The sequence below is a fragment of the Aeromicrobium sp. Root344 genome (assembly GCF_001425755.1).
GTDB lineage: Bacteria > Actinomycetota > Actinomycetes > Propionibacteriales > Nocardioidaceae > Aeromicrobium.
Window position 1 is genome coordinate 1,490,663 of sequence record NZ_LMDH01000001.1, and the last position, 215,368, is coordinate 1,706,030.

The window sequence follows — 215,368 nt, forward strand, 5'->3', positions numbered from 1 at the left end:
CCGTACGCCGTCGACTCGCGGGTGCCGCCGCGATCGGCGTGCGTACGCTTGGCTCATGGCCTACTTCGCGACGATCTACCGCTACACCGACGACGACGCCCGCCGCGACGAGGTACGGCCGACGCATCGCGACTACCTGCAGCAGCTGACCCAGCAGGGACGCCTCGCGGTCTCCGGCCCGTACGTCGGCGGTGAGCGCGGCGGTGCGCTGCTGATCTTCGTCGCGGATGACGAGGCCGGAGCGCTCGAGCTCTCCGCCAACGACCCGTTCATGCTCGAAGGACTGGTCGAGGAGCGCACCGTGCGTGAGTGGCAGCCCGTGTCAGGCCAGCTCGCCGACCGCTTCTGACGCGAGCCAGGTCGCGACGCCGCGCGCCGCGGTCCGGCCCGCACGGTTGGCACCGATCGTGCTCGCCGACGGGCCGTAGCCGACCATCTGCACGCGGGGATCGGCGACCGCTGTCGTGCCGTCGAGCTGGATGCCGCCGCGGGGGCTGCGCAGGTGCAGCGGCCCGAGGTGCTCGATCGCCGGGCGGAAGCCGGTCGCCCAGAGGATGACGTCCGCGGGTTCGAACGTGCCGTCGGCCCAGCGCACGCCGTCGGGCTCGATCCGGCTGAACATCGGCCGCCGCTCGTACGCTCCGAGCCGCTCGGCCTCGCGCTCCTGGGGACGCAGCATCAACCCGGTCACGCTGACGACGCTGCGCGGGGGCAGTCCTTGGCGTACGCGCTCCTCCACCCGCGCCACGACCTCGCGACCGATCTCGGGAGTGAACTCGTCGTTGCGCCACACGGGTTCGCGCCGGGTCACCCACAGGGTCTCCGTGAGCGGTCGAAGCGCGCCGAGGAACTGGACCGCCGAGGCGCCGCCGCCGACGACCACGACGCGCCTGCCGCGGAAGTGCTCGGGCCCTGGGTAGTCGACCGTGTGCAGCTGCTCGCCGGCGAACGTCTCGGCGCCGGGGTAGTACGGGATGAAGGGGCGCGTCCAGGTGCCGGTGGCGTTGACGAGCGTACGGCTGAGCCATGTGCCCCGCTCAGCCTCGATCCGCAGCAGCCCGTCGACGTCGCTCACGGAGCGCACCTGGACCGGGCGGATCACCGGCAGCTGATGCGTACGCTCATAGTCCGCGAAGTAGGCCGGCACGAACGTGTTGGCCCGTTCGGTGTCGGCGGCATCGGGGATCGGGTCGTCCGGCAGGTCGGACACGCGGTGCACGTCGCTCATCGTGAGTGCGTCCCACCGGTGCTGCCACGCGCCACCGGGGCTCGCGTTGGAGTCCAGCAGCACGTGCGAGATCCCGCGCTTCGTGAGGTGGTACGACGACGACAGGCCGGCCTGCCCGCCGCCGATCACCACCGAGTCAAAGATCTCCACACCGTGAAGAACGCCCAGCGCCCTGCTCGTATGCCCGACCAGTGAGTGGGAGCTAGGCGGCCTGCTCCTCCGCCTCGGAGGCCTCGGCGATCGTGGTGTCGATGACGCGCACGACCAGCTCCGGATCGTCGATCATCGGGACGTGACCGCAGTGCGGCAGTGCGACGTGGCGGGCGTCCGGCAGCACCTCCTGGGCGAGACCCGACTGGCCGTAGACCAGCACCTGGTCACGAGTGGCCCAGGCGATCGTCGTCGGCACGTCCACGTGGCTCGTGAACCGGTAGGTGAAACCGGCCCTGAACGTCGGGAAGAACGCCGACCCGTTGCGCAGCGCGAGAGCGTCGCCGACGAAGTCTGCGGGTGGGATCCGGTCGCCGTTGACGTAGAGCGTACGACCGATCAGGCGACGAGCCGCCGCATTGCGCAGCACGGGTCGGACGACCGCGAGCGGCAGGTAGGACGAGAGCTTGAGCAGGATCAGGGCGAACAGGGCGACCAGGCGATCGCCGACGTTCCGGAAGAACCCAGCAGGGCTCAGCGCGGTGACCGAGCGGGCCATGCCGCGCGCGCCCATCTCGAGCGCGATCGCGCCGCCGAGCGAGTTGCCGACGACGTGCGGCTCGGAGACGCCCCACTCGTCGAGGTTCTCACCGATGATGCGGCAGGCGTTGTCCATGGTGTACGCGGTGCCGGCCGGATAGGGCTCGGACTCACCGAACCCGGCGAGGTCGATCGCGATGACGTCGTACGACTCAGCGAGCCGGTCGAGCACCGGGTCCCAGGCCTGTCGCCGGTGCCCGATGCCGTGGATCAGCAGGAGGGGTTCACCGGTGCCCTTGCGGGTGTACGCGAGACGAGTCGTCATGCAGCAGTCCTTTCACGAACGTGACATCGATGATGACACATACCCATACCTCCGGTATGTAACGGGGGTCACTTGCAACCGTGACAGTGTCACTGTCACAATCGGCGGCGTGACCACCACTCGTTCCGGACCGCTTCAGGGCGTACGCGTCGTCGAGCTCGTCGGCATCGGTCCCGGACCGTTCGCCGGCATGCTGCTCGCCGACCTCGGCGCCGACGTCATCCGCATCGACCGGCCCGGTGGCGCCGGTCTCGTGGTGCCGACCGCGCAGGACGTGCTCAGCCGCGGCCGGCCCTCGGTCGCGCTCAACCTCAAGGACCCGCGGGCCATCGAGGTCGTGCTGGACCTCGTCGAGCAGGCCGACATCCTGATCGAAGGATTCCGGCCCGGCGTGACCGAGCGCCTCGGGATCGGCCCGGAGGCGTGCCACGCCCGCAATCCCCGGCTGGTCTACGGGCGCATCACCGGCTGGGGCCAGGACGGGCCGCTGTCGCAGACGGCCGGCCACGACGTCAACTACATCTCCGTCGCCGGCGCGCTCGACCCGATCGGCCGCGCCGGCGGACCTCCGCAGATCCCGCTCAACCTGCTCGGCGACTTCGCCGGGGGGTCGATGTACCTCGTCACCGGCGTGCTCGCCGCGCTGACCCACGCGCGTACGACTGGTGAGGGGCAGGTCGTCGACGCTGCGATCACCGATGGCGCCGCCCACCTGCTGGCGATGCAGCTGTCGATGCAGGCGGCGGGCCTCTGGACGACCGAGCGCGGCACCAACCTGCTCGACACCGGCGCGCCCTACTACGACGTCTACGAGACCGCAGACGGACGATGGATGTCGGTGGGTGCCCTGGAGCCGCGGTTCTACGAGGTGCTCATCGAGATCCTCGGGCTCGACGACCCGCCCGACCGCAACGACCTGGGCCAGTGGCCCGAGCTGCGCAAGGTCCTCGCCGAGACGTTCGCGGCCAAGACGCAGGCGGAGTGGACCGGGCTCTTCGACGGCACCGACGCATGCGTCGCCCCGGTCATCCCGATGCACGAGGCGGCGCAGCACCCGCACAACGCCGCCCGCAGGACGTACGTCGACGAGGGCGGCGTGACACAGCCCGCTCCGGCGCCGCGGTTCTCCGGGACGCCCACGACCCTGACCACTCCGCCGGCCAAGCCGGGGGCCAACACCGCCGAGGCGCTCGCCGCCTGGGGCATCACCGACGTCGACCGGCTGATCGCCGACGGCGTCGCCGTACAAGCCGACTGAGACAGAGGAAGACATGAAGCGAGAGATCTTCGAGGCCGACCACGACGCGTTCCGCGACACGGTCCGCACGTTCTGCGAGAAGGAGATCGCGCCGCACCACGACCAGTGGGAGAAGGACGGCATCGTCCCGCGCGAGCTCTGGACCAAGGCCGGCGAGCTGGGCCTGCTGGGCTTCATGATGCCCGAGGAGTACGGCGGTGGCGGCATGAACGACTTCCGCTTCAACACCGTGCTCGACGAGGAGATGATCCGCATCGGCGCGAGCGGTGTCGGCTTCGTGCTGCACACCGACCTGGTGTCGGGCTACCTGCTGTCGTACGCGACCGAGGAGCAGAAGCAGCGCTGGCTGCCGAGATTCTGCACCGGCGAGACGATCACCGCGATCGCGATGACCGAGCCGGGCACCGGCTCGGACCTGCAGAACATCCAGACCACCGCGGTCCGCGACGGCGACCACTACGTCGTCAACGGCGCCAAGACCTTCATCTCCAACGGCATCCTGTCTGACCTCGTGATCGTCGCGGTCAAGACCGATCCCGAGGCCGGGGCGATGGGCGTCTCGCTGATCGTCCTCGAGCGCGGCATGCAGGGCTTCGAACGTGGTCGCAACCTCGACAAGATGGGGCTCAAGGCACAGGACACCGCCGAGCTGTTCTTCGACAACGTGCGGGTGCCCGTCACCAACCTGTTGGGCGAGGAGGGCAAGGGCTTCATCTACCTGATGGAGAAGCTGCCGCAGGAGCGCCTCGCGATCTCGGTCGGCGCGATGGCCGCGACACGCGCGATCCTCGACATGACGCTGGACTACGTCAAGGAGCGCAAGGCGTTCGGCAAGCCGATCGGCTCGTTCCAGAACTCGCGCTTCGTGCTCGCCGAGCTCGAGACCGAGATGCAGATCGGCCAGGCGTTCGTCGACAAGAGCATCGTCGCGCTCGGCAAGGGTGAGCTGACGATCGAGGAAGCCGCGATGGGCAAGTGGTGGACGACCGAGCTGCAGAACAGGGCCGCGGCCAAGTGCCTGCAGCTGCACGGCGGCTACGGCTACATGACCGAGTACCCGATCTCCAAGGCGTACACGGACAGCCGGATCCAGACGATCTACGGCGGCACGACCGAGATCATGAAGGAGATCATCGGCCGCACGATGGGGCTCTAGCGAGCGGGAAGGCTCAGCTGCCTTCGGTGCGCCTGCGGATCGTCTCGCGCTTGGCCTCGTCGACCGCCGTCTCGTACGCCGTGACGAGCGCCTGGATCGTCAGCGGCTTGAAGCGTTCGACGAGCGCCGTGATGTCCTCGGCCGTACGTCCTGAGGACCGCAGCTGCGGCCACCAGAGCGTGCGGAACACCTCGGTGATCTCCTCGGCCACGGCCTTGCCGGCGGCGTCGAAGATGCGGCGCGAGGCGTGGGCGACCTCGATCGGCATGTCGGTCTCGATGAACTGGATGCCGACCGCGAGGTGAGCCGGGGCGACCCGGAAGACGTCCTCGGTCGGGGTCGGCTCGAGCACGCCGAGGGCGATCAGCATCTCGAGGGCGTGGTCGTCGAGCTCGCGGCCGGCCCGCAGCTCGAGCGCCTCGCGGCCGAGCTCCTCGGGACGGTCGGCCATCCACGGAGCGAGCAGTGTGCGGTGCAGCGCGACCTGCTCGGGTGTCGCGCCGGCCGGGATGTTCTCGAGGTAGCCCTCGATCGCCGAGAGGGTGAAGCCATGGGCCTGCAGCTCGCGGACGAGCTCGAGCCGGGCGAGGTGGTCGGGGCCGTAGTAGCCGTTGCGCCCCTCACGCCGCGGCGGCGGGATCAGGCCGCGGCCGGCGTAGAAACGTACGGTGCGCACCGACATGCCGACGCGCGACGCGAGCTGCTCGACACTCATCGTCTCGGCGGGTGCAGCGGTCATGGTGCAGAGACTATGCCACCTCGGCCGCACGTGACGCGGCCCACAGAAGCGCGTCTGGAACTTTGACAGTGCTGGTGTCACAATCGAGGTTGTCGCTTCTGCCGACACGTCTTTCACCTGAATTCTGCGAGGACCCAGTTATGACCGAGGCCTACGTCTACGACGCCATCCGTACCCCGCGAGGGCGCGGCAAGAAGACCGGATCACTGCACGAGGTCAAGCCGATCTCGCTGATCACGGGTCTGATCGAGGAGATCCAGAAGCGCAACCCGTCCCTTGACCCCAACGGCGTCGACGACGTCGTGCTCGGCGTCGTGTCGCCCGTCGGCGACCAGGGCGGAGACATCGCCAAGACCGCGGCGCTCAACGCCGGACTGCCCGACACCGTCGCGGGCGTGCAGCTCAACCGCTTCTGCGCCTCGGGTCTCGAGGCGGTCAACCAGGCCGCGGGTCGCATCCGCTCCGGCTGGGAGGACCTGATCCTCGCCGGTGGTGTCGAGTCGATGAGCCGCGTGCCCATGGGCTCCGACGGTGGCGCCTGGGCCATGGACCCGCGCACCGCGTTCGACACCGACTTCGTGCCCCAGGGCATCGGCGCCGACCTCATCGCGACGATCGAGGGCTACAGCCGCACGGATGTCGACACCTTCGCCGCCGAGTCGCAGGCGCGCGCCGCCAAGGCGATCGCCAACGGCTACTTCGCCAAGTCCGTCATCCCGGTCAAGGACCCCAACGGCCTGACGATCCTCGACCACGACGAGTTCGTCCGTGAGGGCACGACGGCCGAGAGCCTCGCCGGCCTGCCCGCATCGTTCGCCGGCATCGGCGACATGGGCGGCTTCGACTCCGTCGCGCTGGAGAAGTACCACGGCATCGAGCGCATCAACCACGTCCACCACGCCGGCAACTCGTCGGGCATCGTCGACGGCGCCGCACTCGTCGCGATCGGCAGCGAAGCGGCCGGCCAGCGCCACGGCCTGACGCCGCGGGCCCGCATCGTGTCGGCGGCCGTCTCCGGCGCCGACCCGACGATCATGCTCACCGGCCCCGCCCCGGCGTGCCGCAAGGCGCTCGACAAGGCCGGTCTCACGGTCGACGACATCGACCTGCTCGAGATCAACGAGGCCTTCGCCGCGGTCGCGATGCGCCTGATGAAGGACCTCGACTTCCCGCACGAGCGCACCAACGTCAACGGCGGCTCGATCGCGATGGGCCACCCCCTCGGCGCGACCGGCGCCATGATCCTCGGCACCCTCATCGACGAGCTCGAGCGCCGCGACCTGCGCTACGGCCTCGCCACGCTCTGCGTCGGCGGCGGCATGGGCATCGCCACCATCGTCGAACGCATCTGAAACGGACTAGGACCCACACATGACCAGCACCACTGAAGCAGTCCGCTACGAGCTCGTCGACGGGATCGCGCACCTGATCCTCGACGACCCGAGCCAGAGCGCCAACACGATGAACCAGGCGTACGCCGACTCGATGGCCGCGGCCGTCGACCGGCTCGCCGCCGACATCGCGGCCGATCCCGAGCAGGTCAAGGGCGCGATCGTCTCATCGGCCAAGAAGACCTTCTTCGCCGGCGGCGACCTCAAGCTCATGACGCAGGCCAAGCCGGAGGACGCGCAGCAGCTGTTCGACCACGTCGAGAGCATCAAGGCCACGCTCCGCAAGCTCGAGACGATCGGCAAGCCCGTCGTCGCGGCGATCAACGGCGCCGCCCTCGGTGGCGGCCTCGAGATCACGCTCGCGACGCACCACCGCATCGCGGTCGACGGCCGCTACGAGCTCGGCCTCCCGGAGGTCACGCTCGGCCTGCTGCCCGGCGGCGGCGGTGTCACGCGTACGGTCCGCATGTTCGGCATCCAGGACGCGCTCATGGGCGTCCTGCTCCAGGGCCCGCGCCTGAAGCCGGCGCAGGCCAAGGACAAGGGCCTGATCGACGAGGTCGTCGCGACGCAGGACGAGCTGATCCCGGCCGCCACGGCGTGGATCGAGGCCAACGCCGGCAACGAGGAGGCTGCGACGCAGCCCTGGGACCGCAAGGGCTACCGCATGCCCGGTGGCGTGCCGTCGAGCCCCAAGCTCGCCGCGTTCCTGCCGGCGTTCCCGGCGACCCTGCGCAAGCAGATCAAGGGCGCGGCCTACAAGGCGCCGCGCAACATCATGAGTGCCGCGATCGAGGGTGCGCAGGTCGACTTCGACACCGCGTCGCGCATCGAGTCGCGCTACCTCGTCGAGCTCCTGATCGGCCAGCAGTTCAAGAACATGACGCAGGCGTTCTTCTTCGACCTCAACGCGATCAACGCCGGCGGCTCCCGTCCGGCGGGCGTCGAGCCGCGGAAGTTCACCAAGGTCGCCGTGCTCGGCGCCGGCATGATGGGCGCCGGCATCGCGTACGTCTCGGCCAAGGCCGGCATCGAGGTCGTCCTCAAGGACGTCAGCCTCGAGGCTGCCGAGAAGGGCAAGTCCTACAGCGAGAAGCTCCTCGACAAGCAGCTCGAGAAGGGCCGCATCACGCAGGAGAAGAAGGACGCCTTCCTCGCGCTCATCACGCCCACCGCGGACTACGCCGACCTCAAGGGCTGCGACCTGGTCGTCGAGGCCGTGTTCGAGTCGGTCGAGCTCAAGCACTCGGTGTTCGCCGAGCTCGAGCCGGTCGTCGACGCCGACGCGCTCCTCGGCTCCAACACCTCGACGCTGCCGATCACCGGCCTCGCCGAAGGCGTCACGCGCCCCGAGGACTTCATCGGCATCCACTTCTTCTCGCCGGTCGACAAGATGCCGCTCGTCGAGATCATCGCCGGCGCCAAGACCAACGACAAGACGATCGCGAACGCCCTCGACTACGTCCAGGCGATCAAGAAGACCCCGATCGTCGTCAACGACAGCCGCGGGTTCTTCACGAGCCGCGTCATCGGGCACTACATCAACGAGGGCCTCGGCATGCTCGCCGAAGGCGTCAACCCGGTCTCGATCGACCGCGCCGCCACGCAGTCGGGCTTCCCGACCGGCCCCATACAGATCAGCGACGAGCTCAACCTCGAGCTGATGAAGAAGATCCGCGTCGCGTCGCAGAAGGCGGTCGAGGACGAGGGCGGCACGTGGGTCCGCACGGGCTCCGAGGACGTCATCGACACGATGATCGAGCTCGGCCGCACCAGCAAGCTCGTGGGCAAGGGCTTCTTCGACTACGACGACAACGGCAAGCGCACCGGCCTGTGGCCCGGCCTGGCCGAGCACTTCCCGGTCGCGGCGGAGCAGCCGGACTTCCAGGACCTCAAGGACCGCCTGGTGTTCGTCATGTCGCTCGACACGGTGCGCTGCCTCGAGGAGGGTGTGCTGCGTACGGTCGCCGACGCCAACATCGGCTCGATCTTCGGCATCGGCTTCCCGCCCGTGCTGGGTGGCGCGCTGCAGTACATCAACGGCTACGAGGCGCCCGACGGCCGCATCGGCGTCGAGGCGTTCACCGAGCGTGCGCAGGAGCTCGCCGCGAAGTACGGCGAGCGGTTCGAGCCCCCGGCCCTGTTGCTCGACAAGGCCAAGAACGGCGAGAAGTTCGCCTAGGCCCTGACGTCCACGAAAGCCCCGGTCACCTGGCCGGGGCTTTCGTGCGTCCGAGGTGGTGCGAGACAGTCGGTCTGCGGATAGCCTGACGCCACCGCTCATTGGGTGCGGAATTCGAGGGGAAAGGCAACATGATGTTCCGAATCCGTACTGCCCTGGCGGCGCTCGCCGCCACGGTTCTGGTCGGCGTCACGTCCGCCGGCCCGGCCACCGCGATCACGGGAGGCGAGCCGGACGGCAATGACCACCCCAACGTCGCGCTCATCCTGTTCTACGACGCGACCGGCCGCTTCCGCTGCACCGCGACCCTGATCAGTCCGACGGTGCTCATCACCGCGGCCCACTGCACCGACGGCGACGTCGGCAAGGTCCTGGTCGACTTCGACTCGGTCATCGCGGAGACGCCGCCGAACCCGTACCCGCTGGCGGCCGACCCGGCGATCGGCTACACCGCAGCGGAGATCGCTGCGATGGGCGAGCTCTCCGGCACCGCGTACGCGCACCCGGACTACTCCGACTTCACCGACATGAAGAACTGGAACGACGTCGGCGTCGTCGTGCTCGACCAGCCCGTCGACATCGCGCCGGCGACGCTCGCTCCGCAGGACTACCTCAACCGCTTCGTTCCCAAGGTGCTCAACAAGACCGCGTTCGACGTGGTCGGCTACGGCACCGAGGTGCGCCAGGCCGAGTCGGGTCCGCAGAAGCCCACCCCGATGAGCTACCCGATCATCCGCCGCCAGACGTCGGTCATCGGACAGAAGCTCACGTCGCAGATCCTGCAGGGCAACGGCAACGAGCACGACCCGCGTGCCGGTGGCGGTACGTGCTTCGGTGACTCCGGCGGTCCGGTCTTCCACCACGGCCTGATCGTGGGCGTCACGAGCTATGGCTACACCGACAACTGCCGCTATCTCGACGGTTACCAACGCGTCGACATCCAAGGCGTGCAGAGCTGGGTGAGCTCGTTCACCGGCTGACCCGACCCGATGCGAAAGGCCCGCGGAGTTCATCCGCGGGTCTTTCCGTTTCCCGGTGCAACCGGAGGTGACACGCTGACGTTTCTGTCAGTAGTCTCTGGTATTCCTTTTAGGAAGAGATTCGCTCGAGAAAGAAGATCATCATGAGCCGCCCCCTGGCCGTGGAAGCCATCGACCTCGTCAAGCGCTTCGGCGACAACACCGCCGTCGACGGCGTGAGCTTCGTCGTGCCCGAGGGCACGGTCCTCGGCCTGCTCGGCCCCAACGGCGCCGGCAAGACGACGACGGTCCGCATGCTCACGACACTGAGCGTCCCGACCAGCGGCACCGGACGGGTGGCGGGTCACGACATCCTCAAGGAGCCCGACGCCGTGCGTCGCAGCATGGGTCTCACGGGCCAGGCGGCCACGGTCGACGAGCTGTTGACGGCCCGCGAGAACCTCAAGCTGATCGGCCGGCTCTACGGCCTGCCCAAGAAGTACGTCGCCACGACCTCCGACGAGCTGCTCGAGCGGTTCTCGCTGACCGAGGCGGCCGACCGCACGGCCAAGACCTACTCGGGCGGCATGCGCCGGCGCCTCGACCTGGCGGTCAGCCTGATCGCCGCCCCGCCGGTGCTGTTCCTCGACGAGCCCACGACCGGGCTCGATCCACGCAGCCGCACCGAGCTGTGGGAGGTCCTCCGCGGACTGGTCCGCGACGGCACGACATTGCTGCTCACGACCCAATACCTCGAAGAGGCCGATCACCTGGCTGACGACATCGTCGTGATCGACAAGGGCAAGGTCATCGCCTCGGGCACCCCGACCCAGCTCAAGGACCAGGCAGGCGCCGCGAGCGTCGTGGTCACGGTGACCCACGCCGACGACCTCGAGCGCGCCGCCGCCCTGACCCGCACGGTCTCCGCGGAGGTCCACGTCGACGAGACCTCGCGTCGCATCACCGCCAAGGCGTCGGGGCTCAGCGACATGACCCGCATGGCCCACGTGTTCGAGGAGAGCGAGATCCCGGTCGACGACCTGGGACTCAAGCGCCCCAGTCTCGATGACGTGTTCCTGCACCTCACCGGCCACAAGGCTGAAGAGGTCGACGACCTCGAGGCCCAGTTCGAAGAAGAGGAGGTGCTGTCATGACCACGATGACGTCCAACACCCGCCCGCCCATCAGCCCGCCCTCGATGCTGCGTGCCTCGGCCACGGTCGTGTGGCGCAACCTGATCCACATCAAGCGGATGCCCGAGATGCTGATGGACGTCACGGTCCAGTCCGTCATGTTCGTGCTGCTGTTCGCGTACGTCTTCGGTGGCTCGATCAACCCCCCTGGTCCGATTCCCTACAAGGAGTTCCTGCTCCCCGGCATCATGGTCCAGACCATGGTCTTCTCGTCCGCGGTCGTCGCCATGGGCCTGACCAACGACCTGCAGAAGGGCATCGTCGACCGGCTCAAGTCGCTGCCGATCTCACGCTCGTCGGTTCTCGTGGGCCGCAGCATGTCGAGCCTGATCCACTCCAGCATCGGCATCGCCGTGATGGGCGTGACCGGGCTCCTGATCGGCTGGCGCATCCGCGAGGGGTTCGTCGACGGCATCCTCGCGTTCGTGCTGCTGCTGCTCTTCGGCTTCGCGATGATCTGGCTCGGCATCTGGGTCGGCTCGCTGATGCGCACGGTCGAGGCGGTGCAGGGGTTCATGTTCACCGTGATGTTCCCGTTGACCTTCGTGGCCAACACGTTCGCGCCGACCCAGGACATGCCGTCCTGGCTGCGTTTCGTGGCGGAGTGGAACCCGGTGTCGGGCCTGACGCAGGCGTGCCGTGAGCTCTGGGGCAACGCTCCGGCGGCGCCGTCGGACGCCGCGTGGCCGTTGCAGCACGCGGTGCTCGTCTCGGTGCTGTGGCCGATCGTGCTCACGGCGATCTTCGCTCCGCTGGCGCTGCGGGCGTTCAAGCAGCGGTCCAAGGACTGACGCGGTCGCGTGACAGGGGCCACGTAGAGAGGTAAGCCTCGCCTAAGTTAGGGTGCACTGAGTCCCCTGACGAAAGGCCGGTCCGTGTCCTACGTACGTCGTGCAGCGGGCGGAGCGATTGCCGCTCTGCTCGCCGCCACCGCTCTCGCCGGGTGCGGCACCAGCGCATCCTCCGATGACGGCGCCAAGGGCAGCGGGCCCTGGTCCTTCGTGTCCGGCAACGGCAAGACCGTCAAGCTCGACCAGACGCCCAAGCGGATCATCGCGAGCGGTGCCGAGGCTGCGGCGCTGATCTCGTTCGGCATCAAACCCGTCGGGATCTACGCCAGCACCACGATCAAGGACGACCCCAACCTCAAGGGCCTCGACCTGTCGGGCATCACGATCCTCGGCGAGACCTGGGGCGAGATCGACGTCGAGAAGGCCGCAGCGCTCAAGCCGGATCTCATCGTCGCCGACTGGTGGCCGGCCGAGAAGGCCTACAGCGGGCTCGAGTCGGGAGTCAAGGCGTCGAGCAAGAAGCTCGCCGACCTCGCCCCGATCGTCGGGGTCGCCCAAGGCGACTCGATCGAGGCCCTCGCGCAGGGCTACGAGAAGCTCGCCGCGTCCTTGGGCGCCGACGTCGACGATCCCAAGATCGCCGCGGACAAGAAGGCGTTCGAGACCGCCAAGGCAGCGTTCAAGAAGGCCGTTGCGGCCAAGCCAGGCTTGTCGGTGCTGGCCGTCTCGCCCTCCGACGACGTGCTCTACGTCGCCAACCCGAAGTACGCCCCCGAGCTCCTCGACTTCCAGCGCTGGGGCCTCGACGTCATCAACCCCGACAAGCCGGACAAGGGCTTCCCCTATTGGGAGAACCTGAGCTGGGAGAACGCCGACAAGTACCAGCCCGACCTGCTGCTGATCGACGACCGGGCGTACGCCTCGACGCTGAAGCAGGGCGAGAAGCAGCCGACGTGGAACAACATCAAGGCGGCCAACGCCAAGGCGTACGCACCGTGGCCCGCCTACTGGATGCACACCTACGGCGAGTACGCCGAGCAGCTGACCCAGCTGACGGCGGCGATCACCAAGGCTGACGACACCCGAGCATGACGCTGCTCGAGACGCCGACGCCCAGTCGTGAGGCCGCTCCCCGGCATCGTCCGGGAGCCGGTCTCGCGGCCGGGCTCGTCCTCCTGCTCGGCGTGCTGCTGGTCGTCTGCTTCTTCAGCATCACGCTGGGATCACGAGGTGTGGGCGTGCCGACGATCTGGAAGGCGTTCACCGACTTCGATCCCGGCTCGGCGTCCGAGACCGTGATCCGCGAGATGCGGGTGCCGAGGACACTCATCGGCGTCCTGGCCGGCGCCGCCCTGGGTCTCAGCGGCACGATCCTGCAGGGCGTGACCCGCAACCCGCTGGCCGATCCCGGGATCATGGGCATCAATGCCGGCGCCGCGGCGTTCATCGTCTTCGGCATCATGATCCTCGGCGTGCAGGGCGTCATCGGCTACGTCTGGCTGGCCTTCGCGGGTGCCGGGACGGCGACCGTGGTGGTCTACGGCGTGGCGTCGTTCGGCCGCGAGGGTGCGACGCCGGTCAAGCTCGCCCTGGCGGGAGCCGCCGTCACGGCGGTGCTGTCGTCGCTGACCTCGGCGATCGTCATGACCAACGTCGACGCGCTCAACGAGCTGCGGTTCTGGCAGGTCGGCTCGTTGGCGGGGCGCTACATGCCGGTGCTCTGGCAGACCGCGCCGTTCATCCTGGTGGGGCTCGTGATCGCGATGCTCACGGGTCGCGCGCTCAACGGGCTGGCGCTCGGCGAGGACCTGGCTCTGGCGCTCGGCCAGCGGCTGCGGCTGACCCGCTTCGTCATGTTCGCGACCGTCGCGGTGCTCTGCGGAGCGGCGACGGCGGCCTGCGGTCCGATCGTCTTCGTGGGGCTGGTCGTCCCGCACCTCGCGCGCTTCATCTGCGGTCCCGACTACCGCTGGATCCTTCCGTACGCCCTCGTGCTGACCCCCATCGTGCTGCTCGTCGCCGACATCGTGGGCAGGGTCGCGGTGTCGCCCGGCGAGCTGCAGGTCGGCGTCGTGCTCGGCGTGTTCGGAGCACCTGCGTTCATCGCCCTGGTCCGCTACCGGAACCTGGCCGAGCTGTGATCGACGTCGTCGTCGCGGACCGGCGTACGCGCCGTACGCGCGCGGGCGCCGTCACCGGCGCACTGGCGCTCGTCGCGTTCGCGCTGTTCATCCTGACGATGATGGTCGGCAGCTACTACGTGCCGGCATGGGACGTCATCACCTCGGTGTTCCATCTGCGCAACGATCCGTCGGCCGACTTCATCGTGCGCGACCTGCGGTTGCCGATGGCGACGGCGGGACTCGCGGTCGGCTTCGCTCTGGGCGTCTCGGGCCTGTTGTTCCAGAAGCTGCTCGGCAATCCCTTGGCCTCGCCCGACTTCGTGGGCATCTCGTCCGGCGCCAGCATGTTCGCGGTGTCCGCGATCATCCTGTTCGGCGCCGGCAGCACGATGATCTCGGCCTCGGCCCTCGCCGGCGCGCTGATCAGCGCGATCCTCATCTACCTGCTCGCGTGGCGGGACGGCATCTCGGGCTACCGGTTCATCCTGATCGGCATCGGCCTGTCGGAGTTCATGCTCTCGATCATCGGCTACATCGTGGCGCACGCCGAGCTGTACGAAGCGAGGCAGGCCATGACGTGGCTGGTCGGCACGATCGGCCAGGCCGGGTCGACCGAGCTGCGTACGCTTCTCGTCGCGCTGGTCGTCCTCGTGCCCGCCGCACTCGTGCTGCAGCGACCCTTGCGGGTGCTCGAGCTCGGCGACGACACCGCCACGGCGCTCGGTGCTCGCGTCGAGCTCAGCAGGCTGGCCCTGATCGCGGTCTCGATCGTGCTGATCGGCTTCGCCACCGCGGTCGCCGGCCCCATCATGTTCGTCGCGCTCATCGCCGGACCCATCGCGCATCGCATCGTGGGGCACAGCGGCGGCGGCATCGTCGCGGCTGGTCTCGTCGGCTCCATCATCGTGCTGGGCGCCGACCTCGTCGCGCACCACCTCGTGCCGGTCGCCCTCCCGACCGGTGTCATCACGGGCATCATCGGTGCCCCCTACCTGATCTGGCTGCTCGCCACGGTCAACCGGGAAGGACGCGGCGGATGATCCACGACCTGCGTGCCACGAACCTCACCCTCGGATATGCCGAGACCGACATCGTGCGGGACCTCGACGTCGTGATCCCCGACGGGCGGATCACGGTGATCGTCGGCGCCAACGCGTGCGGCAAGTCGACGCTGCTGCGCGGCCTGGCCCGGCTGCTGAGACCTCGCGGAGGCGACGTGCTGCTCGACGGCACCTCGGTGCAGGACCTCAGGAGCATCGACGTCGCCAAGGTGCTCGGCCTGCTGCCACAGTCGCCCGTCGCGCCCGACGGCATCACGGTCGCCGACCTCGTCGGTCGCGGCCGCTATCCGCACCAGAGCTGGTTCCGTCAGTGGAGCGCGGAGGACGAGCGCGCCGTCGCCGAGGCGCTCGAGGCCACTGGCACAGCCGACCTCGCCCACCGCAGCATCGCGGAGCTGTCGGGCGGTCAGCGCCAGCGGGTCTGGGTCGCCATGGCCCTCGCGCAGGACACCGACCTGCTCCTGCTCGACGAGCCGACGACGTTCCTCGACATCAACCACCAGGTCGAGCTGCTCGACCTGCTCACGGACCTCAACCGCGAGTCGGGCAAGACGATCGTCATCGTGCTGCACGACCTCAACCTGGCCTGCCGCTACGCCGACCACATCATCGCGATGAAGCAGGGGGCGATCCTCGCCGAGGGCTCGCCGGTCGACGTGATCGACGCAGCGGTCGTCACCGAGGTGTTCGGGCTGGAGTGCGAAGTCGTGCCCGACCCGGTCAGCGGCACGCCGATGATCGTGCCCCGCGGCCGCCACCATGCGGCGCGGCGGCGGGTCACCGCGGCCTCCTAGGCGAGAGCTTGGTCGACCGCGTCGGCGTACGAGCCGTGCCACGCGTCGCCGTGCCCGGGCAGCAGGACATCTCCGCTGAGCGACCCGAGCCGTCGAAGGGATCGACGGTTCTCGGCGGGGTCGTGGTGGAACATCCCGGCCAGCACCTGCGGTCCGGTACGTCCGACGGTGGCGTGCCCCGTGACCAGGGCGTCGCCGGTGAGCAACACGCCGGCGGCAGGCACGTGGTAGCAGGTGTGGCCGCTGGTGTGCCCCGGCGTCACGATCGGCACCGGCCGGCCCGGCACGTCGAGCGGACCGCCGGCGTACGCCGTGGCCTGCGGGACCCCGGCCTTGGTCATGCCGCCGGCCGCCACGACGTGCAGCGACCAGGCCAGCACGCGCGGGCGCCACGAGGCGGCGGCGACCTGCAGGGGCGTCGCCTGCTCGAGGAACTCCCGCCGGGCATGCCGCGCCTCGGTCGCAGAGGTCAGCACCGGTACGTTGCGACCGTCGAGCAGCTTGGGCAGCGAGCCGATGTGGTCGACGTGCGCATGCGTGACGAGAACGGCGGCGAGCTGGTCGAGCGTACGGCCGATCTGCTCGATCGACGACAGCACCGCGTCGAGGTCGCCCGGATAGCCGCCGTCGACGAGCGTGAACGCGTCGCCGTCGGTGATCAGCGTCCAGTTGACGGCCTTGCCCTGCACGAAGTGGACGCCGTCGGCGACCTCGGTGACGGTGGGGTTGCTCACTCGACGGAGGGTACTGCGTTCCCCTCGGCCGGCGCTTGCTTGAGGCCGCGACCCAGGCGCGAGCTCCGGTAGCCGTACGCGAAGTAGAGGACGAACCCGATCGCGAGCCACACCAGGAACCGGACCCACGTCTCGATCGACAGGTTCACCATCAGCCAGACACAGGCGAGGATCGACAGCGCCGGGATCCACGGGACCGCCGGCACGCGGAAGGGGCGATGCAGGTCGCCACGGGTCCGGCGCAGGATGACGACACCGGCCGACACGAGCACGAACGCGAACAGCGTCCCGATGCTCACGAGCTTGGACAGCTCCGACAGCGGCACGACGCCGGCGAGGACGGCGACGAACACCCCGGTCAGGATCGTGATGCGGTACGGCGTGCCGAACCGCGGGTGGACCTTCGCCAGCCCGATCGGCAGCAGGCCGTCGCGCGACATCGCGAACAGCACCCGCGCCTGCCCGAGCATCAGGACCAGGACGACGGTCGTGAGCCCGGCCACCGCGCCGGTCGAGATGATCTTGGACGCCCACCCCGCACCGTTGGCGTCGAACGCCTCGGCCAGCGGCGCCGCGGTGTTCATCCGGTCGTCGCTGTACTTCAGCATCCCGGTGACCACGAACGACACCGCGACGTACAGCGCGGTGCAGATCGCGAGCGAGCCGAGGATGCCACGGGGGACGTCGCGCTGCGGGTTCTTGGTCTCCTCCGCCGACGTCGCCACGATGTCGAAGCCGATGTAGGCGAAGAACACGACCGAGGCCGCGGCGACGATGCCGTACGCGCCGAACGCCGTCGGGTCGACACCGAAGATGCCCTGCAGCAGTGTCTGGTCGGCGCCCTTGCCGCCGGGAGCGGGCTCGGAGTCCGGGACGAACGGCTTGTAGTTGGACCATTTGATGAAGAACAGCCCGGCGATCACGACGAAGGACACGACGGCGACCTTGATGATCACCAGCACGCCGGTGAACCGGCCGGAGAGCTTGGTGCCGAGCACACCGATCACGGTCAGCCCCAGCACGATCGCGATGGCGCCGAGGTCCGGCTTCGCCGAGTCGCCGGCGAGCCAGGTCGGCAGGTCGAACAGGTCCTGGAGGTATGCCGACCAGCCCCGGGCCACCACCGCCGCACCCAGGGCGAGCTCGAGCACGAGGTCCCAGCCGATGATCCAGGCGATGAGCTCACCCAGCGTCGCGTACGAGAAGGTGTACGCACTGCCGGCCACCGGCACGGTCGAGGCGAACTCGGCGTAGCAGAGCCCGGCGAGCCCGCAGGCGATCCCGGCGACGATGAACGAGATGACGATCGCCGGCCCGGCGTTGAGGTGTGCCTGCTGGCCGGTGAGCACGAAGATGCCCGTGCCGATCACCACGCCGACGCCGAAGAACGTCAGGTCCCACGCCGAGAGCTCCTTGCGGAGGGTGTGCTCGGGCTCGTCGGTCTCCTCGATCGAGCGTTCCACGGACTTCGTACGGAAGAGATCCATGGCCACCATCCTCTGATCGGGGCTGGGAGCCCGCAACCGCTGGCGGCGGCCTCAGCGCGTACGGACGTAGCGCGCCCACGCGAAGCAGAACAGCCCGAATGCCGCCAGGCCGAGCGCGACGAGACTCAGCAGATAGGGTCCGAACGGCTGGTCGCGCACGGTCTTGAGGGCGTCGTCGAGCCCGCCCGCCTTGTCGGCGTCGTAGGAGAGCGCGGCCCAGGCGAACAACACCCCGACGATGCCGATCGCCGCGCCCTTGCCGACGTACCCGCTGCGGCCCAACAGCCGGATCGTCGAGCCCGAGGCTCCGCTGGTGGCGCCGGCCTCCAGGTCGTGGGTGAAGTTGTCGGTGACCCCGCGGTGCACGTGCCGAGCCGCGACCACCAGGATCCCGATCCCGATCGCGGCGACGAGGACCCGGCCCGCAGGGGCCGAGAGCAGGTCCGCCGTGAGCCCCTCCCCTTTCTGGTCCTGGCTCTTGCCCCCGGAACCGGAGCCCGATGCGGTGCGGGCGGCCGAGAACCCGATCGCGGCGTAGACGACTGCCCGGCCGACTGCGGCGAGGCGCTTCATGGTGCGGCTCTTGTCGTCGGACTCCGAGCGATGCCCCCAGAGCGCGGTCATGACCTGCCAGATGGTCAGTGCCAGCAGTCCGGCGGCGACGATCCAGAGCAGGACCTCGCCGAAAGGCTCCTTGGCGACAGCTTGCAGGGCGCCCTGGCTGTCAGCCTTGCCGCCGTGGCCCCAGGCGATCTGCAGTGCGAGCCACGCGATCAGCAGGTGCACCAGGCCGAACGCTGCGAGCCCGACCCGTGCGGCCGTGCGCATCGTGTCGCTGTGTCGTGCCTGCTCACCCTTGGCCTGGACGTCTCCCATGTCGCTCCCTCTCCCCCAAGGGATCGTCTCAGGAGTCGCGGGGTTCCGCCTGTCGAGCGACTCCGCCCTGCTCGAGCGCCTCGGCCGCCTTGGCGATGTTCTTCTGCATCGAGCCGAAGATGATGCCGTGGAACGGACAGATCGACCACCAGTAGAGGTGCCCGAGCAGCCCCTTGGGATGGAACAGCGCACGATGGTGGAACGTCGTCGTGCCCCCCTCGGTGGAGCCGACCTGCAGCTCGAGCCAGGCCAGTCCCGGCAGCTTCATCTCGGCGCGCAGACGCAGGAACGTACGGTCGTCGGTCTCCTCGACGCGCCAGAAGTCGAGGGCGTCGCCGACCACGAGGTCCCGGTCGTTGCGCCGGCCGCGCCGGAGCCCGGGGCCGCCGACCACGCGGTCGAGCAGCCCGCGCACCCACCAGGCCAGCGCCCACGAGTACCACCCGTTGCGGCCACCGATGCCCTCGATGATCGTCCACAGGTGCTCCGGGCTGGCGTGCACCTCACGCGTCCGTTCGTCGGTGTAGAGCGAGCCACCGGCCCAGTCGGGGTCGGTCGGCAGACCCTCGGCGGGTGCTCCGGCGGTCGACGCGGAGGACCAGCGGGTCGGCACGTCGAGGTCCTGGATCTTGGTGAGGGCGAGCTGCACCGACCGGTCGAAGCCGATCAGCCCCTCAGGTGGGTCAGGCACGTACGTCTTGAGGTCGGTCTCCGCCGCGACCACGGTGTTGCGGAGCGACTCGACGAGTGGCCGGGCGAGGCTCGCCGGAACCGGGGTGATGAGCCCGACCCAGTGGCTCGACAGTCCCGGCGACAGCACCGGCACCGGAAGCACCCGGCGCTTCGGCAGGCCGGCCACCGCGGCGTAGCGCTGCATCATGTCGAAGTACGTCAGCACGTCCGGTCCCCCGATGTCGAAGCGCCGGTTGACGTCGGGCGGCAACGACGCGCATGCCACGAGGTAGCGCAGGACGTCACGGATCGCGATGGGCTGGATGCGGGTGTGCACCCACTTCGGCGTGACCATGACCGGGAGGCGCTCGGTCAGGTAGCGCAGCATCTCGAACGATGCGGAGCCCGAGCCGATGATGACGCCGGCCTGCAGGACCGCGGTCGGCACGCCCGAGCGCAGCAGGATCTCGCCGACCTCCTCGCGGGAGCGGAGGTGCTCCGACAGCTCCTCGCCCTCCGGCGACATGCCGCCGAGATAGACGATGCGGCGTACGCCGGCAGTCCTGGCCGCCGCGGCGAACGTCTCGGCGATTCCGCGCTCGGTCTCGGCGAAGTCGCTGCCGCTGCCGATCGAGTGCAGCAGGAAGTAGGCGACGTCGATGCCGTCGAGCGCCGCCGCGACCTGGTCGGCATCGGTCGCGTCGGCCTTGGCGATCTCGACGTCGTCGGCCCAGTCGTGGGCCCGCGCCTTGCGCTCGTCACGGACCATGACGCGTACGGCGTGCCCGGCATCGACGAGCTGCGGGACGAGGCGACCACCGACGTAGCCGATCGCTCCGGTGACGAGGCTGCGGGTGGCGGGCATCCCACCAGTCTTCGGGCTGCGGCACGATGCCGCATGCCGAAACGGCTAGGCGAGGTGGTGCACGCCGGCGTCCTCGTACGCGAACCGGTTGGGGAACGCGTGTGGCGTCAGCGGACGGCCGGTCGGCATCGCGTCGCCCGGGCTGTCCGGAGTCGCGGGGCACGGTCGCTCGTACCAGTCGTTGCGGCGCACGAGCCGGTCGTCCACGACGGTGCCCAGGTAGTGGCCGTCGCGGTCGACGGCATCGTGGTCGTCCCAGGGGAACCAGCCGATCCAGTGACCGTGCAGGTCGAAGACGTAGGGGTCGGTCCAGGTTCGCCTGAACGCGATGGGTTCACCGTCCATGTCGAACAGGTAGACGCTCATCCGAGAGGTTCCTTCCAGCGCTTCCCTTCGACCGTACGACTGCGCGCCTGCGATTGCGGGCATTTGTTGCGTGCCAAGCAAAAATGACTCAAAAGGACTAGTCCTTTGCGGACGCCGAGATCGCGGGCTCGGACGGCGCGGCCAGATGGACAAGCCTTGGGCCTCGGAGTAGGACTTGGACATGAAGCTCAGCCGTGTCATCGGTGGGGTCGGCGTCGCTCTCGGTGCCGTCGCAGTGCGCGACCTGACGCAGAAGCGGCACGCCTTGCTGCGCAACTACCCGGTCATCGCGCATGCGCGCTACTGGCTCGAGACGATCGGACCGGAGCTGCGGCAGTACATCGTCACCGGCAACGACGAGGAGCGGCCGTTCAGTCGTGACCAGCGCTCGTGGATCTATGCGTCGTCGAAGCAGGAGAACAACTACTCCGGGTTCGGCACCGACAACGACATCGAGCACACCCCCGGCTACGCGATCATCAAGCACCGTACGTTCGCGGACTCCCTGCCCCACGACCACGCCGAGAAGGTCGGGCTGCCCAGCGCCAAGGTGCTCGGTGGGCCGCGTGGTCGCGCCAAGGCGTTCCGGCCGGACTCCCTGATCAACGTCTCCGGCATGAGCTTCGGCTCGATGTCGGGCAACGCGATCCAGGCGCTCAACCGCGGCGCCAAGCTCGCCGGCAGCATGCACAACACCGGCGAGGGTGGTCTGTCGTCGCACCACCGCCAGGGCGGCGACATCGTGCTGCAGATCGGCACTGCGTACTTCGGGTGCCGCAACGAGGACGGCACGTTCTCGCTCGACAAGCTCAAGGCCGTCATCGAGTCGGCGCCGGTCCGGGCGGTCGAGATCAAGCTCTCGCAGGGCGCGAAACCGGGGCTCGGAGGCCTGCTGCCCGCCGCCAAGGTGACCCAGGAGATCAGCGAGATCCGCGGCATCCCGATGGGCCAGGACTGTGCGAGTCCCTCACGGCACACCGCATTCACGGACGTCGACAGCCTCCTCGACTTCGTCGAGCTGATCGCCACCGAGACCGGGGTGCCGGTCGGCATCAAGAGCGCGGTCGGCGAGATGGAGTTCTGGCACGAGCTCACCCGGCTCATGGCGAAGCGGGATCGCGGCGTCGACTTCGTGACGATCGACGGTGGCGAGGGTGGCACCGGCGCCTCGCCGCCGATCTTCGCCGACTCCGTCGCCCTGCCGTTCCGGATGGGCTTCTCGCGGGTCTACGGCACGTTCGCCGACGCCGGCCTGACGGACGACGTGACGTTCATCGGCTCGGGCAAGCTGGGGCTGGTCGACAACGCCGTCGTCGCGTTCGCCCTCGGCGCCGACATGATGAACGTCGCCCGCGAGGCGATGATGTCGATCGGCTGCATCCAGTCGCAGAAGTGCCACACGGATCGTTGCCCCACGGGTGTCGCGACGCAGGACCCGTGGCTGTCCCACGGCCTCGACCCGACGTCCAAGGCAGAGCGCTGCGCGCAGTACATCCGTACGTTCCGCAAGGAGATCGTCAAGGTCTCCGAGTCGGTCGGCGTCGCGCACCCCAGCCTGATCACGGCAGACAACGTCGACATCATGTGCGGCGACTACGAGGCCCGGTCGCTGCGCACGGTCTACGGCTACCAGGAGGGCTGGGGCGAGCTGGGCAGCTCACTCGCTGCCGAGATCACCGAGCTGATGGCGCCGGGCGGCTCGCGGCCGGAGTCGCGGTCGATCGAGGAGGGCGAGGGCGAGAAGCCGCAGGGCCAGGACCTGACGACTGGGATCACCTGAGCCGCCTGGGCGGTGGAAATTCCACGGTTTGGCTTGGGCGGTGGAAATTCCACGCAAAGCGGTTTCATCAGGTGGAGAACTCACCGCCGAGGGTGGGCAGCGTCGAGATAGCGTCGCAGTATGACGACTGACACCGAGCGATCCGTTGAGCTGACCCGCACCGGCAAGGCCCGCTTCCGCGCGACCAACGTGCGCGGCAAGACGTTGGACTTCGGCGAGGGCAACGACGACGACTTCACGCCGGTCGAACTGCTCCTCGTCGCGATCGCCGGGTGCAGCGCGATCGACGTCGACTACCTCGTCGGCAAGCGCGTCGACCCGGAGTCGTTCGACGTCTCGATCCGTGCCGACAAGATCCGCGACGAGCTGGGCAACCGGCTGACCGACATCCGCCTGACGTTCGACCTGACGTTCCCCGAGGGCGCTGACGGTGACCGGGCCAAGGAGAGCCTGCCGCGTGCGGTGGCGCAGTCGCACGACCGGCTGTGCACCGTCACGCGTACGGTCGTCGTCGGTACGCCGGTGGAGTCGGTCGTCAGCTGAGCGGCGACATCCATCCCGGCCGGCGGATGAGGCAGAACGGGTGCCCGGCGGGATCGGCGTAGACGTCGTCCTCGAGATGCCGGGCGCCGAGCGCCACGACTTCGCGCCCCGCAGTGGTCGGGTCGTCCACGGCGACGTCGACGTGCACCTGCTGGCCGACGATCGGGTCGGGCCAGGTCGGCTCGACGTGGTTCGGAGCGCGTTGGAAGGCGATGCCGGAGGTCTTCTGGTCGACGGACACGACGACGAAGTCACCGTCGTCGTACGTGATGGGCTGACCCAGCAGCGCAGACCAGAACGCCGCCGAACCCTGAGGGTCGGCGGCGTCCAGGATGATGTGGTGCAGCCGGCCGATCACGCGGCCAGCGTACGACTCACCTGCCGTCGAACGCATCCTGAAGAGCCTGGAGGTCGAGGCGCTTCATCTGCATCATGGCGGCCTGGGCCCGGCCGGCCTTCTCGCGGTCGGGGTCGCTCATGAGCTGCATCAGCAGCGTCGGGACGACCTGCCACGACAGGCCGAACGCGTCGACGAGCCACCCGCAGGGTCCCTGCTCGCCGCCACCCGCGATGAGGGCGTCCGAGATCTGGTCGACCTCCTCCTGCGTCTCGACGCTGACCGACAACGAGAACGCGTCCGTGAGCTTGTGCATCGGTCCGCCGTTCATGAGCGTGAGCGTCGTGCCCTGGAGCCGGATCGTCGCGACGAAGAGCTGACCGTCGTGCAGCCGGTTCTCGTCGACGAGCTCGGCGTCGTCGAACACCGCGAGGTAGCGCTCGATGGCCTGCTCGGCATTGTCGTCGAACCAGAGGAACGGGGTGATCGTCGTCATGACGCGTCCTCAACGGGTGTGTTGCGGAACTGCGGCGGCGTCGCGAGCAGGGCGTCGAGCTTGTAGAACGACTGGCTCCAGCCGAGCTCGCTCATCTCGCGCATCTGCTCGGGGAACGGTCCCTGGCGGAGCTCGAGTCGGGTGCCGTCGCCCTCGGGGATGAACTCGATCGACAGTGACATCTGGGTGCCGTCCTCGATGCCGGGGATCGACTCGGCCGTCTCGTAGCCGACGATGAGCTGGTTCTCGACGACCTCGGTGAACGTCGCGTTGATCGGCGCGCGCCACTCGGGGTTGTCCTTGCCCACCATCGTGAGCTTCCAGTGACCACCGGGCCGTACGTCGACGTCGACGGTGTCGATCGGCACGACGAACATCAGCGGGCCGAACCACTGGGCCAGCTGCTCAGGATCGGTGAACGCGCGGTAGACGAGCTCGGGGGCCGCGTCGAAGTAGCGTGAGATGTTGACCTCGTACGTGGTTTCAGTCATCGTTCGTTTCCTCTTCCTTGTCGGTGTCTGTGGTGTCCTGCAGGGCCTTCATGGCGGCGAGATGCGCGTCGAGCCGGTCGAAGCGGTCATCCCACAGGTGGCTGAGATGTTCCATCCACGTCGTCGCCTCCTTGAGTGGCGCAGCCTCGAGGCTGTTCGTCCGCCACTGCGCTCGCTTGTCCCGGCTGATCAGACCCGCGGTCTCGAGCACCTTGAGGTGTCGCGAGATCGCCGGGAGGCTGATCGGGAACGGGTCGGCGAGCTCGGTGACGGTGGCATCGCCCTGACCCAGCCGCGTGAGGATGTCACGCCGCGTCGGGTCGGCGAGTGCCGAGAACACCTTGCTGAGCTGATCGGTTGCCATGCATTTAACGTATTCGTTAATTAACCGATGTGTCAAGTACGGGTGCTCCGCACGGTAAACAGCCACTCCGCAGAGCGCGTGCGCCCTGCGGAGTGGCTGGTGTCCCTGCCCTCTTGGTAAACCGTCAGTGCAGCGTGAGTTCGGGGTTGTGCGGACCCTTGGGCTCGACCCAGAAGTCGAGCGCGAGCTCCTCCTCGGTGCCGCCGTTGAGGTAGATCGAGAAGTCGGTGACCCCGGCGTCCTCGAGCACGTCGTCGTCGATCAGGAACTGGCCGGTGTAGTCGCGGCTCGCCTTGGTGATGATCTCGTACGCGGCGTCGGCCATGATCGCGGGCGTGCGGGAGTGACTGACGAGCCCGGCGCCGACCACGTTGCGGACAGCGGCGGTGTCGATCGCGGTGCGGGGCCACAGGGAGTTGGCGGCGATGCCGAACGGGCGCAGCTCCTCGCTGAGGCCGAGCGTCACGAGGCTCATGCCGTACTTGGCGATCGTGTAGGCCGTGTGCTTCGTGAACCACTTGGGATCGAGGCTGATCGGCGGCGACAGCGTCAGGATGTGGGCGTTGTCGGACTGCTTGAGCCACTCGATCGAGGACTTGGCCAGCAGGAACGAGCCTCGCGTGTTGATGTCGTTCATCAGGTCGTACTTCTTCATCGAGACCTCGGCCGTGTCGGTCAGGTCGATCGCACTCGCGTTGTTGACCACGATGTCGATGCCGCCGAACGCTTCGGCGGTCTTGGCGACGGCGTCGACGACGAACTCGTCGTCGCGGATGTCACCGACGAGCGGCAGCGCCTTGCCGCCGGCCTCCTCGATCGCGGCCGCGGCGGTGTAGATCGTGCCGGGCAGCTTGGGGTGCGGCTCGGTCGTCTTGGCGAGGAGCGCGACGTTGGCGCCGTCCCGAGCGGCGCGGAGCGCGATCGCCTCGCCGATCCCTCGGGATCCGCCGGACATGATGATGGTCTTTCCTGCAAGTGACATGGTCACACCTTAGATAGTCGTGCGGTGGGCTGGGAGGGTGAAGCGGGGTTGGGACTCCGCGGTGCCGGCGACGAGGTCGGCGACCATGCGGCCGACGAGCGGGACGAACTTGAAGCCGTGCCCGGAGAACCCGGCGGCAACGGTGAGCCGGCCGCTGCGATCGATGACGAAGTCGTGCTCGGCGAGCCCGCCGTAGAGGCACGTGCCCGGGTCGAGGGTCGCCGCGTCGGCACCCGGCACCCACTGTCCGACGTACGCCCGGAGCTCGGCGACCTCGTCGGCGACGACCGTGAAGTCGCGGTCGTCGGGGTCGACGACCTTGCCGCCGCCGTGGAACCCGACCTTGATGCCGTCCGGCGACGGCAGCCCGTAGGCCTCGGGCATCGGGGTGCCGTGCTCGTCGGTGCGGCGATGGATGAACGTCGGCCACGGCGTCGCGGGGTCGACGGGCGCGAAGTGTGCCGGCTGCACCTGGATCGCGGTGTCCGCGGGGAGGTCGGCGAGCCGGTGGCTCCAGATGCCGGCGGTGAGCACGACCTGGTCGGCGACGAACGTACGATCGCCGGCCGTCACGCGCATGCCTGCGGGTGTCTCGTCGATCGCGTCGACGCGGGTGTGCAAGTGCCACTCAGCGCCGTGGGCGATGGCGTCGCGCTGCAGCAGCGTCAGGGTGTTGTCCGGGTGGGCGACTCCGGCGTCGGGCTGGAACAGCACGGCCTCGTCGAAGCGCAGCCCGGGCCATCGCAGCGCGGCTTCCTCAGCCGTGAGCCACTCGTACGCGACGCCGGCCTCGTCGAGCGCTGCCGCGAACGGCTCGAGCAGCTCGCGCGGGCCGTGGTCGACCCCACCGGTCCGGCGGAACACCTCGACCTCGCTCTGCTCCTGCAGCTCGTCCCACAGCGGTCGCGCCGCCACTGCCAGGCGTACGTAGAACGGGTCGTCGTAGACGAGCCGCACGATGCGGGACGTGCCGTGAGAGCTGCCGTGCGCGTGCAGCATGTCGTGCTGCTCCAGGACCGTCACCGGGTGCCCACGACGGGCCAGCTCGCACGCGGCACTCGAACCCATGGCGCCGCCGCCGACCACGATGACGCTCGGCGGGTGCATCGTTCGATCCTGCCGCCCGCCCTACTTACCGTCAATACTGACGGTAAGTGAGCGGTCTCACCTCCGGATGGTGGACGTGGGGCCGGACATCGCGCTGCCCGGCTCGTACGGTCCACGGAACGCGGTGACCCGTACGGAGAGGCGGTGGCCGGCATCCGCCGACCTGAGCGTGTAGGTCTTCCGGGTGGCCCCGGTGATCGCGGTGCCGTTGCGGTACCACCTGTAGGTGAAGTGCCCCGGCTTGTGGTTCCAGGTCCCGTTGGTGGCCTCGAGCACCTTGCCGACCTTGCGCGTGCCGAGGATCCGCGGACGCGTCACGAACTTCATGGAGGAGTAGACCAGCCGGGTGTTCACCGTCGTCGTGGCACTGGACTTCACGGTGAACAGCGGTGAGCCGGACTGCGTCGCGGACGGCCCGTACCACTGCTGGAGGTAGGCGTTGTCCGCGTAGTACGCCACGCGGTAGTCCGCCGGTGCGAGGTCGCTCAACGACCAGTAGCCGTTGGCATCGGTGACGGTTGACCTGGCTCGGTGGCGGTAGCGGTCGAACAGCGTGATCCGCACGGGTGGCCGGGTGTTGGCGGTCGTCGGGTGCAGCACACGGCCGCCCATCGTTCCCGGCACCTGGAGCGTGATGTCGTTGTCGCTCTTCTGCTCACCCAACGCCACGGTGACCTTCGACGCGGTGTCGAAGTAGCTCGTCTGTCCGAGCCACGTCGGAGCTCCCGCCTGGGTGCTGGAGGCCTGGACGCGGTACGTCCCGGGGAGCAGCCCCGGGAACGAGTAGGAACCGCCCTGCACGGTCGTCCACAGAGATCCCCAGTCGCCGGACACCTGCTCCGGGTCGCCGGTGGCGGGGTAGGCCTGGATCGAGGTGCCCGTCGGAACCGGCGAGCCGTCCGGCTCGAGCACGCGTCCTGAGATGACGCCGCCCAGCTTCATGGTGACGTCGACGTGGCGAAGCGAGCTCGTGGACACCCGCAGCACCGTGGCGTCCGCCATCCGTGCCACGCCTGGATACCAGGTCGGCGCGTACTGGTTGGAGAGGAACTCATAGGCGACGAAGTGCACCTTGTAGGAGCCCAGGTGTCCGAGCTTGACCGAGTAGTTGCCGTCGGCGTCGGTGACTGCCGCGTCGTCCTCGCGCCACTGGCGCTCGCTGCTCGAGTACCAGTCCGCGAGCACCGTGATCGAAGGAATGCCCTTGCCGTCCGCGTCGACGACCCGACCGGAGATGACCCGTCCGGTCGCGGCATCGGCCGGCGCCACCCAGGCGGCACCGGCCAGTGCCGCGGTGATCGTGAAGACAACAGACGCGACCGCCCAGCGGACGGAACCCCGAAAACTCATGGGAGCCATCATGCCTCGGCACGAGCCCGGTCGTCTCCGGTTCCGAGACATCCTGGCGCATTCCCGCACCGACCTGAACGCGGTTCGGCTGAGTGCCTCGCCTAGAGTCGGCATGTACTGACGGCACGTGAGGAGGGCCGCGATGACCCCAGGGACTCCTGCGTGGTTCACCGACGCCCTCGCGCAGACGTACGACTCGGCCGAGGTCGACGCCGACGGCGTACGCATCGCGTATCGCGCCTGGGGCAAGGGCGGGGACCCGGTCGCGATCCTCGTGCACGGCGGTGCGGCGCATGCCGGCTGGTGGGACCACGTCGCGCCGCACCTCGCGGCAGGACATTGCGTCATCGCGGTCGACCTGAGCGGCCACGGCGACAGCGGCCGGCGCGAACGCTACTCGCTGGATGCCTGGGCGGACGAGCTCATGGCCGTCGCGCGTGCGGAGTCCGACGGCCCGCCGGTCCTGCTGGGTCACAGCATGGGCGGGTTCGTCGTGCTGACCGCAGCGCAGCGCCACGGCTCCGCTATTCGCGGCGCCGCCGCGATCGACTCACCGGTGCGTGAGATGTCGCCCGAGGCGCGCGAGTGGGTCGCCAAGGAGCACGTGCCGGGCAACAAGACCTATCCCGATCGCGAGTCCATCCTGGCTCGTTTCCGTACGCTTCCGGCCGACACCGCGACGCTGCCCTACATCCACCAGCACATCGCCGAAGGCTCGATCCACGAGGTCGAGGGCGGCTGGACCTGGAAGTTCGATCCCCGCATCTTCCTGCGGGCCCGGATGGAGCCCGAGGACCTGGCCGAGGCGACCTGCGACATCGCGCTGATCCGTGGCGAGCGCGGCATGGCGACGACGGACATCACCGACGTCGTGGCCGAACGCCTCGGCCGCAACGTGCCCGTCACGGTCATCCGCGACGCCGGTCACCACATCATGCTCGACCAGCCCATCGCACTCATCGCGGTGCTGCAGACCCTGCTCGGCCAATGGAGGAACCCATGAGTGAGCGCCAGCGAACGACCATCGGGCACTTCATGCCGATGCTGCCTTACCGTTGCTTCTTGATGGGAGCAGCGGCATGACTGAGTCAGTGCTGTTCGACACCACAGATGGCGTCCTGACGATCACGTGGAACGAGCCGGATCGGCTCAACGCCCTCACGGCTGACATGCTCGACGCCGCCGCAGCCGCGATCGAGACCGCGTCGGACCTACGCCTCATCGTCATCACCGGCAGCGGTCGCGCCTTCAGCTCCGGGGCCGCGCTCGGCCCGGGCTTCGACGGCACCGCGACCCTCGACGGTGCGAACCGGCTGGTCCGGGCCATCACGCGCACGCCCGTCCCGGTCGTCAGCGCGGTCAACGGCATCGCCGCTGGCGTCGGCGTCTCGATCGCGATCGCCGCCGACCTCACGCTGGCGAAACGGTCTGGCTACTTCCTGCTCGCGTTCGTCAACATCGGCCTGATGCCCGACGGTGGGGCGACCGAGCTCGTGGCAGCCTCGATTGGCCGGGCCCGCGCCAACCGCATGGCGATGCTCGGCGAGCGGCTCTCCGCCGAGGTCGCAGCCGAGATCGGTCTGATCCACAAGGCGCTCGACGACGAGGAGTACGACGCTGAGCTCGCCATGCTCGTCGACAAGCTCGGCAACGGGCCCACGGTCGCCCTCGGGGCGACGAAGGCCGCGATCAACGCCACGACGCTGAGCCACCTCGACGAGGCGCTCGACCGCGAGCGCGCAGGTCAGATCGCCCTGTTCTCGACCGCCGACTTCGCCGAGGGTGGCCAGGCTTTCGTCGACAAGCGCACGGCGACCTTCACGGGTCGCTGACTCCCGTGGCCAACTTTTGAAGCCTTGCGCAGGTAGAACCGGCCGGGAACCTGCCCAACGCTTCAAAAGTCGGCAGGTCGGCCGGGGTCAGCCCCGCAGCGCGCCGATGCCCAGCACGGCGGCGAGGCCCAGTGCGCTGCGCGGGTGATAGGCCGTCGTCCAGAGCCCGCCGTGTGCGGCGTTGACCGCCTCGTCCTGCCACGGCTCGGGCTGTGAGGCTGCGCCGCACCTCAGGTCGTACGCCATGAGGGCCGCCATCAGCGTGTTGCTCGTGGCGGGCTCGAAGACCTCGACGCCGAACCGGTGTGCTCCGGCGTACGCAGCAGCGAGGGCCTTGTTCTTGACCACCGATCGCGTACGTGTCGCGGGCGCGACGTTGAGCGAGACCGTCGTGCCCTGCGCGCGGGCCGCGGTGGCGCGCCACCGCTGCAGCCGCTTGGCGAGGGCGTAGTTGGGCCCCTGCTGCGGCACCAGTGCGTCGCACACCCCGGGATCCGCGCCGGGCGGGTAGTTGCGCTGCAGGAGCCGGCCGCCGCTGATCATCCGCAACGGGGCGCGGAGCATCCGGGACGACTCGGCGTAGGCCCGGTTGGCGTACGCGACCTCGGCTGCCGGCACGGCGAACGTGTCGGTCGGCGTCGCGAGGAACGCGAGCGCGGTGTCGTGCCGCTGCTGCACGAGGTGCGCGGCGAGCGCGTCGGCGGCCATCGACACGCGTACGTGCGAGGCGCCATCTGCGTAGCAGTAGTTGCCGAGCACGAGCCGGCCCGTGAACCCGTCGAGCCAGTGCGCGACGGCGGACAGCTCGGTGACGAGGTCGGCGCCGGAGTCGTCGTCGCCGTTCGTGACGATCCTCGCCGGTACGTGGACACGGCTGGCGGACTGCTCGGCGTGCCTGCGGACGCGCTCCTGCACGTCAGGCCGGGGCAGGTCGATCGCCACGACCTCCGCGCCCCAGCGGAGCAGCGCGCGGTAGGGCGCCATCTCCGCGCCGGCGCCGAGCACGACGACCGTGTCGCCGTCGAGCCGCAACCACTCGGGGTTGTCCTGGACGGTCTGGATCGCCTCGGAGCACGACTGCGTGATGACGCCCCGGTCGACCCACGTGTCGAGCTGGTCCAGCAACGCCTGGCCGCGGAGCCGCTCGCCGCGGTAGGGGACCGACAGCTCGGTCTCCGGCTCGGCGCCTCCGGTCACGGTGCGGGTGTGGAACACCTGTGACAACGCGGTGCCGGTGATCGCGTCGTCGAGCGCCACGTCCCCGAATCGCATCAGCTCGTGGGCGCTGCGCAGCCCTTCGATCGCGATCGACTGTGCGGCGGTCGCCTCGCCGATGCCGGCCTCGAGGGCGCGGCGGAAGTGGTTGAGGTAGTTGCGCCGCCAGTTGGTCTCGTTCTCGACCGCGCGGGCCCCGACCGGGTCGGCCTTGCGCAACGCGTCGGACAGGATCGTCCGGGCCGCTGCTGACGTGCTCTCCGTTGGAAACGACACTCCCTCAAGTCCCATCCGCTCAGACTAGGAGCGAATTTCAGTTACTGACGAGTCATGTGACCCAAACTTTTGCGCGGAGCCCCCCGATAGGCTCCGCGCATGGGATCCGTCCACCTCATCCGTCATGGTCAGGCGTCGTTCGGGTCCGACGACTACGACCAGCTCTCGCCGATCGGCATGCAGCAGTCGACCGCCCTCGGGACGTCGTGGGAGGCGTCCGGCTGGGCACCCGCCATCGCCGTCGCCGGTTCGATGAAGCGCCACGCCCAGACCGCGATCGCCGCGATCGACGCCTGCGGGCAGGGCGACGGCTACGACATCGACGACGGGTGGAACGAGTACGACCATCTCGCGATCGCCCGCGCGCACGACCCGGCCTCACTGACCCTCGACGCCAAGGCCTTCCAGCGGCAGCTCAACGCCGCACTCGACGGCTGGATCGCCGGCGAGGGCGGTCACGCCGAGACCTACCGGGACTTCGTGGGACGGGTCATGACGTCGTTCGGCAAGACCACCGCCGCTGCCGGGCCCGGGCGCTCGATCGCGGTCTTCACCTCGGGCGGACCGATCGCGATGGTCGCCTCGCACCTGCTGACGGGTGACGACTCGGCGTTCCAGCGGATCAACGATGTCATGATCAATGCCGCCGTCACGACCGTCATCGTCGGCTCGACGGGTCCGCGACTGCTGGCCCTCAACGAGAGCACCCACCTCCCGCGCGACCTCGTGACGTACCGCTGAATCCAGATACCGCTAGTATCTGAACATGTCGATCGCACCCGAGTCCCGCATCCTCGTCACCGGAGCGGCGTCCGGTCTCGGGCTCGCGCTCGTACGCCAGCTGGCTGACCGCGGCTGCCGCGTCCTCGCCACCGACGTGCACACCGAGCTGCCCGCGCCGTTGCGTGGCCTCGACCACGTCTCGTACCTGAGCCTCGACGTCACCCAGGACGTCGACTGGGCCAAGGCGCGCGACTGGGTCGTCGAGGAGTGGGACGGTCTGGACTACCTGTTCAACAACGCCGGAGTCGCCGCGGGTGGGCGGATCGAGCTGTCCGAGATGGACCAGTGGCAGTGGATCGTCGACATCAACCTGCTGGGCGTCGCGCGCGGCTGCCGTACGTTCGCGCCGATGCTCAAGGAGCAGGGCAGCGGCCACATCGTCAACACCGCCTCGGCGGCCGGGCTGGTGCACCCGCCACGCATGAGCGAGTACAACGCGGTCAAGGCCGGTGTGGTGGCGCTGAGCGAGACGCTGTTCCACGAGCTCAAGCCGTACGGCGTCAAGGTGTCGGTGATCTGCCCGACGTTCTTCAAGACCAACCTCACCGAGTCGCTGCGCGGCAAGGACGAGTCGGCCAACAAGTCGGCGGCCAAGCTGATCGACAACGCGAAGCTCAGCGCCGACGTCATCGCCGGCCGGGTCATCGCGGGTGTCGAGAAGGGCCGGCACATCATCCTCACCGATCGCGACGGCAAGATCGCCTACGCCGCCAAGCGATTTGCCCGGCCGCTGTACTACTCGATGATGGCCAAGGCCTCCGTCCAGATGTCGAAGAAGGACTGACATGCGCAAGAACGTTCTCATCACCGGCGCCAGCTCCGGGCTCGGCGCCGGCATGGCCCGCATCCTCGCGGCCAGTGGCCACCACCTCGCCCTGACGGCCAGGCGGCTCGACCGGCTCGAGGCGCTCCGCGACGAGCTGGTGGCGGCCCATCCCGCCATCGAGGTCGTCGTGCACGAGCTCGACGTCAACGACCACGACCGGGTCTTCGCGGTGTTCAAGCAGGCGATCAAGGACCTCGGCGGGCTCGACCGCGTCATCGTCAACGCCGGGCTCGGCAAGGGTGGGCGCATCGGCACCGGCAAGTTCCACGCCAACAAGCAGACTGCGGAGACCAACTTCATCGCGGCGATCGCGCAGTGTGAGGCGGCCATGGAGCACTTCTACGAGCGCAAGTCCGGGCACCTCGTCGTCATCTCGTCGATGTCGGCGATGCGTGGCATGCCGTCGTCGATGACCACGTACGCCGCGACCAAGGCCGGCATCGCCGCGATCGCCGAGGGCATCCGCTCCGACCTGATCGGCCGCAAGGGGCTCGACATCAAGGTCACGACGCTCTATCCGGGCTACATCGCGTCGGAGATGAACGAGGGCGTGCAGCAGGAGGCCAAGATGATGGTCGACACCGAGACCGGCTGCCGGGCGCTCGTGAAGAACATCGAGAAGGAAGTCGTCGACGCTGCCGTGCCCGCGTGGCCGTGGGCTCCGCTAGGGCAGGTCATGAAGCACGCGCCGCTCAGCATCGTCCGCCGGATGGTCTGACGGATCCGAGTCCTTGGGGCTCCACTGCTTCTGCTTGGGACGGCCCGAGAACACGATCCTGCTGACCACGAACGCCACGGCGGCGGCGTGCGTCGCCAGGAGCACCGCCGCGAGGACGATCAGCCCGATCAGGATCCACTCGGTCATCCCTCCATTTTACGTGGGCCGTGTACGGATGGCGTCCGAAAGCGGGACACCTCACACGGGTCACGGGTGCGACAGGCTGTGCGGCGTGGGACGGTATGGAGGCCGATCCGATGTCATCGAACGAGGGGAACGACATGACTTCCACGCCACCGCCGCAGGAGCCTGACCAGCCCGGACCCGGCGGCTATCCCGCCTACCCCGGAGCCGGCGCCCAGCCGGCCGGTCCTGGCGGCTACCCGGCGCACCCCGGCACACCAGCGGGCGGCGGCCATCCCGCGACGCCTCGGCCGGAGGTGCCTCAGCCGGGACCGATTCGACTGGCTGTGCGCCTCATGTGGACGGGCGCAGCGGTCAGCCTCATCTCGCTGGTCGTCGGACTGGCCACCCTCGGCGACGCCAAGGACCAGATTCGCGACGACCTCGTCAAGGACGACCCCAACGTCAGCCAGTCGACGATCGACGCCGCGTACGCCGTCGGCATCGTTGTCGTTGTCGTCATCGGGTCGGTCGGCGTGTTCCTGTGGCTGTGGATGGCCTGGAAGAACGGCCAGGGACGGTCGTGGGCCCGCATCGTGGCGACGGTACTCGGCGCTCTCAACCTGCTGTTCACGCTGTTGTCCTTCACGCAGCCGTCGACCGAGTCGGCGAGCCTCGCGCTGGCCCTCGTCAACGTCGTCCTCGCGATCGCGATCCTGACGCTGTTGTGGCGCAAGGAGTCGAGCGAGTTCTACGACGCCCGGTCACGTCCCCAGTACGGCTGACGGTGAGGGGAATGCGGCAGGCCACACCGCTGTTGACAATGGTTGTCAATCAACGAGAGGTGACCACCATGGCTCGTCATGCTGATCTCAGGCCCATCATCAAGCTGCGCTCGACCGCCGGCACCGGATACACGTACGTGACCCGCAAGAGTCGTCGGAACGATCCGGACCGCATGGGGCTGCGCAAGTACGATCCCATCGCGCAGCGCCACGTGGAGTTCCGCGAGGAGCGCTAACCGCGGCGCACGGCCCGCAGGACGGCATCGACCGCGACGGCAGGACGCCCGTCGCGGTCGATCCATTCCCGCTCGAGCCGCAAGCCGTCGATCGTGGCCCACTCGGCGGGGTCCAACGTCGAGGCGACCTCGTCGCCCGTGAACCGGATGTCGTCGAACGTCGTCCCCTCCGGAGCGTGGCCCACGTCGTCCGGGTGGTGCCCCACGATCAGCAGGGTGCCGCCCGGACCAACGGACGCTGCCAGCTCCTGGTGGAGCCGGGTGAGCGCCGGCCGCGGCAGGTGCATGAACTGCGCCGACACCAGGTCGTACGTCTGGTCGGCCGACCACTCGAACGCATCAGCTTGCCGGCAGGTCAGCGCGAGGCCCAGCCGCTCCGCGCGCACCGAGACGCCCTCGAGCGCGACCGGTGAGATGTCGATCGCGGTGACCTGCCAGCCCTGCTCCGCGAGCCAGATCGCGTCGGCACCCTCACCGCTGCCGAAGTCGAGCGCGGTTCCTGGCGGCAGCTGAGCGGCGTACGTGACGAGATGCGGGTTGGGGTTGCCGCTCCAGACCTGCTCGCCGGAGTAGCGCTCGTCCCAGAACTCGCGGGTGAAGTAGTCCTCTGGGTGTTCGGTGTGCTGATGTGTCATACCGGCCAGCGTGCGTGACATCGCGACGAAGCGCAAAGATCCTTGCCGCGCTGGCAAACTACTGCCTGGAACGCGGTTTCGCGCGCACGTGCATGCGTTCGCCCTGGCTGCCGAACAGGGTGAGCAGCTCGACCGGGCGCTTGCCGGCGTTGCTCAGCCCGTGCGGCAGGCGGGTGTCGAACTCGGCGGCCTCGCCGGTGCCGAGCACGAGGTCGTGCTCGCCGATCCGGAGGCGCAGGCGTCCCGACAGGACGTAGAGCCACTCGTACCCTTCGTGAGTCTTGAGGTCGTCGGTGTCGGGCTCGGTGGCGGGCGGGATGACGACCTTGTACGCCTGCAGGCCGCCGGCCTGACGGGTGAGCGGCACGAAGGTCCGGCCGTGCCGGTGGATCGGGTCGGCCTGGATGCGGGGGTCGTCCGTGGGCTGCGCCTCGACCAGCTCGTCGAGGGTCACGCCGTGGGCCTTGGCCAGGGGCAGCAGGAGCTCCAGGGTCGGCTTGCGCTGCCCAGACTCGAGCCGCGACAGCGTACTGACGGAGATGCCCGTCGTGGCGGACAGCTGTGCGAGCGTCGCCTCCCCGAGCTGGCGCAGGGCGCGCAGGCGGGGCCCGACCGAGGTGAGGGCGGTGGCGAGATCGTCAGTCATGGCGATCATCTTGCCACAGTGGCAAAGACATTTGCCCTCAGCGCATCGGCGCCGAACACTGAGGACATGAACTCCTACGACACCATCGTCATCGGGGCCGGCGCGGCCGGTCTGTCCGCCGCCCTCGTGCTCGGGCGTGCACGTCGGCGCGTCCTCGTCCTCGATGGCGGGCCGCCGCGCAACGCGCGGGCCGCGCACGTCAACGGCTACCTCGGCATCGACGGGCTGAGCCCGCTCGAGCTGCTCGAGGTCGGCCGTGTGCAGGTCGAGAAGCTCGGCGTCGAGATCGTTGCAGGAGCCGCGTCGCTCGTCGAAGCCGAGGGCGACGGGTTCGCCGTCGTGGCTGGGGGCGAGCGCTGGCACGCGAAGCGGCTCGTCCTCGCCGCCGGCATCACCGACGCGTTGCCCGACATCCCCGGCGTGGCGGAAGGCTTCGGCGTCGACGTCTTCCACTGCCCCTACTGCCACGGGTACGAGGTCGCTGGCCGGCGCCTCGCCGTCATCGGGACGCAGCCGATGTCGGGTCACCAGGTGCGCATGGTGCGGCAGTGGACCGACGATCTCGTGCTCTTCACGAACGACACGATCGAGCTCGATGCAGCAGAGCGCCGGCTGTTCGCCGCTCGTGGAGTGGAGGTGGTCGACGGACCGGTCAGCGAGATCGTCCGCCGGGACGGCGCACTGCAGGGCGTACGAGCTGGCGGTTCGGTCCACGAGGTGGCCGCGGTGTTCGTCGCCCCGACGATGGTGCTCAACCTCGACGCGTTCGCCGGGTTCGACCTCGAGATGACCGACACGCCGATGGGGCCCGTTGTCGCGACCGATCAGGTGGGTGCGACCAACGTGCCCGGGCTGTGGGCGGCCGGCAACGTCGCCGACGCGGGATCGCAGGTCATCGCGGCGGCGGCGCAGGGCGCACGAGTCGGCGCCGCGATCAACGGCTCACTCGTCGAGGAGGACTGGGCCGCGGCAGCTCAGCCCAGCAGCTGACGCGCCAGCTCGCCCACCTGGTCGGACTCGACGAGGAACCCGTCGTGACCGTGGTCGGACTTCACGACCTCGAGCGACCCGGATCCCGGGATGCCGTCGGCGAGCTCCTGCTGCTGGTGGAGCGGGTACAACCGGTCGGAGTCGATGCCGGCGACGATCGTACGAGCGGTGATCCGCGACAGCGCAGCGGCGATGCCACCGCGATCGCGGCCGACGTCGTGGCTGTTCATCGCCGCACTCAGCACTACGTACGAGTTGGCGTCGAAGCGGCGGACCAGCTTGGCGCCGTGGTGCTGCAGGTAGGACTCGACGGCGAACCGGCCGTCGTCCTGCACCGATCGGCCGAACCGCGCGGCGAGCTCGTACTCGCTGCGGTAGCCGATGTGGGCGATGCGTCGCGCCAGGTCGAGACCTTGGAGCGGTCCTTGCGGCCCGTCGTAGTAGTCGCCGCCGAAGTACGCCGGGTCGGCCCGGATCGCGTCGATCTGCGTCGCGGAGAGCGCGATCTGCTCGGCCGAGGCAGCGGCGCTGGTGGCGAGCAGGAACAGGCGTTCGACGCGCTCCGGCTGCCCGATCGCCCACTCGAGCGCGCGCATGCCGCCGGCCGAGCCGCCGATGACGCCTCGCCAGCGGTCGATCCCCATCCTGTCGGCGAGGGCGACCTCGGCGCGCACCTGGTCGCGGACCGTCAGCGGCGGGAACGAGCCACCCCACGGCAGCCCGTCGGGATCGCGCGAGGCCGGCCCGGTCGAGCCCTGGCAGCCCCCGAGGATGTTGGCCGCCACGACGTACAGCCGATTCGTGTCGATGGCCTTGCCCGGTCCGACCACGGCGTCCCACCAGCCCGGAGTGGGGTGGCCGGCGCGGGCCCGCCCGGCGACGTGGCTGTCACCGGTCAGGGCGTGCAGCACCAGCACCGCGTTCGACCCGTCGAAGCGTCCCCACGTCTCGTACGCCAGGCGTACGTCCGGCAGCGTCGCCCCCGAGTCGAGCGTGACGTCGCCGATGTCCGCGAGCTTCCTGGCGCCCAGCGGATCCCCCTCCCGCCACGCACCCGTGACGAGAGAGGAATCGATGCTGGGGCTGATCGTCACGCTCGGTCGATCACTTCGCCGCGCGGAAGCCGGCGTCGAGGTCGGCGAGGATGTCGTCGATGCCTTCGAGGCCGACCGCGAGGCGTACGAGCCCGGGGGTCACGCCGGTCGCGGCCTGCTCCTCCGCCGACAGCTGCGAGTGCGTCGTGCTCGCCGGGTGGATCGCCAGGCTGCGCACGTCGCCGATGTTGGCGACGTGGCTGAACAGCTCGAGCGAGTCGATGAACGCCTTGCCGGCCTCGAGCCCCCCGGGCAGCTCGAAGGTCAGCACGGCGCCGGCGCCCTGCGGGACGTACTTGTCCGCCAGCGCCTTGTACGGGCTGGAGTCGAGGCTGGCCCACGTCACGGTGCTGACGTCCTCACGGGCCTCCAGCCACTCGGCGACCCGGCGGGTGTTGGTGATGTGCCGCTCGACCCGGAGGCTCAGCGTCTCGAGTCCCTGGGCCAGCAGGAACGCGCTGAACGGGCTGATGGCCGCACCGATGTTGCGGAGGTACTGCACGCGCAGCTTGGCGATGTAGGCCGCCGGGCCGAGCGCCGCGGCGTACTGGAGGCCGTGATAGCTCGCGTCGGGCTCGGTGAACCCGCCGAACTTGTCGCCGTGTGCGCCGTAGTCGAACGTCCCGCCGTCGATCACGACGCCGGCGATCGTGGTGCCGTGGCCGCCGATGTACTTGGTCGCCGAGTGCACGACGGTGTCGGCGCCGTGCTTGAGCGGGTTGAGGAGGTACGGCGTCGCGATCGTGTTGTCGACGATGAACGGGACGCCGACCTCCTTGGCGACCGCCGAGATGGCCTCGAGGTCGAGGATGTCGCCCTTGGGGTTGCCGATCGTCTCGCCGAAGTAGGCCTTGGTGTTGGCCTTGGTGGCGGCGCGCCACTGCTCGGGATCGTTGGGGTCGGCGACGAAGCTGACCGCGATGCCGAGCTTGGGGAAGCTGTGGCGCAGCAGGCTGTCGGTGCCGCCGTAGAGGCTCGACGACGCGACGATGTGGTCGCCGGCCTCGGCGACGTTCGTCAGCGCACCGGTCGTGGCGGCCTGGCCGGAGGCGAACAGCAGCGCGCCGACGCCACCCTCGAGGGCGGCGAGCCGCTCCTCGACGACACCCTGGGTCGGGTTGATGATGCGGGTGTAGATGTTGCCCGGCTCGGCGAGCGAGAACAGCGCCGCAGCGTGGTCCGTGTCGCGGAACTGGAACGACGTCGTCTGATAGATCGGCAGCGCGCGGGCTCCGGTCGTGGGGTCAGGGGTCTGGCCCGCGTGGATCTGCTTGGTCTCGAAGGACCACTGGTCGCTCATGATGGTGTCTCCCGTCGAAGGTCTGTGACCTCGACAGTGACAGCGGATTCGTGCGCCGCGACGGCATCTCACGATGCGAAAGTCGCGGGGCCGCCAGCAGTGATGGTGCTACGAGGGAAGCGCCCTCAGCACATCGAGAACGGCTGCGCGGTGCTCTCGAGGACCGACAGCCAGAGGTCGCCGTCGGGCGAGACGCTGTGCGAGCCGGAGGTGACGAACGGGATCGGCACGTGCACGAAGCGGTGGCGCCGGCGGCCGACGACCATGTCCGTACGCCCGGCCATCGCGGCGTGGACGGCGGTCTGGGCCAGGCGCGCGCAGTAGACCGAGTCGGAGGCGTCGGCCGGCACGGAGCGGATCGCGTAGCCGGGGTTGAAGTAGCGCATCGTCAGCGGCTGGTTGCGGTTGGCGAAGTCCTTGCTGATCTGCTCGCGCAGGAACCCGGCGATGTCACCCAGCACGGCGTTGCCGCTGGCGTCGCGGCGGTCGCTGGCCGGGATGAGGTCCTGGCCGGCGCCCTCGGCGAGCACGATGACGGCGCTGCCGCGCTCGGCGACCCGTCGCTCGAGCAGTGCCAGCAGGCCGTTGTCGCCGTCGAGCGAGAAGCCGACCTCGGGGATCAGGACGAAGTCGGCGTCGTGGTTGGCCAGCGCCGCGTAGCACGCGATGAACCCCGCGTGGCGGCCCATGACCTTGACGATGCCGACACCGCCGACGGCGGCCTCGACCTCGACGCGGGCGGCCTTGATCGACTCGGCGGCCTTGGCGAACGCCGTGGAGAAGCCGAAGCTCTGGCCGATGTGCGGGATGTCGTTGTCGATCGTCTTGGGCACACCGACGACACCGATCGAGAGTCCGCGCGCGGCGATCTCGGCGCCGATGTTGTGGGCCCCACGCATCGAGCCGTCGCCGCCGATGACCATGAGGATGTCGATGTCGAGCTCGACGAGCCGGTCGACGATCGCGGAGGGGTCCTGGGCGCCGCGCGACGAGCCGAGGATCGTGCCGCCGCGCTCGCTGATGCGGGACACGAAGTCGGGCGTCAGCTCGACGACGTCGTGGCCGTTGGACTCGATGAGGCCGGCGTAGCCGTGCTGGAAGCCGACCACGTCGCGTACGCCGTAGTGGGTGTTGAGCTCGAGGACGATCGCCCGGATGACGTCGTTGAGGCCGGGACACAGGCCGCCGCAGGTCACGACGCCGACCTTGGTCGTGGCCGGGTCGAAGAAGATCTTCTGGCGTGGTCCACCGGACTCGAACGTCGGCAGCTCGGCGAGCGGCACGCCGCGCGACGCGATCAGCTCGAGCGTGTCGTCGTAGAGGATGCGGTCGGTCTCGCCGACGTAGTACTCGTTGGTCGTTCGGCCCTCGACGTAGAGCGCGAGAGGCGAGTCGACGGTGCATGCACCGAGCGAACGGACCTGGAGATCGGAGAGGGAGACCACAGGACAATGCTATCCGAGGAAAACCTCACGTTTGACCGCGATGTCGGCCGTATCAGGGAGTGAACACGAGACAGGTTGACGTCGCGGTGGCGAGCAGGCGCCCGGCCGCATCCTTGATGTCGGCCTCGACGAATGCCGCGCGCGAACCCGGTTTGGTGACCCGCCCCTCGGCCGTCACGAGCCCGGTCTCGGTCGTCATGCCGCGGAGGTAGTTGATGGTGAGGTCGAGCGTCGTGTAGGCCATGCCGGCCGGCAGCGTCGACTGCACGGCACAGCCGCACACCGAGTCGAGCAGCGTCGCCGCGAACCCGCCGTGGACCGAGCCGATCGGGTTGTAGTGCGACTCGTCGGGCGTCGCCGTCATCGTCGCGACGCCAGGGCTGACGCTGGCCAGCTCGAGGTTGATGTGGCTCGCGATCGGTGGCGCGGGGAACTTCCCGTCGATCATCGCCTGCAGGTAGTCGAGGCCGGACATCGTGAGCGCCTCGATGGCCTGGGGCCGCGGATCGACCCAGGTGATGGTCTTGTGCTGGGCTGCCTGGTCGAGCGTCATGTCGCGCCTCTTCTCGTACGGGGTCACAGCAGCGTACCATCTGGGTATGGAATCCAAACCCAGCGCTTCGGAGCCCGTGATGGCCGACTACGACTCGGGCACCTGCTCGATCGCGAGGACCGCGCAGATCCTCGGCGATCGCTGGTCCGTGCTGGTCGTCCGCGACCTGTTCAACGGCGTGCGCCGGTTCGACGCCCTGCAGCAGCATCTCGGCGTCGCGCGGGACGTCCTCACCAAGCGGCTCGCGCTCCTGGTCGACGAAGGTCTTGTGGCGAAGCGTCCCTACCGCCCCGAGGGTGAGCGCGCTCGGCACGAGTACGTCCTCACGCCGGCCGGTCGCGACCTGCGCACCGTCATGGTGGCGCTGATGGACTGGGGCGACACCCACCGTCCTGGCCAGGACGGGCCACCGATGTCGCTGCGGCATCGCGACTGCGGCGCCGAGATCCACGCGCACCTGACGTGCGCCGCAGGTCATGAGATCGACTCGACGACTCGTGCCGAGCTCGTCGCACTCCCCGGCGCCAGGCTCGCGGGGTGACTCAGGCGTACGTGTAGTCGTCGAGGGGGAAGCTGCCGGCTTCGCGGAACGCGTTGATCGTCGAGGTGGGCCGCAGCAACGTCGCCATGCCGTGCTGGTTGAAGTAGTACGACCGCGAGGTGGCGCAGCTGCCGTTGACGAACACGGAGTCCTCGAGCCGGTCCGTCATCCGGGCGAGGAACTCGGCGTTGGCGTGCTCCGTGACCTCGAAGGTCGCGGCTCCGCGCCGGTCGACCTCGCGGAGCAGGCGTTTGAGGTGTTTCATCTGCGACTCGATCGTCGTGAAGTAGGACAGCCCCGAGTACGAGTAGGGGCTGTTGAGCGACACGAAGTTGGGGAAGCCCGGCACGGCAACCCCCTCGTACGCCTGGAACTGCTGCTCGCGCCAGAACTTCCCGAGGTCCTTGCCACCGCGTCCGATGACCTCGAACGCCGGGAAGTTGGTGTCCCACAGGTTGAAGCCGGTCGCGAGCACGAGGGTGTCGATCTCGGTCTTCGAGCCGTTCTCGGTGACGATCCCGTCGGGTTCGATGCGCGCGATCGGCGTGGTCTCGAGGTGCACGTTGGCACGGTTGAACGTCGGGAAGTACGTGTTGGAGAACGTCGGCCGCTTGCAGCCGAACGTGTAGTCGGGCGTGAGCTTGCGGCGCGTCTCGGGGTCCTCGACCTGCCGCGCGAGGTGCCGCAGCGCCAGCTTCTCGACGCTGCGGTTGAGCAGCTTGGCGCGGCGATACTTGAGCACCCCGGCGACCATGATCAGCTCGAGGATTCCGCTGCCGATCGTGCGTACGAGGCGCTGGGCGAGCGGCACCCGGGCATAGAGCTTCTGCACGCGCTCCGGGATCGCGCGATCACCCTTGGGCGTCACCCAGATCGCCGTGCGCTGATAGACCGTGAGCTCCGCCAAGCGGGGCGCGATCTCCGGGATCAGCTGCACGGCGGTCGCCCCGGTGCCGATCACCGCGGCCCGCCGGCCCTCGAGCTCGATCGAGTCGTCCCAGCGCGTCGTGTGGATCACGGTCCCGGCGAAGGTGTCGATGCCCGCGATCGCCGGGAACGCCGGCTGCGACAGGAAGCCCGTCGCGGTCAGGAGCAGGCGGGCGTGCAACCGCTCCCCGCCGGCGATGTTCACGGTCCAGTGCTTCCCGTCGTCGTCCCAGACCGCGCCGTCGACGACGGTGTCGAACCGCATGTGCCGCCGGACGTCGTACTTCTCGGCGACGTGTGTCGCGTACGCCTTGAGCTCGGCCCCAGGTGCGTAGAGCCGCGACCACGAGGGATTGGGCTCGAACGAGTAGGAGTAGGTCGACGACGGGATGTCGACCGCGAGGCCGGGGTAGCGGTTGACGTGCCAGGTGCCGCCCAGGTCGCTCTCGCGCTCGAGGATCACGAGATCGTCGCGGCCGAGCTTCCGCAGCTGGATGGCCGCACCGATCCCGCCGAATCCTGCGCCCACGATCACCGCGTCGTGGATGGTCTCGGCCATGAGTCCTCCCAGACTTCAGATAATCAGAATATCTGGACCCAGTGAACCACCTCTCGCGGCGCGTGACAACCGGCACGGGGCGACGATGCGGCAAGATGGCCGCATGACGCTCGACATCACCGTGCGCGGCTCAGCCGAGCAGCACTATCCCGCCGAACGCGCGATCGTGTCGATGGCCGCGGCCGTCGAAGGACCCGATCGGCAGCAGGTCTTCCAGGACGCCGTCGCGATCCACGATCCACTGGTCTCGCAGCTGCGTGAGCTGGTCGAGCTCCGCGCGGTCGGCCCGTGGTCGAGCGACCAGGTGCGGGTCTTCAGCCACCGGCCGTGGGACGCGGAGGGCAAGCGCGGTGAGCCCGTGCACGTCGCCCGGGTGCAGGTCGGCGCCGAGTTCACCGACTTCGAGCGGCTCAGCGGATTCCTCGACTTCTGGTCGGGCAAGGACGGTGTCGAGGTCGCCGGCATCGGGTGGGACGTGGGTGTCAAGAACCGCCGGTCGTACGAGGCCGAGGTCCGCAAGGCGGCCGTGGACGACGCCGTCAACAAGGCCCAGTCCTACGCCAACGCCGTCCGGCGCGGCAAGGTCATGGCGGTCCAGCTCGCCGACCCCGGAATGCTGACCCACCACATCGAGAGCCCGGCCGCGTTCCCGATGCTGGCCAAGTCGGGCTTCGCCGACACCTCCGACGGCGGGCCGGAGCTCGACCTGACCCCCGCCGAGATCGTCATCCACGTCGACGTCGACGCCCGCTTCGTCGCGGAGTGATCGCGCCGGTCAGTCGAAGAACACGATCTTGACCAACGCCACCACGCCGATCACCAGGATCACCGCGCGGAGCACGGGCGGTGGCAGGCGGCGGCCGATCCTCGCGCCCAGCTGACCACCCAGCAGGCTGCCGGCGGCGATGAGCCCGACGACCTTCCAGTCGATCTTGTCCCACGCCACGATCATGAACGCGAGGGCCGCGACCGCGTTGACGATCGTCGCCAGCACGTTCTTGATGCCGTTGATGTCCTGCAGCCCGATCGTGAGCAGGACACCGAGCAGGCCGACGAGCAGGATGCCTTGGGCGGCGCCGAAGTAGCCGCCGTAGATCCCGGCGGCGTACACGCCGAGCGGCAGGACCCACTCGGAGGCACGCGGCGGGGCGCCTGGCTCGGCCCTCCGGCGAGCCGTGCGGCGTTGGACCGCCGGCCCGGCGACGACCATGACGAGCCCGATCGAGATCAGGACCGGGACGATGGCCCGGAACGAGTCGGCCGGCAGCACCAGCAGGAGGATCGCGCCGCTCAGGGCACCGAGCACGGAGGCCGGTGCGAGTCGCAGCAGGAGTGCACGGTGACGGAGCGCCTCGGCACGGTAGCCGTGGACGCCGGAGAGCCCGCCGGCGACCAGGCCGATGTTGTTCGAGACGTTGGCCGTGAGCGCCGGGTAGCCGAACAGCAGCAGCGTCGGGAACGTGATGAGCGTGCCAGAGCCGACGATGACGTTGATCATGCCGGCCCACACGCCGGCCGCGAAGATCACGATCGCCTCGATCACGCGCTCACCTCCCGTCGCCCGACCCGAGTCTCGCGCAGCCGGCCACAGGCGAGGTGGCCGGGCCTGACAAGGGCCTCTGACCTGCGCAAACGTGGCTCACCGATTTGAGCCCGGAACATACCGAGCGTACGCTCGAAGCATGTGGTCCTCGCTGCACGACCGGTTCGCGACGCTCCTGGGTGCCGCCAAGCTGCCGCGACGGCGGGTGCGCCTGAGCCTGCCCGGCCGCGGCCCGATGAGGGTCGTCTACGACAAGGCCGTGGTCCACGAGAGCTACAGCGTCAGGGCCCGGGTGCTCCAGCGGACGATCCGCATCGTGTTCAAGCCGGTGCTGCGCTTCACCCCGATCAGCGAGCGCACGTTCGCCGCGATCCGGACGATCGACGGGCTCCAGTCGCGTCGCAAGCGCTCGCCGCACATCACGTTCGAGGTCTATGAGCTCGGCGGGGTGCGGGTCGAGCAGATGCGGCACCGCTACGGCCCCGAGAGCGACATGACGCTGCTCTACCTGCACGGCGGCGGGTTCTTCTCCGGCAGCATCACGACGCATCGCCGCATCTGCGAGCGACTCGCGCTCAGGACCGGCGCGACGGTCATCTCCGTCGACTACGTCCAGCTGCCCGAGGGCACCGTGGCCGACTCGGTCCAGGACGCGATCTCCGCGTACGCCGCACTCGTCGACGCGAGCGAGCACCCGGACAAGATCGTGGTCGCCGGCGACTCGGCCGGCGGCTACCTCACGATGAAGGTCGCCGAGCTCGCCACCCGTCGCGGGCTGCCCGCGCCGGCCGCCCTGATCGGCTTCTCGCCCCTGCTGAGCGTCGACCCGGACCGCGAGGACAAGGCGGTCGAGCGCGTCGCGAGGGCCCGCGACGCCTATCTGCCGATCACCCGCATCGCGCACATCCGCGAGCGCTGGCTGCCAGAGGACGGCGCCCCGATCGAGGGGTATGCGTCACCGCTGCACGCGTCGGCCTACATCACCTCGCCGACGTTCCTCGTCGCGGTCGAGGACGAGCTCCTGCGGCCGGAGGTCGAGGCCATGGCGCTGCTGCTGTCAGAGCGCGGCGTCGAGGTCGAGACCCACCTGTGGCGCAAGCAGGTGCACGCCTTCCCGGTGCTCGTCGACGTCCTGCCCGAGAGCGAGATGGCGATCCAGCTCGCCGCCGACTTCGCGCGTCGGGCCGTCGGCGAGCTCGACCGCGCCCCGATCGAGGACCCGGACAGCCACGAGGAGGTCCTCACCGGCGAGATCGTGCCGGACGAGGACGACTCCGCAGCCTGACGTTCTTCGATCCGCCCTACTCGTCGAAGGTGATCCGCAGCGAGCCGCGCACCAGCTTGCCGTCGTCCTTGGACGTCACGGAGAGCCCGGCCGCCTTGAGCGGCTTCATCTGGTTGAGCCCGTCCTCGATGTCCCCGGGCGGATCCGCCTTGAGCAGTGCGGACACGATCGCGTCGATGTCGACGTACAGCGCGGTGAAGGCATGTTCGGGGTCGGGGATGACCTCGGTGAACGACTTCTGCTTCCCCAGACCCCCGTCACGGGCCATCGAGCCGGCCATGTCGGAGTTCGTGGCGATGACGTTCTCCTGACCGCTCAGCTGGACTCCGAGGAGGTCGGCCCACTTGACCAGGCCCGTGACCAGCCGGGCAGCCTCGTCCTTGTCGGTCTGGAGCGCGACTCCGACATCGAGGCTGCCGAAGTCGGCGGGACCGGTGAGCGTCGGCAGGATGTCGAGGTTCTTCGCACCGATCGCGGCGGTGAACCCGTCCATGAAGATGGCTTCGAGATCGTCCGGCAGCTTGAGGTTGAGCTCGTCCTCCAAGGGTGCGAGAGAGGCACTCGTCCCGTCCTCGCCGAGCTCGCTGTTGAACCCCTCCCGGAACGCGCTCCTGAGCTCGTCCTGTGCTTCCTTCGGGAAGGCGGACAGACCCGGGAAGGACAGGCCGATCGCGGTGTCGTCGGGGAGCCGGCCGATCGTTGACGGCTTGTAGGTCACGTCAGCCTTGGGAGAGCGGGTGATGCTGAGCAGCTCGAGCGCCGATCCTTGCGCGCGGAGCGTCAGCGCGGTCGACGACTGATCGACCTGGCTCTCGAGACCCGGCACGCCGAGCCCGGCGACTGCGGCCGAGCCGAAGATGCCCTTGATGTCGGCCCATGCCGAGAACACGCCTTGATTCCCCAGGTCCGCCATGTCCTTCGTGAACTTCTTCGACGTGCTCAGAGGCGCCTTCTTGGCGTCCTTGACCGCTTCGTCCGCCGTCGCCTGCTTCTCGGCGACGATCGCGTAGCCATCGAGGAACGCGACTCCGGCGGTGTCATCGGCACACGCGAAGAGCGCCTTGAGGCCCTTCTTGGCCTTGCCCTCGTCGTCGACCTGCACCGCGAAGACGGGGGTCTCGCCGTCCTTCTCGAGGGCGAGGCCGATGCGGTTCCCGATCCACGGCTCGATGTCCTTGTCGTACGACAGGTCGCAGCCGCCCTGGTCGAGGATCTCCGTGAAGATGAGCTTGCGGACGTCCTGGTCGGCACTCTTGATGCCGACCGACTCCGCGGCCTTGGGGAACTTCCGGATCAGCTTGAACAGGGCGATCTTCTGGCTCGCGGAAGGATCGAGGTCCAGGCGCGCGTACGCGATGACCGAGGCCGGGAGGACGTCGTGGGGCTGGGCACCGCCGCCGTCGAGCTTCTTGACGACGGCGAACGCGCCACCGGCCAGCGCGAGGACGACGACCGCGGCGATCGCGCCGATCACGAGTCGCTTGACGCTGCGGCCACCCTCCGGAGGCTCGGAGGGCGTCGAGAGCTCGTCGGCGATCGGGGGCTGCTCGGTCATACGGGTTCCTTCGGAGGATTCGCGGGGGAGTCAGAGGACTCTATCGGAGTCTCGCCGGGCATCTGGCCGGTTTGGACCGAATGGGAACGTCCTGTCTGCGAGATCGCTCACAAACAATCAGGCTTGACTGTTTGTGGAAATGTCCGCATGCTGGGGGCGTGACGGATTCGGGCACCTCGGTGCGTACGCCCCAGGGTGAGCGCACCCGAGCCATGCGGCTGCGGCTGATGGAGGCCACGGTCGACTGCCTCGTCGAGCTGGGCTGGGCCGGCACGACCACCACGGTCGTGAGCAAGCGCGCGGGCGTGAGTCGCGGGGCGCAGCTGCATCACTTCCCCAGCAAGCAGGACCTCGTGGTCGCTGCGGTCGGCCACCTGACCGAGCGTCGGCGCGAGGACATGAAGCGGGCGGCAGCAGATCTGCCCGAGACCGGCCGCACGCGGGCCGTCCTCGAGATCCTCAGCCAGCAGTTCGTCTCTCCGGTGTTCTTCGCGGCGCTCGAGCTGTGGGTCGCCGCGCGCACCGACGCCGGCCTGCGCGCCGAGGTCGCCCCGTTGGAACGGCGAGTCGGGCGCGAGACACATGCGTACGCGCTCGAGCTGCTGGCGATCGACGAGTCACGCGGCGACAACCGGCGCCTGGTGCAGGCGACCCTCGACCTGCTGCGTGGCCTCGGCCTCGCGGCCTCCCTCAGTGACGACGCCAAGCGTCGAGCCGCCGTGCTCGACTCGTGGGCCGTCGTCCTCGACGACGAGCTGGAGCTCTCATGACCATCCTTGACGGACTGTTGTCCGACCTCGCTGACGAGAGCCTGCAGCTCGACACGTGGGTTGCGGGTCTGCCCGCCGCCGGCTGGGAGACGGTCACGACGCCCGAGGGCTGGACCGTGGCGCACCAGATCGGCCACCTGCACTGGACCGACGCGGCCTCGCTCGCGGCGATCACCGACCAGGACGAGTTCGGCCGCGGCATGAAGCGCGCCGCCGCCAACCCCGAGGGATACGTCGACGAGGGCGCCGAGGAGATGGCGATGCTGCCGCCCGAGGAGCTGCTCGCGACGTGGCGTGAAGGACGGGTTGCCCTCGACGCAGCACTGCGGGCAGTGCCCGACGGCGAGAAGATCCCCTGGTACGGCCCGCCGATGAGTCCGGCCTCGATGGCCACGGCTCGGATCATGGAGACCTGGGCGCACAGTCATGACGTCGGCGAGGCGCTGGGTCTCACGATCCCGCAGACCTCGCGGGCCAAGCACGTGTGCCACATCGGCGTACGCGCACGCGGCTACGCCTACCTCGTCCGCGGCGAACCCGTGCCGGAGACCGACGTACGCGTCGAGCTGACCGGGCCCGACGGCGACCTGTGGACGTGGGGGCCGGACGACTCCGCCGAACGGGTCACCGGCTCGGGCTACGACTTCGCGCTGCTCGCGACCCGTCGCCGGCATCTCGACGACGTCGACGTACGGGCCGAGGGCGAGCACGCGGCGCACTGGCTGACGATCGTGCAGGCGTTCGCCGGGCTTCCCGGCAACGACCCGGCCAGGCTGGCGGACCGATGACGGCCCCGATGATCCGAGTCGGCAACTGCTCGGGCTACTACGGCGACCGCATCTCGGCGATGCGGGAGATGCTCGAGGGCGGGGACCTGGACTACCTGACCGGCGACTACCTCGCCGAGCTCACGATGCTGATCCTCGGCCGTGACCGGATGAAGGACGAGTCGCTCGGCTATGCCAAGACGTTCGTGCGACAGATGACCGAGTCGATGGGACTCGCCAAGGAGCGCGGTGTCAGGATCGTCGCGAACGCCGGCGGTCTCAACCCCGCCGGACTCGCAGCGAGGCTGCGCGAGATCGCTGCGTCGCAGGACCTCGACGTCACGATCGCCCACGTCGAGGGCGACGACCTGCTGGGCCGCGCCGCCGAGCTCTCGTTCGGCGAGGTCATGACCGCCAACGCCTATCTCGGCGCCTTCGGCATCGCGACCGCCCTGCGGGCCGGAGCCGACATCGTCGTGACGGGCCGGGTCACCGACGCGTCCGTTGTCGTCGGGCCCGCCATCGCGGAGCTCGGCTGGGGTCGCGACGACCTCGACCAGCTCGCCGGCGCGGTCGTCGCCGGACACGTCATCGAGTGCGGCACCCAGGCGACTGGCGGCAACTTCTCCGGGTTCGCGAATGTCGACATGTCGACACCTTTGGGATTCCCCATCGCCGAGATCTCCGAGGACGGCTCGGTCGTCATCACGAAGCACGAGGGCACCGGCGGCGCCGTCACGGTCGACACCGTCACGGCGCAGCTCGTCTACGAGATCGGCGGCCCGTCCTACCTCGGCCCCGACGTCTCGACCCGGCTCGACACCATGACCCTGACCCAGGAGGCGCCCGACCGGGTCGCCATCACCGGCGTCGTCGGAGAGCCGCCACCGGAAACGACCAAGGTCTGCCTGAACGCGTTCGGCGGATTCCGCAACAGCGTGGAGTTCCTGCTGACCGGGCTCGACATCCCGGCGAAGGCCGACCTGATCCAGCGCCAGATGGAAGCCGCGCTGGCTGCCGGGACGGTCCCCGAAACCGTCGAGTGGCAGCTCGACCGCACGGACGCACCCGACCCGGCGACCGAGGCGCAGGCGACCTCGCTGCTGCGGTGTCACGTCAAGAGTGCGGCGCCGGAGCCGGTCGGCCGGGCGTTCAGCGACGCGGCGATCCAGCTCGCGCTCGCCTCCTACCCCGGCTTCAGCGTCACCCGGCCACCCTCCGCGGGCACGCCGTACGGCATCTATCGCCCGGCGTACGTCCCGCAGTCGGAGGTCCCGCACGTCGTCGTGCACGCGGACGGTCGTCGTGAGGAGGTCACGCCACCACCGGTCCGTGAGCCTGTCGAAAAAACAACGGACGTCCCTTCGGCAGGCGCAGGGACCGAGGACCTCGGCGACTGGGCGGCCGAGACCGTACGGGCGCCGTTGGGACGACTCGCGTACGCGCGATCGGGCGACAAGGGCGGCGACGCCAACATCGGCGTGTGGATCCCCGTCGACCATCCGGCCCGCGACGACGCGTACGCGTGGCTCTCCGGGTTCCTCGACGAGGCGACCGTGCGTGAGCTGATCGACGAGGCGGCGACGCTCGATCTCGAGATCCACCCGCTGCCCAACCTCGCCGCGGTCAACATCGTCGTCCACGGCCTGTTGGGCGAGGGTGTGGCCTCCTCGACACGACTGGACCCCCAGGCCAAGGGCGTCGGCGAATGGCTGCGGGCCCGTGACTGTGCGATCCCGGCCTCGCTGCTGTCCGACCCGATCGGGGAGGCAGCGCTGTGAGCGCCTGGGACACCCCGGAGCGCCGGGCACTGCGTGAGATGGTCACCGCGTTCACCGAGAAGGAGGTCGTCCCGCACCTGCCGGCGTGGGAGGACGCCTGCGAGGTGCCGCGTGACCTGCACCAGAAGGCCGCCGAGGCCGGGCTGCTCGGCGTCGCGTTCCCCGAGGAGGTCGGTGGCCAGGGCGGCGACCTGGTCGACTCGGCGATCGTCACCGAGGCCGTGCTCGAGGCCGGGGGCTCGACGGGCCTCATCGCCGCCTTGTTCACCCATGGCATCGCGCTGCCGCACATCGTGGCATCCGGCAACGCCGAGCTGATCGACCGCTACGTGCGTCCGACGCTCGCGGGCGAGCTGATCGGCTCGCTCGGCATCACCGAGCCCGGGGGCGGCTCGGACGTCGCCAACATCCGTACGAAGGCCGTCCGCGATGGTGACGACTTCGTGGTCAACGGCGCCAAGACCTTCATCACCTCGGGCGTGCGCGCCGACTTCGTGACGACTGCCGTGCGTACCGGCGGCGAGGGCTACGGCGGCATCAGCCTGCTGGTCATCGACAAGGGCACGCCCGGGTTCACCGTCGCGCGGCCGCTCAAGAAGATGGGCTGGCACTGCTCCGACACCGCCGAGCTGAGCTTCGACGACGTACGTGTGCCCGCGAGCAACATCGTCGGCGACGTCGACGGTGGGTTCGTGCTGGTGATGCAGCAGTTCGTCAGCGAGCGGCTCGGCCTGGCCGTGCAGGCGTACTCGACGGCACAGCGGTCCCTCGACCTCGCTGTGGCGTACGCCCGGGAGCGCGAGACGTTCGGCAAGCCTCTGATCGCGCGCCAGGTCATCCGTCACAAGCTCGTGGACATGCACCGGCGTACGGCCGCGGCGCGGGCGCTGACCCGGCAGGCGGTCGAACGAGCCGTCGACGGCGACCGCACCGATCCGGCGATCATCCTCGACGCCGTGCTCGCCAAGAACCAGTCGGTCGAGGCGTGCGAGTGGGTCGTCTCCGAAGCCGTGCAGATCTTCGGCGGCATGGGCTACATGCGCGAGTCCGAGATCGACCGGCACTACCGCGATGCCCGCATCCTCGGCATCGGCGGTGGCGCCACCGAAGTCCTGAACGACCTGGCCGCCAAGCTCCTGGGGTACGCATGAAAACCACTGTCGACCCGTCCACCGAGACGTACGAGACCAACCGGACGCTGATGCTCGAGCGGCTCGCCGACCTGGCCGAGCAGCACGCCGAGGCGCTGGCCGGCGGCGGTGAGCGCTACGTCCAGCGCCACCACGAGCGCGGCAAGCTCACCGCCCGTGAGCGCATCGAGCTGCTGATCGACCCCGACTCACCGTTCCTCGAGCTGTCGACCCTGGCGGCGTGGGGCACCGACTTCGCCGTCGGGGCGTCGATCGTGACCGGCATCGGCGTGGTCGAAGGCGTCGAGTGCATGATCGTCGCGAACGACCCGACGGTGAAGGGTGGTTCGTCGAACCCCAGCACCCTCAAGAAGGGGCACCGGGCCGCGCAGATCGCGCACGAGTGCGGGCTGCCGACGATCAACCTCGTCGAGTCCGGGGGCGCGGACCTGCCGACGCAGAAGGACATCTTCATCCCCGGCGGCGGCTCGTTCCGCAGCATCACCAAGGCCAGCGCGGATCGCCGTCCCACCGTCGCGCTGGTGTTCGGCAACTCGACCGCCGGCGGGGCGTACATCCCGGGCATGAGCGACTACGTCGTGATGGTCAAGGGTGGCGCCAAGGTGTTCCTCGGCGGCCCGCCGCTGGTCAAGATGGCGACCGGTGAGGAGTCCGACGACGAGTCGCTCGGCGGCGCCGAGATGCACGCGCGTACGTCCGGCCTCGCCGACTATCTCGCCGTCGATGAGCTCGACGCGATCCGCATCGGCCGCTCGATCGTGCGGCGGCTCAACTGGCGCAAGCACGGGTTCACGCCCGAGCCGACGTACGCCGAACCGGTGCTCGATCCCGAGGAGCTGCTCGGCATCGTGCCGACGGACCTCAAGATCCCGTTCGACCCTCGCGAGGTCATCGCAAGGGTCGTCGACGGGTCCGAGTTCGACGAGTTCAAGCCGCTCTACGGCACGTCGCTCGTGACCGGTTTCGCGCAGCTGCACGGCTACCCGATCGGCATCCTCGCCAACGCCCAGGGCGTGCTGTTCAGCGAGGAGGCGCAGAAGGCGACGCAGTTCATCCAGCTCGCCAACCAGACCGACACGCCGTTGCTGTTCCTGCACAACACCACGGGCTACATGGTCGGCGCCGAGTACGAGCAGGGCGGCATCATCAAGCACGGCGCCCAGATGATCAACGCGGTGTCCAACTCGACGGTGCCGCACCTCTCGGTCGTGATCGGCGCGTCCTACGGCGCCGGGCACTACGGCATGAGCGGCCGGGCGTACGACCCGCGGTTCATGTTCAGCTGGCCCAACGCGAAGTCCGCCGTCATGGGTCCCGCCCAGCTCGCCGGGGTCATCTCGATCGTCGCGCGCGGCGCCGCCGAGGCGAAGGGCCAGCCGTACGACGAAGAGGGCGACAAGGCCATGCGGGCCTACGTCGAGGAGCAGATCGAGAAGGAGTCCCTGGCCTACTTCACGTCGGGGATGCTCTACGACGACGGCGTGATCGACCCGCGCGACACCCGCACGATCCTCGGCATCTGCCTGTCCGCGATCAACACGCGCCCCGTCGAAGGTGCCAAGGGATACGGAGTGTTCCGCCTGTGAGCGCGACTTTTGAAGACTTCCGGCCCACTCGGACCCGCGTTCGTGGGCCGCAACCCATCACGTGGGGAGTCCTCGCATGATCACGTCCATCCTCGTCGCCAACCGGGGGGAGATCGCTCGCCGCATCTTCCGGACGTGCCGCGAGCTCGGCATCCGCACCGTCGCGGTGCACTCGGACGCCGATGCGGGGGCGCCGTTCGTCGCGGAGGCCGACGTCGCCGTACGCCTGCCGGGCAACGCGCCGACCGACACCTACCTGCGCGGAGACCTGGTCGTCGCCGCTGCGCTCAAGGCCGGCGCCGACGCGATCCACCCCGGCTACGGCTTCCTGTCCGAGAACGCCGAGTTCGCCCGCGCCGTCACCGACGCCGGTCTGACCTGGATCGGTCCCGCGCCCGAGACGATCGACGCGATGGGGTCCAAGATCCGTGCCAAGGAGCTCATGGCCGCCGGCGGCGTGCCGATCCTGTCAGTCGACGCGTCGACCGCACGTGCTGAGGACTTCCCGCTGCTGGTCAAGGCATCCGCCGGAGGTGGCGGTCGCGGCATGCGCGTCGTCAGCGATCCGGCCGACCTCGAGGGCGAACTCGCGGCTGCCGGCGCCGAGGCGCTGTCGGCGTTCGGCGACGCCACGGTGTTCGTCGAGCCCTATCTGCCGACCGCGCGCCACATCGAGGTGCAGGTCATGGCCGACACCCACGGCACGTGCTGGGTCGTCGGCGACCGCGACTGCTCGATCCAGCGGCGGCACCAGAAGGTCGTCGAGGAGGCGCCCGCCCCCGCGGTGAGCGATCCCGTACGCACGACGCTGCACGATGCAGCGCGCGCTGCGGTCAAGGCCGTGGACTACGTCGGCGCCGGCACCGTCGAGTTCCTCGTCGCCGACGCGCACCTCGACACCGGCAAGGCGTACTTCCTCGAGATGAACACCCGCCTCCAGGTCGAGCACCCGGTGACCGAGGAGGTGTTCGGCGTCGATCTCGTCGCCCAGCAGATCCGGGTCGCCGAGGGCGCGCAGCTCGGCGAGGAGCCGACAGGTCCGCAAGGGCACGCCATCGAGGTGCGGCTCTACGCCGAGGACCCGGCGGACGACTGGCAGCCCCAGACCGGCACCGTCCGTACGTTCGAGGTTCCCGACGGCGTGCGGGTCGACTCCGGCGTCGAGTCGGGATCAGTCGTCGGCATCCACTACGACGCGATGATCGCCAAGGTCGTCGCGCACGGGGCGGACCGCACGACGGCGATCCGCAAGCTGGGCGACGCCCTCCGGCGTATGCGGGTCCACGGCGTGCGGACCAATCTCGACTTCCTCCGGTCGATCCTCGCCGACGAGGAGTTCGGCGCAGCGCGGATCCACACCGCGCTGCTGGACGAGCGACTGGACCAGTGGGTCACGCCGGCTCTGGACAGGCAGCAGATTCACACGGCGGCGCTCGCTGCGGCGTTGGCAGAGGCGACGACCGCGACCGCGAACGCCAAGGTGCTGGGTCGCATCCCGACGGCGTACCGCAACGTCCCGAGCCGGGACCGCGTCCGGAACTACGCGGTGGACGCGGACCATCACATCGGGATCATGTATGAGAGTCGAGGCGGCCGGCTGGTCACGGGTGCCCACCACACGTCGACCGTCGTCGAGGCGACGCCCACGAGGGTGGTGCTCGACGTCGCCGGGATCGTCGAGACGTACGCCGTCGCCGTCGGTGACGGCTGGGTCGACGTCGACGGGCCGCACGGTTCGATCACGCTGACACCGGTGCCGACGTTCGTCGACCCCGCCGACGTCATCGCCGAGGGATCGCTGCTGGCCCCGATGCCGGCAGCCGTCATCAGCGTCGCTGTCGCCGACGGGCAGCACGTCAGCAAGGGCGACGTGGTCGTCGTCCTCGAGGCCATGAAGATGCAACACACCATCACCGCGCCGACCGACGGCGTCGTGTCCGGGCTCTCGGTCACCCCCGGCAGCCAGGTCGAGTCGGGCGCCGTGCTCGCAGTCATCCACGTTTCGACAAGCTCAACGAGCGAAGGGTCATCATGAACAACTTCACCGAGTCAGACGAGCGCCTCGCGCTGCGCAAGGCCGTGGCCGACCTCGGGGCGAAGTACGGCCGCGACTACTTCGAGCGAGCCGCCAAGGAAGGACGCAAGACCACCGAGCTGTGGGAGGAGGCCGGCAAGCTCGGCTACCTCGGCGTCGCGGTGCCGGAGGAGTTCGGCGGCGGCGGCGGTGACATCGGCGACCTCGCGGCGGTCTGCGAGGAGCTGGCGGCAGCCGGCAGCCCGCTGCTGCTCATGGTCGTCTCGCCGGCGATCGTCGGCACGATCATCGCGCAGTACGGCACGCAGGAGCAGAAGGAGCGCTGGCTGCCCGGGCTCGCCGACGGCACCTCGACGTTCGCGTTCTCGATCACCGAGCCCGACGCGGGCTCCAACTCGCACAAGATCATCACGACGGCGTACCGGGAGGACGACGGCTGGCGGCTCAAGGGCACCAAGACGTACATCTCCGGCGTCGACGAGGCCAGCCACGTCCTGGTGGTGGCGCGCACGGAGGACGCCAAGACCGGCAACCTCAAGCCGGCGCTGTTCCTCGTGCCGACCGACGCCGAGGGCTTCACCCATCAGCAGATCGACATGGGCATCACCTCGCCGGAGAAGCAGTTCACGCTGTTCTTCGACGACGTACGCGTGCCCGCCGACACCCTGATCGGCAGCGAGGACGCCGGGATCGACCAGCTGTTCGCCGGGCTCAACCCCGAGCGCATCATGGGCGCGGCATTCGCGACCGGCACCGCCCGCCTCGCGCTGGCCAAGGCATGTGAGTACGCCAAGCAGCGCCAGGTCTGGAAGGCGCCGATCGGCTCCCACCAGGCGATCGCCCACCCGCTGGCGCAGACGTTCATCGAGATCGAGATGGCCCGGCTCATGACGCAGAAGGCCGCGGCGCTCTACGTCGCCGGTGACTTCATGGCGGCAGGCGAGGCGGCCAACATGGCGAAGTACGCCGCCGGCGAGGCCGTGTGCAACGCGGTCGACCGGGCGATCCAGACGCATGGTGGCAACGGCCTGGCCGACGAGTACGGTCTGGTGCAGATGCTGGCCGGCTCGCGGCTGTCCCGCATCGCACCGGTCAGCAAGGAGATGGTGCTCAACTTCATCGCCCAGTTCTCGCTGGGCCTCCCCAAGTCCTATTGAGAACTTCCCGCTGAGCCTGACGTTTCTGTCGCGACACGCCGCGGCACCAGAGCAGAAACGTCAGGCTCACGGTGAACGAAAGGAAACGTATGACTGAGCTGGTGCACCTCGAGGTGGCCGACCAGGTCGCCACGATCACGCTCGACAGCGAGCGCAACCGCAACGCCCTCAGCAAGCAGCTCGTCACCGAGCTCGCGGCTCACCTGACGACGGCCGACGCCGATGCGGACGCCAAGGCGATCCTGATCCGCTCGGCCGGCACCGTGTTCTGCTCCGGTGCCGACATGACCGAGGCCGTCAGTGGTGGCATGGCCGAGGGGGCCAAGGCGATCGTCGCCCTGCAGCGCCAGATCGCGACCGCGGCCAAGCCCGTCGTCGTCGAGCTGGGCGGGCCGGTACGCGCCGGGGGGCTCGGCATCGTCGGTGCCGCCGACATCGTCATCGCGGCCGAATCGGTGTCGTTCCAGCTGACCGAGGTACGACTCGGACTGGCGGCAGCGATCATCTCGCTCAGCCTGATCCCGCGGTTCAGTGACCGAGCCGCGGCGGACCTGTTCCTCACGGCCCGGAAGTTCGATGCCGCCGAAGCAGCCGAGGTCGGGCTGGTCACCCGGGCGGTCCCCGACGCGGAGCTCGGGGCCGCGGTCGCCGAGGTCCTCGCCGATCTCGGCAAGGCCTACCCGCAGGGCCTCCGCGAGAGCAAGAAGATCCTCAACCGTGACCTGGTCGCCCGCATCGACGAGCGCGGTGACGAGGTCGCGGCGCTGTCGGCCGAGCTGTTCGCGAGTGACGAGGCGCGTGAGGCGATGACGGCGTTCCTGGGCAAGAAGGCGTAGTCCGGGATCCGGACGCGGCATGCGCGACCCCGCTGACGGTCGTACGGTCGAGGGACCGACCTGAGGAGATGCATGCGGCACGTGCTGAGGGCGTTCGCCCTGGTCCTGCTGATGGTGGCTGTTGCCTCGTCGTGCACGACGGACGGCTCCGACGATCGGCCGGTCGTCCGGGTCGGCACCGAGGGGACCTATCCCCCGTTCTCGTTCCACGACCCCGACAGCAAGCAGCTGACCGGCTACGACATCGACGTCATCAAGGCCGTCGCCAAGCAGGCCGGATGGCGCCTGGAGTTCGTCGAGACCCAGTTCGACGCGATCTTCGCGGCCCTGCAGGCCAAGCGCATCGACGTCATCGCCAACCAGGTGTCGATCAACCCCGAGCGCGAGGGCAAGTACGGACTGTCGAGTGCCTACACGTACTCGCACGGCGTCATCGTCGTGAAGAAGGGCACGAAGGGCATCACGTCCCTCGCGGACCTGAAGGGCAGGACCACGGCCCAGTCGACGACGAGCAACTGGTCCGCCGTCGCCAAGAAGGCCGGAGCGAAGGTCGAGGGGGTCGAGGGCTTCGCGCAGGCGGCCGCGCTGGTCTCGCAGGGCCGCGTGGACGCGATCGTCAACGACAACATCGCCGTGCTCGACTACCTCAACACCACGGGCTCGGACAAGATCGAGATCGCCGGCAACGCGGGAGACGAGGTCAGCAAGCAGGCGCTCGCGTTCCGCAAGGGTGATCCGCGTCTTGAGGAGGCCGACCGCGCCCTGCAGGAGCTGCGAGCCGACGGCACCCTGACGAAGATCTCCCAGAAGTACTTCAAGGCCGACGTCTCGGCCGCGAACGACGGCACGGTCGACGTCTCCGGCGGCCGCAAGGGCAAGAGTGACGCCGACACGGTCAAGGACGCGGCGTGGCCCATGCTGCGCGGTCTGCTCAAGGCGACGATCCCCATCACGATCATCAGCTTCGCGATCGGGCTGGCGCTCGCGGTGGCTGCGGCACTGGCACGTCTCTCCGGCAAGCTGCTCCTGAGTGGCATCGCGCGGACGTACGTGTCGATCATCCGTGGCACCCCGCTCCTGGTGCAGCTGTTCATCGTGTTCTACGGGCTCCCCGAGATCGGGATCGACCTCGCCCCGTGGCCTGCGGCGATCCTCGCGCTCAGCCTCAACGTCGGCGGATACGCCGCGGAGATCGTCCGGTCGGCGATCCTGTCCGTCCCTCGTGGCCAGTTCGAGGCGGCCTCGACGATCGGCATGGGCTATTGGCAGACCATGCGCCGGATCGTCTTCCCCCAGGCCGCGCGCATCGCCGTGCCGCCGCTGTCCAACACCTTGATCTCGTTGGTCAAGGACACGTCGCTGTTGTCCGTGGTGCTGGTCACCGAGCTGTTCCGCGAGGCGGTATACGCCGCTTCGGCGGCGCAGATCTTCATGCCGCTCTACACCGTCGCGGCGCTCTACTACTGGATCGTCTGTGCTGGTCTCTCCCTCGTGCAGGGCCGGCTCGAGACCCGACTGAACAGGTTCGTGGCGTCATGACCGGTCCTCTCGTACGCGCTGCCGGTGTCCACAAGTCGTTCGGCGACCACCACGTCCTCCGCGGCGTCGACCTCGACGTCGACGCCGGCACGACGACCGCGATCATCGGGCCCTCCGGCTCGGGCAAGACCACGATCCTGCGTTCGCTGAACGTGCTCGAGCGCCCGGACTCCGGCACGATCCGCATCGACGACGTCGAGGTCGACTTCGCGACCTTGCCGCCCAAGGGTGGTGCAGCCGGCCAGCAGATCGCTGCGTTGAGAGCACAGAGCGGCATGGTGTTCCAGGCTCACAACCTGTTCCCGCACAAGACCGTCATCCAGAACGTCCTCGAGGGTCCGGTCCAGGTGCAGAAGCGTCCGCTCGAGCAGGCGGTCGACGAGGCCACGGCACTCCTCGACCAGGTGGGCCTGGGCGACAAGGCGGACCAGTACCCGTTCCAGCTGTCCGGCGGTCAGCAGCAGCGCGTCGGCATTGCCCGGGCGCTGGCGCTCAAGCCTCGCGTCATGCTGTTCGACGAGCCGACGTCGGCGCTCGACCCTGAGCTCGTCGGCGAGGTGCTGTCGGTCATCAAGGACCTCGCGGCTGAGGGCTGGACCAGTGTGCTCGTCACGCACGAGATCCGCTTCGCCGAGCATGTCGCCGACCAGGTCCTGTTCCTCGACCACGGTGTCGTGGTCGAGCGCGGCCCCAGCGCGCAGGTCATCGGCGACCCGCGCGAGGAACGTACGCAACAGTTCCTCAAGCGGATCCTCGACCCAGCCTGAGTCAGCGCAGCGGGGCGGACGCCGACCCCGGCTGCACGTGCTTGGTGCCGAGGTAGCTGACCTTGACCTTCTTGCCCAGTCTCGGTGAGCCGTCGGCGGACCCCAGGAGGGTGAGGCTCGTGCGCCCCTTCGTCAGCGGCAGCTCGACGCCGAACCGCTTGGTCGTCACCCGCACCGAGCCGTTGGCGCGGACGCCGGTCGCGCGCTCCGTGACCCGGATGCCGACGATCGCCTTCTTGCGACGGACCTCGACGTCGAGGTCGACGGCGGCGGCGGACGCCAGCGTGATGTCGACATGGCGCCGGGTCCTGCCTTCCCTGACCTCGAGGAACCCGCCGCGGGCAAGTGCGGAGCTGTCGTGCCACCCGGCACCGAAGTCGCCGTCGAGCTCGTCCGTCGCCATCACGCGATAGGCGCCCGGGGGAACGTCCTCGGCGATGAACACCCCGTCGGTGCCCGTGACGGACGTGGCGATGACCTGCCAGTGCTCGTCCAGCACGACGACCTGCATGTCGCGAAGCCCGCGGCCGCGCGTGCTGCGCACCGTACCGCTGATGGCGCTGTGCTCACGGCGGTGCTTCCCCGGCGCGGCGGCCTGGGGAGCGGCGGCGTCCGCAAGGTCCTCGACGTCGGAGACCGGTCGCGGCTTGACGGGAGACGCAGGGTGCAGGACGCGTACGTTCCCTGGTTCGGGGGCCAGGGCGTGCCTGGGCACGTACTCGTCCGGACTCGCGTCGACGTCCGGCGGGTCCGGGTCCGGAGTCGCGACGACGTCGACCTCGTCGGGTCTTGCTTCGGAGGTCTCGGTGGACTGGGCCTGGGACCGGAACCCGAGGCCGCGTGAAGGCGGGACCATCGGCGCCGGCCCGAAGGTGTGTCGCAGGCCTGACGGGGTGACGGCGACCGGGACCTCGTCCGGGGTCCCGCGGTCGTCACCGGTCACCACGACCTCGCCTCGTCCACACGTGCCATCGACATCCCTCACACCAGAGCTCCGACCCCAGTATGGGCTGTCATTGCAGGTATGCGGTGTCGCTTCGACGTGTCGTACGTCCTACGAGCCGCTGGCCCCGCTCAGCGGATCGTCGTGACGAACTGTCGCGTCACGGGAGCCGTGCTGCCGGATCCGCCGTAGGAGACGGTGAAGGTGTGCTTGCCGGCCGCCAGGCTGGTGAGTTTGATGGTCGCCTGGCCGTTGACCAGGGTCGCCGACTTCGTGTTGTCACCGAGTGCCGCGGTGACCTGGCCCGTCACCCGGCTCCCGGACACCTTGCGGGTGACCGTGATGGCGAACGTCACCGAACCCTTGCCCGGCGTCACGGTGGCCTGCAGGACGCCTCGGGACTTGAGCTTGATCGCGACATCGTCGATCTTCTCGCCCGGGCTGAGGTCGAACAGCGTGGCTGTCGCGGCGCTGGTGCCGCCGACGTGCTGCGACGCCCAGATGCCGGTCGGGTCCTTGGCAAACAGCCGCCACTGCCCGGCGGGGAGCGGACCGCGGTTGAAGACGCCGGCGGCTGTGGTGGCCTGGCCGTAGTCGCCCCACGGGCCGGAGTCCGCACTCACGGGGTACGGCGTGACGACGATGCCCTGCAGTGGGGCGTTGGCTCCGTTGGTCACCGTGCCGCCGAGATAGGCAGCCGCGTGGTGGAGCACTTGGTCGTCGAGCGTCTTGGTCGCGTTCGCCGTCACCGTGACGACCTCGGCAGCCGGAGCCTCGGCCTTGTCGCAGGTCGGCTCGATGCTCAGCGCCGCGACGGTGTCGTCGTAGCACTGGTCGAGGTAGGTGCCCTTGGTGTCGGTGTAGCGCAGGGTGTAGTCGCCTGCAGGCAGCCCGGTGAACGAGTAGGTGCCGTCCGCCGCGACGCCACGATCGTCGTCGTACGCGGAGATGGGCTTGTCCGGCGTGCCGATGTCGAGCTTGGGACCGATCAGGTGGACGCGGGTGGTCGTCGGCGAGGCGCCGTCCTGACGCAGGACCTTGCCGGTCAGCGCACCAGCCGGGTAGAGCGTCGCGTCGCGCGTCACGGTCTTGCCGAGCACGACCTTGAAGGCCCGCACCGTCGTGACGAACTTGCCCTTGGGGTCGCTCACCTTGATGCGGTAGCTGTACCAGTCGCCCCACCGGTCGGTCTGCGGCAGGCCGGTGAACGAGTAGCCACCCGACGCGTTGGTGGTCTTGGTCGCGATCGTGTCGAAGTGGTCGCTGTCGTAGTCGGCGCGGGTCAGCTCGACCTTGAGCCCTGGCAGCAGTGCCCCGTGCGAGGAGATCGTGCCCTTGACGGCGCCGGTCGTCGCGGCCGAGGCCGGCGCCGCCAGTGCCGGCAGCAGCAGCGCGACCCCAGCAAGCAGCAGCGTGAGGAACGTCGTGACGGTGCGGCGGGTGGTCATGGATCCTCCGGGACGGCGAACGAGTGGTGAAGGCATGTCTCGAACGTACGTGCCGATGCGGCGAGGATCAACCCGGCCGATGTCCGCGAACCGGGCAACTGCCTGCGGAATATTTCCCGCACGCAATAGACTTGTGAGTTCTCTAGGACGGAAAAGGAGTCGGGTGAGCTCGAACAACGCGGAACAGCGCGAGATCGACGCGGAGCAGGCGTACGTCGACGCTGTCTACGAGCGCCTCGACGCCTCCGCCAAGGTCGCGCAGTCCTTGGTCGTCGAGGGCATGGCGCGCGGTCACGTCGGCAACGAAGGTGGCCTCGTCGAGCGAGACGCGATGGTCTACCAGGCGTCGCTCCGACTCTCCGCGCTCAACGCCGCCCACGACGGGCTGGTCTTCGGCCGGCTCAACATGCTCGACGGCGACTCGCGCTACATCGGCCGCATCGGCGTACGCGATGCCGATCGCGAGATCCTGCTCATCGACTGGCGTGCCCCGGCCGCCGCGATCTTCTACCAGGCCACGGCGCAGGAGCCGGCCGGCGTGATCCGTCGCCGGGTGCTGCGCTGCGCCAACGACAAGGTCATCGGCATCGAGGACGACCTGCTCGACGCCGACAACGCGCCCGACGACCTGGTCGTCATCGGCGAGGGCGCGCTGCTGGCGAGCCTGACGCGTGCGCGGGACAGCTCGATGCACTCCGTCGTCGCGACGATCCAGAAGGAGCAGGACGAGGCGATCCGCGCACCGAGCCGCGGCGCCACGACGATCGGCGGCGGGCCCGGCACCGGCAAGACCGTCGTCGCCCTGCACCGCGCGGCCTACCTGCTCTACACCGATCGCCGGCGCTTCGAGTCCGGCGGCGTGCTGGTCGTGGGCCCGTCGACGGTGTTCATGAACTACATCGAGCGGGTGCTCCCGAGCCTCGGCGAGACGAGCGTGACGCTCCGGTCGCTCGGCGAGGTCGTCGACGGGTTGCGCGCCATGCGCCACGACGAGCCCGTCGCCGCTGCGGCCAAGGGCTCGTCGCGCATGCCGGCGTTCCTCAACCGTGCGGCAGCCGCGCCGATGCCGGGATCGCCGACGGAGTTCCGCTACTTCTACAAGGACGACGTCCTGCGGCTCGACGCCGGCCAGCTCGCCCGCATCCGGCGCAACCTGCTGTCGGGCGGCAAGCGCAACCGGGCCTACCTCAAGGCGCCCGCCGCCCTCGTCGACGCCCTGTGGGCCCAGGTCGCCGGAGACCGTGCCCTCGAGAAGGGCGAGGAGGAGTTCGTCGAGACCATCACGACGGACGACCGCTTCGTCGACTTCGTCGAGGACTGGTGGCCACCGGTCGAGCCGATCGACGTGTGGCGCACGCTGCCCGACGTCATCGACGAGCTGGCCCGCGGCGCGTTCGACGCCGTGGAGCTGGCAGCGCTCAAGGCCTCGTGGCAGGTCGGCGAGCCCAGCATCGAGGACGTCCCGCTGATCGACGAGCTCCGCTACGTCATCGGCGAGGTGCCCTCGACCGGCGGCGACGAGGACGACGTGCCCAAGCAGCTCATGAGCTTCGAGCGACGTGAGCGCGAGGACCGCAACGACCGCAACCGGACGACCCAGAGCATCGAGGACGACGGCTTCGCCCACGTGCTGGTCGACGAGGCGCAGGACCTGTCGCCGATGCAGTGGCGCATGCTCGGCCGCCGTGGTCGTTACGCCAGCTGGACGATCGTCGGTGACGAGGCTCAGTCGTCGTGGCCGCACCCCCAGGAGTCGGCGGCAGCGCGCAAGGCCGCTCTCGAGGGCAAACCCGAGCACGCGTTCCGGCTGTCGACCAACTACCGCAACTCCGCGGAGATCTACGATCTCGCCGCGCAGGTCGCCGCCGTGGCGGTGCCGCACCCCGACCTCGCCGACGCCGTACGCCGCACCGGTGAGCTGCCCGTGCACCTCACGGTGGGCCCTGCCGAGCTCGTCGACACCGCCCGCCGCAGCGCCGAGGAGATCCTCGACCGCGTCGAGGGCACCGTCGCCATCGTCGCGGCGACCGACCGGCAGGCCGAGCTGGCCGATCAGCTCTCCGACCTGCTCGCACAGCATCCCGACCGCCTCCGGCTGCTCGACGGCCTCGCCACCAAGGGCCTGGAGTTCGACGGTGTCGTGGTGGTCGAGCCCGACGCCATCACGGCCGAGTCCAGCGCCGGCTGGCGCACCCTCTACGTCGTCCTGACCCGCGCGACGCAGCTGCTGACGACCGTCGGCACGACAGACGGCTGGTTGTCGCGGATCGCATGAACCGGGCTCTCAAGGTCCTGCTCCTCGTCCTCCTCGCGGTGGGCGTCGCGCTGCCGACCGCGTACTCGACGTTCATCCACAGCGAGCGCGACGTCGTCATCGGCGCGCACGAGGCCACGGTGCAGCCGACGTTCAGCGGCTATGCGCGCATCGACTTCGGCACCCTCATCCCGCAGATCCGACTGCCCGCCGAGGCTCCGCTCGGGCTCGGTGTCGACGTACGCCTCGGTGACAGCGAGATCACCAACCTCGACCAGCTCGTCGCCCGCGACGCCGTGATCGCGTCGCAGCCGCAGGGCGAGATCGCGTCCGTACGCTCGACGATCACGTCGATGCTGATCGACGCGGCGATGCGAGGCGTCGGCGCAGGGCTGCTCGCCGTCATCATTGCGACGCTGGCCTGGCTCGCGATCGGCCAGGCGCGACGCCGGGCCATCTGGGCTGCGGCACGTCATCCGGGGCGTCGCCAGGTCCTCGGCGGAGTGGGCGTGGCAGTCGTCACGATCGCCGCCCTGGTCCTCGTCGCTGCGCCCGAGCGCCCGCACTCCTCCGACGAGGCGTGGGTCCCGATCGACTCGGTGTTCCCGGAGCTGCCGTCGGACCAGGTGCTCGACAAGGTCGAGATCGCCCAGGGTGCGTCGACCAGCGGCAGCAAGGCCATCGTCGAGGGGGCTCTCGCGACCTATCGCACCTCGGTGTCGTTCTACGGCAAGCTGGCGGTCAACGCCGCGACGACCCAGGTGCGTACGCCGTCGGAGGGCGAGACGACGGCGCTCGTCGTGACCGACCGGCACGACAACATCGGCATGGATCCGGTCGCGCGGGCGATCGCCGACCGGGCCGGTGCGCGCCTGCTGATCGATCTCGGCGACGACACCTCCAACGGCGCGAGCTGGGAGACGTTCAGCATCAACTCGCTGGCCCGGGAGTTCCGCGACTTCGACGTCGTGTCGGTGGCCGGCAACCACGACACCGGGCCGACGGTGCGCCAGCAGATGAAGGACAAGGGGTTCACGGTGCTCGACGGCGAGCCCGTCACGGTCGGCGGTGTCCGGTTCCTCGGCAGCAGCGATCCCCGAAGCTCCGGCCTCACCGCCGGCTACAACGGCAACCCGACCGACAACACGCACTCGCTGCGCCAGCAGGACGACGAGCTCGAGAAGGCGGCCTGCGACGCCGGTGAGGTCAGCGTCATCGCCGTCCACTCACCGTCGTCGGCCACGCGCGCTGCCGCGTCGGGATGCGCTGACCTGGTGCTCTCGGGGCATCTGCACCGCCAGGTCGGCCCGACGACCATCAACGGCACCAACGGACGTACGACCACGACCCTGACGACCGGCACGACCGGCGGCGCCGTCTACGCCTTCGCGCTGGGCAGCAAGCTCCGTCGCGAGGCGCAGGTGACGATCGTGACGTTCGCCGACGGCAGGCCGGTGGGACTCCAGCCGGTCAGCTTCGAGCCAGGCGGGATCATCCGGGTTGCGGACTACACGCCGGTCACGACGTCCTCGCGCTAGCGGCAGCGGGCGAGGATCAGCTCGGCGTACGCCCGCGCGCACGTGACGACCTCGGCGATCGCCACGCGCTCGTCGACGGCGTGGGCGTTCGCGACGTCGCCGGGACCGTACTGCACCGTCGGGATCCCGAGCGCGGAGTACTGCCGCAGGTCTGACCCGTACGGTGCCCCTGTCAGGCGGGGTCGGGGCTCCCCGGCGGCGACGACGGCATCGACGACCTGCTCGCCGAACGGATCCCCCTCGGGCAGGCGCCCCGCGGCGAAGTGTCCGCCGGGCCACGTGACGGTCGGCGGGTTGTCGGCCAGCCACGAGTCGGCGGCGGCCGCGGAGGCCAGGGCGTTCTCGAAGGCCGCCTTGGCGTCGGCGAACGACTCGCCGGGCATGACGCCGTATCGCCCTTCGGCCACCAGCAGGTCGGGAACCGTGCTGGCCCAGTCGCCGGCGTGCACGATGCCGACGCTGATGGGCCACGGCAGCTCGCCGAACGGGTGGGGCGGAGCCGCGTTGCGTACGTCCTCGAGCTCGGCGAGTGCGCGGTGCAGCCGCTCGAACGCGGTGATCGCGCTGTGTCCCGTGGCACGCATCGAGCCGTGCGTCGCCCGGCCGACGACCTCGATGCGGAACGTCAACGAGCCCGCGTTGGCCGCCACGACCTGCCCGTCGGTCGGCTCGGCGATGACGCACGCGTCGCCGACGTGCCCGCGACGCAGGGTCGCGTACGTCCCGAGGCCGCCGTCCTCCTCGCCGATCACGGTGTGCACGGCGAAAGGCCGGCGGAGCTCGACGCCGCTGAGCGCGCGTGCCGCCGCGATGATCGCGACGACGCCGCCCTTCATGTCGCAGACGCCCCGGCCGAACCATTGACCGTCGACCTCGCGGAGGAGCCACGGGTCGGCGTTGGTCCAGGTCGCGGGCTCGCCGGGCGGCACGACGTCGACATGGCCGTTGAGGACCAGCGCCGGCGTGCCGGGCCCGGAGACACCGACGCAGCCCAGTGCCTCGTCGCGGTCGACCTCCTCGCCGGGGTAGCCGTCGCTGCTGCGGAGGTCGTCGAGGTCGATCGTCCACTGGTCGACGTCCATGCCGAGGCCGGTCAGGGTCGCGGCGCACCACCGTTGGACGGCGACCTCGGCGTCTGCGCCGCCCGTGCTGGGAATGTTGACGATCTGCGCCAGGTCACGCCGGATCAGGTCGACATCGATGTCCATGCCGCCAGCATGGCAGTGTGCGAGTTCAGCCCGCGGCTCAGGAGAGCTTCACCGGAGTGTTGCGCTGGTCGGCGTCGTCCAGCCCGAGCTGCCCGACGTTGTTGAGGCCCCAGCAGTAGATGGCGCCGGTCGAGTACTTGGCGCACGTGTGGAAGCCGCCGGTGTCGACACTGGCCCAGTGCGTGGAGATGCCGACCTTCGTGGGCAGCGTGCGCTTGTTGAGATTGTCGCCGAGCCCCAGCCGCCCGTTCTCGCCGTCGCCCCAGCAGTACAGCGAACCGGTCTTGTACTTCGCACACGTGTGGTCCGTGCCGGCGTTCACGCTGAGCCAGTTCGTGGAGATGCCAACCTTCTGGGGGGTCCCGTGGTTGTCGAGGTCGTCCTTGCCCTGGCCGAGCTCTCCGTTGCCGCCGAAGCCCCAGCAGAAGATCGAGCCGGTCTGGTGGCGCGCGCAGGTGAACGTGCCGCCTCCGCTGACGCTGCTCCACCGAGTCGAGGTGCCCACCTTTCGCGGGGTGTTCTTGTCGGAGCCCGCGCCGATTCCCAGCTGGGTGTACGAGTTGTCACCCCAGCAGTAGAGGGAACCTGAGCTGAGCCGTGCGCAGGTGTGCGATCCGCCGGCCGAGACACTCGTCCAGTTCGTCGAGGCCCCGACCCGCGTGGGCTGGTAGTGGTCGTCGAAGTCGCCGACGCCGAGCTGGCCGTCGGCGTCGTAGCCCCAGCAGTAGAGGGCACCGGTCGTGAGCCGACCGCAGGTGTGCTCCTGCCCGGCCGAGACGCTGGCCCAACGCGTCGAGGTGCCGACCCGCTGCGGGGTGTTGTACTGCTTCGTCAGGTTGCTGCCGAGGCCCAGGTTGCCCTCGTAGTTGTAGCCCCAGCAATAGAGCGCGCCCGTGGTCTTGATGGCGCACGTGTGATAGTCGCCGATCGTCACCTTGGCCCAGTTGGTGTCGGTGCCGACCTGCTGGGGGATGTAGCGCGGGTTGAGGTCGTCGCCGACTCCCAGCCCGCCGTACGTGTTGCCGCCCCAGCAGTAGAGCGAGTGGTTCGTGGTGATGCCGCAGGTGTGGACGAACCCTGACGAGACGGACAGCCACGTCTTGGGCGTGGCCGCCTGTGCGTTGCCGGACGTGGCGAGCGACATCGTGAGCGTCACCGCGATGGCGGCGCAGATGCGGAGGAGGGTCTTCATGGCGGGTGCCTTCCGGGCGTCGAGCAAGCGGGTCGAGGTGTGGCCGTGCTCGGCGCTGATCGGAATCCGAGAGGATCTCCGCCGATGTCGCCACACTGTGCCAGTACGGCACAGGGCCCGTGTGGTGTTTCGGGATATTGGTGCCAATCGTTCACGAATGCCTGCGCTAGGCTCCTGTCATGACAGTTCAGCCCTCCAGCTGGTGGCTCCACCTGTAGGTGGACTGTCGACTCGTGCCCAGACCGCCTCATGGCCGGCTCTGGGCATTTCTTGTCTCGGCCGGTCGAGACTTCTCCAAGGAACCTTGATGACCCAGCTCGACGCACTCCTCGCCCAACCGGCCTTCGCGCTGATCCGCGTACGCGACTCCGACACCGTCACGCTGATCGGCGGTCCGCGCACCGACCTCGACCAGCTCGCGGACATCCCCCTGGTGCCCGGCAGCGATCGCGCCTGGAACCACGTGGTGCTGGTGCCGTACGCGCAGGTCCGTGAGCGTGGGTTCGAGGCGCACCAGGACGGCACGCCGTTGACCGCGATCGAGGCGGCATACAGCGCCGAGGTGCCGGTGGTCGAGCTCCTCGGACTCCTGCCGGACGTACCCATCGAGTTCGCCGACCGGGGCGGGTTCGAGTCGACCGACGAGGCGTACGCCGGCATGGTGCGCACGATCATCGACGAGGAGATCGGGCAGGGCGAGGGCGCCAACCTCGTGATCGGCCGGCACTACCGCGCCCAGGTCGCCGACTGGGGGCACGACGGCGCGTTGACGGTGTTCCGCCGGCTGCTCGAGCGCGAGCGTGGCGCGTTCTGGACGTTCTGCATCTTCACCGGCGACCGCTACCTGATCGGTGCGAGCCCCGAGCGGCACGTCAGCGTCGAGGACGGCCAGGTGCGGATGAACCCCATCAGCGGGACGTTCCGCATGCGCGGTCTCGAGACGCATGCCGACCGCAAGCGTGAGCTGCTGCGCTTCCTCAAGGACGAGAAGGAGATCTACGAGCTCTTCATGGTCGTCGACGAGGAGCTCAAGATGATGTGCGACATCTGCCACGAGGGCGGGCTCGTGCTCGGGCCCTACCTCAAGCCGATGACGCACCTCGTGCACACCGAGTACCTCCTCGCCGGCCGCACCAACCGCGACGTCCGCGAGGTGCTGCGCGACTCGATGTTCGCCGCGACGGTCACCGGGAGTCCGGTCGAGAACGCCTGCCGGCTGATCAAGAAGTACGAGCCGGAGGGCCGTGGCTACTACGCCGCCGTCGCCGCGCTGATCGGCCGCGACGATGCCGGCGTGCCGCTCGCCGACGCACCGATCCTCATCCGTACGGCCGACGTCGACCTCGACGGCAACCTCAAGGTCACGGCGGGCGCGACGCTCGTCCGCGACTCCGACGCGATGTACGAGACCAAGGAGACGTGGGCCAAGGCGTCCGGCATCCTCAGCGCGTTCGGGCTCGTGGAGTCAGCGCCCGAGCCGGTCGAGGGCTTCGATGCGTTCACCCGCGAGGACGAGGTGCTGATCGCCCTCGGGTCGCGCAACCAGAGGCTCAGCCAGTTCTGGCTGACCGACCAGTCCGGCGCCGCCCCCGTGACGTCGCTGACCGGCAAGCGCGTCGTCATCGTCGACGGCGAGGACGACTTCGTCAACATGCTCTCGCACGTGTTCGGCGTGCTCGGCATGACGACCGACATCGTGCGGCACGATGCGTACGCCGAGGGTGACCTCGACGGCTACGACCTCGTCGTGGTCGGCCCCGGGCCCGGCGACCCGCGTGACCTCGCCGACCCCAAGATGGCGGTGCTGCACAGCCTGGTGACGGGCCTGCTCGAGACGCGCCGACCGTTCCTCGCGGTGTGCCTGGGCCACCAGGTGCTGAGCCACAACATCGGTCTCGACCTGGCGTTCAAGGACATCGTCTTCCAGGGCACGCAGAGCAGGCTCGAGGTGCTGGGTCGTCCGGAGACGGTCGGCTTCTACAACACGTTCGTCGCGCGGGTCCCCTCGTCGGGGCTGCCCCAAGGTGTCACGGTCGAGACCGATCCGGAGAGTGGTGACATCCACCTGGTCGCCGGTCCGCACTATCGCGGTGTCCAGTTCCATGCCGAGTCGATCCTGACCCAGAACGGCTTCGGCATCCTCCGCGACCTCGTCACCGACCTCATCGGCTGAACTGCTCGCTGAGACTGACGTTTCTGCCGTGGCTCCACGGCGATTCGCGACCGAAACGTCAGTCTCAGCGGGTGCTCAGAGCTTGGTGGTGGCGAGTGCGCCGCCGAGACCGGCGAGCACTCCGCCGGTCGCCCGATCCCAGCGCTTCCGGACGTTGGGCCGGGCGAACCACGCGCTGAGGGCCGCGGCGACGGAGACGTACTCGCCCTCGTCGACGAGCTGGTGGCGCTCAAGGCGCGGACGCGGGAGATGGGCGTCGGTGTGGCGCCTCCGCGGCTGCTGGCCTATGTCGAGGAGACGCTCGCGCTCGGCGACTCGTTGTTCGCTCAGCCGGACGAGCCGGACGTGGAGGCACGGCGGACGCTGGCGGCGGAGTTCTTCCGCCACGCCGTACGGACCTACGGCCCGAGCTGACGCCGGTTGGGCGTGACGCAATTGATGCGACACGCTGCGGGGCTCCTCAAGAACGTCACTCTCAGCGTGGAGTCAGTCAGCTGGCGGGGGCCTGCTCGTCGACCGGTGTGTCCTTGGGGGTCGACTTGAGACGCGTGATCGCGACGCCGACGAGGCACAGGGCGCCGCCGACGAAGGCGAGCGCAGCGGGGACCTCGTCGAGGACCGCCCAGGAGATCAGCGTCGCGACGGCCGGCACGAGATAGGTGGTGGAGGCCGCCTTGCCGGTCGAGATGCGCTTGAGCGCGTAGGACCACGTGCTGAAGCCGATCGCCGTGGGGAACACGCCGAGGTAGGCCAGCCAGAGGATGTCGTGCAGCGAGGCGCCGCTGAGCTCGTCGATCAGGGCGGGCGCGAACGGCAGGCACACCACGACGCCGACGAGGCAGCCGAGCCACACCGACATGATCGGCTGCATGTGCCTGAGGGCGGGCTTCTGGGCCAGGGCGCCGAAGGCGTAGAACGCGGCGGCGGCGATGCACAGGACGACGCCTGTGGTGCTGGCGGTCTCGACCGCGCTCGAGTCGCTGTCGGCGCTGAGGGCGATCAGTGCGACGCCGCCGAACGCGATGCCCATGCCGATCATCAGGGGCTTGGGGAAGCCCTCCTTGTAGAGCACGCCGGCGATGACCGCCGCGAAGATCGGTCCGACGTTGACGATCAGCGCCGTGGTGCCGGCGTCGAGGTCGCGCTCGGCGGCGTTGAGCGCGAGGTTGTAGGCACCGAACCAGACAACGCCGTAGAGCACCACGAGCAGCAGGGGCCGGCCGGTCGGCAGGGCGGTCGTGCGGGGCCGGGCGAAGAACGTCAGTGCGATCGCGCCGACGACGAGCCGGCCCAACGTCAGGGAGCCGGGCGAGAACGTGTCGCCGACCGCCCGGATGCCCACGAACGCCGAGGCCCAGAGGACGACCGTGACGAGCATGGCCGGCAGGGACAGGTCGCGTTCGGTCTTCACCCCTCCACGGTAGTGAGGGTGACCGACAGTCACGAGCGAAATTCGGTCATCCTCGCGCACGATCCGGCCGAAAGTGGTGGGCGCCATCCCGTCCGCGTGTGGGTGACGAGATGGCGCCCGGTCTCAGGGCTGCGGGCGGATCAGCTGCTGGCGCCGCCGTCCGAGCCGAGGGTCACCTCGACCTCGTTCTTCTTGCCGTCGCGGGTGTAGGTCAGCGTGATCTTCTGGCCCGGCTGGAAGCCGCGCACCGACGCGACGAGCGCTTCGGAGCTCGCGACGAGGTCGCCGTTGACGGCCGTGATGATGTCGCCCTTCTTGAGCCCCGCCTTGTCGCCGGCGCCGCCGCCGGTGACGTCGTCGATCTCGGCGCCCGTCCCGGTGATGCCGTCGTCGGAGACGGCCGGGCGTACGGTCACACCGATCTGCGCGTGCTGCACCTTCTCGCCCTTGACGAGGTGCTTGGAGACGTTCTTGGCGAGGTCGATCGGGATCGCGAAGCCGAGGCCGATCGAGCCGCCCTCGCCGGAGCTGGACGCCTTGATCGCCGAGTTGATGCCGATGACGTTGCCGTCGATGTCGACCAGCGGGCCACCGGAGTTGCCCGGGTTGATCGCCGCGTCGGTCTGGATCGCGGGGAACGTGTTGGAGCTGCTCGAGCTGTCGCCGTCCGACGAGGTCACCGGACGGTTGAGCGCCGAGATGATGCCCTGCGTCACGGTGCTCTCGAGCCCGAACGGCGAGCCGATGGCGACGACCTCCTGGCCGACCTCGAGGTCGGCGGAGCTGCCGAGCGTTGCGGGGGTCAGGCCCGACTTGCCGCTGGCCTTGATCACGGCGAGGTCGGTCTTGGGGTCGGCGCCGACGACCGTGGCCTTGGTGTAGGTGCCGTCGCTGAACGCCACCGTGATGATGCCGTCCTTGCCGGCGACCGCCGTGACGTGGTTGTTGGTCAGGATCTGGCCGTCGCTGCTGATGATGATGCCGGTGCCGGACCCGGCCTCGTCGGCACCCTTGACGTTGATCTGGACCACCGAGGGCAGCACCTTCTTGGCGACCTGCTCAACGGCGCCCGCCGGCACGTTGGTGTTGGTCGCGTCGTCGCTCGTGTCGAGCGAGCTGACGGTCGGGCCGCCGTTGTCGTCGTCGGAGAGCTTGTCCTGCAGCGCAGCGCCGCCGAATCCGGCACCGCCCGCGAGCACCAGGAGGGCCACGGCCCCGACCAGGGTGCGACCGCGCCGCTTCTTCTTGACCGGCGGCTCGTCGCGGCCACCGGCTTCGGCGGGGAACCCGGCGGCCGGCGCGGCGAACGGCGGGAACGGGTCGGTCTGGGTCGCCGAGGGTGCGGGCTGGGACGGGGCGGCGTCGGCATAGCGGTGCGTGTACGACTCTGCGGGCGGAGCCGGAGCTGCCGCCGGCGGGTCGGACGTGGTCGCGGCCGGCTGCTCGACCGTGGGCGGATCGGCCGGCGGTGTGGGGGCGACCGGGATCGTGGGCTCGGCGTCAGATTTCGTGTCGGCGCCGGACTGTGCCACCGGGACCTCGACCGTCGGCTCCTCGGGGGCCGGCGGAGGCGTCTGCTCTGCCGGCGTCGCGTCGGCGGGTGCCGGCTCGGAGGAAGCGGGACTGGCCTCACCGGTGTCGCTGCGCTCCGTCGGGGGAACGTAGGGGCGCTCGGCGAACGGGTCGTTCGTATCGGTCATGGAAGTAGATTCTCGCGCATCGCTGAGACGGATCTAAGAGCGGCGTGTGAGCGATCGAAGAAACCCGCTGGTCAGGGCTGGTCGGAGCTCGGCAACGTGAGCGTGAACGTGGTGCCGACACCCGGCGTCGACTCGACGTCGACTGTGCCGCCGTGCCGCTCGGCAGCACGCTTGACGATCGAGAGGCCGAGTCCCGAGCCGGGCAGTGTGCGCGCCTCGCTCGAGCGGTAGAACCGGTCGAAGATGTGCGGCAGGTCGGCCGGGTCGATGCCCGGACCCTCGTCGGCGACCGTCAGCGTGCCCTCGGCGAGGCGTACGTGGACCGTGCCGTCGGCGGGGCTCCACTTGGCGGCGTTGTCGAGCAGGTTGGTGACGGCGCGCTCGAGGAGCTGCGGCTCGCCGAAGACCATCCACGACTCGAGGTCGAGGTCGAACGTCATGTCGTGGGCCCGCAGGCGTACGCGGTCGACCGCCTGGTTGATGACGTCGGAGAAGTCGAGCGGCTCCGGGTCGCGGGTCATCGGCTCGTCGCGAGCCAGCTCGACGAGGTCGCCGACGAGGGTCGTGAGCTCCTCGAGCTGCGAGCGGACGTCGCCCATGATCTCGTGGCGCTGCTCGTCGCTCAGTGACCGTTCCGCGTTGTCCGCGGCTTGCCCGATGAGCTCGATGTTGGTGCGCAGGCTGGTCAACGGCGTGCGCAGCTCGTGGCCCGCGTCGGCGACGAGTTGCCGCTGCCGGGTCTGCGAGGCGTCGAGCGCTTGGAGCATCGCGTTGAACGACGTCGTCAGCCGGGCCAGCTCGTCGTGGCCGGTGACCTCGATGGGGGTGAGCTCGGCCGTACGCGCGACGCGCTCGGTCGCTGCGGTCAGCCGTCGGACCGGGCGCAGGCCGTTGGCGGCGACGGCCCAACCGGCCATGCCCGCGACGGCCACGCCGGCTGCGCTGCACAGGAGCAGGATGACCTTGAGCCGCTTGAGCGCGTAGTCGATCGACTCCATCGACTGCGCCATGACGAGCGCCTGGCCACCGCCGGCCTGTACGGCGACGACGCGGTAGGGCGTGCCCTTGATGCGTACAGTCCGCATGGACTGGGACTCCTCGCCGAGCGAGACCTCGACCTCGTGGTAGCTCTTGAACGCCTTGGTCTGTGCGTTCACAGGAGCCGTCGGGGAGAACAGCTCGCCACCACTGACGACGAAGATCTGCACGTCGGCGATGGATTGCAGCCGAGGATCGATCCGCTGGAAGACGTCGAACTCGGCCAGGTTGGCATCCACCGCCGCGTGGGCGCGACGCAGCATCGACTCGTCGAGGGACCGCTCGAACTCCGCGCGCACGACGACGAACACGATCGCGCTCACGGCCCCCAGCGTCAGCGCGACGGCCATCGTGGTGAGCACCGCGACCCGCAGGGCCAGCGACATCCGCTGGGTGAACGGCTGCAGCGAGCGGTGCAGGAGATCGATCACGGAGGCGTCTCGCGCAGGACGTACCCGACGCCCCGCACGGTGTGGAGCAGCCGGTCCTCGCCCTCGGCCTCGAGCTTGCGCCGGACGTAGCCGACGTAGACCTCGAGGGAGTTGGCGGTCGTCGGGAAGTCGAAGCCCCAGACCTCCTCGAGGATGAACGACCGCTCGAGCACGCGCTTGGGCCGTTGGAGGAACAGCTCGAGCAGCGCGAACTCCGTGCGCGTGAGCGACAGCGACCGCTCGCCGCGCTTGACCTCGCGGGTCACCGGGTCGAGCGAGAGGTCGGCGAACACCAGCGGTGCCTCGTCGGGCTCGACCGCCGCGGCCCGGCTCGACCGGCGCAGCAGCGACCGTACGCGGGCGAGCAGCTCCTCGAGGGCGAACGGCTTGGTGAGGTAGTCGTCGGCGCCGGCGTCGAGCCCGTCGACCCGGTCCGAGACGGCGTCGCGGGCCGTGAGGACGAGGATCGGCACGTCGTTGCCGGCTCCGCGCAGGGCTCGCGTGGCCTCGAGCCCGTCGAGGCGAGGCATCATGACGTCCATGATGATCGCGTCTGGGTTGATCTGGGGGACCCGCGCGAGCGCCTCGGCACCGTCGGACGCGAGGTCGACGGAGTAGCCGTTGAACTCGAGGGACCGTCGCAGTGAGTCGCGCACAGCACGGTCATCGTCGACGACAAGGATGCGCATGGCCTCAGTGTGCCCCGGATCCCTGAGACTTGGCTGAACTACGAGTCGAGGAGCGACTGGGCCGCCGATGCAGCCCGTGCACCGTAGGTGCCGCCGAACAGCGTCGCGTGCACCAGCAGCGGGTGCAGCTGGTGCAGCCCGACCCGGTCGCGCCACCCGTCGGCCAGAGGCGTGGCCTCGTCGTACGCATCGATGACGCGCTGCAGGTGCGGGATGCCGAACAGCGCCAGCATCGCCAGGTCGGTCTCGCGGTGGCCGCCGTGCGCAGCGGGGTCGATGAGCCAGACGTTGCCGTCGGAGCCCCAGACGAGGTTGCCCGACCACAGGTCGCCGTGGATGCGGGCCGGCGGCTCCTCGGGTCCGGCTAGGTCGTGGATGCGGCGCATCGCGGCCTCGATCGTGGCAGCCTCCTCGCCGGTGAGCGCCTGCCGGTCGACGGCCGCGCGTACGTACGGCATGACCCGTCGGGACGCGAAGAACTCGGGCCACGTCGGCAGGGGCCGGTTGGGCAGCGGGGCCAGACCGACGAAACCGTCCTGGTCGCCGCCGAACGTCGAGGCGCCGGCTTGGTGCGTCGCCGCCAGTGCGCGACCGAACCGCTCGGCGACGTCGGTGGTCGGCTTGCCGGGCTCGATCCAGTCGAGGACGAGGCAGTCGTCGGCGACCGCGAGGACGTGCGGCACGTGAGCACCGTCTGCCTCGGCGAGCCAGCGGAGCCCCTCGGCCTCGCGCTCGAAGAAGCCCTCCGGGGGGTGCGGGCGGGTCTTGATGATCGCCCCGCGGCCGTCCGTCAGCCGGAGCCGGGTCGACGTGCAGATGTCACCGCCGGCGACCGGGGTGGTGGAGACGACACCGAGGCCAAGGAGTGCCTCCGCCCGGGCGGCGGTCCCTGCCATACGTGCCATGGCCCCGACGTTACCCCGTGGAGGAGCGTACGTTCAGCGGTCCATGAGGTCGGGCAGCCGTGCGACGAGCTCGTCGGTCGTACGTTCGATCATCGCGACCACCGCGGCGAATCCGTCGTCACCGCCGTAGTAGGGGTCCGGCACGTCGAGGTCGTCGTCCGACGCCTCGGGGTCGAACTCCCGGAACATGCGGACCTGCTCGACCTGCTGCACGGTCGGTGCCTGGTCGACGACGTCGGCGTAGTTGCTCGCGTCCATCGTGAGGAGCAGGTCGTTCTCGGCGTACCAGTCAGGTGAGAACGTACGTGCGCGGTGCCGCGTCGGGTCGTATCCCGCAGCCGTCAGCGTGGCCGCCGCCCGCGGGTCCATCGGATGTCCGACGTGCCAGTCACCCGTGCCCGACGACGCGACCTCGACCCGGTCGGCGAGGCCGGCCGCGACGAGCCGGTCCTCGAGGACGACATGCGCCATCGGCGACCGGCAGATGTTGCCGAGGCAGACCAGGGCGACGCGGTAGGTCACCGTGCTGGGCGCGGGTGGTTCTTGTTGGTGAAGCCGCCGAGCACCGCGTTGACGATCGAGATGACGATCGAGCCGAGGACTGCCCACCAGAAGCCGTCGACGTGGAACTCGACGCCGAACTTGTCGGTGACCCACTCGGTCAGCAGGAGCAGCAGCGCGTTGATCACCAGGAGCGCGAAGCCGAGCGTGACGATGATGAACGGCAGGGACAGGGTCTTGATGACCGGCGCCACGAACGCGTTGATCGCCGTGAAGACCAGAGCCACCAGGGCGATCGCCACCACACGCTCGCCGGTCGAGTCGCCGGCGACGCCGATGTTCATGTGGTCGCCGAGCAGGCCGGCGGCCGCCGCGAGGGCGAGTCCGCTGAGGATCCAAGCAGTCACAAATCTGGGCATGCCCGATTGTTGCACTGATGCCCTCAGGCGCTTTCGACGACGCGTCCGTCGTGCAACGTCAGCACGGCGTCCGCCCGCTCGACGAGCAGCGGGTCGTGGGTCGCGACGACCGCGGCGACTCCCGACCGGTGCACCAGGCCGACGATCAGGTGCACGGGCGTACGTCAGAGCTCCAGGTCGCACCGCGTCGCCCCCTGTCCCTGACGGACAGGCCGTCACCGTGCCATGAGTGGCTTCACCCTACGGCTGCGGGAGGACCGTTTCCACCCGTCGAGACGTCTGGGCGAGGACGATGCCGGCCAGCACCGCAGCCGCGCCGAGCGCCTGGACCGGCGTGAGCGACTCGCGGAACCAGGCCCAGCCGAGGACGTTGGCCAGCACGGGTTCGAGCATCGCGATCACCGTGACGATCGTCGCCGGGAGATGGCGCAGGGCGAGCATCTCGAGGAAGAACGGGACGACCGTGCCGAGCACGACGATGACGGCGATGACGAGCCACGGGTTGACCGAGTGGTCCTCGAGCCGGCCCAGCATCGAGGTCGACCCGGCCAGCCTCGGCATCTGCCAGAGCGGCTCGACCAGGTTCATCACGACAGTCGCCACGACGAACGCCCACAGGATGACGCGCAACGGGTCGTCGAGCCCGACATTGTGCTCGCCGAGCAGGAAGTAGGTCGCGAAGCTCACCGCCGCGAGCAGGGCCATGACGACGCCGAGGCCGTCGAACGTCAGGCCGTTCCACACCCGGCTGACGACCGCGAGGCCGACCACGGCGAGCCCCACCGCGAGCCACATCCGGCCGTGCACCGGCTCCTTGCGGACGAACCGCACCCAGAGCACGACGAGCACGGGTGCGAGGTACTCGATCAGCAGGGCGATGCCGAGCGGCAGCCGGTCGATCGCGACGTTGTAGGTCAGCTGGAGCGCCGCGACGCCGACCAGGCCGAGCGCGATGACGAGCAGCATCGCGGTGCCCTTGGGCCGGCGCAGTGCCGATCGACGGAAGCACGCGGCGTACGCGATGAAGACCAGCGTCGCGCCGGTGACGCGCACCGTCGTGAACGACTCGGGGCTGAGGCCGGAGCCCATCGCGACGCGGGACAGCCCGCCGTTGATGCCGAACAGCACGGCGGCGGTGATGACCAGCACGTAGCCGAGTCGGGCGTTGCGGGTGGTCACACGGTCGATCATGTCAGCGCCGTCGGACGTGTTCGCTCGCGGGCGCTGGGTACGGGACCGGCATGACCCGATTCGGCTACACCCTCATGTGCGAACAGTCCGACCCTCGCTCGCTCGTCCGCGATGCCGTTGCGGCCGAGGACGTCGGATTCGAGCTGGCCGTCATGAGCGACCACTTCAATCCTTGGCTCGACGAGCAGGGCCACAGCCCCAATGCGTGGCCCACGCTCGGTGCCGTGGCGCAGGCCACCGAGGCGCTCGAGCTCATGACGTACGTGACGTGTCCCATCGCCCGCTACCACCCTGCGGTCATCGCCCAGCAGGCCGCGACCGTGGGCCTGCTCAGCGACGGTCGCTTCACCTTGGGTCTCGGCGCTGGGGAGAACCTCAACGAGCACGTCGTCGGAGCCGGGTGGCCGCCGGCCAACGTACGCCACGAGCGCTTCACCGAGGCCCTCGACATCATCAACGCGCTGTTCGACGGCGGCTACGTCAACTACTCCGGTGAGCACTACCGGGTCGACTCCGCCAAGCTGTGGGACCTGCCGGACTCGCGCGTGCCGATCGGGGTCGCGGTCAGCGGCGAGCAGTCGATCGAGGTCGGCGCACCACGCGCCGACGTCATGATCGCGGTCGAGCCCGACCCCGAGCTGGGTCCGGCGTTCGACGCCAAGACGCGGGCGAGCGCGCCGGCCCGCAAGGTCGGCCAGCTGCCGATCAGCTGGGACGCCGACGTCGACGCCGCTCGTACACGCGCCCATGAGCAGTTCCGCTGGTTCGCCGGGGGCTGGAAGGTCAACGCCGAGCTGCCGGGTCCGTCGGCGTTCGCGGCGGCCTCCCAGTTCGTACGCCCGGAGGACGTCGCGGAGCAGATCCCCTGCGGCAACGATGTCGAGGCGATCGTCAAGGCCGTGAAGCCGTTCGTCGATGCCGGATTCACCGACGTGGCCCTCGTGCAGATCGGCGGGGACCAGCAGGAGACCTTCCTCGACGCCGCCCGTTCCGAGCTGCTGCCCGCACTCAAGGAGCAGCTCGGCTGACCGAACGGTCAGGTATTACGCTCGGGGCATGACGACGCCGCGCGCCCGACGAGCACTCGACGAGATCCCGGTCTACCGCCCGGGCAAGGCCGCTGCCTCGGAGGACCACAAGCTCTCCAGCAACGAGAACCCCTACGACCCGCTCCCGGGCGTCATGGAGCGGGCGGCCGTCGAGCTCGGCCGGATCAACCGCTATCCCGACGCCGGCACGACGGCGCTCTACGAGGCGCTGTCGGCGAAGCTCGACCTCTCACCGGACCACTTCGCGGCAAGCACCGGCTCGGTCGCCGTCCTGTACGCCCTGCTCAACGCCCACCTCGAGGCCGGCGACGAGGTCGTCTATGCCTGGCGCTCGTTCGAGGCCTATCCGATCGCCGCCGACCTCACCGGCGCAACCACGGTGCGCGTGCCGCTACGCCCCGACGCGACGCATGACCTCGACGCGATGGCAGCCGCGGTCACCGACCGCACGCGCGTCGTGCTCGTCTGCACGCCCAACAACCCGACCGGTCCCGTCGTGAAGGCTGCCGACCTCGCTCGCTTCCTCGCCGCCGTCCCCGAGCGGGTGCTCGTCGTGGTCGACGAGGCCTACGTCGAGTTCGTCCGCGATCCCGACGCAGCCGACGGTCTCACGGCGCTGGCCGCCCACGACAACGTCGTCGTGCTCCGCACGTTCTCCAAGGCGTACGGGCTGGCGGGCCTCCGCGTCGGCTACGCCGTCGCCCGTCCGCAGGTCGCCGAGGCGATCCGCAAGGCGACTCCGCCGTTTGCCATCACCGATCTCTCGCAGGCGGCCGCCGTCGCGTCGCTCGAGGCGGAGGCCGCGCTGGTCGAGCGGGTCGAGACGATCGTGCAGGAGCGCCACGCGATGGTCACGGCGCTGGGCGACCAGGGCTGGGAGCTGCCCGAGACCCAGGCCAACTTCGTGTGGTTGCCGCTCGGCGACGACGCGATGGACTTCGCGGCGTGGTGCGACCCGGTCTCGGTGCGGCCGTTCGCCGGAGACGGCGTACGCGTCAGTGTCGGCAGCCCGGCCGTAAACGCGATCTTCCTCGACCGGGCCGCCGCCTGGCGCAAAGAGCACTGAGGTCACCCCAGCGCCCTGCCTTCGCCGTCGTCGCAGGGCTGGTTGCAACAGACCGTCTGGAAATCCCGTCGCGCGCAGCCGCCACGTGACCATCGACCGTTCGGTGCGTTGTTTGGTCAGGCGGTCGTTGCCGGGATACGGTGGGTCCAGATGTGATGCCAGTCACGTCCATGTGAGCCCACCGATGTCCACCACCCCTGTGACACTGGTGTCTCGCATCTTCGACATCGGAGCGGCAATCCCGCGAACCGATCGATTGAGGGAGTCGCATTGAGCGCCACCATGCCCGACGCATACGTAGCCGACGATCCTGCTGGAGCCTTCCCACTGGTCCAGCTCCTGACCCCCGAGGGCGAACGCGTCTCTCACGCGGACTACGCGTACGACGGGGACGACGACACGATCCGCGGCCTGTTCCGTGACCTCGTCCTGAGCCGCCGCATCGACTTCGAGGCGCACGCACTGCAGCGTCACGGCGAGCTCGGCCTCTGGGCGCCGGCCCTCGGCCAGGAGGCCGCACAGATCGGCTCCGGTCGCGCGCTGCTCCCGCAGGACTTCGCGTTCCCCACCTACCGCGAGCACGGCGTGGCGTTGTGCCGCGGCGTCGACCCGGCGCTGCTCCTCGGCCTGTTCCGTGGTGTCGAGCTCGGTGGCTGGGACCCGGCCGAGCACGGCTTCGCGCTCTACAGCATCGTCATCGGCGCGCAGACCCTCCACGCGACGGGCTACGCGATGGGACTGACGCTCGACGGTGAGGTCGGTCGCAACGATCCCGAGCGCGACGCGGCCGTCATCGCCTACTTCGGCGACGGCGCCACGAGCCAGGGCGACGTCAACGAGGCGTTCGACTGGGCCGCGGTCTTCAACGCGCCCGTCGTGTTCTTCTGCCAGAACAACCAGTACGCGATCTCGGCCTCGACCGAGCGCAACACCCGCGGCCCGATCGCCCAGCGAGCCGGCGGCTTCGGCTTCGACGGCATCCGCGTCGACGGCAACGACGTCCTCGCGTGCCACGCCGTCACCACGGCGGCGATGCAGAAGGCCCGCAGCGGGGAGGGCCCGACGCTCATCGAGGCCTACACCTACCGCATGGGCGCCCACACGACGTCTGACGACCCCACGCGCTATCGCGACAGCTCCGAGGTCGAGACGTGGAAGCTCAAGGACCCCATCGAGCGGGTCAAGCGCTACCTGCTGACCCAGGGCACGCCGCAGGAGTTCTTCGACGAGCTCGACGTCGAGGCCGACGAGCTGGGCAAGCACCTGCGCGAGACCTGCAAGTCACTGCCCGACCCCGATCTCGCCGCCCTGTTCGACCACGTCTACGTCGACGGGTCGACCGAGCTCGAGGAGCAGAAGGCCCAGTACGTCGCGTTCAGAGACAGTCTCGAGCCGGAGGGGAGCGAGTCATGAGCGAGCGCCAGCGAGCGAACCAAAGGGCATTCATGCCGACGCCTCCGTACGGTGGTTTTATGACGGAGGTGACGGCATGAGCACGAAGATGCCGCTCGGCAAGGGCCTCAACGCAGGCCTGCGGGCCGCGATGGAGGCCGACGACAAGGTCCTGATCTTGGGAGAGGACGTCGGCAAGCTCGGCGGCGTCTTCCGCATCACCGACGGCCTGCAGAAGGACTTCGGCGAGAGCCGGGTCATCGATGCCCCCCTCGCCGAGAGCGGCATCGTCGGCACCGCAGTCGGTCTCGCATTCCGCGGCTACCGCCCGGTTCTCGAGATCCAGTTCGACGGCTTCGTCTACCCGGCCTACGACCAGATCGTCAGCCAGGTCGCCAAGCTGCACTTCCGCAGCCAGGGCCGGGTCAAGATGCCGATCGTGATCCGCATCCCGTTCGGTGGCGGCATCGGCGCGGTCGAGCACCACTCCGAGAGCCCTGAGGCGCAGTTCGCGCTCACCGCCGGTCTCAAGGTCGTGTCGTGCTCCAACGCCAACGACGCCTACTGGATGATCCAGCAGGCGATCGCGAGCGACGACCCCGTCGTGTTCATGGAGCCCAAGCGGCGCTACTGGGACCAGGGCGAGGTCGACACCGACTCCGAGCCGCTCCCGCTGCACGCGTCCAAGGTCGTCCGCGCCGGCACCGATGCGACCCTCATCGCGTACGGGCCGATGGTCAAGACCTGCCTGGAGTCCGCCGAGGCTGCCGCCGAGGAGGGCACGAGCGTCGAGGTCATCGACCTTCGCACCCTGTCGCCGCTCGACCTCGCACCGGTCTTCGAGTCCGTACGCCGCACCGGCCACGCGATCGTCGTGCACGAGGCGTCGCAGACGCTCGGGCTGGGCGCTGAGATCTCGTCCCGCATCACCGAGAGCTGCTTCTACTCCCTCGAGGCGCCGGTCATCCGGGTCACGGGCTATGACCTGCCCTATCCGCCGAGCCGCGTGGAGGAAGAGTTCCTGCCCGGGCTCGACCGCGTGCTCGAAGCGGTCGACCGTTCGCTGGCGTACTAGGAGTCCTTGATGAGTGAGTTCAAGCTGCCCGACGTGGGTGAGGGCCTGACCGAGGCCGAGATCGTGACCTGGAAGGTCTCCGTCGGTGACCAGATCAAGGTCAACGACATCATCGTCGACATCGAGACCGCCAAGTCGATCGTCGAGCTGCCCAGCCCCTATGAGGGCACCGTCGAGGCCCTGCTGGTCGACGAGGGCCAGACCGTCGACGTCGGCACTCCGATCATCCGCATCGCCTCCGGCGACGAGCCGGGGTCATCCGAGGGCCCGCACCTGCCCGAGGCGATGACCGCGGGTGAGTTCGCCGCCGCCGGCGACCTGGTGCCGGAGCCCGTGGCGACCCCCGCCATCAAGGCCAAGGAGGAGCGGCAGTCCGTCCTCGTCGGCTACGGACCGCGCGCCACGTCCACCAAGCGCCGTGCCCGCAAGGGTGCCGTGGCCTCGGTCGACACCGAGAAGGTGCCGCAGCGCTCGATCCGTGCGCTCGCCAAGCCGCCGGTCCGCAAGCTCGCCAAGGACCTGGGCATCGACCTCGACTCCGTGCCGGCGCAGGGTGACATCATCACCCGCGCCGACGTCGAGGCGTTCGCCGGTCTGCGCAGCGTGCAGCCCGCAACGCTCCCAACCAGCGCGTCGACCTCGCTAGAGGACCAGCGCATCCCGATCAAGGGTGTCCGCAAGATGACCGCCGAGGCCATGGTGTCGTCGGCGTTCACCGCGCCGCACGTCACCGAGTGGGTCACCGTCGACGTCTCCCGGACCATGGAGCTCGTCGCCCAGCTCAAGACCGACGACCGGTTCGCCGGTGTCCGGGTCTCGCCGCTGCTGATCGTCGCGCGTGCGGTGTGCCTGGCGATGCGCCGCACGCCCGAGCTCAACGCGACGTGGGACGACGCCGCACAGGAGATCGTGCTCAAGGGGGCGGTCAACCTCGGCGTCGCCGCGGCAACGCCTCGCGGACTCGTCGTCCCCAACATCGTCGGTGCCGACTCGATGACGATGCCGGAGCTGGCTCAGGCGTTCGCCGACCTCATCGCGACGGCGCGCGACGGCAAGACCCAGCCGGCGCAGATGAGCGGCGGATCGTTCACGATCACCAACATCGGGGTGTTCGGCATCGACGCCGGCACGCCGATCCTCAACCCCGGTGAGTCCGGGATCCTGGCGGTCGGGGCGATCAACAAGCGGCCGTGGGTCGGCGACGACGACGAGATCGTGGCTCGCTGGGTCACGACCCTGGCGTTGAGCTTCGACCATCGCGTCGTCGACGGCGAGCAGGGCTCGCGCTTCCTCGCCGACGTCGCCGCGATCCTGCGCGACCCGGCGCTCGCCCTGACGTTCTGACGAATCCGCTGCAACCGCAGCAGATTTTTAAGAATTTTCTCAGCGAATCGGGACTTGAACGCGACCTGTCGTTGTTCTATCTTCTGTCTCGTAAGAGTTGAGTCCGATGGACTCAAGTTTCGAAAGGAGATCTTCAGATGATGAACATGTCTTTTGACCCTTTCGGCGGCTTCGATCGCCTGACCACTCAGCTCACGTCGCGGACTCGACTCATGCCGGTCGACCTGTTCCGCGAAGGTGACCGCTACGTCCTGGCCGCCGACCTCCCGGGCATCGACCCCGGGTCGGTCGACGTCGATCTCGACGGGCACGTGCTGACCATCAGGGCCGAACGCACACCGGCGTCGCACGAGGGCGCCAAGTGGCTGGCCAAGGAACGTCCGTACGGCAGCTATGTCCGTCAGTTCAGCTTGGGCGACGGCATCGACACCGACGGAATCTCGGCGCACTACGACAACGGTGTCCTCAGCGTCGTGATCCCGGTGAGCGAGCGCGCCAAGCCTCGCAAGATCGACATCCTCGACAGAGCGAGCGAGCAGACGTCGATCTCGGCCTGACGCATCGAGACCGGGTGCCGGACCAGCTCAGGGTCCGGCACCCGGTTCTTCCTGTCGACACGGTCGGCATCGTGATCTAGCGTGAGTCCTATCACCGGTTAAGAAGCAGGCGGCGAACTCCCACCCCCAAGGGGTCGCCATGTCCTCGCTCCACCCTCACGCCGAGTGGTCCCTCTCGATCTATCGTGTGTCCGGCGACGCGTTCCAGCAGCGGATCCTGCGCGCGTTCCATCGCATCGCATGGCCCGGTATCACGGCGCTCGGCACGCAGGACGACGCGGAGTGCTTCGTGATCGTCGACTGCGAGTCCGAGCACCGCGCAGGACACGTCCGTGGAGTCATCCTGAGGATCGACCCCGACGCGGCGCAGACCGTGCGGGCGAACGCCGATGACCCGCGGCGCCCGACTCGTGGCCTCAGAGCTGTTCGCCCGCCTCGACCCGGGTCGTGACGGTGTTGCCCGCCGGAGCCAGCGGGCACTGCCAGCGCGGGTTGTAGCGACATGAGGGGTGGTACGCGTAGTTGAGGTCGAGCGTCAGTGACGTGGCGTCGCCGCCGAGCCACGAGCCCTTGGCGGTGTCGAGCACGTAGCGCCCGCCGCCGTAGCTGCCGTCGCCCGACGTCCCGTCGCGCAGCGGGATGAAGATGCCCCCGCCGTACTGGTGCAGCCACCACACGTCGAGGCTGCCGACCGGGAGGTCGACCCGGCCGATGAGCTTCATGGTGATCGTGCCGTCGCCGCCGGCGTCGACGAGTCGGTCGTCGGTGGGCTCCACCGCCAGCAGAGGCGCGTCGAACCGCAGCTCCGGGTCGTACGGCCAGTAGGGCAGACCCGTCTCACGCAGCGGGTCGTCCTCGAGCAGCGGGCTCTGCGGGTGCGTGCGGAAGAGCTCGTCGCGTGCCGCGCGCCATCGCGCATGACCGGCGGCGTGGTCGGGCTCGGCGCGTACGTCCGCGTACATCTCGTTGACGCGCCGGCGCCAGTCGACGAGGGTCAGGGAGTCAGCCATGCACCCACCGTGGCACACGGGCGGTCAAGACATCAGGGGCCGCATGAACGTGCGGTCGTAGCGCAGCACGCAGCCGCTCTCGTCGCGGAGGCGATCCGCCTCGACGAAGTCCGGATCGTTGCCGAACAGCGATCGGTACTCCTCGTATGCCGCGAGGCTCGGGAAGCTGAACAGCGCGAGCGCCCGGTCGCTCGCGCCCTCGGCGGGCAGGAAGTAGCCGTGATGAGTGCCGCCCTGCCGGTTGACGAGCTCCATCCAGCGCCGGCCGAACTCCTCGAAATCGGCGATCTTGCCGGGGTCGATGACGTAGTCGACAACGCAGGTGATCATGGTTCCACCGTCTCCCACCGCGGTCGGGACGGCACGTCGAGCGCACTAAACTGGATCGGTGAGCCAGCCTGCCGAGACCCGCCATCCCGGCGCGTACGCGGTCTGGCTCGTCGCCCTCCTGGTCTATCTCCTCGCGGTGTTCCACCGCTCGTCGCTGGCCGTCGCCGGCCTCGCCGCGACGGAGCGGTTCGACATCTCGGCAGCCCAGCTGGCAACGTTCACGATGCTGCAGCTGCTGGTCTACGCCGGCATGCAGATCCCGGTGGGTCTTCTGGTCGACCGATTCGGACCCCGACGGGTACTGCTGACCGGCGCGGTCACGCTGACGTTGGCGCAGGCCGGGTTCGCCTTCGCCGACACGTACGCTCTGGCGCTCGGGGCGCGGGTCTTCGTCGGCGTCGGCGACGCCATGACGTTCATCTGCGTGCTGCGGCTCGTCAACACCTGGTTCGCGCCGCGCCGCGTGCCGCTCATGACGCAGCTGACCGGCGTCACCGGCCAGCTCGGCGCGATCATCGCAGCGGTGCCGATGACCGTCGCCCTGCAGGACCTGGGCTGGACGAAGTCCTACCTGATCGCGGCGTCGCTGGGTGTCGTCCTGACGCTCGCCCTGGTCGTGTTCGTCCGCGACGCACCGGCCGCGCGTTCGGTGAGCGGCTCCGCGCTCTCCCGCAGCGGCATCCAGCGCAGCCTCGGCGCCTCGTGGGCGCAGCCGGGCACGCGGCTCGGATTCTGGATGCACTTCACGACCCAGTTCAGTGCCACGACATTCGGGCTGCTGTGGGGCTATCCGTTCTTCGTGCGCGGCGAGGGCCGGTCCGACCACATGGCCGGGCTGCTGCTGACGTTGATGGTGGTGGCCGTGATGTGCGCCGGCCCGGTGCTGGGCTGGGCGATCACCCGCCACCCGTGGCAGCGGTCGACGCTCGTGATCGGGATCGTCGCCACGATCGTCGTGGTCTGGACCGTTGTCCTGGCGTGGCGCGGCCCCGCTCCGCTGGCGGTGCTCGTGGTGCTCGTCATCGTGATGGGCGTCGGCGGACCGGCATCGATGATCGGCTTCGACCTCGCCCGGACGTCCAACCCGGCCGACCGGCTCGGCAGTGCCACGGCGATCGTCAACCAGGCCGGCTTCGTCGCGAGCCTCGTGCTGGTCGTCGCGATCGGACTGATCCTCGACTGGCGCACGCCGGGCGCGTCGACGGCCTACACGCCGTCGGCCTTCCGGTGGGCGATGTCGTTCCAGTACGTCCTGTGGTTCCTCGGCCTGGCGCAGATCTGGCGCTACCGGGTCAGGTCGCGGGCCAAGGTCATGGCCGAGGAGCCCGAGGCCTACGGCCGCACGCGCGGCTAGCTGAGATCATGAGTCATGGGTTCCCGACTTGATGACGCCGACTGGCCCGTACGCACCGAGCGACTGGTGCTCCGCCGTTTCGCCGACGGCGACCCCGCTCGGATCTTCGCCTACCGGTCGCGCGCCGATGTGGCTGAGTGGATCGGCGGAGTCACCACCGATGCCGACGCCCTCGCCGAGCGCTTCGGCGACGGCGCGACGGCGGTGATCGTCGAGCACGACGGCCGGCTGATCGGCGACCTGATGGTCAAGGTCCAGGACGCCTACGCCCAGCGCGAGGTGGCTGAGCTTGCGGAGGCCACCGAGGCTGAGCTCGGCTGGGTGTTCGATCCCGCGCACCACGGTCAAGGTCTCGCGACCGAAGCCATTCGCGAGCTGCTGCGGATCTGCTTCGAGGACCTCGGGCTGCGCCGGGTCGTGGCCCTGTGCTTCGCGGCCAACGAGCCGTCGTGGCGCCTGATGGAGCGCCTCGGGATGCGCCGCGAGGCCCACAACGTCAAGGACTCGCTGCACCGTGACCACGGCTGGCTGGACGGGTATGCCTATGCGCTCCTCGCCGACGAGTGGCGTGCTCAGGCGTTGTAGACCACGATCTCCCGGCGAGCGCGCTCGATCGCGCCGGTCATGCCCGCGTAGGTGATGGTCGCCAGGACCCACCAGTGGATCGAGTTGTGCACCGCCTCGACGGTCGGCGAGGCCTCGGCCGGCAGCGTCAGCTCGAACGGGATCTCGGTCGTCACGCCCTGCGCCAGCATCAGGTCCTTGGCCACCGTGACGTGCGGCCGGCTGAACCACTCGATGTCGGGCGACGGCGGCTTCTCGAGCGGGTGCGAGACCTGCGGGCGATAGAAACGTACGTCGGCGGTCGCCGACCTGGTGACCGGCTCGGTCGGCGTCACCGAGATCGTGCCGCGGACGACGGAGCCGGCCCGGTAGGCCAAGGCGTCCGTGACGATCTCGAACCGAATGCTGTGGGCCATCGCCCGCTCGCCTTGGACGAGTCGTGTCTCCGTCGGCAGCGGATCGGGCGCGGGCGTGAGCACCGTGAACGCGGCCTCGGCCTCGGGCGACTTGCCCTTGCGCTTGACCTTGAGCCGGGCCTGCCAGGCGACGGCGGGATCGGAGGTGCCGGGCGACCACGACGGCAGCCGTACGGTCGCGGTGTGCGTCCCGGCCGCGAGGGTGCCACCGGCGAACACGATCGGGGCGTCGCCGGCCGCGACCCAGTCCGTGGCGTCGCTGCGGCCCCCGGCACTCGTCGGCCCGACCAGGTCGGTCGTGTTGTTGCGGGCCCATTCGTACTTGTACGTGTTGACGTAGCCGATTTCGATCCGCGCGTCGGTGACGTCGTCGAGCGGCTCGTCGAGGGTGACGGTCGCGGTGACCGACTCGGTCGGCAGGAGCGGACGGTCGGGAGTGACCGACATCGTGGCGCCGGAGCGACGCCGCGGGAGCAGCCTCACTCAGGCACTCGGCTTCTCGCCGCCGAGACGCTTCCAGAACCACCCGGTGCAGAACCACCAGATCTGGAACAGGACCCATCCGACGGCCTTCAGGACGATCATGACGGGCCAGGCGATCAGGACGCCGAGGAGCCAGAACGGGTAGAGGATGCCGAGGCACAGCCAGAGGAACTGCTTGATGCCGGCCGGGTACTCCTTGACCATGCCGAAGTAGTTCCTCGGATGGGCGGCCGCGAGCAGCTTCTGCGGCATGGAACGGGCGTCGGCGACTTCCTGCTCGAGGTCCGTGGAGGCGGGGCCGCGCTCGGCGCCGGTGAGTCCGCGTTGCGGCGGGGGAGGCTCGTTGATGGACATGTCGATCACAGTAGGGCTCGCGCACCGGCCGCCGCCGAGAATTGGCGGAAGATCAACGAGAAGACGGGCCACCGACCTGCGTTCGGTCGATGGCCCGCCACGAGGTCGGGTCGGAGGGTCAGGCCTCGTCGGGCTCGCGGACCAGCATGAGGTTGGTCTTGCCGTCGTGCGTCAGCGCGCCGACCTCCTCGAAGCCACGGCTCTCGTGGAACGCGAGGGACACGTCGTTGGTGTCGTAGACCTCGAGCGCGACGGGTGTGTCGCCCTCGATCTCCTCGTAGAGCTGGGAGGCCACGCCCTTGCGACGGTGCTCGTCGGACACCACGATGCGGTCGAGGTAGACGTAGTCGTCGACGAGCTTGTCCTCGAACCAGCGATAGCGGCTCGAGTCGTACTCGGCGCCCGGCGGGAGGGTGATGACGAAGCCGGCGATGTCGCCGGAGTCTTCCGCGACGAGCGCCTGGTCGGACATCTTGACAAGGAGCGAGAGGCTCTCGTTGTCGAGTGGACCGACGCCCTCGAGGGCGTTCTGGTTGAGGTGGACGATGGTGTCGAAGTCTGAATGCGTCATGTCTCGGATCATTGACCTCGACGTTACGTCAACCTGGCGCCGAAGGCACGCGAGGACGGGGTCGGTGTGGGCGATCCCACATGGCCCGCATTGCAGGGAAAACCGGGATTTCCACCGGCATCGCAGGGCACTTCTGGGTCAGACGTCGAACGTCTCGCCGATGGCCGACTCGGACGCCGACCACAGGTCGCGGGCGAGCTCCTCGTCGCGCGCCGCCCGGCTCGGGGTCACGATCTTGGGCTTGCCGCGAAGCCCGCGGATGCCCGACGGGCCGACGTACTCACCGCCGCTCAGACGTGGATCCGTGGCCGCCATCAGCAGCGGCATGGCGCCGGCCGCGGCGGACTGCGCGATGATCCGGCTGACCTGGTGCATGCCCATGCCCGGCAAGGACAGACCGCTGCTCGTCGGGCCGGTCTTCGTGATGTTGGTGGCGGCGTAGCCCGGGTGGGCGCCGACACTCACCACGTCCAGCCCTGCGGCCTTGGCGCGGCGGTCCAGCTCGAGGGCGAACAGCAGGTTGGCGAGCTTGGACTGCCCGTACGACTGCCAGCGGCGGTAGGGCTGGGGCGAGCCCTCCGGCGTGAGCGACGTCAGGTCGATGCTGCCGACCGCCGTGTGGGCCAGCGAGGCGACCGAGACGATGCGGGCTGAGCTGTCGCGCAGCACGGGCCACAGGGCGGCGGTCCAGGCGAAGTGCCCGATGTGGTTGGTGCCGATCTGCAGCTCGAACCCGTCGGCCGTCGACGAGTAGCGCGGCGGCACCATGATGCCGGCGTTGTTGACGAGGATGTCGACCCGGTCGTACGCCTTGGTGACCTCGGCCGCAGCGCGACGTACGTCGGCGAGGTCCGCGAGGTCGAGCGAGACGACCTCGACGTGTGCGCCCGCTGCCTTGTCGGCGATGCGGGACACGGCGGTCTCGGCCTTGCGCTCGTCGCGAGCCGTCACGACGAGGTCGGCGCCGGCCCGGCCCAGGCCGATCGCAGTCTGCAGGCCGAGTCCGCCGGTCACTCCCGTGATCAGGGCTCGCTTGCCGGTGAGGTCAGGGATGTCGTGCGTGCTCCAGCTCATCGCGCCAGCGTAGAGGAAGGTGCCACGGTCAGGACATGATCGTCATGGCGGCGAGGGTCGCCCGGGCAAGCTCCTCGTCACCTTCGACCGCGACGTCGACCTGGTCGGGTGCGCGGCGTCCCGCCGTCAGCACCGTGAAGGCCTCGGTCGACATCGTCAGCGTCGCGGAGGGCTCGTCGAGCGTCTCGATCGCGCTGGCCCGGCCGTCCTCGCCGACCCGCACCACGAGCTCGAGCGGTGTCTCTCCGGTCACCTCCCAGCGCACGGTCGACATGGCCGGCGGTCGGACCTTCTTGCCCAGGACGAACGGCATCGCGAACGAGAACGTCATGACGGCGACCTGCGCGCCGGTGCTGTCGAGGCCTCCCGGACGTCCGGTCGCGCGGCGGATGTCCTGCTCGTGCACCCAGACGTCGACCGAGCGGTTGCGAAGCAGGGTGTCCCAGCTCCAGGCGACGCCGCCGGGGGTGACCGGCGCGAGGGCCGAAGGGTCCTCTGGCAGGTCTGCGAGCCGGGCCGCGCGCAGCTCGACGGCCGAGGCGAACTCCTCGACGAGCTCGGCGGGCGTACGGTCCCGGCGCGCCGCGACGCCGGCCGCGGTGTAGGCCGACGCGACGTCCGAGCCGCCGGCGCTCTCGTAGGTGTTCTGCTCCGCGCGGCACAGCTCGGACTCGAGATGAGCCAGGTGCGCCAGGACGTCCTTGACGGTCCACTCGGTGCAGTCGGTCTGCCGCGCCCAGTCCGCGTCGTCGAGCTCGGCCGCCAGGGCCACGATCGAGTCGGCCGACTCGCGCCACCCGCGAACGTACGTGTCAAGCAGATTCACGGGCGGTCTCCTGACGCTGTTGGCGACGACACCAGAAGACATACCCCGCAAAGGCCACGGCCACCGTGAGTCCGAGGATGCCGATGCCCTTGGCGTTGTTGGCGCGGGACTCGAATCCGGTCACCGTCGCCCAGGCGTACGACGCGTTGTCGACCCGCCTGTCGCGCGGGGTGCACTGCACGCGCATCCCGTTGGCGCCCGCGTCGAGCAGACCGATCAGGTGCCACTGGTTGCCCTCGTTGTCGACCGTGATGTCGAGCGCCGCGCGGGGGATGTCGACCGGCTTCTTGTCGCGGCCCGTGGCGCGGCAGGTGACGTTGCGCTCGGGCTGCAGGATGTCGGTGAACACCACGAGGGTCGTGCCCTGGGCATCCGCGCGCACGGTCGTCGGCGTGACGGTGACCTCGCGCACTGGGTCCCACGCCCCGGCGGCGACGACGGTCGCGATCATCACGCTGCCCAGTGCGAACAGGAACGCCGCCAGGTACCAGAGCGGATTGACCGGTTTCACGCAGCCACCTTCCCACATCGAGACGGGTTGACCGGTGCTTGACGCGTCCGGTGAGGAGGGCCAGACTGCCCGATTGACGACTCAATCACCTGAGAGGCACCTCATGGACGAAATCTTCCTCATCGGACGCATCTTGTTCGCCTATCTGTTCATCGGATCGGGGATCGGCCACCTGACCCAGACCGCCGCGATGGCGGGCTACGCGGAGTCGCGTGGTGTGTCGAATTCCAAGCTCATGGTCCAGATCAGCGGCGTGGCCATGATCCTCGGCGCCGTGTCGATCGTGTTCGGCATCTGGGGTGACATCGGTGCGCTGGGGCTCGCCATCCTGCTGGTCATCACGGCCGTCATGATGCACGCGTTCTGGAAGGAGACGGACCCGACCAACAAGATGATGGAGATGGTCCAGTTCAACAAGGACATCGCCCTCGCCGGTGGCGCGCTCGCGATCTTCTTCGTCCTGGGCAGCGACTTCGCGCCCTACACGATCAGCAACCCGCTGATCAGCTGGTACTAGTCGTACGCACGAGGCCCCCGCGACCGGCTGGTCGTGGGGGCCTCGTGGTGTCGCGGGTCAGAACAGCAGGACGTACGCCGCGACGGTCGGCACCAGCGCGACTGCCGACCAGAGGAGCGAGAACGGCCGGGTGCCCAGGATCGCGCGGGTCGCGGCACAGACGACGAGGGCGACGACGCCCGACATGAACGTCAGCAGGGCGGCGTCGGACCGACGACCCTGGTCCAGCAGGACGTACGAGACGCCGATCAGTCCCAGCACGCCGTGGATCGTGACGGCGAGGAAGCCGATCGCTGCCACCCTCCGGCGTACGCGGTCGAGGGCGACGGCCTCGGTGGTGCGGCCGGTCATGCCGGCACCGTCTCGGCGGCGTCGATGATGCGGTGCAGCACGGCGTTGGTGGCCCGCAGGTCCTCGACGCTCATGCCGAACCGCACGAGCATCGTCGCCGGCACCTTCAGGGCCTTGCGTCGCAGGGCACGGCCCGTCGCCGTGAGGGCGACCTCGACCAGCCGCTCGTCGGCGCTGGATCGCTCGCGCGTCACGAGCTCGGCCTGCTCGAGCCGCTTGACCAGCGGTGAGACGGTCGCGGGCTCGAGGTGCAGCAGCTCGCCGAGGGCCTTGACGCTCAGTGTCCCGTGCTCCCACAGCGCCAGCATCGTGAGGTACTGCGGATGCGTGAGGCCCAAGGGCTCCAGCACCGTGCGATAGCTCGCGATGACACTGCGGGACGCGACGGCCAGCGCGAAGCAGACCTGCTCCTCGAGAGCCAGAGGGTTGATGTCGTCCATATCACCAGTGTACGAATGATTAGTGCACTAATCAAATGGCAGGACGAAGGCCCCCACCCAGACGGTGGGGGCCTTCGGTGTCAGTGGCTCAGAACGACGACTCGTCGAGCTCCATGAGCGAACCGTCGATGTTCTCGGCGATCGCCCGCTCGCCGGCGAGCTGCGGGAGCACGTTGCGCGCGAAGAACTGCGCCGCCGCGACCTTGCCCTCGTAGAAGCTCTTGTCCGAGGCGGAAACCTCGCCACCCAGCTTCTCGAGGGCGACCTCGGCGCCGCGCAGCAGCAGCCACGCGACGGTCAGGTCACCGAGGACGTACACGAGACGCGTCGTGTTGAGGCCGACCTTGTAGATGTTCTTGAGGTCGCCCTTCTCGTCCGCGGGGTTCGACGACATGAGGTCGGTGAAGACCGCGCCGATGATCGCGGTGGCGTCGTCGAGGCCCTGCTTGAGCAGCTCGCGCTCGACCTTGAGACGACCGTTGCCGGCGTCGCTCTCCGCGAACGCCTTGACCTGCTCGGAGAGGTAGCCGAGCGCGACACCCTTGTCCTTGACGATCTTGCGGAAGAACAGGTCCTGGCCCTGGATCGCCGTCGTGCCCTCGTAGAGGGTGTCGATCTTGGCGTCGCGGACGTACTGCTCGATCGGGTAGTCCTGCAGGAAGCCCGATCCGCCGAACGTCTGCAGCGACTCGGTGCCCAGCAGGATCCACGAGCGCTCCGAGCCGTAGCCCTTGACGAGCGGCAGCAGCAGGTCGTTGATCGACTCGGACAACGACGCGTCCTCGCCGGCGGCCTGCTTGATGATGACGTCGTCCTGCCACGTCGCGGCGTACATGGCCAGCGAGCGCAGGCCCTCGGCGTACGCCTTCTGGGTCAGCAACGAGCGGCGCACGTCGGGGTGGTGCGTGATCGTGACGCGGGGAGCGGCCTTGTCGGACGCCTGCGTCAGGTCGGCGCCTTGGACGCGCTCCTTGGCGTAGTCGAGCGCGTTGAGGTAGCCGCTCGACAGCGTGGCCGCGGCCTTGAGGCCGACCATCATGCGGGCGTTCTCGATGACGCGGAACATCTGGTTGATGCCGTCATGCACCTCGCCGAGCAACCAGCCCTGCGCCGGTGCGCCGTCGCCGAACGTCACCTCGCACGTCGTGGACACCTTGATGCCCATCTTCTTCTCGACGTTCGTGACGTACGCGCCGTTGCGCTCGCCGGTCAGCTCACCGGTCTCGTGGTCGAAGTGGAACTTCGGCACGAGGAACAGGCTGAGGCCCTTGGTGCCGGGTCCGCCGACGCCCTCGACGCCGACGGGGCGGGCGAGGACCAGGTGCATGATGTTCTCAGCCATGTCGTGCTCGGCCGAGGTGATGAAGCGCTTGACGCCCTCGATGTTCCACGAGCCGTCCTCGTTGGGGAACGCCTTGGTGCGGCCGGCGCCGACGTCGGAGCCCGCGTCCGGCTCGGTCAGCACCATCGTCGCGCCCCAGCTGCGGTCGACCATGTGCTGCGCGATCACCTTGTCGCGATCGATGCCGTTCTCGAACACGATGCGCGCGAACGCGGGGCCGCAGGCGTACATCCAGATGGCCGGGTTGGCGCCCAGCACGAACTCGGCGCTGCCCCAGATCAGGGAGGCCGGTGCGACCTGTCCGCCCAGCTCCTCGGGGATCTGCAGGCGCCACCACTCGGCGTCCATCCAGGCCTTGTAGGACTTGGCGAAGGCGGGGTTCATCGTCACGGTCTTGGCGGCCGGGTCGTAGACCGGCGGGTTGCGATCGGCGTCCTCGAACGAGGCGGCGAGATCCTCGCGCGCGATGCGGTCGATCTCGGTCAGGATGCTCTTCGCGGTGTCGGCGTCGACCTCTTCGAAGGGTCCGGTGCCGAGGACGTCCTGCCGGTTGAAGAGCTCGAACATGTTGAACTCGACGTCACGGAGGTTGCTCTTGTAGTGGCTCATGCCAGCAATCCTTTGGGGGTACGCGCTGCACGGCAGCGGCTTGCTACTGGGTAGTAACTTAAGTATCCGTCCGCGGGCGGGTTAAAACAAGTCAAACGCCGGATGCGAAGCTGTCTGACCTGTCACACGTTGCCGCAGGTCAGCGGCGGTCGAGCCAGTCCGGGAAGTCCTCGAGGGTCGTCAGGACGGTGTCGGCCCCGGCCTCGCGCAGGTCGTCGGCAGTGCTCGGACCGGTCGTGACCGCGACGCCGACGACGCCGGCCAGCCGCGCGGCGTCCATGTCGTGCACGTGGTCGCCGACGTACGTCGTGGCGCCCTGCTCGCGCAGCACGACGCCCTTGGCCTCGCGCCACGCGCCGCCGAAGACCTCGCCGACCGGCAGCCCGAGGCGGTCGACGTGCAGTCTCGCGTTGGGCGCGTGCTTGGCGGTCAGCAGGAGCGTGCGGCCGACCTGGTTGGCGGCCTCGACCGCGTCGTACGCCCCGGGCATCGCGGTCACCAGGTCGAGCGCGATCAAGGGGTAGAGCTCGCGATAGCGGTCGGCCCAGTGCTTGACCTCGGGCTCGGGCAGCCAGTGCTCGAGCTCCCACTCGACCGGCGGGCCGAGCCGCGACACGACGAGGTCGGTGTCGATGTGGGCGCCGGTCTCGACGGCGAGCTGGTCGTACACCGCCTTGATGCCCGGTCGTGAGTCGATGAGCGTCATGTCGAGGTCGAAGCCGGTGATCACACCCTCGACCCTATCCAGAGCTGCCCGGCGAGACCGAGGCCGTGGCGCCGGTGAGACGCCCTTTCGTGATTACGTAGTACTTACGGATCCGCATGGGCGCTCAACGCTGAAGAGTACGTAGTCGTGGATTGCCATGGGGGCAATCTGCGTCTACAAGGAGATCTCCCGTGCGTTTACGCTCCTCCACCAAGCGCTCGTCCGCAACCCTCGCCGCCACGGCGATGATGTTCGCCGGACTGACCGCTGTGGCCATTCAACCTGCGTCCGCCGCACCCCAGGTCACGGAGTTCCACTCCGACGTGACCGGTGCCGTGGTGCCTGCAGGTGTCAACTTCCTGACGATCGAGCTCCACGGCGGTGCCGGTGGTGCCGGTGGCCAGACCGGCGGCTCCGGTGGTCGCGGCGCGGTCCAGAAGATCCAGCTGCCGGTGCAGCCGGGCCAGTCCTTCGACATCTCGGTCGGCGCGCACGGCGCGAACGGCGACCTCAACGGAACGTCGCACGGCGCGGGCGGCGGGTCCTCGCTCCCGGGTGCCGGTGGTCCCGGAGGTGACGGCTACCTGATTAACCCCGCCGTCTACGGCGCGGGCGGCGGTGGCGGTGGCGGCGCGACCTCGGTCGTCCTCGACGGCGACCTGCTGGCCGTCGCGGGTGGCGGTGGTGGTGGTGGTGGCACCAACTCCAACACGACACCCGGCGGAAACGGTGGCAACGCCGACGCGAATGGACAGAACGGCAGCGACGTCTCCAACGCGACCGGCGGCAAGCACGGCGACGCGCCGAACCAGGACGGCGGGATCGGCGAGAGCGCCACTCCGACGTCGGCGATCGCCGGCGGTGGCGCCGGTGGCGGTGGCGGCGGCTACGAGGGTGGCAGCGGCGGTGCGTTCACCGCCGACACCCCGAGCCTGATCAACGGTTCCAGCGGTGCCGGCGGTGGCGGTGGCGACAGCTACTTCGACGACGCCAAGGCCACGCGCACCAGCCTCACTGCGACCGAGGCCGGTGCCGGCTACGTGACGTTCACCTACTCGGTGATCTCCCCGACGAAGATCACGTTCAACTCCGGTGGCAACGACGACACGGTCAACCGTGAGATGCACGGCTACTCCGTCAACGTGGCACCCACCCAGCCAAGCCAGGCGCAGCCGACCGGCAACGTCACCATCGTGGCGAAGAGCCAGAACACCGGCGAGGTCATCAACCTCGGCAGCGACGCGGTCGACTCGAACGGCGACGCGACGGTCTTCTCCAACAAGCTCTACGTCGACAACGTCGTCCCGGGACAGGGCCAGTGGACCCTGACCGCGACCTACACGCCTGACGCGGCGAGCCAGTTCGACTCCCTGGGCTCGAAGGAGACGGAGAGCGCATATGTGAGCAGAGGTGACACCGACACGTTGCTGTCCAGCGACTCGGTCGACATCCCCAACTACGGCGACGACGTCAACTTCAACGTCTCGGTCCTGCCTGAGGCCCCGGCCTCGGGTCAGCCCACGGGCAAGGTGCAGTACTTCGTTGACGGTTCGCCCGTCGGACCCACCGTCTCCAACGGTCCGATCACGCTGAACTCGGCGGGCAACGGGACGTTGACCGTCCACAACCTCTCGGTCGGCGTCCACTCGATCACTGCCACGTACCTCGGGGATCGCGAGTTCAACCAGTCGTCCAGCAACGAGTCCGAGCTGAGCAACTTCGCGATCAACCAGGGTGACACGACGGTCACCCTGTCGATCCCGGACGGCAACTCCTTGCCGGATCTGTCTCACAACCCGATCCTCTCGGGTGAGGACGCCCTGCTGGACGTCCAGGTCAAGTCCAACAACAAGGGCAAGCTCAAGGCCGGCACTCCGGTGCAGCTGTTCGACAACGGCGTGCTCGTCGACGAGGCCGCCATCGACTACAAGGGGTTCGTGGAGTTCCGCGAGTCGGACCTCAGCACGAACGACCATGGACACCACCACTTCCAAGCGCTCTACAACCCTGAGGGTGAGGGCTCCGACCCGAACTTCCACCAGGCGTACAGCAACTTCCAGGATGTCGTGGTCAACTACGGCGAGGCGAAGGTCGACCTGACCGTCGACCACAACCCGCAGCGGGTCGGCCAGGACGTGACCTTCACGATCAAGGTGACCGGCACGGATCCGACCAGCAAGTACGACCCCGAAGGCGATGTGCAGCTCTACACGGCTGACAACACGCCGCTGGACGGGCCGATCACGTTGGTCAACGGCGTCGCGACCTTCACGACGGCCGACCTGCCGGTGGGCGCCAACACGCTCTACGCGGTCTACAAGGGCGACAAGCACTACAAGGCGGGGCCGAGCAACACGCTGCTCGAGAACATCACGCCGCAGCTGACGGCGATCGAGCTGTCGGCCAGTGTCGCTCCCGACCTGCAGTACGCGCAGAACGAGACGCTGACGGCTCGGGTCACGGCCGAATCCGTGCCAGCCCATGGCACGGTGACGTTCCTCGACAACGGCAAGGCGATCCTGGACTCGAACGGCAAGCAGATCGGGAAGAACATCGTGGTGGATGCCAACGGCATCGCGAGATTCTCCACGAGGTCCTTCCGTATCGGGCAGCACCAGTTCGGGGCGCACTTCACCGGTGACAAGGACAGCCAGTCCGGCGCCTCGAACACCCTGGCCGTCAAGGTGCTGCCGAACACGGTCCGGGTGGCGATCTCGACCGACCGCATCCCGGCATACACAGGCGACAAGATCCTGATCCATGCGAGGGTCTTGAAGGTCGGTACGAGCAAGGGTTCGATCACCGGGTTCCTGCAGTACTACGACGGTTCGACGAAGCTCGGTGGCGCGGTGCGAGTTTCCGGCAGCTACTGGGGGACCAAGTCCGTCCTCGCCAAGAGCCTGTCGGTCGGCAAGCACCGTCTGGTGGCGAGGTTCATCCCGAGCAGCGATCCGTCGTACCACCTCAAGGTGTACTCGGGGTCGACGAGCGACCAGCTGATCCAGATCCGCCGGACCGGTTCGGCGAACGCCAGGATCGCCGCGACGGTCAAGCGGACGTCGGTCGACACCGCCACCGTCAAGACCCACGTGGTCAAGAAGAGCGGCGGCGACGCATCGGGCTACGTCAACGTGTACCTCGACGGTGTGTTCGTCAAGAAGCTGCACCTCGACTCGAACGGCTACGCGACGGGCGACCTGACCAACGTGGCCGATCGTGAGCTCGCGGTGACGGTGGCGTACCTGGGATCGGGCAGGACCAAGCCGGTCAGCATCGGCAAGTTCCTGTACGCGTACTAGGAGGGACAACGGTGCCCCGCTCGGCCTGCTGCGGCAGGATCGGGCGGGGCTTCGTCGTGCCGAACGGCATGAGCGGCGGACTCAGGCCGAGCGACGGCGCAGCGCAGCGGCCAGCTGGTCCCGGCGATTGACCCCGAGCTTGGTGTAGATCCGGGCGACATGGGTCTCGACGGTCCGAGCCGAGAGGTGCAGCCGCTCGGCGATGACCTTGCTGGTGAGGCCCGCGGCCACCAGGGACGCGATCTCGGACTCGCGGCGTGACAGCGGGCTGGGCGTTCCCGTGGCCCGGCGCGGAACCCACCGACCAAAGCTCGCGAGCTGAGCGACGGCCGCGTTCTCCAGCACGTGGTCGCCGGCGACGATCGCCTGGACATGGTTGACCAACGCAGCTGCAACCGGGGCGTCGACCTGCAGCGCCAGCTTGGCCGCTTGGTCGGCCGCACCGCTCTCGCGGGCGATCTCGGGGTCGATGCTGGACACCAGGTCGAGGGCCCACAGCTCGGCCAGGTGGAATCCACGTTCCTGCGCCCAGAGCGTCATCGCCGTGGCCTGGCCCAGGGCATCGCTGTGTCCCAGGCCGTGTCTTGTGGCGACAAGCTGCGACCACACGTCAGCCTCGAACGCGCGACTGGCGCGTCGTGGCGTGTGGTCGACCAGCAGGCACAGAGCCTCGGCGCGTTGGCGGTCGCCCACCATCATCGCGCTGTGGGCCTCCCCAGCCAACGCCCAGGCCGCGAATCCGCTGGGGTCACGTAGCTCGAACATCCGATGAGCGATCTGGAACCGCTCGTCCGCCTCGCGCCACCTGCCCTCGGCGGCGAGCAGGCGGGCCTCGCCGGCGTACGTCAGGGCCGAGTCGAGCCGGGTGGCCTGGCCGACGGCTCGGGGATCGGCACCCTGCTGGCGGGCGTCCCCGATCCGGCCGGACACGATCCGGAGCAGGAAGGTCGTCAGGTAGATCTCCGCGCCGATGCGGGGCATGGACGCGTCGTACGCGGTCGCCGCCGGTGCGTAGCGCTCGGCGATCGCGAGGGCCTGCGTGGTGTTGCCGGTCCACGTCCGGGCCAGGATCGCCGGTGCGACGGCCTGCAGGCTCCACTTGCTTCCCGGGACGAGTCCGCCAGCCAGCTCATCGGCTGCGTCCAGAGCCGGCCCGAAGTCACCGGACCAGGCCCTCCGGGAGATCTGGGACATGCGTCGTCGCTGCGCGGCCTCGCCATCCAGGGCGGCGGAGCCGGTGTGGACGCGGTCGATGACGTCGAACGCGAGCTCCGGCTGGTCGAACCCGTACTGCTGGACGTCGGCCCAGAGCTCATGGAGGTCGAGCCACCGTTTGCGGGTTGCGGCGGCTGCACCGGGTGGGAGTGCCGCGTGGAGCTCGATCGCCTGCTCGACGTCGTGCAATGCGCGGACGGGTCGATCGAGGAACCGCAGCTCGCGTGCCCGAATCGCATGTGCCTCGATGCGGATCACCGGGTCGTCGGTGCGATCGAGCGCGGCGGTCGCGAAGTCGATTGCCGCTTCGTACTGACCGATCGTGCTGGCCGAGCGTGCCGCGTCGACGAGCTCGGCGGGCGCGACGTCGAGGCCGCACTCGAGCGTCCAGGAGGCCCAGCGCTGGTGCCCGGCGATGGTCTGGTGCGCCGTCTCGACGCGCGATCCGTACACGGTGTCGAGCAGGGCCCGGCGACGGCTCGGGGCGATGCCCAGCCGGACACACTCGGCGTACGCAGGCTGGGGCAGGCGCAGCACGGGGATGGGGACACGGATGACCGTCATGCCTTGATCGACCCGGACCAGACCGGACGCCGTGAGGCGGTCGAGAACGGTGGGGTCGACGAGGTGCCGCGCCGTGGCGAGTGCCAACGGCTCAGCGAGAGCGATGAGCTCCACGATGTCGCGCTCGTCGCCGGTGAGCTGGTCGACCTCTGACCTGACGACGTCGACCAGGCGGGCGTCGGGAATCGCCCGCTCGGCCCGCACCCACATGCCGTGCAGCGGGACGATGGCTGAGCTGGCCACCCCGGCGCGCACGAGCTCGTGGACCATCATCGCGTTGCCATCGCTGGCATCCATGACCTCGCGCACGAGGCTGGCGTCGACGGGACCGCCCAACGCCTCACCCAGGAGCGTCTCGACCTCGCGAGCGCTGAGTGCGGGAATGTCGACACGGGCCAGCAGGCCGTCCCGCCACAGTCGTACGAGGGCTGGGCTGGTCGTCGAGCGGGTCATGATGAGGAGGCTGATCTCGCCGAGGCGGCACAGGTGAGCGAGCAGCTCGGCGCTGTCGCCATCGAGAAGGTGCGCGTCCTCGACCTGGATCGCGACCGAGCGGCCAGCGGTTTCAGCGAGCAGACGTTCGTGCACCACTCGGGCGAACCGCCGAGGCGGCGCGGAGCCGGCTTCGAGGTCACCGGTCAGCGCGTCCACCGCGGCGAGAGGGATCGTGGACTCGTCGCGCGAGCCGGCAACCGCGTACCAGAGGAGCTCCTCGTCGCCCGTACGCTGCTCCAGCACGACGCGGGCCCGTCGCCCCAGGTGGGTCTTCCCGGCTCCTGCGGCGCCGTGGAGCACGGCACCCTGCTGGTTCTCGAATGCTGCGAGCACGCGCGAGAGCTCCTGGCGCGGCAAGGACGGCCACGTCGACCAGGGCTGATGCGACACCGCTCGCTCCGAAAACTCGACAAGTCCCTGGCACCAGCAACCCGTCGGGTGCTCCCTGCCGGTGGTCAGGTCTTGTGCGTCTGCCCTCAGTGCCGCGCCGGGGCTCGAACCCGTCTGTGTCGCCCTCGACCCAGGTGGCCCCCACATGAGCCACGCGTCTGACGACCAACGGCCGTCGTGGGAACTATAGGAGGGTTGATGTCTCGAGGAGACGGGTTTGGCCAGATTGGTGAGGTGCTGTCGCGTCCGTCACGGTGGTCCATCGGGCCACCACCCGGAGCCTCACGGTGTGTGGCGCGAGATGTCCCAGGACCGGCAGCGGGCCAGATCCTGCTGGGCGGCCGATCGCCGGAGGCTGACCTTCCAGTCGCTGCCCGAGCTGCGCAGCGTGTAGAGCGTCGCGGAAGGCTCCTGGTTGTCGTCGGGGGTGTCGCCGGCAGCCACGCGGAAACGTTCGTCCGTGCACGCGACGAGCTGCGCCCTGCTGCCGCTGACCGAGCGCTCGCTCACACGGATCCACAGCGGCCCCGTCCTGCGGGCGCCGCGCTCGTAGCCCTTGGTGACGTTGACGACCTCGGCGAGCTGCTCGCCCGTCGCCAGTGCGTCGTAGCCAGACGCCAACGTCGCGGCGGCGTCACCGTCGCGCTGGTCCTCGGGGAGGGAGGTGATGTAGGTGTCGAACGCGATGTAGCGCTGGAGCGCCACGACCTGCGGGTCGTCCGCGCTCGCACCGTCGCGGAGCTCCCACGTGATGGGCGAGTCGGCCGGTCCGGTCGTGGGTACGTCCGGCGGCGGCGTCGCGGTGGTCCTCGAAGGGGAGGGCTGTGGTTCTGAGTCGCCGTCGCACCCCGCGAGTCCCAGCAGCGCGAGGAGGGCGACCACCGCGGCGGTCGTCCTGGAGGTCATCGAACACCGTACTTGTCGAGCAGCTCGTCGTAGTCGTCGTTCTTCGACGGGTCGGCGTTGTAAGGATCGGCGTCGGACTCGGGGCCGGTGTAGTCGTTGGTGTAGTGCTTTTCCTTGTCGTCGTCCCAGGTGTCGGCGGTCGAGCCGTAGAGGTTGGACTTGGCCGACTTCTCGTCGAGCCAGCCACCGGAACCACCGATCCGGTCGTGGTCGCGACCGTTGAACCCGGACTGCCAACCGCTGTCGTACGTACCCTCGTCGAGACCCAGGTCGAAATAGGGATCCTTGAGCGCTTCCGCATCGAGATCGGGCTTGACCACGTAGTGGCCGTTCTCCTTGGTGTAGAGCGACTCGTAGCCCTCGGGCGAGAGCGTGCCGGCCTCGAGGGCCGCCTGGACCACGATGCGTCGCTGGACGGTCTGCGAGTCGTTGGCGGCCTGGGCGGCCCAGTCCCCGGTCACCTTGATCTCGTGCGCGTGCGAGTCCTCGGGCGGTGACCCTGCCGAGAACAATGCGTCGAGGAAGCCGCTCTGGACCTTGCCGGAGGACGCGTTGAACATCGACACCCCGGCTTGGGCGAGGGCGCCGGCACCTTCGGCGGCCTTGGCGCCCGGGATGACCGAGACGCCGATGTCGGCGACCATGCGGAGCGCAGCCATCTGGCGCTGCTTGGCGGAGTACTTCTCGTCGGCCGCCTGGTTGTCGCCGGCGTCCTTGCCGGCCGCAACGTCGACCTGGTGCTCCATGTCCGCGCCGACGATCCGGCCCTCCAGGCGGCCGGCCCGGTCGATCGCCGCCTTGACGTCGCCTGCGTCGCCGTTCCTCATCGCGTCGGTGATCTGCTGCTGGGCGTCCCACGTGGCCGCTGCGTGGAACCGGACGGCATCCTCGTCGCCGGTGCCTGACACGAAGCGGAGGAAGTTGCTCTCGACCGACGGGTTCATCTCGAAGCCGTGCTCGCCGGCCGTGTTCTGCTGCGAGCTGTCATGGGCGTCGCCGAACTGGTCGACCCAGTTGATGCCGGCGTCGACGACGGCATCGCTGATGCCCTCCGTCATGCGACCCAGGGCGACGGCGTCCTTCTTGTCGATGTCACCGTCACCGTCGCTGTCGTAGCGCCCACCGAGGTAGCCCGCCTGGTTGTCGCCGACGTCCTTGATGAGCGCGAGCGCGGCCCGCGACTGCATCTCGCCACCACCGCCGTGCGCGGGGTCGCGGTCGGTGCCCGAGCGGATGACGTCGATGACGCCCGTGTCGTCGGTCCAGTTGAGCCCGAGGAGCGCCTTGCGGTCACCCTCGTTGAGCAGCAGGGCCGACGCGCCGTCCTCGTTGCGCGACGCGACGCTGAGGAGGTTGCTCGCCGCGCCGTCGTCGAGCATCGCCTTGATGCCGGGCAGGTCACGGAGCTCCGGGATCGGGTCGTACTCGCCGTCCCAGTCGCCCAGGTCCTCACGGTTGAGCCCGTTGGCCGAGGCGAGGATCGCGTTGAGGTCCTGCTTGACGTGGATGGCCTGCTCGCCGAGGTGCTGGCTGAACAGGTCGCCGCCCTCGACGTCCTCGGACGCCGTGCCGAGCAGGTCGGCCCAGCCCTTGACCGCCTCCAGACCCTTGATCGAGTCGAAGCCCTCGCCGGAGCCGTAGCGGTAGCCGTCGTGCGACTCCCCGACGCGGAGGTCGAGCAGGTCGCGGATCGCCTGCGGGTAGGGGCGGCCGGACGGGTTGTCCACCGTGCACATCGGCAGCGGCGTGGCGCCCTTTTCCTGCACGTCGGTGTTGGTGATGTTGAGGATCGCGTCGGAGATCGGGCGCAGATGGCTGTTGGCCATCTGGGTGAGGACGTCGCTGGGCGCTCCCGGCGCGATCGAGCTGACGGCCTCGCGGACGACACCGGCGACCTTGGTGAGGTTGTCCGCCCCGACCGTGTTGGTCCAGTTCGTGATGTAGGACGCCTGTGCGGCGGTCATCAGCTTGTCGGGCTTGCCGTCGCCGTCGTTGTCGGCGATCGATGCGTTGATCGCCGCGAGCCGGGCGTTGGCCTTGTCGATCAGGGCGAGGGTCTCGCTGCTGGGGTTCTTGTCGTCGAGGGCGTCGTTGAGCAGGGCCGCGTCGACCTTGGCCTGGACGTCCACGAGCTTCAGCAGGGCGGGAGGCAGCTGTGACGCCGTCATGATCGCGACGATGTCGTCGGACACCTGGGGGTTGTCGGCGAGGTAGTCCTTGACCTCGTCGTCGCTCATGTCGGCGAAGTTGGGAAGCAAGCCGTTGGCCACGGCGTGCTTGTAGTACTCGACCTTGTCGGCGTCCGTCAGCTTGAGGTCCGGGAAGAGAGTGGCGGCCGTCAGGGGGATCAGGCCGGCTCGGATCAGCTCGCGGACGTTCTCGTCCGTGGGTCCCTGCTTGAACCGCGTGGCGATCTCGTCGGCAGAGTCGTCGATCGTCGCCTGTGCCTGGTGGTAGCGACCCTTGAGATCGGCCTCGATCCGGGCCGCAATCGCGTCGTAGTCGATCTTCTCGTCGCCCGACCTGACCTCGGGCTGGTGCTGCATGCCGAAGACCGTGCTGCGGTAGCGGGTGTGGTAGTCGACGTTGATCTGGTTGACGGTGTTGTCGAACTCGTCGACCATCTGGCCGAACGACCTCAGCAGGCCGACGGCGTACTGGCCCTTGACGGCGAGGCTGTGCGCGACCTTCTTGGCCTCGGCGGGGTTGGCCCTCACGCCGGCCTCGATGTCGCCCTCGATGGCGTTGGCGGCCCGGACCTCGTCGCCCTCGAGCTCGCCGGCCAAGGACTGGATCACCCCGGCGTTGGTCCCGGGCGCCTCGGCAGCGGCGCGTACGGCATCGCCCGTGACCTTCCAGTATTCGAACGGTCCGTCGGTCCTGGTCACCATGTCTCTACCCCCGTGATGGCATGTGACAGGCATTCTAGTACGTCCCGCCGGCCCGATCTCTGGTGGACAGAAGCGCGGTGGCCGGGCCCGTCCGCGGTGCGTTCGACGACACGGTCACGGGGCGAGGTCATCCCGAGGGTTGGCTTGACGCGTTGTCGAGGTAGCCGGGGGCGCCCTGCGTACGTTCGATGTCGGCGTCGGTCGTCGTCCGCAGGCAGGTGCGCTCGAAATCGCGGTCCACGGTGATCCCCTTGAGACCCGGCGACGCGAACAGCTTGTCCCGGAACCGGTCGAGGTCACTGGTGGGCTTGGTCGTGAAGTCCACGATGCGCGGCGTGCCGTCGACCTCAGTGTGGTCGACGTAGTCCGGCAGGTCCGAGGGCTTCACGACGCCGTCGGTGATCAGCTTCCTCAACCCCTGGATCTCGCAGTAGGAGGACATCAGCGGACCGATCGACCGTGCCGGGGCGATCGTCGACGTCGGCTCGGGTGTCGGTGACGGGTCGGAGTCGCTGCCGCACCCAACGAGCGACAGGCCCAGCAGCGCGGCGACGACCGCGACGCCTCCGCGACGCCTCACTCGTGCTCCTTCCAGCCCCCGTCGGTCAGGAACGGACCGATGTCGTCACCCGGCTTGCTGCTCTTCGGGATCGAGTAGAAGTCGTGATACGAGTCGTACTGGTCGCCGATCTCGTTGACGAATGTCGAGTAGAACGGCGAGTCGGGCGACGAGCCCGGAGGCACGTGCTGCTTGAAGTAGCTGTCGAGCAGCGCCGAGGCGTCGTCGGCGAGCTTGTCGGAGTCCGCGGTGTAGGGGTAGCGCAGGCTGGACGGAACGTCGGATGCCGGGATCGCGTGGGACTGCACGAGGGCGTCGATCATGACAAGAGAGTTCGCTGTACGTACGTGCGAACCGGTCGGCGCCCAGTCGTCAGGCAGGTTGGGCGGCGGCGCGGGGAGCGAGGCCGGCGTCAGCAGATTGCTGACGAGCGTGTTCGCGACGCCGGCGGGGGCCCCGACAATGTCGCTGGCGATCGGAATCTTGCCGGCGAGCGTCGCGACGATGCCGGAGGCGATCTTCATGTCACGGATGTGATCGTTCTCGGCATCCTGCAGGTTGGCGTGGCGCTCGGTCGCCTCGTTCTCCGACGCGGCGTCGAGCATCGCGGAGAGCCTGGCGTTGGCGCCGGCCAGCTCGCGCGCGCCCATGCTGCCCGGGTCGTTGATGAACGCGCGGATGCGGTCCTGCTCGTGAGCCGTGACGAGGGTCGAGAGCCGGAACGCCGTGCTCTGGTGGTCGCCGGTGTCGTGGTCGCTCATCAGCAGCGTCATGAGGCGAACCTGGTCGGCCTTGGTCAGGCCGGCCGCGTCGTCCTCGCTCGCGAACTCGCTCAGATGGTCTGCCAGCCCGTTGGTGATGGCAATCGCGAGCAGCCGGTTGTTCTGGGCTGCCGAGTCGCCCTTGCCGTCGTCGTGGGAGCCCATCAGGTTCTTGAACACGTCGCCGTCGGTCTCGGAGATCGACTTGGCCAGGCCGTTGAAGGCCCGGTCGGCGAGATACTGCTCGTGCCCACCCGCAACGTGCGAGTCGTGGATCCAGTCGTACATGTGCGCGACCTGGCCCTCGTCGTCGCCCTTCCAGTCGTGGCCGAACAAGGTGGCGTTGAAGTTGGTCGTGCGCACCATGCCCAAGGGCTCGTCCTCGTTGAAGCTCGTGCCGTAGTAGTTGGGCGGCAGGTCTCCCTTGCCGGAGACCAGGTCGGACGTCGCCTCGTGGTTGCGGCTGACCACGTCGAGCACGTCGCTCGCGAGATCGTCGTCCCAGTTGTGGTCGTCGCCCGGCTGGCGGTCCCAGTACTGGTCGGTGATCGAGGTCGACGTGACTGCGGTCGAGGCGATGTGCTTGGCGAGGTCGTCGCCGGGCACCGCATCGCCGTGCGCGAGCAGTCGGGCCAGGTCCTTGAAGTCGTCGTTGTCGTCGAGCAGCTCGGTCGGGAACGCGCCGTTGGACCACGTGGACTGCGGAAGCTGATCGGCGTCGTGGCGCAGGTCTTCGGGCAGAGATTCCCAGCTGCCGCCGAAGTCCTCCTGGGAGGTGTTGAGTATCGCGTTGGCGTAGTCCTCCTGCAGCATGTCCTTCCACGAGTCGGTGAACCCGCCGACCTTGTCGGTGACGTCGTAGCTGCCGGAGAGTCCGCCGTACGGCGAGTAGGGGTAGTCCCGGGTCTCGCCGGTCTTCCACTCGTGCTCGTTGGCGTTGATGTAGTCGAGGATGTCGTCCTTCTTGGAGTAGGTGCCCGCCACGAACTCCTTGAGATAGGACTGCGCGTTGCCCACCGTCGTGTTGTGGGCCAGGTCGACACCGTTCTTGGCCGCCCATGGCGCGAGCAGCGCCAGGCCCTCGTTGATCCCACTGACGTTGTGGAACGCGTTGAGGAAGTCTGCCGGACTGACATCGGCGTCGTCGCCCAGCACTCCGAGGATCTTGGCGACGTCGCCCTTGGCGTCGTCGCTGTCGACGTGCGGCAGCGCCAGGGCGATGATGTCGAGCTGCAGCCCCTGGCCCGGATCCTTGATCTGCAGCCAGCTCTCCAGCAGGCCGGGGTTCTCGTCGATGAACGCGGTCCGCTGCTCCTCGGTCATGTGAGCGAAGTCGGGCATGAGCCCGGCATCCATGCGGGAGCGGTAGTAGTGGTACTTGTCCTCAGGGGTGAGGGCAAGGCCCGGCCACAGGCCCGCTGACGTCAGGGGGATGAGGCCGGCGCGGATCAGCTCGCGGACGTTCTCGTCGGTCGGGCCCTGCTTGAACTTGGAGGCGATGCCGTCGGCCGCGTCGTCGATGGTCGCCTCGGCCTGCGCGTAGCGGCCCTTGAGGTCGGCCTCGATGCCGGCAGCGATCCCCTTGTAGTCGATTTTCTCCTCGCCCGTCTTGTACTCGGGCTGGTGCTGCAAGCCGAAGATCGTGCTGCGATAGCGCGTGTTGTAGTCGATGTTGATCTGGTTGACCGTGTTGTCGAACTGGTCGACGAAACCGGCGAACTGGTTGAGCAGGCCGACGGCGTACTGGCCCTTGGCGGCGAGGCTCTGGGCCGTGGTCCTGGCTGCTGTGGTGTTGGCCTTGACCCCGGCCTCGATGTCGCCCTCGATCGCCGCGGCGGCGTTCTTCTCGTCGCCCTCGAGCTCGCCGGCGAGCGACTGGATCACGGCTGCGTCGGATCCGGGCTTCTCGCCGGCAGCACGGATCGCGTCTCCCGTGACCTTCCAGTAGTCGAACGGTCCGTCAGTCCTCGTCACCATGTCGTGCCCCCGGTTCAACAAGATTGTCGTCGAAATGAGCGACGCCAGCGGGACATGCATCCCGCTGGCGCCGTTGTCGTGCTGTGCCGTCGTCGAACTGGCCGGAGCCGGTGTCAGACCTGGCGGTTGATGCGGTCGCCGACCTCAGAGGTCGTGCTGATCGGCGTTGCGAGGTTGGCGGCGCCCGCCTCGTCGCTGTTGCGAGCGGTCGAGGCCACGTTGGACACGTTGTGACCACCGTCGGTGAGCAGGTTGCCCAGCTTGCCCGAGTCGTCGAGCACATGGTCGTTCACGAAGCTCGTGAGCGCCGTGCCGACGATGGGGTGCCCGAGGCCGCCCGACGCGGAGTCGAGGCCTTCCTTGAGCCCCTTCGCCGCGGCATGGCCCGACGTCGAGCGTCCCGAGACCGTCGTCCCGACCTTGTGCAGCTGACCGACTTCGACGCCGGTGACGTCGCTGGATCCACCCATGACGAGCCTCAGTTGATCGTGTTGAGCGACTTGTTGGCCGCGCTGCGGACGTTGGCGATGAACTCGTCGGTGTTCTCCGAGGTCTTGCCGGCGAGCTTGTTGACGTTGGTGTCGATCTCGTCGCCGTGGTGGCGGCTGACCGAGCGCGTCTGGGCCTGCAGGTCGGAGCCGACGCCGCCCTCCATCTGGTTCTGGAGGTGGGCCTGCTGACGGTCCGCGCCCTCGTTGGTCTCGCGGAAGTTGGCCATGTTGGAGCGGGTGTCGTCGACGTGCTGCTGGACGGACCCACGGTCTACGCGAAGCTGATCACTCATGATGTCTCCTTGAAGTCGAAGGGGGCGCTCAGGCCCGGTTGATCTTGGCGGTCAGGTCGGACGCGGCGGTCTCGACGGTGCGGGACTCACCAGCCTGGTCGTGGGAGGCGGTGTCTTCGTGCCCGGCGGTGCGGCGCAGGTAGTCGGCGCCGCCAGCAGCGTTGTTGGTGTGCATGAGCGCACCGGCCGAGAGGCTGTTGGCCGCGGCGGTCGAGCCGTTGCCGGCCTGGGTCGCGAGCGCACCCTTGTTCTGGCCCAGCAGGTCAGCCGTGTGGTTGTGCTGCTTCTTGGAGAGGCCGTGCGCGTTCTCGCCTTCGGTGGCGAGGCCCTTGTTGCGCTGGAGGGCGCCCTCATAGCCCTCGGACAGTGATACGCGATCTGAAGTCATCGTGGATTACCCCCTGTGTGAGTCAGTCAGTTTCCTCAGGATATGGCATCGACCCGATTTGCGACATCCTTGCTCATAGTGGACGGTTCAACTGTTGCGCTGGTCGTCGTCGACCCGTGCCGTCTGGACCAGGGACGTGGCGCCGTCGCGCGTGACGTACATGGCGCGACCCTTGGGCAGGCGCCGCGACGGGTGGCCGCCGACGAGCCGGCCCTCGAGCCGGTCGCCGGAGAACATGAATCCCGGTGCGCTGAGGTCGATCAGGCGCTGGATCATCGGCTCGAACACGGCACGCGACATACCACCCGTGCGCCGGGCGAGGACGAGGTGGAAGCCGAGGTCACGACCCTGCGGGAGCAGGTCGACGAGCGGCGCCAGCGGATCGCCCTGGGACGTCGCGACGAGGTCGTAGTCGTCGACGATGACGAACACCTCGAGGCCGGACCACCAGGTGCGGTTGCGGAGCTGCTCGGACGTGACGTCCGGACCGGGCACGCGGGCGCGGATCGCGCCCGCGACGTCGGCCGCCATCGCGGCCGCCTGCTCCATGCCGGTCGCGTACGTCAAGAGGTAGTCCTCGGGTACGACGTCGAGCAGCGAGCGGCGGTAGTCGACCACGACGATGCCGATCTCGTCGGCGGTGCGGCTCGAGACCAGGTTGTGGATCAGCAGCTTGAGCAGGTTGGACTTGCCGGTCTCGCCGTCGCCGTAGACCTGCAGGTGCGGGTCGGCGCCGAAGACGTCGATCTCGGCCGGTCCGAGGTTGAGCTCGGAGATGCCGACGAGGACGCCCTTGTCGCCGAGCTCGATGGGCGGCAGGTCGGCCAGCGTGACGAGGCGCGGCAGCACCTCGACCTTGGTGACGCTGCGGTCGCCCCACTTGGTGAGGACGGCGTTGATCAAGGTCTGTTGCGCGGTGTCGTCGGCCGACGCGTCAGGCACCTCCAGCACCGGGAGCGCCGCCTGGAACAGCAGTGCCGAGTTGCGGGTGCCGGTGATGCCGCGCCCGTTGGCCTCCTTGGGGATCTGCTCCATGACCTTGCGGTCGAACTCCGAGTCGTACGCGTCGTTGATGCGCAGCTCGAGCCGGCCGCCCATCGAGCCCTGCATGCGCATGCGGACCTGCATGTTCTGGGTCACCGTGACGATGACGTGCACGCCGAAGTTGGTGCCGCGGGCGGCGATGTCGGCGATCGCGTAGTCGAGGTCGTCGAACTCGTCGCGGAACGTGCCCCAGCCGTCGACGATCAGGAAGATGTCACCGGGCTCGTCGTCGGGCACCGTGCCGGCGGCGCGGGCGCGGCGGAACGCGGCCATCGACTCGAGGCCGTGCTCGCGGAACATCGCCTCGCGGTGGTTGAGCGACGCGCGTACGTCGTTGACGGTGCGGCTGATGCGCTCCGGGTCGACCCGGGCCGCGACGGACGCGACGTGGGGGACACGTTGCAGCGCGCTGAGCGACCCTCCGCCGTAGTCGATGCAGTAGAAGATGACGTCGCCCGGCGCGTACGACATCGACATCGACAGGATCAACGTACGGATGAGGGTCGACTTGCCGGTCTGCGGCGATCCGGAGATCACGACGTTGGCGCCGCCGCCCGTGAAGTCCCACTCGAGCGGGAACTGGCTCTGGTGGCCCGGGTCGTCGACCTGTCCGAGCACCGCGACACAGGTCGTGGGGTCGGACGTGTCGTCGAGCGAGATCAGCTCGCCGAGAGCGAGCTTGGCCGGCAGTGGCTCCAGCCAGACGGGCCGGACCTGCGTGGCGCCGGACGCCGTGATCTGGTCGCAGAGCACGTCGAGCACCGTGGCGTTGGAGGCGGCCTGGTCGACCCGCATCCCGCCGTCGAGATCGTCGAGCGCAGCCTGCTGGGCGGCGAGCCAGGCGCCGAGCCCGTTGACCGCGACGTAGGGGACGACCGGCACCGACGTCTTGGGCCCGTCGCTCGGCGGCACGTAGGGGGACGACACGAGTGCGGCCTTGAAGCGGTCGAACACGGTCGTGTCGACCTTGAGATAGCCGGAGCCGGGCTCCGGCGGCAGGTGGAACGCGTCGGGTACGCCGATCGCGTCGCGGCTCTCGCCCTCGGAGAACGTCCGGAGGCTGATCCTGTAGGAGAGGTGCGACTCGAGCCCGCGGATCTTGCCCATCTCGAGCTTCTGGGTCGCCAGCAGCAGGTGCACGCCGATGGATCGCCCGATGCGCCCGATGGCCACGAACAGCTCGGCGAAGTCGGGCTTGGCGGTCAGCAGCTCGGAGAACTCGTCGACGATCACCAGCAGGTGCGGCAGCGGCTCGAGGTCCTCGCCGGCGTCGATGCGGTCCTGGTAGACCGTGACGTTGGGCAGGTTGCCGGCGTCCTTGAGGATCTCCTGGCGTCGCTGCATCTCGCCGTAGAGCGCGTCGCGCATCCGGTCGACGAGGGTGAGGTCGTCCTGGAGGTTGGTGATCATGCCGGCGATGTGCGGGATGTGCTCCATCGCCGCGAACGTCGCGCCACCCTTGAAGTCGACCAGCATCAGGGCGAGCCGGTCCGGGCCGTGGCCGATGACGAGGGAGCTGACGAGCGTACGGAGCATCTCGGACTTGCCGGAGCCGGTGGCGCCGACGACGAGTCCGTGCGGCCCCATGCCGCCGTGCGCGGACTCCTTGAGGTCGAGCACGACGGTGTTGCCGGTCGCACCCACGCCGATCGGGACCCGCAGCAGGTCGCGCAGCGCTCGCGGCCGCCAGGAGCGTACGAGGTCGAGCTTCGCCGGGTCGGCGACACCGAGGATGTCGGGCAGGCCGACCGTGTCGGAGAGTCCGTCGTCGCTCGCGTCCTCGATCGTGAGGCGCAGCGCCGACAGCAGGCGGGCGACGGCGGAGGCGACGCCCTCCGGCGGGATGTCGAGCGTGAACGGCGCCTCGCGGGAGTCGAGCACGACCGAACCGTCGTCGCCGAGCTCGATGCGCTCGTTGACCGACTCCGGCTCGTGCCGGGCCGAGTCGAGCAGCGACACCACGTGCACGCCGAGGGCCGCGAGCGGGACCTGCGGGTCGGGCGACGTCAGGTGCTGCCCCGGCTGCAGCCCCTCGCCGTCGACGATCACGACGAGGTGCGACGACGGCGCCGACGAGCCACCGCGCGATCGCTGGGCACGGTCGAGCCGGGCCTCGAGGTCGGCGGCCAGCAGCTCGGCCATCGCGGGCACGTCCGAGGTGACGCGCCGTGCCGGCAGGTCGCCGTCGAGGGCGCTGCCCGACTGCGTGTGGGGCAGCCACTTGATCCAGTCCCAGTCGGCGGCCGTGTCGTCGGAACGTACGAGTGCGATCTCGACGTCGTTGGGGCTCTGCAGCGTCGCGAGCTGGAGGACCAGGTTGGTCGCCAGCGCCCTGCGGTGGAACGGCCGGCCGATCACGCTGGTCTGGCCGATGTCGCGCAGGTTGAGCGTGATCGGCTGGGCGCGCAGCGAGGAGTAGCGCTGGGTCAGCTCCTGGGCGGCCTGCAGGCACACGGGGTCGAAGTCGTTGAGCGGCCCGGTGTCGGCGTCGAGCGTCAGGCCCGATGCCAAGGGCACCTCGCCCGTGCCGAGCCGTACGGACAGGAAGTCGAGGTGCGACGGGCGGCGCTCCCAGCGGCGGGTGTCGTCGCGGCAGATGTCGAGGAGCTCGTCGGTGCGGGGGTAGCGCCAGGCCTGCTCGGCGCGCTGGCTCGCGATCTGGTCGCGTGCCGTGTGGCGCAGGGCCTCGATGTAGTCGAGATAGCGCTCGCGGCCCTCGCGCACCTGGCGCTTGGTGCCGCTGCGCTGGCTGATCATCATCATCACGCCGATCGCGATCGACCCGATCAGCGCCAGCAGCGCCGCGACCGCCACGATGGGCCGGCCGCGCTGCGTGATGGCGACCGTCACGGAACCGGTGCCGCTCATGATCGGCATCATCATCATGCTGGCGCCGGCCATGGCGGGCGCAGCCTGCCCCTTCATGGGCGGAGCCTCGATCGACAGCGGCGCCGACTGCGTGCTCGGCGGCTCGATGCGGGCCGGACGTTTCACCAGTGCGGTCGTCATGAGTCCCCGGGTTCGATGAGCGGATGTGTGGTGGCGTGGGTCAACGATATGCTCGCAAGCGCCATCTCGAGCCCGCAAGGTGCGGCCACTGGCATACCGTGACGTCAAGGGGGTTGACCGTTGCTGACTGCATACAGCCGGGTCACGGTCGTCACGACCGATCGTACGATCGACCTCGCCCTCCCCAACGCGTTGCCGCTGGCTGACGTGTTGCCGCAGGTCATGCGCTACGCGGCCCCCGACAACACCAACGGCTCGCCGACGAGCTGGACCCTCGCCCACCTGGGTGGCGCCTCGCTGTCCTTGGCGCAGACCTTGGGTGACGCCGGGGTGCTCGACGGCGACATCCTCGAGCTGCGGGCGCAGGACGACGACGTCCGCCCGGTGGCGGTCGAGGACGTACGCGACACCGTCGAGGACAGCGTCGACGCGTCCGGCGGCGTCTGGACGACGCTGACCACGCGCTCCTTCACGGTGATCCTCGGTGTCGCGGTGCTCACCGCGCTCGGCGTCATCGCCTGGGCCGCGGGCCAGCTCGACGAGGGCGGCCGCCTCGCGGACGTCATCACCCCGACCGCGACGCTGCTCACGACGGCCGTCCTGCTGTTCGTCACGTGGTGGGCCTCGCGGTTCGCGCGCGTCGTCGACGCGCAGGTCGCGGCGGCCGGCGCGATGGTCTTCGCCGCACTCGCCGGGTCGGTGCTCGGTGACCGCGCCGACGTCGACAGCTGGGAGGTCGTCGCGATCACCGTCGCCGCGGTCGCCGTGGTCGCCGGGGTCGCTCGACTCCTCACACCCGCAGCCACCGGCCACCTCGCGGTCGGCGTCGTCGTCCTGGTCGCGGGACTCAGCTATGCCATCGTCGGCTGGACCGACATCCCGGTCGACCACTACCGTCGCGTCCTCCCGGTCGTCGTCCTCCTGGTCGTCGGCGTCATCCCGTTGGTGTCGCTGTCGGTCGGCGGTCTGGCCAGCGCGGACTACCGCGTACGCCATGTCGGCCGGCTCGACCTCGTCACGCTGCGGGCCCGCTATCGCGCGAGCAACGCCGTCCTGATCGGCTCCCTCGTCGGCATCGCCCTGGTCGTCGCGTGGGGTGGCATCGCGCTCGACCTGGCCGGCAGCTCGTGGGACCGCACGTTGGCCCTGACGCTCGCCGCCGCAGCCATCCTCCGGTCACGACTGTTCTCCCGTACGCCGCACATGCTGCCGCTGCGTGTCGCCGGCATCGCGGTCATGGTGTTCGCAGCGGTCCGCTTCGCCGTCGAGGAGGAGTCCACGACGCCATGGCTCGTCGTCGCGGTCGCCCTGGTGCTGCTCGCGGCAGTCGCGCTGTCGACGCTGCAGATGTCCGACATCACCCGGGCGCGCGTCAAGCGCTGGCTCAACGTCGTCGAGTTCCTGGTCGTGGTCGACCTCCTCGTCGTGCTGTTCGGCGCCCTCGGCGTCTACGACAAGATGGGAGGGGTCTTCTGATGTCTGACGACGACCAGGACCAGCCCGACCAGTCGCTGCGCGACCGCCGCCAGGCCCAGTCCGCGGCCAGCGACCTCAGCCGCATGGGCATCGACCCCCGCAGCCTCGGTCTCGGCGACCCCGAGCCGCGGACACCCCCTCGGCCGGAGCCCGAGGACGTCGACGAGCCGCGGGCCCGGGTCGTGCCGATCCGCCCGGAGTTCGACCCCCCGACTCCTGAGGCCGCACCGGTGCCCGACGACTCCGTACGCCCGCCGTCGGCCGCCGAGCAGCTGTTGTCGCGCACCGGCTCACCCGAACCCGCACCGCGGCAGACCGGGCGCCTGCTGCGCACCGTCGCCAAGGGACTCACGACACCCGATGCCGCGCTGGCAGTCCAGGGCGAGCGCCTAGCCGTCGACGCGATCCGCCAGCGGCAGACCGATCGCCGCATCGTCGCGTTCGTCGCCGGCAAGGGCGGCGTCGGCTGCACCACGATCGCCGTCGGCGTCGGCACGGCGTTCATGGCGATGCGCGAGGACCACAGCGTCGTCGTCGACGTCCAGCAGGGCTCGCCGTCCCTCGGCCGTACGTTCGGCGCTGCGGAGCCCCGCACGGTGGCCTCGATGCTCTCCGAGGTCGAGGCGACCACGCCGCCGGCGGCGGCGACGGGTCTCGGACTCGTCGACGGGTCGGGCTGGGACCAGGGGCTGACCCGCGCCGACGTCGCAGGGGTGCTCGACCGGTTGCGGGCCGACCACACGTTCAACCTGCTCGATGTCGGCGACGACGCGGGCGAGGGTGGCCACTCGGCGCTCGCCAGGGCCGACCAGGTGGTCGTCGTGACGAGCCCGGGCGAGCTCGGCGTCCACGCGTTGCGGGCGGCCCTCGACCGCATCAAGGTCGTCAACCCGCAGGCCGCTGCATCGGCGATCAACGTCGTCGTCTGCCCGCACGAGCAGTCCCACCGCGACGCCCAGCGCGAGTTCGCCGGAGCACCCGGCGCCGCGGTCGTCGTCGTCCCGCCCGACCCGCATCTGCAGGCCGGTCACGCGTACGACCCGGCACACGTCACCCCAGCCACCCGCGAGGCCATGCTCCGCATCGGCGGCCTCGTGGCGGGCCGTAGGTCGAGGCATGACTGAGCAGGACGGTCACCGGCCGCCTCCCGTGGGCCCGCGGACGGCGATGCAGAACACGCCCAACGCCGAGCGCTACGTCCTCGAGGCCGATGCGATGCGGCGGCGGCAGCTGCGCTCGGCCCTCCTGCACGGCAGCCGCCGCACCTGGCGCGAGCACCGCCGCGTCTGGCCGGCGCTGGTCGTCGGGCTGATCGTCGTGGCGGTCATCGTCGCCGCCCTCGCCGTGACCGAGGCGTTCCGCAAGACCGAGGAGAACGAGAAGAAGGAGCAGCAGCAACAGGGCCGCCCGCCGTCGTCTGCTCCTGCAACGCCCGGGCCCAAGAGCTCTCGCTGACGGTGCCGTCCGCCGTCGGGCGGCACACGTGACTCCGTGTACCGTTTGTCCCGAGATCCACGTCGGGGGACGGATCCTGCTGCCCCTCGAGGATGACCAGATACCCCCGAGAGGTGCACCACATGGCACGACCGAGCGCGAACCAGGCCACCGCCTCGCGGCTCCCCTCGACCCGGGAGTCCCGTCCGGCCCTGATCGGCCTCGCCGTCCTGCTGATCTTCGGCGGCGCGCTGGCCTCGGCCTGGCTGGCGATCCAGTCGGGCAACCGTTCGTACTTCGTCCAGGTCGACCAGGAGGTCGCCCAGGGCGCGACGATCTCCAAGGACGACCTGACCCGCGTCAGCCTGCCCGAAGGATTCAAGGGCGGCGTCCCGTCGTCGGACTCCGACAGCATCGTCGGCAAGTCCGCCGCGGCCCGGCTGCTGCCCGGCACGGTGCTGATGCGCTCGATGGTGTCCGACAAGTCCGGTCTCAGCGAGAACCAGACCCGCCTCACGGTCACGGTCGACGCGTCGCCGTTCATCAGCGGCCTGCAGTCGGGTGACCAGCTCGCGCTCGACATCGGTACGTCTGACGGTGGCAAGCGGCAGACCGTGCGCGCCGAGCTGATCTCGGTCGGCGACGAGCAGGGCGGAGCGATCGCCGGCTCGGGTGGCGACGAGGTCGCGATCGTCGTGTCGATCGACCTCTCCTGCCTCTCGGTCGTGTCGCAGGGCATCGAGGACAGGTCCATCACCCCGGCCTTGATCGGCGGCGAGAGCACGCTCGTCAAGCAGACCTGCGAGGCCTGACGCATGGGAATGGTTGCCGTTGCCTCGGCGAAGGGATCGCCCGGCGTGACCACGGCGGCGTTGCTGTTCGCCGCACTGTGGCCGCGGCCGAGCGTCATGGTCGAGTGCGACCCGTCGGGCGGTGACGTCGCGCTGCGGATGCCCGGCATCGACGGCGAGCCTCTCGACCCCAACCCTGGTCTGCTCAACCTCGTCGCCGCCGGCCGCAAGTCGCTCTACCCCGAGCTGGTCTCCCAGCACGTCGAGCAGATCGTCGGCGGGCTCGACGTGGTCACCGGCATGACGGCTCCCGAGCAGGCATCCGGACTCGGTCAGTGGGGCCAGCTCGGACTGCTGTTCGCGCACCTCCCCGGCACCGACGCGGTCGTCGACCTCGGTCGCATCGGGGCCGAGACACCGCAGAACGCCTTGCTGGCCTCGGCGTCTGCCGTCGTGATGCTCGTCGACACCGTGCCGAGCAGCGTCGTGCACCTGCGCGAACGCCTGCGCAAGGTCAGCGACACGCTCGGCGGTGCCGCTGGCGCGCCGATCTACGTCGTCGTGGTCGCGCATCCCAAGCGGTCCCGCACCGTCAACGAGATCCGTGACGCCATCGAGCGCTCTTCGACGCCGGTCGCGGCGGTCCACCACCTCGCGAGCGACGAGACCGGAGCGGGCTTCTTCCTCGGCCAGGTCGTCGGCAATCCCGCCCGCACCCAGCTCGTACGCTCCGCGCAGCCGATCGTCGACGAGCTCGCGGCTCGCACGATGGGCGCGTTCCGGCCCGTCCAGCAGTCCAGCCCGGAGGTCGCCTCATGATCGACCACGACCTCGTCCGTACGCTCCGCGGCCAGGTCGCCGACCGGCTCAACGAGCAGCGTCGCCGCGACCAGATCAGCGGCGTCTCGCCGATGAATGCCGACGACGAGCGCGAGTACGCCCGGTCGTTGATCATCCAGGTGCTCGAGGACCACGCCCGCTACGAGGTCGCCGAGGGCCGGTCCCCGATCCCGGCCGACGTCGAGGGCCAGGTCGCGTCCGCGATCCACTCGGCGCTGTTCGGCGTCGGCCGGCTCGAGCCGCTGCTGTCCGACCCCGACGTCGAGAACATCGACATCAACGGCTGCGACCACGTGTTCGTCCAGTACGCCGACGGTCGCGAGGAGCGCCACCCGCCCGTCGCGGAGACCGACGACGAGCTGGTCGAGCTGGTCCAGGTGCTGGCTGCCCACACCGGACTGTCGAGCCGGCCGTTCGACTCGGCCAACCCGCAGCTCGACCTCCGCCTGCCCGACGGCTCACGTCTGTCCGCCGTCATGAACGTCTGCGCGCGGCCGTCGATCTCGGTGCGCAAGGCGCGACTCGGCCGGGTCTTCCTGCACGAGCTCGTCGCCAACGGCACGATGTCGCCCGAGATCGGCTCGTTCCTGACTGCGGCGGTCAAGGCCCGCAAGAACATCATGATCGCCGGCGCGACCAACGCCGGAAAGACCACGATGCTCCGCGCGCTGGCCAACGTCATCCCGCCGTCGGAGCGCCTCATCACCGTCGAGCGTGCCCTCGAGGTCGGCCTCGGCGAGTACGAGGACCTGCACCCCAACGTCGTCTCGTTCGAGGAGCGGCTGGGCAACTCCGAAGGCCTCGGCCACGTGTCGATGGCCGAGCTCGTACGCCGCTCGCTGCGCATGAACCCCTCGCGCGTCATCGTCGGCGAGGTGCTGGGCGACGAGATCGTCACGATGCTCAACGCCATGAGCCAGGGCAACGACGGGTCGCTGTCGACGATCCACGCCAACTCCTCGCTTGAGGTCTTCAACCGCATCGGCACCTATGCGATTCAGAGTCGCGAGCGGCTGCCGCTCGAGGCGACGACGATGCTGATCGCCGGTGCCCTCGACTTCGTCGTGTTCATCCGGAAGCACAACGACCATGCGACGGGCGGAGGACAGGTCCGCGTCGTCGAGAGCATCCGCGAGGTCGTCGGTCACGACGGGCAGGTGCTGTCCAACGAGGTGTTCGCACCGGACGCCGACGGCCGGGCCGTGCCGCACTCACCCATCGGCTGCATCGCCGACCTCCAGGACCACGGCTACCAGCCCATGGTCCACGGCAGGTGGGCTTAGTCGATGTTGGAGGACTACCGCATACCCCTCGCGGTCACGACCGGAGCACTGCTCGGCCTCGGCTGCGTGCTCCTGGTCTACGCGCTCAGGGGCGGGGAGTCCGACACGATCGAGGGGGCGACGCCGCAACGTCGCAGGGTCTCGTCGCGTACGACCCGGCGCCGGGGCCAGCAGCTCCTCGCCGGGGCGCTGGTGGGCGTCGTGGTGCTCGCGCTGACCCGTTGGGTCGTCCTCGCCGTGGTCCTCGGTGCGCTGGTCGCGTTCTGGGACCGGGTGTTCGGCGGCGCCCGGCACGAGCGCGCGGCGATCGCGCGCATCGAGGGGCTCGCCGGCTGGATCGAGGCCCTGCGCGACACGATCGCGGGAGCCGTCGGTCTGGAGCAGGCGATCCCGGCGACAGCCGTCAACGCCGCTCCGTCGATCCGCCCCGCGCTCAACCTCCTGGTCGACCGCCTCCGCGTACGCGAACCGTTGCCCGACGCGCTCATGAAGTTCTCGGAGGATCTCGACGACCCGTCTGCCGACCTCGTCGTGGCGGCGCTGATCCTCAACGCCCGTCTCCGCGGTCCGGGACTTCGTGACGTGCTCACGGCACTGGCCAGCTCGGCCCGCGACGAGCTCGACGTCCGCCGCCGCGTGGAGTCGAGCCGCCGCAGCACCCGCCGCAGCGTCCAGGTGGTCGTGGGTGTCATCGCCGGCGTCGCGACCCTGCTCGTGCTGTTCAACCGCGAGTACGTCAAGCCCTACGGGACCGTCGAGGGTCAGACGGTCCTGGCCGTCGTGCTGGCGGTCTTCGGCCTCAGCGTGTTCTGGCTCCGCAGCCTCTCGGGTGTGAGCGAGCCCGAGCGCTTCCTGATCACCCCCACGACGAAGGTGCCCGAAGCATGATCCTCGAGCTGCTCGCAGGCGCCAGCGTGGGCGCCGGCATCCTCATCATCGTGATGGTGCTCAGCCGCCCCGTTCCCGGTGTCGCGGCTACCCTCAGCCGGCTCGACCGCACGCGCCATTCGCGTCGGTCGCTCACGGCGAGCGCGGCCGGCGCGGGCGCAGACGGCCGGCTCGAGCGGATCCGCGAGACCGTCGGTGAGCGCATCGAGGCCGAGGTCTCGGCGCGCGGCTGGCAGCTCATGCGTACGCGTGAGGACCTCGCCGTCATGAACCGCCCGATGACCACGCACCTCGGCACCAAGGCGCTGCTGGGCCTGACGGCGTTCATCTGGTTCCCCGCCGTGGTCTTCCTGTTCGGCTTCGGTGGCAACGGCGGGCTCCCGATCGTGTTCGCGCTCATCGCGGGCATCTTCGGGTTCTTCCTGCCCGACCTGACCCTGCACCGCGAGGCCGAGTCGCGCCGCCGCGACTTCCGCCACGTGACGGGCGCATTCCTCGACCTCGTCGCGATGAACCTCGCCGGCGGGCGTGGCCTCCCCGAGGCGCTCATGGCCGCGTCGTCGTTCGGCGACCACTGGGCCATGGTCCGCATGCGGCAGGCGCTGTCGAACGCCCGCATCATGGGCTGGACCCCGTGGGAGGGCATCGCGAGGCTCGGCCGCGACCTCGGGGTCGACGAGCTGCGTGACCTGGCGTCGGCCCTCGCCCTCGCCGGAGACGAAGGTGCGCGGATCCGCCTGTCCCTCATGGCGCGGGCCGAGAGCATGCGTCGCAAGGAGATGGTCGACATCGAGGGCGCGGCCGGCGAGAGCTCGCAGTCGATGTTGATGGCACAGCTGCTGATGTGCATCGCGTTCTTGGTATTCTTGGCCTATCCAGCCGTCAGTCAGCTCAGGTAGGCGACGGCTCCATGCGTCGGGGGAAGATTTCGTGTCAGCAGAACTGTTCTACGCCAGGGCAATCATCGCGTACGTCCACGCCCGCGCAGACCGGGCACGACGTGCAGGCTTCAACGAGCGCGGCGCCTCCGCGATCGAGTGGGCCATCATCTCGGCCGTCGTCGTCGTCCTCGCGCTCGTGGTCGCCAAGGTCATCCAGGGTGTCGTCGAGGACAACTCCAACAAGATCCAGCAAGGCTCCAACACCTGAGCTGCGGGCTCGTCGTGAGCGCGGCACCAGCGCGCTCGAGTTCTCGATCATCGCGCCGGTCTTCCTGCTGCTGATCTTCACGATCATCCAGGCGGGGCTCTATCTCTATGCGCGCAACACCGCGCAGTCGGCGGCGCGCGAGGGCGTCTCCTACCTGCGACTGGCCGGCAACAACTCCGACCCGCGGTCGTTCGTCAACGCGGCCGAGGACGTCACCGAGGGCTACGCCACCAAGATCGGCCGGCTCAAGAACGTCACGGCGATCGGCACGATCGACACCAAGACCGGGCGCGTGACGATGCTCGTGATCGGTGACGCGGTGCTGCCGCTGGGTGGCTCGGTCGAGATCCAGCAGTCCTCCGAGGCGACGCTCGAGCAGTTCCGTGGCGACACGAGGGACTCGCCGTGAGGCGCGGCGACCGCGGCTCGGCCAGCCTCGAGCTGGTCATCGTCGCGCCGTTCCTGCTGGCACTGATGATGCTGATCATCGCGTTCGGCCGCTACGCCCAGACCGAGAACCTCGTCGACCAGGCGGCCCGCGACGCCGCCCGTGCGGCGACCGCCCAGAACGTACGCTCCGACGTCCCCAAGACCGTCAACGAGGTCATCGCCGACGCCATGGCCGATGCGCCCTCCTCGTGCCGCGACACCGCAGTGGCCGATCCGCCGGTCCTGAGCAAGACCGCGTTCGACCTGCCCGACCCCAACAACCCGTTGGCGATCGACACCGTCTCGGTGACGGTGCACTGCACGCTCGACCTCAGCGACCTCGCGGCCCTGCCGCTCAAGTCGGTGCACATCACGCGTACGTTCACCAGTCCGCTCGACCGCTACCGGGGCTACCGATGAAGCGCCGTGACGAGACCGGCTCGATCACGCCGTTCGTCGTGATCGTGTCGCTGGCGATCATCCTGCTGGCCGCGCTGGTGGTCGACGGCGGCCGCCAGCTCAACGCCAAGGGCCGCGCTGTCGCGTACGCACAGGAGGCGGCCCGGGCCGGAGCACAGGCGATCGACGTCGCCGACCCGCGGCTCGACCTCGTCCCCGAAGACGCGCTCAAGGCGGCGCAGCAGTACTGCCAGCAGGCCATGGCGGCCGACTCGCAACTCGTGAAGTGTCGCGCCGAGATCACCCGGATCGACGACCCGGGCGGTGCGTTCAACGCCGTCACGGTGTCGACGCAGATCAGGATCAAGGCGATCCTGCTCGGCATGATCCGCAAGTCCGTGCTCAACGCCTCCGGCGCGGCGCTGGCCCGTCCGGTCAGCGGCATCTCCGAGCCCGACAGTGGCAAAGTGCCCACCGTCGGACCGCCCTCGGTCGCACCCCCGGCGACCGGCAACCCGACTGCCACGGCGCCGCCCACACCGCCGGAGGTCGAGGTGACCCCGTGCACCCCCAAGCCGACGGACAAGCCGAAGCCGACGGACAAGCCCGACGACGACAAGGACAAGCCGGACGAGTGCAAGAAGCCGGACTGACCGGCTACTTCACGCACCCGCCCGAACCGCCGACCGAGGCCTTGCCGAGGTCTTCCCAGACCGAGGCCCCCATCGTCGCGTCGCCCTTGGCGAACCGGACGCTGTCGGAGCCGGCGTCCTCCTTGACGGTCCACCCGTCGGCCCTGAGGTCGTCGGCGATCTCGCCCTTGAGCCGAGCCATCGCGCCGGGCTCGACCGTGACGTGGATCGTGTAGATCAGGTCCTTGCCCGAGTCCTTCTGGCCGGGAGTGCAGTCGGTGATGGTGTCCTCGCGCACCTCCGGATCGCTTCCGAGCCGGGCGGCGAGAGCGTCGATGTCGTGCCGGGCCTGGGCCGCGACCTCGTCGATGGTCCGCATCTGGTCCTCCTTCTTGTCGCCGCAGGCGCCGAGGGCGAGGGCGAGCACGATGGTCATGGTGACGAGGGCTGGTCTCATGGGATGTCTATTCTCTCGCCCGGCGTCGCCCACCCGGTCTGCACGGGTTGGGCGTACGGCGTGGGAGGGAGGTAGTAGTCGGGTTGGCGATAGCCGGTGACCGTGCCGCCGTTGAACACCTCGAGCATGTTGCGCCATGCGTCCGAGTGCTCCTGGAACACGCTGGTGTGCGAGTCGACCCCGATGTTCGGCTCGTCGCTGCCGGCCTTGTTGCCCGTGTCGAGGCGAAGCGTCCCCTCGAACGTGTCGGGATCGGCGCCGTGGCCGATGTTGTCGCCGACCTGCATCCCTTGGATGTCGCCGATGATGTCGCCCGGCGCGGTCATCGAGTAGCGGTCGACGTCGCGCTGGCTGGCCGGGAGGTCGTCGAGGTCCTCGATGTCGTGGCCCATGCCCGCCGACTCGATGTGCAGGACTCGGTCGGCGTCGAGCCCGGCGAGCTCGGATCGGCCCACGACCGCACCGCCGTACGAGTGCCCGGCGTACGTCGTATGGATGTCGTTGGCGGCCCCCGCGGAGTGCGCGGCCTCCTGGCGTACGTCATGGGAGAAGCCGGCGAGCAGAGGGCCGAGGTCGCGGGCGTAGTTGGCGAACGGTGCGTCCTTGACGATGCTGTCGGGCAGGTCGCCGCCCATCCACGAGATCATCGCCAGCTCCCCCGGCCGGCTGTTCTCGACAAAGTTGTTCGCCCGGTCCGCGACGCCCTGGAAGCTCGACAGGTCCGTGCCGGTGCCAGGCACCAGCACGCCGAGGTTCTTGGTCGAGGCGCCGATCGTGCCGTGCAGCTCGGCGATCGCGCCGTCGCCGGACGGGTCGAACAGCAGGATCTGCCGGTCGTTGCGGAGGATCGACTCATAGAGCGAGATGCGGTCCTTGGAGTCGCCGATCGGGCCCTCGAGGTCGTCGTTGTTGAGTCCGAGGAAGTCCCAGTCGTGCTGGTTGTGCTGGTGACGGCGCTCGAGGTCCGCGAGGTCGTCCCGTTCGGCGTCCAGCGCCGCGATGATCGACACGTCGTTGGCGTCGGCCCGGTTCGCGAACGGCACTCCGGACAGGTTGCCGACGGTCCTGGGGAAGAGCATCGCCAGCATGGCGGCGTCGGCCGGACCGAGGCTCTCGAACAGGGCACGGGCGTCCTCGCGACGGTGCTCGAGCACCTCGTCGGCCCCGCCCGGCGAGGTCATGAACGACATCGTCAGTGCCGCGAGCACACCCTCGGGCCACTCGCTGCCGGGCCGCGGCTCCTGGGCGTACAGCCGGGTGGCGAGGTCGGGATGCTCGATCAGGTATGCCCGGAAGTCGTCCGGTGACATGGTGCCGACCTCGGGCGGGAGCGTCCCGGCCTCGATCATCCGCAGCACCATGGCGTGAACCGCTGCCTTGAGCGCGGCTCTTGTGTCGTCGGCCGTCAGGGTCAGCGTCGGGTAGAGGCTCGCGGACGCCAGCGGGATGAGACCGGCACGGATGAGGTCGCGGACGTTGTCGTCGGTCGGGCCCTGCCGGAACATCGAGGCGATCGTGTCGGCCGCATCGTCGATGACCCCTTGCGCCTTGAGGTAGCGCGCCTTCAGGTCTGTCTCGATCCCCGCCGTGACGGCAGTGGTGTCGATCGGGCCGCCGTGCGGGTCCGGACCGTGACGGGCCGCGTCCAGCGCGCTGCTGACGCGCGAGTGGTAGTCGACGTTGATGCCGTCGACCGTCTCGTCGAACCGGTCGACATCGGCCCCGAACATCCGCAGCAGTCCCACGGCGTACTGCCCGTGGGCAGCGAGATGGTGAGCCGTGGTGCTGGCGGCATGCGGATTCGCGACGACGCCGGCGCTGATGTCGCCCTCGATCGCCCGGGCGGCGCGGACCTCGTCGCCCTCGAGCTCGCCGGCGAGCGACTGGATCACTGTCGCGTTGGTGGCTGGGCCTGCCGCGGCTGCGCGCACGGCATCGCCCGTGACCTCCCAGTACTCGAACGGTCCCGCTGTCCGCGTCACCATGTGTCGCCCCCGACCTGCCGGTGTCCTGACGGTATAGCGATCCGGCCTCCGGTGCGAGTGGTCCCATTTCCTGACAACGGGCATTTCTCGGTATGCTGGTGGGGTTCTGCAACAGGATGTCCGGGGGGAATCTTTCGTGAGTCGGCAATCGCTGATGGCCAGCGTCGCAGTGCTGGCGCTGCTGTTGGGCGTCTCTGCGTGTGGCAGCGACGACGACAAGGCTGATCCGAAGCCGACCAAGACGACGGCATCACCCACGCCGACCACGCCAGTGCAGCCCAAGGGCGCCGATGGTGTGACGTACGAGATCCAGAACTGGGATGCCTACGCCGACGATCCCGCTGTGCTTGCCTGGAAGCAGGCGGTGGAGGGCGTGGCCGGGTCCACCAACGCCCGCAAGGTGCTGCCGAGCATGCGACAGGGTCTGTCCAAAAGTGTGTTGCGCACCTACGTCGCCAGCATCAAGCAGGCCTGGAAGGGCGACTGGCACGTCGACAAGGTGGGCGACGCCAAGGTGCAGTCCGTACGCACTTCGGGCAATCAAGCTCGGATGGTGGTCTGCGTATGGAATCCGACCACGGTGTACTACGACAAGAACAACAAGCCCATCGGTGACCCGAGTCGTGCTGAGCTGTCGACGTGGGCTCGCCAGAAGGTCACCATGCGGTTGACGGGCGGCCACTGGATCATGACGGCCTTCAAGTACTCAGGAAAGTGCCCAGGGGGTGCACCCGCATGATCCGAACGAGGCGAGCAGCGCTGTTGCTGTCGGCGGCTGCCCTGCTCATGACGGCCGTGCTGAGCGGCGTGGCGTCGTCGGCCAGTGCTGAGCCCAAGGTGGCGACCAAGACGCCATGTGGGTTGGGGCAGACCTGCCCTGAGAACCCCGACAGCGATCCCGACCCGGACCCCGACCTCAGCACTCGCACCCAGGTCGACGACTTCAAGACCGACACGACGTCGTGCTCGGTGTATGCCAACGGCACCGGCATGGGGATGTACTGCAACACGTTCGGTGGCGGCGACGCCAAGACGCTGCGCGAGAAGTACGGCGACCAGAAGTTCCAGCAGTGCCGCTACCGCGAGCTGCCACCGACGGTCAAGGAGCCCTACAACCCCAATCCCGACAAGGGCCGGTTCATGTTGATGACCTGCCTGGAGAACATCGACTTCGACACCTACAACGGCGGACCCAACCGCACGCTGTCCCTGTCGATCGTGTTCGTCCCGTTCGGCACCGACACGAGCGACCATCACAACGGCATCACGAACTTCCTGTGGAACCAGGTCGACCGCAACAAGCCCATGCCGGTGCCCATCCTCGTGACGCGGCCCAACTCGACGCCCTTGGTCGGCATCCCGACGTTCTTCACGTTCCGCTGGATGGACCCGGCCTCCGGGACGCCCATGGAGGAGACGAGGAACGGCGGTGCCTACCGTGAGGTCACAGCGGGTGACGTCGTCATGCGGGCGCGCGCGACCAAGGTCGTCATCAACCCGCAGCAGCAGGGCATCAAGTCCACGACGTGCCTGGCCGACTCGCCCTATCGCGAGGGCGCGCTGCCGCGCAACCAACCCGCTGACGCGTGCTCGATCATCTTCCCGCGGTCGTCGGCCTCGGCCCGCAAGTACGCCACCAAGCCGATCCCGGCCAACATCAAGGACGCCTTCTACGCCGACGTGTCGGTGACGTGGGAGGTCACCTATGGCGAGATCGGCGGCGAGACGCACACCCTCGGCGACGGATTCGTCATGCGCATGCGCCAGGTCCTGCCGGTCCAAGAGGTCCAGGCGCCCAACCAGCCCCCCACCGTCATCTACTGAGTCACAACAGGAGAGAACGATGACATCCACCATCGAACGATCTCCGCACAACCGGCTGCCCGCGGTCACCGAGGAGCCCAGCCGGTTCCGGCAGGTCGCGACCGGAATCCTCGCGCTGCTCGGCACGCTCGCCATCGTGTTCGGCGTGCCCGTCGCGCTGCTCGCGGCGTTCGGCACGCCGTGGCCCGACCAGAAGCCGAGCGTCGAGTGGCTCAGCACGCCGACCACAGGCGAGACGGTCCTGGGGGTGCTCGCGGTCGTCGTCTGGCTCGCCTGGGCGCACTTCGTCGTGTGCCTGGTGGTCGAGGCGGTCGCGGAGCGTCGCAAGAGTGGCCTGGCCCCGCGCATCCCCGGGGGCGGCATCGGCACCCAGGGCCTGGCTCGCCGGCTCGTCAGCTCGATCGTCCTGCTCGCCGCCGCCACCTCCGTCGGCATGTCGTCGGCCTCCGCCGTCGAGGCGTCGGCACCCACCAACGTCTCGCAGAGCCACCTCGTCGGCGCCGTGTTGGAGTCGCCTGCCGTCCCTCAAGCCGATCGAGCTGAGCTGCCCGACGGCACGCTGCCGGCGGTCAAGACGCTCGACGACGCCACGCCGGTCGACATCGCCGAGGGCGTCACGACCTACTACGACGTCAAGCCGCCGGACGGCCGTCACTACGACACGCTGTGGGACATCGCCGACCGTTACCTCGGCGACGGTTTCCGCTACAAGGAGATCTGGGACCTCAACAAGGGCGTCACCCAGCCCGACGGCCGGGTGCTCCAGAAGGCCGACCTGATCTATCCCGGCTGGGTCATGAAGCTGCCCAACGACGCCAAGGGGCCGGGCCTCAAGGTGATCGACCACGCGGCCGACGCCAAGGTCGACGAGCAGGCTGCAGACGTCGAGCAGGCAGCGCCGACCGACGAGGTCGACACCGCTGCGGCCGCTGCTGACCAGGCCGACGTCGCCACGGCAGACGACACGGGTGGTGGCATCCACCTCGGCTCGTGGTCGCCGTTGTTCGGCGTGGCGGGCGGTCTCGTCGTCGCGGGTGCCTCGCTCGCGCTGCGGCGTCGCCGCAACTCGGCACCAGCGGCCGCCTGGTGGTCGGCGCGTACGCCCACCGACCCTGACCCGCACAACCCCGATCCAGCCTCCCCGCCCCCGGGCGCCAGGCTCCGCGACGAGGCCGACCTCGAGACCTCGAGCTGGCTCGACCGCGCGCTGCGCTCGCTCGGTGGAGCTCCGGGCATGCCGGCGCCGTTGCGCGCGTCGGTCAGCGGTGGCGGCATGGCGATCGCCTTCGACCTGGTCCCCGACGTCCCGCCGCCGGCCGGCTGGTCGGCGCGCGCCAAGGTGTGGACCCTCGACCGCGATGTCGCGCCGGCGGTGTCGGGCCTGTCCGCACTGCCGGGCATGGCGAGCATCGGCCGTCGTGACGACGGCAGCATCCTCATGCTCGACCCGGAGTCGATCAGCGGCGTGCTGTCGCTCGACGGCGACAGTGAGACCGCTCGAGGCGTGGCGCTCAGCATGGCGATCGACACCGCGACCCACGCGTGGGCCGATGACCGCCTGGTCACCCTCGTCGGTTTCGCCGGTGACGTCTCAGCCATAGGTGAAGGCGCGATCCGCCGCACCGATGACCTCGAGCGCGTGCTCGAGAGCCTCGAGAACGTCGCGCGGTTCCAACGGGCCGCCTGTCGTGAGGCCGAGGCCCGCACGATCCGCGAGGCCCGCGCGAACGCGCCAGGGTCGGACTGGACCTATCACCTGGTGGTCTGCTCGGGAGTCCCCAACGCCGAGGAGCTCGCGCACCTCGAGGCCCTGGCGTCCGACCCGCAGGTCGCACTCGGTGTCGTCGTCGTGGGCGGCGTCCGCGATGCCGCCGTGCGCCTGACCGCCCGTCCCGATGGCCGCATCTCGTCGCCGTTGCACAGCGTCGACGTCGCCGCGCAGGTCATCACGCCCGCAGCCGCCGAGGCGCTCGCTGCCCTCTACGAACCGGTCCATGCCGCCCGCCGAGTCAGCATCGACCAGCTGGTGGAGACTCTCGAGTCCGAGCAGCAGGTCAGCGCAGCCCATGAGGCCGTCGCGAGCATCCGGGTCCTCGGACCCGTGCAGGTCGAGGCGTCCGGAGAGGTCGACCCCGAGCGGGTCGAGTTCCTCACCGAGCTCGCCTGCTTCCTCGCGTTGCACCCGACCGGCGTCCATGCCAACCGGATCAGTGCGGCACTGTGGCCGCGCGGTGTCGACCCCCAGGTGCGAGACGGTGCTCTCCGGCAGGTGGCCGACTGGCTCGGCACCACCGCCGCCGGCACGCCCGCGCTGGAGCAGGAGTCAGGCGTCTGGCGCCTGGCCCCCGGTGCCGTCGACCTCGACTGGGACGCATTCCGCGAGGCGCTCAACCGCGCCGCCGAGGACGGCACCCGTCGCGAGACACACATGCGTACGGCCCTCGCTCTGGTCGCCGGCCTGCCGTTCAGCGGCGTGCCGGCCGGTCGCTACGGCTGGCTCGAGTCCATGCCCGTCGAGGGCGACATCGCGATGGCGGTCAGCCTGACGGTGCAGGCCTGCGCCGAGGCGGCCGCCGCCCGCGACGACGAGCCCGCGGCCCGTGCCGTGCTCGCCCAGGGGCTCACGCTCCTGCCCGCGAGCGAGGAGCTGTGGCGTTCCAGGCTGCGGCTCGCGGCTCACTTCGGCGAGCGCGAGGACTTGAGGGGCGTCGTCGACGAGATGTATGCCGCGATCGCCGAGCACGGGTCAGTTGTCGGCTCGTCGGCTGAGACCGACGTCCTGGTCGACGAGCTGGTGCCGGGCTACCGCACCCACGTCGCCTGACGGTCCACCACGACGACGAAGCCCCCGCGAGATCCTCGCGGGGGCTTCGTGTTGGCGGCTGGTGTCAGCGCAGGTTGAACGCGTGGGGGTGGACGCGGGTGGGCACGCGACCCTGGCCGTCGGTGAGGACGGTCCGGATGGTGCGGCCGACCCCGATCACGGTGATGGCGGCAATGGAGATTCCGAGGGCGATCATGGTGGCCTCCTTCAAGGCTGTGGGGGAGTTCGTACCCAAGTATGTAACTGCAGATCGTCAAGCACAAGCGAATAGATCTACACCTAACGTGTAGCATTGCTACATGGACGTCTATCGCCTCACTCTCCTGCGGGAACTGGCCGAACGAGGCACCGTGGGGGCCGTCGCCGACGCGATGAAGGTCACACCCTCGGCGGTGTCGCAGCAGCTCAAGGTGCTCGAGAAGGAGGCCGGCTACACGCTGGTCGAGCCGGCCGGCCGAGGTGTGGCGCTGACGGTGGCGGGTCGCGCGCTGGCCCAGACTGCGACCGAGATCGCGGTTGCGATCGAGCGCGCCGAAGGTCGGTGGCGCGAGTTCATGCAGCAGCCGGCCGGGCAGGTGACCCTCGTGACGTTCCCGACCGGTGGCGAGATGTTGCTGTCGGGCGTGCTGAGCCGGCTGGCGGACGTCCCGGAGGTCGAGCTGCTCTGCTCCGACGAGGACGGCATCACGACGGACTTCGCCGACCTCACCCCGGACCACGACATCGTCCTCGCGGACTCGCCCACGACGGCGGCGACCTGGCTCGAACGCGGCCTCCAGGTCGTACCGCTGATGAGCGAGCCGCTCGACGTGGCGCTGCCCGAGGGGCATCCGTTGGCCCGCAAGGCGAGCCTGTCGCCCAAGGACGTCGTGGCCGAGACGTGGATCGGCGTGCCGCACGACTATCCGTTCGACCGGGTGCTCAGCCAGGTCGTGGCGGCGACCGGAGAACCCGTGCGCGTGGCCCAGCGCATCTCTGACAACGGCATCGTCGAGTCGCTGGTCGCGGGCGGGCACGGCATCGCGATCCTGCCGCGGTTCACGACGCGCGAGCACGGCAACGGCCTCGTCACGCGGCCCCTGGTCGGCATCCGTGCCAAGCGCGAGATCTCCGCGCTGCTGCGGCCGGACCGGTTCGAGCGGCCTTCCGTGCGCCTCGTGGTGCAGGCCCTGCGTGACGAGGCGCGCGCCGTCGCAGACGCGCACGCGGCGGTCTGAGCCCCGCCTGGTGTGCGGACCCATTGTCGCGAGGGTGGCGGCGCCCTACCCTCAAGAGGGTCGGGGGGTTCCGACGACACCAGGAGCACTCATGGCAGGCACGTTCGAGCTCAAGACGGCGAAGTCAGGCCAGTTCCACTTCAACCTCAAGGCCGGCAACGGGCAGGTCATCGCGACCAGCGAGATGTACGAGAGCAAAGCGTCGGCCCTCAACGGCATCGAGTCGGTCAAGGCCAACGCCGCGGGTGCCGCGATCGACGACCAGACCTGATCCCGGTGATCCCCTTCTGGAGGTTGCCATGAGCCGGGTGTCCGTGGGCACCGTCGCCGAGCTGTGGCGCTATCCGGTGAAGTCGATGGGCGGCGAAAAGGTTCAGACGTCCGTCCTGGACGAGCGCGCCCTCCACGCTGACCGTATGTGGGCGGTCCGTGATCTGGAGCTCAACGCGGTGACGACGGCGCGGCGCCTACCTGTGCTGCTGGGGTGCACGGCGCGATACGTCGACGAGCCGCGACCCGGCATCGGGCCCGGTGACGTCGCCGACGTCGTGGTGACGTTCCCGGACGGCATGGAGATCGCGAGCTCCGAGCGTGAGGCGCTGGACGCGAGGCTGAGTGACCTCGTCGGCAAGCCGGTCGCGCTCGTCCCTCTGCCACCTCTGCACGACAAGTCGGCCTACCGCGGGGTGCTGACGTCCAAGAAGGACATACGTCAGCAGTTCGGGGTGGCATCCGACGAGCCGTTGCCGGACTTCTCGATGTTCCCGTTGCGGAAGCTGGCCGAGCTGGCGATCTACGCGACACCAGTAGGGATCTTCGCCGACGCGTACGCGCTGCACATCGTGACGACGTCGAGCCTGCGCACCATGGCCCTGCACGGAGGCGACTTCGACGTACGCCGGTTCCGGCCCAACATCGTCATCGACAGTCCGCTGGAGGGCCTCGCCGAGCAGGAGTGGATCGGCGGCACGCTTCAAGCTGGCGAGGTCAGTGCCCACGTCGAGATACCGACGATCCGGTGCACGATCCCCCTGCGCGAACAGGCCGGCGTCGTTGCTGACGCGGACGTCATGCGCTCGGTGTCGCGTCATGGCGAGCGATGCCTCGGGGTGTACGCCGACATCGCCGTCGGGGGTGCTCTGTCCGTCGGCGACGTGGTCCAGCTCGATCCTCCCCGCGCGCAGAACGCGGCGGCCGCCTCGCTGGCGCGCCTGGCTGGGCGGGTCAAGCACAACGCGGTCAAGACCGGCAACCGGATCCTGCCCCGCTGACCTTGGGCAACTCTTAGGTCGCCTTCGCTGCGTGAGGGGTTGACGGATGATCGTGACGAGTGAGACCGTCGTCACACCCCCCAATGTTTACGCAAACAAGGAAGGCTCTTCTCGATGATGTTTACGCAACCATCACTCCAATCGCAGCGTGCTCACCGATGGAGAAGCGTCCGTCACCGCATCGCCTCGGGGGCGATCGCGGCGACCGTCGTGGCATCCGGTGCCCTCGCGGCGAGCACGGTCGCGTCGCCGGCCGACGCGTCCCCGGCAGCGCATGGCCGCGGGACCACGAGCGAGTTCCGGGGCGTCAACTGGGCGGACCCCCGTGACAACTACGCGTCCGACGAGGTCGTCCCCTCGGGTCTCAGCACCTCTGACAGCTATGCCACGACGTACCGCAAGGCGTCGGTGATCGTCTCGCAGTTCCGGCACAAGCTGAAGGCCAACACGATCCGGTTGCCCATCAACCCTTCGAGCGTCGGGACGGCGTGGTGGAAGTCGTACCAAGGGGCGATCGACGCGTCGACCGCGAGTGGCTTCAAGGTGATCCTGAGCTACTGGGAGGCCAATGACGCCAAGGACGGGCGGGTCGACGACACGGCGGCGTTCAACGCGATGTGGGACACCGTGGTGCGGAAGTACCGGAACAACCCGCACGTGTACTTCGAGCCGATGAACGAGCCGTTCGGCTACTCGCTCGACGAGTGGGTCTCGCTGACCTCGTCGTGGCTGGCTCGGCACAGCGACGTCCCGCGCAAGCGTGTCGTCATCTCCGGCACCGGCTACAACGACAACGTCACGGGCGTGGGCGCGGCACCGGAGCTCAAGGGCACCCTGCTGTCGCTGCACTTCTACGGCTTCTGGGCCTCCGACACGACCGAGGCCGCCTGGCTCGCGAACCTCAAGCCGCGCATCGGCTCGTACGGCTGGCGCACGATCATCGACGAGGCCGGCTCACCCATGACGACCGGGCTCAACTACGGCAACCACGAGGGCAACGTCTACACGTCATACCTCGGCGCGCTCACACAGACTGCGCGGGAGCAGGGCATGGGGCTGGTCTACTGGCCCGGTCTGCGCGACGGCGACGCGTACTCGATGACGACGCGGGTCGGCGACCGGCTCGAGGTCAACAGCGAGAGCGGTCTGGCGCAGGTGCAGTGGGGCTGGGGCCTGCTGAAGACCGAGCCCACCAACAACCTGCCGCCCGCCCCTCCAGGTGAGGTGCTCCGCGGAGTCGAGAGCAACCGGTGCGCCGACGTGCCCGGCTTCTCGACGACGAACGGCACCGCCCTCGACCTGTGGGACTGCAACGCCGGCGGCAACCAGCTGTGGAACTGGACCGCCGAGAAGCAGCTCACGGTGTACGCCAACAAGTGCCTGGCGATCGGCGGCGAAGGGGCGACCGCCGGTAGTCCGGTCGTGATCGCGGACTGCACCGGCGCGCCCGACCAGCAGTGGGAGCTCAATGCCGACCTGTCGGTCAGCAGCGTCAGTCACCCCGGGCTGTGCCTCGAGGCCGCCGGCACCGGGAACGGGTCGGCGGTCACCGTCGAGTCCTGCAGCGGCGGGTCCAACCAGCAGTGGGCTCGCACGTAGCACCAGATCGTGGCCGCCCCCGAGTTCCTCCACTCGGGGGCGGCCGCACGTCCGGGCGAGCCTCCGGCGCCGCGTGAGCACGTCGGGAGATCATCGGGGATGCCCGACGACTTCCTCATGCGGATCGACAGCCCCGAGTTCACGGCGATGTCGGAGCGGGTCCTCGAAGTCACGGCCCTCACGTCGCGGCTCAACCGCCTGCCGTTCGAGGACGAGGCGGGCAAGGCGGCACTGTTCGAACAGATTCTGGGTCGGCCGCTGGCGCCAAGGGTGACGATCCATCCGCCGTTCTACACCGATCACGGCCTCAACCTGGACATCGCCGAGCGGGTGTTCATCAACCAGGGCTGCACGTTCCTGGACTACGCGGGCATCCGGCTCGCCACGCGCGTGATGATCGCCCCGAAGGTCACGTTCATCACCGGCGGTCACCCCGTCGACCCCGCGGATCGCCGGGTGTGGCTGACCGGCGAGCCGATCGCCGTGGAGGAGAACGTGTGGATCGGGGCCGGCGCCACGATCCTGCCCGGGGTCACGATCGGCCGTGACTCGGTGATCGCTGCCGGTGCGGTCGTCGCCGATGACGTACCGGCACAGTCGCTCGTGACTGGCGCGAAGGCGACCGTGCAACGTACGTGGTGAGCGTCGTCAAGCCTCGACGTCGACGTCGACGTCGACGTCGACGACGGCCACGTGGCGCAGGCACGGCTGAAGCAGCTCCACGGCAGCAACGTGTTCTGGAGCGGTGAGGTAGTGATCGCGATCGGCGGCCGAGCCGAACACCGCGACGAGTGCGTGCGTGTAGCCCTGCGCGAGGCCCTCTGGGCTGACGTTCGGGCCGACGGTCATCGAGATCACGCCGGGCAGCGACCGTAGTGCGCGCAGCGCGTCGACCGCTGCGTCAACCGCGTCGGGCTGTTCGGGATCGAGCTCGAAGAGAACCGTGTGGACGACCTGGGTCATGGAGTCATGATCGTCGATCGACTGCGTGGCGCGCGCCGCAGGCGAAGGAGGAGGAATCCGCCGAGCAGGACGGCAATCGCCCCGCCGGCCCAGCGCAAGGGCCCGCGGGGGTCGCTGGTGCCGCTCGGCTTCGCCACGCTGCCGAGTGGCCTCTGCCACAGATCTGTTGCCAGAAGGGGTGCGTTGAAGATCTTCCCGCGACCCGCCATGTCGATCGTGACGACCGTGCCGGTCACGACGTCGACGACCTGGACGTTCCTGCGGAAGTGACCGACGACCACATGGCGGTCGTCTCGCCATCCCAGCAGCTCTTCCGGGTCGACATCGAGCGGAACACGATGATGGCGCGCCTCCTCCACCGAGCGGCCGGCATGCAGCACCCACTGTCCGCCTCCGAGGTCCGCAGGTTGGCTGATGTAGGCGAACGAGGTGTCGTTGGGGGACCAGGATGCGGTGACCACATTTCCGCTGAGGGCGTATGACGCTCGCTTGCCTGAGACCGGGTCCTGCCGGTACACCGTGCGACCCCGTGCCCAGACGAGAGCGTCGGGCGCCGAGCCCGGATTCGGGAGCCAGTAGTGCCCCGGCTTCTCCAGCACGGTGGGGGTTCCGTCCGTCACGTCCCATGCGACGAACTCGTGACCCTTGGTCCTCGGCGCATCGGCCGACTCGTAGCTGGCCAGGAGGTGACGTGAGTCGCCGGAGAAGACGAGGTCGGCCAGGGTCCCCCGGATTCGCCCGCCGGCAGGGGCGTCGAGGTTGCGGACCTTCCGGTTCATGGTGCTCATGACCGCCCAGCCGAGAAGCTCCGTCGTCTCGTCGATGCTGTCCGCGTTGGTCGTCTCCACCCGGGCCCAGGCGAGCCACCGACCATCGGGGGACAGCGCCATCCAGGTCGAGAGCCCCAGCACGTCCCGGCCGACCCCCGGCAGCTCGACCCAGCGGGACCGGCCGTCGGTGGCCGAGACGCCGAACAGCTCCGGCGACTCGCGCTTGCCGTTGAGCCCTGAGGGCCTTGTGCGCATGGCGACCCCGATCGCGGCCAAGCGGCCCGTCGACGCTTCGTCGTCGGACCAGGTGCCGGGTGCGTTCACGGTCTTCGGCAGGTGCGGGGTGTCGTGGGTGGCGGCGGTGCTCGTGGCGGGCAGTCCGGTGCCGCTGACGAGAAGCGCCATCGAGATCGCCGCGATGCGGCGGCGCGTACTCACCGGTCCTCGATCGTCATGCCACATGGTGGCTGATGCGGCATCGCCCGCGACGGGGTTTCAGGTTTTGCGCGGGGAGCCGATGACGGGATCCCTGGAGCCGATGACGGGATCCCTTTGAGGGCAGTCCCTGGTGGCGGCTTCGCCGCGGAGGAGGAACTGCGACGGAGGGGCCCACTCGATTCCCGCCCTCGTCTCCTCGCTGCGCTCGGAGCCGATGACGGGATCCCTTTGAGGGAGGGGCTGGAAGGGCGGCTTCGCCGCGGGAACAACCCCTCGACGGAGGGGCCCACTCGATTCGCGGGATCGGCTCTCTGGCGTAGGCGCTCCGCGCCGGAGCAGAGAGCCGATGACGGGAATCGAACCCGCGTGTCTTGCTTGGGAAGCAAGCGCTCTGCCATTGAGCTACATCGGCGAGGCCGCAGAAGCGACCGAGACCAGACTACCGAAGCGGGATGCGTTAGTTTCGACTCGTGCTCCTCTCCGACCGCGACATCCTCGCCGAGATCGACGCCGGCCGGGTCGCCCTCGACCCGTTCGACCGCGAGATGATCCAGCCGTCCAGCATCGACGTGCGGCTCGACAAGTTCTTCCGGGTGTTCGACAACCACAAGTACCCGCACATCGATCCCGCCGCCGACCAGTCCGACCTGACGCGCGAGGTCGAGGTGGGCAGCGACGAGGCGTTCATCCTGCACCCCGGCGAGTTCGTGCTCGGATCGACGTACGAACTGGTGACCCTGCCCGACGACATCGCGGCGCGCCTCGAGGGCAAGTCGTCGCTCGGCCGGCTCGGGCTGATGACGCACTCGACGGCGGGGTTCATCGACCCCGGGTTCTCGGGGCACGTGACGCTCGAGCTCGCCAACGTGGCGACGCTGCCGATCAAGCTCTACCCCGGCATGAAGATCGGCCAGGTCTGCTACTTCCGCCTGACCTCGCCGGCGGACAACCCCTACGGCTCGGCGAAGTACGGCTCCCGCTACCAGGGCCAGCGCGGTCCGACGGCGTCGCGCTCGCACGCCAACTTCCACCGCACCGAGATCTGACGTACGCGAAAGGGCCCCACACCGAGAGGTGCGGGGCCCTTCGTCGTACGGGTCAGGCGCTGTGGCTCCTGCGAGCGCGAAGCGCGATCGCTGCGCCCGACGCGGGCACGAGGGCGCCACCGGCGAGCAGCCAGACGAGCTCGAGGCCGCCGTCGGTCTGCTCGTCGGCCAGCCCGGCGTCGACGCGGGTGGGCAGCTCGACGGTGTCGGTGGCCGGGACCTCGGCGACATCGGCGACCGGCTTGTCGTCGGAGCTGTCGTCCTTGCCGCCGCCGTTGTCGGGGCCGTCCTTGTCGTCATCGTCGTTGCCGCAGGTGCCGTGCGTGGGGCAGGGCGCCGGGTTCGTGATGTCGCCCGGTCCGTCGGGGTGCGTGGGCTTCGGCTTGGGGGCGACCTTGTCCTTCGGGTCGACCGGGGGCTTCGGCTTGGGCAGCGCGATCTTGTCCTTCGGATCGACGGGGGGCTTGGGCTCGGGGATCGCGATGTCGTCGATCGGCGGCTGCGGGTCGGTGTGCGGCTGCGCGATGATGATCGGTCCGTCGGTGGCCATGGCGCTGGTCGGCACCATCGTCAGGGCGGCGGTGGCCAGAGGTGCGGCGACGATCAGGTTGCGGATGATGCGGTTCATGTCGTTCTCCTGGTGGTGTGATGCTGCTGTGGAAGTTGGTGTGTTGCTTGCTCAGAGGTAGGAGCATCGAGCCCGACAGGTCTTGCAACTTTGCGAGAACTTTTTTCGGCCGGACCTGTCGAGCGGTGCGGCAGTCGCCTTTCGGCAGGCCTGATGGGCGACCCGGACACCGGCTCGTACGAGGAAGGGCGACTGAGTCACCGCCCCGCGAGAGGGCGTGGCTAGGCTGGCGCGGTGAGCCTTCCCCTGAGCGTCTCCCCCGCCGTAGCTGCAGCTCTGGAGGCCGGTACGCCGGTCGTCGCGCTCGAGTCGACGATCATCTCCCACGGCCTGCCGCGCCCCGACAACCTGGAGGCGGCTCGCGGGTTCGAGGCGATCCTGGCCGGCATGGGTGTCGTGCCGGCGACGATCGCGGTGCTCGACGGTCAGCTCAAGGCCGGGCTCACCGATGAGGAACTCGTACGTGTCGCCGGCGAGGACATCCCGAAGCTGAGCGTCCGGGACCTGCCGATCGTCCTGGCTCGTGGCGGCAGCGGTGCGACCACCGTCGCGGCGACGTCCTACATCGCCAACCTCGCCGGCATCCGCGTCTTCGCCACTGGCGGACTCGGCGGCGTGCATCGCGGTGCGGCCGAGACGTTCGACGAGTCCGCCGACCTCAAGGTGCTGTCCGAGGTGCCGATCACGGTGGTCTCCGCCGGCGTGAAGTCGATCCTCGACATCCCGGCCACGCTGGAGCGGCTGGAGTCGCTCGGCGTGATCGTGCTCGGGTTCGGGACCGACAAGTTCCCGAGCTTCTGGCTCACCGACTCCGGCTTCGAGCTCGACTGGGCGGTGCCCGACGCGGCAGCGGTGGCTGACGTCATGGCGTCCCGTGACGAGCTGGGTCAGCCTGCTGCGATCCTCGTCGCCAACCCGCTCCCGGTCGCCGAGCAGCTCGACCCGGCAGTGCACGATCGCGCCCTCGCCGACGCGCTCCGCATGGCTGACGAGCGGGGTCTGTCCGGCAAGGAGGTCACGCCGTTCCTCCTGCAGACGATCGTCGGGCTGACCGGCGGCGAGAGCCTCGCGGTCAACCTCAAGATCGCGGAGAACAACATCCGCGTCGCCGGCGAGATCGCCCGGTCCTGGGCGTCGCGATGATCCTCGTCGTCGGTGATCTCGTCGACGACATCGGCGTACGCCCGCTCGGCACGGTCAACCCGGCAAGCGACACGGTCTCCGAGATCCGCATGACGGCCGGCGGTTCGGCGGCCAACGTCGCGGCATGGCTCGGGCACCTCGGTGCGAACGTACGTTTTGTCGGCCGGTGCGGTGCCGACGGCGTCGCACGGCACACCGCTGCCCTCGAGGCGTACGGCGTGGATGCCCGCATCAGCGGTGACTCCGACCTGCCGACGGCCACGATCGTGCTGACCCTCGACGACGAGGCCGACCGCACGATGTACGTCGACCGGGCAGCCAACACGAACCTGACCGCTGCCGACCTGCCCGCCGACGTGTGGGACTCCGTGACCTGGCTCCACCTCACGGGCTACTCGTTCTTCGACGACGGCGTACGTCCGCTGGTGCAGGGCCTCGTCGCCGAGGCGAGGCGTCGACGTGCCGGGGTCAGCATCGACCCCAGCTCTCTCGGCTTCCTCCAGTCGGCCGGCCGGGAGACCGTGCTCGCCTGGCTCGAGGACGCGGACCTGGTGTTCCCGAACGACGACGAGCAAGGGTTCCTGGCGCTCGAAGGCGACCGCGTGGTGCTGACCCGTGGCGCCAAGGGCGCGGTGTTCCGCGGACATGACCTGCCGGCGCTGCCGACGGGCGTCGTCGACACCACAGGGGCGGGCGACGCGTTCTGTGCGGGCTTCCTCGCCGCATGGGTGGTCGACGCCGATCCCGAACGAGCCTTGACCAGCGGTGCTCGCGCGGCCGCAGCGTGCGTGGCCGTACGCGGAGCGCGTCCGCTCTAGACGAGACCGCGGATGCGGGCCTCGAGCGAGGCCTTGACCGCTCCGGTGACCGCCACCTCGATCTGCTGCTCGAGCGCGTCCTGGTCGTCGAGGTTCGCCAGCACCGTGCGCAGGTCGAGGTCGTCGATCGCGCGGACCAGGACGTCGTCGGTCTTCAGGGCTGCATCGATCGCCGAGTCCGGCAGGGCTCTGATCAGGCTCTTGAGCAGGTCGTTGAGGTCTGTCGAGTCGAGCGACTCGTCGACCAGGGCGGAGGCCGGGGGCAGCGTGCCGTCGGCCTTCATACGCGTGACCGCTGACTTCAGGCCGCCACGCAGTGCGTCGATCTGGGCGTCGGAGGGACTGTCGGTCTGCGCGAGCTCGAGGGTGAACGCCTCGCGGCTGACACCGAGACGGCAGGCCGCACCGTCGATGCCGAGCAGCACGAGCCGTTCGGTGAGCCCGTCGATGCCCTCGGCCTGCGACGTGACCGCGCGGGCGGAACAGGGGTCCGCCGGACGGAGGGGCTCGTACTCGCCGCCGCCGTGGGCGAGCTGCACCCCGACGACGCCGCAGACCAGGACCACGGCCGCCACGGGCAGGCCGACCCAGCGGTGCAGCCCAGTCATCGGGACCTCCGACGGCCGAGCGGGATCAACGTCATGAGAGCCAGCAGGGCGAGTCCGGCACCGATGAGGAACGAGTCCCTGAACGCTCGCGTGGCCGCGCGCTCCACCTGTGCGGTGAGGTCGCGCTCGAGCCGCGCGGCGGCGGGTCGCTCCGCAGGATCGAGGTCGAGCTTCGCGAATGCTCGGTGCAGGTCCGGCACCTGTTGGGCCTGCGCCGACAGCTCGCCGCCCAACGCCTCGGCGACCGCGATCTTGTCCTGCGGAGGAAGCGGAGCGTCGAGCACCAAGGAGGTGATGGCCTGCTGGGCCGGCACCTGGGCGTCCCTGAGGTCGGCGGTGAACACCGGCGTGAGGATCGCGAGCCCCACCACCACGCCGATGTGCCGGGCACCGATCGTCCATCCGGCGTGCTGCGCTCGCGGCAGGCGCATCTCCATCGCGCGCGTGGTGAGCTGGTCGACCGTGAGCCCCAGCCCGAGGCCGACGAGGGCCTGCGGCGCGATGGTCCAGGCCAACGATGCGGACGGCGGGATCGCGAGCCCGACCAGGCCGCCGGCGACGAGGAAGCAGCCGACGGCGACCTCGACCTCCGGTGGCGGCCGCAGGAGCCGCGCCAAAGGACGCGCGGCGATGGCAGCGAGCGGCACGACCGAGACGGTCACCGCCGCGGTTGCCGGCGAACGGCCCCAGCCCTGCACGAGCAGCAGCACGAGCAGGAACAGGGCCGCTGTCAGCGCCGCCGACATCAGTGCGAGCGTGACGTTGGCGCGTACCGAAGGCCGATGCCGGTCCGCCACGACGACCGGGGCGGCGCGTACGGCGAGGGCAGCGGGCACGGCCAGCACCGCGACCGGCACCTGCACCACGAAGATGGCCTGCCACGAGATCGCCTGGGTCAGCAGCCCGCCGGCGACCGGCCCGACAGCGGTGCCGACCACCCCGGCCGTGATCCACGAGGCGACACCGCGCCGCTCGCCGTACGCCGCGACGAGCAGCTCGAGGCAGCCGATCAACGCCAGAGCACCGCCGACCGCCTGGAAGCACCGCGCGGCGATGAGGACGTCGATCGAGCCCGCCACGGCACACACCGCAGACGACCCGGCGAACACCGCGATGCCGAGGGCGCTGAAGAGGCGCGGCTGCGCGCGCGAGAAGCCCATCGCCGCTGGCACCGCAGCGAGGCCGAGCACGAGGTTGTAGGCGATCAGGACCCAGGCGACCTGACCCACCGACGCGTCGAGGTGCACGAGGATGTCCGGCAGCGCGAGGGTCACCACCGCGGAGTCGGCGAGCACGAGCGCCACGGTCACGATCAGCAGGGGAGCCACGGCGCGACGCATCACCCCATCGTGGCAGGGCGCGGCGTCAGGGTGTGAGGTCGGCGGTGCGCGGCGGGTCGGCGCCGGGTCGCGAGCAGGTGATCGCCGCAGCGCTCGAGGCGTACATGCCGAGGTCGGTGAGCTCCGTGAGGTCGAGCTCGGCTGCCGACGGCCACGAGTACGCCGAGCACCACGCGAGCATCGCCGCCATGAAGGAGTCGCCGGCGCCGATCGTGTCGACGACCGAGACGGTGGCCGGCTCGATCGTGGCGACACCCTGCGCGTTGGCGACGACCGCGCCGTCGCCGCCCAGCGTGATCGCCACGAGTGCTCCGTCGGCGGCCAGCCGCTGGGCCAGCGCCTCGGGTGCCTCGCCGGGGAACAGGGAGGTGGCGTCCTCGTCGCTCATCTTGATGATGCCGGCGTGAGGTGCGATGGCCTCGAACGTACGCCGCCACACCTCGGCGTCCGGTTCGACGGTGAGCCTGACGTTGGGGTCGTACGACACCGGCACGCCGAGGGCGTCGGCCATCACGACGAGGTCGGCGACCAGGGTCGCGCCCGGCTCGAGCGAGGTGCCGAGCGATCCGACGTGGACGACCTCGAAATCACCGGGATCCGGCAACGCCGCAGGGTCCCAGGTGAGGTCGAACTCGTACGAGGCACTGCCGTCCTCCGCGAGGGTGGCCCGGGCGCTGGACGTACGAGCGGGCACGGGCTCCAGCACGTCGAGGGCGACGTCGGACTCGTACAGGCGATCCCGCAGCAGGTCGCCGTACGGGTCGTCGGCGAGCTGGGCCGCGAGCCGGGTCGGCACGTCGAGGCGGGACAGCCCGACGGCGACGTTGAAGGGCGAGCCTCCGGCGTGCGGCTCCGGCTCCGAGCCGGGACGCTGCACCACGTCGACGAGCGCCTCCCCGACGATCAGCGCGGTCATGCGCCCGCTCCGAGAGTAAGGGCTGCCGACGGGGCGAGCGGCAGGTCGGGCAGGGTCAAGGCGTTGAACGCGTGATAGGCGTCGGGCTTGCCGCGCCACGTGCGGGTCGTCAGGTGCATGGCGGGGGAGAGCTCGTGGCGCCATGCCCCGGTCTCGTGGTCGACGTAGTGCTCGTCGATCTCCGACCACCAGCGCTCGGCGAGGCCGGCATAGATCCGCTTGCCGGTCCACGCGTGCAGCGCCTCGGCAGCCAGCACCGCTTCGGCGATGACCCAGTGGAACCGCTCCTCCACGATCGGCTCGCCGTGCCAGTTGGTCGTGTAGGGCAGCCCGGGCTCCTCGTCGCTGACCGCGTCGTCGACGGCCCGGGCGAAGAGCGCCTCGGCCGCCTCCTCGAGCCACGGTCTCGGCGATTCCAGGCTGGCGGCGAGCTGGAGCAGGAGCCGGGCCCACTCGAACGCGTGACCCGGCGTCGACCCGAAGGGACGGAACGGGTCGGCGGGCTGGTCCTCGTTGTACGACGGCAGCGGCGTCCAGTCGTGGTCGTAGTGCTCGGGGATGCGCCACTCGTGTGCCCGGGCGTGGATCCCGATGATGCGCTCGCAGATCGCCAGCGCCCGCTGCCGCCACACCTCGTCCCCCGTGACGTCGGCGGCGACGAGGTAGGCCTCGACCGCGTGCATGTTGCTGTTGGCCCCGCGATAGCCGTCGACCGTGGACCAGTCCTCGCTGACCTCCTCGACGCAGCGACCCTCATCGGCATCCCAGAACTTCTGGCCGTGGATGCGCGCCGCCTCGCCGAGCAGGTCGGCGGCCCCGTCGGCCCCGGCCGCCGTGGCGCTGGCCGCTGCCAGGAGGACGAACGCGTGCCCGTAGCAACCCTTCGTACGGTCCGGCACGTCGCCGTCGAACTCGACCCGGTCGTACCAGCCGCCGTTGACCTCGTCGTGGAACACGGTGGACAGGGCGCGTACGCCGTGGCCCGCGAGCCGCAGGGCATCGTCCTCGCCGGCGAGGTGCGCGAGCGAGAAGACGTAGGTCATCCGGGCGTTGATCCAGAGCTCGAGGACCTTGTCACGGTCGGGCGTCCCGGAGTCATCGAGCCAGAAGAAGCCACCCTCCTGGCGCCAGGACTGCCGGGAGAACGCGAGCAGCTTCGCCCGCGCCTCGTGTCGCCACTCGGCGCTGCCGGGATCGTCGTCAGTCATGGGGCCAACCTATCGACCTTCAGGGTGCGGTCAGGGGTCGCCGGGGGTCCGTCCCTGATGTCCGCAAGGGGTCCCCGCCAGCAGGCTGAGGGCATGACATCGACAGCAGACTCAGGGCGGCGATCCGCATGATCCGCGCCCAAGGACTCACCAAGACGTACGACGGCAAGAACGCGGTCAACGGCATCGACTTCACGGTCGAGCCCGGCCGGGTCACCGGCTTCCTCGGCCCCAACGGCGCCGGCAAGTCGACGACGATGCGGATGATCCTCGGCCTCGACGCCCCGACCAAGGGCAGCGTCACGGTCAACGGTCATCGGTATGCCTCGTCGCCCGCACCTCTCCGCGAGGTCGGGGCGCTGCTCGAGGCGCATGCCGTGCACCCCGGCCGCTCGGCACGCAACCACCTCCGCTGGCTCGCCGCCAGCAACGGAATCCCCACGACACGTGTCGGCGAGGTCCTGGAGCTCGTCGGCCTCGACTCGGTCGCCGCTCAGCGCGCTGGCCGCTTCTCGCTCGGCATGGGCCAGCGGCTCGGCATCGCCGCCGCGCTGATCGGCGACCCGCCGGTCGTCATGCTCGACGAGCCGGTCAACGGTCTCGACCCCGAGGGCGTTCGCTGGGTCCGCTCCTTGGCGCGGCAGCTCGCCGATGACGGCAAGACGGTCTTCGTGTCGAGCCACCTGATGTCGGAGATGGCGCTGATGGCCGATCACCTGATCGTCATCGGCCGCGGCACCATCCTCGCGGACAGCCCGCTGCAGGACTTCATGGCCGAGCACGCCTCGGCGTACGTACGCGTGAAGGCTCCACGGTCGACCGACGTCGAGGCGCTGCTCGTGGGTCGCGGCCTCGACGTCACCCGCGTCGATGACGAGCTGCGCGTCCAGGGGCTCGACGCCCCGGCGATCGGCGAGCTGATCGGCGGACACGGCTTGTTCCTGCACGAGCTGACCCTCGTCCGCTCCTCGCTCGAGGACGCGTTCATGGAGCTCACCGCCGACAGCGTCGAGTACCACGCGCGGACGGAGGTGGCCGCATGACCGCGCTCGCTGCACCCCCGACGAACGCCTCGCTCGGCCGTACGGTCCGGTCCGAGTGGGTCAAGCTCTCGAGCATCCGGTCGACCTGGTGGACGGCGCTCGCGATGGTCGTCCTGGGCGCCGGCTTCACCACGATCATCTCCGGCATTGCCGCCGGTGACATCGCGAGCGGCAAGAGCCATGACTCGCCGGGCGAGTACATCACCCAGGGCCTGATCTTCAGCCAGATCTCCGCGGTCGTGATCGGCGCGTTGGTGGTGACCTCGGAGTACGGCACCGGGATGATCCGCGCGACCCTGGCGGCGACGCCGGTACGTTCGAGGGTCCTGGCGGCCAAGGCGATCGTCGTGAGCGGGTTCCTGTTCGTGGTCGGCGTCGTCACGGCGTTCCTCGGTTACTTCGGCGGCAACGCGTTCTTCCGGAGCGAGAGGGTCGGCATCTCGCTCGGTGACGAGCACATGCTGCGGTCGATGTTCGGCGCCGGGCTGTACATGGCCGGCCTCGGCCTGCTGGCCGGCGCGATCGGACTGCTCGTCCGCCACACGGCCGCGGCGATCTCGATCGTGCTCGCGCTGGTGTTCATCATCGGCCAGGTCGTGCAGCTGATCCCCGGGACGGTCGGCGAGTGGGTCATGAAGCTCATGCCCGGCAACGCCGGTCCCGGCATCGTGGTGCCGGTCTCGTTCGGTGACAACATGCTGTCGCCGTGGACCGGGTTCGCGGTGTTCGTCGGCGAGATCGCCCTGCTGGGCCTCGCCGGGCTCGCGCTGTTCCAGAAGCGCGACGCCTGAACCCTACGAGTAATCACTCGGCCCTCGGGCCTGTCGAAGGAGCGCATTCGACAGGCTCGAGGGTCCCCGAGGCTCAGTTCACGACGGGCAGCGTCAGGACCTGTCCGGTCGCGCCGGTCGCGATCGTGACGACGTTGGGCGTCAGGCCGCCGCGATAGTTGGTCGACCCGCCCGCGACGATGAGCCGCAGCGAGTGGCCGGCCTCGAAGCGGTGGGCGATGGCGGGCAACGTGACCCGGAACGCCTGGCGTACGTCGGGCACACGGACGGGCGCGACGAGGTTGTGCACGATCGTCGCCTTGCCGGTCGCGTCGACATCGGCGATCTTGACGAACAGCACGAGCTTGGCCGGCGACCCGACGTTCTGAGTCGTCTGGGCGACGACCGCCTTGACCTTGAGGTCGAGGGTCGGCGACCCGACCACGTCGACGGGTGCGGCGAGTGCGGCCGACGTGAACGCCGCCGACGAGCCGGGGAGGTCGAGCTCGGGCAACGGGATCACGTCACCGAAGGCATCGGCCGGGTCGGTCGAGGTCGGGATGCCCGCAACCGGGGTCAGGAACGTCTGGGTGCCTGCGGTGAGGCCCGAGGCCGACGAGCTGAGAGCCTTGCCCGACAGGTAGAGCTTGGCAGGCGCGCCGACCGGGTAGGACGTGGCAGTGGCGTAGGCCGGAGTGGCGATGCCGGAGTAGGGGACCCAGTCGCGGAAGTAGGTGAACTCCGGTCCGGTGTCGACCGACGAGTCCTTGAGGTAGTGGTCGAACCAGTCGGCGACCCGCCGGGTGTTGTCCTGCGTTGCCGGGTCCGGGTTGCCGAGGTCGATCTCGCCGGGCGCAGCACTCTCGGAGTGGCCCCACTTGGTCCAGACCATCTTGACCGGAGTGCCCTGTGCCTTGAGGGCGCGGTAGTTGGCGATGCCCTCGTTGAGGTTGAAGAGCGTGTCGCCCTGGCCCTGGAAGATCAGGGTCGGCACCTTGACCTTCGAGATGTAGCTCGTCGCCGACGCGTGACGCAACGAGGCGACCTCGCCGGGAGTCAGGGTGCCGGTCGCCGCAGCGTTGACCAACGAGGGGCACACGAACGAGGCGAAGTTGGGGCAGCCGATCAGGCGGGTCGGATTGGTCTGGCCGTTGCTCACCCCGTTCTGGATGCCCGAGACGGTGAAGCCGAGAGCCCACAGCAGCTTCGCCGCTCCGGGCGTGGAGGTGCTGACGCCGACGGTCTGCGACGTGTTGTTCGGCGACAGGGAGTAGGACAGGTCGCTCCAGGTGATCATCGGCACGATCGTGTCGATGCGCTTGTCGAGCGAGGCCGCCGCGAACTGGATCGCGCCACCGTACGAGCCGCCGACCATGCCGACGCGGGGGTCGTTGGCGACCGCGTGACCTGCGTGGTCGACGGTGTCCTTGCGGATCACGTCGAGCACGGGCGCCGGGGTCTTGTGGGCGGCGTCAGTGAACGCGATGCCGGACTTCCCGCCGAGATAGCTGACGAGCTGGCTCGCGGCCTTGCCGTCGTAGTCGGGGTCGTCGAGCGTGATCTTGCAGCTCGAGCCGCCGAAGCCGAGCCCTGAGTAGGACAGGACGGCGTAGCCGCGCGCCGCGAACGCCTTGCCGATGCCGGCCTGGTCGTCCTTGGAGCCGCCGAAGCCGTTGGTGGTCAGGATCGCGGGAACGCGGTTGGTGCTGCTGGCGCCCTCGGGGAGGTAGAGGTCGCCGACGATGTCGCACACCTGCGTGCCGAGCGGGCCGACGTTGACCTTGAAGTGCAGCGTCGTGGCCGGCGGGGTCGCGGCCTCGGCCGAGAGGGTCGGTGCCGCGACGAGGGCGGCGGTGGTCAACGCTGCTGCCGCGAGGGCGAGGACGGAACGGCTCGTACGCATGGGACTCCTTGGGGTACCGGTGAGTAACTCAACGAGCCAGGTGTGGTCCGGGTCACGTATGACGGAGGCGGCGGGCGATCTCCGCGGCGGTCACACGTACGTCGTCGACGAGGTCGCCGACCGGTGTCCGGCTCTCCCAGGTGACCGCGACGGAGGCGTGGATCGTGCCGGCATCGATGGGCGCAGCGATCGAGGCGAACCCCTCCGTCACCTCGCCGTCCTCGGTCGCATAACCGCGCTGGCGGGTCGTGACGAGCAGCCGGCGCAGCTCGGTGGGCGACCGCGGACCAGCCCCGGTGCGGGACGTGAAGGCGCCCTTGCCGGGATAGAGCGCGGTGACCTGCGGACCCGGCAGCGACGCGAGGATCGCCCGGCCGGACGCCGTGAGGTGGGCCGGCAGGCGTACGCCGACATCCGTGACGAGCGGTGGCCGGCCCGGTGCCCGCTCCTCGATGACGTAGAGCACGTCGGCGCCGTGCAGCACCACGAGGTGCGCCGACTGGCCGACCCGGTCGACGAGCCGGGCGAGCGGCACGCGGGCGAGCCGCGCGAGCGGTTCCTGCCGCGCGAAGCCGTGGCCGACCTCCCATGCCGCGATGCCCATGCCCCACGTGCGGTCGTCGGGGTAGTGCACGACGAAGTCCTCGTCGGCCATCGCGGTCAGCAGGTGGTACGCCGAGGAGCGCGGCAGGCCGAGCTCGCCGGCGATGCGCGTCGCCGAGACCGGAACGGGCTGCCCCGACAGGAACCGCAGCACGCGAAGCGCGGCGGTCGCGGCGGGCACGGAACGGGGCATGCCCCAGTGTCTCGCATACGAGACACGATTGGGGTGAAGGCTGTGGCGCGGCCGGCCTGCGAGGCGTGCAATGGACACATGGCTTTGGTGACCGTGGGAGTGGGCGCGCTCGCGCCGGAGGATGTCGTGCGCGTGGCCCGGGAGGGTGCCACCGTCGAGCTGAGTCCGGAGGCGCGGGACGCGATCAAGCGCGCCCGGGCGTACGTCGACGAGCTCGCTGCGTCGGACGTGCCGGTCTACGGCATCTCGACAGGCTTCGGCGCCCTTGCCACGCGCCACATCGAGCCCGGCCTGCGCACGCAGCTGCAGAAGAGCTTGATCCGGTCGCATGCCGCAGGCACTGGCCCTCGTGTCGAGGACGAAGTCGTGCGGGCCTTGATGCTGCTGCGACTCTCCACCCTCGCGAGCGGCCACACGGGCGTACGACTGGAGACCGCCGAGGCGTACGCGTCGATGCTCAACGCGGGGCTGACTCCGGTCGTGCGGGAGTACGGGAGCCTCGGATGCTCGGGCGACCTGGCGCCGCTGTCGCACTGCGCGCTCGCCGTGATGGGTGAGGGCGAGGTCGATGACCACGGCGTCGTACGCCCTGCGGCCGAGGCACTCGCCGCGCACGGTCTGGAGCCCGTCGAGCTCGCCGAGAAGGAGGGCCTCGCGCTGATCAACGGCACCGACGGGATGCTCGGCATGCTGGTGCTCGCGCTGCACGACCTGCGCCGGCTGCTCGACACGGCCGACCTCGCTGCCGCCATGAGCATCGAGGGGCTGATGGCGACCGACCGCGTGCTCGCGGCCGACCTGCAGGCGCTGCGCCCGCACCCGGGACAGGCCGAGTCCGCGGCGCACATGGCAGCCCTGCTCGCCGGCTCGCCGATCGTGGCGAGCCACCGGCACGGCGACGGGCGGGTGCAGGACGCGTACTCGATGCGGTGCGCCCCCCAGGTGCACGGAGCCGCCAGGGACACCTTGGAGCACGCCACCACGGTGGCCGGGCGAGAGCTGGCGTCGGCGATCGACAACCCGTCGGTGCTCGACGACGGCCGCATCGAGTCGCACGGCAACTTCCACGGAGCGCCGTTGGCGTACGTGCTGGACTTCCTCGCGATCCCGGTCGCGGACGTGGCGAGCATGAGCGAGCGACGTACGGACCGGTTCCTCGACGTGACGCGGAGCCAGGGGCTGCCGCCGTTCCTCGCCGACGATCCCGGCGTCGACTCGGGGCACATGATCGCGCAGTACACGCAGGCCGCGATGGTGTCCGAGCTCAAGCGGCTCGCGGCGCCCGCGAGCGTCGACTCGATCCCGTCGAGCGCGATGCAGGAGGACCACGTCTCGATGGGCTGGTCGGCGGCGCGCAAGCTGCGGACGTCCGTCGACCTGCTGACCCGCGTGCTGGCGGTCGAGATCCTCACCGCTGCGCGCGGCATCGACCTGCGAGCCCCGCTCGTTCCCTCGGCTGCGACGGGCGCCGCGATCGCGGTGCTGCGTACGCGGGTCGCCGGGCCCGGGCCCGACCGCCACCTCTCACCCGACCTCGAGGCCGCCACGGAGCTCGTCCGCGACGGCTCCCTGCTCGATGCTGCTCACTCACACGCTGAGACTGACGTTTTTGCTGTCGTGAGGCGGCGTGTCGCGACAGAAACGTCAGGCTCAGCGAGAACTGGAGATCACTCATGACCCGTCCCACCGTCCGCGCTGCACACGGCTCGGCCCTGACCGCGAAGTCGTGGCAGACCGAGGCACCGATGCGCATGCTGATGAACAACCTCGATCCCGAGGTCGCCGAGCGTCCTGAGGACCTCGTCGTCTACGGCGGCACGGGTCGCGCGGCGCGGAGCTGGGAGGCGTACGACGCGATCGTCCGCACCCTCGAGACGTTGGAGGACGACGAGACGTTGCTGGTGCAGTCCGGCAAGCCGGTCGGCGTCTTCCGTACGCACGAATGGGCGCCGCGAGTGCTGATCGCCAACTCCAACCTGGTGGGCGACTGGGCGACATGGCCGGAGTTCCGCAAGCTCGAGGCCGAGGGCCTCACGATGTACGGCCAGATGACCGCGGGCTCGTGGATCTACATCGGCACGCAGGGCATCCTGCAGGGCACCTACGAGACCTTCGGCGCCGTGGCGCGCAAGCGGTTCAACGGCACGCTCGCCGGAACGCTCACGCTGACCGGTGGCGCCGGTGGCATGGGCGGCGCGCAGCCGCTGGCCGTGACGATGAACGAGGGCGCCGTGATCGTCGTCGACGTCGACGAGACTCGTCTGGAGCGCCGGGTCAAGCACGGCTACCTCGACGAGTACTGGACCGACCTCGACGAGGCCGTCGACCGCGCCGTCGCGGCCAAGAACGAGGGCCGGGCGTTGTCGGTCGGCATCGTCGGCAACGCGGCGACGGTGTTCACCGAGCTGCTCGAGCGTGGCACGCCGATCGACATCGTGACCGACCAGACCAGCGCGCACGACCCGCTGAGCTACCTGCCCGAGGGCATCTCGGTCGCCGACTGGCACGCCGAGGCGGAGCGCGATGCCGCCGGGTTCACCGACAAGGCACGCGCGTCGATGGCCAAGCACGTACGCGCGATGGTCGGCTTCATGGACGCCGGCGCCGAGGTCTTCGACTACGGCAACTCGATCCGCGAGGAGGCCCGGCTCGGCGGGTTCGAGCGCGCCTTCGAGTTCCCCGGGTTCGTGCCGGCGTACATCCGGCCGCTGTTCTGCGAGGGCAAGGGCCCGTTCCGGTGGGCCGCGCTGTCGGGCGATCCCGCCGACATCGCCGCGACCGACCGGGCGATCCTCGAGCTGTTCCCCGAGGACGAGCACCTCGCGCGCTGGATCACCAAGGCGCAGGAGAAGGTGCACTTCGAGGGCCTGCCGGCTCGCATCTGCTGGCTCGGATACCAGGAGCGGCACCTCGCGGGACTGCGCTTCAACGAGATGGTGGCGTCGGGCGAGCTGAGCGCACCGGTCGTGATCGGCCGCGATCACCTCGACTCCGGCTCGGTCGCGTCGCCCTACCGCGAGACCGAGTCGATGGCCGACGGCTCCGACGCGATCGCCGACTGGCCGCTGCTCAACGCGCTGCTCAACACCGCGTCGGGTGCGACGTGGGTGTCGATCCATCACGGTGGCGGCGTCGGCATCGGCCGGTCGATCCACGCCGGCCAGGTCATCGTCGCCGACGGCACGGGCCTGGCGGCACAGAAGATCGAGCGCGTGCTGGTCAACGACCCGGGCACGGGCGTCATGCGACACGTCGATGCCGGTTACGAGCGGGCGACCGAGGTCGCGAAGGAACGCGGTCTCCGCGTGCCGATGCTGGAGGGCCCGAACGGTGGTTGAGGTGCGGAGGCCGCCCGCGGCCGTAGCCTCGAAACCACGAAGGGTGGGTTGATGCTCGACGTCATTGCCTCCATCGGGCGCGACCCGGGGACCGGCGGCTATCGGCGATTCGCGTGGAGCGACGCCGACATGGAGCTGCGCGAGTGGTTCGCCGGCGAGGCGGCCGGTCGCGGCATGGACCTCGTCGAGGACGGCAACGGCAACCAATTCGCCTGGTGGGGCACCGGCGACGACGCCCTGCTGATCGGCTCGCACCTCGACTCGGTGCCCGACGGCGGAGCGTACGACGGACCGCTCGGCGTGGTCTCGTCGTTCGCCGCGATCGACCAGCTCCGTGCCGAGGGCTTCAACCCCCGCCGCCCTGTCGTCGTGGGCAACTTCGCCGACGAGGAGGGCGCCCGGTTCGGCATCGCCTGCGCCGGTTCGCAGCTCGTCACCGGCGTGCTCGATCCTGCCAAGGCGCTCGGCCTCAAGGACCGCGACGGGCTGACCCTGGCCGAGGTCCTGACCGCGCGGGGGCGCGACCCGAGAGCGGTCGGGCGTACGGACCTCCTCAGCACAATCGGGACGTTCGTGGAGCTGCACGTCGAGCAGGGCCGGTCGCTGATCCACTCCGACGCAGCCGTCGGGGTCGCGACCGCGATCTGGCCCCACGGGCGTTGGCGGCTCGACTTCTGCGGCGAGGCCAACCACGCGGGGGCGACGCTGATGGAGGACCGCCACGACCCGATGCAGGCGTACGCCGCGACGGTGCTGGCCTCGCGGCGCCTCGCCACCGACGCGGGCGCGAGGGCGACGTTCGGCCGACTCGAGGTCGAGCCCGGCGGCACCAACGCGATCCCTTCGCGCGTACGGGCCTGGCTCGACGCACGCGCAGCCGACGAGGGGCAGCTCGACGACCTGGTCGATGCGCTGGTGCGCCAGGCGCGCGCTGCCGCTGACCCCGACGGCACCACCGTGACGCTGACGACGGAGTCCGTGAGCCCGGCCGTCGAGTTCGACGCACCGCTGCGCGACCGCCTGGCGGCGCTGCTCGATGCGCCGGTGCTGCCCACCGGCGCCGGCCACGATGCGGGTGTCCTGAGCCCGCACGTGCCGACGGCGATGCTGTTCGTCCGCAACCCGACGGGCGTCTCGCACTCGCCGGCGGAGCTCGCCGAGGACGCCGACTGCGAGGCCGGCGTCGGAGCCCTGGCCGCCGTCGTGAAGGAGCTGGCGTGACGTCGGCGCCGGCGTTCGCCAACTGCCACAGCCATGTCTTCCACCGAGCCCTGCGCGGGCGGGTCACCGGCGCCGACTCGTTCTGGACGTGGCGCGACCAGATGTATGCCCTTGCAGCAGTGCTCGACCCCGACCTGCTGTTCGACCTGGCGCGGGCGACGTACGCCGAGATGCACGCCGCGGGCATCCGCAGCGTCGGGGAGTTCCACTACCTCCACCATGGGCCTGACGGTCGGTCGTACGAGGACCCGAATGCCATGGGCGAGGCGCTGATCGCCGCTGCGCGAGAGGCCGGCATGCGCATCGCGCTGCTCGACACGTGCTACCTGGCTGCGGGATTCGGCCGCGAGCCCGAGGGTGTGCAGCAAAGGTTCAGCGACGGCGACGCCGACGCGTGGGCGGCCCGGGTCGCCGACCTGTCGCGCAAGCACGCGGGTGAGGACGACGTCGTCGTCGGTGCCGCGATCCACTCCGTACGCGCCGTCCCCCGCGACCAGCTCGCAACCGTCGCGAGTGCGTTTCCGGATGCACCGGTGCACGTGCACGTCTCCGAGCAGCCCGCCGAGAACGAGGAGTGCCTCGCCGCGACCGGGCTGACTCCGGTCGGCCTGCTTGCGGAGGCTGGAGCCTGGACGCCGCGCACCACCGCGGTCCACGCGACCCATCTGACGCCCGATGACATCGCGACGCTGGGCGACGCCCGGGCGTACGTGTGCTTCTGCCCGACGACCGAGGCCGAGCTCGCGGACGGCATCGGCCCGAGCGTCGAGCTCCGCGAAGCCGGGGCGAGGCTGACACTGGGCTCGGACAGCAATACCGTCATCGACATGTTCGCCGAGGCCCGCGCCGTCGAGATGCACCAGCGGCTGGCCTCTGGCGTGCGCGGCGCCTGGAGCGCCGACCAGCTCTGGGCTGCCGCGACCACGACGGGCCACGCGTCGCTCGGCTTCGCCGGCGACGACACGATCGAGATCGGGGCGTCCGTGCGCACCGCGGGCGCCGACGAGGTGCTCTGGGCGGCGACCGCGGAGGATGTCGTGAGCGATCGCATCGACACCCCCCGCGATCTCGCGGCTGCGATCGACGCCTGTTGGAGCCGCACGTGACCGCACACCTGGTGACCAACATCGGCGAGCTCGTGACGTGGGACGCCGATCGGCCGATCCTGCACGACGCCGCACTCGTCGTCGAGGGCGGCCGCGTCGCCTGGTTCGGGCATCGCACCGACGCCCCGCCGGCCGACTCGTCGAGCGACGTCGGCGGTGCGGCGGTGATCCCGGGCTTCGTCGACTCGCACTCGCACCTCGTCTTCGCCGGCGACCGGTCTGCCGAGTTCGAGGCGCGGATGACGGGTGAGGCCTACGCCGCAGGGGGCATCCGTACGACCGTCGCCGCCACGCGGGCCGCTCCCGACGAACAGCTCCGCGCCAACGTGGCCCGCCACCTCGCCGAGATGCGTGCGCAGGGCACGACGACGACCGAGATCAAGAGCGGCTACGGCCTCACGGTGCTCGACGAGGCCAGGTCCCTCGCGATCGCCCGGGAGTTCACCGACGAGACCACGTACCTCGGTGCCCACGTCGTGCCGGAGGGGAGTGATGTCGGCGCGTACGTCGACCTTGTCACCGGGCCGATGCTCGAGAAGTGCGCACCGTACGCCCGATGGATCGACGTGTTCTGCGAGGACGGCGCCTTCGGTCAGGACGAGGCACGCACGATCCTCACGGCCGGCATCGCCGTCGGGCTGCTTCCGCGCATCCACGCCAACCAGCTGGGTCACGGCCCCGGCGTGCAGCTCGCGGTCGAGCTCGGCGCGGCCGCCGCGGACCACTGCACCTACCTGAGCGACACCGACGTCGAGGCCCTCGCGGGCTCGGACACGGTCGCCGGGCTGCTTCCGGGCGTCGAGTTCTCGACCCGTCAGCCCTATCCTGACGCACGCCGCCTGCTCGACGCCGGCGTGACGGTGTCCCTCGCGACGGACTGCAACCCGGGCAGCTCCTACACGTCGTCGATGCCGTTCTGCATCGCCGTCGCCGTGCGCGACATGGGCATGAGTCCGCGCGAGGCCCTCTGGGCGGCGACCAAGGGTGGGGCGCAGTCGCTGCGCCGCGACGACGTGGGTCACCTGTCGGTCGGCGCCAAGGCCGACCATGTCGTGCTCAACGCCCCGTCGTTCGTCCACCTCGCCTATCGCCCCGGCGTGCCACTCGTGGCCGGCATCGGCTGACCTCCCCAATCTGGCCAATCGCGAGCGCCACCCTGTCTCCGTGGTTCATCCTGTCGGGGTGAAGGGACGATCAGGGCGAGGCGCTGACGACGGCGACGAGCGTACGCAGCGCCGCCTGCGCGAGATCGCCGAGCGCGCCGAACGGGAGGAACGGGCGCTCCCGCCGGTGGCCCCCCGCGTGGCAGCGCCACCTCCGCCACCTCCGCCGCCTCGGAAGACGTACGCTCCGCAGCCGTCACGCGCCTACGTCCCCTCAGCGCCACCTCCGCCGTCCTATCCGGACATGCCGTTCCCCGTGGTGACGACGAAGCGGCGCATGCCTCGCGGGTTGCTGTTCACGATCCCGGTCGTGGTGATCTTCGTGTTCAGCAAGGTCGTGTCGGGCCTCGGTCTGGTCGGGGACGACGGGCCACAGGGCTGGACCTCCACGACCAGCCCCGACAAGTTCGCGAACCTCGTGGCTCCGGTCGGCACCGCCTCGAGCCCCTTGGGGCGGCCCCCGGCCAATGTGCCCCACGCCGACACGTACATCTTCGTGAGCAAGCAGCCCGGCACCGGCGAGCCCGTCACGTACGACCCCTGCGCTCCGATCCACTACGTCGTCAACGACCGGACGGCGTTCGCCGGTGTTCGCGACGAGCTCGATGCCGCCATCGAGCAGGTGGAGAAGGCCACGGGCCTCGTCTTCATGGATGACGGCCCGACCGACGAGTCGCCGATCGACAACCGGGGCCCGCGGGACGTGAAGCACTACGGCAAGTCGTGGAGCCCGGTGCTCGTGAGCTTCAGCGATGCCAAGGAGTACCCCGGACTGGACGGCCGGGTCGTGGGCCGCGCCGGGAGCATCGTCATGGCCCGCGGCTCCCAGGCGTGGTTCGTCTCCGGTCAGGCGGTCTACGACGGGCCGGAGCTGCGCGCGATCTACCGAGGCCCCGACGGTCCGGCGCAGGTGCGGGCGATCCTCATGCACGAGCTGGGACACGTCGTGGGTCTCGGCCACGTCAGCGACCGCGGCGAGATCATGAAGCCGGCCGCCTCGCGCCAGACCACGACGTGGGGCCCCGGTGACCGAGCCGGTCTGGCCCAGCTCGGCCTCGGCAACTGCATGACCTACTGACCCGACGCGGTCACGCCGCCGCCTCCTGCAGCTCGTGGGTGTTGGTCGTACGCAGGCCGATCACGGCGCCGGCGGCCAGGAAGATCGCGCCGACCAGCAGACCGCGCTGGAACCCCTCGACCATCGCGTCCGGCGGAGCGGCGTGCGCCTCCAGGAGGCTGTTGGTGCGCGACGTGGCGATCGCGGACAGCACCGCGAGCCCGAGCGCGCCGCCCACCTGCTGCGACGAGTTGAGCAACGCTGCGGCGAGCCCGGCCTGGTGGCTCGGCACGCCGGCATTGGCCGCGTTGATCACCGCGACGAACACGGCGCCGATGCCCAACGACATGATGATCATGCCGGGCAGCAGGTCTGCGACGTACGAGCCGTCGACCGGGATGCGGGAGAACAGCCCGACGCCGACGGCGGTGACGAGGGCGCCACCGACGACCAGCGGCCGCGTCCCGACCTTGCTGATGAGCTGGGACGAGATGCCGGCCGAGATGCCGATCACGAAGCACACGGGCAGGTAGGCCAGGCCGGTCTCGATCGAGGAGTAGCCGAGCACGCTCTGCATGTAGAGCGTCAGGAAGAAGAACATCGCCAGGAACCCTGCGAACGCGATCAGCTGCGTCGCGTTCGCGGCCGCGAGGCCACGGACCCGGAAGATCGACAGCGGCATCAGAGGGCTGCGGTGGCGGGTCTCGTTGACGACGAACGCCACGAGCAGCGCGGCGGCGCCGACGAGGCCGACGATCGTACGGGCCGAGCCCCATCCTTCGTCGGGGGCCTCGACCAGGGCGAACACCAGCAGCAGCATGCCGCTCGTCGCGAGGAAGGCGCCCGGGAAGTCGAAGCCCGTACGCTCCGCCGCCGGCTCGTCGTTGTCGATCAGCCGCAGGATCGCGGGCAGCAGGAGGACGCAGACGACCGGGTTGATGAACATGACCCACCGCCAGCCCGGGCCCTCCGTGAGGGCGCCGCCGGCCAGCACGCCGACCGCGGAGGCGAGTCCGCCGACACCGGCCCAGACGCCGAGCGCCTTGTGGCGGTCCGGACCGTCGGTGAACGTCGTCGTGAGGATCGAGAGCGTCGCCGGCAGGGTCATGGCGCCGCCGATGCCCTGCACCAGGCGGGACCCGACGAGGACCTCGGAGGTGTCCGCGAAACCTCCGACCAGCGACGCGATCGCGAACACGACGATGCCGGCGACCAGAAGCCGCTTGCGGCCGAGCAGGTCGGCTGCGCGACCGCCCAGCAGCATGAAGCCCCCGTACGTGAGCAAGTAGCCGCTCGGCACCCACTGCAGCTCCTGGACGGAGAAGCCGAGGTCGTCACGGATGGCCGGCAGCGCGATGTTGACGATCGTCGCGTCGACGAAGTCGAGGAAGCCGACGGAGCACAGCAGGAACAGGATGAGCTTGCCCCGCGGTGTTGCGAGGACTGAGGGTTCAGCGGTGACGGAAGACATGGTTACCCCTTTATTGAGTCTCTACTCAGATAAAGATGACATATCCTGAGTTGAAACTCAATAAAGATGGCTGATGAGTTCCGGACGCTAGGGTGATGGAGATGACCGAGACCAGGAAGCGCCGCGGCCGACCGCCCTCCGGGGGGCGCGAGGAGATCCTGCGTGCCACCAAGGACCTGCTCCGCGAGAAGGGCATGGCCAAGGTCACGACGCGTGAGGTCGCCGCGCGGGCCAAGGTCTCCGAGGGCAGCGTGTTCTATCACTTCGAGGACCGGTTCGGCCTGCTCAAGGCCGTCTTCGAGCACACGCTCGAGCCCATGCATCTCGCCGGGATCGACCCTGCGTCCGACGACCTCCGGAGCACGGTGACCGAGATGTCCGAGGGCATCGAGTCGTTCCTCAACGGCAGCCTCGACGTCATGATGGCAGCTCAGTCCGACGCTGGGCTGCGCGACTCGTTGCACGCCTACATGCACGAGAGCGACTACGGCCCGCATCGCGGCATCGCCTACATCGCGCTCTACCTCACCGCCAAGCAGCAGGCCGGCGTCGTACGCGCCGACGTCGATCCCAAGGTCGTCGCCGCGATGATCGTCAACGACGCCCTGCAGCGCGCCGCGGTGCCCAAGCTGATCGGCAGCCGCAAGGGCATCCAGCCACGTCAGGCGTTCGTCGACACGCTGATGGCGATGCTGACGCCTCAGACCTGACGGTCAGCTCTTGTCCCGGCCGACGACGATGCCCAGGACGCCGGCGGAGAGCAGTAGCGAGACCAGCGCGCCGGTCGAGGTGGGCGAGATCAGGATCGGGGCGCTCGCCAGGATCACGACGTCGAAGCCGCGGAGCAGGCTGAAGGCGAGTCCCGGCGGGATGCCACCGGCGGGCGACGACAGCAGGCCCTGGGCGTAGTTGGGCGGTGGCGCCAGGAGCCAGCGGGCCATCGCGGCCAGCGCCGTCATGCCCATGGCCACGGCGATCGAGGTGCTCGCACCCCACGTGGCCGCTGTCCCCGCGTGCACCGCCGGGAGCGCGGCGAGGGACCAGAGCACGCTCGCCGCGGCCGGTACGACCAGGCAGGCGCCCCGGACCGTCGACGCCGGCATCGGGAAGCACCGTACGAGACCGGGATTGCGGCTCGTCGTCCGCAGCGCGGAGCACAGCGGCACCCCGGTGCCGAAGAGGGTCAGGGCCCCGGCGAGGACCACGAGGGTGCCGAGGTCGACGGCGTCGACGAGATAGGGCACCACGACGGCCGCGGCCAGGATCAGCAACGACGACACCGAGCGCCGGAGCCGGATGACGTCACGCCAGACCAGGGCCCAGGGGCCCTTCGGCCCACCGCGCAGCGGCTGGACCGTCGCGCGTACGAGCCACTTCTGGGCGACCAGGATGTCGTACATCATCGTCAGGTCGAGACCGGCGAGGGCGCCCGACAGGTTGGCCAGCAGGGCACCACCGGGCACGAGCCGGTTGCGATGGATCCGCGACAGGCTGCGAGCACCGGCGATCAACAGACCAGCCCCGCCGACCCAGATCGCGCCGGCGACCGAAGCTCCGGCAGCGATCGACCACGGTGCCGAGGTCGGTGCCGACGGCATGACGTCGGCGGCGATCAGCACCAACGCCACCCATGTGGCGCTGCCCAGGAGCCAGGAGAGGATGCGGGTCAGCCAGCCGCTGCGGGGCTGCGCCAGCGCGGCGAGCATCGCGGCCCCGAGACCGCTCGCCATCGCGCCAGCCGCGACGAGTCCGATCGCAGGCGGACCGAAGCCGGCCAGTGTGGAGGCGATGGCTCCGACCGTGCCGGAGGCGAGCGCACTCACTACGGCGACGAGCGCCAAGCGGGGTCGCAGGACCGCGGCACGGTCGACCGGTGTCGCGAGCAGCCATGAGCCCTCGGCGGGTGACACCTGCACCGGCCCGATGATGCGGCCAGCCGCCAGGGTCACGGCGAGCATGGCTGCGAGGCACACCCAGGCCGAGGAGAAGCGGGCATCAGAGCACTCCGCCGTGGTGCAGCTGTCAGTGATGCTGAGACGGGTCTGGTGGATCGCGCTGATCGCCATCGCCGACAGCATCGTGGTCGCGAAGAGCGCGATGTACGCGTCCGACACGACCTCCATGAGGGTCGTGTCGGCACGCCCTCGTCGCCATTCCCGCGCCTGGCGGCGCAGCTCGAGGACCTCGCGCCGTGAGGCTCGCGTCACCGACCCTCCAGGGCCAGCACGTCGTCGGCGACGGCGTCCACGAGCGAGGTGTCGTGGCTGACCAGCAGGATGCCCAGGCCTTGCTTCTTCTCGGCGTTGAGCCGATCGGCGAGCCAGGCGAGGCCGCCGGCGTCGAGGCGTTGCTCCGGCTCGTCGAGGATCAGCAGACGCCGCGGGCGCACGAACGCCGTGGCCAGGGCGAGACGGCGGCGCTGCCCCGACGACAACGTGCCGGGCAGCTGGCCGGCCTGGGCCAGGAGGCCGACGTCGGTGAGGACCGCGTCGACGACGCCTTCGACGTCCTCGATGCTGTGGGCCCGCGCGAGCAGGTCGAGGTGCTCGACGACGCTGAGGTCGGGGAAGAAGCTCATGTCGTCCATCACGACGGCGAGGTCGCGGCGCACGGCCGCCGAGCGCTCGTCCAATGCCGCGCCGTCGAGCTCGATCGTGCCGCTGGTCGGCTCGTCGGCACCGGCGATGCACCGCAGCGCCGTCGACTTGCCTGAGCCGTTCGGCCCGGTGATCGCCAGGGCGCGACCCGTGTCGACGTCGAGGTCGAGGCCGGTGATGACGTCGAGGTCGCCGAACCGGCGGTGCAGGCCGCGGACGCGCAGCAGGGGAGGCGTCTTGGGCATGCCGCCACGCTATCCCCAGGTCCGCAGGGGACCTGGATCAGCCGACGCCGTCGACATAGAACCACCGGCCGTCCTCGCGGGCGAACCGGCTGACCTCGTGCTGGCTCCCCTTGCTGGTGGGCGAGCGGTGGTGGGCCCGGAACTCCACGACTCCCTCGGTGTCGAACGGTCCGCCGCGCTCGGTGCGGAGCACGTCGAGCCGGTACCAGCGCCGGTCCTCGTCGAGCGTCAGCTCTGCCGGCCGGGTGCTGGGGTGCCACGTCGCCGACAGGTAGCCGGCGTCGCCGACCGCGAACGCGCTGTAGCGCGAGCGCATGAGCTGTTCGGCGGTCTGCGCGGTCGACGTGCCGGCGTGCAGCCGGCCGCAGCACGCCTCGTACGTCAGCCCACTCAGGCAGGGGCACCGGGTCATGACGCTACGACGTGGGCTGCTCGTCCTCGTCGTCGTCCGTGTCGCCCGCACCGGCAGCCTTGCTGAGGTCGGCGCCGCTGGGGTTGGCGTCGGTCAGCGGTGCGGCATCCTCGGACACCGGATCGGCGGTGGACTCGACGTCCTCGACCGCGATGATGCCTGCCTCCTCCTCGCGGGCGTCCTCCTCGACGGGCTCGGTCTCGTCGGGCACGTCCGTGACCGTCTCGGCGGGCATCTCGTCGGGGTCCTTGGTCGCCGGCAGCTCCGGCTCGTCGTCGGACTCCTCAGGGACGAGCTCGGTCTCCGGGTCGGTCGTGTCGCCGGGATCCTTGTCGGATGCCCGCGGGGCTGCGTCGTCGGACGGGGTCAGGTCGGTGTTGACCGGGCCGACGTTGGCCCAAGCGGCCTGCTCCTTCTCGCTGGCGTCGCGGTCGTCCGCCGGCTCCTCTGCCTCGTCGGACGTCGAGCCGGTCGAAGCGTCGTCAGCCGGTGCGTCCTCGACCGTCTCGGTCGCCTCGGCGGCGGGTCCGACGTCCTCGGTCTTGCTGAGCGACTCGTCGGCCTTGTCCTCGGCGTCGGGCTCCGCCTCCTCGGCGGGATCGGCCTTGGCCTCGGGCTCCGGCGCTTCCGCCTCGACCGGCTCCGGGGCGGCCGGGGCGTTGTCGTCGGAGCGTGCCTCGGGGGCGTCGCCCGTACGGGAGCCCTCGTCGTCGACGTCGATGTTGTGGGCTGCTGCGGCGGCCTTGTCGGTGTCGGTGACGGTGTCAGGTCCGCCCGAGCCTGACGACGGGCCGGCCGGCGCGTCGGTCGCGGCCTCCGCCTCGGCAGACGTCGCGGCCTCGGCCTCGGCGACGACCGCAGCGGTCTCCTCGGGTGACGGTGCACGTTTGACGCCGGCGAGCAGCATCTGCGCGACGTCGAGCACCTCGACCTCCTCGCGGGCAGCGCCTTCGGACTGCTTGAGCGTCAGGCCGTCGGACAGCATCACGCGGCAGAACGGGCAGCCGACGGCGATCTGGTCGGCGCCAGTGGCGATGGCCTCCTCGGTGCGGTTGACGTTGATCCGCGAGCCGAGGGTCTCCTCCATCCACATGCGGGCACCACCGGCGCCGCAGCAGAACGACTTCTCGGAGTTGCGGGGCATCTCGGTGAACTCGGCACCGGGGATGACGCTGAGCAGCTCGCGCGGCGGCTCGTACACCTGGTTGTGCCGGCCCAGGAAGCACGGGTCGTGGTAGGTGATCTTCTTGGTCTCGGTCTCCGCCGTGGGCGCGACCGGGGTCAGCTTGCCCTCGCGAACGAGCCGGTTGAGCAGTTGTGTGTGGTGCACGACCTCGAGCTCGACGCCGAACTCGGCGTACTCGTTCTTGAGCGTGTTGAAGCAGTGCGCGCAGGTCGAGACGACCTTCTTGACCTTGGTCTCCTTGAACACCTCGGCGTTCTGCATCGCGAGCTGCTGGAAGACGATCTCGTTGCCCGCACGGCGGGCGGGATCGCCGGTGCAGGTCTCACCGTCGCCCAGCACCGCGAACGTCACGCCCGCCATGTCGAGCAGCTCGGCGACGGCCTGCGTCGTCTTCTTGGCCCGGTCCTCGAACGCGCCGGCGCAGCCGACCCAGAACAGCCACTCGACCTCGTCAAGGTCCTCGACGTCGACGCCGACCTGCTTGACCTCGAAGTCGAGCTTCTTGGCCCAGTCCATGCGGCCCTTGGGGTCCATGCCCCAGGGGTTCCCCTTGCGCTCGAGGCCCTTGAAGATGTTGTTGAGCTCGGCGGGGAAGTTGGACTCGACGAGCACCTGGAAGCGCCGCATGTCGTCGATGTGGTCGACGTGCTCGATGTCGACGGGGCACTGCTGCACGCAGGCGCCGCAGTTGGTGCAGGACCACAGCACGTCGGGGTCGATGACGCCGTACGCCTCGGCGTTGCCGATCAGCGGACGCTCGAGCTCGGTCTTCTGCTCGTCGGTCAGCGTCTCCTCGTCCTGGCCGAGGATCGGCAGCTTGGCGTACGCGTGGTCGCGCAGACCCATCATGAGGAGCTTGGGTGACAGTGGCTTCTCGGTGTTCCAGGCGGGGCACTGGCTCTGGCAGCGACCGCACTCGGTGCACGTCGTGAAGTCGAGGATGCCCTTCCAGGTGAAGTCCTCGACCTTGCCGACGCCGAGCTTGGCGAAGTCCTCCTCCTCGAGGTCGTCCATGTCCTCGAGGTCGAGCGCCTTGCCCTTGATGTAGATCGGCTCGAGGCCGCCCAGGGCGGTGGAGCCGTCGGACTCGCGCTTGAACCAGATGTTGAACCACGCGGTGAAACGGTGCCAGGCGACGCCCATCGTGATGTTGCGGGCGATCGTGATGAGCCACGTCATCGACACGATGATCTTGATCATCGCGATGATGTAGACGAGGTTCTCCATCGTGTCGACCGAGAGGCCGTCCCACAGGTCGCCGAGGAAGAACGTCATCGGGTAGTGGAACGTGAGGTCGTCTGCGCCGTGCGCCTTCTCCATGGCGTACTCGAGGGTGCGCAGCGTGAAGCCGCACAGCACGACGACGAAGATGATGGTCTCGACGAAGTAGGCCTGCCAGAACGTCGAGCCGAAGAACCGCGACTTGCGGCCGAGGCTGCGCGGGTGGTTCTTCTGGCGTACGGCGATCAGGAAGACGATGCCGATGAGGGTGAGCCACGACAGGAGCTCGGCGGGCCACTCGTAGACGACCCAGTGGCCGATGATCGGCAGCGCCTGGTGTGCGTCGAAGATCTGGAAGTAGGCGCCCAGCACCATCGAGCTCAGGTAGATGAACCCGGCGAACACGAACCAGTGCATGATGCCGATCCACGTCCACTGGAGCATGCGGGTGTGGCCCAGCGTCTCCTTGAACATGTTGGCCCAGCGCGCTCCCTTGTTGTCCGTACGCCCGATCGCGGGCTGACCCGTGCGGATCACGGCGACCATGTCCTTGACGGCCTTCACTGCCAGCGCCACCGCGACCGCGGTGATGGCAAGTGACACGACTATGGCGACGACACGCATGGGAGCCCCTTCGAACCGTGACAGTACGGCTGACATTAACCCGTCAGTAACCATGATGCTCAGTTAGGCCAGCCAAAGCGAGGATGGTGCGGCGTACGTCACAGGGACTATTGGGCGTGCTCCCCGCGGACCGGGACCAACGGGATCGCCAGCAGGGGGAACACCGCGACCAGGGCGAACGCGAACCCGTAACCGCGGCCGGAGACGAGTGCGCCGACGAACGGCGGGACCAGGGCCGAGGCGATGTACTGCCCGGTGTTCTGCAGGCCCATGGCTCGCCCGGACCAGTACGGCCCGCCGATCTCGGCGACCGCGGTGAAGGCGAGACCGTTGTCGGCGACCGTCACGGCCGTGGCGATGACGATGAGGGCGATCGCCAGCGGGGTGCCGGACAGCAGCCCCAGCGACAGCATCGTCGCGGCCGCCGCGATCGCGACCGTGCGCATGGGTCCGAGGCGGCTGCCGACGCGGTCCGACCACCACCCGGCGCCGATCCGGCCGGCCGCCCCGAGCAGCTGCGTCGACGCGACCAGGGCGCTGGCGGCGAACGTCGACCAGCCCTTGTCGTCGATGAGCCACACCAACATGTAGGTCCACACCGTGAACTGGGGGACGACCAGCAGTGCCGAGGCGAGGTGGATGCGCCAGAGCCGGGAGTCGCGGGTGTACGGGTTGTCGAGGTGTCCGAGGTCGGCCGCCTGGCTGCGGGTGGGCCGCGGCGGGTCGACGATCAGGACGGCGCACAGGACCGTGGCAGCGGCGCAGATCGCGGTGATCAGGAGCAAGGTCGTCGACAGGCCGTGGGCCTTGACCACGTTGGGGACGAGCAGGGCGGCGAGGCCCACGCCAAGGGGCAGTCCGGTCTGCCGGATGCCCATCGCGGTGCCGCGGCGGTGCGCCGGGAACCAGCCGACGACGACACGGCCGCTCGCCGAGTTGGTGCTGCCCGCGCCGATGCCACCGACCAGGAACCACAGGCCGAGACCCAGCAACGAGTCGCTCTGGCTCGCGCCCAGGGCGCCGATCGTGACGATCGCCAGGCCGGCGGTCATCGACGCCCGTTCGCCGATGCGGTCGACGATGAGACCCCACACGACGAGCGTGAACATCGTGCCGGTCAGCGGTGCGGCGGCGATCGTGCCGGCCTCGACGAGGCTCAGGCCGCGCTCGAGGTGCAGGTAAGGGATGAGGAACGGCGCGCCATTGACATAGATCGTCCCGGCGATCTGGCCCAGCATCGAGACGCCGAGCATGAGCCAGCGGTTGGGTGCTCGCTGTTCGGCCATGTCCACATCCTGATACGAATCGTCTCAATATGCAGACTACCGCATCGGTCATTGAACTAGTCGAAAGGACCTTTCGACAAGCGCAAGGTGCGTGATGGTTCAGAGGTACTTCTTCATGCCGACGTGGCTGCCGACGAACCCGAGCCGCTCGTAGAACGCATGCGCCCGTACGCGGTCGCGGTTGGTCGTCAGCTGCATCCGCGCGGCTCCGCGGCGGCGGGCCTCGTCCTCGATGTACGCCATGAGGGTCGCGCCGATGCCTTGACCGCGTCGCGCCGCCGAGGTCCGCACGGCCTCGACCTGGCAGTAGAGGCCACCGTCAGCGGCGAGCATCCGCATCCAGGTGACCTGCGCGGTGCAGACGACGGCGCCGTCGAGCTCACCGACGAGCAGGTCCTGGTGCTGGTCGGCGATGATCTCGTCGATCGCCGCTCGCTGGTTGGCGGTGATCTCGGCCGGCTCGTCGTAGTAGTGCATCGAGTCCTCTGCCGTCAGCGCGAGGATCGCCTCGAGGTCGTCCGGCGTGGCGGGCCGGATCCGCAGGTCGGTCACTGGGGCAGGGCGCCGACCGACGCCAGGGCTTCCTTGAGCAGCGCGCCGCGGCCGCCCTCCATGTCGGCGAGCACCTCGGGGTTCGCGGCCTCCTCGGGCGTCAGCCAGGTCAGCTCGAGGGCGTCCTGCCGCGGGTTGCACTCACCGCTGACCGGCACGACGTACGCGAGGGACACCGCATGCTGTCTGGGGTCGTAGAGCGTCGAGACGCCCGGCAGCGGGAAGTACTCGGCGACCGAGAACGGCACGGTCGACGCCGGCAGCTGCGGGAACGCCGTCGGGCCGAGGTCCTTGGCGAGGTTGCGCAGCAGCGCCTCGCGCACGGACTCGCCGTGCATGACGCGGCCGGACACCAGGGTGCGGGTCATGACGCCGGTCGTCGACGAGCCGCGCAGCAGGATGCCGATCGACTCGACCTGACCGAGCGCGTTGATGCGGACGGGGACAGCCTCGACGTAGAGGATCGGGACGCGGGCCCGGGTCTCGTCCAGGGCGAAGTCCGGGAGCCAGCCCGGATTGGGATCAGGTGTGCGCACGGACATGCGCACATTGTGTCGTACGCGTCGAAGCCGCGGGTCAGCTCGAGCCGGCTGCGCCGGCTGTGGCGGCGACCATGATGCCTGCGGTGACGGCGGACTGGGCCGCCTGGATCGCCTTGCGTACGCCCTCGCTGGCCCAGTCGCCCTCGGCGATGACCTTGGCGCGTTGCTTGGCCAGCTTGCGCTCGGACTTGTCGACCAGCAGCTTCGTCAGGTCGGCGGCGGCCAGCAGCCCGATCAGCGGGCCGGTCTCGGCATCGGCCGGCTGGTCGTGGAGCAGGCTGGCGCGGACCCGGTTGACGAGGTCGTTGCGCCGCGCGGTGTCGACGACGTCGTAGCGGCTCAGGGGGAAGATCCCGAGTGCCTTGGCCGGCCGCTGCTGCATCTGTCGCTTGGCCACCAGGGCGGCGTAGACGTGCTTGCGGCCCTGCTTGCCGAGCCGGGTGACCGCGTTCTGTGGCGTCTGGCGGCCGCGGTTGCGGATGCGGGCGAAGGCCTGGTCGAGGACCGGATCGCCGACCGGGGTGTGGCTCGAGACGACGACGCGCGCCCTGCGACCCTGGCCGTCGAGCGAGAGCCGGCCGGCGGTGACCAGGTCGAGCAGGTGGGCGCCGCCGATCACGGGGTCGGCCTTCATCGAGTCGAGCTGAGCCTTGCCGCTCCCAGGGTCCGTGACGATCAGCAGCAGGTCCTCAGCGGTGGTCATGCCGCCACGCTAGCCACGGTTGGTGTCAGCATGGAAGCGTGATCAACGGCGGCGTCTCGTTCTGGTGGCAGCAGGTCGGCATCCCGGAGCCGCGCCCCGGCCTCGACGGCGATCTCGACTGCGACGTCTGCATCGTCGGCGCCGGGCTCACCGGGCTCTGGACGGCCTACTACCTGTCGGCTCTTGACCCGGACCTCGACATCGTGGTGCTCGAGGCAGAGTTCGCCGGATATGGCGCCTCGGGCCGCAACGGCGGCTGGCTGTCGGCCGAGCTCTCGGGCAGCAAGGAGCGGTACGCCGCGACGCACGGGCGCGAGGGCGTTCAGGCGCTCGTCTCGTCGATGGAGTCGGCGGTCGACGAGGTGATCGAGGTCTGTCGCGCCGAAGGGATCGATGCGGACGTCGTGAAGCACGGTGTCCTCTACGTCGCCCGTTCCGCGGCCCAGCTCAAGCGGATGCACGGAGGGCTCCTGAGCGATCGCGCCTGGGGCATCGGCGAGAGCCACCAGCGCGAGCTGACCGGCGGCGAGCTGGGCGACCGGCTGCACGTCGAGGGTGCGCTCGGTGCGACGTTCAGCCCACACTGCGCCCGCGTGCAGCCGGCCAAGCTCGTGGCCGGGGTTGCGGCTGCGGTCGAGCGTCGTGGCGTACGCATCCTCGAGCAGACCAGGGCGACCAGCATCGAGCCCGGCGTCGTGAAGACGGAGCGCGGTCGTGTGACGGCCGGGCGCATCCTGCGCTGCCTCGAGGGCTACACCGCGGGCATCCGCGGGCAGCGCCGCACGTGGTTGCCGATGAACTCCGCGATGATCGTGACCGAGCCGCTGGGCGACGCGGTGTGGGACGCGATCGGCTGGCGCGGGGCCGAGCTGCTCGGCGACAACGCGAATGCGTACTGCTACGCCCAGCGGACGGCCGACGGTCGCATCGCGCTGGGCGGACGGGGCATCCCGTACCGCTTCGGCTCGGCGACCGACGTCGACGGTCGCACCCAGGACTGGACCGTCGATTCGCTGACCTCGATCCTGCACGGGATGTTCCCGGCCGCGAGCGAGGCAAGGATCGACCATGCGTGGTGCGGCGTCCTCGGGGTGCCCCGTGACTGGTGCGCGAGCGTGACGTTCGAGGCCTCGACGGGGCTCGGGTGGGCGGGCGGCTACGTCGGCAGCGGGCTCACCACGACCAACCTCGCGGGCCAGACGCTCGCCGACCTGGTGCTGGGCCGCGACTCCGACCTCGTACGCCTCCCGTGGGTCAACCGGGACGTACGCCGGTGGGAGCCCGAGCCGCTGCGCTGGCTGGGCGTACGCGCGATGTACGGCCTCTACCGCGAGGCGGACCGCCGCGAGAGCAACGGCCTGGCCCGCCCGAGCCGCCTGGCGCGACTGGGCGACAAGCTCACGGGGAGATAGCGGTACAGTCGAGTCACCAAGACAGGGGAGCGCCACGCAGAGGGCGCTGAGAGTGCGGATCAGCCGCAGACCCTTGAACCTGCACCGGTTAGTACCGGCGAAGGGAGTCACGATGAGTTCTGCAACCACGTCCAGGACCAGGTTCCACGTGCATTACCGCACGATCGACCTGGTCACCATCACCACGCTCGCAGTCGCGTTCGGCGTCATCTTCTGGGGCTGGGGGAAGCTCTACGAGCCGCTCAGCGGCCTGGCGGTGTTCTCGTATCCCCCGAGCTCGGGCCTGCTCGCCGGCCCATGGCTCATCGCCGGGGTCGTCGGCGGACTGATCGTCCGCAAGCCCGGTGCGGCATTCGCCACCGAGTTCCTCGCCGCTGCCGTCTCGACGTTCATCGCCGGCGGCACGCAGTGGGGCTTCAGCGTCTTCGCGTCCGGCTTCTGGCAGGGGCTCGGCGCCGAGGTCATCTTCCTGCTGATCTTCTACCGGCGCTTCGGCGTCGTCGTCGCGGCGGCCGCCGGTGCGCTCGCCGCCACGTTCGAGTCGGTCTACGAGTGGAACTCGTACTGGACCGACTGGGACATGGGCTACAAGCTCGCCTACCTCGGCTTCTTCGCGGTGTCGGGCGCGGTCATCGCCGGTGTCGGTGGCTTCTACCTCGTGAAGGCCCTGGCGAAGGCCGGTGTCCTCGACGCGTTCCCGGCGGGCCGCGAACAGGTCACCGAGGTCTAGGTGAGCCTGGGTGGGGCCCGCTTCGAGGGCTTCACGTGGCGCCCGCTCGGCCGGCGCGACCCCGTCGTCGCCGGGCTCGATCTCACGATCGAGGCCGGCGAGCGGGTGCTGCTGATGGGCCCGAGTGGCGCCGGCAAGTCGACGCTCCTCCACGGCTTGGCGGGGGCTCTCGGCACGACGATCGCGGGTGAGCTGAGCGGCACGGCCCAGGTCGAGGGACGGCTGGGTCTGCTCCTGCAGAACCCCGCCGACGCAATCGTCGCCGAGCGCATGGGCCGCGACGTGGCGTTCGGGCCGGAGAACGCCGGCATGTCCCGCGACGAGATCTGGTCGCGGGTCGACGAGGCTCTGGCGTCGGTCGGCCTGACGTACGGGCGGGACCACTTCTGCGCCGCTCTGTCCGGCGGCGAGCAGCAGCGGCTCGCGCTCGCGGGCGTGCTCGCGATGCGCCCCGACGTGCTGCTGCTCGACGAGCCGACCTCGATGCTCGACGGCGACACCTCCGCCAGCGTGCGCGACGCGATCCTGTCGGCCGCTGAGGGTCGTACGTTGTTGATCGTCGAGCACCGCATCGAGCCGTGGCTCGATCACGTCGATCGAGTCGTCGTGCTGTCGGCCGAGGGCGCGATCGTGAGCGACGGCACCGTGCGGGCATTCCTCGACGGGCCTGCGCCGGCCGGCGTCTGGATGCCGGGGATGCCGACGCCGGCACCGCTGGACGTGCCGGCCGACCTCGTCCGGCCCGACGCCGAGGCGCTGTCGATCGCCGCCACCGAGGTGTCGGTCGAGCTCGTCACCCGTACGCTCCGCGGCACGCAGCGGACCCAGGCGCTCACGGACCTGACCGCCGCGATCAGCCCCGGTCGTACGACGGCATTCACCGGACCGAGCGGTGCCGGGAAGTCGACCGCACTGGCCGTGCTCGGCGGCCTGCTCAAGCCCGGCGGCGGGATGGTGACCCCTGAGCTGCGCCGATGGCGGTCGCGCCGGCTCGCCGGGGCCGTCGGCTGGGTGCCGCAGAACCCGGAGCACGGATTCCTGACCTCGACGGTCGGCGACGAGGTGCGTCACACGGCTCGGAAGCTCGGACGCGAGGTCGACGTCGACCGGGTGCTCGAGGTCTTCGGGCTGGGCCGCTTCGCGACGTCCAACCCGTATCGGCTGTCGGGCGGAGAGCAGCGCCGGCTGGCCCTCGCGGCGGCGCTGGCACACCGCCCCGGGGTCGTGCTGCTCGACGAGCCGACGGTCGGCCAGGACCCCTCGACGTGGGCGGCAGTGGTCGGCTGGATCGCCGCGGCGCGCTCCGCCGGGGCGACCGTCGCGTTGTCGACCCATGACGCCGACCTGCCGCTCGACGTCGAGCACCGCATGCGAGACGGGGTGCTGCAATGAGAAGTGTCGTGCTGCGGGCCAACCCGCTGGTGCAGCTCTCGGTCGGGCTGTTCTCGCTGCTCGGCTCGTTCTGGATCCGCAGCCTGCCGGTCGCGCTGATCGCCCTCGGCGCGTACGTCGTGGCGGGGCTGTTGCTCCTGCCGGGCTGGCGCTACCCCCTGGTGTGCCTGGGGTTCACCGCGATCGCGGCGGTGACGATCGTGTACTCGACGTGGCGTCTCGGCGGGCATGACGTCGAGGAGGCGGTCACTGCCGGACTGCGGATCGTCGTGCTCGCCGGTCCGGGCTCGGTGATGGCTGGTTACGTCGACCCGTCGCGACTCGCCGACCACCTCGCCCAGACCCTGCACCTGCCCGCCCGGCTGATCGCCGCGTTCGCCGGCGCGCTGCAGAAGTTCACCGGGTTCGGGCTCGCGTGGCAGCAGCTCGAGCGCGTACGCCGGGTGCGCGGCTTCGGCCCGTCCCGCAATCCCCTGGCGAACGGTGGCTATGCCGCCAACATGTCGTTCGCGCTGCTCGTCCAGGCCCTGCGCGGCGCTTCGGCGACCTCGATCGCGATGGACGCCCGGGGGTTCGCGACGGCCCACGACCGTACGTGGGCGGAGCCTGCGCCATGGACCCGACTCGACCGCTGGGCACTGGTCGTCGCCGCCCTGCTGGGCTGCGTGCCGATCATCGCCCGCGTCGCCGGAGCGTGACCTCGGAGGTCATGGACACGGGTCGGCGTACGCGGGAGCCTGAGGCATGAGCGTTGTCGCCGCCGTCGCGCTGGCGCTGTCCGGGATGATCCACCTGCTGCCGTTGGTCGGCGTCGCCGGTCCGTCACGCGTGGCCCGGATGTACGACGTACGAGTCGACGGCCCCGACCTCGCTGTGCTGCTGGTGCACCGGGCGGTGCTGTTCGGCCTGCTCGCGGCGCTGCTGTTCGGCGGGGCGTTCGTCGACGACCTGCAGCCGTACGCGATCGGTGCCGGGCTGGCCAGTGACGTGGCGTTCCTGGTCGTCGCCCGGGCCCATCCCGGCCTCAACGCCGCGATGCAGCGGGTCGTCCGGGCCGACGTCGTGTCGATCGGGCTGCTGGTGGCCGCGGCGGTCAGCTGGTCTGTTGCTCGCTGAGCAGCCGGATCTGGGTGATGACGTCCTGCCCGGCGTGGAACAGCGGGGAGAGCGGGTGGCGCCCACGGCCGAGATCGTCCTCGGCCGCCTCGGCCGTACGTCCGCCGCCGACCGTGAGCAGCTGGAACCGCACGCGACCGGCACCGGGCAGGTCGAAGGTCGTGGTGGGCTCGCTCTGCCCGACGAAGACCTGCGCCATCGCGACGAACGAGCGCGTGGCCACGGCGACAGGTTCGTGCTCGCCTGCGCCGATCGTGCCGCCGCCCGTGCTGATGTACATGCTCGTCGTCCCGTCGATCAGCGAGACGATCGTGACGACCGCGGCGTCGTACCCGATCTCCATGAGCACGCCGTAGACCCGGTCGGGGTCGGCATCGACGGCGAGCCCGAGGTCTGCCGGCGAGGTCGAGAGCACCAGACGCCGCAGACCCGCACTGCCCTCGCCGTCGTCCCCGGCTGCCGGTGCCGTCTCCCGCTTGCGTCCCCACATGCGGCAGGAGCCTAGCCCGCGTCGGGGAAGCGGCCCCTCTGGCGCGCGGACTGTCGAACGTACTAGGGTGCCGACTAAGCAAGCGCTTAGTGACCCCGGAGGTACTTCATGCCACGCGTGTTCGACAGTCTCGACGACTTCAAGGCAGCCGCCGGGGAGGTGCTCGGCACCAGCGACTGGATGACCATCACGCAGGAGCAGGTCGACACGTTCGCGGACGCGACCCACGACCACCAGTGGATCCACGTCGACCCCGAGCGCGCCGCCACGGGGCCGTTCGGCGGGACGATCGCGCACGGCTACCTGACGTTGGCGTTGCTGCCGGCGTTCGCCGAGCAGATCTACACGATCAACGGCCTGGCGTTCGGCATGAACTACGGCGCCAACAAGCTGCGCTTCCCCAACCCCGTCCCGGTCGGCGCCAAGCTCCGCGCCACCGCGACGCTCAAGGAGACGTCCGACATCGCGATCGGCACCCAGGCGGTCGTCAGCTTCGTGATCGAGATCGACGGTGCGGACAAGCCCGCCTGCGTCGCCGAGGTCGTCTACGTCATGGCAGGTGCCTGAGATGGACTTCTCCTACGACGCCAAGACGCAGGACCTCATCGGTCAGATGGAAGCGTTCATGGACGAGGTCATCTATCCGGCCGAGCCCACGGCGCACGAGCAGATGCAGGCCGCGATCAAGGACGACACCTGGTCGCCGCCGGCGATCCTCAAGGACCTGCAGGCCGAGGCCAAGAAGCGCGGACTGTGGAACTTCTTCCTCCCGGGCGACGAGGGTGCCGGGCTGACGAATCTCCAGTACGCCCCCCTGGCCGAGATCACCGGACGCAGCATCCAGCTCGCCCCGGCTGCGGTCAACTGCGCGGCCCCCGACACGGGCAACATGGAAGTGCTGCACATGTTCGGCACGCCGGAGCAGAAGAAGCAGTGGCTCGAGCCGCTGCTCGCCGGCGAGATCCGGTCGTCGTTCGCGATGACGGAGCCCAAGGTGGCCTCGTCCGACGCGACCAACATCGAGACGGCGATCGTCAAGGACGGTGACGACTACGTCATCAACGGCCGCAAGTGGTGGATCACCGGCGCGATGAACCCGAACGCCAAGATCTTCATCGTGATGGGCAAGACCGACCCGTCCGCCGAGCGGCACCGCCAGCAGTCGATGATCCTCGTCGAGCGCGACACCCCCGGCTTCGAGATCGAGCGCGGGATGCACGTCTTCGGCTACAACGACCGTGACCATGGCGGCCACGCCGAGATCTCGTTCACGGACGTACGCGTGCCCGCAAGCAACCTGATCGGCGCCGAGGGTGAGGGCTTCGCGATCGCCCAGGCGCGCCTCGGACCCGGCCGTATCCACCACTGCATGCGGTCGCTCGGCATCGCCGAACGTGCGGTCGAGATGATGAGCAAGCGGGCGCTCGACCGGGTCGCGTTCGGCAAGCCGATCGCCGACCAGGGCGTCGTCCGCGACTGGATCGCCGAGTCGCGCGTACGCATCGAGCAGCTGCGACTGCTGGTGCTCAAGACCGCATGGCTGATGGACACCGCCGGCAACCGAGGCGCCCACACCGAGATCCAGGCCATCAAGATCGCGACGCCGCAGACCGTGGAGTGGATCCTCGACAAGGCGATCCAGGTGCACGGCGCCGGTGGCCTGAGCCAGGACTTCCCGCTCGCCGAGTGGTTCGCCGGCATCCGTACGCTGCGGTTCGCCGACGGGCCCGACGAGGTGCACAAGAACTCGCTGGCGCGCGCCGAGCTCAAGAAGCACGCCTGACGATGGAGCTCTCCGGAGCCAGCACGATCGTCACGGGCGCGGCGAGCGGCATCGGTGAGGCGATCGCCCAGCGCCTGCTGGAGCGCGGCGCATCCGTGGTCATCGGCGACCTCGACGGCGACCGGCTCGCGGAGACGGCTGCGCGCTTGTCGGCGTCGCACCCGGGACGCGTGTCGTACGTCGCGGGCGATGCTTCTGATGCCTCGCACGTGGCTGCGCTGATCGAGGCTGCTGGTGAGGTCGATGCCTACTTCGCCAACGCCGGCGTCTTCAAGGGCTTCGGGCTCGAGGCCACGGATGACGAGTGGGCGCTGTCGTGGGACGTCAACGTCAAGGCGCACGTGGTCGCGGCGCGTGCCCTGGTGCCGGGTTGGGTCTCGCGGGGCAGGGGTTGTTTCGTCAGCACGGCCTCGGCGGCTGGCTTGCTGACGCAGCTGGGCTCTCCGACGTACTCGACGACCAAGCACGCGGCGGTTGGCTTCGCCGAGTGGCTCGCTGCGACCTACGGCGATCGGGGCGTGCAGGTCTGCTGTCTGTGCCCCATGGGCGTACGCACCGACATGCTGGTCGAGGGCGAGACGAGCGCGGTCGGTGATGCGCGCCTCGGCATGAAGTCGGTCGTCTCCGCGGGCGAGACGTTGTCGCCGCTGGCGGTCGCGGACGTGCTGCTGGAGGCCGTGGTCGCGGGGACGTTCTTCGCCCTCCCGCACGCCGACGTCGGCGCGATGTATGCCCGCAAGGCGGCCAACGCGGATCACTGGATCGCCGGTATGCAGCGGTTCCGCGCCAGCCTGGAGTGAGTGTGGAGTCGTCTATGAGGGCGTGGTCGTGAATCAGTCATCGAGAGCGCAGGAGGTGCTGAGTCACGTCCTCGAGGGAATCAGCGCCTTGGGCGGGGAATGGGCGACCGAGGTCGAGGCAGCCTGGACAGAGGGGAATGACGTGCTGTGTCTGGTGTATCGACAGCCGCGTATGTATGCCGACGTCAGGCTGGGCTTGCGCCGGAGCGTCGAGCCGGACTGGTCCATCGAGGGGGTGGTCGATGAGATCCTCGTGGGCGAGTTGGGAGAGCCACTGGGGAGCCGCCACGACAGCCTGCAGGCGGACGCAGACGGTGTGATGTGGTGGACGGGAAACCTGCCGGAATGGAAGCAACGCCGCTAGACGCGGAGGTTTGTTCACAGCCGGGATTGCAGCCGAAAAGACGTGTCAGTGGTGGCGTCTAGGTTGGAAGTATGTTCACCGAAACCGCTCCTGAGGCCGTGCTGGCCGAGGTGCGGGGACATGATTTCGGTGCCGACCGGGGTCCGAGGTTCGGGGCCAACCGGATCGATGCGATCGTCGCACTGGACCGGGCGATCAGCGCCGCGCAGGCCGAGCAGATGGCGCAGATCGCGGCCCTGCACGCGGACAGGGTCGCGTTGACCGGTGTCGGCCGCCCGGACCCGACGATCTCGGTGATCGGTGAGATTTCCATGGCTAGGACGGTCGGTCTGGCTGCTGCGGGCACGCAGGTCGGGACCGCGCTCGGGGTGGAACGGCTGCCCGAGGTCCAGGTGTTGTTCCTGGCCGGGCAGCTGTCCGAACCGGTGGTCCGGGCCGTCGTCAACGAATCGGTCTCGTTGAGTGCCGACGACCTGCTCGTTCTGGATGGGGAGATCGCTGCCCAGCTGGTCGGGCTGACCCGCCATGAGGCGGCCCGGCTCACCGCTCGCGCTGTCATCCGCATCGATGCCGAAGCGGCAGCCGTCCGGGCCGAACGCAACCGCGCCGACCAACGGGTGTCGCTGTTCCCCGACACCGATGGTGTCGCCCATTTGCACGCACGTGGGCCGGCTGAGCAGATCGTCGCCGCCCACGCTGCGCTGGACCAGCACGCGCGAGCGCTGCGGGCGGCTGGGGACCCGCGTACGTTGGGGCAGATCATGACCCAGACACTGGTCGAGAGGGTCACCGGGCAGTCGTATGCGGAGGACACCAACGTCGAGGTCCACCTGGTCATGGACGCTGAGACGTTCACCGGACAAGACACCGGCGAACCCGTTGACCTGGCAGGCTACGGCCCCATCTCACCCTCGGTCGCTGACGACATCATCGCCGGCGCACCCAACGCCTGGATCCGCCGGTTCCTCGTCGACCCCGTCGACGGCACCCTCATCGTGCGCGAACCGCGCCGCCGCCACTTCGACACCACCACCGCCAGCCACATCAGAGCCCGCGACCAACGCTGCCGCCAACCCGGTTGCGATTTGAAGATTCGCCAGCACGACCACATTCACGCCCACATCGACGGCGGCGAATCCACAGCCACCAACGGTCAAGGCCTCTGCACCAGATCCCACACGATCAAACACCTACCCGGTTGGAAGGTCACCCCCGACGGCAACACGACGGTCTGGACAACCCCGACCGGCCACACCTACATCTCCCGACCACCACCACTACTCCCCAAAGACCAACCCCACCACCCCCGCGAATAGGGCTGGAAGCAGTAGAGAATCACCTGTGAGCAAGACCCGCTTTCATCAGTCAGGTGCGCACATCGAGCGAACCCAGTCGTCACCCACAGAGCGACGTTCGGCTTCTTCGTTGGTGTCCAGATCGAGCACGTCGATGAGTGTTCGATCATCCTCCACAACGTGGTTCATTCCGACGACCCGATAGGCGTCCGCGTTGTCGGGATGCTCTCCTCCGCAAAGGAAGCACCAGTCGCCGTCAGGACGAGTCACGTACAGCACCGGGCGTGCACCATCGAACACATGGGTGCATACGTAGCTCTTTGCGTGGATCGCCTGATCGGTCACTTGGCTATCTTCCTATGAGCGTGGGCTTTCCTGGGCCCCAAGCCGACTCACCCGCCGAGCAGCCCCCGGTCGTACGCCGTCGCCACCGCCGAGGCCCGGTCGTTGACGCCGAGCTTGGTGTAGACGTGACCGAGGTGGGTCTTGACCGTTGCCTCGCTGACGAACAACGCTCGGGCGATCTCGCGGTTGGACCGCCCCTTCGCGACCAGTGCGAGGACGTCGGTCTCCCGGCCGCTCAACGCCTCGGAGCCGGCGGTCCGCACGCGCGAGACCACGCGCGTCGCGACTGCGGGTGAGAGCACCGACTCCCCGGCAGCGGCGGCACGGATCGCAGCGAACAGGTCATCCCGCGGCGCGTCCTTGAGCAGGTAGCCGGTCGCCCCGGCATCCAGCGCTGCCATGATGTCGCGGTCGGTGTCGTACGTCGTGAGGACCAGGACGTGGGCCCGGCTGCCGCCTGCCGCCAGCGCCGCGATGGCGTCGAGCCCGCTGCCGCCCGGCATCCGCAGGTCCATCAGCACGACGTCGGGATCGAGGTCCGCCGCCAGTGCCACGGCCTCGACGCCGTCCCCAGCCTCGCCGACGACCAGGAAGTCGGGGGACGACTCGCACATGCCCCGCAGCCCATCGCGTACGACCGGGTGGTCGTCGACCAGGAGCAGCCGGATCGCCTCAGCCATACGGCACCACCGAAGGCAGCCGCAGCGAGATCGCGGTACCGGCCCCGGGCTCGGACTCCACGACGAGCTCCCCGGCGACCCTCGCGGCACGCTGCTGCATGCCGTGCAGCCCGACGCCGTGCCCCGCAGGCGAGGGACCCGCGGGCGCCGGCGCCCCATGCGGATCGAAGCCGATGCCGTCATCGCGTACGTCGAGGACGAGCTCGTCCCCGGTGTACGACAAGGTGACGCCGACTCGCCGGGCGCACGCGTGCTTGCCGACATTCGTCAGCGCCTCCTGCGCCACCCGCAGCACCGTGGCCTCGATGTCGGGGTGCTGCGGCTCGACGTCTCCGGTCACCACCACCTCGCCCGGGATGCTGGTGGCCGCCGACCAGTCGCGGGTCAGCTGGGTCAGCGCCTCGACGACGTCTGTGCTGTCGAGCCGCAGCGGCAGCAGGCCTTGCACCGAGCGGCGAGCCTCGCCGAGCGCCTCGCGGGCCAGGGCGGCGGCGCGCTCGACGTGCACCCGGCCGGCGGCGTCGTCCGTGGTGTCGGTGACGGCCTGCAGCTGGGTCACGATGCCGGTCAGGTTCTGCGCGATGGTGTCGTGGATCTCGAGGGCGAGCCGCTCCCGCTCGTCGTGCACGCCCGACTCCCGGGCCTGCTGCACGAGCTGCGCCTGCAGCCCGGCATTCTCCGTGAGCGCCTGCTCGAGGCGTACGTTCGCCTGCTCCAGCATCGCGATCGTCGTGTTGCGCTCGGCGGCGAGCTCGGCCTCGTGCACGTCGGCATTGGTCATCACGACGGTCAGGACGCCGTTGAGCACCAGCAGCCCGAGGAACAGGGCGAGCTGCAGCGCGCCGTCCGGCGGCAGGCCGCCCGACTGCGCACCGGCCATCGTCACGGCGGTCGTCAGGAGGACGACCACGGCCCAGCGCCGCGGCACGTAGAGCTGGTTGTCGAAGTAGCCGATCAGCGCGAAGATCGAGAAGAACGGGTTGAGCCACGTCATGACGAACGCCACGACGGTCCGCGTCGCGACGTAGAACGCGCCGACCGCGTCCTGCAGGTCCCCGTCCCAGCGCCGGTCGGCGCAGGCCCAGTGGAGTGCGGCCAACGCCGGCACCAGCAGGGTCATCACGACGATCCCGGTCTCGCCCGTGCCGATGCTCTCCACGCTCAGGGCGGCGGCGATCGAGCTGAGCCCCAGCAGCGCGTATGGCCCGCGCCGCAGGAACAGGGCGAGCTGGACGTTGGCCGGCCGGCCGTTGGGGAGGGACGGGACGGCAGGGTCGCTCGACACGCGCATCACCCCCGTCCTCACTCCCACCTGAAGTATCGCGCGGCCGCCCCAGCCGCGACCACGGTCCACACCACGAGCACCAGCAGGAAGTGCGCCGACGGCCAGTGACCCAGCGCGGCCTGGTCGAGACCGCGGGCCGCCGCCCCGCCGGGCGTCAGCTCGACGACGGTACGCAGCCCGTGCGGCATCGTCTGCACCGGCGCCCAGAGCCCCGCCGTGAACATCATCGGGAAGAACACCAGCGTGCCGATCGCCGTCGAGATGCGTGCGGTCGGCGATACGCCGCCGATGACGCCCCCGATCGCGAGGCAGGCCGCCAGCGCGAGGGCGAGCACCAGGACGTACGCCCCTGCGGATCCGGGCGACTTCACGTCAAACGCGACACGACCGACCAGCAGCACCAGGATCGCAGAGACCACGACCGCCGCGCCGTGCAGCACGTACTGGGCGGCGAGCAGATCGATCGGTCGCGCGGGCGTCGTGGCGACGCGGCGCAGGACACGCTGCTCGCGATATCCCGCCATGACACCGGGCATCGACTGGATCGACGCCATGATGGCGGACAGCAGGATCGAGATCGGGACGTAGAGGTCGATGACCCGAGCCCCGTCGAGGTCCTTGGAGGGGTCCCGGAACGACGGGATGCTGCCGAGAATGACCACGAGCAGCGTCGGGAACGCCATGATCCAGAACATCGAGCCCGGCTCGCGCAGGAACAGCTTCGATTCGGTACGCAGGATCGTGCGTGCGGGACTGGACATGTCAGTTCTCCTCCGTGAGGACCGGTTCTCCGGTGAGGTCGAGGTACGCGTCGTCGAGGGTCGACTCCGTGACCCGCAGGCGACCAGCCCGTACGTCGTGGCGGGCGAGCCAGCCGAGCGCCGCCGTCACCGAGTCGTCGTCGCCGGCGAGCTCGATGCGGTCGCCGTGCCGGCGTACGTCGGTCACGCCGGTCAGGTCCCACAGCACGCTGGTGTCGACGGGCTCTGACGGCGTGAACGCCATGATCGTCGGTGCGGCCGAGCGGGCGACCAGGCCTTCGGGCGTGTCGATCGCCGTGATCCGGCCGTGGTCGATGAGCGCGAGGCGGTCGCACAGCCGGTGCGCCTCCTCCATCAGGTGCGTCACCAGGATCACCGTCGCGCCGGCTTCGCGGGCCTCCTCGACGAGACCCCAGACGTCGCGCCGTGATCGTGGATCGAGACCCGTGCTCAGCTCGTCGAGCAGGGCGATCCGCGGCCGACCGATCAGCGCGAGGGCGATCGCGAGCCGCTGCTGCTGGCCGCCCGACAGCTTGGCGTACCGGACATCGATCGACCCGCTCAGCCCCAACCGCTCCGCCAGCTCGAGGCCGTCGCGGGGGTCGTCGTGGAACGAGGCGTACAGCTCGAGCGCCTCTCGCACCGTCAGCTTGGCCTGCAGCCCAGCCTGCTGCAGCTGCACCCCCATGAGGCGGGTGATGGCCGTGCGGTCGACGTACGGGTCAAGGCCCGCGACCTGCACGCTCCCTTCGCCCGGTCGCCGCAGCCCGGCGATGCACTCGACGGTCGTCGTCTTGCCGGCGCCGTTCGGGCCGAGGATGCCGAGGATCTCGCCCTCGGCGACCTCGAGGTCGAGACCGTCGACGGCGACCTTGGTGCCGTACGTCATGCGGAGTCCGCGGATCTGGATGATGCTCATGCCTTCAGCGTCGTCGAGCCGCCACCTGCGGCGCATCGCCCGATCGGCCGGGATCGGCTCCACCGAACGGCTGGCCACGACCCGCGGCGTACGCTTGGCGCCGATGAGTCGACACCGGAAGCAGGACCTATGAGCGGCAGTCGCGCCGTGGGCGCAGCGACGATCGCCGGTGCCGTCGTGCTCGTGGCGTACGTCGTCGACCTGGCGGCTGGAGGCGATCTGAGCAAGGGTGCCGCCGGCGCCGGCCGCGCACTCGCCATCGTGGGTGCCGTCGTCTGCGCAGGCATCGTCTACCAGTCGTGGAGCGTCCGTCGCCAGCACGCGCCGAAGGACCACGCCGCCGTCGCCGCGGCCTTGCTGGGCGGCGCCCTCGCGGCGTCGTCCGCGTTCAGCGCCCCGTCGGGCCAGATCTTCGGCAGCTCGCTGACCGCTGCAGCCGGGGTCGCCGGCCTGGTCCTCGCGCTCGTCGGCTCCCGTCCCACCCCGATCCGCACCGAAGGCCCCCGATGATCGAGCTCCTCACGCCCACCCAGATCGACGAGATGCGCCCTGCGGGGAAGTTCGTCGCCTCCGTCCTGACCGCGGTCTCCGAGGCCGCCGATGTCGGCGTCAACCTGCTCGACCTGGATGCCCTCGCGCACCAGATGATCCGCGACCGCGGCGCCGAGTCGTGCTACATCGACTACCACCCGTCGTTCGGTGCGATGCCGTTCGGCAAGGTGCTCTGCACGTCGGTCAACGACGCCGTGCTGCACGGCCTGCCGCACTCCTACAAGCTGCGCGACGGTGACCTCGTGAGCCTCGACTTCGCCGCATCGGTCGACGGCTGGGTGTGCGACTCGGCGGTCAGCGTCGTCGTCGGCACGCCGCGCGAGGAGGACGTACGCCTCATCGCCCACGCGCAGGAGGCGCTCGACGCCGCGATCGCGGTGGCGCACGCGGGCAACAAGGTCGGCGACATCTCCGCCGCGATCGGTGAGGTCGGCCGCTCGCACGGGCTCAAGATCAACACCCAGTTCGGTGGCCACGGCGTCGGCCGGACGATGCACGGCGATCCGCACGTCGCCAACGACGGCCGCGCCGGTCGCGGGTTCCCGCTCAAGCCGGGCCTCGTGATCGCGATCGAGCCGTGGTTCCTGCACACCACGGACGAGATCGTCATGGACGAGGACGGCTGGACGATCCGCAGCGCCGACGGCTCCCGCGGCGCGCACGTCGAGCACACGATCGCCATCACCGACGGCGACCCGATCGTCATGACCGCTCGAGGCTGATCCGGCCGCAAACGCGTCCGGTACATCCTGTTTCGACCGTACGCTGACCCTCATGCGTACCCGCCTGGCGCTCGCCGCCGCGTTGTCGTGTCTCGCGGCGTCGATCGTCGTCGTGCCGTCCTCGGCCACCGCCGTCCCTCTGGCAGCGGCCGGCCGGCACTACGAGGACCCGCGCTACGCCGATCACGCCGCCGTCGCGGTCGACGGCACGCTGATCCGCACGGAGCTCGACCAGTTCGGGACCAGTCCGGCGTCGTCCACGGCCTACGCGGTGCGGATCGACGACGGGACCCTCGTCCCCGTCTCGGCGACCTCGGAGCTGCCGGCCGACGCGAGATTCCATGGCGAGCTCGCGATCACGGGGCGCGCGTCGACGGCGCTCAAGGCCAAGGGCCTGATGCCGTCCGGGAACCGCACGATCGACGAGGACTCGCCGGCGGGCAGCATCGCCCTGGCCGCCGCGGCACAAGGCGCCGCCGCACAAGGCGCCGCCCTGCCGGTCGCCGAGGCCACCGTGACCGCGCCCGCAGTGGCCGCCACGGCGACGCCGCAGGCCCATCGCGCGTACGTCGTGAAGCTCACCGACCAAGGCTCCGTCAACGGCACCGACGAGGAGATCGCCGCCGAGGTCGACGACATGCTGGGCTATTGGCAGACCCAGTCCGCCGGCGCGATCACGACGTTCAGCCGTGTGGGCACGATCAAGCCGCTCGACTCGACGGCCAACGTTCCTGCTGCGCAGGGCTGCGGCATCAAGACCCCGGACCCGTTGTGGGACCAGGCCAAGCTGCTGTTCCCGGGCGTCAGCTTCTCGGCACCCGGCAACCACCTGATCGTGCTGCTCGGCGACGAGTGCGGCAACTCCGGTCCCGTGGGCCAGGCACGGGTCGGCACGTCGATCGCGAACGGTGGCCTGAGCATGCTGACCGTCGACGACACGTTCACGCAGGTCGGGGCGCACGAGCTGGGGCACAACTTCGGCCTGCAGCACGCCAACCTCGACACCTGTCCGTCGTCAGCCTTGTGCGAGTACTACGACCTCTACAGCCCGATGTCGCTCGCCGTCAGCGGGAACGACTTCCAGCCCCCGGCGCTCGGGTCGCTCCTGCGGTCCCAGCTGAAGCTCGCTGACTCGGTCACCACGGTCGCGTTGCCCTCGGGCAGTTCCCAGCTGACCAAGATGGTCTCGTTGGCGCCGCGCTCCGGCCCCTCAGGCATCCGCGGCGTGCTGGTCACCGACCCGGTCACCGGCATCACGTACTCCGTCGATCTGCGCAACCGGACCGGGCCCGATGCTGGCGCCTTCTATGGCTCGCCGTTCGTCATCGCCGGCACGCCGGACTATCGGACCGGCGTCGTCATCGAGCGAGCGGCCACGTCTGCCGCCGGGGACGAGCCGCTCAGGACATACCTCATGACGCACCACGTGGGAGAGGACGCCGTCGGCGCCTACGAGCCGGGCGAGACCTTCCAGCCCCGACCGCACTTCACGATCGCCGTCGGCGCGTTCACCACCGGCGGGTCCGTCGCCGTCACGGTCACGATCGAGCGCCCGGCGATCACTGGCACCGTCAAGGTCGGCAGCACCGTCACGGCGCAACCCGGCACCTGGCCGGTCGGCACGGTGCACACGTACCAGTGGAAGCTCAACCAGGAGCCCGTCGCCGGCGCCACCAACCAGACGTATGTCCCGAGGATCAGCGGCCGCACCCTCACGGTCACCGTGACCAGCACTCCGCCAGGAGGTGCCCCGACGACCGAGACCTCGGCCGGGACCATCGTCGCCCGTGGCACGTTCAAGACCGTGGTGCCGACGATCACCGGCACGCCCAAGGTCGGCCGCACCCTGAGCGCCCACCACGGCACCTGGTCGCCGACGCCGACGTGGCACTACCGCTGGTACGCCAACGGCTCGCCGATCAGCGGCGCCACCGGCTCGTCCTACGTCGTCACGACATCGCGCGCCGGCCAGCGCATCACGGTCAAGGTCAGCGGGAGCAAGGCCTACTACGTCACCGCCTCGCGTACGTCCGCCCGGACGTCCACCGTCACCCGCTAGGCGAAGCCCGGCGGCCTCCGGTCGTGCCACGGCGCGGCCGCCTCGACCTGCGCGCACAGGCTGAACAGCGGCCCGTCCTGGCCCGGCAGGGCCGCGAGCATGACGCCCATCGGGAGACCGTCGGCGGTCCAGTGCAGCGGCAGGCTGGCGGCGGGCTGCCCACTCATGTTGTAGAGCGCCGTGTAGGGCGTGAAGAGCAGCTCGCGGTGGTGGTCCTCGACGGGATCGCCCGACTCGTTGAACCACTCCACGGGCTGCGGCGGCAGGGCCAGCGTCGGGGTCAGGAACGCGTCGTACGCCTGCAGGTCCGTGACGACCTGCCGCGTCGTCAGCTCGAGGAACTGCAGGGCCTGTGTCAGCTCGATCGCGGTCGAGGCGCGCCCGCGATCACGCCAGTAGCGGGTGTTGGGCCGCAGCACCGCCTCGGCCTCCAGCGGGATCGCCGCCGACGCGATGCCGCTCGACCAGATGACGTTGAACTGCGGCTCCAGCTCGGACGGGAACGGGTTGTCGATGTCCACGACCTCGTGACCCAGCGACTCCAGCAGGCGGCTGGCCGACTCCCAGGCGTCGATCGCGTCGGCGCTCGGCCGGATGCCCTCGAGGTGCGTCCGCGACCACCGGGCGATGCGCATCCGTCGAGGCGGTCGGCGCGCCCACTCGGCGTAGGGCACGGGCGGTTCGGGCAGGGGGCGCACGTCTCCGGGCTCCGGGTGAGCCATCGCGTCGAGCAGGGCCGCGGCGTCGCGGACCGTGCGCGCGAGCGGGCCGTCACCCGCGAGGCCGCTCCAGTCCGAGCCGACCGGTCCCGCACTGACCCGTCCGCGGCTGGGCTTGAAGCCGAAGATTCCGCAGGCGCTGGCCGGTATGCGGATCGAGCCGCCGCCGTCGCTGCCCTGCGCCACCGGCACGAGCGCCGCCGCCACGGCCGCCGCAGCGCCGCCGCTCGACCCGCCGGCGTTGCGAGCCGGGTCCCACGGCGTACGGGCCGGACCGATGACGTCGTTGTCGGTGTAGGACGACAGGCCGAACTCCGGCGTGTTGGTCTTGCCCAGGCTGATGAAGCCGGCCGCCTCCACGAGGTCCACGACGTACGCGTTGACGCCGGGCACGAAGTCGCGCATCGCCGCCGAGCCCATCGAGGTCTGAGTGCCGCGGGTGAAGGTCAGGTCCTTGAACGCCGTGGGCACTCCGGCGAACGGCGGAGCGCCGCCGGACGCGATCTGCGCGTCGGCCTCTGCCGCGCGTACGAGGGCCTGCTCCGCCGTGACGGTGACGAAGGCACCGAGCTCTGACGCGTGCGTGGCGATGCGACCGAGGTGGTGCTCGACCAGCTCGACGGACGACACCTCGCCGGAACGGAGCGCAGCCGCCTGCGCCGTGGCATCGAGCTCGTGGAGTTCGCTCACCCCTAGAGCGTAGGGGGAGTCAGTCGTCGAGGGCCTGGATGACGGTGTCGAGCAGGCCGGGATAGCGCTCGCCGACCGCGCTCAGCCGCAGGCGCTGGTGCGGCTGGCCCTCGATGCTGAGGCGTTCGGTCAGCCCGCTCTCGCGGAGCACCTTGAAGTGGTGGCTGGCGGTCGACTTGCCGATGTCGTCGTAGAGGGCGCTGCACCGCACCGTCAGGTCGGGCGCCGCCGCGAGCCGCCGCACCATCTCGAGGCGCACCGGATCGGCGATGGCCTGCAGGACCTCCTGCACCGGGCCGACCTCGGCGACGGCGACGAGCTCCTCCGGGGTCGTGTCCGGCATCACAGCTCCTCACAGGTTCGATGATCATCGAACTCGTGCTACGGTGAGCAAGTTCGATCAGCATCCAACCTAGCACCTCGCAGGAGTCGCCATGAGCCTCGCCACTCCCCTCGTCACCGGACCGGGTCAGACCCGAGAGAAGCAGCGCTGGGCCTATCCCGCACTCCTCGGCCTGATGTCGCTGGCGATCGGCATCTCGGCGTCCCCGGCACCGCTCTACGGCCTCTACGGCGAGGAGTGGCACTTCGCGCCGATCACCACGACCGTCGTGTTCTCCGCGTACGCCGTCGCAGCCTTGATCAGCGTGCTGGTCGTCGGCTCGATCTCGGACCGCTTCGGCCGCCGCCGCGTCCTGCTCGTCGCGGTGAGCACCTTGATCGCCGGTCTCGTCGTGTTCATGACGGCGGGCGGTGTGGCGGCGCTGCTCGTGGCACGGGTGCTGCACGGGTTCGCCGTCGGCGCGATCGTGGTCGCCGGTTCTGCAGCACTCCTCGACCTTCGTCCCGACGAGGGAGCCGCGACCGGGAAGCGCACGGGCGTCGCCTTCAACGTCGGCATCACGATCGCGGTGCTGGGCACGGCTGTCGACGCCCAGTACGGCCCGTCGCCGCTGGTGGCGCCCTACGTCGCCCTGGCCGTGCTGACCGCCATCGGCCTGGTCGCGGTGATCCTGATGCGCGAGACCCACCGCGACGGCCGGGCGGTGGCGCTGCACATCGCCCGGCCGCGCGTACCGGCGGCGATCGCCCATGACTTCAGCTTCTCGGCGCTCGGGGTCATGGCGTCCTGGTCGGTGCTGGGCGTGTTCCTGTCGCTGGTGCCCGGCATCGCGTCGCGAGCTGCCGGCACCGACAACCTGGTCTTCGGCGGCAGCGTCGTGGCGATCATGGCCGCCTTCGCCGGCGTGAGCCAGCTGCTCGCGGTGCGCGTCCCGGCCAAGCGTGCGGCGATCACCGGCGACTTCGGCACCGCCGTCGCTCTGCTCCTCACCGTCGCGGCGGTCGACGTGGGTGGCCGCTGGGAGATCATCGCGGCGGCCGCGATCCTCGGCTTCTTCTTCGGCCTCGCCTTCGGCAGCTCGCTGCGCCACCTCGGCCAGGTCGTCCCCGCGGCGCACCGCGGCGAGGTCATGTCGGCGTTCTACGTCCTGGCCTACCTCGCGATGGCGGTGCCGACCGTGCTCGCCGGCTGGGCCGCCACGACGTGGTCCGCCGATGCGGCGTTCACCCCGTTCATGGTCGCGGTCGCGGCGGCCTGCGTGCTCGCCGGCAGCCTGGGCCTGCGGGTCCCTCGTCTGACGCGGGACGCCGTCCCGGCCCACTAGAATCGAGCGCGTGGCCACCCCGAAAGTCCTGCTGTTCTACGCGTTCACCCCGTTGGCCGACCCCGAGGCGATCCGCCTGTGGCAGCACACCCTCTGCGACTCGCTCGACGTCCGCGGTCGCATCATCATCACCAAGGACGGCATCAACGCGACACTCGGCGGCGACGTCGTCCAGCTCAAGAAGTACGTCCGGGGCACCCGTGCCTACGCACCGTTCAAGCACATCGACTTCAAGTGGAGCGAGGGCCGGGCCCGCGAGGACGGGACGACCGCGGACTTCCCCCGGCTCAGCGTCCGGGTGCGCGACGAGCTCGTGACGTTCGGCGCCGCAGATGAGCTCGAGCTCGACGAGCACGGTGTCGTCGACGGGGGCACCCACCTGACCCCGGCCGAGCTGCACGCCCTCGTCGAGGCCAAGGAGGTCGTGTTCTTCGACGGCCGCAACCAGATCGAGTCGGCGATCGGCCACTTCGCCGGGGCGGTGCTGCCACCGGTCGAGACGACGCGCGAGTTCGTCGCGGCCCTCGACAGCGGGGCGTACGACCACCTCAAGGACAAGCCGGTCGTCACCTACTGCACCGGCGGGATCCGCTGCGAGGTCCTCACGCCGCTCATGAAGCACCGCGGCTTCCAGGAGGTCTACCAGCTCGACGGCGGCATCGCGACGTACGGCGAGGCGTACGGCGACGACGGACTCTGGGAGGGCTCGCTCTACGTCTTCGACGACCGCATCACGATGGACTTCTCCGACCACACCGCCCTGGTCGGCAGCTGTGACACCTGCGAGACGCCCACCAACCACGTGGCCGACTGCGGCGACGTCTCGTGCGTACGACAGATGGTGAGGTGCTCCACGTGCCTCGACGACCGCGAGCTCGCCCTGTGCTCGCGGCACATGGTCGCGTCATGAGTGACGGCGGGCGGTTCCCGAAGCACGTCTTCGCCGAGGGCGAGGAGCCGGATGCCCGCCTCACCCTGGCCAACGAACGAACGTTTCTCGCGTGGATCCGTACCTCGCTCGCGCTGCTCGCCGGCGCCGTCGCGGTTCACACGCCCGCCCTCGACCTCGATGGGTGGGTCAAGACCGCTGCCTCGTTGTGCCTGCTGGCCGCGGCCGGCCTGGCGATCACGCAGTCCTGGACCCGCTGGCGGGCCACCGAGCGCGCGATCCGCACGGGCGAGCCGCTCCCGGGGTTCGGCGGGCCCGTGATGCTGGCATCCGTCGTCGGCGTCCTGATCGTCGGCGTGGCGATCGGGGTCATCGTCGTCGCCGTGCGCTGACCGGCCCTACTGTGGGCGCATGCGGATGCCGCGCACCTCGCGGGAGCTCGTGAGGTCCACCCTCGACCTCGCGATCATCGGCATGTGCCTGTCTGCCGTCGCCGCTGTCGTGGCGCGGTTCCTCGGTTCCGCCGGTGGTGCGCACGAGACCTTCGTCATCGCGGTGTCGGTCACGATGCTGTGCTGCGTCATCGCCCTGGTGCTGGCGGTCGTCGCCAAGCTGATCGAGGCCGCCGACCCGTCCTAGGGCCGGATCATGTGGATCAGGCCGACGACGTCGTCGACCACGCCGCGGACGCCCGGCAGGCGCGTCAGTCGCAGCATCCGGTCGATGATCGGCACCGACTGGTCGACCAGGTCGCGCGTCCGCCTCTGGCCCTCACTGGTGTCGTGCACCCAGAACAGCACGATGCCCATCTGCAGCAGCCACAACAGCTCGGGCAGCTCGTCGCGGAGCCCTTTGGCGAGCTTGAGGTCCGAGCCGTCGATGATCCGGCGGTGCAGCTCGATCGCTGCCTCGCGCGCCGCCGTGGAGTCCTCGCTGAACGGGGACAGCGGGCTGCTGGGCTCGGCGGCGTTCTTGAAGAACTTGCCGGCGAACTCGTGATAGGGCTCGGCGACGTCGACCCACGCGAGGAGCACGCCGCGCAGCCGGCCGTTGAAGTCGGTCTCGTCCGCGAGCGGCTGCTCCGACGCCTCGGCGTGCGCGGCCTGGATCCGGTCGTAGTAGGCCTGGACCAGGTGCTCCTTGGACGAGAAGTAGTAGTACGCGTTGCCGACCGAGACGCCGGCCTCCTCGGCGATGGCCCGCATCGTGGCCTGGTCGTAGCCGCCCGAGCGGAACAACCGCATCGCGGCGTCGATGATCGACTGCCGGGTCTGCTCGGCCTTGCTGGAGCGGGGAGCGGGGTCGGTCACGGTCGCCAATCTAGCCGCCCTCCGCCGGTCAGCGCTGCGGTGCGGTCGGTGCGTACGGCTGCGGGGGCTGCTGCATCCACTGCGTGCGGGCGGCGTCGTGGCGGCTGCGACGGCGCATCGACGAGAACACCATGACGTTGACGACATGGACCACGCCGAGCACCAGCATCACGACGCCGATCTTGACGCTCAGCGCCTCGAACAGCTCTGTCAGGTCGGCGACCTCGCCGCCTCCGCGTACGTAGAGGATCACGAAACCGAGGTTGAGCAGGTAGAAGCCGACGACCAGCAGCTGGTTGACCGCATCCGCGAGCTCGGGACTGCTCTCGAAGACATCGGTCAGGAAGACCCGCCCGTTGCGCGACAGGGTCGAGGCGACCCACACCGTGATGGGGACGGCGATGAGGAGATAGGCGACGTACGTGCCGACGGTCCAGGTCATGGGCTTGCTCCATCTTTGAACGTGTTCAACTATGACTGGTACCGACTGTAGCCATGTTTCTGAACATGTTCAACTCTGCCGCGCCCGGCCGTGAACCTCTCAGGAGGAGCAGTGCACCTGCGGGCTGCCGTAGCCCATCCACGACCCGGTGAGACTCGATGAGTTGAGCCCTGGCAGGAACCTGATCGTGGCGGTCGCGAGCGAGACCAGGACGTAGCGCGCGCTCTGGTTCTTCTCGAAGTTGTACTCGGAGTTGATGACGTCGAGGCCCTGGTCGGTGATGAACGAGGTGCCGGTCGTGCCGCTGACCGAGTCGTCGTCGATCCCGATGTAGACCTTGAGCCGGTTGCAGCCCTTGCCCGCGAGGTTCCAGTCGGCGTACTCGCCCTGCTTGATCGACAGCGAGTTCGGGAAGTAGGTGCCCTTGACGTAGAGGTAGCCCTGGTAGATGGTCGGCGGCGTGTACGTGCTCGGCAGGCTGATCAGGTTGCGCCAGCGATAGATCGTGACGGTGCGGGTCGCGCTGGTGCCCAAGGCGCGCGTGCTGCTGGCAGCCTTGACCGCGCGGTACTTCGTCGGTCCCGCACGCGTCGGTTTGATCGTGGCCGAGTACTTGCTCGTCGAGGACAGCGTCTTCGTCAGGATCGTGGTCCACGAGCCGCCGGCGTACTGTCGCTGGATCTTGACGGTCTTGCCCTTGGCACTCGGCGAGACCGTGCCGGACAGCACGAACGTCTTGCCGAGGTCGATCGCGCTGGTCGACACCGCGGACGTGACGCCGTACTTGGGGAGAGCCGCCTCGGCGGCCTGCATGGGCAGCAGGATCGCGGCGGCCGCGACCAGGATGACGAAGAGTTTGCGCATGACGGGAACGTACGGCGCTCTGACCGCACCCAGACCCGGATTCGGGCGAGGTGAGACCAGGATGAGACCGGCCTGTCCCAAACGTCCTGAAAGTTTTTTCGGCGTCGTGTCGAAATCGGGTCTCGCCGTACGACGTAGAGGTGAAAGGCTGGCCCGGACGGGCCGCCACCGACACAAGGAGACGTCATGCGATTCCTCAGCTACATCGAGTCCGATCCCGCCCAGCCGTGGGGCCCGCCGCCACCGGAGCTGTTCGAGGCGATCGGCGCGTTCGGCGTCGAGGCCGTCGCCGCCGGGGTCGTCGTCGACCAGGGTGGTCTCGGCCCGCTCGAGTCGAGCCCGCACATCCGCATATCGGGCGGCAAGCTCACGATCACCGACGGTCCGTTCGCCGAGGCCAAGGAGGTCATCGGCGGCTACGGCATGTACGAGGTGCGCTCCGTCGAGGAGGCCGTGGAGTGGTCGCGACGCTTCATGCAGATCCACCTCGACACGTGGCCCGGCTTCGAGGGCACGAGCGTCGTGCGCCAGGTCTTCGGCCCGGACGCGTAGGGCCGAGCCATGCGTTATCTCGTGCTGATCCACGTCAACGAAACCGCCGGCGGGGAGCCTCCAGCCGGTCTGATCGACGCCATGTTCGCCCACGTGGCGGACGAGTCGCACGCCAAGGTCGTCACGGATGCCGGGCTCGCGCCGACCTCGGCCGCGATCCGCGTGGCGTCGCGCGGCGGCGAGGTCATGATGACCGACGGGCCGTTCGCGGAGACCAAGGAGGTCGTCGGCGGATTCATGCTGATCGACGCGGCGACCCTTGACGATGCCGTGGCGTGGACGCGCGGCTTCGTCGACCTGCACGTCGAGCACTGGCCCGAGCTCGAGGTCGTCACCGAGCTGCGCCAGGTGATCGGCAGCCTGACCGACAACTGACGGAGGTCGGCAGCAGCGGTACCCGCCACCGGGCGGTGATGGTTGGATCGGTGTCATGACCGCTGACGACCTCCACCGCTCGGTCGAGGCGGTCTGGCGCGTCGAGTCGACCAAGCTCATCGCCGCGCTCGTACGCATCACCCGTGACGTGGGCCTGGCCGAGGACCTGGCACAGGACGCGCTCGAGGCGGCGCTGGCCCAGTGGCCCGAGTCCGGCGTGCCGGACAACCCCGGAGCCTGGCTGATGTCGGTCGCCAAGCGCCGCGCGATCGACACGTTCCGGCGTCGCGAGCGGCAGGACCGGGCCTACGGAGAGATCGGGGAGCGGAAGGAGGACGTGGTGGCCGGCATCGAGTCGTCGATCGATCACGTCGAGGACGACGTCCTGCGGCTGATGTTCATCTGCTGCCACCCGGTGCTCTCGTCCGACGCGCAGATCACGTTGACGCTGCGACTCCTGGCGGGGCTGACGACCAAGGAGATCGCCCGTTCGTTCCTGACGTCGGAGACCACGATCGGCGCGCGGATCACCCGGGCCAAGAAGGCGCTGGCCGAGGTCGGCGCCCCGATGGAGGAACCCGCCGAGGACGAGCGGGCGACCCGGCTCGCCGCGGTGCTCGGCGTGCTCTACCTGCTGTTCAACGAGGGCTACTCCGCGACCGCCGGCGACGACTGGCTGCGACCGGCGCTCTGCGACGAGGCCGTACGCCTGGGCCGCATCCTGGCGACCTTGGCGCCTCGCGAGCCCGAGGTGCATGGTCTGGTCGCGCTGATGGAGATCCAGTCGTCGCGAGCCGCAGCGCGCACCGACGCCGATGGTGCTCCGGTCCTGCTGCTCGAGCAGGACCGGTCGCGGTGGGACCAGCTGCTGATCCGGCGTGGCCTCGCTGCGCTCGAGCGCGCCGAGTCGTTCGGGCGCCCGCCCGGCCCGTACGTCCTGCAGGCCGGAATCGCTGCATGCCACGCCCGCGCCCACACCCCTGACGAGACCGACTGGGCTCGGATCGCGCAGCTCTACGAGTCGCTCGCGATCCTCTCGGGCTCGGCGGTCGTCGAGCTCAACCGTGCCGTCGCCCTGGCGATGTCCGAAGGCCCCGCCGTAGGCCTCGCCCTCGCCGACCAGCTGACGGACATCCCCGCGCTCGAGGGCTACCACCTCCTCCCGAGCGTGCGTGGCGATCTGCTGGCCAAGCTCGGCCGGACCGACGAGGCCAGGGCGGAGTTCGAACGGGCCGCGAGCCTGACGCAGAACGAGCGCGAGCGGGCGCTGCTCCTGGAGCGCGCCGCGGCGGTCGCTGATTGACGCCGTCATGACAGGGGTATCGACGAGCCATGTCCGCCACGGAGAAGTCGTCGAAGAGTTCTGAGATCGGTCGCATCACCACCGACATCCCGGCCCGGATGGACCGGTTGCCCTGGGCCAGGTGGCACTGGCTCATCGTCATCGGGCTCGGCACCGTGTGGATCCTCGACGGACTCGAGGTCACGATTGTCGGCAACCTCTCCGACGTGCTCAAGGACAAGGACAACGGCCTGGGGCTGACCAGCTCGGACGTCGGCCTGGCCGGCGCGGTCTATGTCGCGGGCGCATGCCTCGGCGCGTTGTTCTTCGGCCAGCTGACCGACCGTTTCGGCCGCAAGAAGCTGTTCATGCTGACCCTGCTGGTCTATCTGGCCGGCACGGTCCTCACGGCGTTCTCGATGAACCCGCTCTGGTACTTCGTCTGCCGCTTCGTCACCGGCACCGGCATCGGCGGCGAGTACGCCGCGATCAACTCCGCGATCGACGAGCTCATCCCCGCGAAGTATCGCGGCCGCATCGACATCGCGATCAACGGCTCGTTCTGGGTCGGCGCGATGGCTGGTGCGCTGCTGACGATCCCGCTGACCGACCCCAACGTCGTCGACCAGGGCATCGGCTGGCGCTTCGCGTTCGGTCTCGGCGCGATCCTCGGCTTCGCCGTGCTGTGGGTGCGGCGCAACGTGCCGGAGAGTCCGCGCTGGCTCTTCATCCACGGCCGCGAGGAGGATGGCGAGCGCATCGTCCAGGAGATCGAGCGCACCGTCGAGCAGGAGGACCGCCTCGAGCTCGAACCGGTCGACGAGACCATCACGATCCGCCAGCGGCGCACGATCCCGTTCACGACGATCGCGCACACGGTCTTCGCGCTCTATCCGCGCCGCACGATCCTCTGCCTGGCGCTGTTCGCCGGTCAGGCGTTCCTCTACAACGCGTTCTTCTTCACGTACGGCGACACGCTCTCGACGTTCCTCGACGTCAAGCAGACGGGTTGGTACGTCGCGGTGTTCGCGTTCAGCAACTTCGTCGGGGCCCTCGTCCTCGGACCGTTGTTCGACAAGGTCGGCCGGGTGCCGATGATCGCCGGGACGTACATCCTGTCGGGCGCCCTGCTCGCGGTCGCCGGCATGTCGCTCGGCAACCTGACGGCCACGACCCTCACGATCTTCGGCGCCGCGGTGTTCTTCATCGCGTCGGCCGGGGCCAGCGCGGCCTACCTGACCGCCAGCGAGGTGTTCCCCATGGAGACCCGCGCGCTGTGCATCGCGTTCTTCTACGCCGTCGGCACGGCGATCGGCGGCATCGCCGGTCCGCTGCTGTTCGGCCGACTGATCGACGATGCGACGGAGTCCAAGGACATCACGCAGATCGCGATCGGCTACTTCATCGGTGCGGGGCTGATGATCGGTGCCGGCATCGTCGCGATCTTTTTGGGCGTGAGGGCCGAGGGTGAGTCGCTCGAGAACATCGCCCGGCCTCTCACCGCCGAGGACAGCCGGAGCTGACCTCGGCGGCGAGGCTCAGCCCTTGTAGGTGACGCAGGGAGCGACGCCGTCCATGACGCCCGTGCGGAACGCCTCGACCCGGCCGTAGCCGGCGCCCTGACGGTCCACGTCTCCGTCGCCACGGAACACCAGCAGCGCCTTGATGCCCTCGTCGAGGTCGCCCGGCGAGAGACTGTAGGAGCTGGTCTTCGAGCGGTCCTGCAGGGCCACGCTGGCCGTGTAGGCGCCGGCGAAGCAGTCACCCTTGAGCGTCGAGTCCTTGGCGTCGGACTCGTCACCGAGCCGCGCCAACGCAGCCAGCCCCCACTGAGTCGCCAGCAGCGTCGTGACCGCGTAGTCGCCGCCCTGCCGGTAGACCTCGGGCATCGTCGTCACGTTGTCGAAGCCGATGTAGTCCTCGGGCACGCAGTAGAACAGTGAGAAGTCGGATGTCGACTCCCCGTTGCAGGTCGGCGCCTTGGCCGGGTCGAACGGCTCGTAGCCCTTCAGCGGGGTCCACGCCTTGCCGTCCGAGATCTTCGGGAAGACCTGGGTCCAGTAGTCCTCGATGTCGTACGGCACCTTGTTGACGATCTCGCCGTACGGCGCGTTGCCGCCGCTGGCCGCGTCCGCCTCGCTGGTGAACGGCAGCTCGAGCACGACGGGAGTGCCGTCCTCGTACGACTTGCACTTCTTGGGCCCGCTGTCGAAGCCGTCCTGGAACGCGGTGACGCGGTCGAAGCCGCTGCCGTGCGCCGAGGCGTCGGTGGCACTGGTGCCGGGGGTGTCCCGCAGGTCGAGGAAACCGGCGAGTGCGTTGTCCAGGTCCGCAGCGGTGACCGTGAACTCCTTGGTCTTCTGGGCGTGCTTGGAGAAGGCGCCGGCGAAGCAGTCCGCCTGCAGCTCCGACGAGACGGTCAGCTTGTTGGCGCTGAAGAACCCGGACCGCTGCTGCACCGCGTGACCCCACTCGTGGGCGAGGATCACGGGGATGACGAAGTCGCCGTACTTCTTCTGCAGGTCGGGCAACAGCTCCTTGGCATCCCAGGCGACCGAGTCGTCGAGCTTGCAGTAGAACGCATTGCCCTGGACGTCGGAGTAGCTGTTGGCGCACTCGGGGCCGGCGGTCGAGTCGGGCGTCGAGGCGAACAGCCCGCCCTTGACCGGCTTGTACTTCTTGCCATAGAGCTTGGGGTACTCGTCGGCCCAGTACGCCTGGAGGTCGGCGATCGACTGGATGGCGAGCTTGTTGACCGGTGCGGACGCGTCGCCGTCGATCTTGACCTTGCTGACGTCGGGCTTGGTGGCCTTGGGCTCGTCCTGGTCGGACGAACCGCCACCGCCGCCGCAGGCCGCGACCAGCGCGATGGTCGTGACAGCGGTCCACAATCTCAGGTTCATGCCCGAAACCTAGCGATCCCGCCCCCGGCCGGTACGTGGTTTCGGGAAATGTGATGAAGCCGGTTCAGTTCTCGCCGTACTCCGGCTCGCCGACGTCGGACTCGTGGCCGTACGTGCGCTGCATCGCGGCATTGAGTGCCGACACCATGTGGGCGATCACGACGGCGACGTAGTCGTTGACCTGTCCGCGGGCCTGGGCGGTCGGCTCGGGCTCCAGGTCGGACGCCGAGAGCTCGAGAACCCGGTCGCTGCCGACGCGGGTCAGCAGCACGGCGGGCTCGTTGGACTCCTTGGCGACCCACACCGCGACGCGGGTCTCGACCGCGGCCTCGGGCACGTCCCGCGAGCGGGCGAGCACGTGCGTCGTGATGACGCCCGAGGGCGGGGCCTGATAACCCGGAGGCGGGGAGACGGCGTGGACCCCGTGGCTGTCGACCTCGATCTCGGCGAGGTGCGCGATGTCGCGGGAGATCTGCCTGGATGCGGTCTCGGTGACGAGCTCGTGGGCCGTGCGGGCCCAGGCGTCGCTGCGGTCGTCGGCCTCGCTCATGCGGTCACAGTAGACCCACGGTGGGCCAAATCTCTTGCCCGGACCCGGAATGATTCGGGTTGGGTCAAAGTTGATAACATCAGACTCAAGTCAGTTGACACACATTCTTGAAGTCACCACAGGCACCCAACAGCAGGAGGAACCACCATGGCCAGAGCGGTCGGAATTGACCTCGGCACGACCAACTCGGTCGTCGCCGTACTCGAAGGCGGCGAGCCCACCGTCATCGCCAACGCCGAAGGCGCCCGGACGACCCCGTCGGTCGTCGCGTTCGCCAAGGACGGCGAGGTGCTGGCCGGTGAGGTCGCCAAGCGCCAGGGCGTGACCAACGTCGATCGCACGATCCGTTCGGTCAAGCGCCACATCGGCACGGACTGGAAGACCGAGATCGACGGCAAGACGTTCACGCCGCAGCAGATCTCGGCGTTCATCCTGCAGAAGCTCAAGCGGGACGCCGAGGCCTACCTCGGTGAGCCCGTCACCGACGCGGTCATCACCGTGCCGGCGTACTTCAACGACCACCAGCGCCAGGCCACCAAGGAGGCCGGCGAGATCGCGGGCCTCAACGTCAGCCGCATCATCAACGAGCCCACCGCGGCCGCGCTGGCCTACGGTCTCGACAAGGCCGACGACCAGACGATCCTGGTGTTCGACCTCGGCGGCGGCACGTTCGACGTGTCCCTGCTCGAGATCGGCGACGGCGTCATCGAGGTCAAGGCCACCAGCGGTGACAACCACCTGGGTGGCGACGACTGGGACGAGAAGATCGTCGACTGGATCGTCACGAAGTTCAAGAGCAGCACGGGCCTCGACCTGACCAAGGACAAGATGGCGATGCCGCGCGTCCGTGAGGCCGCCGAGCGCGCCAAGATCGAGCTGTCGAGCTCGTCGTCGACGTCGATCAACCTGCCCTACATCACGGTCGACGCCGAGAAGAACCCCGTGTTCCTCGACGAGACCCTGACGCGTGCGGAGTTCGAGAAGATCACGCACGACCTGCTCGAGCGCACCAAGGCGCCGTTCAACAGCGTCATCAAGGACGCCGGCATCGCGCTGAGCGCGATCGACCACGTCGTGCTGGTCGGCGGCTCGACCCGCATGCCCGCCGTGACCGCGCTCGTCAAGGAGCTCACCGGCGGCAAGGAGCCCAACAAGGGCGTCAACCCCGACGAGGTCGTCGCGATCGGCGCCAGCCTCCAGGCCGGCGTGCTCAAGGGCGAGGTCAAGGACGTGCTCCTGCTCGACGTCACCCCGCTGAGCCTCGGCATCGAGACCAAGGGTGGCGTCATGACCAAGCTCATCGAGCGCAACACGACGATCCCGACCAAGCGGTCCGAGGTCTTCACGACGGCCGACGACAACCAGCCGTCCGTGGCGATCCAGGTCTACCAGGGCGAGCGCGAGATGGCCTCCGGCAACCAGCTGCTGGCCACGTTCGAGCTCACCGGGCTGCCCCCGGCGCCGCGTGGCGTGCCGCAGATCGAGGTCACGTTCGACATCGACGCCAACGGCATCGTCAACGTGTCCGCCAAGGACCGCGGCACCGGCAAGGAGCAGTCGATGACGATCACGGGCGGCTCGGCGCTGTCCAAGGACGACATCGACAAGATGGTCAAGGACGCCGAGCAGTACGCCGAGGAGGACCGCAAGCGCCGCGAGGCCGTCGAGGTCCGCAACCAGGCCGAGTCGCTGTCGCACTCGACCGAGAAGTTCCTCGCGGAGAACGGCGACAAGGTCGGCGACGACGTCAAGACCGAGGTGCAGGCCGACCTCGACGCGCTCAACGAGGCGCTCAAGGGCGAGGACGCGGACGCCATCCAGGCGGCCGTGACCAAGCTCGGTGAGTCGAGCTCCAAGATGGGCGAGGCGATGTATGCCGCCGCCGCTGCCGAGGCCCAGGCCGCCGGAGCCGACGCCCCCACCGCCGACGCGGCAGACGACGACGGTGACGTCGTCGAGGCCGAGATCGTCGACGACGAGGACGACGCCGCCAAGAACGAGGGTGAGGCGAAGTGACCCAGCCCGACGAGGGCTCGGTCCCCGAGCAGGAGGCGCCGCCGGCTGAGGAGACTCAGCCGGCGGAGGCCCCGGCCGAGCCGGAAGCTCCCAAGGAGCCGACGCTGGAGGAGCAGCTGGCCGAGCGCACGGCTGACCTCCAGCGGCTCCAGGCGGAGTACGTCAACTACAAGCGCCGCGTCGACCGCGACCGTGAGCTCGTCCGCGCTCAGGGGGAGGCGGCTGTGCTGCAGTCGCTGCTGACGGTGCTCGACGACATCTCCCGAGCCGCCGACCACGGCGAGCTCGAGGGTGGCTTCAAGGCCGTCGCCGACGCGCTGCAGCAGGCCGTCGCCAAGCACCAGCTCGCGGCGTTCGGCGCCAAGGGCGAGGCGTTCGACCCCGCGCTGCACGAGGCGGTGTTTCACGCCGGCGAGTCGGCCGAGGTGGACACCACGACCGTCGACACGGTCCTGCGCACGGGCTACAAGGTCGGTGACCGGGTGCTTCGTGCCGCGACCGTCGGCGTGGTCGACCCCGCAGCCGCGGTGGCACCGCAAGAATCAGCAGCACCAGCAGAAGCAGCACAGGACGACGTCCTCACGGACGAAGCGCCTGACGAATAGCCGGAGAGGAGGACGGGATGGCAGCCAGTGACTGGGCGACCAAGGACTTCTACAAGGTCCTCGGCGTCAAGAAGGATGCGTCGCAGGACGACATCAAGAAGGCCTATCGCAAGCTCGCGCGCGACAACCATCCCGACTCCAACCCGGGCAACAAGGCGGCCGAGGAGCGGTTCAAGGAGGTCTCCGAGGCCTACGCCGTGCTCTCGTCCAAGGACAAGCGCAAGGAGTACGACGAGCAGCGCACGCTGTTCGGGCAGTTCCGTGGCGGCAACGCCGGGTTCCGTCCTCCGGGCGGGCCCGGCCAGCCCGACTTCGATGTCAGTGACCTCTTCGGCGGGTTGTTCGGCGGCCGCGCCCGTGGGCGTCAGCGCCAGCCGCAGCCGCGCAAGGGCGACGACCTCGAGACCGAGGCGACGATCACGTTCGAGCAGGCCGTCGAGGGTGCGACCCTGCCCTTGCGGATGACGAGTGACGAGCCGTGCACCAACTGCCACGGCACCGGCGCCAAGCCCGGCACCGTGCCCAAGGTCTGCTCCACGTGCCAGGGCAGCGGCATGGTGACCGGCACGGCCGGCGGGCTGTTCGCGATGACCGAGCCGTGCGACCAGTGCCGGGGCCGGGGGCTCATCGTCGAGCACCCGTGCGACGTGTGCCGCGGCTCGGGCCGGGCGCCCTCGAGCCGCACCCTCAACGTCAAGGTGCCGGCCGGCGTCAAGGACGGTCAGCGCATCCGGCTCAAGGGCAAGGGCGGCAAGGGTGACGCCGGCGGCCCCGCCGGCGACCTGTTCCTGGTGGTCCACGTCGAGCCGCACAAGCTGTTCGGCCGCAAGGGCGACCACTTGACGATCACGGTGCCGGTGGCGTTCGACGAGGCCGCCCTCGGCGCGCAGATCCAGGTGCCGACACTCGACGGGCCGCCCGTACGCATCAAGATCCCGGCCGGCACGCCCAACGGGCGTACGTTCCGGGCCACCGGCAAGGGCGCCATGAAGAAGGCCGGTGGACGCGGCGACCTGCTCGTCACGGTCGAGGTACAGGTACCGACCGAGCTTCCCGACGAGGCCAAGGCCGCGATCGAGACGTTGCGAGACCTGCGCGGAGCATCCACGCCCCGCGATGGATTGTTCGAGGCGGTGACCTGATGAGCTCCACTCCGTTCAGCCCTCCGGGGCCCGAGGCCAAGGTCTTCGTGATCAGCGTGGCGGCCGAGCTGTCCGGGCTGCATCCGCAGACCCTGCGCACCTACGACCGCCTCGGCCTGGTCGAGGCCGGCCGCACCGGCGGTGGCGGCCGGCGCTACTCGCTCCGTGACATCGAGCTGCTGCGCACCGTGGCCCGGCTCACCGCCGAGGGGCTCGGGCTCGAGGGCGTCAAGCGCGTCATCGAGCTGGAGAACCAGGTGCTGGCCCTGCAGGAGAAGGTCGCCGAGCTGCAGGCCGCGCTCGCCCAGACCAAGCTCCCGCAGAACCTGCCCGCGCTGATCGCCGACCAGCACGTCGTGATCTGGCACCAGAAGCGCCGCTGAGCTCACGATCGGGACAGGCGTTCACCACTTCCTCGGTTGTGCCTCCGCGGCCCCGCTCAGTCTGCCAAACTGCTGGTACGACGCCCGCCACGGGCATCGACTTGCCCCGAGGGTCCTATGTCCAGCCTCACGCCTGCTCGTCGTCCGCGACGCACGATGGCGCGTCTCGCCGTGCTCAGCGCGACGACGCTGTACCTCGCGATCGCCCCGGGTCCGGCCTCGGCTGATCCGTTCCCCAACATCGTCACCGGAACGGCGGGCGCCGACGTCATCGAGGGGACGGACATCTCGGACATCGTCTGGGCTCATGAGGGCGATGACATCGTCAGGGGGCACGGCAGCTACGACGGCTTGCACGGCATGGCCGGCGACGACACGCTCTTCGGCAACGAGGGTGATGACAGTCTCAGCGGTGACGACGGCAACGACACGCTCTGGGGCGACATCGGTGACGACCACCTCGACGGGGGTCCCGGCGCGGACGTCCTGAACGGGGGCGACGGCGACGACTTCGTGCAAGGTCGCGAAGGAGTCGACCGACTCGACGGCGGTGCAGGCAACGACGAGCTGGACGGCCGCGAGGACGACGACGTGATCTACGGCCGTGACGGCAACGACCTGCTGAGCGACGGCGTGTTGATGGTCGGTGGTGAAGGGAACGACACGCTCGCCGGTGGCTCCGGACACAGCCGGATGGAAGGCGGACCGGGCAACGACGTCCTCAGGACCGGGGTCGGCAACGACGTCCTGGATGGTGGCACCGGCAACGACGTGCTGTGCCGGGGCGCCGAAGGTGGAGCCACGCTGATCGGCGGACCGGGCAACGACATCGCCTGCGCCGAGCCGGACGAGGCGAACCTGGCCCCCAACACGCGCACGGTCGTCGAGACGACCGGCAACGACCAGGTGCTGGACGACGAGCACGAGCAGAGCGTTCCGACGAAGTACTCGCTGACGGCGGCCACGGCCGAGAACCCGTCGTGGATCACCGCGACCATCGACCCCGACACCGGCGCGATCGCCGTGGACGTCGGCGACTACAACGCGATCCAGATGACCGACAACGTCGGTGTCGGCGACGGCATGACGCCGCCGACGGAGCTCGGGCCGGCCCCGTTCGCCGAGGCCGGGTTCGGCTACATCGCCCGCCGCTCCGACCCGGTCCTCGGCACGGTCGAGACCACGAGCTGGCTGTACGTCGTGGTGGACCGCCCGACACCCCTCGACGTCGACGTCCCGCCGACTGTCGACGGCACCGAGAAGGCCGGCCAGGTGCTGGTCGCCACGACGCCGCAGTTCGGTCCGGCGGCGCAGGACGTGGACTACCAGTGGCTTCGTGGATCCACGCCGATCGCCGGTGCGACCGCTTCCAGCTACCGACTCGGTGCAGCCGACGTCGGCTCGACCGTCGCCGTGCGGACCATCGGTCGACGCGACTCGTACATCGCGCGTTCCGTGCGCTCCGACGCCTCCGCGACGATCGCCAAGGCGACGTCGACGGTGAGGACCACCGCGACGGCCCTCGGAGGGCGCCGGACCAGGATCGGGGTCGTCGTCACAGCGCCGGGGCTCACCCCGACCGGCCGCATCACCGTCCGGCGCGGTTCGAAGATCGTCGCCACCGGTCGTGCGCTCTCGTCTGGTCGCGTGACCCTGACCCTCTCGCGGCAGGCGACGGGCCGGACGCGCTACACCGTGACCTATTCGGGCTCGAGTGCCGTGGGCGGCCGTACCGTTCACACCGCCTATCTCCGCATCCGCTAGCGCTCCGGCGGCGCCCTGCCGGTGATCGGGGCCCCCCGGTTAATCTGGCACGACGTGTTCGGGTGGGACGACGATCGGGGATGCATGTGAGTCAGGTGCGCGTACGACTGGGAGTGGCGGCTGCGGCGGCGATCTTGCTGGCGGGCTGCGGCGGGGGATCGGACGAGCCGTCTGACCCGTCGACGAAGGCTCCGCCGTCATCGGCGCCGGCGACCACGAGCGACGCCCCGGCGGAGCCCACCACGAGCGGCACGTTCAGCGTCAGCGGCTCGGTGGAGGGGCAGGGCGACCTGTCCGAGATCGTCTGCGTGCCGATCGAGGGCGGCATCCAGGTGACGGCGAAGTTCGCGGCCTCGGGCAAGACCGGCTCGTTGACTGTGCTCTCCGGGCCGGCCCCCAGCGACCACGAGCGGGGCGACTCGTTCACGGTCAAGGGCGACAAGATCTTGATGTTCACGAGGATCTCGGCGGACAGCCTGCCGTACGCCATCAAGGACGACGGGTCGAAGGTCACCGGATCGGTCACGCTCGCCGAGATGGGCGACATCGCCAAGCCGCTCGGCGACCGCAAGCAGGTCACGCTCACGGTCGACATCGACTGCGGGACGTAGCGGATCAGCGTTCGTCGAACGGGGTCATCGGCGGATGGATGTGGGTCAGGTCCGCGGCGCGGTGCGCCCAGGTGTCGGCGTTGCGGAGCCGCTCGCCCATCGCCGTGCGTTGACCGTCGGCCCACAGCCGTGACCCGTGGCGCGCGACGCTGAGCGTGCCGGCGGCAACGAGCATGGCGGTGGCGATGTTGCGTCGGCGCCAGGTCGGAGCGACGTAGATCTGGTCGATCTCGCCGGTGTTGGGGTACCACCGCAGGGCGCCGAGCTGCTCCTCGCTCGCGGCGCCCAGCTCGCGCAGTCGTGCACGGTCGACCAAGGCGCCGGGCGGCACGTCGTAGCCCGTGAAGGCGATGACGGTCGCGGTCGGCGGTGTGGCGGTCGGGTCGGGGAGATCGGCGAACCACAAGGGCGGCGCCTTGGGCGCGACGTCGGCGGACACGGCGAGCTCGGCCACCTGCCCGCCGGCGTAGCGAGCCACGCACATCACGTGCGGGTCGAGCGCCTCGGACGCCTGTGGTTCGGGCAGCTCGACGAGCACACCGTCACCGTGCTCGGCCGTCGCCGGCATGACTGCCAGCCAGGCGGGGGTGCCGTCGCCGTTGAGCGCGAGGCACCGCCACCAGCCTTCGAGCCCCTCAGTCGGTAGGGGCATGGGCGCCCGGGCGCCGTCCTCGTGCCGTCAGCCAACCACCGGCGATCAGGAGCAGCGCGCCGATGCCGAAGATCCGTGGGTCAGCGCCACCGGTGTCGGGCAGCGCCTGGTCGCCATCGACGGCCTCCTGCGGCCGGACCGTCACCGTCACCGTTGCCGACGCAGTGCCGTTGGGCGTGCTGTAGCGATAGTCGAACGTGTCCGTGCCGGCGAAGCCGTCGTCGGGCGTGTAGGTGATCTCGCCGTTGCGGACCTTCGCGGTTCCGTCACCGGGATCCGAGGTCACGGTCAGGCCGCTGACCGGTGCCCCGTTGACCGGGTCGTCGTTGTCGAGCACGTCGATGTCGACGGCGACTCCCTCGTCGGTGGTGGCCTTGTCGTCGACCGCGATCGGCGGCAGCCCAGGATCGTTGAACAGTGCCGTGAATCCGCCGATCTGGGCGCAGGGATTCTCGTCGGAGAACACGCAGGGATCGATCGTGGCGGTCGACGTGTCGCGGAGGAGGTTGGGCATCACGGTCGTCTGCCGCACCGTGATGGTGCTTCCCGGAGCCGCGAGGAAGATCTGGTCCGGCGGGATGATCCCGGGCGTGACGGTGACGCCGCTGGCCTGCGCCCTGGCCCGGTCGACCTCAGGGACGGTGTCGCCGAGGCAGTAGGTTGCCGTGGTGCCTGGTAGCTGGGTGCTGGCATTGGTCGTGCAGGTGAACGTCCGGCTGCCACCGTCGACGTTCGGCCCGGCCTCCGTGATCGTGATCGTGGTGCCGGCGGTGGTCGTGCCGGCGGGAACGTACGACCCGTCGGCGACCTGGACGCCCACGCGGTACTTCTGGGTGCCGAAGTTCGGTTCGACCTCGGCCTGCACCGCTGCGTCGGAGCCGGTCTTGAGCTCGCCCGACGTCGCGCCCTTGCGGATGTCGGCATGAGGCGTACGCGTCGGGGGCGCCTCCTCGGTCGGTTCCGTCGGTTCGGTCGGTTCGGTGGTCTCGCCGCCCGGGGTGCCGGGATCCTCGTCGGTCGTCGGCGGTGTCGGGGTGGTCGGCGTGGGATCGGTCGTCTCGGTCGGCTCCGGCGTGGGTGCGTCCTCGGCGAGGGCGGCCGGCGCGACGACGAGCAGTGACGCGAGCCCGGCTGCGCCGCCGATGGCGAGCCTGGCGGTGGTCGCGCGGAACCCGGACGGACGAGCGGAACGAGACATCGGAACTCCCTGGTGCTGTGGCGATTCGCCTGTCCACGAATCTCCCTGATCATCGCCGGGCCCGGGGGTTTCGGCAACCAGATTGGGAAATTGCGTCGCTCGTACGCGAGAAGTTGTCCGTGAACGGCCGCCATCTCACGGACTGAACATGAGGGAACCCTCGCAATGTGCTCGTGACATCCGAGCGATAGGTTGACCCCGACGCTTCCGCCGAGCAAGGACGATCCCGTTGTTCCAGAAGATTCTCGTCGCCAACCGTGGTGAGATCGCGATTCGCGCGATTCGTGCTGCCCACGAGCTGGGCGCCCAGACCGTTGCGGTCTTCCCCCACGAGGACCGTGGCTCAGAGCACCGCGTACGCGCGGACGAGGCGTACGAGATCGGCGACCTGGGTCACCCGGTGCGGGCCTACCTCGACCCGGAGGCGATCGTCGAGGTCGCGGTCAACGCCGGCGCCGACGCGATCTATCCCGGCTACGGATTCCTGTCGGAGAACCCTGACCTCGCCGAGGCGTGCGAGCGCGCCGGCATCACGTTCATCGGGCCGCCCAAGCAGGTCCTGGAGCTGACCGGCAACAAGGCGTCGGCGATCGCCGCGGCCAAGGCCGCCGGGGTCCCGACGCTCAAGTCCGTCGAGCCCTCGGCCGACGTCGACGCGCTCATGTCGGCGTCGGACGTCCTGACCTACCCGCTGTTCGTGAAGGCGGTCGCCGGTGGTGGTGGCCGTGGCATGCGCCGGGTCGACGACCCGGCCAGGCTGCGTGAGTCGATCGAGGCGGCGATGCGCGAGGCCGACGGAGCGTTCGGCGACCCGACCTGCTTCATCGAGGAAGCCGTGGTCGACGCCCGGCACATCGAGGTCCAGATCCTCGCCGACCAGCAGGGCAATGTCGTGCACCTGAGGGAGCGCGACTGCTCCGTGCAGCGCCGCCACCAGAAGGTCGTCGAGATCGCCCCGGCGCCCAACCTCGATCGGGCGACGCGCAAGGCGATGTGCGCCGACGCCGTGAAGTTCGCCCAGTCGATCCGCTACTCGTGCGCCGGCACGGTCGAGTTCCTGCTCGGCGCCGACGGTCGCTACGTGTTCATCGAGATGAACCCGCGGATCCAGGTCGAGCACACCGTGACCGAGGAGGTCACCAACGTCGACCTCGTGCAGGCGCAGATGCGCATCGCTGCCGGCGACTCGTTGGCTGACCTCGACCTGGCCGACCAGTCGACGATCAAGGCACGTGGCTTCGCGCTGCAGTGCCGCATCACGACCGAGGACCCGGCCAACGGCTTCCGGCCCGACACCGGCACGATCACGTCCTACCGGTCGCCCGGCGGCCCGGGCGTACGCCTCGACGGCGGCACCACGTTCACCGGCGCCGTCGTCAGCGCGCACTTCGACTCGATGCTGTCCAAGCTGACCTGCCGCGGCCGCGACTTCGAGGCCGCGGTCACCCGGGCCGAGCGCGCGCTCGGTGAGTTCCACGTCGGCGGGGTCTCGACCAACATCCCGTTCCTCAAGGGGTTGCTCGCCAACCCCGACTTCCGCGCCGGGCACGTCACGACGACGTTCATCGAGGGTCACCCCGAGCTGCTCGAGGCACACGGTGCCTCCGACCCGGCGGGCAAGATCTTGTCGTGGCTCGCCGACGTCACGGTCAACAAGCCCAACGGTGCCGCCCCGACGGTGGTCGACCCGCGTTCCAAGCTGCCCGAGGTGGACCTCTCGGTGGCGCCGCCGGACGGCTCACGCCAGCTGCTCCTGCAGCTCGGGCCCGAGGGCTTCGCCGCGGCACTGCGCCAGCGCGACACCGTCGGGGTCACCGACACGACCTTCCGCGACGCCCACCAGTCACTGCTGGCGACCCGCGTACGTACGCGCGACCTCGTGACGGTGGCGCCGTACGTCGCGCGGACGACTCCGCAGCTGTTGAGCATCGAGGCGTGGGGCGGTGCGACGTACGACGTGGCGCTGCGGTTCCTCAAGGAGGACCCGTGGGACCGCCTCGCGGCGATGCGTGAGGCGGCGCCCAACATCTGCCTGCAGATGCTGCTGCGCGGCCGCAACACCGTCGGCTACACGCCCTATCCGACCGAGGTGACCGACGCGTTCGTGGCCGAGGCGGCGGAGACCGGCATCGACATCTTCCGCATCTTCGACGCGCTCAACGACGTCGACCAGATGCAGCCGGCGATCGAGGCCGTACGTGCGACCGGCACGGCCGTGGCGGAGGTCGCCCTCTGCTACACCGCCGACCTCTCGGACCCTGACGAGAAGCTCTACACGCTCGACTACTACCTGCGCCTCGCCGACCGCATCGTCGAGGCCGGCGCACACGTCCTGGCGATCAAGGACATGGCCGGGCTCCTGCGGGCGCCCGCAGCTCGTACGCTCGTCCGCGCGTTGCGCGAGCGGTTCGACCTGCCGGTGCACCTGCACACCCACGACACCCCTGGTGGGCAGCTCGCCACGTTGGTCGCGGCGATCGAGGCCGGGGTCGACGCGGTCGACGCGGCATCCGCCGCGCTGGCCGGCACCACCAGCCAGCCACCGATGTCGGCACTGGTCGCGGCCACGAACCACTCCGAACGTACGACCGGCCTCGACATCGACGCGGTCAACGCGCTCGAGCCCTACTGGGAGGCCACCCGCCGGCTCTACGCGCCGTTCGAGTCCGGGCTGCCCGCGCCCACCGGCCGGGTCTACCGCCACGAGATCCCCGGGGGCCAGCTGTCCAACCTCCGCCAGCAGGCGATCGCTCTGGGGCTCGGCGAGAAGTTCGAGCAGATCGAGGACATGTACGCCGCGGCCAACGACATCCTCGGCAATGTCGTCAAGGTGACGCCGTCGTCCAAGGTCGTCGGCGACCTCGCACTCCACCTCGTCGCAGTCGGTGCCGACCCCAAGGCCTTCGCCGACGACCCGGCGTCGTTCGACATCCCCGAGTCTGTCATCGGCTTCCTCTCCGGCGAGCTGGGCGACCCGCCCGGCGGCTGGCCCGAGCCGTTCCGCACCAAGGCGCTGCAGGGCCGCAACGCCAAGCCCAAGGTCACCGAGCTGACCGCCGAGGATCGTGCCGGCCTGGCCGACGACCGGCGGCACACCCTCAACCGGCTGCTGTTCCCCGGCCCGACCCAGGACTTCGACAAGGCGCACGCGGAGTTCGGCGACCTGTCGGCCGTACCGACGGGCGCCTTCCTCTACGGACTGCGCAACGACGACGAGACCGAGGTCGAGGTCTCCGAGGGCAACCTGCTCCTGTTCGGCGTCGAGGCCATCGGCGACGCCGACGAACGGGGCATGCGCAACGTGCTCGGCACGATCAACGGCCAGCTCCGCCCCACCGAGGTGCGCGACCGCTCCGTCGACTCCAAGGTCGCCGCCTCGGAGAAGGCAGACTCGACCAACCCGCAGCACGTCGCCGTCCCGTTCGCCGGCGTCGTCCACGCGACTGTCGCCGAGGGCGACACGGTCGAGGCCGGCCAGACCGTCGCCACGATCGAGGCCATGAAGATGGAGGCCTCGATCACCAGCCCCAACGCCGGCACCGTCGCGCGTCTCGTCATCCCCGACACCCGCCAGGCCGAGGGCGGCGACCTGCTCCTGGTGCTTGGCTGACCCTCCGACCTGCAGCGATGCTGTTCTCGCGAAGTTCACAGGTTTTCGAGGCGCTCATGACACGTACGCGTGCAACGATGGTGGAGCGTAGACAGTTTGCGGCGGTAGGCCCGATGATGCGTGCACGGTCCTCAAGGGAAGGGGCCGCACATGACGCAAGAAGCCCAGACAGACACCGCTCCCAGTGAGCAATACGTCAGTCATTTCACCGAGCTGATGCAGGACGTCAAGGCGTCCGGGCTGCTGGAGCGGGCCCACATCTACTACTGGCTGCAGATCGGTGCGCACGTCGGCGCGTTCTTCGCCATCTGGGCCGGGTTCTTCTGGCTCGGCAACTCGTGGTTCCAGCTGATCCTGGCCGCAGCCCTCGGCGTCATCGTCACGCAGTTCGGCTTCCTCGGCCACGACGCGGCACACCGTCAGATGTTCACGTCCTCGGCATGGAACGCGTGGACCGCGCGCATCCTCGCCGGAGCGTTCGCCGGGCTGAGCTTTGCCTGGTGGCGGGCCAAGCACAACATGCACCACAAGGGTCCCAACCTCGAGGGCTACGACCCTGACATCGGACCGGGCGCCATCGCGTTCACGCCCGGCATCGTGGCGCAGCGCACCGAAGGATTCGCGGGGTGGTTCGTCAAGCGGCAGGGCTGGCTGTTCTTCCCCCTGCTGACGCTCGAGGGTCTCAACCTGCACGCCGAGTCGATCCGCGCCGCGCGCGACAAGGAGTCCAACCAGCCGTGGCGGCGGGTCGAGCTGTTCCTGGTCGTCACGCGCCTCACCGCGTACGTCGCAGTGCTCCTGACGTTCCTGCCGCTCGGCAAGGCGGTGTCATTCTTCGCGATCCAGATGGCGGTGTTCGGGTTCTGCCTCGGCGCCTCGTTCGCCCCCGCGCACAAGGGCATGCCGATCATCCCGCCGGAGATGAAGCTCGACTTCCTGCGCCGCCAGGTCATGGTGTCGCGCAACGTCCGCGGCAACCCCGTCGTCGACTGGGCCATGGGCGGGCTCAACTACCAGATCGAGCACCACCTGTTCCCCAACATGCCGCGGTGCAACCTCAAGAAGGCGCAGCCGCTCGTCCGCGCGCACTGCGAGCGCGAGGGCATCGACTACATGGAGGTCGGGCTCTTCCACTCGTACGCGATCGTCGTCGACTACCTCAACAACGTCGGCCTGCGCGCCCGCGATCCGTTCGACTGCCCGCTGTCGGCCCAGCTCCGCGCCCCCGGCTGACGGCCCCAACTTTTGAAGCGTTGCGCAGGTTCTCGCGCTCGGGAGCCTGCGCACGTCTTCAAAAGTTGGTGACCGGCGTCTAGTTGACCTGGCGGTCGTGGCCCTCCCAGTAGGGCTGGCGCAGCTTGAACTTCTGCAGCTTGCCGGTCGCGGTGCGGGCCAGCTCGTCGCGGAACTCGATCTTCTTGGGGCACTTGTAGCCCGCGAGGTGCTCACGGCAGTGCGCGATCAGTCCGGCTTCATCGACCGGCTCGGCGTCGGGGTCGAGCACGACCAGCGCGGTGACGAGCTCGCCCCACTTGTCGTCCGGGATGCCGATCACGGCGACCTCACGCACCGAGGGGTGCGAGCTCAGGGCGTCCTCGACCTCGATCGACGAGACGTTCTCGCCGCCGGTGATGATGACGTCCTTCTTGCGGTCGGCGATCGCGATGTAGCCGTCCTCGAACGTGCCGCCGTCACCGGTGTGGAACCAGTTGTCGGCCTGCGCCTCGGCGGTCGCCTCCGGGTTGTCCCAGTACGCCTCAAGGTTGTGGTTGGACTGTGCCAGCACCTCGCCTTCGTCGTCGATCTTCATGCGTACGCCGATGACGGGCGCACCGGCACGGCCCAGGTTGACGGCCTGCTGGTGCGGGTCGAGGTCGTCCCACTCAGCGCGCATGCGTGCCATCGTCAGCAGGGGTGCGGTCTCGGTGAGGCCGTAGATCTGGATGAACTCCCAGCCCAGCTCCTCGCGTACGCGCTCGATCGTGCGGGTCGGCGGCGGCGCGCCGGCGACGATGATGCGTACGCGGTCACGGCCAGGGATCTCGCCGTCCCAGGTCTTCGCCCCGTCGAGCGCGGCCGTGACGACCGCGGGCGCCGCGCAGAGGTAGGTGACGCCGTGCTGCTCGATGCGCTTGAGGATCTCGGTGCCGTCGACCTGGCGCAGCACGACGTGTGTGGCGCCCATGCCGGTCGCGGCGAACGGGTGCCCCCATCCGTTGGCGTGGAACATCGGCAGCGTGTGGAGATAGACGTCGCGGTCCGAGACCGACGCCTGCCAGCCGAACACGGTCGCGTTGAGCCAGTTGTTGCGGTGCGTGAGCTGGACGCCCTTGGGTCGCGCGGTCGTGCCCGACGTGTAGTTGATCGTCGCCGTCGCACCCTCGTCGCCCTCCCAGGGCTGCGGCTCCGCCGTCGAGCCCCAGATCTTGTCGTCGTCCTCGCCGAGCACGAACGTCCGCTTGCAGTCGACCTCGTCGACGAGGTGCCGCAGCGCGGGGTCGACCATCAGCACCTCGGCGCCGGAGTGCTCCACGATGTAGCGGATCTCGGCGACCGCGAGCCGGAAGTTGATCGGCACCAGGACGCGGCCCCAGCCCGAGACGCCGAAGAACGACGTCAGCAGCCGCGCGGAGTTCTGCGACACGACCGCGACGCGACCGCCGACCGGCACGCCCATCTCGTCCAGCGACGCAGCCTGGGCCCGAGCCCGTCGGCCCAGCTCGGCGTACGTGATCTCGCCCCACGACTCGGCCGGCTGGTCGGGCTCGTCGATGACGGCGATGCGATCGGGATAGACCGTGACGGCGCGGTCGAGGAAGTCCATGACGGTCAACGGGTAGAACACGGGTGCCTCCTGGGCGTGACGTGGCTCATGTCTATCGTGCACCCCGCTGCGAGGAGGTTGCACCCCCAGCAGGACCTGTCACACGTATGGGCGAGAGTGGGTCAGTGCCCACGACTTCTTCTCGCGCGTACGCATGAGCAGCGCCGACGCCAAGCCCTGTCGCCCGCCCCTCAGCAGCTTCTGGAGAGACCTGCCCCGCGAGGGCCGGTTGCTGCTGTCCGTCGTCGCGTTCCAGTTCATCGGCACCGGGCTCGTGCTGCCGTTCTGGGTCGTCTACCTCCACGAGATCCGCGGGTTCAGCCTCGACACCGTCGGCCTGCTGATGGCGTTGCTGTCCCTGGCGGGGTTCCTGGTGCTGGGGCCCGGCGGCGTCGTCATCGATCGCATCGGAGCGCGCAAGGCCATGATCGCCTCGCTCCTGGCCGCGTTCACGGGACAGCTGATCATGGCGTTCGCCACCACGGTGCCGGTCGCCGCCGTCGGGCTCGCGCTCGTCGGCTCCTCGTTCGGCCTGGCCTGGCCCGCCTCGCAGTCGATGGTGGCGACGATCGTCCCCTCGCGCATCCGGCCACGCTACTTCGGCATGAACTTCGCCCTGCTCAACCTCGGTGTCGGAGTCGGCGGCATCATCGGCGGGATCGTCGCTGACGTGTCGCGGCCGGTCACGTTCCAGATCATGTACCTCGCCGAGGCCACCAGCTATCTGCCCGCCCTGATCCTCCTGCTGGGACCCTTGCGTCACGTCGGCGGACCGCATCGCAGCGAACCGCACGAGCACGCGACCGCCGACGCGGCCGGAGTCAGCTATCTCGCGTTGCTGCGCCGACCGGCTGTGCTGTCGTTGACCCTGCTCTCGTTCGCCGCGGCGTTCGTCGGCTACGCCCAGCTCAACGCCGGCATGCCGGCCTACGCACGAGCTGTCAGTGAGGTGTCCACGCGGGCGCTGGGCTGGGCGTTCGCCGCCAACACCTTGGTCATCGTGCTGCTGCAGCTGCTGGTGCTGCGCCACATGGAGGGCCGCCGGCGCACCCGCGTCGTCGTGGCGATGGCCCTCATGTGGGCGGTCTCGTGGCTGCTCCTGAGCGCCTCGTCGTTGATCCCGGGCACCCTCGGCGCATCGCTCCTGGTCGCTGCCTGTGCCTCGGTCTTCGCTCTCGGCGAGACCCTGCTCCAGCCAACCGTGCCCGCCATGGTCAACGACCTGGCCCCCGACCACCTGCGCGGCCGCTACAACGCCATCAGCTCGGCAGGTTTCCAGGCGGCGTCCGTCACGGGGCCGCCCGTCGCCGGCCTGCTGATCGACCGCGGACTGGGCGCGGCCTGGATCGGGATGCTCCTGGTCGGGGTGCTGGTGGTGGTCGTGGTCTCGGTGCTCTGGGTCGAGCCGCAGCTTCCGGCCGCGGCCAATGGCGTTGGGCAGCCGGCCGATGTCGGCGATAGCGTCTGAGGCATGTTGATCGAGCATCGTGGAGCCAGCCCTCGCATCGACCCTTCGGCCTACGTCGCACCCACGGCGGTCATCAGCGGCGACGTCACGATCGGCGCTGATGTCCGCGTCCTGCACGGTGCCGTCGTGACCGCTGAGGACGGCAGCGTGACGATCGGTGCTCGCGTCGTCGTGATGGAGCACGCGCTCGTACGCGGTCGGGCGACGCATCCCGTGTCGATCGGCGACGACGTCATGATCGGGCCGCACGCGCACGTCAACGGTGCGACGATCGCCGACGAGGTGTTCATCGCGACCGGTGCGTCGCTGTTCCCCGGCTCGTCCGTCGAGACCGGGTCGGAGCTGCGCATCAACAGCGTGCTGCAGGTCAACTCCCGGATCGGCCCGGGGGAGTCGCTGCCGATCGGGTGGGTCGCGGTCGGAGACCCGGCGCAGATGTTCCCGCCCGAGCGGCACGACGAGATCTGGCCCATCCAGCGCGAGCTCGACTTCAGCGGCACGGTCTACGGCGTGGCGCAGGGCTCGGGGATGCGCGACATCATGCGCCAGCAGGCCGAGTTCTTCGCCGCGCACGTCGACGACCGGGTCGTCGGCCAGGACTACTTCTCGTAGCCGTAGAACCCCTGGCCGGTCTTCTTGCCGAGCAGTCCGGCGTCGACCATGCGGTCGAGCAGC

Annotated in this window: 210 protein-coding genes, 1 tRNA gene and 1 riboswitch; of the genes, 112 read left to right on the forward strand and 99 right to left on the reverse strand. The window is 69.5% G+C overall.

From position 1 onward, the window contains the following. Positions 1–55: 55 nt before the first annotated feature. Entirely contained in the window at positions 56–349 is a 294-nt protein-coding gene (locus ASC61_RS07400; RefSeq protein ID WP_056210685.1) for a YciI family protein, read from the forward strand. Here the strand turns inward: ASC61_RS07400 and ASC61_RS07405 are convergent. Together ASC61_RS07405 and ASC61_RS07410 are read right to left on the reverse strand one after the other, a co-directional pair. After that, positions 323–1,378 carry an NAD(P)-binding domain-containing protein gene (locus ASC61_RS07405; protein WP_056210686.1) on the reverse strand — a complete coding sequence of 352 codons (1,056 nt, stop codon included), beginning with the start codon at positions 1,376–1,378 and terminating at the stop codon, positions 323–325. The two genes, ASC61_RS07400 and ASC61_RS07405, sit on opposite strands and share 27 nt — an antisense overlap. A gap of 52 nt (positions 1,379–1,430) precedes the next feature. Continuing rightward, positions 1,431–2,243: an alpha/beta fold hydrolase gene (locus ASC61_RS07410; RefSeq protein ID WP_056210687.1), complete on the reverse strand. Its 813-nt coding sequence runs from the start codon at positions 2,241–2,243 to the stop codon at positions 1,431–1,433. Positions 2,244–2,352: 109 nt separating this feature from the next. On the opposite strand from ASC61_RS07410, the gene ASC61_RS07415 reads away from it, so the two are divergent. Beyond that, entirely contained in the window at positions 2,353–3,501 is a 1,149-nt protein-coding gene (locus ASC61_RS07415) for a CaiB/BaiF CoA transferase family protein (protein WP_056210688.1), read from the forward strand. Positions 3,502–3,514: 13 nt separating this feature from the next. Continuing rightward, complete coding sequence (locus tag ASC61_RS07420) at positions 3,515–4,657, forward strand: acyl-CoA dehydrogenase family protein (protein ID WP_056210689.1); 1,143 nt, start codon at positions 3,515–3,517, stop codon at positions 4,655–4,657. 13 nt (positions 4,658–4,670) lie between these two features. Here ASC61_RS07420 and ASC61_RS07425 read toward each other — a convergent pair whose 3' ends face one another. Beyond that, positions 4,671–5,396: a MerR family transcriptional regulator gene (locus tag ASC61_RS07425; RefSeq protein ID WP_056210690.1), complete on the reverse strand. Its 726-nt coding sequence runs from the start codon at positions 5,394–5,396 to the stop codon at positions 4,671–4,673. Between the two features lie 140 nt (positions 5,397–5,536). On the opposite strand from ASC61_RS07425, the gene ASC61_RS07430 reads away from it, so the two are divergent. The 9 genes from ASC61_RS07430 (at position 5,537) to ASC61_RS07470 (ending at position 15,890) form a co-directional block, all read left to right on the forward strand. Continuing rightward, positions 5,537–6,748, forward strand: coding sequence for an acetyl-CoA C-acetyltransferase (locus tag ASC61_RS07430; protein WP_056210691.1), 1,212 nt, complete (start codon positions 5,537–5,539; stop codon positions 6,746–6,748). Positions 6,749–6,767: 19 nt separating this feature from the next. Then, positions 6,768–8,969, forward strand: a complete 2,202-nt coding sequence (locus ASC61_RS07435) for a 3-hydroxyacyl-CoA dehydrogenase NAD-binding domain-containing protein (protein WP_056210692.1) — start codon at positions 6,768–6,770, stop codon at positions 8,967–8,969. A 131-nt stretch (positions 8,970–9,100) separates the two neighbouring features. Next, entirely contained in the window at positions 9,101–9,949 is an 849-nt protein-coding gene (locus ASC61_RS07440) for a S1 family peptidase (RefSeq protein ID WP_082530522.1), read from the forward strand. Between the two features lie 143 nt (positions 9,950–10,092). Then, complete coding sequence (locus ASC61_RS07445) at positions 10,093–11,082, forward strand: ATP-binding cassette domain-containing protein (RefSeq protein ID WP_056210693.1); 990 nt, start codon at positions 10,093–10,095, stop codon at positions 11,080–11,082. Further along, the gene (locus tag ASC61_RS07450; protein WP_056210694.1) at positions 11,079–11,912 is read left to right on the forward strand and encodes an ABC transporter permease; all 834 of its coding nucleotides are present in this window, start codon (positions 11,079–11,081) and stop codon (positions 11,910–11,912) included. Before ASC61_RS07445 ends, ASC61_RS07450 begins: the two co-directional genes overlap by 4 nt. A gap of 84 nt (positions 11,913–11,996) precedes the next feature. Then, the gene (locus tag ASC61_RS07455; RefSeq protein ID WP_056210695.1) at positions 11,997–13,004 is read left to right on the forward strand and encodes an ABC transporter substrate-binding protein; all 1,008 of its coding nucleotides are present in this window, start codon (positions 11,997–11,999) and stop codon (positions 13,002–13,004) included. Further along, positions 13,001–14,053, forward strand: a complete 1,053-nt coding sequence (locus ASC61_RS07460) for a FecCD family ABC transporter permease (protein WP_056210696.1) — start codon at positions 13,001–13,003, stop codon at positions 14,051–14,053. The genes ASC61_RS07455 and ASC61_RS07460 overlap by 4 nt, the downstream gene beginning before the upstream one ends. Beyond that, positions 14,050–15,075 (forward strand): FecCD family ABC transporter permease, encoded by a 1,026-nt coding sequence (locus tag ASC61_RS07465; RefSeq protein ID WP_056210697.1) that lies wholly within the window; start codon positions 14,050–14,052, stop codon positions 15,073–15,075. The genes ASC61_RS07460 and ASC61_RS07465 overlap by 4 nt, the downstream gene beginning before the upstream one ends. Next, on the forward strand, positions 15,072–15,890 hold the full coding sequence (locus tag ASC61_RS07470; protein ID WP_056210698.1) for an ABC transporter ATP-binding protein: 819 nt from the start codon (positions 15,072–15,074) through the stop codon (positions 15,888–15,890). Before ASC61_RS07465 ends, ASC61_RS07470 begins: the two co-directional genes overlap by 4 nt. Here ASC61_RS07470 and ASC61_RS07475 read toward each other — a convergent pair. The 5 genes from ASC61_RS07475 to ASC61_RS07495 are packed head-to-tail and all read right to left on the reverse strand — an operon-like array spanning position 15,887 to position 20,890. Then, positions 15,887–16,624: an MBL fold metallo-hydrolase gene (locus ASC61_RS07475; protein ID WP_056210699.1), complete on the reverse strand. Its 738-nt coding sequence runs from the start codon at positions 16,622–16,624 to the stop codon at positions 15,887–15,889. The genes ASC61_RS07470 and ASC61_RS07475 overlap by 4 nt on opposite strands. Continuing rightward, positions 16,621–18,111 carry an amino acid permease gene (locus ASC61_RS07480; RefSeq protein ID WP_082530524.1) on the reverse strand — a complete coding sequence of 497 codons (1,491 nt, stop codon included), beginning with the start codon at positions 18,109–18,111 and terminating at the stop codon, positions 16,621–16,623. The genes ASC61_RS07475 and ASC61_RS07480 overlap by 4 nt, the downstream gene beginning before the upstream one ends. A gap of 51 nt (positions 18,112–18,162) precedes the next feature. Then, a complete protein-coding gene (locus ASC61_RS07485) occupies positions 18,163–18,987 on the reverse strand; it encodes a DUF1206 domain-containing protein (protein WP_056210701.1) in 825 nt (274 codons plus the stop codon). A 28-nt stretch (positions 18,988–19,015) separates the two neighbouring features. Next, on the reverse strand, positions 19,016–20,524 hold the full coding sequence (locus ASC61_RS07490; RefSeq protein ID WP_056210702.1) for an SDR family oxidoreductase: 1,509 nt from the start codon (positions 20,522–20,524) through the stop codon (positions 19,016–19,018). Between the two features lie 45 nt (positions 20,525–20,569). Then, positions 20,570–20,890: a 4-fold beta flower protein gene (locus tag ASC61_RS07495; RefSeq protein WP_056210703.1), complete on the reverse strand. Its 321-nt coding sequence runs from the start codon at positions 20,888–20,890 to the stop codon at positions 20,570–20,572. A 181-nt stretch (positions 20,891–21,071) separates the two neighbouring features. Between ASC61_RS07495 and ASC61_RS07500 the strand changes: the two genes are divergently transcribed. Then, positions 21,072–22,670, forward strand: a complete 1,599-nt coding sequence (locus tag ASC61_RS07500; RefSeq protein ID WP_082530525.1) for an FMN-binding glutamate synthase family protein — start codon at positions 21,072–21,074, stop codon at positions 22,668–22,670. Between the two features lie 120 nt (positions 22,671–22,790). Continuing rightward, positions 22,791–23,213, forward strand: a complete 423-nt coding sequence (locus ASC61_RS07505; RefSeq protein WP_056210704.1) for an OsmC family protein — start codon at positions 22,791–22,793, stop codon at positions 23,211–23,213. On the opposite strand, the gene ASC61_RS07510 is transcribed toward ASC61_RS07505, so the two are convergent. From ASC61_RS07510 to ASC61_RS07540, 7 genes are all read right to left on the reverse strand, one after another. Further along, entirely contained in the window at positions 23,206–23,607 is a 402-nt protein-coding gene (locus ASC61_RS07510; protein ID WP_056210705.1) for a VOC family protein, read from the reverse strand. The genes ASC61_RS07505 and ASC61_RS07510 overlap by 8 nt on opposite strands. Next, positions 23,588–24,046, reverse strand: coding sequence for a VOC family protein (locus tag ASC61_RS07515; RefSeq protein WP_056210706.1), 459 nt, complete (start codon positions 24,044–24,046; stop codon positions 23,588–23,590). Before ASC61_RS07515 ends, ASC61_RS07510 begins: the two co-directional genes overlap by 20 nt. Then, complete coding sequence (locus ASC61_RS07520) at positions 24,043–24,537, reverse strand: SRPBCC family protein (RefSeq protein ID WP_056210707.1); 495 nt, start codon at positions 24,535–24,537, stop codon at positions 24,043–24,045. Before ASC61_RS07520 ends, ASC61_RS07515 begins: the two co-directional genes overlap by 4 nt. Continuing rightward, entirely contained in the window at positions 24,530–24,901 is a 372-nt protein-coding gene (locus ASC61_RS07525; RefSeq protein WP_056210708.1) for an ArsR/SmtB family transcription factor, read from the reverse strand. Before ASC61_RS07525 ends, ASC61_RS07520 begins: the two co-directional genes overlap by 8 nt. A gap of 124 nt (positions 24,902–25,025) precedes the next feature. After that, positions 25,026–25,883 (reverse strand): SDR family oxidoreductase, encoded by an 858-nt coding sequence (locus tag ASC61_RS07530; protein WP_056210709.1) that lies wholly within the window; start codon positions 25,881–25,883, stop codon positions 25,026–25,028. Positions 25,884–25,892: 9 nt separating this feature from the next. Beyond that, positions 25,893–26,990 (reverse strand): FAD-dependent oxidoreductase, encoded by a 1,098-nt coding sequence (locus ASC61_RS07535; protein ID WP_056210710.1) that lies wholly within the window; start codon positions 26,988–26,990, stop codon positions 25,893–25,895. Between the two features lie 57 nt (positions 26,991–27,047). Beyond that, entirely contained in the window at positions 27,048–28,340 is a 1,293-nt protein-coding gene (locus ASC61_RS07540) for a carboxypeptidase regulatory-like domain-containing protein (protein WP_056210711.1), read from the reverse strand. Between the two features lie 142 nt (positions 28,341–28,482). On the opposite strand from ASC61_RS07540, the gene ASC61_RS07545 reads away from it, so the two are divergent. Continuing rightward, positions 28,483–29,343, forward strand: a complete 861-nt coding sequence (locus ASC61_RS07545; protein WP_056210712.1) for an alpha/beta fold hydrolase — start codon at positions 28,483–28,485, stop codon at positions 29,341–29,343. Between the two features lie 76 nt (positions 29,344–29,419). After that, a complete protein-coding gene (locus ASC61_RS07550) occupies positions 29,420–30,172 on the forward strand; it encodes an enoyl-CoA hydratase (RefSeq protein WP_056210713.1) in 753 nt (250 codons plus the stop codon). 87 nt (positions 30,173–30,259) lie between these two features. Here ASC61_RS07550 and ASC61_RS07555 read toward each other — a convergent pair whose 3' ends face one another. Then, on the reverse strand, positions 30,260–31,678 hold the full coding sequence (locus ASC61_RS07555; RefSeq protein ID WP_056210714.1) for a hypothetical protein: 1,419 nt from the start codon (positions 31,676–31,678) through the stop codon (positions 30,260–30,262). An 84-nt stretch (positions 31,679–31,762) separates the two neighbouring features. Between ASC61_RS07555 and ASC61_RS07560 the strand changes: the two genes are divergently transcribed. Genes ASC61_RS07560 through ASC61_RS07570 form a run of 3 tightly spaced genes read left to right on the forward strand, consistent with a single transcriptional unit; the run spans position 31,763 to position 33,990 of the window. Beyond that, entirely contained in the window at positions 31,763–32,404 is a 642-nt protein-coding gene (locus ASC61_RS07560) for a histidine phosphatase family protein (protein ID WP_056210715.1), read from the forward strand. A gap of 25 nt (positions 32,405–32,429) precedes the next feature. Next, a complete protein-coding gene (locus ASC61_RS07565) occupies positions 32,430–33,230 on the forward strand; it encodes an SDR family NAD(P)-dependent oxidoreductase (RefSeq protein WP_056210716.1) in 801 nt (266 codons plus the stop codon). Between the two features lies 1 nt (position 33,231). Next, positions 33,232–33,990, forward strand: coding sequence for an SDR family oxidoreductase (locus ASC61_RS07570; protein ID WP_056210717.1), 759 nt, complete (start codon positions 33,232–33,234; stop codon positions 33,988–33,990). Here the strand turns inward: ASC61_RS07570 and ASC61_RS07575 are convergent. Continuing rightward, positions 33,937–34,137: a hypothetical protein gene (locus ASC61_RS07575; RefSeq protein ID WP_056210718.1), complete on the reverse strand. Its 201-nt coding sequence runs from the start codon at positions 34,135–34,137 to the stop codon at positions 33,937–33,939. The two genes, ASC61_RS07570 and ASC61_RS07575, sit on opposite strands and share 54 nt — an antisense overlap. Positions 34,138–34,271: 134 nt before the next feature. On the opposite strand from ASC61_RS07575, the gene ASC61_RS07580 reads away from it, so the two are divergent. Next, positions 34,272–34,898 (forward strand): hypothetical protein, encoded by a 627-nt coding sequence (locus ASC61_RS07580; protein WP_157439411.1) that lies wholly within the window; start codon positions 34,272–34,274, stop codon positions 34,896–34,898. 68 nt (positions 34,899–34,966) lie between these two features. Then, a complete protein-coding gene (gene rpmG, locus ASC61_RS07585; RefSeq protein WP_056215423.1) occupies positions 34,967–35,134 on the forward strand; it encodes a 50S ribosomal protein L33 in 168 nt (55 codons plus the stop codon). Here rpmG and ASC61_RS07590 read toward each other — a convergent pair. Next, complete coding sequence (locus tag ASC61_RS07590) at positions 35,131–35,769, reverse strand: class I SAM-dependent methyltransferase (protein ID WP_056215426.1); 639 nt, start codon at positions 35,767–35,769, stop codon at positions 35,131–35,133. The genes rpmG and ASC61_RS07590 overlap by 4 nt on opposite strands. Positions 35,770–35,827: 58 nt before the next feature. Beyond that, positions 35,828–36,415 carry a helix-turn-helix domain-containing protein gene (locus ASC61_RS07595; protein WP_056215429.1) on the reverse strand — a complete coding sequence of 196 codons (588 nt, stop codon included), beginning with the start codon at positions 36,413–36,415 and terminating at the stop codon, positions 35,828–35,830. A gap of 66 nt (positions 36,416–36,481) precedes the next feature. On the opposite strand from ASC61_RS07595, the gene ASC61_RS07600 reads away from it, so the two are divergent. Beyond that, entirely contained in the window at positions 36,482–37,405 is a 924-nt protein-coding gene (locus ASC61_RS07600; RefSeq protein ID WP_056210720.1) for an NAD(P)/FAD-dependent oxidoreductase, read from the forward strand. Here ASC61_RS07600 and metX read toward each other — a convergent pair. The 4 genes from metX to ASC61_RS07620 all read right to left on the reverse strand — a co-directional run bounded on the left by metX (position 37,390) and on the right by ASC61_RS07620 (position 41,854). Further along, the gene (gene metX, locus ASC61_RS07605) at positions 37,390–38,499 is read right to left on the reverse strand and encodes a homoserine O-acetyltransferase MetX (protein WP_235503510.1); all 1,110 of its coding nucleotides are present in this window, start codon (positions 38,497–38,499) and stop codon (positions 37,390–37,392) included. The genes ASC61_RS07600 and metX overlap by 16 nt on opposite strands. A gap of 10 nt (positions 38,500–38,509) precedes the next feature. Continuing rightward, the gene (locus ASC61_RS07610) at positions 38,510–39,799 is read right to left on the reverse strand and encodes a bifunctional o-acetylhomoserine/o-acetylserine sulfhydrylase (protein WP_200935404.1); all 1,290 of its coding nucleotides are present in this window, start codon (positions 39,797–39,799) and stop codon (positions 38,510–38,512) included. 125 nt (positions 39,800–39,924) lie between these two features. Next, entirely contained in the window at positions 39,925–41,244 is a 1,320-nt protein-coding gene (locus tag ASC61_RS07615) for an ATP-dependent 6-phosphofructokinase (RefSeq protein WP_056210721.1), read from the reverse strand. Between the two features lie 52 nt (positions 41,245–41,296). Next, positions 41,297–41,854: a PaaI family thioesterase gene (locus ASC61_RS07620; RefSeq protein ID WP_327019490.1), complete on the reverse strand. Its 558-nt coding sequence runs from the start codon at positions 41,852–41,854 to the stop codon at positions 41,297–41,299. Here ASC61_RS07620 and ASC61_RS07625 point away from each other — a divergent pair. Then, positions 41,844–42,338, forward strand: coding sequence for a winged helix-turn-helix transcriptional regulator (locus ASC61_RS07625; RefSeq protein ID WP_235503511.1), 495 nt, complete (start codon positions 41,844–41,846; stop codon positions 42,336–42,338). The two genes, ASC61_RS07620 and ASC61_RS07625, sit on opposite strands and share 11 nt — an antisense overlap. Position 42,339: 1 nt before the next feature. Here ASC61_RS07625 and ASC61_RS07630 read toward each other — a convergent pair whose 3' ends face one another. After that, positions 42,340–43,824 carry a flavin-containing monooxygenase gene (locus ASC61_RS07630; RefSeq protein ID WP_056210724.1) on the reverse strand — a complete coding sequence of 495 codons (1,485 nt, stop codon included), beginning with the start codon at positions 43,822–43,824 and terminating at the stop codon, positions 42,340–42,342. 103 nt (positions 43,825–43,927) lie between these two features. On the opposite strand from ASC61_RS07630, the gene ASC61_RS07635 reads away from it, so the two are divergent. Then, positions 43,928–44,590, forward strand: coding sequence for an SIMPL domain-containing protein (locus tag ASC61_RS07635; protein WP_056210725.1), 663 nt, complete (start codon positions 43,928–43,930; stop codon positions 44,588–44,590). A gap of 9 nt (positions 44,591–44,599) precedes the next feature. Here the strand turns inward: ASC61_RS07635 and ASC61_RS07640 are convergent, their stop codons facing one another. Beyond that, a complete protein-coding gene (locus tag ASC61_RS07640; protein ID WP_235503512.1) occupies positions 44,600–45,367 on the reverse strand; it encodes a sulfite exporter TauE/SafE family protein in 768 nt (255 codons plus the stop codon). A gap of 139 nt (positions 45,368–45,506) precedes the next feature. Between ASC61_RS07640 and ASC61_RS07645 the strand changes: the two genes are divergently transcribed. Continuing rightward, positions 45,507–46,652, forward strand: coding sequence for an alpha/beta hydrolase (locus tag ASC61_RS07645; protein WP_056210726.1), 1,146 nt, complete (start codon positions 45,507–45,509; stop codon positions 46,650–46,652). A 16-nt stretch (positions 46,653–46,668) separates the two neighbouring features. Here ASC61_RS07645 and ASC61_RS07650 read toward each other — a convergent pair whose 3' ends face one another. Beyond that, entirely contained in the window at positions 46,669–48,207 is a 1,539-nt protein-coding gene (locus ASC61_RS07650; RefSeq protein ID WP_056210727.1) for a DUF3352 domain-containing protein, read from the reverse strand. A 158-nt stretch (positions 48,208–48,365) separates the two neighbouring features. Here ASC61_RS07650 and ASC61_RS07655 point away from each other — a divergent pair, with 158 nt between their 5' ends. From ASC61_RS07655 to ASC61_RS07700, 10 genes are all read left to right on the forward strand, one after another. Then, positions 48,366–48,977, forward strand: coding sequence for a TetR/AcrR family transcriptional regulator (locus ASC61_RS07655; RefSeq protein ID WP_235503513.1), 612 nt, complete (start codon positions 48,366–48,368; stop codon positions 48,975–48,977). Beyond that, positions 48,974–49,765, forward strand: a complete 792-nt coding sequence (locus ASC61_RS07660) for a TIGR03084 family metal-binding protein (protein WP_056210729.1) — start codon at positions 48,974–48,976, stop codon at positions 49,763–49,765. The genes ASC61_RS07655 and ASC61_RS07660 overlap by 4 nt, the downstream gene beginning before the upstream one ends. Next, entirely contained in the window at positions 49,762–51,525 is a 1,764-nt protein-coding gene (locus ASC61_RS07665; protein WP_056210730.1) for an acyclic terpene utilization AtuA family protein, read from the forward strand. The genes ASC61_RS07660 and ASC61_RS07665 overlap by 4 nt, the downstream gene beginning before the upstream one ends. Further along, positions 51,522–52,676 carry an acyl-CoA dehydrogenase family protein gene (locus ASC61_RS07670; RefSeq protein ID WP_082530528.1) on the forward strand — a complete coding sequence of 385 codons (1,155 nt, stop codon included), beginning with the start codon at positions 51,522–51,524 and terminating at the stop codon, positions 52,674–52,676. The genes ASC61_RS07665 and ASC61_RS07670 overlap by 4 nt, the downstream gene beginning before the upstream one ends. Then, complete coding sequence (locus ASC61_RS07675) at positions 52,673–54,262, forward strand: acyl-CoA carboxylase subunit beta (protein ID WP_056210732.1); 1,590 nt, start codon at positions 52,673–52,675, stop codon at positions 54,260–54,262. The genes ASC61_RS07670 and ASC61_RS07675 overlap by 4 nt, the downstream gene beginning before the upstream one ends. Positions 54,263–54,338: 76 nt before the next feature. After that, positions 54,339–56,297 (forward strand): acetyl/propionyl/methylcrotonyl-CoA carboxylase subunit alpha, encoded by a 1,959-nt coding sequence (locus ASC61_RS07680; protein WP_056210733.1) that lies wholly within the window; start codon positions 54,339–54,341, stop codon positions 56,295–56,297. Next, positions 56,294–57,454 (forward strand): acyl-CoA dehydrogenase family protein, encoded by a 1,161-nt coding sequence (locus ASC61_RS07685; RefSeq protein ID WP_056210734.1) that lies wholly within the window; start codon positions 56,294–56,296, stop codon positions 57,452–57,454. The genes ASC61_RS07680 and ASC61_RS07685 overlap by 4 nt, the downstream gene beginning before the upstream one ends. A gap of 89 nt (positions 57,455–57,543) precedes the next feature. Further along, entirely contained in the window at positions 57,544–58,290 is a 747-nt protein-coding gene (locus ASC61_RS07690) for an enoyl-CoA hydratase-related protein (RefSeq protein WP_056210735.1), read from the forward strand. 72 nt (positions 58,291–58,362) lie between these two features. Then, positions 58,363–59,829, forward strand: coding sequence for an ABC transporter substrate-binding protein/permease (locus ASC61_RS19355; protein ID WP_082530529.1), 1,467 nt, complete (start codon positions 58,363–58,365; stop codon positions 59,827–59,829). Further along, positions 59,826–60,596: an amino acid ABC transporter ATP-binding protein gene (locus ASC61_RS07700; RefSeq protein ID WP_056210736.1), complete on the forward strand. Its 771-nt coding sequence runs from the start codon at positions 59,826–59,828 to the stop codon at positions 60,594–60,596. The genes ASC61_RS19355 and ASC61_RS07700 overlap by 4 nt, the downstream gene beginning before the upstream one ends. Position 60,597: 1 nt before the next feature. On the opposite strand, the gene ASC61_RS07705 is transcribed toward ASC61_RS07700, so the two are convergent. Then, complete coding sequence (locus ASC61_RS07705) at positions 60,598–61,581, reverse strand: carboxypeptidase-like regulatory domain-containing protein (RefSeq protein WP_162243655.1); 984 nt, start codon at positions 61,579–61,581, stop codon at positions 60,598–60,600. 89 nt (positions 61,582–61,670) lie between these two features. After that, complete coding sequence (locus ASC61_RS07710) at positions 61,671–62,987, reverse strand: Ig-like domain repeat protein (protein ID WP_056210738.1); 1,317 nt, start codon at positions 62,985–62,987, stop codon at positions 61,671–61,673. 163 nt (positions 62,988–63,150) lie between these two features. Here ASC61_RS07710 and ASC61_RS07715 point away from each other — a divergent pair, with 163 nt between their 5' ends. Together ASC61_RS07715 and ASC61_RS07720 are read left to right on the forward strand one after the other, a co-directional pair. After that, positions 63,151–65,262, forward strand: coding sequence for a HelD family protein (locus ASC61_RS07715; RefSeq protein ID WP_056210739.1), 2,112 nt, complete (start codon positions 63,151–63,153; stop codon positions 65,260–65,262). Further along, the gene (locus ASC61_RS07720) at positions 65,259–66,779 is read left to right on the forward strand and encodes a metallophosphoesterase family protein (RefSeq protein WP_056210740.1); all 1,521 of its coding nucleotides are present in this window, start codon (positions 65,259–65,261) and stop codon (positions 66,777–66,779) included. Before ASC61_RS07715 ends, ASC61_RS07720 begins: the two co-directional genes overlap by 4 nt. On the opposite strand, the gene ASC61_RS07725 is transcribed toward ASC61_RS07720, so the two are convergent. After that, a complete protein-coding gene (locus tag ASC61_RS07725; RefSeq protein ID WP_056210741.1) occupies positions 66,776–67,987 on the reverse strand; it encodes an ArgE/DapE family deacylase in 1,212 nt (403 codons plus the stop codon). The genes ASC61_RS07720 and ASC61_RS07725 overlap by 4 nt on opposite strands. A gap of 37 nt (positions 67,988–68,024) precedes the next feature. Further along, positions 68,025–69,179, reverse strand: a complete 1,155-nt coding sequence (locus ASC61_RS07730; protein ID WP_056210742.1) for an RCC1 domain-containing protein — start codon at positions 69,177–69,179, stop codon at positions 68,025–68,027. A 307-nt stretch (positions 69,180–69,486) separates the two neighbouring features. On the opposite strand from ASC61_RS07730, the gene ASC61_RS07735 reads away from it, so the two are divergent. Beyond that, entirely contained in the window at positions 69,487–71,352 is a 1,866-nt protein-coding gene (locus ASC61_RS07735; protein ID WP_056210743.1) for an anthranilate synthase family protein, read from the forward strand. Positions 71,353–71,427: 75 nt separating this feature from the next. Here ASC61_RS07735 and ASC61_RS19685 read toward each other — a convergent pair whose 3' ends face one another. The 10 genes from ASC61_RS19685 to ASC61_RS07780 all read right to left on the reverse strand — a co-directional run bounded on the left by ASC61_RS19685 (position 71,428) and on the right by ASC61_RS07780 (position 79,625). Then, positions 71,428–71,739: a hypothetical protein gene (locus tag ASC61_RS19685; protein ID WP_157439414.1), complete on the reverse strand. Its 312-nt coding sequence runs from the start codon at positions 71,737–71,739 to the stop codon at positions 71,428–71,430. A 103-nt stretch (positions 71,740–71,842) separates the two neighbouring features. Then, entirely contained in the window at positions 71,843–72,763 is a 921-nt protein-coding gene (locus ASC61_RS07745; RefSeq protein ID WP_235503514.1) for a DMT family transporter, read from the reverse strand. 140 nt (positions 72,764–72,903) lie between these two features. After that, positions 72,904–74,463 carry a S1C family serine protease gene (locus ASC61_RS07750; protein ID WP_200935407.1) on the reverse strand — a complete coding sequence of 520 codons (1,560 nt, stop codon included), beginning with the start codon at positions 74,461–74,463 and terminating at the stop codon, positions 72,904–72,906. Between the two features lie 71 nt (positions 74,464–74,534). Beyond that, the gene (locus tag ASC61_RS07755; RefSeq protein ID WP_157439415.1) at positions 74,535–75,932 is read right to left on the reverse strand and encodes a sensor histidine kinase; all 1,398 of its coding nucleotides are present in this window, start codon (positions 75,930–75,932) and stop codon (positions 74,535–74,537) included. After that, positions 75,929–76,621 (reverse strand): response regulator transcription factor, encoded by a 693-nt coding sequence (locus tag ASC61_RS07760; RefSeq protein ID WP_056210745.1) that lies wholly within the window; start codon positions 76,619–76,621, stop codon positions 75,929–75,931. Before ASC61_RS07760 ends, ASC61_RS07755 begins: the two co-directional genes overlap by 4 nt. 38 nt (positions 76,622–76,659) lie before the next feature. Beyond that, the gene (locus tag ASC61_RS07765) at positions 76,660–77,526 is read right to left on the reverse strand and encodes a fructosamine kinase family protein (protein WP_056210746.1); all 867 of its coding nucleotides are present in this window, start codon (positions 77,524–77,526) and stop codon (positions 76,660–76,662) included. A gap of 33 nt (positions 77,527–77,559) precedes the next feature. Continuing rightward, positions 77,560–78,048, reverse strand: coding sequence for a low molecular weight protein-tyrosine-phosphatase (locus tag ASC61_RS07770; protein WP_056210747.1), 489 nt, complete (start codon positions 78,046–78,048; stop codon positions 77,560–77,562). Beyond that, positions 78,045–78,446, reverse strand: coding sequence for a phage holin family protein (locus ASC61_RS07775; RefSeq protein ID WP_056210748.1), 402 nt, complete (start codon positions 78,444–78,446; stop codon positions 78,045–78,047). Before ASC61_RS07775 ends, ASC61_RS07770 begins: the two co-directional genes overlap by 4 nt. A 23-nt stretch (positions 78,447–78,469) precedes the next feature. Continuing rightward, positions 78,470–78,601 carry a hypothetical protein gene (locus tag ASC61_RS20370; RefSeq protein ID WP_268750608.1) on the reverse strand — a complete coding sequence of 44 codons (132 nt, stop codon included), beginning with the start codon at positions 78,599–78,601 and terminating at the stop codon, positions 78,470–78,472. Positions 78,602–78,686: 85 nt separating this feature from the next. Next, entirely contained in the window at positions 78,687–79,625 is a 939-nt protein-coding gene (locus ASC61_RS07780; RefSeq protein ID WP_162243656.1) for an EamA family transporter, read from the reverse strand. A gap of 62 nt (positions 79,626–79,687) precedes the next feature. Here ASC61_RS07780 and ASC61_RS07785 point away from each other — a divergent pair, with 62 nt between their 5' ends. From ASC61_RS07785 to ASC61_RS07815, 7 genes are all read left to right on the forward strand, one after another. Then, positions 79,688–80,665, forward strand: coding sequence for a TIGR03557 family F420-dependent LLM class oxidoreductase (locus ASC61_RS07785; protein WP_056210750.1), 978 nt, complete (start codon positions 79,688–79,690; stop codon positions 80,663–80,665). A 28-nt stretch (positions 80,666–80,693) separates the two neighbouring features. Beyond that, positions 80,694–81,752, forward strand: coding sequence for a histidinol-phosphate transaminase (locus ASC61_RS07790; protein ID WP_056210751.1), 1,059 nt, complete (start codon positions 80,694–80,696; stop codon positions 81,750–81,752). Between the two features lie 282 nt (positions 81,753–82,034). Next, the gene (gene pdhA / locus ASC61_RS07795; RefSeq protein ID WP_056210752.1) at positions 82,035–83,165 is read left to right on the forward strand and encodes a pyruvate dehydrogenase (acetyl-transferring) E1 component subunit alpha; all 1,131 of its coding nucleotides are present in this window, start codon (positions 82,035–82,037) and stop codon (positions 83,163–83,165) included. Between the two features lie 76 nt (positions 83,166–83,241). Continuing rightward, positions 83,242–84,219: an alpha-ketoacid dehydrogenase subunit beta gene (locus ASC61_RS07800; RefSeq protein ID WP_056210753.1), complete on the forward strand. Its 978-nt coding sequence runs from the start codon at positions 83,242–83,244 to the stop codon at positions 84,217–84,219. Between the two features lie 9 nt (positions 84,220–84,228). Then, positions 84,229–85,563: a dihydrolipoamide acetyltransferase family protein gene (locus ASC61_RS07805; protein ID WP_056210754.1), complete on the forward strand. Its 1,335-nt coding sequence runs from the start codon at positions 84,229–84,231 to the stop codon at positions 85,561–85,563. Between the two features lie 146 nt (positions 85,564–85,709). Next, positions 85,710–86,120, forward strand: a complete 411-nt coding sequence (locus ASC61_RS07810; RefSeq protein WP_235503515.1) for an Hsp20/alpha crystallin family protein — start codon at positions 85,710–85,712, stop codon at positions 86,118–86,120. A 139-nt stretch (positions 86,121–86,259) separates the two neighbouring features. Further along, positions 86,260–86,571, forward strand: coding sequence for a hypothetical protein (locus tag ASC61_RS07815; protein ID WP_056210755.1), 312 nt, complete (start codon positions 86,260–86,262; stop codon positions 86,569–86,571). On the opposite strand, the gene ASC61_RS07820 is transcribed toward ASC61_RS07815, so the two are convergent. After that, the gene (locus tag ASC61_RS07820; protein WP_056210756.1) at positions 86,537–87,130 is read right to left on the reverse strand and encodes a DUF1684 domain-containing protein; all 594 of its coding nucleotides are present in this window, start codon (positions 87,128–87,130) and stop codon (positions 86,537–86,539) included. The two genes, ASC61_RS07815 and ASC61_RS07820, sit on opposite strands and share 35 nt — an antisense overlap. Positions 87,131–87,154: 24 nt before the next feature. Further along, positions 87,155–87,460 (reverse strand): NIPSNAP family protein, encoded by a 306-nt coding sequence (locus ASC61_RS07825; protein ID WP_056210757.1) that lies wholly within the window; start codon positions 87,458–87,460, stop codon positions 87,155–87,157. Positions 87,461–87,518: 58 nt separating this feature from the next. Between ASC61_RS07825 and ASC61_RS07830 the strand changes: the two genes are divergently transcribed. Next, positions 87,519–88,814, forward strand: coding sequence for an MFS transporter (locus ASC61_RS07830; protein WP_056210758.1), 1,296 nt, complete (start codon positions 87,519–87,521; stop codon positions 88,812–88,814). A 15-nt stretch (positions 88,815–88,829) separates the two neighbouring features. Continuing rightward, positions 88,830–89,399: a GNAT family N-acetyltransferase gene (locus ASC61_RS07835; RefSeq protein ID WP_056210759.1), complete on the forward strand. Its 570-nt coding sequence runs from the start codon at positions 88,830–88,832 to the stop codon at positions 89,397–89,399. Here the strand turns inward: ASC61_RS07835 and ASC61_RS07840 are convergent. From ASC61_RS07840 to ASC61_RS07865, 6 genes are all read right to left on the reverse strand, one after another. Continuing rightward, the gene (locus ASC61_RS07840; RefSeq protein ID WP_056210760.1) at positions 89,387–90,277 is read right to left on the reverse strand and encodes a hypothetical protein; all 891 of its coding nucleotides are present in this window, start codon (positions 90,275–90,277) and stop codon (positions 89,387–89,389) included. The genes ASC61_RS07835 and ASC61_RS07840 overlap by 13 nt on opposite strands. After that, complete coding sequence (locus ASC61_RS07845) at positions 90,278–90,631, reverse strand: hypothetical protein (RefSeq protein ID WP_157439416.1); 354 nt, start codon at positions 90,629–90,631, stop codon at positions 90,278–90,280. 118 nt (positions 90,632–90,749) lie between these two features. Next, positions 90,750–91,202: a GNAT family N-acetyltransferase gene (locus ASC61_RS07850; protein ID WP_056210762.1), complete on the reverse strand. Its 453-nt coding sequence runs from the start codon at positions 91,200–91,202 to the stop codon at positions 90,750–90,752. Positions 91,203–91,340: 138 nt separating this feature from the next. Continuing rightward, on the reverse strand, positions 91,341–92,276 hold the full coding sequence (locus tag ASC61_RS07855) for an oxidoreductase (protein ID WP_056210763.1): 936 nt from the start codon (positions 92,274–92,276) through the stop codon (positions 91,341–91,343). Positions 92,277–92,304: 28 nt separating this feature from the next. Beyond that, positions 92,305–93,102, reverse strand: a complete 798-nt coding sequence (locus tag ASC61_RS07860) for a maleylpyruvate isomerase family mycothiol-dependent enzyme (protein WP_056210764.1) — start codon at positions 93,100–93,102, stop codon at positions 92,305–92,307. Continuing rightward, entirely contained in the window at positions 93,089–93,613 is a 525-nt protein-coding gene (locus ASC61_RS07865; protein ID WP_056210765.1) for a hypothetical protein, read from the reverse strand. Before ASC61_RS07865 ends, ASC61_RS07860 begins: the two co-directional genes overlap by 14 nt. 103 nt (positions 93,614–93,716) lie before the next feature. Between ASC61_RS07865 and ASC61_RS07870 the strand changes: the two genes are divergently transcribed. Further along, positions 93,717–94,130 carry a DoxX family protein gene (locus ASC61_RS07870; protein ID WP_056210766.1) on the forward strand — a complete coding sequence of 138 codons (414 nt, stop codon included), beginning with the start codon at positions 93,717–93,719 and terminating at the stop codon, positions 94,128–94,130. A gap of 57 nt (positions 94,131–94,187) precedes the next feature. On the opposite strand, the gene ASC61_RS07875 is transcribed toward ASC61_RS07870, so the two are convergent. The 4 genes from ASC61_RS07875 to ASC61_RS07890 all read right to left on the reverse strand — a co-directional run bounded on the left by ASC61_RS07875 (position 94,188) and on the right by ASC61_RS07890 (position 97,602). Further along, positions 94,188–94,481, reverse strand: coding sequence for a hypothetical protein (locus ASC61_RS07875; RefSeq protein ID WP_056210767.1), 294 nt, complete (start codon positions 94,479–94,481; stop codon positions 94,188–94,190). Beyond that, entirely contained in the window at positions 94,478–94,921 is a 444-nt protein-coding gene (locus ASC61_RS07880; protein WP_056210768.1) for a MarR family winged helix-turn-helix transcriptional regulator, read from the reverse strand. Before ASC61_RS07880 ends, ASC61_RS07875 begins: the two co-directional genes overlap by 4 nt. Positions 94,922–95,009: 88 nt before the next feature. Further along, positions 95,010–96,872 carry an acyl-CoA dehydrogenase gene (locus ASC61_RS07885; RefSeq protein WP_056210769.1) on the reverse strand — a complete coding sequence of 621 codons (1,863 nt, stop codon included), beginning with the start codon at positions 96,870–96,872 and terminating at the stop codon, positions 95,010–95,012. A gap of 139 nt (positions 96,873–97,011) precedes the next feature. Then, positions 97,012–97,602 carry an HAD family hydrolase gene (locus ASC61_RS07890; RefSeq protein ID WP_235503516.1) on the reverse strand — a complete coding sequence of 197 codons (591 nt, stop codon included), beginning with the start codon at positions 97,600–97,602 and terminating at the stop codon, positions 97,012–97,014. 167 nt (positions 97,603–97,769) lie between these two features. Here ASC61_RS07890 and ASC61_RS07895 point away from each other — a divergent pair, with 167 nt between their 5' ends. Continuing rightward, complete coding sequence (locus tag ASC61_RS07895; protein ID WP_157439417.1) at positions 97,770–100,877, forward strand: Ig-like domain-containing protein; 3,108 nt, start codon at positions 97,770–97,772, stop codon at positions 100,875–100,877. Between the two features lie 81 nt (positions 100,878–100,958). On the opposite strand, the gene ASC61_RS07900 is transcribed toward ASC61_RS07895, so the two are convergent. The 9 genes from ASC61_RS07900 to eccCa all read right to left on the reverse strand — a co-directional run bounded on the left by ASC61_RS07900 (position 100,959) and on the right by eccCa (position 115,860). Then, complete coding sequence (locus tag ASC61_RS07900) at positions 100,959–103,541, reverse strand: helix-turn-helix transcriptional regulator (RefSeq protein ID WP_056210771.1); 2,583 nt, start codon at positions 103,539–103,541, stop codon at positions 100,959–100,961. Between the two features lie 282 nt (positions 103,542–103,823). Beyond that, complete coding sequence (locus ASC61_RS07905) at positions 103,824–104,447, reverse strand: hypothetical protein (protein ID WP_056210772.1); 624 nt, start codon at positions 104,445–104,447, stop codon at positions 103,824–103,826. After that, the gene (locus ASC61_RS07910) at positions 104,444–107,338 is read right to left on the reverse strand and encodes a hypothetical protein (RefSeq protein WP_056210773.1); all 2,895 of its coding nucleotides are present in this window, start codon (positions 107,336–107,338) and stop codon (positions 104,444–104,446) included. Before ASC61_RS07910 ends, ASC61_RS07905 begins: the two co-directional genes overlap by 4 nt. Positions 107,339–107,465: 127 nt before the next feature. Next, positions 107,466–107,918 carry a hypothetical protein gene (locus tag ASC61_RS07915; protein WP_056210774.1) on the reverse strand — a complete coding sequence of 151 codons (453 nt, stop codon included), beginning with the start codon at positions 107,916–107,918 and terminating at the stop codon, positions 107,466–107,468. Continuing rightward, positions 107,915–110,635, reverse strand: a complete 2,721-nt coding sequence (locus ASC61_RS07920; RefSeq protein ID WP_056210775.1) for a TPR repeat region-containing protein — start codon at positions 110,633–110,635, stop codon at positions 107,915–107,917. The genes ASC61_RS07915 and ASC61_RS07920 overlap by 4 nt, the downstream gene beginning before the upstream one ends. 113 nt (positions 110,636–110,748) lie before the next feature. Continuing rightward, positions 110,749–111,105 carry a hypothetical protein gene (locus ASC61_RS07925; protein WP_056210776.1) on the reverse strand — a complete coding sequence of 119 codons (357 nt, stop codon included), beginning with the start codon at positions 111,103–111,105 and terminating at the stop codon, positions 110,749–110,751. Positions 111,106–111,113: 8 nt separating this feature from the next. Continuing rightward, positions 111,114–111,419, reverse strand: coding sequence for a hypothetical protein (locus ASC61_RS07930; protein WP_056210777.1), 306 nt, complete (start codon positions 111,417–111,419; stop codon positions 111,114–111,116). Between the two features lie 28 nt (positions 111,420–111,447). Continuing rightward, complete coding sequence (locus ASC61_RS07935) at positions 111,448–111,807, reverse strand: hypothetical protein (RefSeq protein ID WP_056210778.1); 360 nt, start codon at positions 111,805–111,807, stop codon at positions 111,448–111,450. An 87-nt stretch (positions 111,808–111,894) separates the two neighbouring features. Continuing rightward, positions 111,895–115,860, reverse strand: a complete 3,966-nt coding sequence (gene eccCa / locus ASC61_RS07940; protein ID WP_056210779.1) for a type VII secretion protein EccCa — start codon at positions 115,858–115,860, stop codon at positions 111,895–111,897. Between the two features lie 120 nt (positions 115,861–115,980). On the opposite strand from eccCa, the gene eccD reads away from it, so the two are divergent. The 12 genes from eccD to ASC61_RS20065 all read left to right on the forward strand — a co-directional run bounded on the left by eccD (position 115,981) and on the right by ASC61_RS20065 (position 125,202). Beyond that, positions 115,981–117,336 (forward strand): type VII secretion integral membrane protein EccD, encoded by a 1,356-nt coding sequence (gene eccD / locus ASC61_RS07945; RefSeq protein WP_056210780.1) that lies wholly within the window; start codon positions 115,981–115,983, stop codon positions 117,334–117,336. Then, positions 117,336–118,460 (forward strand): hypothetical protein, encoded by a 1,125-nt coding sequence (locus ASC61_RS07950; protein WP_056210781.1) that lies wholly within the window; start codon positions 117,336–117,338, stop codon positions 118,458–118,460. The genes eccD and ASC61_RS07950 overlap by 1 nt, the downstream gene beginning before the upstream one ends. Continuing rightward, on the forward strand, positions 118,453–118,791 hold the full coding sequence (locus tag ASC61_RS20060) for a hypothetical protein (protein ID WP_200935409.1): 339 nt from the start codon (positions 118,453–118,455) through the stop codon (positions 118,789–118,791). The genes ASC61_RS07950 and ASC61_RS20060 overlap by 8 nt, the downstream gene beginning before the upstream one ends. 122 nt (positions 118,792–118,913) lie before the next feature. After that, complete coding sequence (locus tag ASC61_RS07960) at positions 118,914–119,582, forward strand: SAF domain-containing protein (RefSeq protein ID WP_056210782.1); 669 nt, start codon at positions 118,914–118,916, stop codon at positions 119,580–119,582. A 3-nt stretch (positions 119,583–119,585) separates the two neighbouring features. Continuing rightward, positions 119,586–120,380 carry a hypothetical protein gene (locus ASC61_RS07965; RefSeq protein ID WP_056210783.1) on the forward strand — a complete coding sequence of 265 codons (795 nt, stop codon included), beginning with the start codon at positions 119,586–119,588 and terminating at the stop codon, positions 120,378–120,380. After that, the gene (locus ASC61_RS07970; RefSeq protein ID WP_056210784.1) at positions 120,377–121,684 is read left to right on the forward strand and encodes a CpaF family protein; all 1,308 of its coding nucleotides are present in this window, start codon (positions 120,377–120,379) and stop codon (positions 121,682–121,684) included. The genes ASC61_RS07965 and ASC61_RS07970 overlap by 4 nt, the downstream gene beginning before the upstream one ends. A 3-nt stretch (positions 121,685–121,687) precedes the next feature. Continuing rightward, positions 121,688–122,572: a type II secretion system F family protein gene (locus ASC61_RS07975; RefSeq protein WP_056210785.1), complete on the forward strand. Its 885-nt coding sequence runs from the start codon at positions 121,688–121,690 to the stop codon at positions 122,570–122,572. Then, positions 122,569–123,471: a type II secretion system F family protein gene (locus tag ASC61_RS07980; protein WP_056210786.1), complete on the forward strand. Its 903-nt coding sequence runs from the start codon at positions 122,569–122,571 to the stop codon at positions 123,469–123,471. The genes ASC61_RS07975 and ASC61_RS07980 overlap by 4 nt, the downstream gene beginning before the upstream one ends. Positions 123,472–123,502: 31 nt before the next feature. Beyond that, entirely contained in the window at positions 123,503–123,721 is a 219-nt protein-coding gene (locus ASC61_RS07985) for a hypothetical protein (protein ID WP_056210787.1), read from the forward strand. Further along, positions 123,672–124,130 (forward strand): TadE/TadG family type IV pilus assembly protein, encoded by a 459-nt coding sequence (locus tag ASC61_RS07990; protein ID WP_056210788.1) that lies wholly within the window; start codon positions 123,672–123,674, stop codon positions 124,128–124,130. The genes ASC61_RS07985 and ASC61_RS07990 overlap by 50 nt, the downstream gene beginning before the upstream one ends. Beyond that, the gene (locus ASC61_RS07995; protein ID WP_056210789.1) at positions 124,127–124,570 is read left to right on the forward strand and encodes a TadE family protein; all 444 of its coding nucleotides are present in this window, start codon (positions 124,127–124,129) and stop codon (positions 124,568–124,570) included. Before ASC61_RS07990 ends, ASC61_RS07995 begins: the two co-directional genes overlap by 4 nt. After that, complete coding sequence (locus ASC61_RS20065) at positions 124,567–125,202, forward strand: Tad domain-containing protein (protein WP_056210790.1); 636 nt, start codon at positions 124,567–124,569, stop codon at positions 125,200–125,202. Before ASC61_RS07995 ends, ASC61_RS20065 begins: the two co-directional genes overlap by 4 nt. 4 nt (positions 125,203–125,206) lie before the next feature. On the opposite strand, the gene ASC61_RS08005 is transcribed toward ASC61_RS20065, so the two are convergent. Continuing rightward, positions 125,207–125,638, reverse strand: a complete 432-nt coding sequence (locus ASC61_RS08005) for a hypothetical protein (protein WP_157439419.1) — start codon at positions 125,636–125,638, stop codon at positions 125,207–125,209. Then, positions 125,635–127,623 carry an alpha/beta hydrolase gene (locus tag ASC61_RS08010; RefSeq protein WP_056210792.1) on the reverse strand — a complete coding sequence of 663 codons (1,989 nt, stop codon included), beginning with the start codon at positions 127,621–127,623 and terminating at the stop codon, positions 125,635–125,637. Before ASC61_RS08010 ends, ASC61_RS08005 begins: the two co-directional genes overlap by 4 nt. Before the next feature lie 154 nt (positions 127,624–127,777). Between ASC61_RS08010 and ASC61_RS08015 the strand changes: the two genes are divergently transcribed. Genes ASC61_RS08015 through ASC61_RS08025 form a run of 3 tightly spaced genes read left to right on the forward strand, consistent with a single transcriptional unit; the run spans position 127,778 to position 132,271 of the window. Next, positions 127,778–128,362, forward strand: coding sequence for a hypothetical protein (locus ASC61_RS08015; RefSeq protein WP_056210793.1), 585 nt, complete (start codon positions 127,778–127,780; stop codon positions 128,360–128,362). Continuing rightward, positions 128,359–129,447 carry a hypothetical protein gene (locus ASC61_RS19695; protein WP_157439421.1) on the forward strand — a complete coding sequence of 363 codons (1,089 nt, stop codon included), beginning with the start codon at positions 128,359–128,361 and terminating at the stop codon, positions 129,445–129,447. Before ASC61_RS08015 ends, ASC61_RS19695 begins: the two co-directional genes overlap by 4 nt. 19 nt (positions 129,448–129,466) lie before the next feature. Continuing rightward, on the forward strand, positions 129,467–132,271 hold the full coding sequence (locus ASC61_RS08025; RefSeq protein ID WP_056210795.1) for a LysM peptidoglycan-binding domain-containing protein: 2,805 nt from the start codon (positions 129,467–129,469) through the stop codon (positions 132,269–132,271). Positions 132,272–132,335: 64 nt separating this feature from the next. On the opposite strand, the gene ASC61_RS20375 is transcribed toward ASC61_RS08025, so the two are convergent. Then, positions 132,336–132,467 (reverse strand): hypothetical protein, encoded by a 132-nt coding sequence (locus ASC61_RS20375; protein ID WP_268750609.1) that lies wholly within the window; start codon positions 132,465–132,467, stop codon positions 132,336–132,338. 103 nt (positions 132,468–132,570) lie between these two features. On the opposite strand from ASC61_RS20375, the gene ASC61_RS08030 reads away from it, so the two are divergent. From ASC61_RS08030 to ASC61_RS08050, 5 genes are all read left to right on the forward strand, one after another. Continuing rightward, complete coding sequence (locus ASC61_RS08030; protein ID WP_056210796.1) at positions 132,571–133,488, forward strand: LysR family transcriptional regulator; 918 nt, start codon at positions 132,571–132,573, stop codon at positions 133,486–133,488. A 91-nt stretch (positions 133,489–133,579) separates the two neighbouring features. After that, positions 133,580–133,759, forward strand: a complete 180-nt coding sequence (locus ASC61_RS08035; RefSeq protein ID WP_056210797.1) for a YegP family protein — start codon at positions 133,580–133,582, stop codon at positions 133,757–133,759. Positions 133,760–133,787: 28 nt separating this feature from the next. Further along, a complete protein-coding gene (locus ASC61_RS08040; protein ID WP_056210798.1) occupies positions 133,788–134,759 on the forward strand; it encodes an MOSC domain-containing protein in 972 nt (323 codons plus the stop codon). A gap of 210 nt (positions 134,760–134,969) precedes the next feature. After that, on the forward strand, positions 134,970–136,358 hold the full coding sequence (locus tag ASC61_RS08045; RefSeq protein ID WP_235503517.1) for a ricin-type beta-trefoil lectin domain protein: 1,389 nt from the start codon (positions 134,970–134,972) through the stop codon (positions 136,356–136,358). Between the two features lie 99 nt (positions 136,359–136,457). Continuing rightward, entirely contained in the window at positions 136,458–137,000 is a 543-nt protein-coding gene (locus tag ASC61_RS08050) for a sugar O-acetyltransferase (RefSeq protein ID WP_200935410.1), read from the forward strand. 6 nt (positions 137,001–137,006) lie between these two features. On the opposite strand, the gene ASC61_RS19930 is transcribed toward ASC61_RS08050, so the two are convergent. The 3 genes from ASC61_RS19930 to ASC61_RS08065 form a co-directional block, all read right to left on the reverse strand. After that, positions 137,007–137,321 carry a Dabb family protein gene (locus ASC61_RS19930; protein WP_056210799.1) on the reverse strand — a complete coding sequence of 105 codons (315 nt, stop codon included), beginning with the start codon at positions 137,319–137,321 and terminating at the stop codon, positions 137,007–137,009. Continuing rightward, positions 137,318–138,529 (reverse strand): PD40 domain-containing protein, encoded by a 1,212-nt coding sequence (locus ASC61_RS19700; RefSeq protein WP_056210800.1) that lies wholly within the window; start codon positions 138,527–138,529, stop codon positions 137,318–137,320. Before ASC61_RS19700 ends, ASC61_RS19930 begins: the two co-directional genes overlap by 4 nt. A 341-nt stretch (positions 138,530–138,870) precedes the next feature. Continuing rightward, positions 138,871–138,941 (reverse strand) — tRNA-Gly (locus ASC61_RS08065). 58 nt (positions 138,942–138,999) lie between these two features. Between ASC61_RS08065 and dcd the strand changes: the two genes are divergently transcribed. Next, positions 139,000–139,575, forward strand: coding sequence for a dCTP deaminase (gene dcd, locus ASC61_RS08070; protein ID WP_056210801.1), 576 nt, complete (start codon positions 139,000–139,002; stop codon positions 139,573–139,575). Between the two features lie 52 nt (positions 139,576–139,627). Here dcd and ASC61_RS08075 read toward each other — a convergent pair whose 3' ends face one another. After that, a complete protein-coding gene (locus tag ASC61_RS08075; RefSeq protein ID WP_056210802.1) occupies positions 139,628–140,203 on the reverse strand; it encodes a hypothetical protein in 576 nt (191 codons plus the stop codon). 234 nt (positions 140,204–140,437) lie between these two features. Here ASC61_RS08075 and ASC61_RS08080 point away from each other — a divergent pair, with 234 nt between their 5' ends. Together ASC61_RS08080 and ASC61_RS08085 are read left to right on the forward strand one after the other, a co-directional pair. Next, on the forward strand, positions 140,438–141,346 hold the full coding sequence (locus ASC61_RS08080; protein ID WP_056210803.1) for a pseudouridine-5'-phosphate glycosidase: 909 nt from the start codon (positions 140,438–140,440) through the stop codon (positions 141,344–141,346). Beyond that, on the forward strand, positions 141,343–142,164 hold the full coding sequence (locus tag ASC61_RS08085) for a carbohydrate kinase family protein (RefSeq protein WP_056210804.1): 822 nt from the start codon (positions 141,343–141,345) through the stop codon (positions 142,162–142,164). Before ASC61_RS08080 ends, ASC61_RS08085 begins: the two co-directional genes overlap by 4 nt. Here the strand turns inward: ASC61_RS08085 and ASC61_RS08090 are convergent. From ASC61_RS08090 to ASC61_RS08105, 4 genes are read right to left on the reverse strand one after another with little or no spacing between them, the layout of a single operon-like run. Continuing rightward, a complete protein-coding gene (locus ASC61_RS08090; RefSeq protein ID WP_056210805.1) occupies positions 142,161–142,772 on the reverse strand; it encodes a hypothetical protein in 612 nt (203 codons plus the stop codon). The genes ASC61_RS08085 and ASC61_RS08090 overlap by 4 nt on opposite strands. After that, complete coding sequence (locus ASC61_RS08095) at positions 142,769–144,112, reverse strand: MFS transporter (protein ID WP_056210806.1); 1,344 nt, start codon at positions 144,110–144,112, stop codon at positions 142,769–142,771. The genes ASC61_RS08090 and ASC61_RS08095 overlap by 4 nt, the downstream gene beginning before the upstream one ends. Positions 144,113–144,137: 25 nt before the next feature. Then, a complete protein-coding gene (locus ASC61_RS08100) occupies positions 144,138–145,028 on the reverse strand; it encodes a carbohydrate kinase family protein (RefSeq protein ID WP_056210807.1) in 891 nt (296 codons plus the stop codon). Then, positions 145,025–146,236: an AGE family epimerase/isomerase gene (locus tag ASC61_RS08105; RefSeq protein WP_056210808.1), complete on the reverse strand. Its 1,212-nt coding sequence runs from the start codon at positions 146,234–146,236 to the stop codon at positions 145,025–145,027. Before ASC61_RS08105 ends, ASC61_RS08100 begins: the two co-directional genes overlap by 4 nt. Before the next feature lie 128 nt (positions 146,237–146,364). Here ASC61_RS08105 and ASC61_RS08110 point away from each other — a divergent pair, with 128 nt between their 5' ends. After that, a complete protein-coding gene (locus ASC61_RS08110; protein ID WP_056210809.1) occupies positions 146,365–147,279 on the forward strand; it encodes an ABC transporter ATP-binding protein in 915 nt (304 codons plus the stop codon). Then, the gene (locus ASC61_RS08115; RefSeq protein ID WP_056210810.1) at positions 147,276–148,070 is read left to right on the forward strand and encodes an ABC transporter permease; all 795 of its coding nucleotides are present in this window, start codon (positions 147,276–147,278) and stop codon (positions 148,068–148,070) included. The genes ASC61_RS08110 and ASC61_RS08115 overlap by 4 nt, the downstream gene beginning before the upstream one ends. A 73-nt stretch (positions 148,071–148,143) precedes the next feature. On the opposite strand, the gene ASC61_RS08120 is transcribed toward ASC61_RS08115, so the two are convergent. Together ASC61_RS08120 and ASC61_RS08125 are read right to left on the reverse strand one after the other, a co-directional pair. Then, positions 148,144–149,952, reverse strand: coding sequence for an alpha/beta fold hydrolase (locus ASC61_RS08120; RefSeq protein ID WP_056210811.1), 1,809 nt, complete (start codon positions 149,950–149,952; stop codon positions 148,144–148,146). Positions 149,953–150,004: 52 nt separating this feature from the next. Further along, on the reverse strand, positions 150,005–150,748 hold the full coding sequence (locus tag ASC61_RS08125; RefSeq protein WP_056210812.1) for an IclR family transcriptional regulator: 744 nt from the start codon (positions 150,746–150,748) through the stop codon (positions 150,005–150,007). A 78-nt stretch (positions 150,749–150,826) separates the two neighbouring features. Here ASC61_RS08125 and hutH point away from each other — a divergent pair, with 78 nt between their 5' ends. From hutH to ASC61_RS08155, 6 genes are read left to right on the forward strand one after another with little or no spacing between them, the layout of a single operon-like run. Beyond that, entirely contained in the window at positions 150,827–152,425 is a 1,599-nt protein-coding gene (gene hutH / locus ASC61_RS08130) for a histidine ammonia-lyase (protein WP_082530537.1), read from the forward strand. Continuing rightward, positions 152,422–154,086, forward strand: a complete 1,665-nt coding sequence (gene hutU, locus ASC61_RS08135; protein ID WP_056210813.1) for a urocanate hydratase — start codon at positions 152,422–152,424, stop codon at positions 154,084–154,086. Before hutH ends, hutU begins: the two co-directional genes overlap by 4 nt. A gap of 51 nt (positions 154,087–154,137) precedes the next feature. Further along, positions 154,138–155,307, forward strand: coding sequence for an allantoate amidohydrolase (locus tag ASC61_RS08140; protein ID WP_056210814.1), 1,170 nt, complete (start codon positions 154,138–154,140; stop codon positions 155,305–155,307). Continuing rightward, complete coding sequence (locus tag ASC61_RS08145; RefSeq protein ID WP_056210815.1) at positions 155,304–156,413, forward strand: formimidoylglutamate deiminase; 1,110 nt, start codon at positions 155,304–155,306, stop codon at positions 156,411–156,413. Before ASC61_RS08140 ends, ASC61_RS08145 begins: the two co-directional genes overlap by 4 nt. After that, entirely contained in the window at positions 156,410–157,537 is a 1,128-nt protein-coding gene (gene hutI, locus ASC61_RS08150; RefSeq protein ID WP_056215458.1) for an imidazolonepropionase, read from the forward strand. The genes ASC61_RS08145 and hutI overlap by 4 nt, the downstream gene beginning before the upstream one ends. A gap of 58 nt (positions 157,538–157,595) precedes the next feature. Next, positions 157,596–158,654, forward strand: coding sequence for a matrixin family metalloprotease (locus ASC61_RS08155; protein ID WP_162243657.1), 1,059 nt, complete (start codon positions 157,596–157,598; stop codon positions 158,652–158,654). A gap of 10 nt (positions 158,655–158,664) precedes the next feature. Here ASC61_RS08155 and ASC61_RS08160 read toward each other — a convergent pair whose 3' ends face one another. After that, positions 158,665–160,104: an MFS transporter gene (locus ASC61_RS08160; protein ID WP_056210817.1), complete on the reverse strand. Its 1,440-nt coding sequence runs from the start codon at positions 160,102–160,104 to the stop codon at positions 158,665–158,667. A 101-nt stretch (positions 160,105–160,205) separates the two neighbouring features. Between ASC61_RS08160 and ASC61_RS08165 the strand changes: the two genes are divergently transcribed. Next, entirely contained in the window at positions 160,206–160,814 is a 609-nt protein-coding gene (locus ASC61_RS08165; RefSeq protein ID WP_162243658.1) for a TetR/AcrR family transcriptional regulator, read from the forward strand. Positions 160,815–160,817: 3 nt separating this feature from the next. On the opposite strand, the gene ASC61_RS08170 is transcribed toward ASC61_RS08165, so the two are convergent. The 8 genes from ASC61_RS08170 to ASC61_RS08205 form a co-directional block, all read right to left on the reverse strand. After that, positions 160,818–162,311, reverse strand: coding sequence for a DUF6297 family protein (locus tag ASC61_RS08170; protein ID WP_157439423.1), 1,494 nt, complete (start codon positions 162,309–162,311; stop codon positions 160,818–160,820). Beyond that, on the reverse strand, positions 162,308–162,946 hold the full coding sequence (locus ASC61_RS08175; protein ID WP_056210820.1) for an ABC transporter ATP-binding protein: 639 nt from the start codon (positions 162,944–162,946) through the stop codon (positions 162,308–162,310). The genes ASC61_RS08170 and ASC61_RS08175 overlap by 4 nt, the downstream gene beginning before the upstream one ends. 37 nt (positions 162,947–162,983) lie before the next feature. After that, complete coding sequence (locus ASC61_RS08180) at positions 162,984–163,358, reverse strand: YchJ family protein (protein ID WP_056210821.1); 375 nt, start codon at positions 163,356–163,358, stop codon at positions 162,984–162,986. Between the two features lie 4 nt (positions 163,359–163,362). Beyond that, the gene (locus ASC61_RS08185) at positions 163,363–166,389 is read right to left on the reverse strand and encodes a heterodisulfide reductase-related iron-sulfur binding cluster (protein ID WP_056210822.1); all 3,027 of its coding nucleotides are present in this window, start codon (positions 166,387–166,389) and stop codon (positions 163,363–163,365) included. 107 nt (positions 166,390–166,496) lie between these two features. Then, entirely contained in the window at positions 166,497–167,675 is a 1,179-nt protein-coding gene (locus ASC61_RS08190) for an MFS transporter (RefSeq protein WP_056210823.1), read from the reverse strand. 99 nt (positions 167,676–167,774) lie between these two features. Beyond that, positions 167,775–168,227: a GNAT family N-acetyltransferase gene (locus ASC61_RS08195; protein ID WP_056210824.1), complete on the reverse strand. Its 453-nt coding sequence runs from the start codon at positions 168,225–168,227 to the stop codon at positions 167,775–167,777. Beyond that, a complete protein-coding gene (locus tag ASC61_RS08200) occupies positions 168,224–168,769 on the reverse strand; it encodes an NUDIX hydrolase family protein (RefSeq protein WP_056210825.1) in 546 nt (181 codons plus the stop codon). Before ASC61_RS08200 ends, ASC61_RS08195 begins: the two co-directional genes overlap by 4 nt. Before the next feature lie 34 nt (positions 168,770–168,803). Beyond that, complete coding sequence (locus ASC61_RS08205) at positions 168,804–169,472, reverse strand: GOLPH3/VPS74 family protein (RefSeq protein ID WP_056210826.1); 669 nt, start codon at positions 169,470–169,472, stop codon at positions 168,804–168,806. 38 nt (positions 169,473–169,510) lie between these two features. Between ASC61_RS08205 and ASC61_RS08210 the strand changes: the two genes are divergently transcribed. From ASC61_RS08210 to ASC61_RS08230, 5 genes are all read left to right on the forward strand, one after another. Continuing rightward, positions 169,511–170,884 (forward strand): NAD(P)/FAD-dependent oxidoreductase, encoded by a 1,374-nt coding sequence (locus tag ASC61_RS08210; RefSeq protein ID WP_056210827.1) that lies wholly within the window; start codon positions 169,511–169,513, stop codon positions 170,882–170,884. A gap of 13 nt (positions 170,885–170,897) precedes the next feature. After that, positions 170,898–171,007: riboswitch (TPP riboswitch) on the forward strand. Further along, positions 170,997–171,614, forward strand: coding sequence for an ECF transporter S component (locus ASC61_RS08215; RefSeq protein WP_056210828.1), 618 nt, complete (start codon positions 170,997–170,999; stop codon positions 171,612–171,614). Its footprint overlaps the riboswitch before it by 11 nt. After that, positions 171,615–173,006 carry an ABC transporter ATP-binding protein gene (locus tag ASC61_RS08220; protein ID WP_056210829.1) on the forward strand — a complete coding sequence of 464 codons (1,392 nt, stop codon included), beginning with the start codon at positions 171,615–171,617 and terminating at the stop codon, positions 173,004–173,006. Then, the gene (locus tag ASC61_RS08225) at positions 173,003–173,704 is read left to right on the forward strand and encodes an energy-coupling factor transporter transmembrane component T family protein (protein WP_157439424.1); all 702 of its coding nucleotides are present in this window, start codon (positions 173,003–173,005) and stop codon (positions 173,702–173,704) included. Before ASC61_RS08220 ends, ASC61_RS08225 begins: the two co-directional genes overlap by 4 nt. A gap of 46 nt (positions 173,705–173,750) precedes the next feature. Continuing rightward, positions 173,751–174,122 carry a hypothetical protein gene (locus tag ASC61_RS08230; protein WP_056210831.1) on the forward strand — a complete coding sequence of 124 codons (372 nt, stop codon included), beginning with the start codon at positions 173,751–173,753 and terminating at the stop codon, positions 174,120–174,122. Here ASC61_RS08230 and ASC61_RS08235 read toward each other — a convergent pair. Then, positions 174,100–174,612, reverse strand: coding sequence for a hypothetical protein (locus ASC61_RS08235; RefSeq protein ID WP_056210832.1), 513 nt, complete (start codon positions 174,610–174,612; stop codon positions 174,100–174,102). The genes ASC61_RS08230 and ASC61_RS08235 overlap by 23 nt on opposite strands. 108 nt (positions 174,613–174,720) lie before the next feature. On the opposite strand from ASC61_RS08235, the gene ASC61_RS08240 reads away from it, so the two are divergent. From ASC61_RS08240 to ASC61_RS08260, 5 genes are all read left to right on the forward strand, one after another. Beyond that, positions 174,721–175,179, forward strand: coding sequence for a MaoC family dehydratase (locus ASC61_RS08240; RefSeq protein WP_056210833.1), 459 nt, complete (start codon positions 174,721–174,723; stop codon positions 175,177–175,179). Position 175,180: 1 nt separating this feature from the next. Beyond that, on the forward strand, positions 175,181–176,395 hold the full coding sequence (locus ASC61_RS08245; RefSeq protein WP_056210834.1) for an acyl-CoA dehydrogenase family protein: 1,215 nt from the start codon (positions 175,181–175,183) through the stop codon (positions 176,393–176,395). Positions 176,396–176,397: 2 nt separating this feature from the next. Beyond that, on the forward strand, positions 176,398–177,195 hold the full coding sequence (locus ASC61_RS08250) for an SDR family oxidoreductase (protein WP_056210835.1): 798 nt from the start codon (positions 176,398–176,400) through the stop codon (positions 177,193–177,195). Positions 177,196–177,223: 28 nt separating this feature from the next. After that, positions 177,224–177,559 carry a hypothetical protein gene (locus ASC61_RS08255; RefSeq protein ID WP_157439425.1) on the forward strand — a complete coding sequence of 112 codons (336 nt, stop codon included), beginning with the start codon at positions 177,224–177,226 and terminating at the stop codon, positions 177,557–177,559. Between the two features lie 71 nt (positions 177,560–177,630). Next, a complete protein-coding gene (locus tag ASC61_RS08260) occupies positions 177,631–178,875 on the forward strand; it encodes an HNH endonuclease signature motif containing protein (RefSeq protein ID WP_056210842.1) in 1,245 nt (414 codons plus the stop codon). 45 nt (positions 178,876–178,920) lie between these two features. Here ASC61_RS08260 and ASC61_RS19705 read toward each other — a convergent pair whose 3' ends face one another. From ASC61_RS19705 to ASC61_RS08280, 5 genes are read right to left on the reverse strand one after another with little or no spacing between them, the layout of a single operon-like run. Next, positions 178,921–179,199: a hypothetical protein gene (locus ASC61_RS19705; protein ID WP_157439426.1), complete on the reverse strand. Its 279-nt coding sequence runs from the start codon at positions 179,197–179,199 to the stop codon at positions 178,921–178,923. 47 nt (positions 179,200–179,246) lie between these two features. Continuing rightward, entirely contained in the window at positions 179,247–179,879 is a 633-nt protein-coding gene (locus ASC61_RS08265) for a response regulator (protein ID WP_056210844.1), read from the reverse strand. Next, positions 179,872–181,170, reverse strand: coding sequence for a sensor histidine kinase (locus ASC61_RS08270; RefSeq protein WP_082530541.1), 1,299 nt, complete (start codon positions 181,168–181,170; stop codon positions 179,872–179,874). Before ASC61_RS08270 ends, ASC61_RS08265 begins: the two co-directional genes overlap by 8 nt. 11 nt (positions 181,171–181,181) lie before the next feature. Then, positions 181,182–181,925: an ABC transporter permease gene (locus ASC61_RS08275; RefSeq protein ID WP_056210845.1), complete on the reverse strand. Its 744-nt coding sequence runs from the start codon at positions 181,923–181,925 to the stop codon at positions 181,182–181,184. A gap of 1 nt (position 181,926) precedes the next feature. Beyond that, positions 181,927–182,922 (reverse strand): ABC transporter ATP-binding protein, encoded by a 996-nt coding sequence (locus ASC61_RS08280; RefSeq protein WP_235503518.1) that lies wholly within the window; start codon positions 182,920–182,922, stop codon positions 181,927–181,929. Positions 182,923–182,973: 51 nt separating this feature from the next. Between ASC61_RS08280 and ASC61_RS08285 the strand changes: the two genes are divergently transcribed. Genes ASC61_RS08285 through ASC61_RS08295 form a run of 3 tightly spaced genes read left to right on the forward strand, consistent with a single transcriptional unit; the run spans position 182,974 to position 186,177 of the window. Next, on the forward strand, positions 182,974–183,354 hold the full coding sequence (locus tag ASC61_RS08285) for a hypothetical protein (protein ID WP_056210846.1): 381 nt from the start codon (positions 182,974–182,976) through the stop codon (positions 183,352–183,354). After that, entirely contained in the window at positions 183,351–184,118 is a 768-nt protein-coding gene (gene map, locus ASC61_RS08290; protein ID WP_056210847.1) for a type I methionyl aminopeptidase, read from the forward strand. The genes ASC61_RS08285 and map overlap by 4 nt, the downstream gene beginning before the upstream one ends. 52 nt (positions 184,119–184,170) lie before the next feature. Continuing rightward, positions 184,171–186,177, forward strand: coding sequence for a M12 family metallo-peptidase (locus ASC61_RS08295; protein WP_056210848.1), 2,007 nt, complete (start codon positions 184,171–184,173; stop codon positions 186,175–186,177). On the opposite strand, the gene ASC61_RS08300 is transcribed toward ASC61_RS08295, so the two are convergent. Further along, positions 186,174–187,586, reverse strand: coding sequence for an amidase (locus ASC61_RS08300; RefSeq protein ID WP_056210849.1), 1,413 nt, complete (start codon positions 187,584–187,586; stop codon positions 186,174–186,176). The genes ASC61_RS08295 and ASC61_RS08300 overlap by 4 nt on opposite strands. 19 nt (positions 187,587–187,605) lie before the next feature. Continuing rightward, a complete protein-coding gene (locus ASC61_RS08305; RefSeq protein WP_056210853.1) occupies positions 187,606–187,929 on the reverse strand; it encodes a helix-turn-helix domain-containing protein in 324 nt (107 codons plus the stop codon). A gap of 91 nt (positions 187,930–188,020) precedes the next feature. Here ASC61_RS08305 and ASC61_RS08310 point away from each other — a divergent pair, with 91 nt between their 5' ends. The 4 genes from ASC61_RS08310 to ASC61_RS08325 are packed head-to-tail and all read left to right on the forward strand — an operon-like array spanning position 188,021 to position 190,781. Next, a complete protein-coding gene (locus ASC61_RS08310; protein ID WP_056210856.1) occupies positions 188,021–189,253 on the forward strand; it encodes an MFS transporter in 1,233 nt (410 codons plus the stop codon). Between the two features lie 10 nt (positions 189,254–189,263). Further along, entirely contained in the window at positions 189,264–190,163 is a 900-nt protein-coding gene (trhO, locus tag ASC61_RS08315; RefSeq protein WP_056210859.1) for an oxygen-dependent tRNA uridine(34) hydroxylase TrhO, read from the forward strand. Then, positions 190,160–190,534, forward strand: a complete 375-nt coding sequence (locus ASC61_RS08320) for a YidH family protein (RefSeq protein ID WP_056210861.1) — start codon at positions 190,160–190,162, stop codon at positions 190,532–190,534. Before trhO ends, ASC61_RS08320 begins: the two co-directional genes overlap by 4 nt. Before the next feature lie 19 nt (positions 190,535–190,553). After that, a complete protein-coding gene (locus tag ASC61_RS08325) occupies positions 190,554–190,781 on the forward strand; it encodes a hypothetical protein (RefSeq protein WP_056210862.1) in 228 nt (75 codons plus the stop codon). Here the strand turns inward: ASC61_RS08325 and ASC61_RS08330 are convergent. From ASC61_RS08330 to ASC61_RS08340, 3 genes are all read right to left on the reverse strand, one after another. Next, positions 190,778–191,452, reverse strand: a complete 675-nt coding sequence (locus ASC61_RS08330) for a TetR family transcriptional regulator (protein ID WP_235503519.1) — start codon at positions 191,450–191,452, stop codon at positions 190,778–190,780. The two genes, ASC61_RS08325 and ASC61_RS08330, sit on opposite strands and share 4 nt — an antisense overlap. A gap of 28 nt (positions 191,453–191,480) precedes the next feature. Beyond that, positions 191,481–191,894: a hypothetical protein gene (locus tag ASC61_RS08335; RefSeq protein WP_056210864.1), complete on the reverse strand. Its 414-nt coding sequence runs from the start codon at positions 191,892–191,894 to the stop codon at positions 191,481–191,483. Between the two features lie 99 nt (positions 191,895–191,993). Continuing rightward, entirely contained in the window at positions 191,994–192,758 is a 765-nt protein-coding gene (locus ASC61_RS08340; protein WP_056210866.1) for a hypothetical protein, read from the reverse strand. A 186-nt stretch (positions 192,759–192,944) separates the two neighbouring features. Here ASC61_RS08340 and ASC61_RS08345 point away from each other — a divergent pair, with 186 nt between their 5' ends. From ASC61_RS08345 to ASC61_RS08360, 4 genes are read left to right on the forward strand one after another with little or no spacing between them, the layout of a single operon-like run. Beyond that, positions 192,945–193,310 carry a YciI family protein gene (locus ASC61_RS08345; protein WP_056210868.1) on the forward strand — a complete coding sequence of 122 codons (366 nt, stop codon included), beginning with the start codon at positions 192,945–192,947 and terminating at the stop codon, positions 193,308–193,310. Positions 193,311–193,319: 9 nt separating this feature from the next. Further along, complete coding sequence (locus ASC61_RS08350) at positions 193,320–193,685, forward strand: YciI family protein (protein WP_056210870.1); 366 nt, start codon at positions 193,320–193,322, stop codon at positions 193,683–193,685. Positions 193,686–193,740: 55 nt separating this feature from the next. Continuing rightward, entirely contained in the window at positions 193,741–194,988 is a 1,248-nt protein-coding gene (locus ASC61_RS08355; protein ID WP_056210872.1) for an RNA polymerase sigma factor, read from the forward strand. Between the two features lie 29 nt (positions 194,989–195,017). Then, on the forward strand, positions 195,018–196,490 hold the full coding sequence (locus ASC61_RS08360) for an MFS transporter (protein WP_056210874.1): 1,473 nt from the start codon (positions 195,018–195,020) through the stop codon (positions 196,488–196,490). Positions 196,491–196,505: 15 nt separating this feature from the next. On the opposite strand, the gene ASC61_RS08365 is transcribed toward ASC61_RS08360, so the two are convergent. Next, on the reverse strand, positions 196,506–197,870 hold the full coding sequence (locus ASC61_RS08365) for a neutral zinc metallopeptidase (RefSeq protein WP_056210877.1): 1,365 nt from the start codon (positions 197,868–197,870) through the stop codon (positions 196,506–196,508). A gap of 64 nt (positions 197,871–197,934) precedes the next feature. Beyond that, positions 197,935–198,420, reverse strand: a complete 486-nt coding sequence (locus tag ASC61_RS08370; protein ID WP_056210879.1) for a hypothetical protein — start codon at positions 198,418–198,420, stop codon at positions 197,935–197,937. 147 nt (positions 198,421–198,567) lie between these two features. On the opposite strand from ASC61_RS08370, the gene dnaK reads away from it, so the two are divergent. From dnaK to ASC61_RS08400, 6 genes are all read left to right on the forward strand, one after another. Then, positions 198,568–200,436, forward strand: coding sequence for a molecular chaperone DnaK (gene dnaK / locus ASC61_RS08375; RefSeq protein WP_056210881.1), 1,869 nt, complete (start codon positions 198,568–198,570; stop codon positions 200,434–200,436). Then, positions 200,433–201,041: a nucleotide exchange factor GrpE gene (gene grpE, locus ASC61_RS08380; protein WP_056210883.1), complete on the forward strand. Its 609-nt coding sequence runs from the start codon at positions 200,433–200,435 to the stop codon at positions 201,039–201,041. The genes dnaK and grpE overlap by 4 nt, the downstream gene beginning before the upstream one ends. Before the next feature lie 17 nt (positions 201,042–201,058). Then, the gene (gene dnaJ, locus ASC61_RS08385; RefSeq protein ID WP_056210884.1) at positions 201,059–202,183 is read left to right on the forward strand and encodes a molecular chaperone DnaJ; all 1,125 of its coding nucleotides are present in this window, start codon (positions 201,059–201,061) and stop codon (positions 202,181–202,183) included. After that, complete coding sequence (locus ASC61_RS08390) at positions 202,183–202,566, forward strand: heat shock protein transcriptional repressor HspR (RefSeq protein ID WP_056210888.1); 384 nt, start codon at positions 202,183–202,185, stop codon at positions 202,564–202,566. Before dnaJ ends, ASC61_RS08390 begins: the two co-directional genes overlap by 1 nt. Positions 202,567–202,683: 117 nt before the next feature. Next, entirely contained in the window at positions 202,684–204,330 is a 1,647-nt protein-coding gene (locus ASC61_RS08395; RefSeq protein ID WP_056210891.1) for a calcium-binding protein, read from the forward strand. Positions 204,331–204,410: 80 nt separating this feature from the next. Continuing rightward, positions 204,411–204,941, forward strand: a complete 531-nt coding sequence (locus ASC61_RS08400; RefSeq protein WP_157439427.1) for a hypothetical protein — start codon at positions 204,411–204,413, stop codon at positions 204,939–204,941. Between the two features lie 4 nt (positions 204,942–204,945). On the opposite strand, the gene ASC61_RS08405 is transcribed toward ASC61_RS08400, so the two are convergent. Continuing rightward, positions 204,946–205,593: a GNAT family N-acetyltransferase gene (locus ASC61_RS08405; RefSeq protein ID WP_056210895.1), complete on the reverse strand. Its 648-nt coding sequence runs from the start codon at positions 205,591–205,593 to the stop codon at positions 204,946–204,948. Then, complete coding sequence (locus tag ASC61_RS08410) at positions 205,577–206,791, reverse strand: Ig-like domain-containing protein (RefSeq protein ID WP_056210897.1); 1,215 nt, start codon at positions 206,789–206,791, stop codon at positions 205,577–205,579. The genes ASC61_RS08405 and ASC61_RS08410 overlap by 17 nt, the downstream gene beginning before the upstream one ends. A gap of 229 nt (positions 206,792–207,020) precedes the next feature. Here ASC61_RS08410 and ASC61_RS08415 point away from each other — a divergent pair, with 229 nt between their 5' ends. Both ASC61_RS08415 and ASC61_RS08420 read left to right on the forward strand, forming a co-directional pair. Then, positions 207,021–210,401, forward strand: a complete 3,381-nt coding sequence (locus ASC61_RS08415) for a pyruvate carboxylase (protein WP_056210899.1) — start codon at positions 207,021–207,023, stop codon at positions 210,399–210,401. 150 nt (positions 210,402–210,551) lie between these two features. Continuing rightward, the gene (locus ASC61_RS08420; protein ID WP_056210901.1) at positions 210,552–211,634 is read left to right on the forward strand and encodes a fatty acid desaturase family protein; all 1,083 of its coding nucleotides are present in this window, start codon (positions 210,552–210,554) and stop codon (positions 211,632–211,634) included. A 79-nt stretch (positions 211,635–211,713) separates the two neighbouring features. Here ASC61_RS08420 and ASC61_RS08425 read toward each other — a convergent pair whose 3' ends face one another. Continuing rightward, positions 211,714–213,246 carry an AMP-binding protein gene (locus ASC61_RS08425; protein WP_056210903.1) on the reverse strand — a complete coding sequence of 511 codons (1,533 nt, stop codon included), beginning with the start codon at positions 213,244–213,246 and terminating at the stop codon, positions 211,714–211,716. A 133-nt stretch (positions 213,247–213,379) separates the two neighbouring features. On the opposite strand from ASC61_RS08425, the gene ASC61_RS08430 reads away from it, so the two are divergent. Together ASC61_RS08430 and ASC61_RS08435 are read left to right on the forward strand one after the other, a co-directional pair. Next, entirely contained in the window at positions 213,380–214,693 is a 1,314-nt protein-coding gene (locus ASC61_RS08430; protein ID WP_056210905.1) for an MFS transporter, read from the forward strand. 3 nt (positions 214,694–214,696) lie between these two features. After that, the gene (locus ASC61_RS08435) at positions 214,697–215,305 is read left to right on the forward strand and encodes a gamma carbonic anhydrase family protein (RefSeq protein WP_056210907.1); all 609 of its coding nucleotides are present in this window, start codon (positions 214,697–214,699) and stop codon (positions 215,303–215,305) included. The last annotated feature ends 63 nt before the right edge of the window (positions 215,306–215,368 follow it).

Excerpts from the sequence above, each read along its gene's own strand:
- ASC61_RS07400 (WP_056210685.1), top strand. The coding sequence starts at position 56 with ATGGCCTACTTCGCGACGATCTACCGCTACACCGACGACGACGCCCGC.
- ASC61_RS07410 (WP_056210687.1), bottom strand. The coding sequence starts at position 2,243 with ATGACGACTCGTCTCGCGTACACCCGCAAGGGCACCGGTGAACCCCTC.
- ASC61_RS07420 (WP_056210689.1), top strand. The coding sequence starts at position 3,515 with ATGAAGCGAGAGATCTTCGAGGCCGACCACGACGCGTTCCGCGACACG.
- ASC61_RS07425 (WP_056210690.1), bottom strand. The coding sequence starts at position 5,396 with ATGACCGCTGCACCCGCCGAGACGATGAGTGTCGAGCAGCTCGCGTCG.
- ASC61_RS07430 (WP_056210691.1), top strand. The coding sequence starts at position 5,537 with ATGACCGAGGCCTACGTCTACGACGCCATCCGTACCCCGCGAGGGCGC.
- ASC61_RS07435 (WP_056210692.1), top strand. The coding sequence starts at position 6,768 with ATGACCAGCACCACTGAAGCAGTCCGCTACGAGCTCGTCGACGGGATC.
- ASC61_RS07440 (WP_082530522.1), top strand. The coding sequence starts at position 9,101 with ATGATGTTCCGAATCCGTACTGCCCTGGCGGCGCTCGCCGCCACGGTT.
- ASC61_RS07445 (WP_056210693.1), top strand. The coding sequence starts at position 10,093 with ATGAGCCGCCCCCTGGCCGTGGAAGCCATCGACCTCGTCAAGCGCTTC.
- ASC61_RS07450 (WP_056210694.1), top strand. The coding sequence starts at position 11,079 with ATGACCACGATGACGTCCAACACCCGCCCGCCCATCAGCCCGCCCTCG.
- ASC61_RS07460 (WP_056210696.1), top strand. The coding sequence starts at position 13,001 with ATGACGCTGCTCGAGACGCCGACGCCCAGTCGTGAGGCCGCTCCCCGG.
- ASC61_RS07470 (WP_056210698.1), top strand. The coding sequence starts at position 15,072 with ATGATCCACGACCTGCGTGCCACGAACCTCACCCTCGGATATGCCGAG.
- ASC61_RS07480 (WP_082530524.1), bottom strand. The coding sequence starts at position 18,111 with ATGGATCTCTTCCGTACGAAGTCCGTGGAACGCTCGATCGAGGAGACC.
- ASC61_RS07485 (WP_056210701.1), bottom strand. The coding sequence starts at position 18,987 with ATGGGAGACGTCCAGGCCAAGGGTGAGCAGGCACGACACAGCGACACG.
- ASC61_RS07490 (WP_056210702.1), bottom strand. The coding sequence starts at position 20,524 with ATGCCCGCCACCCGCAGCCTCGTCACCGGAGCGATCGGCTACGTCGGT.
- ASC61_RS07495 (WP_056210703.1), bottom strand. The coding sequence starts at position 20,890 with ATGAGCGTCTACCTGTTCGACATGGACGGTGAACCCATCGCGTTCAGG.
- ASC61_RS07500 (WP_082530525.1), top strand. The coding sequence starts at position 21,072 with ATGAAGCTCAGCCGTGTCATCGGTGGGGTCGGCGTCGCTCTCGGTGCC.
- ASC61_RS07505 (WP_056210704.1), top strand. The coding sequence starts at position 22,791 with ATGACGACTGACACCGAGCGATCCGTTGAGCTGACCCGCACCGGCAAG.
- ASC61_RS07510 (WP_056210705.1), bottom strand. The coding sequence starts at position 23,607 with ATGCGTTCGACGGCAGGTGAGTCGTACGCTGGCCGCGTGATCGGCCGG.
- ASC61_RS07515 (WP_056210706.1), bottom strand. The coding sequence starts at position 24,046 with ATGACGACGATCACCCCGTTCCTCTGGTTCGACGACAATGCCGAGCAG.
- ASC61_RS07520 (WP_056210707.1), bottom strand. The coding sequence starts at position 24,537 with ATGACTGAAACCACGTACGAGGTCAACATCTCACGCTACTTCGACGCG.
- ASC61_RS07525 (WP_056210708.1), bottom strand. The coding sequence starts at position 24,901 with ATGGCAACCGATCAGCTCAGCAAGGTGTTCTCGGCACTCGCCGACCCG.
- ASC61_RS07530 (WP_056210709.1), bottom strand. The coding sequence starts at position 25,883 with ATGTCACTTGCAGGAAAGACCATCATCATGTCCGGCGGATCCCGAGGG.
- ASC61_RS07535 (WP_056210710.1), bottom strand. The coding sequence starts at position 26,990 with ATGCACCCGCCGAGCGTCATCGTGGTCGGCGGCGGCGCCATGGGTTCG.
- ASC61_RS07540 (WP_056210711.1), bottom strand. The coding sequence starts at position 28,340 with ATGAGTTTTCGGGGTTCCGTCCGCTGGGCGGTCGCGTCTGTTGTCTTC.
- ASC61_RS07545 (WP_056210712.1), top strand. The coding sequence starts at position 28,483 with ATGACCCCAGGGACTCCTGCGTGGTTCACCGACGCCCTCGCGCAGACG.
- ASC61_RS07550 (WP_056210713.1), top strand. The coding sequence starts at position 29,420 with ATGACTGAGTCAGTGCTGTTCGACACCACAGATGGCGTCCTGACGATC.
- ASC61_RS07555 (WP_056210714.1), bottom strand. The coding sequence starts at position 31,678 with ATGGGACTTGAGGGAGTGTCGTTTCCAACGGAGAGCACGTCAGCAGCG.
- ASC61_RS07560 (WP_056210715.1), top strand. The coding sequence starts at position 31,763 with ATGGGATCCGTCCACCTCATCCGTCATGGTCAGGCGTCGTTCGGGTCC.
- ASC61_RS07565 (WP_056210716.1), top strand. The coding sequence starts at position 32,430 with ATGTCGATCGCACCCGAGTCCCGCATCCTCGTCACCGGAGCGGCGTCC.
- ASC61_RS07570 (WP_056210717.1), top strand. The coding sequence starts at position 33,232 with ATGCGCAAGAACGTTCTCATCACCGGCGCCAGCTCCGGGCTCGGCGCC.
- ASC61_RS07575 (WP_056210718.1), bottom strand. The coding sequence starts at position 34,137 with ATGACCGAGTGGATCCTGATCGGGCTGATCGTCCTCGCGGCGGTGCTC.
- ASC61_RS07580 (WP_157439411.1), top strand. The coding sequence starts at position 34,272 with ATGACTTCCACGCCACCGCCGCAGGAGCCTGACCAGCCCGGACCCGGC.
- rpmG (WP_056215423.1), top strand. The coding sequence starts at position 34,967 with ATGGCTCGTCATGCTGATCTCAGGCCCATCATCAAGCTGCGCTCGACC.
- ASC61_RS07590 (WP_056215426.1), bottom strand. The coding sequence starts at position 35,769 with ATGACACATCAGCACACCGAACACCCAGAGGACTACTTCACCCGCGAG.
- ASC61_RS07595 (WP_056215429.1), bottom strand. The coding sequence starts at position 36,415 with ATGACTGACGATCTCGCCACCGCCCTCACCTCGGTCGGGCCCCGCCTG.
- ASC61_RS07600 (WP_056210720.1), top strand. The coding sequence starts at position 36,482 with ATGAACTCCTACGACACCATCGTCATCGGGGCCGGCGCGGCCGGTCTG.
- ASC61_RS07610 (WP_200935404.1), bottom strand. The coding sequence starts at position 39,799 with ATGAGCGACCAGTGGTCCTTCGAGACCAAGCAGATCCACGCGGGCCAG.
- ASC61_RS07625 (WP_235503511.1), top strand. The coding sequence starts at position 41,844 with ATGGAATCCAAACCCAGCGCTTCGGAGCCCGTGATGGCCGACTACGAC.
- ASC61_RS07630 (WP_056210724.1), bottom strand. The coding sequence starts at position 43,824 with ATGGCCGAGACCATCCACGACGCGGTGATCGTGGGCGCAGGATTCGGC.
- ASC61_RS07635 (WP_056210725.1), top strand. The coding sequence starts at position 43,928 with ATGACGCTCGACATCACCGTGCGCGGCTCAGCCGAGCAGCACTATCCC.
- ASC61_RS07645 (WP_056210726.1), top strand. The coding sequence starts at position 45,507 with ATGTGGTCCTCGCTGCACGACCGGTTCGCGACGCTCCTGGGTGCCGCC.
- ASC61_RS07650 (WP_056210727.1), bottom strand. The coding sequence starts at position 48,207 with ATGACCGAGCAGCCCCCGATCGCCGACGAGCTCTCGACGCCCTCCGAG.
- ASC61_RS07660 (WP_056210729.1), top strand. The coding sequence starts at position 48,974 with ATGACCATCCTTGACGGACTGTTGTCCGACCTCGCTGACGAGAGCCTG.
- ASC61_RS07665 (WP_056210730.1), top strand. The coding sequence starts at position 49,762 with ATGACGGCCCCGATGATCCGAGTCGGCAACTGCTCGGGCTACTACGGC.
- ASC61_RS07675 (WP_056210732.1), top strand. The coding sequence starts at position 52,673 with ATGAAAACCACTGTCGACCCGTCCACCGAGACGTACGAGACCAACCGG.
- ASC61_RS07680 (WP_056210733.1), top strand. The coding sequence starts at position 54,339 with ATGATCACGTCCATCCTCGTCGCCAACCGGGGGGAGATCGCTCGCCGC.
- ASC61_RS07685 (WP_056210734.1), top strand. The coding sequence starts at position 56,294 with ATGAACAACTTCACCGAGTCAGACGAGCGCCTCGCGCTGCGCAAGGCC.
- ASC61_RS07690 (WP_056210735.1), top strand. The coding sequence starts at position 57,544 with ATGACTGAGCTGGTGCACCTCGAGGTGGCCGACCAGGTCGCCACGATC.
- ASC61_RS19355 (WP_082530529.1), top strand. The coding sequence starts at position 58,363 with ATGCGGCACGTGCTGAGGGCGTTCGCCCTGGTCCTGCTGATGGTGGCT.
- ASC61_RS07700 (WP_056210736.1), top strand. The coding sequence starts at position 59,826 with ATGACCGGTCCTCTCGTACGCGCTGCCGGTGTCCACAAGTCGTTCGGC.
- ASC61_RS07710 (WP_056210738.1), bottom strand. The coding sequence starts at position 62,987 with ATGACCACCCGCCGCACCGTCACGACGTTCCTCACGCTGCTGCTTGCT.
- ASC61_RS07720 (WP_056210740.1), top strand. The coding sequence starts at position 65,259 with ATGAACCGGGCTCTCAAGGTCCTGCTCCTCGTCCTCCTCGCGGTGGGC.
- ASC61_RS07725 (WP_056210741.1), bottom strand. The coding sequence starts at position 67,987 with ATGGACATCGATGTCGACCTGATCCGGCGTGACCTGGCGCAGATCGTC.
- ASC61_RS07730 (WP_056210742.1), bottom strand. The coding sequence starts at position 69,179 with ATGAAGACCCTCCTCCGCATCTGCGCCGCCATCGCGGTGACGCTCACG.
- ASC61_RS07735 (WP_056210743.1), top strand. The coding sequence starts at position 69,487 with ATGACCCAGCTCGACGCACTCCTCGCCCAACCGGCCTTCGCGCTGATC.
- ASC61_RS07750 (WP_200935407.1), bottom strand. The coding sequence starts at position 74,463 with ATGACCGATACGAACGACCCGTTCGCCGAGCGCCCCTACGTTCCCCCG.
- ASC61_RS07760 (WP_056210745.1), bottom strand. The coding sequence starts at position 76,621 with ATGCGCATCCTTGTCGTCGACGATGACCGTGCTGTGCGCGACTCACTG.
- ASC61_RS07765 (WP_056210746.1), bottom strand. The coding sequence starts at position 77,526 with ATGGCACGTATGGCAGGGACCGCCGCCCGGGCGGAGGCACTCCTTGGC.
- ASC61_RS07775 (WP_056210748.1), bottom strand. The coding sequence starts at position 78,446 with ATGCCCAGATTTGTGACTGCTTGGATCCTCAGCGGACTCGCCCTCGCG.
- ASC61_RS07785 (WP_056210750.1), top strand. The coding sequence starts at position 79,688 with ATGACCCGATTCGGCTACACCCTCATGTGCGAACAGTCCGACCCTCGC.
- ASC61_RS07790 (WP_056210751.1), top strand. The coding sequence starts at position 80,694 with ATGACGACGCCGCGCGCCCGACGAGCACTCGACGAGATCCCGGTCTAC.
- pdhA (WP_056210752.1), top strand. The coding sequence starts at position 82,035 with ATGCCCGACGCATACGTAGCCGACGATCCTGCTGGAGCCTTCCCACTG.
- ASC61_RS07800 (WP_056210753.1), top strand. The coding sequence starts at position 83,242 with ATGAGCACGAAGATGCCGCTCGGCAAGGGCCTCAACGCAGGCCTGCGG.
- ASC61_RS07805 (WP_056210754.1), top strand. The coding sequence starts at position 84,229 with ATGAGTGAGTTCAAGCTGCCCGACGTGGGTGAGGGCCTGACCGAGGCC.
- ASC61_RS07810 (WP_235503515.1), top strand. The coding sequence starts at position 85,710 with ATGTCTTTTGACCCTTTCGGCGGCTTCGATCGCCTGACCACTCAGCTC.
- ASC61_RS07815 (WP_056210755.1), top strand. The coding sequence starts at position 86,260 with ATGTCCTCGCTCCACCCTCACGCCGAGTGGTCCCTCTCGATCTATCGT.
- ASC61_RS07820 (WP_056210756.1), bottom strand. The coding sequence starts at position 87,130 with ATGGCTGACTCCCTGACCCTCGTCGACTGGCGCCGGCGCGTCAACGAG.
- ASC61_RS07825 (WP_056210757.1), bottom strand. The coding sequence starts at position 87,460 with ATGATCACCTGCGTTGTCGACTACGTCATCGACCCCGGCAAGATCGCC.
- ASC61_RS07835 (WP_056210759.1), top strand. The coding sequence starts at position 88,830 with ATGGGTTCCCGACTTGATGACGCCGACTGGCCCGTACGCACCGAGCGA.
- ASC61_RS07845 (WP_157439416.1), bottom strand. The coding sequence starts at position 90,631 with ATGTCCATCAACGAGCCTCCCCCGCCGCAACGCGGACTCACCGGCGCC.
- ASC61_RS07850 (WP_056210762.1), bottom strand. The coding sequence starts at position 91,202 with ATGACGCATTCAGACTTCGACACCATCGTCCACCTCAACCAGAACGCC.
- ASC61_RS07855 (WP_056210763.1), bottom strand. The coding sequence starts at position 92,276 with ATGAGCTGGAGCACGCACGACATCCCTGACCTCACCGGCAAGCGAGCC.
- ASC61_RS07870 (WP_056210766.1), top strand. The coding sequence starts at position 93,717 with ATGGACGAAATCTTCCTCATCGGACGCATCTTGTTCGCCTATCTGTTC.
- ASC61_RS07875 (WP_056210767.1), bottom strand. The coding sequence starts at position 94,481 with ATGACCGGCCGCACCACCGAGGCCGTCGCCCTCGACCGCGTACGCCGG.
- ASC61_RS07880 (WP_056210768.1), bottom strand. The coding sequence starts at position 94,921 with ATGGACGACATCAACCCTCTGGCTCTCGAGGAGCAGGTCTGCTTCGCG.
- ASC61_RS07885 (WP_056210769.1), bottom strand. The coding sequence starts at position 96,872 with ATGAGCCACTACAAGAGCAACCTCCGTGACGTCGAGTTCAACATGTTC.
- ASC61_RS07905 (WP_056210772.1), bottom strand. The coding sequence starts at position 104,447 with ATGACCTCCAGGACGACCGCCGCGGTGGTCGCCCTCCTCGCGCTGCTG.
- ASC61_RS07910 (WP_056210773.1), bottom strand. The coding sequence starts at position 107,338 with ATGGTGACCAGGACCGACGGACCGTTCGAATACTGGAAGGTCACGGGC.
- ASC61_RS07920 (WP_056210775.1), bottom strand. The coding sequence starts at position 110,635 with ATGGTGACGAGGACTGACGGACCGTTCGACTACTGGAAGGTCACGGGA.
- ASC61_RS07925 (WP_056210776.1), bottom strand. The coding sequence starts at position 111,105 with ATGGGTGGATCCAGCGACGTCACCGGCGTCGAAGTCGGTCAGCTGCAC.
- ASC61_RS07930 (WP_056210777.1), bottom strand. The coding sequence starts at position 111,419 with ATGAGTGATCAGCTTCGCGTAGACCGTGGGTCCGTCCAGCAGCACGTC.
- ASC61_RS07935 (WP_056210778.1), bottom strand. The coding sequence starts at position 111,807 with ATGACTTCAGATCGCGTATCACTGTCCGAGGGCTATGAGGGCGCCCTC.
- eccCa (WP_056210779.1), bottom strand. The coding sequence starts at position 115,860 with ATGACGACCGCACTGGTGAAACGTCCGGCCCGCATCGAGCCGCCGAGC.
- ASC61_RS07950 (WP_056210781.1), top strand. The coding sequence starts at position 117,336 with ATGTCTGACGACGACCAGGACCAGCCCGACCAGTCGCTGCGCGACCGC.
- ASC61_RS20060 (WP_200935409.1), top strand. The coding sequence starts at position 118,453 with ATGACTGAGCAGGACGGTCACCGGCCGCCTCCCGTGGGCCCGCGGACG.
- ASC61_RS07960 (WP_056210782.1), top strand. The coding sequence starts at position 118,914 with ATGGCACGACCGAGCGCGAACCAGGCCACCGCCTCGCGGCTCCCCTCG.
- ASC61_RS07965 (WP_056210783.1), top strand. The coding sequence starts at position 119,586 with ATGGGAATGGTTGCCGTTGCCTCGGCGAAGGGATCGCCCGGCGTGACC.
- ASC61_RS07970 (WP_056210784.1), top strand. The coding sequence starts at position 120,377 with ATGATCGACCACGACCTCGTCCGTACGCTCCGCGGCCAGGTCGCCGAC.
- ASC61_RS07975 (WP_056210785.1), top strand. The coding sequence starts at position 121,688 with ATGTTGGAGGACTACCGCATACCCCTCGCGGTCACGACCGGAGCACTG.
- ASC61_RS07980 (WP_056210786.1), top strand. The coding sequence starts at position 122,569 with ATGATCCTCGAGCTGCTCGCAGGCGCCAGCGTGGGCGCCGGCATCCTC.
- ASC61_RS20065 (WP_056210790.1), top strand. The coding sequence starts at position 124,567 with ATGAAGCGCCGTGACGAGACCGGCTCGATCACGCCGTTCGTCGTGATC.
- ASC61_RS08005 (WP_157439419.1), bottom strand. The coding sequence starts at position 125,638 with ATGAGACCAGCCCTCGTCACCATGACCATCGTGCTCGCCCTCGCCCTC.
- ASC61_RS08010 (WP_056210792.1), bottom strand. The coding sequence starts at position 127,623 with ATGGTGACGCGGACAGCGGGACCGTTCGAGTACTGGGAGGTCACGGGC.
- ASC61_RS08015 (WP_056210793.1), top strand. The coding sequence starts at position 127,778 with ATGGCCAGCGTCGCAGTGCTGGCGCTGCTGTTGGGCGTCTCTGCGTGT.
- ASC61_RS19695 (WP_157439421.1), top strand. The coding sequence starts at position 128,359 with ATGATCCGAACGAGGCGAGCAGCGCTGTTGCTGTCGGCGGCTGCCCTG.
- ASC61_RS08025 (WP_056210795.1), top strand. The coding sequence starts at position 129,467 with ATGACATCCACCATCGAACGATCTCCGCACAACCGGCTGCCCGCGGTC.
- ASC61_RS20375 (WP_268750609.1), bottom strand. The coding sequence starts at position 132,467 with ATGATCGCCCTCGGAATCTCCATTGCCGCCATCACCGTGATCGGGGTC.
- ASC61_RS08030 (WP_056210796.1), top strand. The coding sequence starts at position 132,571 with ATGGACGTCTATCGCCTCACTCTCCTGCGGGAACTGGCCGAACGAGGC.
- ASC61_RS08035 (WP_056210797.1), top strand. The coding sequence starts at position 133,580 with ATGGCAGGCACGTTCGAGCTCAAGACGGCGAAGTCAGGCCAGTTCCAC.
- ASC61_RS08040 (WP_056210798.1), top strand. The coding sequence starts at position 133,788 with ATGAGCCGGGTGTCCGTGGGCACCGTCGCCGAGCTGTGGCGCTATCCG.
- ASC61_RS08050 (WP_200935410.1), top strand. The coding sequence starts at position 136,458 with ATGCCCGACGACTTCCTCATGCGGATCGACAGCCCCGAGTTCACGGCG.
- ASC61_RS19930 (WP_056210799.1), bottom strand. The coding sequence starts at position 137,321 with ATGACCCAGGTCGTCCACACGGTTCTCTTCGAGCTCGATCCCGAACAG.
- ASC61_RS08075 (WP_056210802.1), bottom strand. The coding sequence starts at position 140,203 with ATGAACCGCATCATCCGCAACCTGATCGTCGCCGCACCTCTGGCCACC.
- ASC61_RS08085 (WP_056210804.1), top strand. The coding sequence starts at position 141,343 with ATGATCCTCGTCGTCGGTGATCTCGTCGACGACATCGGCGTACGCCCG.
- ASC61_RS08090 (WP_056210805.1), bottom strand. The coding sequence starts at position 142,772 with ATGACTGGGCTGCACCGCTGGGTCGGCCTGCCCGTGGCGGCCGTGGTC.
- ASC61_RS08095 (WP_056210806.1), bottom strand. The coding sequence starts at position 144,112 with ATGCGTCGCGCCGTGGCTCCCCTGCTGATCGTGACCGTGGCGCTCGTG.
- ASC61_RS08100 (WP_056210807.1), bottom strand. The coding sequence starts at position 145,028 with ATGACCGCGCTGATCGTCGGGGAGGCGCTCGTCGACGTGGTGCAGCGT.
- ASC61_RS08105 (WP_056210808.1), bottom strand. The coding sequence starts at position 146,236 with ATGACTGACGACGATCCCGGCAGCGCCGAGTGGCGACACGAGGCGCGG.
- ASC61_RS08110 (WP_056210809.1), top strand. The coding sequence starts at position 146,365 with ATGATCCGCGCCCAAGGACTCACCAAGACGTACGACGGCAAGAACGCG.
- ASC61_RS08115 (WP_056210810.1), top strand. The coding sequence starts at position 147,276 with ATGACCGCGCTCGCTGCACCCCCGACGAACGCCTCGCTCGGCCGTACG.
- ASC61_RS08120 (WP_056210811.1), bottom strand. The coding sequence starts at position 149,952 with ATGCGTACGAGCCGTTCCGTCCTCGCCCTCGCGGCAGCAGCGTTGACC.
- ASC61_RS08125 (WP_056210812.1), bottom strand. The coding sequence starts at position 150,748 with ATGCCCCGTTCCGTGCCCGCCGCGACCGCCGCGCTTCGCGTGCTGCGG.
- hutH (WP_082530537.1), top strand. The coding sequence starts at position 150,827 with ATGGCTTTGGTGACCGTGGGAGTGGGCGCGCTCGCGCCGGAGGATGTC.
- hutU (WP_056210813.1), top strand. The coding sequence starts at position 152,422 with ATGACCCGTCCCACCGTCCGCGCTGCACACGGCTCGGCCCTGACCGCG.
- ASC61_RS08140 (WP_056210814.1), top strand. The coding sequence starts at position 154,138 with ATGCTCGACGTCATTGCCTCCATCGGGCGCGACCCGGGGACCGGCGGC.
- ASC61_RS08160 (WP_056210817.1), bottom strand. The coding sequence starts at position 160,104 with ATGTCTTCCGTCACCGCTGAACCCTCAGTCCTCGCAACACCGCGGGGC.
- ASC61_RS08165 (WP_162243658.1), top strand. The coding sequence starts at position 160,206 with ATGACCGAGACCAGGAAGCGCCGCGGCCGACCGCCCTCCGGGGGGCGC.
- ASC61_RS08175 (WP_056210820.1), bottom strand. The coding sequence starts at position 162,946 with ATGCCCAAGACGCCTCCCCTGCTGCGCGTCCGCGGCCTGCACCGCCGG.
- ASC61_RS08180 (WP_056210821.1), bottom strand. The coding sequence starts at position 163,358 with ATGACCCGGTGCCCCTGCCTGAGTGGGCTGACGTACGAGGCGTGCTGC.
- ASC61_RS08185 (WP_056210822.1), bottom strand. The coding sequence starts at position 166,389 with ATGCGTGTCGTCGCCATAGTCGTGTCACTTGCCATCACCGCGGTCGCG.
- ASC61_RS08190 (WP_056210823.1), bottom strand. The coding sequence starts at position 167,675 with ATGGCCGAACAGCGAGCACCCAACCGCTGGCTCATGCTCGGCGTCTCG.
- ASC61_RS08200 (WP_056210825.1), bottom strand. The coding sequence starts at position 168,769 with ATGTCCGTGCGCACACCTGATCCCAATCCGGGCTGGCTCCCGGACTTC.
- ASC61_RS08205 (WP_056210826.1), bottom strand. The coding sequence starts at position 169,472 with ATGACCACCGCTGAGGACCTGCTGCTGATCGTCACGGACCCTGGGAGC.
- ASC61_RS08215 (WP_056210828.1), top strand. The coding sequence starts at position 170,997 with ATGAGTTCTGCAACCACGTCCAGGACCAGGTTCCACGTGCATTACCGC.
- ASC61_RS08225 (WP_157439424.1), top strand. The coding sequence starts at position 173,003 with ATGAGAAGTGTCGTGCTGCGGGCCAACCCGCTGGTGCAGCTCTCGGTC.
- ASC61_RS08230 (WP_056210831.1), top strand. The coding sequence starts at position 173,751 with ATGAGCGTTGTCGCCGCCGTCGCGCTGGCGCTGTCCGGGATGATCCAC.
- ASC61_RS08235 (WP_056210832.1), bottom strand. The coding sequence starts at position 174,612 with ATGTGGGGACGCAAGCGGGAGACGGCACCGGCAGCCGGGGACGACGGC.
- ASC61_RS08240 (WP_056210833.1), top strand. The coding sequence starts at position 174,721 with ATGCCACGCGTGTTCGACAGTCTCGACGACTTCAAGGCAGCCGCCGGG.
- ASC61_RS08245 (WP_056210834.1), top strand. The coding sequence starts at position 175,181 with ATGGACTTCTCCTACGACGCCAAGACGCAGGACCTCATCGGTCAGATG.
- ASC61_RS08250 (WP_056210835.1), top strand. The coding sequence starts at position 176,398 with ATGGAGCTCTCCGGAGCCAGCACGATCGTCACGGGCGCGGCGAGCGGC.
- ASC61_RS08260 (WP_056210842.1), top strand. The coding sequence starts at position 177,631 with ATGTTCACCGAAACCGCTCCTGAGGCCGTGCTGGCCGAGGTGCGGGGA.
- ASC61_RS08265 (WP_056210844.1), bottom strand. The coding sequence starts at position 179,879 with ATGGCTGAGGCGATCCGGCTGCTCCTGGTCGACGACCACCCGGTCGTA.
- ASC61_RS08270 (WP_082530541.1), bottom strand. The coding sequence starts at position 181,170 with ATGCGCGTGTCGAGCGACCCTGCCGTCCCGTCCCTCCCCAACGGCCGG.
- ASC61_RS08275 (WP_056210845.1), bottom strand. The coding sequence starts at position 181,925 with ATGTCCAGTCCCGCACGCACGATCCTGCGTACCGAATCGAAGCTGTTC.
- ASC61_RS08285 (WP_056210846.1), top strand. The coding sequence starts at position 182,974 with ATGAGCGGCAGTCGCGCCGTGGGCGCAGCGACGATCGCCGGTGCCGTC.
- map (WP_056210847.1), top strand. The coding sequence starts at position 183,351 with ATGATCGAGCTCCTCACGCCCACCCAGATCGACGAGATGCGCCCTGCG.
- ASC61_RS08295 (WP_056210848.1), top strand. The coding sequence starts at position 184,171 with ATGCGTACCCGCCTGGCGCTCGCCGCCGCGTTGTCGTGTCTCGCGGCG.
- ASC61_RS08305 (WP_056210853.1), bottom strand. The coding sequence starts at position 187,929 with ATGCCGGACACGACCCCGGAGGAGCTCGTCGCCGTCGCCGAGGTCGGC.
- ASC61_RS08310 (WP_056210856.1), top strand. The coding sequence starts at position 188,021 with ATGAGCCTCGCCACTCCCCTCGTCACCGGACCGGGTCAGACCCGAGAG.
- ASC61_RS08320 (WP_056210861.1), top strand. The coding sequence starts at position 190,160 with ATGAGTGACGGCGGGCGGTTCCCGAAGCACGTCTTCGCCGAGGGCGAG.
- ASC61_RS08325 (WP_056210862.1), top strand. The coding sequence starts at position 190,554 with ATGCGGATGCCGCGCACCTCGCGGGAGCTCGTGAGGTCCACCCTCGAC.
- ASC61_RS08335 (WP_056210864.1), bottom strand. The coding sequence starts at position 191,894 with ATGACCTGGACCGTCGGCACGTACGTCGCCTATCTCCTCATCGCCGTC.
- ASC61_RS08340 (WP_056210866.1), bottom strand. The coding sequence starts at position 192,758 with ATGCGCAAACTCTTCGTCATCCTGGTCGCGGCCGCCGCGATCCTGCTG.
- ASC61_RS08345 (WP_056210868.1), top strand. The coding sequence starts at position 192,945 with ATGCGATTCCTCAGCTACATCGAGTCCGATCCCGCCCAGCCGTGGGGC.
- ASC61_RS08350 (WP_056210870.1), top strand. The coding sequence starts at position 193,320 with ATGCGTTATCTCGTGCTGATCCACGTCAACGAAACCGCCGGCGGGGAG.
- ASC61_RS08355 (WP_056210872.1), top strand. The coding sequence starts at position 193,741 with ATGACCGCTGACGACCTCCACCGCTCGGTCGAGGCGGTCTGGCGCGTC.
- ASC61_RS08360 (WP_056210874.1), top strand. The coding sequence starts at position 195,018 with ATGTCCGCCACGGAGAAGTCGTCGAAGAGTTCTGAGATCGGTCGCATC.
- ASC61_RS08365 (WP_056210877.1), bottom strand. The coding sequence starts at position 197,870 with ATGAACCTGAGATTGTGGACCGCTGTCACGACCATCGCGCTGGTCGCG.
- ASC61_RS08370 (WP_056210879.1), bottom strand. The coding sequence starts at position 198,420 with ATGAGCGAGGCCGACGACCGCAGCGACGCCTGGGCCCGCACGGCCCAC.
- dnaK (WP_056210881.1), top strand. The coding sequence starts at position 198,568 with ATGGCCAGAGCGGTCGGAATTGACCTCGGCACGACCAACTCGGTCGTC.
- dnaJ (WP_056210884.1), top strand. The coding sequence starts at position 201,059 with ATGGCAGCCAGTGACTGGGCGACCAAGGACTTCTACAAGGTCCTCGGC.
- ASC61_RS08390 (WP_056210888.1), top strand. The coding sequence starts at position 202,183 with ATGAGCTCCACTCCGTTCAGCCCTCCGGGGCCCGAGGCCAAGGTCTTC.
- ASC61_RS08395 (WP_056210891.1), top strand. The coding sequence starts at position 202,684 with ATGTCCAGCCTCACGCCTGCTCGTCGTCCGCGACGCACGATGGCGCGT.
- ASC61_RS08400 (WP_157439427.1), top strand. The coding sequence starts at position 204,411 with ATGCATGTGAGTCAGGTGCGCGTACGACTGGGAGTGGCGGCTGCGGCG.
- ASC61_RS08405 (WP_056210895.1), bottom strand. The coding sequence starts at position 205,593 with ATGCCCCTACCGACTGAGGGGCTCGAAGGCTGGTGGCGGTGCCTCGCG.
- ASC61_RS08410 (WP_056210897.1), bottom strand. The coding sequence starts at position 206,791 with ATGTCTCGTTCCGCTCGTCCGTCCGGGTTCCGCGCGACCACCGCCAGG.
- ASC61_RS08420 (WP_056210901.1), top strand. The coding sequence starts at position 210,552 with ATGACGCAAGAAGCCCAGACAGACACCGCTCCCAGTGAGCAATACGTC.
- ASC61_RS08430 (WP_056210905.1), top strand. The coding sequence starts at position 213,380 with ATGAGCAGCGCCGACGCCAAGCCCTGTCGCCCGCCCCTCAGCAGCTTC.
- ASC61_RS08435 (WP_056210907.1), top strand. The coding sequence starts at position 214,697 with ATGTTGATCGAGCATCGTGGAGCCAGCCCTCGCATCGACCCTTCGGCC.